Genomic DNA, 230,686 nt, shown 5'->3' on the forward strand with positions numbered 1-230,686 from the left:
TCTATTTAAATACCCCCGTGTGGAAAAGGAATGTGCGCATTCTCAAACGTTTCACAGTACAGAAGCTCGGGCTGGAACAGGGAAATTACCGACAGACATTCACCATGCTCTGGAAGATGTATACATGGAGCTATCATCATGACCGTAAGGAAAAGGCGCTAATCATGGCGTTTTTGCAGCCTCACCAACATAAATTGTGTATGGTTCGTAACGAAGCAGAATTGACTAGATACCTGGAGGAATCGACAAGATGAAACATGAGGATCATGCGATCAGACCCAGTATGGGTCTTCTGAAACTGGATGAGGGCGACAAAAGATATTGCCTGACACGGTATGCCCCTTCCGAGGCATTGAGTTCTTTGGTCAAGCATTTCTGGATCGTCTCCTGGGATCTTACCGGGCATGATCCTTATCCTCAACATGTGGTTCCCAATCCATGTGTCAATCTGGTGGTAGAGCGTGGAAACACCTTTTTCTTTGGTCCATCCGGACAGAAATTCTCCTATCTCGTCCGTGAAAAAGGAACCGTGTTTGGGGTGAAGTTTAAGCCTGGCGGATTCTATCCATTCATTCGTAATCCCGTCTCCACATTGTATGGGAACCCCTTGGATGTCTCTGGTGTGCTTGGTGTCGATGCTCCACTGCTCGAAGAACGTCTGCTCGGAGATGAAAGTGATGCGGACAAAGTCAGTTATATGGATCAGCTTCTCTGTAAACACCTCCCTCCTCCTGATGATCAAGCCATTCTGGTCAGCCAGATTGTGCTGTATATTGAACAGCATCGGGATATGTTAAGAGTCGATGACTTATCTGCCTCCTGGAAAATGCACACAAGAAAGCTCCAGCGCCTGTTCAATCAGTATGTGGGCATCAGCCCCAAAATGGTCATCAAACTCTACCGCCTGCAAAATGCTGCTGAGCTGATGGAGCGGGGTGTGAATTGCGATCTGGTTAAGCTGTCCCAGGACCTTGGATATCATGATCAGTCACATTTTATCAAAGACTTCAAGTCCATCATCGGCAGCACACCTGAAGATTACGTCCATTCCAGAGGATAAAGTGAGATGAACTGCAGTCGAAGCAAAGGACTAGACTGCAATGCAAAAACCTGTCCTGAAGCCTCAGGACAGGCGAACAACTTCGACGGTATCTCCGGTGGTGATGACGCCTTCACGCTCGACTGAGCAGACGATTCCGCGTTTTTTGCGGGCGGCTGGCACGAACTTTTTGCGCAACCCATCCTGCTCGTAGACTTGCTCAATGATTTTCCCTGGGTGTACACAAGGCAGATTCTCCCCTTCGCAGATCAGCCCGGTTCCATCCGGAAACAGAAGTCGGGTCCCGACAGGAAGCTCCGTCAACTTTTCAACACCACGGACAAATAGGTTGGCGCCGAGCCACTCCGGACGTACTTCAGGAATATTCATCTTCTGTGCTATGAGAGCACATTCCTCTTCCGAGACAATACTGATTTGCCTGCGATTTGCAACCGGCGTTCCCCGTTTGTATATTTTCTGGCGGGAGTCGGCTGGGCGCAACAGACCATAATGCCGGTCATTCGGAATTCCAGCGAGTTCAATATCAATAAAAGGTACGACTCGTGTAACAAATGTTGATGGATCATCCGCCAGCAGGACGAATTGAACGGTTCCCACACCCACGCTAATCCCCCTTTTCCATGAGTAATTTCATATTCTTTATTGTTCATTATTACCCAATGAATGGATTTTCGACAATCAGCGTATGTTTATCTTTGTACTTAATCCGTGGCGTCATTATTAATGAAAATCATGAATCCATAAACAATTCACACAATTAATTTGTGTAAAATTAAATTTATACTTTCAGTTCGGATGGTAAACATTTATACTGAGTAGGACAAGTAAATAAATGACATATAAGAAAGCAAGGTGTTTCTTTTGATTAGTATCATTTTCGTGGCTATTGTAGCCATCGAGCACTTCTACATCATGGTGATGGAGATGTTCCTGTGGACCCGTCCACGCACGATGAAAACGTTCGGTCTTACCCCTGAACTAGCCGAATCCACCAAGTCCATGGCAGCCAATCAAGGTCTGTACAATGGATTTTTGGCCGCAGGTTTGATCTGGGGACTCGTTTATCCGGATGCATCCGTCGGACAGCACATTCAGATCTTCTTCCTGGCATGTGTCATTATCGCCGCCCTCTACGGAGGTGTAACCGCTACTCGGTCCATCATTATCAAACAAGGGCTGCCTGCGATCATTGCATTACTTCTCGTTCTTTTCCTCTGATCACCTGATGGGCAGTACCATACCGGGATTCATTAAAAGCTCCAATGTGGTAAGGTATGGTTATAAAGGCATCGGAATATGCCTGATCATGTGATTGGTCTGGAAAGGAGAACGTTTCATGGGACTGTTTGACAAGCTTCGACGCCGCAAAAAGGAAAACGCGACCGCAGGTGGAGCCGTACATACTGCTCCATATAGTGAAACTATCGTCGGATTTGTTTTGCTGGAGCACGAAGATTGTAATTTTGATCACTTTATTAGCACGATGAAAAACGAGTGGAATATTGAGATTGAGGAACGTCCGGAGGAAGGCAATCTTTTTTTCGAAGTGAATGGAATGCAAGTCGTGTGTGCACATATTAATGCTCCAATTCCTGACCACGAAGTAGAGGAAAATGCCAAATTAAATGTGCTGTGGCGGGACGCAGTACAAGTCACTTCAAGACATCAATCTCAGATTATTGTCTCTGTACTGAATGCAACTGACGCCATACAGGCACATATTCTGTTCACCCAAACAGCGAGTGCTTTGCTCCAGCTTGACCATGCGCTGGCTATATATATGGCGCCACTGGTGGTGGAAGCAGGTCAGTACGTGGACATCAGTCGTGGAATCAAGGATGATGAACTGCCCGTCTCCCTCTGGATTTTCATCGGATTATTCCAAAGTCCTGAAGGCGCATCGGCCTACACTTATGGATTACGCAACTTCGGGAAAGAGGAGATGGAAATCACTCAGTCCGCAAAACCCTTAAGTGAAGTATTTGAAATGATGTATATGACTGCGACTTATGTTGTTGAAAACGATGTAACTCTGCATGACGGCGAGACGCTTGGCTTCTCCGCAGAACAAAAGCTGTCCATCAACCGCTCGGAAGGAATAGCCACAGAGGGCAGCAGCTTGAAGATTGGTTTTTAGACATTGTTAAGAGCCGTCCAGATTCTTCGTGACTGGGCGGCTTTTTATGTTTGATGTCTGGTTTAGCTCATCAACATTCGTTCCCTGAAACTGTATCTGCTAGGAGGACATAGTTCATAAGTATTAGAAAATGGTGGAGCACCAGAAGCTGCTGGCACAGTGGGGCATGAAGCGTGCTAGTGTAGCGGTTGGCGGAGCGATTGCCAAAATGCAGCTAAACCGGATCTCCAAAGAATCGCAGCATCAGACCGAATTCCAGTGGGAAACATATGATGACGCTTTGGCATTTTTATTAAACTAATTAAAAAAGGGCTGTTATGTGAGCATAAAGGAAATACGGTGTGAGGAGCATGCAGTCATATCTTAAGGCGCTTCCCAGCAAATGAGGGGAACGCCTTTTGTATTTTCAAACTCTCCATATGAAATGAATATGTTTATCATGTTTGCGATAAGATCATGGGTTCATCACACACACCATCGTTACAGATGTGCCGCACATGCCCTGTTCGACGAATCCGAAACGCTGATAAAGCCGAATTGCTTCATTGTCCGGGTCAACACTGAGCGAAACGGCTTCAATTCCCCGCTTTCGAGCCTCTTCTAATGCCTCCTGAATGAGAAGGGTACCTATTCCTTTGCCACGCGCTGTCTCAATTACAGCCATTCCCATCTCGGGTGTAGCCTCATTTACATAACCATATCCCGCATTCTGATCATTAAAAAACCGCAACGTGACCGAACCCATACGTTTGCCCTGAGAATCCAAGGCGATAAATCCGAAATCTCCCTCTCTCCCCCAGCCTTCAACGTACTTGGACATGCCGGGGCTATGGATGATCTCAGGTTCAAAAGGCTCTTCGCCCTCCCGCTTGAATATGGATGCATACAACATCTCCCACAGAAAAGGGATATCCTGCTCCTCAATCGGACGCAATTGATACTCCGTCATTCCTTTCCCTCCTTCAAATTAGTAAATAGGCGTTCCATTTCACTTAAATTAAAATCATTGGTAATTTCATAATTTTCAAGCTTGTCTCTCGTTTTATATCCGCTATAGATAGAGACGGCATGTTCGTTATAAAACGTAATTCCAAAGCCTACTGTAAATTGATCTTCTTTCTTAGTCAAAATCTGCCAGTCATAGTAATACGGCTTCCCCTCGGATCGCCCTGAGATATCTGTTTCCGTTAGTCTTCTTAATTCGATATCCTTCGCAAGCTTCAACACCTTTCTAATCTCTTTGGGATCTTTAATAGTCACTTCTTTTTCATCGTATGGATCGGTGGTCGGTATTTTTTTGATAACCAGAATCTCCAGTGTATCCAGCATACTCATATGATCCGTGACTTCAGCTCGAAAGGTGGTATGTTGTCTCGAAATGTACATTGGTAACACAATAGCTGCAATCACGAGTAGAACAACCACACCAAGAATGGTTTTGGTTCTTTTTTTCATTAAGTCTCCTTTCACCGTTGGGTAAAACAGGGAATAAAATTTTCCATTATAAGTATAACATCTCATCCAAATATTGTTCTAGATCATTAAAATCATCCATTAAATACATGTGCTTTATAAAGAAAAAAACCTCTTCATAACTCTTCATTTTAAATTTTATAATTGCTAACTAACTTGATAAATATCTATATTATCTTTTTGAAAAAAATGTCGATATATTACATAAGCTTTCGGCTTTGCCTATACTAGCAGGACATCGAAGGGGGAGAATTGGATGAAACTTAAACCGAAATTAATGATGATGTTTCTGGCCGCTGTACTCATTACGGCGATTCCACTGGCAACACTTGGCTTATACCAAACAGAGAAACAAGCCACTCGTAATGTTGATTCCAAGTTAACTGGATTAATGTCCTCGTCGGCCAACGAACTGAATGGCTGGATCAGCAGCAATGCCAAAGTTGTGGAAACACTAGGGTTTGTGATTCAGGAAGGAGTTCCGGCTGGACAACTGAACGAAGATTATTTTGACATCATGAAGCTGGGCAGTAACAAAGAGAGTCTATCAGATCTTTACTTTGGTTCAGAACAAGACGGTCATTTCATGAATGGTTCAGACTGGACACCTGATGCGGGGTATGATCCACGTCAGCGTCCTTGGTACCAGGAAGCGAAGCAGGCCGATCAACTGGTATTCTCTGATCCCTATCTGGATATGATGTCGAAGCAATATGCGGTGTCCATGGCGATGCCGGTCCTGAATAAAACGGGACAGCTGCAAGGCGTAGTGGCAGGGGATTTACTGCTCTCTACCCTTACGGATACGGTGGGGAAAATTAATCTGGACGGGCTAGGTTATACATTTTTAATCGATAAAAAAGGAATGCTTCTGGCTCACCCTGACGAGAAACAGGTGAATACCTCGGCATCTGACAATGCTGAATTAAAACCACTGCTGGCCGATATGCAGGCAAACCCGTCAGGGGAGAAGAATTTTAACTACAATGGTGAGAATTATCTGCTGTTCTATAATCAAATCCCCAGCACGGGCTGGGTGATCGGTTCAGTTATTTCCGAGAAATTAGCCTATTCAGAATACTATGAACTACGAAATAACTACATTCTGATTATCGCTGTTACGCTAATCGTTGTTATGGCAGCAGCATACTGGATTGCAACACTATTCATCAAACCACTGAAAAGCTTGGGGGCGACCTCCAGACTGATGTCGAGTGGTGACTTTACCGGTCGGGTGCAGATCAAAGGTAAAGATGAGTTCGCGGAGTTAGGTACGGCATTCAATCAGATGTCCGCTCAACTCAGTTTGCTGCTGAAACAGGTCGCCTCCTCCGCTAACCGGGTGCAAAGCATCTCGGGTGAGATGGAAGAGCATACGGACAATACCAAACGTATTGCCGAACAGATCTCCATCGCCACAGATGAACTCGCTCAAGGGTCAAGCAAACAGGCGGAATCGGTCTACGACGGTTCAAGTCGACTGTCCGAGATGAGTAATAGTGTTGGCGGCATTAACCGCAGTGTTGAACAATCGGTAACGATGATGCGAGAAGCAGGAGAAGCCATGCTTGCCGGATTGCAAGCCGTGGACCATCAGGTGGAACTTGCGGACAGCAATCGGAGTTCTATTGATCGGGTGGGTGAGTCGATCACGCTTTTGGCGGACAAGTCGCAGAAAATTGAGGATATTGTCGGCATGATTCGGGGCATCGCCTCCCAGACTAATCTGCTCGCCCTGAACGCTTCCATTGAAGCAGCCAGAGCAGGTGAACACGGACGCGGCTTTGCTGTCGTTGCCGAAGAAGTGCGGAAACTGGCCGAGCAGTCTTCGGACTCGGCACAGGATATCATTGTCCTGCTGGATGAGATTCAGGCGGCAAGTCGTCAAAGCGTGAGTGAAGTAACTTCGGCTGAACAAGGTATTGAGCAGCAGGTAGCTGCTGTGCATGAGATGCGCGAGTCGTTTACCCGAATCAAACAATCCATTGACGGCATCGACAGCCAGCTTCAGTTGGTATCCTCTGCTACGACCGAGTTGGATGATAGCTCTGGTAAGATTGCCGAAGTGATTTCCAGTGTTGCAGCCATGTCGGAGCAGAGCGCGGCTTCCACGGAAGAGGTTGCTTCTTCCAAGCAGGAACAGTTCAATTACATTACTAGCATCTCGGAACGTTCCAATGAGCTGGCGCAGCATGCCAATACGCTGTACGAGGAAGTGAAGAAGTTCAAGATTTAACTCAAACAAGCCGCGTTCACCCTTAGGGGCACGCGGCTTGTTTTGTATGGACGACGTATATGTTTGTTGATACTCATATGCTTTTTTGTGTTGATCTTTCCTGAATCGTTGAAGTAACCGATTACGTGACTGTGTTCTCAGATTGAGCTGATACATTCCCTGTCGAGTCTCTAATGACCAATTCAGGCTTCAGGACAATTTTCTGCGGTGAATTTTCTTCATTTTTCAGCTCATCAATTAATAGATCAACGGCACGACGCCCCAGATCCTCAATAGGTTGGGCAACCGTCGTCAGAGGCGGACTGGTTACCGAAGCCAGAATCGTATTATCGAATCCGATGATGGATACATCTTCAGGCACACGCAGGCCTAACTCTTTGGCAGCCTGAAGCGCACCAATCGCCTGCATGTCGTTACAGCAGAAGATGCCTGTGGCACGATTTTTTTCCGTGAGCAGCACGAGCGCCTCTTTTTTGGCTGAACCCAGATCGGCAGACGACTCTCTCACCCGATTGCCTTCAAGAGAATAACCCGCCTTCTCCAATGCTTCACGAAATCCGCGTACACGTTCCTGACTGCTGCTGACTTTGAACGGTTCCGATAGCACCGCTACGTGAGTATGACCCAATTCAAGCAGATGCTGTGCTGCCAAGGCGCCGCCAAGCCTGTCATCGATCGCAACGGTATGTACCGACAACGACGGCATATGACGGGCAATCAGAGCAACAGGTATCGACTGCTGCAGGAGTGGAGAGAGAATCTCGGCATTGTCGATACCTGTTCCGATCATCATGCCGTCGACCCTTTTTTGCTGAAGCAGATTCAAATACCGCTCTACCCGCTCGTCCTTATTGTCTGTGCTGCAAATCACGACGCTATAACCCAACTGCCGACTGCGATCTTCTACCGCTCTGGCCAGCTCGGCAAAATACGGATTGGAGATATCGGGCACGAGCAGCCCGAGCGTGTATGTCTGCTTACCCGTAAGTGCAGCAGCAATAGCGCTCGGCTGGTAGTGAAGCCGCTCCATGATCTCCATAATCTCGGCACGCCGCTTCTCGCTAATTTTACCTTTGCCGTTAATAACCTGTGAGACGGTTGCAATGGATACCCCCGCCTCGCGTGCGATATCATATATGGTTGCTTTCATTGTTATTATTTCCCCATTTGTGCTATATATAAATTCCCTTATATATAGGTAATCGTTATCTTCTCATTATGCAGGGGGAAGTCCGCATACGCAACTTGAAGCCGATACTACTTTTTATTCATCAGCCAATCATGGTCCGGGTCGTTATGGAACTTCCAGGTCCGGGTTGGTCCTGCCATCACATTCAGATAGTAGACCTCGTATCCCGGAGGAGCACCTACCGGATGGTATCCACACGGAACAAGCACAACTTCGCCGTTGTTCACTGCAATCGTCTCATCTACAGCTCGATCATCTGTGTATATTCGTTGGATGGCAAACCCCTGCTCAGGCTGCACTCGGAAATAGTACGTCTCCTCTAGTAACGACTCATCAGGCAGTGCATCCCGGTCATGTTTATGCGGCGGGTAACTCGACCAATGTCCATCTGGCGTGAACACCTCAACGACGAGCAGACTGTCTGCTTCTTTTTGTTCCGGCAAAATGTTGTGAATCTGTCGTTCCAGATTGCCGTAACCACGCGTCTCAACACCTACATCTTCCGGGGCAATCAGACGAGCAGGATACGTGCCTTTACCTGGTGCCGCACATATGGCAATCTCCAATGCGGTAAGAGCGGTGAACTCCACTCGGTCTGAACTGGATACGTAAATCGAATACGGAGGAATTTTCTCAAAAACACTCATTCTTTTCCCGATATTCTCCCACGTATATTCACGAGTACTTACATTCGCCAAACCGCTGAGAAGCACAAGACAGAGTTCCTGATCCCCGCTCTCACGAGTTAGAGTCTGCCCCTCCGCAAGCTGCACCACCTGGAACCCGACGTATTCCCATCCCGCAGACTCTGGCGTGACCGTCAACAACGTTCCGTCTGCTTTTGGATTCAACACAGGTTTTACTACGCGTTCTGACATGCTTCCTTCCACTCCTTCCGATATTTATCCTTTATCGTGATGACTGTCTATTAGATGAAATGAATTTGTTACGAAAATGGCCCTACGGGGCAACCGTCTGCGATTCCACCGACATCCCCGGGACTTCCCGCAGCTTCACAGGTCTGCCTTGTTCCATGGACATGCGAGCGGCGAGTGCGATGCGTTCTGCCTGAACGGCATCATTCCCGTTTACGATGACAGGTGTGTCGTTCCGAATCGCATCAATGAAAAGAGCTGTCTCCTGCACGTACGCTTCGTTGTATCGCTCCAGGAAAAAGTGCAGCGGCTTGTCGCGCATCAATCCGGTCGCTGTACTAATCTCTGCCGTATTCGGATGATCGTTCGCAGCTGCCGCGCTGCCTAATGAGCCAAACACCTCGACTCGCTGATCGTATCCATATACCGCCTGGCGGCTGTTATCAATGACGCCAATTGCTCCATTTTCAAAACTCATCGTCACAATGGCCGTATCCACATCGCCGTGTTCCGCAAATACAGGATGAATCAGCACATTACCCTGGGCATAGACTTCCTCCACCTCACTCCCGGACAGATACCGGGCCATATCGAAATCATGGATCATCATATCCATGAAGATTCCGCCAGACACCTGAATGTACTCCGCTGGCGGCGGACTCGGGTCACGAGAAGTGATTTTGATAATATGCGGATCACCAATCGTTCCCTCCTGCACATGTGCACGTACCCGTTTGAAGTTATGATCGAAGCGACGATTGAATCCAATTTGCAGCTTTACCCCGGCCTTGTGCACGGCTGCAACAGCTGCCTGAGTCTGGTGAAGGTCCATACTGACCGGCTTCTCGCAAAAAATGTGTTTACCCGCCTGGGCTGCCTGTTCAATCAGGGGTACATGCGTATCTGTTGAGGAACAGATCAGTACTGCATCTACATTTGGCATCGCGATCAGCTGGCTGCTATCTGTCGTTACCACCGGAATACCACGGCTGGAAGCCCACGCCTCCAGCTCGGGTCCTGCAAACAAATCACTGATGCCAACAATCTCGGCATGCGGGTTGCGCAGGAGATTGTCCGCATGAATTTTACCAATCCGCCCAGCGCCGATGATGCCTATTCTCACTTTATCCTTGCCCATTCCGTTATCCTCCCTGTATGTGTCCATGTGGACTCAACGTTCTTCCATTGGCTGGGTATGCCCTGAGTGACTACCAGCGGGCAGTAACCATCTTTTTGCGAGTATAAAATTCAACGCCGTCTGTACCGTTGGCATGCAAATCACCGTAGAAGGATTTCTTCCAGCCGGAAAAAGGGAAAAATGCCATTGGCGCAGGTACGCCCAGGTTAATGCCCAGCATGCCTGCATCAATCGTTTCACGGAATTGGCGCATGCTTGCTCCACTGCGGGTGAACAGGCAAGCTCCGTTGGCAAAGTCGGAACGGTTGGCCAGTTCCACTGCTTCCTCCAGCGTAGCCACCCTCGCTACCGAGAGCACCGGTGCAAAAATCTCGTCCTTCCAGATCTTCATGGTGCTCTGCACCTCATCAAATACCGTCGGACCAACGAAATAACCGGACTTGCCTGTCGCTTCATCTTTGCGACCATCCCGGATCAGAGCAGCGCCTTCCTGTTCTCCGGATTCAATGTAACTAAGTGTACGTTCCTTATGTGGGCCACGAATGACAGGACCCAGGAATACCCCTTCATCCATGCCGTTACCAATGGTGATGCGATCTGCCGCTTCGACCAGCTTTTGCACCAGCGTGTCAGCAACATCGCCCACGGCGACAACAACCGAGCAGGCCATACAGCGTTCTCCGGCTGAGCCGAAGGCCGCACTGGTGATTTCTTTCACCGTCAATTCGAGATCGGCATCCGGCATAACGATCGAGTGATTTTTGGCACCAGCAAGCGCCTGTACCCGTTTGCCATGTGCGGATGCGGTAGTGTATACATATTCAGCCACAGGCTGTGATCCGACAAAAGAGATCGCTTGAACATCCTTGTGTTCAAGCAGGCCATTCACGACGTCATGCGCACCGTGAACGATATTGAGCACGCCGTCCGGAAGCCCTGCTTCCTTGAACAGCTCGGCCAGACGACCTGCCAGCAGCGGTGTGCGCTCCGACGGCTTCAGGACAAAGGTGTTGCCGCACGCAATCGCCAGCGGGAACATCCAGCACGGTACCATCATCGGGAAGTTGAAGGGGGTTATTCCCCCAATAACACCGATCGGGTACCGATACATGCCTGACTCCAGCCCCGTGGCGATGTCGGGCAGCTGTTTGCCCATCATCAGGTTCGGGGCGCCTGCCGCGAATTCGACGCATTCAATGCCGCGCTGCACTTCGCCGTAAGCTTCCGCGTAGCTTTTACCGTTCTCCAGCGTAACCAGCCGTGCGAGTTCTTCCCAGTGCTCCACCAGCAGCTGCTGGTAGCGGAACAGAATCCGTGCACGGCGGGGAACCGGTGTGCCACTCCAGGACGGGAATGCCTCCCGTGCCGTCTGGACGGCCAAATCCACATCCGCCTGTTCAGACAGCGGAACGTGTGCAATGACCTCTTCCGTAGCCGGATTTACGACCGGCTCCGTACGGGTTGCCGCCGGGGTCACCCAGGCACCCCCGATCCAGTTTTGAACCATTGTCGCTGTTGCTGACGCTTCCGAAATTCCTTTTCCCATAGCCCTGTCTCCCTTCGCTTATATGTGCGTTGCGTCGAATCACTCCATGTACTCCAAGTACTTCAACACGCTTCAAGACACCGTGATTTCGCCCCGATTGCAGCGTTCGATATAGTCATTCACTTGTTCCACCGTTGGCATTGCATCCGAGCAGCTATGGCTGGAGATAACGATACACGCAGCCGCACTGCCAAACGCCATACTGCGTTCAATCGTCCATCCCTGCATCAACCCATACAGGAATCCCGCCGCATAGGAATCACCTGCTCCAAACGTCTTCACCACACGCGCAGGGTAGCTGTCCGCTTGATGAGATAGCCCTTCACCGGTATAGGCAATGGAGCCTTCCTTGCCATGTTTGATGACGACAATTTTAGCTGAGAAGTCAAACCATTTTTGCGCGGTCACCTGATCGCTATGGTCTGGATTATGGTCAAACGTCTCCATCATGTCGAACTCTTCACGTGTGCCCAGGATGATATCGCATTTCTCGGCTGCGAGGTTATAATAGACCGCCGTCTCTTCGGCTGATGTCCATGTGTAAGGACGATAGTCCAGATCAAACACAATGATTGTGCCATGCTTTTTCGCATATGCCAGTGCCTGGAATACCGCTTCACGTGATGGACTCTGGGCGAGGGCAGTACCTGAGATCAGCAGCACTTTGGAGTCGGCAATCAGCTGCTCCTGAACTTCTCTCGACTGCAATAGCAGATCAGCCACATGGTCACGGTACATTAGGATGCTGCAATCAGTTGGACTTTTGATCTCGGTAAAAGCAAGTCCTGTCACCGCTCCGGTATCGTCCGTTACCACATTTGACGTATCGATCCCGTTCCGCTCCAGATAACTGTTGATGAACCTGCCCATCTGGTCATTCGCGATTTTGCCGATAAATGCCGTTTCCATACCGAGCCTGGACATGCCAATCGTGATATTAGCCGGAGATCCGCCCACATATTTCGTAAAGGTCATCGTCTCTTCCATCGGGCGATTGATCTCATTGGCATTCAAGTCGATGCACAGACGGCCAATCGCGGTGAAATCCATCTTCCTGGAATCAGGAAAGGATACGTAAGTCATTGTATTTGAACCCCTTTCTGTAATGGGATTTGGAATGATACATTCATCAAACTCACACTCATAATCCGGTTTACCTCATGGTATGGCTCTCTCCCGATGGCCATGGCTTTATCAGCTGTGCTGGTATAAGGTCTCCATATATTGCAACGATCGCCGCGCATACTCATACGGATTATGAATCGCAGGGTCCTGTTCCCCTTCAAGCATCGCCCAGCCATCATACCCCCGTGTGACCAACTCCTGCAGAATCGGTGCAAAATCAATACAACCATCTCCGGGAACCGTAAAAACCCCTTTACGAATACAGCCTACAAAATCAGACTGTTCCGCCCGTGCTTCCTCCAGCACTTGAGGACGAATATCCTTCAGATGAATATAGGCAATCCGATCATAATGCTTGCGTAGGAGAGCTAACGGGTCGGCTCCGCCATAGTAAGCATGACCTGTGTCATAGAGCAAATAAACAAGAGATGGGTCAGTCAGTTCCATCAATTTATCGATCTCATCCGGCTGCTCAACAACGGTACCACCATGATGATGGTACGTCAGCTTCAACCCGTGCTCACGGGCGATGGCACCTGCTTCGTTCAGCCCCTCAGCAAGGATGTGCCATTCTGATTCACGGAGTCTCAGTACTTCTTTCTCATGCGGTGTCCGCCTTGGATCGAAATGCAGGGAACCGCCTACTTCCGCTGTGCTAATCACCTTGCTGCCCATCGATTGCAGAAACTCCGCGTGTCTGCGATAGCTGTCCAGTTCAGACTGACGATATGCCGGGTCGGAGAACAATACCGATTTCCACTGGGAAACGAGGCGGATGTTGCGCTTGCCCAGCTCCTCCCGCAATGTGTCTGGATCCGTGGGATATTTGCGTCCCATCTCCGTACCTGTCAGACCAAGTCGCTGAATGTCATCCAGAATCTGTTCACATGTTGTTGCATCACCATGCTCCTTTACATCCTCTCCGACCCAGTTGATCGGATGAATCCCGAGCTGAAATGGCAGCTTGTTCATGGCTCCACGTCTCCTTTTGTGGTTCAACATTTTTGCATCATTCGATGTAACTCTTTGCTGGGTGAAAATATTTAGAGGAAGAAGCACCCTGATTCATACAACATATATACGCGTGAAGCATTCCCCTCTGAATCATGCAGATGTGAAAGACACTCTTTGAATTTATGCAAAAAGGTCTATTAAACGAGTCTAACTTTGGCACGGTTTGCCTGCATGGCGTGGTGAGCCGTTACCACCTTTTCCTCGTTGGATACTTCTGGCACGCCCACATTCCACCAGGACTCATATCCGCCTGCATTGGTTCCGGGTACGACTGGAATTTCGATCAGTGTAGTCACGGTCTCATTCCGGGCATCTCTGATCGCCTGCTCCAATTGTTCCGCCGTCTCTGCCTTATAGGCTTTGGCTCCAAGGCTGCGGGCATGGGCTGCAAAATCCATAGGCATGTAATCTCCGGTCAGTCGTCCGCTCTCCGATTCCCGATAGCGAAACTCATTACCGAAGCCGTCACTTCCGTGCTCCCGTTGCAAATTATGAATACACTGAAATCCATTGTTGTTGAATAGTAAAATGGTCATCTTCTTCTGTTCCTGCAAGCTAGTCACCAGTTCAGAATGCAGCATTAGGTAACTACCATCACCCACCATGGCATACACTTCACGCTCCGGCTCTGCAAGAGCTGCCCCGAATGCCCCGCTTACCTCATAGCCCATACAGGAGAAGCCGTACTCCATGTGGTATGTTTTGGGTGCAGAAGCGCGCCACAGACGGTGTAAGTCTCCAGGCAAACTTCCCGCCGCACAAACAATAACGGAAGAAGGGTCAATGGTCCGATTAATAACACCGACCGCGGTTGTCTGTGCCAGTCCTGCCTCATGCTGCAGTTCGTAGAGTCGATCTACCTCGGCGTTCCACTCATCCCGCAGATTGGCGATCTCGGATGTGCCGTATCCACTGTGGTACTGCCGTCCCTTTAAAGCCGTTTGCAAAGCTTGCAGACCTTCCCGTGCATCCGCCAGAATCGCTTCGCCACCCAATTTGGCGGCATCCATGCCGTTCAGGTTAATATTGATGAATGCCACTTCGGGATGCTGAAAAGCAGACCGGGACGCCGTCGTAAAATCCGAGAACCGGGTGCCGACGCCGATTACCACATCCGCTTCTCTGGCAAGCCTATTGGCAGCCAGCGAGCCGGTCACGCCGATAGCTCCCACATTAAGTGGGTGGTCCCACGCCAAGGCACTCTTGCCAGCCTGCGTCTCGGCAACCGGAATGCCAAATGCCTCGGCGAATTCAGCCAGCTGTGTGGATGCCTCGGCATACAACACACCGCCGCCTGCTACGATCAGCGGCTTCCTGCCACGGGCAATCTGCTGCGCTGCCCGTTCAATTGCTGCCTGGACCGGAGGACGACGGTCCAGGTAATGCACCTTGCGGGCGAAGAACGATTCAGGGTAATCGTACGCCTCTGCCTGCACATCCTGCGGCAGCGCCAGCGTTACCGCGCCCGTCTCCGCCGGGTCCGTCAGCACGCGCATCGCCTGCGTGGCGGCAATCATCAGCTGTTCGGGACGTACGATGCGATCCCAGTATTTGCTGACCGCTTTGAACGGGTCAGTAGCTGAAATCGTATAATCGCCGCTTACCTCCAGTTGTTGCAGCACGGGATCTGGCTCACGCGTGGCAAAGTTATCACCCGGAAGCAATAACACCGGAATACGATTGACTGTTGCGGTTGCCGCCGCAGTAATCATGTTCAGCGCACCCGGCCCAATGGACGTTGTACACGCATAAATCTGTCTACGGTTCTTCTGCTTGGCATAAGCCGCTGCTGTATGCACCATGCCCTGTTCATTCTTGCCCTGCATATACGTCAGACTTCCTGGGCTACGCTCCAGTGCTTCTCCCATACCTGTTACGTTGCCGTGTCCAAAAATGCCAATGACACCATTCACAAACTTGGTTTCCACTCCATCAACGGAAATATATTGCTGATCCAAGTATCGGAGCAGTGCCTGAGCCATCGTTAGTCTAATTGTTTTCATGTATTGACTATCTCCCTTCCCCTTACGGGTTAAGCGCTTAATCCGTGTTAAGTTTAAGCGCCTTACCCCTAAGGTTAAGCGCTTAATTGATATAGTATTACAGGCTGGTGAATTAGGCAAGATATTTTTGTAAGCGTTTTAAAAAATGCAAATAAACATAGCTATACCACTGTAGTATTGTGTATTATCCCACTGTTGATAAAGCTATGATCCGAGAAGTTACTATCATGGGAGTACGTGTTCCGAGGATGATGGAGACGTCAAAAAAATACAAAAAAAGAGATGGCAGAAGCCATCTCTCTTTTTGTATTTCTATGAAGCGGGTGATGGGAATCGAACCCACGCTATTAGCTTGGAAGGCTAAAGTTCTACCATTGAACTACACCCGCATGTAAAAATCGGGATGACACGATTTGAACATGCGACCCCCTGGTCCCAAACCAGGTGCTCTACCAAGCTGAGCTACATCCCGTTATCTATACCGGCGAGAGGACTCGAACCTCCACGGTTTCCCACTCGATTTTGAGTCGAGCGCGTCTGCCATTCCGCCACGCCGGCATATGAAGTTATAAATGGCGCGCCCTGAGAGATTCGAACTCCCGGCCTTTTGATTCGTAGTCAAACGCTCTATCCAGCTGAGCTAAGGGCGCAAAATATTGGAGCGGACGACGGGAATCGAACCCGCGACCCTCGCCTTGGCAAGGCGATGCTCTACCGCTGAGCCACGTCCGCTTATAAAGGATGCGCGTGGAGGGACTTGAACCCCCACGTCAAAGACGCTAGATCCTAAGTCTAGTGCGTCTGCCAATTCCGCCACACGCGCATATGATGGTGAGTCATGAAGGGCTCGAACCTTCGACACCCTGATTAAAAGTCAGGTGCTCTACCAACTGAGCTAATGACTCGAAAAACTGGTGGAGGATGATGGATTCGAACCACCGAACCCGTACGGGAGCAGATTTACAGTCTGATGCGTTTGGCCGCTTCGCTAATCCTCCAGGATTACATGGTGCCGGCGAGAGGACTTGAACCCCCAACCTACTGATTACAAGTCAGTTGCTCTACCAGTTGAGCTACACCGGCATATTAAGTTGTGATAAATGGTGGCTCGGGACGGAATCGAACCGCCGACACGAGGATTTTCAGTCCTCTGCTCTACCGACTGAGCTACCGAGCCACAATAAAGTTTTAAATTAATGGCGGAACCGACGGGATACTCTCACTTCGTTCGAGACTGCGAAGCTGATGCTCTCGAAGTGTATGCTCCGACGAACCCAAAAACGGATTCTCATCCCTGAAGCAAAATTAAGATGGCGGAACCGACGGGATTCGAACCCGCGATCTCCTGCGTGACAGGCAGGCATGTTAGGCCAACTACACCACGGTTCCAGATCACTTTCTTGATAGAAAGGTTAATTGCGGGGGCAGGATTTGAACCTGCGGCCTTCGGGTTATGAGCCCGACGAGCTACCGGGCTGCTCCACCCCGCGTCGTTATTATAAGTTATATGGTGGAGGCTGAGGGGATCGAACCCCCGACCCTCTGCTTGTAAGGCAGATGCTCTCCCAGCTGAGCTAAGCCTCCATATATATGACCCGTAGGGGATACTCTCACTTCGTTCGAGACTGAGAAGCCATTGCTAACGAAGTTTATCCTCCGACGAACCTTTGGGATTCTCATCCCTTTTTTAAGCTAATAAATATAGCTATGACCCGTAGGGGATTCGAACCCCTGTTACCTCCGTGAAAGGGAGGTGTCTTAACCCCTTGACCAACGGGCCTTAATGGCTCCCCGAACAGGACTCGAACCTGTGACAACTCGATTAACAGTCGAGTGCTCTACCAACTGAGCTATCAGGGAATGGTGGAGCCAAGCGGGATCGAACCGCTGACCTCCTGCTTGCAAGGCAGGCGCTCTCCCAGCTGAGCTATGGCCCCATACACTTTAGTCTATCTGGTATTACTATGGGCCCTGGTGGACTCGAACCACCGGCCTCACCCTTATCAGAGGTGCGCTCTAACCAACTGAGCTAAGGGCCCGTATGAAAAATCGAAAAAAAATACCCCAAAGGGGTTTCGCTTGGCGGCGTCCTACTCTCCCAGGACCCTGCGGTCCAAGTACCATCGGCGCTAGAGGGCTTAACGGTCGTGTTCGGGATGGGTACGTGTGGAACCCCTCCGCCATCGCCACCAAACGCATAGCTTAGCTTACATTTCAGAGTGTATTCTCTGAAAACTAGATCCGAAACGAAATTTGCGACTTATAACCTGCATATCTTGGATAAGCCCTCGACCGATTAGTACTGGTCAGCTCCATGCATTGCTGCACTTCCACCCCCAGCCTATCTACCTCGTCGTCTTCAAGGGGTCTTACATACTGGGAAATCTCATCTTGAGGGGGGCTTCACGCTTAGATGCTTTCAGCGCTTATCCCTTCCGTACATAGCTACCCAGCGGTGCTCCTGGCGGAACAACTGGTACACCAGCGGTACGTCCATCCCGGTCCTCTCGTACTAAGGACAGCTCCTCTCAAATTTCCTACGCCCACGACAGATAGGGACCGAACTGTCTCACGACGTTCTGAACCCAGCTCGCGTACCGCTTTAATGGGCGAACAGCCCAACCCTTGGGACCTACTTCAGCCCCAGGATGCGATGAGCCGACATCGAGGTGCCAAACCTCCCCGTCGATGTGGACTCTTGGGGGAGATAAGCCTGTTATCCCCAGGGTAGCTTTTATCCGTTGAGCGATGGCCCTTCCATGCGGTACCACCGGATCACTAAGCCCGACTTTCGTCCCTGCTCGACTTGTAGGTCTCGCAGTCAAGCTCCCTTATGCCTTTGCACTCTTCGAATGATTTCCAACCATTCTGAGGGAACCTTTGGGCGCCTCCGTTACTCTTTAGGAGGCGACCGCCCCAGTCAAACTGCCCACCTGACACTGTCCCCGCACCGGATTACGGTACCAGGTTAGAACCTAGATACGATCAGGGTGGTATCCCAACGGTGCCTCCACGCAAGCTGGCGCTCACGCTTCAAAGGCTCCCACCTATCCTGTACAGATCGTACCCAAATTCAATATCAAGCTGCAGTAAAGCTCCATGGGGTCTTTCCGTCTTGTCGCGGGTAACCTGCATCTTCACAGGTATTAAAATTTCACCGGATCTCTCGTTGAGACAGCGCCCAAGTCGTTACGCCATTCGTGCGGGTCAGAATTTACCTGACAAGGAATTTCGCTACCTTAGGACCGTTATAGTTACGGCCGCCGTTTACTGGGGCTTCGGTTCACAGCTTCGGATTGCTCCTAACCGCTCCCCTTAACCTTCCAGCACCGGGCAGGCGTCAGCCCGTATACTTCGCCTTACGGCTTCGCACAGACCTGTGTTTTTGCTAAACAGTCGCTTGGGCCTTTTCACTGCGGCCCCCTCGTGCTATTCACACTACCAGGGCACCCCTTCTCCCGAAGTTACGGGGTCATTTTGCCGAGTTCCTTAACGAGAGTTCTTCCGCGCGCCTTAGAATTCTCTTCTCGCCTACCTGTGTCGGTTTGCGGTACGGGCACCATCACCTGGCTAGAGGCTTTTCTTGGCAGTGTGAGATCATGACCTTCGCTACTATAATTTTCGCTCCCCATTACAGCCCAGCCTTACGATGTGCGGATTTGCCTACACATCAGCCTCACTGCTTAGACGGACATCCATCAGTCCGCGTCACTACCCTGCTGCGTCCCCCCATTGCTCATAACGGCTTACGGTGGTACAGGAATTTCGACCTGTTGTCCTTCGACTACGCCTTTCGGCCTCGCCTTAGGTCCCGACTTACCCTGAGCGGACGAGCCTTCCTCAGGAACCCTTAGGCTTTCGGCGGATCAGATTCTCACTGATCTTTTCGTTACTCATACCGGCATTCTCACTTGTATAATGTCCAGCGCTCCTTACGGTACACCTTCAACCCTTATACAACGCTCCCCTACCCCTGATGCAAGCATCAAGCCATAGCTTCGGTGGTGTGTTTAGCCCCGTTACATTTTCGGCGCAGAGTCACTCGACCAGTGAGCTATTACGCACTCTTTCAATGGTGGCTGCTTCTAAGCCAACATCCTGGTTGTCTGTGCAACTCCACATCCTTTCCCACTTAACACACACTTGGGGACCTTAGCTGATGGTCTGGGCTGTTTCCCTTTTGACAATGGATCTTAGCACTCACTGTCTGACTCCCGGAAGTAAGTCTATGGCATTCGGAGTTTGACTGAGCTTGGTAACCCTTGCGGGCCCCGCACCCAATCAGTGCTCTACCTCCACGACTCTGTTTTCCGAGGCTAGCCCTAAAGCTATTTCGGGGAGAACCAGCTATCTCCGAGTTCGATTGGAATTTCTCCGCTACCCCCACCTCATCCCCGCACTTTTCAACGTGCGTGGGTTCGGGCCTCCAGTGCGTGTTACCGCACCTTCACCCTGGACAGGGGTAGATCACCCGGTTTCGGGTCTACGTCCACGTACTACATCGCCCTATTCAGACTCGCTTTCGCTGCGGCTCCGGCTCTTCACCTTAACCTTGCACGGGAACGTAACTCGCCGGTTCATTCTACAAAAGGCACGCCATCACCCCTAAAACGGGCTCTGACTTTTTGTAAGCACACGGTTTCAGGTTCTATTTCACTCCCCTTCCGGGGTGCTTTTCACCTTTCCCTCACGGTACTGCTTCACTATCGGTCGCTAGGAAGTATTTAGCCTTGGCAGATGGTCCTGCCGGATTCATACGGGGTTTCACGTGCCCCGCACTACTCGGGATACATCTCGGAGAGAGCCAACTTTCAACTACAGGGCTTTTACCTTCTTTGGCGGGCCTTTCCAGACCTCTTCGTTTAACCGGCTCCTTTGTAACTCCATGTGAGATGTCCCACAACCCCAAAGAGCAAGCTCTCTGGTTTGGGCTTCTCCGCGTTCGCTCGCCGCTACTGACGGAATCACTATTGTTTTCTCTTCCTCAGGGTACTTAGATGTTTCAGTTCCCCTGGTATGCCTCTACATAACCTATGTATTCAGTTATGAGTAACTGGAAATTACCCCAGCTGGGTTTCCCCATTCGGACACCCCCGGATCAAAGCTTGCTTACAGCTCCCCGAGGCAGTTTCGTTGTTCGCCACGTCCTTCATCGGCTCCTAGCGCCTAGGCATCCTCCGTGTGCTCTTAGTAGCTTAACCATAATTGCTCCGGTTTCGACTGCTCGCTTCCCTTGTTTTGCTTACGCAAAGCCAAAAGTCACTCCCATTCGATACCATCGCAATGCAGTTTTCACTATTTATTGAAACTTGTTTTAACACAAGTTCAGCTTAAAAAGGAATGTTCTAAATCGCAAAATTTCGTTTCGATATCTAGTTTTCAAAGAACAAGCTCCATGCAAAAGCAAGCTGTTTTGAGAGTTTGAGCTCTCAAAACTGAGCAACGAGTGAGTAAGTTGTGCAGCTAAGCTGCGTATTTGAATGTTTCCACGCGGGAAACGATTCTCCATAGAAAGGAGGTGATCCAGCCGCACCTTCCGATACGGCTACCTTGTTACGACTTCACCCCAATCATCTATCCCACCTTCGGCGGCTGGCTCCTTGCGGTTACCCCACCGACTTCGGGTGTTATAAACTCTCGTGGTGTGACGGGCGGTGTGTACAAGACCCGGGAACGTATTCACCGCGGCATGCTGATCCGCGATTACTAGCAATTCCGACTTCATGCAGGCGAGTTGCAGCCTGCAATCCGAACTGAGACCGGCTTTTTAGGATTCGTTCCACCTCGCGGCTTCACAGCCCGTTGTACCGGCCATTGTAGTACGTGTGTAGCCCAGGTCATAAGGGGCATGATGATTTGACGTCATCCCCACCTTCCTCCGGTTTGTCACCGGCAGTCACCTTAGAGTGCCCACCCGAAGTGCTGGCAACTAAGATCAAGGGTTGCGCTCGTTGCGGGACTTAACCCAACATCTCACGACACGAGCTGACGACAACCATGCACCACCTGTCTCCTCTGTCCCGAAGGAAAGGTACATCTCTGTACCGGTCAGAGGGATGTCAAGACCTGGTAAGGTTCTTCGCGTTGCTTCGAATTAAACCACATACTCCACTGCTTGTGCGGGTCCCCGTCAATTCCTTTGAGTTTCAGTCTTGCGACCGTACTCCCCAGGCGGAGTGCTTAATGTGTTAACTTCGGCACCAAGGGTATCGAAACCCCTAACACCTAGCACTCATCGTTTACGGCGTGGACTACCAGGGTATCTAATCCTGTTTGCTCCCCACGCTTTCGCGCCTCAGCGTCAGTTACAGCCCAGAGAGTCGCCTTCGCCACTGGTGTTCCTCCACATATCTACGCATTTCACCGCTACACGTGGAATTCCACTCTCCTCTTCTGCACTCAAGTCACCCAGTTTCCAGTGCGATCCGGGGTTGAGCCCCGGGATTAAACACCAGACTTAAATGACCGCCTGCGCGCGCTTTACGCCCAATAATTCCGGACAACGCTTGCCCCCTACGTATTACCGCGGCTGCTGGCACGTAGTTAGCCGGGGCTTTCTTCTCAGGTACCGTCACCTTGAGAGCAGTCACTCTCCCAAGCGTTCTTCCCTGGCAACAGAGCTTTACGATCCGAAAACCTTCATCACTCACGCGGCATTGCTCCGTCAGGCTTTCGCCCATTGCGGAAGATTCCCTACTGCTGCCTCCCGTAGGAGTCTGGGCCGTGTCTCAGTCCCAGTGTGGCCGATCACCCTCTCAGGTCGGCTACGCATCGTCGCCTTGGTGAGCCGTTACCCCACCAACTAGCTAATGCGCCGCAGGCCCATCCCCAAGTGACAGATTGCTCCGTCTTTCCAGTTCTCTTCAGGAGAAGAAAACAACTATTCGGTATTAGCTACCGTTTCCGGTAGTTGTCCCAAGCTTGAGGGCAGGTTGCCTACGTGTTACTCACCCGTCCGCCGCTAACCATCAGAGAAGCAAGCTTCTCATCAAGTCCGCTCGACTTGCATGTATTAGGCATGCCGCCAGCGTTCGTCCTGAGCCAGGATCAAACTCTCCAATAAAGTATTGAAAAGAGCGATAAGCTCATTTTGAAACTGACGAGATTAAAAATCTCATTTTATGCTCCAGTCGATCCAAGCCAAGGCTTGTCTCAAACTTTCGCGTTCACTCTGCAAGCAGAATGTTTACTCACTCGTTGTTCAGTTTTCAAAGATCAAACTTGTTTCATTGCCGTGTGTTGTTCACCTCAGCAACTTTTATATCTTATCACATCCGAACCAACTTTGCAAGCTCTTTTTTAAGTTTCTTTCGAAGCTTATTTCATTTGCTTGCCGCACCGTGTTTCTCGTGTTTTCTTGGCCGGAATTAGAATATACCATGTACAAAAATAAATTGCAACCCTTAATTAATATTTCTCTATCCTCGTTTTATGAGAACAATAGAACCGTTATATTCCCCTTCTATATCATACTAAGTCATAGTCTTGAAATCAGACCCTATCTGCTACACTCTATAGATATGACAATACTAATTATCATTAACTTATTGAGAAAGGGTAATAGTTACTGTTCATAGCAAACTGATATTCTATTCGTTTTGAAGAAACACTAACTAGCAGCTAAAGGGATGCTTAGTTTTATATCGATTATCCAATAGCTTCTATAGCAATATATGAAATCAAATTTTAATAAACCTGCAATGAATAGATACTTACTCTCTCCATAAAAGATGCGTAGTGACTCTAGTATCTGTTCTCTAATATATACTCATTGATACAAAAAAGGAGTGGCGTATGGCTAGCCAAACTTCTCAGCATCCCCTTCTCCCCTCAGCCCCTGAACCTTCCCATCATAACTGTATCGTAATACCGACCGTCCGCGTGTCGCCGATCCTTTTTCAAAGTTCCCTCTATCTCGAAGCCCATTCTTCTGTAAAGCTCCATCGCCTTATCGTTCGTCCCCACCACGTTCAAGGTCATTTTCTCAATTCCATTCGTATCTGCCCAATCTATCGATAGTTCGAGTAGTTTCTCGCCGATCCCGTATCCCCAGAACTCTTTCGCTACACAAACACCAAATTCAACCTTATGAGAAAATCGCTTTAGATCAACTCCTTCACATCTGGAATACCCGACGATTTGTTCCTTTACGACAGTAACGAGAAACAGGTTTCTCTCTTTTTCCGAGTCCGACCGAATTATGTGTTCAAATCCAGCTGGATCAATAAAGCCTTCACCTTGCTCACGATCCATATACTCGGTTTCTCCATCCATCTGTACACGAAGTGAAGACAATACCTCAGCATCCTTTTCAATTGCGGACCTAATCGAATAGGTCAATCCTTTTACATTAAACTCCTGTTGATCGATGATCATACGCCATAATCCCTCCATTCTATTTTATTTTGCATATCCTATTCATGGCTCTACCCCACCTCAGACGGACTCTTGCCCGTAAGCATCTTGAACACCTGACTGAAATACGTCGCGTTGCGGAACCCTGTCATCTCGCTAACTTCGTAGACCATGTAATGCCCTGACTGTAATAGCTCCAACGCACGTTGAATCCGATACCCGTTTACATAACTCACAAAGTTCTCTCCGGTCACTCTCTTGAACAGCTGACTCAAATATTTGGGGTGCACAAACAGTCCCTTGGCAATGGCTTCAAAACTGATTTCTTCAGCATAATGCATTTCCACGTACTGTTTCACCTGCTCCACTAGTTTATTGGTTTTTTTCTCGCCCATTTCTTTACGTATCTGTTCCATCCAGTTTCGAATAATACCATCCATCCAGCATATCAGATCCTGCAGCCCATATTTCGATTGGATTTCCCACAAAAAATGGCTCATCGCGAGCGGCGGTGCCAGCATGGGATAATGTCGGTTCCAACTATGAATTAACGTGTCGAACAGGCTCACGGCCACAACTTGCACATCCTGAATACTGGCACCACCCCCTTCCTCCAACAGATTGCGAAGCTGAACCCATATCTCCTCTGCCAGATCAGTCCTCATATCTGCCCATGACTCATTCCATTGTCGCAGCAATAGCGAGTAATCCGTTGCGCTCGGCGTTAAAGCAGCAGATGAATCATATCGATATACACGACTCCCGCCCTGAAACTCTGCTTTCTCCAGCGCCTCCCTGCTCTCCAGATAAGAGTCCATCACTTCGCATAAGTGCCCTTTGGACGTTCCAATACCTGCGCTCATTTCGATCTTGAGGTACGTAAAAATCTGATCAATCATCCGTTCAACAATGGACTCAAATTGCTCTAGCGGGTCCCTCTCGTCAAATAGAAGCAGCACAAACACCTGATCCGAGTAATCCACGATCTCCACCTGGCAGTCGTTTATTTGCGAAGTCTGCTCTTTGACGGTCTCCTGAATTATATCTGCTGCCCCATATCTTAATAGCTGCCAGTCCCGCTCTTTCATCTTTGTCAGAAATGCAGGCCGGTACAACTGTAGACTTATTGCGCGCACTTGAGAGGGTATGCGAATACCCACATAATCCATACGCTCCGCAGGCAGCTCCTCTTCCCGATAGCGCGTGGTTAACAGCTCGTGAAGAAATAGTTTGCGAAGATAAGGAACCACCCGTCCAATCTCCTGTTTGTATGTCCGCTCTAGCTGCTCATGCCGCTCACGCACATCCTGTTCCAGTAACACCTCACGCAGAACAGACTCAATCTCCTCCACTTCCGCAGGCTTCAGCAAAAAATGATTCACGCCCCAACGCATGGCCGCCCGGGCATTCTCGAATTCGTCATATCCACTAAGAATGATGATCGGCAGATGGGGATGGTCCCGCCGCAACGCCTGCGTGAGCTCAAGTCCTGTCATTCCTGGCAAATAGACGTCCGTCATCACAAGATCGGGGCGCAGCTGTTGGAACATCTCCAGTGCATCCACGCCATTGGAAGCAGTTCCTGCAATGCGGAGGCCAATGGATGGCCAATCAATATGGTCGGTCAATGCTTTTACAATATGCGGGTCATCGTCTATGAGCATAATGCTTTTCATTCATTTTCACCGCCCAGCCATAAGTTTAATTGTTCTTCCGTCTCGATACGCGGCAGCGTAATGGTCACTCCTACTCCGCCCAATTCACCTGCGCATATATCAATGCCATACCCCATGCCACAATACAGTTGAATGCGTTGATGTACATTACGTATCCCAATGCCCGTTGTCTCCTCCAGCTTCCAGCCCTCAGGCAAGCCCTGTCCGTTATCTCTTATGCAAATGATGATTTTGGATGGTGGATCGATGCCCTCCAATTCGCGCATATCCACCTGTATGCGAAGTTTTCCTTCCTTTGGATGCCCATGCATGACTGCATTCTCGATAAAAGGCTGTAAAATGATTTTGGGAATGTAACAGCCTCGCACTCTCGGATCAATCTGTTCCTGATAATCAATAGAGAACGGAAGACGCTCTGACTGAATGCTGACGTAACAACGAGCATGCTCCAACTCATCCCGTACCCGGATGAATAGTCTGCCGCCGCTCAATCCGATACGCAGCAGTTTGCTGAGTTGTACAATCATGCGGCTGATGTCCTTGGCCTCATAATCGAGAGCACGCCAGTGGATCATGTCGAGTGTGTTGTACAAAAAATGCGGTTTGATTTGCGCCTCCAGTAAACCGGTCTGTGCTTCACGCTTCGCTCGGCTCTCTTCTTTGACCCGCTCCATCAACTCCGTCAATTGTGATGCCATATGATTGAATCCATACGCCAAATGGGCATATTCCTCGGTAAACGAAAGCTGAACCCGGGTATTGAAATCCCCCTTCTCCAATTGCCTCATCCGCTTGATCAGCTGACGTAAAGGACGAACAATCCGCCAAACGAACAGATACGCAAGTACCGCCGAAAATAGTAACCCCAGCACAGCTATTCCAAGGACCTGCCATCCGGCCTGCCTCACAGGAGATAATAGTGTGTGAACAGGGATGGTCTGTACCAATCGCCACTGAAGCATGGCAGGTCTTGAATACAGTACAAGCTGCGCTCCACCAGGCTTGCCGGAAACCACTTCAAAGCCGTCCTCCCCATGTTCAACATGCTCCTGAATCCATGCACGATCGACGACTGGTTCGCTTTCCCCAGCAGCAGCGAAATTAGCAGATACACTAATAGAAGGAAAAATTCCCGAGGCTCCATGAATTGAACTCAAATCCTCACCAGAATTCACCTCTAAATTGTCATCGCCCATCTGCATGACGACGTTACCTGCGGTATCCACCAACAGTACCTGTCCATCCAGCACCATCGGCATATCCGCAAATCTACGTACAATATCGGCGCGACTCAGGCGGATGAGCACGTAGGCTACCGTACCACCCCGGCTGTCAAAGATTCGCTGGGCGTATCCGATTAGCGATTGGCCTGATTCGTTTTCCCGCAGAGGTACCCAAGCCGCATCCGCATGCTCCAGTGCAGCAAACCATGAATCACCGGCAATCGTATCCACTGGATAAATGCGGTCGGCCATCGTGACAGCGACACCGTTGAAGGCATCCGTATACAGCTCCACGGAGGTAATACCTTCACTGACTACCACCGTATGATCCAGTATTTTGGATACCTCACGCCGTTGGTGGATCTGTGTCAGCCTTCCCGCTCCTTTCGTTTCAAGCAGACTCGACAGCTCACGGTTGCTCGCCAAAGAATAAGCCGTGCCTGTCACACCTGTAATAAAATCAAACCCGCGGCGTGTACTCTCATTCAGAAGAGCAAGTCGTGCTTTGCTAATCTCGGTAAACGTGACGGCAGAGAACGACTGGTATGCCAGCCAAACAATAACCGAGACGAGAAGTAGATTAAACGCAATAAAGCAAGTCACCATCAACGTGGAGAGCTTGCTTTGTTGCAGCTTATGATTTAGGAATAACGATAATCTTCGTTTCCGCATGGAATCAACTCGTTTCGTCTTGGAATTACCCTTTGAGCCCAGAGGTCGCGATTCCTTCCACGAAATACTTTTGACACACGATAAATACGATAAAACAAGGCACCAGTGACAGCACTGACATTGCAAACATCGGTCCCCAATCCGATTGAGAACTGGAATCGAGGAACAGGCGTAAGCCCAGCGGCACCGTGTATTTGCTGACATCACTCAGATAGATCAACTGACTGAAGAAGTCATCCCATGTCCACAAAAAGGTAAAGATCATCGTCGTCACCAGCGCCGGAAAGGCCAGCGGAATGATAATTTTGGTGTAAATTCGTACAGGACCACATCCATCAATCGTCGCCGCTTCATCCAGCTCTTTGGGCAATCCCCGGAAGAACTGGACCATCAGGAAAATGAAGAAGGCATCGGTCGCCAGCCATTTCGGCACCACCAGCGGCAGATACGTATTCACCCATTCCAGATGGTTAAACAGAATATATTGAGGGATCAGCGTCACATGGTGCGGCAGCATGATCGTCATTAGCATTAAGCCAAAGCAAATCGCTTTGAACCGAAAATTCAATCTGGCAAAGGCATATGCCGCCATCGAGCAAGAGATGACATTGCCAAGCACAGCGCCCAGCGACAGGACGACGGAGTTGGTCAGAAAACGGGAGAAGGGATTGCCCTGAATGCCCGTCCAGCCATTGATGTAATTTTGCCAGTTCCATTCTCGCGGCCAAAACCAAGTCTCGGTGAAAATCATATGTCCCGGTTTGAATGAACTGCCCAGCATCCAGAGCACCGGATACAGCATGACAAAGGCAATAACCGAGATCAGTACATGTTTGGCGACTACCCACGTAGCAGCATTTCGTTGTCCAATCATGATTTTCCACCATCCTCATAGTGCACCCACAGCTTGCTGCTGCGGAATACCAGCAATGTAAAGACACCGATCAGGATCACCAGCACCCAGGCCATCGCGGACGCATAACCCATCTGGAAGAACGAGAACCCTTTTTTGTACAGGTATAAAGAGTACATTAAAGTTGAATTGACTGGCCCCCCGCTGCCGTTACTGATGACAAAAGCCTGAGTAAATGACTGGAAGGAGGTAATCAGCTGCATCACGAGATTGAAAAAGATCACCGGTGACAGAATCGGCAGTGTGATATAAAAGAATCTCCGGAGCGGTCCTGCTCCATCTACCGAGGAAGCTTCGTCATACTCAGGTGGAATCTGTTTCAAGCCTGCCAGGAAAATAATCATCGACGATCCGAACTGCCATACGGACAGCAGTACGATTGAATACAGGGCATATTTCGGGTTGGCGACCCAATCGGGTGCCTTAATGCCGATCATGGCAAGTACCCCATTAAGCAGTCCGTCACCGCCCAGCATTTTGCGCCACAGCATCGCAATTGCGACACTGCCCCCAAGCAGGGTTGGGATGTAATACACCGTACGGTAAATGCCGAGCCCACGAATGCCTTTGTTCAACAGCATCGCCACCAGCAGGGCAAAAATCAGCTTGATCGGTACGGAGACAGCGACATACGTAAATGTGACTTTGAGCGATTGGATAAACAGTTTATCCGATGTAAACATCGTGGTGTAGTTATCCAGACCGACCCAGGAAGGGGCGGCCAGGATACTGTAGTCGGTGAACGAAATGTATAAGGAAACGAGCATCGGCCCAAGTGTCAGAAACAATAAACCAACCAGCCATGGGGCCAGAAACAGAAGCGCTGCTCCATTATGGGCATATCTCCGCTTCACCCGCCGGGCTGTTACACGCTCGGTTCGTGCTTGACTGATCTGTGTTGTACTCATCTTCGCAACCTCCCCGCGGAATATGAAGTCTGGAACCATTCAAGTGTTATTGACTTGATGCAAGTGTCGCCTTGGCCCCTTCAATGAACTGGGCAATCACATCCGGTGTATTGCCTTGACCGAAGGCGATCTGCTCGCTTGCACTCTTGAAGCTGGTATCCACTTCGGAAAATCCTTGTGGGTATGGCGGATCAATTTCACTGGAGTTTTTCGATACCACATCGATAAATTGGAAGATGGCTTGCTCCGCTTCTGGTAGCGTAGGCTGCATCTTCTCACGGATGCTGGCATTGACGGGTACGCCGCGCTCCGAGCCGAGAATGGCGGTAGCTTCGGGATCATTGACCATGAAGTCGATAAACATCGCCACTTCCTTCGGATGTTTTGTTTTGGCATAACCGGACAGGAACTGACCTGCTTTCAGGTATTCACCGATTTGCTTTTCACCCACACCGTGCGGAAGCACTTGTATCCCAAGCTTATGATCCTGGTTTTTGTTCACCTGCTGGAACGTCAGCAATTGATTAGACCAGGCAAAGTCCATGGCGGCTGTACCAAGCGAGATCGGGCGTGTCTCCAGTGCATTCGTAGTGGATGCCGTCACTTCCGCAGAGGTTGCCCCCCCGTTCTCACGAAGCGCCCCCCACATGTCAAACCATTGCTGGAGCTCCTCGCTGGTAGCTGTCAACGTCCCGCCATCAAATAGTCCCTTGCCTGTTTGCCGGATAAATACCTCAAACATGTTCGTGGTTCCTGATACATCCGCCGAACCGTAGAAACCGTCACCTTTCTCTGCTGCAATCTTGGCCGCTATGTCGCTAAAATCCTTCCACGTCCAGCTTTCCTGCGGCTCCTCGATCCCGAGCTCCTGGAATACGGTGGCATCATAGATGACACCTGGCGCATTTACACCCAATGTAATGGCGTATAATTTATCGTCAATCGATCCGGCTTTGAGCATGCTCTTGTCATGGTCTTCTGTGCGCAGCTCTTTGCTCTCTGCATATGGGGTCAGGTCAAGCAATGCACCACGCCGGGCAAAGTCGGTTAGAAAAGCGTAATCCATCTGTATGATATCCGGTGCATTTGAACCGGCTACCTGTGTAGTCAGCTTGTCAAAGTATCCGTCCCAACCGGAATATTCCGGCTTAATGGTAATGCCAGGGTGCTTCTCTTCAAACAGCTTAATCACTTTGGTCGTGAGATCGTGGCGAGTCTGTGATCCCCACCAGGTCATACGAAGTTCAATTTTGCCGGAAGTGTCTCCTTCTTCTCCTTCATTGGTTGAAGCAGACGGGGCTGATGATCCTCCGGAACAGGCTGTAGCAAACATTAACAGGGATAGGCAGAACAAGGTTACCCACTTTTTGGTATTCAACATGAATGAATTTCCTCCCCTTTTGCTTTTATGGAATCGCTTACAAAAACTATTGTAACGGCCTATGGCTGCTCATGACATAAACAAAAGTAAGCTTTCCTGTCAAAAAAGTAAGGGGTTGGGACAAGTGTCCATTCAATTGTCATCGATAATCCAGTGATTAAATAACCACCAGAATTGATGCACCTGGTGGTTATTCATATATACAGCATTCTTCGTGCGGCGCACTGTGCCTCGCTCCATCTCAACGGTAGTCATCCTGACGTCTGCATTGAAACGTTAAAGTAGATACCATGTAAGATTTCGATCAAGGTATCCTGTGGTTTTACTGACACTTTCAGGATTGCGTCACAACAGTTGATGACACCTTAGGCTGGGCCAGATGTTTCTTCATCTTCGCTACTTCGGTTCCTGCCAGCATCATAATGCCAATACCGTGATTGTCATTCGTTACTGTGAGCAGGTCTTTATTGTAATATTCTGCGGTAAAGGCATATCTCGACCCACTGCATACACCATGTACATTGCCCTGACGGTCAATCGCTTTACGGGTTAATCCGCTCCAGGCCCGTTCAGCTGCTTCAAAGTAACGTGCAGGTTGATTTAACCAGCCAAACCGCACTCCCCGTGCAAAACCATATGCAAACATCGCTGTACAGGAGGCTTCCTGGTATGTTTCCGAATCATTCAATACCTGATGCCACAATCCGCCCTCTCCTTGCAGAGCTGCATATCCTTCACATATTTCATTAAAGAAGCCAATTAAAGCCGGGCGATCCGGGTGCTCTGCTGGCAAAGCTTCCAATACCTCAGACAGTGAAAAGAGCGTCCAACCATTTCCCCGTCCCCACGGAATCTGTGTCGCCTGTCCATATTTGAAATCGAATACGTGGGACATGATCTTGAATTCAGGCATGAACAGATACTTCCGATACAATAAAAATTGTCTGGCTGCTTCGTCCAGTGCTGAATTATTCCCCTTCAGTCGGGCATACCGCACAAGAAACGGAGTGCTCATATAAAGGTCGTCGGCCCACATCGTATTCTCGGCAAACTCACCGATACACTCGCGGTAAAATGCACCGTCCTCCTGTCGCTCCAACCGAGTCAGCATAAAATCTGCAATTCGTTCGGCAATCGGCAAGAACGTCGGCTCCTGACATTCGGAGTAGGCCTCCAGCATTGCGGAGCCAAAAGAGCCACAGTTATCCAGCATTTTCATCATAACCAGCTGCTGGTTAATTGCCGGAAAACCGTACTGCTCCCGATCCCATAATGAGTATTCATCCATACGGGTACACAACTGCACGTGTTCTGACGCATAACGTGTAATGTCAGGTCGCTGCAAATAACGTCCAGTCTGCAACAAACCATACACGGTGACACCTAAAGGATAGTCCCAGCGACCATAGTTGGTTACACTGCCTACTGTCCATTTGTTACTGAGCATTGCATTTTCATAATATGGACGTATCCACGCATCCGGTCTGTCCAATCGCCAATATATGCGTTCCTTCCGTCCTTTATAGACTCGATCTATACGCATTAGATCCTGCAAATCAGGTTCGACGTCCTCCGATGCAAAAGGTCCAAGATATAGCCACGACTCTCCAGAAGCTCCGTGCACACGTTGGGGAAGCTCCATCTCCAGTTGCTCTCCATTCACCGTTGCGTTTATCACAAAACTCCATGGCTCATCCGTATCACTACATTCACTGCGAACCAACAGGTCGTTCCGTCCAAAAGATGCGGGTATGTTCACCTCGAATGGACCCGCTTCCTTTAATTGCACTGCCGATACGCCGTTCATCCATATAGTCAGCGGCCCGGAAGATTGACCAGACAAACGGATTGGACCATCGCTTAAATCCCTGTTCATCAACCGTGTCCACGCATAGACTTGCTGACCAGGAAGATGTCCGTACATTCTCTCCAAAGACGGTTGCATCTGCTTTTCCTCTGACCACAGCGCATCAGGCAGCCACTCCAGTCTGTGATCCTCTTCTGACCCGAGCAGATTCCATTCCGGATGACTGTCCTCCGAACTCACAGGTTTGGAATATACCCATCCGGCCTGTCCCTGTCTCTCCTGGAAAGGAGCAAGCACATTCAGAATTCGTACTTTCCCCTCGTCCGAGCCAAACTGGCATCCAAATCCCGCAGGTGTATACTTCATCTCCAGGAGCAACGTATTCCATCCCGGCTTTATGTCGATTCCCAGCTTTATAGTCGCGTCCAGGTTGATCTCATCCATGACCGTGGAGCGATATACCAATTGCTCGTTAAAATAGAAGCGAACCGGTCCATAACAGCGGACCAGCACATCCAGATTTCGATCTTCATCTCCCCAGACCAGCGCTGCGGCATAGGAAGTCTGCCCTTTATGTGCATCAGGGAAACGTTTACTCAAATTCAGATCATACAGACCCTTCTCATTTTGCAAAATACCAGACTTCTGAAATACCCGATATACAAAACCAGCCTGCGCATTGGCGCCTATATACCTCTCAGCCAGCACCTTCAGCACCTGATCCTGATCTTCTCCGAATCGATAATACATGCTCTGCGGTTCACTGAAATACGTTGTCATTGAATGCCCACATTCCTTTCCCGATGGATTATATAGGTATAGCGCTTAACCTTTGTGAGAAAATCCCTTTTTGGCTAACGTTGAAGAACCTCGTTTATCGTTGGAACAGCCGAATAATAAACCAAGTATAACTGACCTGCTTCCCGGTGGCTACAGGTTTTTGTTTGCGCTTACAAATAAATAATTGTATTGTCAGTCTGACGATAAGACAAAACAACGGACTACATCGTTGTAGTCCGTCTCATGTAAATTAAAATTATCCGAAGATGTCAAATTTAATGAATAGCTTCTCGGTTTCTTCATATACAGATGTGGCTGGCACTATAACAATGTGTACAAGGATGACCAAGTGTTAAATTTCCACAGCTACGCCGTAATGGTCAGAGACCACAGGGCCGTTCTTTCCGTTGAGAACTACCGTCGAAGACTTCGCCTGTACCGGACGATTCGAGAAAATATAATCAATACGCAGATCGCGTTTGTTATCCGCCCAGCCGGCAATGGCTTTGACCACGGTTGCACCGTCATCCTTTTGCTCAGCCGTCGTATACAGGTCATTCCAGCCCTTGCTCATCATATAATCGTAGCCTTCCCCACGTACTTCCGCGACATTATTGAAATCACCCATAATATACAGCGGCTGGTCCATATATGGAGCAAGCTTGCTCTCGGTTAGTTCCCACTGTCCCTTGAAAGGCTCTTGTTCATCATCCCACCAGTTATAGTGTCCATTTACAAACCAGGTTGCTTCACCTTGGACGGCCGTCTGTATACCCATAATTTTGCGTGTCCGGTAGTTGTCGTAATCCCGCATATGGGATACATATTCACCAAAAGCCTGTGTAATTGGCGTCCGGCTCAGGATGGCCAGCCCTTCATCGTATTTTTGGAAACCGATATGGGCCGGAATCCATGTCCAGTAATAGGTTTCGGTCAGTTGCGTAAGCAGAACGTAGGCGTAGTTGTCTTTTTTGATCACAGCATCCAATTCCGTGGCAAAGTAATGTTTCAGTTCCTCCGCGGACAGCGCTGTTTCATGCATGGATTGGTTGACCTCCTGCATGGAGATGACATCAAATTGATGTGTATTGATAAAATCAGCCAGCTGACTGATCTTGTTCAGTTGGTCTTCTTCTGCCCAAGCGTGTGTATTTAACGTAAGTATTTTCATTATGCACTCTCCTGTTGTTTGAAATTAAGCCGAATCCCGGCCTGCATCGTTCCTGAAAGGAATACATACGCTAAGCATACACAAGACGAGCCTATTATGCATGGTCCAAGTTCTCAGAACCGATGCACGGAGCACACGATAACTGATATGATGGATACATAAAATGAACACCATTACGTCAAGACGTGGTGATTACTGAACCTATGATTTCCCCAGGAGATGGAATGATGAACATACCTAATGACATGAACATGGATGATGCGCAGTGGCAACAGCTGATCAGGCAGGTCGCTGAATATTTTAACAACCTGACGATTATGCGTGGATTCCAATATTATAAACAGAAACGTGTCGGCCCATTAACCTACACCGAACAAAACGGAATTTTGGCTAAAGTACAAGGCTCCGATGATTATGAGGTAACGCTGAGTTTGCAATCGTTGAACACCAGTCACTGTACCTGTCCGGTTGGTTCTCATTGCAAACATATGATAGCGGTTCTAATGAGTTATGCGGAGCAACTGGGCCGACCCGTACATGGCATTGTGAACGCCCACTCCAGTACGGCACTGAAACAGGCTCCAAAACCTGCTGCTATTGCGCCTTCTGGACGTTCGGATTACGCAGCGCACGAAGAGGATCTCACTATCCCTGATAACCAGTATAGCCAGATCAAGGAACGTGCAACGGAACTTGCAGAACTTGAAATCACGGAGTGGCATGAGCTGTTTCGAGCATGCCTGAAACGACTCGGGATAGGCACGCCAAGTACATCATACGTGCAGGCCGCAGCGGACGAGCTCTATTCCATCAAACCTAAGCTGTCCGCTGGCATGGACCAGTTATTTGAGCTGCATGTTCAGTTATACCTGATTCGCTTCTGTGTGCCTGGCCGCAATTCAATCACACATACACCGGTGTATCTGAGCTATCCTGCTCAACTTGCCGTGGATGCGCTCCAGAAAGGGCTGGAACAGATCTTTAGCCGTCCGTTGGAACTCTCTGGTCTGAAGGGCACGAGGCTTGAACAACTTTGGAACAGGCTTGAGGAAACCTCGGCTTACCTGCGTACGCAGATGATCTCCGAGACGTCCAGCATGATGTTCTTCACCCCGATTTATCGGGAGCTTTGGTTAAACTGGATCGTGCCAAATCTTCAGGGGAACCGGGAAACGCTGGAGTCAGAGCTGGCATTTCTACAGGAAATAGAGAATGGCCTGGCTGCTGCGTCCAAACCCGTCAAGCCTGGTGAGAGCGTGCTGAGTGTAGCAAATCTGACGGAAAACGGGAGCCGTGGGCCGATTAAATCTGTCACGCTGCCCTTACCGCTGGTATTGGCGCAGAGCTGGATGTATTTCCATTTGGGGCAAGATGAACAGGCTTGGCAGCGATTAATCAGCGGAAGCTCGGCATATGGCATCCCGCCGGAGCATCTGCTGCATTTTCTTCATGTGCTTGCAGATTCTTCCGACTGGAAGCGGCTGAGCGAGTGGTTAGTGCAGCTCGGACCTTTGCTGGCGAACCGACGGAACTCCCCTTTGAATGATTACATGCAGTTGTGGGACACAGCCATTCATCATCTGCCTGATGTAGAGCACCGCATGTGGGACACATTGGTCAGCATGCTTCCTCATTCCCGTCCGGCTTATGAGGAAGCAATGCATTCCCGGGGACAGTGGCGGCGGTGGATTGATTTTCAACTGAGCACGGAGACGGAGCCGCTTGAATTCCGGGTAGCGGTGCTACAGCCGATTGAAAAGGATGCACCCGAGTTGCTATTGCCTTTCTACCATCAGGCTGTGGATCGTTATATCGGACACAAAAACAGGGACGGATACAAAGCAGCAGTGAAACTGTTGAAGCGTCTGTCCAAAATTTATAAAAAATTGAAGCAGGAAGAGCATTGGGAGCAGTTTATCACCACATTGGCTGTCCGCAACAGCCGACTGCGCGCCCTGCAGGAAGAGCTTCGGAAAGGTAAGTTGATCTCATGAGCCTAATGCACCCTTACACCGAAACGATTGAGGTCCATGTTGCATTGACAGGATACGGGGATGCTTTGTTCTATGGAGCGTTGAACACCCATCACTTTGTATCGGGACAATCGCTCAAGCAGCGATTATTTGCATGGCATGCCCCTTCCTTCTACGGAACAGAACTGGAAACAAGACAGATCGAAGAAATTGAACTCGTCGTCCTGCCTGCGGAAGAAGTGATTCCTTTCTTCAGCGAAATGAACACCCTTCTGCACATTGAATGGAAATGGGACGAGCAGGCAGAGCATTTAATCCGGTTGGCCTCGGTACTTGCAGCATCGATTGAGAATCGTAAATACATCCCCAGCTTCACCGCATTTCGTACCGGACAACTGCAATGGACCTGGGACCTCGACAGCTTGAAAAAGCAGGATCGAACTGCTCTTGGCAAAGCCCTGGAACAAACGGATGAGAGCTACGCCGAAGGACTGAGTGCTGCCTATTCGGCTTCCGTGTTCCAACGATGGTACAGTACGGAGGAAGCGGCCACCGATCTGCGGCGCGAGTTCCCGCAGTTGTTTCCACAAAGCGGAACAGCTCCGCAAACGGCCGGCATGGATGCCCAATCCTGGCTCGTGTCCATCGGCTGGAAAGCAGACGCAGCCCCATTCCGTCCGCTCCTGCAATTGCTGGAGCCGGAAGATGATGAACCAGCATGGCGACTACGGCTGGTATTGCAGAACAAACTGGATGCAGCTGTTCTGGTTCCCGTACGCCTGGATTCACGTGGCCGGTTGGAAGGTGAATGGCCGGACGTATGGACGCCGTTCATCCTTGATCGTTCCGCAGGATGGCTGGAGCAGCTGCGTGCACATCTGCCCCGAATTCGCCGCGCTATCAGCGGCAGCCGGGATGTGCTCAGTGATCCATTGGGAGATCAGGATGCTTGGCTGTTCCTGACGCAAGACAGCGGACGACTGCTCGAGGCCGGGTGGCAAGTGCTGCTTCCGGGTTGGTGGGAAGCTGCACGCAAGAAGAAACCCAAGCTGCGTGCCAAGGTGAAACCGGAGGAAGGCAGTGAACGGGGACAGTCGTTCTTTGGACTGGACTCGATCATTCATTTTGACTGGCGTATTGCGATTGGGGATACGGATCTCAGTGAGGAAGAATTCGCTGACCTCGTGGCCCGTAATGAACGGCTGGTCCGCTTCCGTGGAGAATGGGTTCCCCTTGATCCGGCCTTGCTTGAGCAGATCCGCCGGGCCATGGGCGGTGTGGATCAGGAACAGGGGCTGTCTTTTCAGGATATTCTGCACCTGCATCTACTTCATAATGAGCAGCGGGAATATCGCAACCAGAAACGCAAGGAAGGACAGGAAGAGGAAGAAGAACAGCCACAATCCAACGAGAACATTCGACTTGAGGTGGAACTGAACGAACACCTGAACCGGATAATCGCACAGCTTGGCGGAGGGCAAGGCGGCGCTCCTTCCCTGCCTATTCCGGAAGGGTTGCATGCTGAGCTGCGTTCTTATCAAAAGGAAGGTTTCGCTTGGCTTGGATTCCTGCGTAGATTCGGTCTCGGTGCTTGTCTTGCGGATGACATGGGACTGGGAAAAACGATACAGTTCATTACGTACTTACTTCATCTCAAAGAGCATGAGCAGCGCTTGCCTGGGCAGGCCCCGGCCCTTCTCGTCTGCCCCACTTCCGTATTGGGGAACTGGCAAAAGGAAATCAGTCGCTTCGCGCCTTCAATTAACGTCAGTTTGCACTACGGAGCACGAAGACTGAGCGGAGAAGCGTTCCGGGAACAAACTGAACAGGTGGATATTATCATTACCTCGTATGCAACAGCTACTCTCGATCAGGAGATGTTACAGTCCTATACGTGGGCATCGATCTGTCTGGATGAAGCGCAAAATATTAAAAATGCCCAAACGAAGCAGTCCATGGCGGTACGCAGCTTCCCGGCAAAACACCGTATTGCACTGACGGGTACGCCGATTGAAAATCGGCTGTCCGAGCTGTGGTCCATCTATGATTTTATTAATCCAGGCTATCTGGGCAGCGCACGAGCATTCCAGACTCGCTTTATCAGTGCGATCGAGAAGGATAAGGACGAGCAGCGCATGCAGGATTTGCAGCAGTTAGTGAAGCCATTCATGCTGCGCCGCAAGAAAAAAGATCCGAATATTCAACTCGATCTGCCGGACAAAAATGAAATGAAAACTTACATTCACCTTACGGGTGAACAAAGTGCACTGTATGATCAGTCCGTTCAGGAACTGATGGACAAAATGAAAGAGCTGGAAGGCATCAAGCGCAAAGGTGCGATTCTCTCTGCCTTAACCCAGCTCAAGCAGTTGTGTGATCATCCCCTGCTGCTGACTAAAGAAGCCTTGCCGGAAACGATCTCCTCGGAAGGCTCTGTAACAGAGTATGACCTGTACAGTCCGCAGGACATGGCCATGCTGATCAGCCGCTCCGCAAAGCTGGAACGACTGATGGAACTGGTCCGTGAACTACGGGATGAGGGCGAACGTTGCCTGATTTTCACACAATACATCGGCATGGGACAGATGCTGCAGCAGGTGTTAAGACAAGAGTTGCAGGAGCCTGTACTGTATCTGCATGGGGGTACGTCCAAGACAGCCAGGGATCGCATGATTGACGAGTTTCAGTCCCGGACGCTGCCTGCCGCAGAGCAGCCTTCGGTCTTTATTCTGTCCATCAAAGCAGGCGGCGTGGGCTTGAACCTGACCGCAGCGAATCATGTATTCCACTTTGACCGCTGGTGGAACCCTGCCGTGGAAAATCAGGCTACAGACCGTGCCTATCGGATGGGACAGACGAAGGATGTTCAAGTACACAAGTTCATCTCCCTGGGCACGCTTGAAGAACGCATTGACGAGATGCTGGAGAGTAAACAACAGCTTAGCGACAATATTATCACCAGCTCAGAAAACTGGATTACCGAGCTGTCGACGGATGAGCTGAAGGATCTGTTCACCCGGCGCCGCGACTGGTCGGGTTAACTCCAGACTGGGTTGATGCAACATGCGTAACCTTGTAAATAGTAGAATACAAAAAGAGCGAAGTGTCGGAAATGAATTCCGTCTTCGCTCTTTTTTACAATCCTAGCGCATGTTTCCGATGATGGACGATCTTGAATCCTGCATTTTCTTGATGAAGTTAGTCATCACATCAAAAGCTTCATTGCGTTTGTTAGTCATAGACTGCAAACGCAGCATATCCATTTGTTGTGAGTTGCTCAACGCATCGATTTGGCCCTTCAGAACTTGGACTTGGGAAGCATCCCCGCTCTGAATGGCCGCTTGCAATTGTTCGTTCAGCTCTGCAATCGCTTGATTGCGATTTTGAACTTGTTGAATCTGTGTCTGCAATTGGCTATCCAGCAATTTCGTGCGTTCTTGCTGAACCATCAACAAAGCTGTTTCGATATCCATGCTGCTCAGATCAATAGCTGAGAGAGAAGCCCCCACCGGATTTACCGCAGAAGCACTTGCTGCAGAAGCAGAAGTTACAACGGATATAGCTGCAATGGCAGCAATAACTGTGGAAGAAATGACTTTGCTTGATTTTTTCATAACGTATACCTCCTTCATGTTAATAGATACCAGCCATTAACTGGCATCTTTCGACATCATATATCGAAGGTCCTAGATCCTACAACCTAAACTAGCGAAGTTGAGACTAAATTGATACAGATTGAGTCCCAGAACCAATAGATATACATAATTCAAAACCAGCACGCTGTTCCATTCAAAATGGCAAACGTGCTGGTCGTTTTGTTTTATTTTTCAGAATCCATGGCAGTATCAGGTTGAGCCAACCTTCTAACCATATACGGAACCAGAATGGAGGTCAGAATAACCGCAAAAGCAATCTGGGCAATCGCCGTCTCCACGTAAGGTTCATATGCCGGGTTAAATCCGGCGGCCATCGAGGGTACTACCATTGACAGACCAGCAACCGAACAAGTCGCTGCCGCTGCATAACCCGGACGTTTGAGCAACCCACGATCAATTCCGATGAGAGGCAGCATACAGATGATCAGAAACAGCACAGTTACCAGCAAGCCGGATAAGCTCGACTGAAATGCAATGCGCAAATTAATATTAGACCCAAAGCTTGTACCAAGAAAAGGCAGCAGAATCAATGTTCCCGGAGCGAACATCTTCTGAATATTGCTGTCCAGATTACCCAACAGAATACCAATCAGAAAAGGCACCAGTGTAGCAAGAACACTGAGATAATCAATCCCGACACCACTTGCCGAATTCAATATCATGACCGGAATGACGGGAACAGCAATCAGATTCAAAATGCCAAATGCAGCTCGATCTACATCATCGCCATAGGAATTCATCAATGCCAGATATAGGCCCGGATTGCAGCTGGTCAGAACGGCTATGAATGCTACCGCAGAGACACCACCAATCCCACCTATGCCAAAAAAATGTACAAACGCCCAGCCGAATATACAGCTGATGATTAGGCGGGAAATGCAGAGCACACCTGCTCTCTTCAAGGTCGTCAGTAGCTGGGACAGGTTCAATTGTGTTCCGGACACCAGCAGGATCATGCCAATGAGCACCATCGTGCCTTTTGAGGTGAACAGTGCCGTTGTTGGATCACCGAGCTGAAAGAAGGCCGGAAACAGGGTGTTGATGACAGCAGCTAACAGCATAGGGACAATTAGCAAGCCGCCAGGAATTTTTTGGACACGCCCCAGAATATTCATCTTGGCTTACAGCTGCTCTCCATTGGTTTGGATCACATTCTGATACCAGAAGAACGAATCTTTACGATATCTTTTCATTGAACCATTGCCATAGTCGTCCTGATCGACATAGATGAACCCGTAACGTTTACTCATCTCGGAAGTACCCGAACTGATCATGTCGATCGGTCCCCACATCGTGTATCCCAGCACCTCTACACCATCGGCTATGGCCAGCCCCATCTGTTCAATGTGTTTGCTCAGAAAGTCAATTCGATAAGGATCGTTGACGCTTCCATCCTCATTCAACTTGTCGTAGAAGCCCGAGCTGTTCTCAAGAATAAATACAGGCTTTTTATAGCGGTCATAGACCAGATTAAGCGTATACCGCAGTCCCACCGGGTCGATCTGCCAGCCCCATTCGTTTGCAGGCAAATGGGGGTTTTTGTAGACGCTGTGTACATTCCCGGCCGTTAATTCAAGCTGTTCGGTATCACTGCTGGAGATCATGGAATTGTAATACGACATGCCAACGAAATCAGCCGTGTTCGCCCGAATGCTATCGAGGTCACCGTCTTCGATGTTGATGGTAATGCCTTTATTTTTGAAATAAGTCTTGCCATAGTACGGATATTCCCCTTGATTCAATACATCCAGGAAGAACTGGTTTTTCATCTGATCATCCTGCTGCATTTGGAGCGCATCCTCCGGCTTGCACGTATATGGATACGTTGTAAAATAGGCCACCATACTTCCGATTTTATTCTCCGGATCGATCTCGTGTGCCATCTTGGTCGCTCTGGATGCCGCCACAAATTGGTGGTGCAGACCCTGGAATAACATCTCTTCAAAATTCGGCTTGTCATATTCAATAATGCCCAGCGTCTTGGCTCCTGCTTTTACACTCATGTTGATCTCGTTAAATGTGATCCAATACTTCACTTTCCCTTTGTACCGATTAAACAGCACATCACAGTAATTCACATACAAATCAATCAGCTTGCGGTTGAACCATCCACCAAACTTGTCAATTAACACGATGGGCATATCAAAATGACTGATCGTAATCAGAGGCTCCATGCCATGCTTCAGACACTCATCAATCACTTGGTCGTAGAACTGAAGTGCCTTCTCGTTCGGAGCCGCGTCATCCCCGTTCGGGAATACTCTGGCCCATGAGATGGAATAGCGGAATACCTTGAAGCCCATTTCAGCGAATAGCGCAAGGTCCTCTCTAAACGTATGGTAAAAGTCGATGCCCCGGCGCTTCGGATATTTTACGGTATCAGGGTCATTTTTCGCTTCCTCGATCATCTCCCGATTGATTCGGATCTGCTTGGTCACCTTGCGATCGTTCTTCTCGTTAAACTTCATCACTTCCGGTATGGTCAGGCTCTTGCCATCCACATTGTAAGCTCCTTCTGCCTGACAGGCTGAAAGCGCCCCGCCCCATAAGAAATCTTTTGGAAAATTTAAATTTGTCATTTGGGTTTCCTCCTGTTATTCGGTCTACCTTTATTTAGTTTGGATCAGAAATGCAGTAGCAGTAGCACTAGCGCATTAAGGGATCAGCTTGATCAATGCTTCGCTTTCTCGAACGGATCCACTATTAGCTGTGGTCAAGACGTCTCCATACTGCTGCATATTGGTTACCACAATGGATGTAATCGTGTTATATCCCGCTGAAGTGATGCCTTCCGGATCAAACTCTACTAATAAATCCCCTGCCTTGATGCTCTGTCCTTGTTCGATATGGGCGTTAAAATATTTCCCTTTCAGACTGACGGTGTCCACGCCAATATGAATCAGAATTTCCACACCGTTTGCTGCCTTGAGCCCAATGGCATGTTTGGTACGATATAACGCTTCAACTACCCCGTCAAAAGGAGCGTACACTTTGCCTTCTGTCGGAACAATGGCAATACCTTTACCCATCAGCTCCTGGGCGAATGCCTGATCCTCAACCTCTGAGATCGGTCTGATCTCCCCCGTCATTGGACTGACAATTAGCATATCGGAGGAAGATGCAGATGTCTGAGGGGAGTCTTGTTCTGCTGTCACTCCTGTGGCAGCAGCAGTCTGAATGCTGTCTACCGCACCCGCTGCCTGCTGCTTCGGTTTTGCTCCATCTGCGTCTTCCTTAATACCGGCCATCAGGGTAAATACAAAGCCGAGTATGATTGCAGCAACAGAGCCAATCACGACATAGATGTAACGGTCAGCAGTGTACGTCCCCAAAGCGAGGATGCCGGGCAATGAAATTGCTGTAGCACTGGCGTGAACCAGACTGTAAAATCCTCCGACCAGCCCGGCTGCTGCACAGCCCGCAAAGAATGGCCGCTTGTATCGCAGCGTAACCCCGTAGATAGCAGGTTCAGTGATTCCGAACAATGCCGTGAAGCCGCTTGATCCGGCGGCAGATTTCATCGTTTTACTCTTCGTCAGTACAAATACACCGAATGCCGCTCCCGCTTGGGCCAGGTTCGCCGCCAGTGCAGCAGGCAGCAGCACGGTTGAACCCAGACTCGCCACTTGTTGTACCTGAATGGGCATGAGTGCATAGTGCATACCGAACATAACCATGATCGGTTTGAAAAATCCGAGAATCAGACCGGCAAGAACGCCTGCTGTGGAGAACAGATAATTAATTCCCTGGGTGAGCCAGTCACCGACATAGGAACCGATAGGTCCAAGTACGATGAGTTCGAGTGGAATCATGATAAATAAAACCACCATTGGGGTAAGCAGCACCCTGAGAAACTTCGGTATGAACTGATCGACAAATCTGTACACATAGCTCATGATCCAAACGGCCAGTATGATGGGAATGACCGAGGATGAATACTTCATCAGCAGGATCGGCATTCCAAGAAAATCAATGGTATTGACGCCTGTATCGGCGATCTGGGCAGCTGCATTCAAAATGGTTGGATGCATCAGTCCGGCTGCAAGTGCCACCGCCAGATACGGATTGGTTTTGAACTTGTGAGCTGCGCTCACGGCCAGGAAGAAAGGCAGGAAATAGAAGATCAGATCGCCAATCATATTGACGATGACCAAGAATCCCGAACCTTCGAGCCATCCCAATGCAGCGATTACTGTAGCCACACATTTGATCATCCCGCAGCCAACGAGGGCTGGAAGTACAGGCGTGAATATGCCTGCAATCGTCTCCAGCACTACATTGACCGGGTTACGTTTCTTCTTCGGTCCGCTGCGATCTGCGGATTCGTCCACTCCACCAAATTGGTCTGAAGTCAGACTTTTCACTTCACCGTATACTGCATCTACCTTGGCACCAATAACGACCTGGATCTGTCCCCCGGAATTCTGTGCCTTGAGTACGCCCTCCAGCTGATCCAGCGTCTTCAAATCTGCCTTGGCATCATCTTTTAATACAAATCTCAACCGGGTTGCACAGTGTGTCAGACCCGAGATGTTTTGCTCGCCGCCAACAAGTTCAAGTATGTTTTTAGCCAAGTCTTTGTTGTTCATGACCCTTCTCCTTTATACAGAAAGATAAAATGGTTTGATTTTTATATAAAAAATGACCAAGCCGGGGAATCGTCATTCCCTACGCTTGGTCATGCCTGATCGAATCAGTAACAGTCCATTGTGTAATATTCGATTGTTTAGTTGGATATAAGTCGTTGGATATGAAGAATCAGGTATAATTTTTCATCATCGGAACAGGTCCAGCCATAATTGTTTTTCAGGAAATCCGCAATCTTCTCCACACACGCCAGTTCCTTCGGAAACTTCTCCTTCACCATCAGGAACAGGGACTCGTTCTCGTCCTTGAGCGATTTGCCGCTCATTTGCCGCATAATGAAGTACCGTATATGTGTCGCAAACCTCATAAAATGAATGGAATCTTCCTGAAAATCGATTTTGAGCGCATACTTAATCACCGATAGAATCTCACCCGTTACTGTGGTCACCTTGGTCGTGTCCGTCATTTCCCCCGAACCGACCTGTGCGTTGACAAAATGAAGTGCCATTAGTGTCGTTTCTGCTGCTGGCAAGGTTATACCCGTTTGTTCATGGATCAGCTTGAGTGCTGCCTCTCCCACCCGGGTCTCATCCGGATAGAGTGTTCGCACTTCCCATTCCAGTGGATTTTTGATACTGATGCCTTCTCTGGTTCGGGTTAACGCAAAACTGATATGGTCAGACAGGGTGAGAAGCAGATTCGGGTTAAACGTTTTATTCAGGATCTGACTGCCCAGCTTGATGACTTCCTCCGCGAGATAAATATCCTCAATCGGAATGCTGTTCAGCAGATCATACATCCGGATGTTCTTCGGAGCTACGAATATTTTCTCCACCAAGTCGGTCTCCGTCAGCTCATAAGGGGTCTTCAGAAATCCCACACCCTTGCCTACGACAAATACCTCTTCGTTATGTTCATTGATAGCGATGGCCACGTTATTGTTTACTTTCTTGATAACCTTCAATGTTCTCACCCCCTGACAAAAATAAAAAAAGACCGAAAGCGATTACAGTAAAGCAATCGAATTCGGTCATGCCTGGTTTCCCCAGTAACAGTCCGTGTTATGAATATACGTTTATTATAGTGCTGTTTTCGTAAAAGTCAATCATCCAATGTCAGGAAAAAAATTAACCTCTCTTTCATTGAAGGATATATACACCCGAATCGAAGGGAACGTGCACACCCAATACGTCATATATAACGAGCACTTTTTTTCAAACTAAAAAAAAATGTGACCCTATGCCCTGCACGGCAGTCTAATTCATATAAAAACCAACCAGCCCAGTGCTGTGTTCATTCCTCCCATACGAAAGGAGCTGTCACCCATGGATTCACCCGATCTCATCAAGCTAGCCATTCAGGGAGATCGCGATGCCTTCATCAGGCTAATCCGAGAGATTGAAAATTCCCTATACAATACCGCAATATCCATGCTGCGAAAAGAGGAGGATGTGGCGGATGCCATTCAGGAGACCATCCTGAAAGCCTACAAATCCATGCACACCCTCCGGGAACCCCAGTACTTCAAAACATGGATGTTCCGCATTCTTATTAATGAATGCAATACCCTGCTATCCCGTCGTACCCGCTCCACTTCCTATGCAGAAGTACCACTGTCAAGACAGCTGGAGCCTTCCAGTCCCTATGATGAGGTGGACATGAGGGAAGCGGTCGATCAACTGGAAGAGTCCAAGCGAATTGTCATTGTGCTGCATTATTTTGAAGATTTGAGTCTGCGTCAAGTCGCGGATGCGCTGGGGCTATCTGAAAGCGCAGTGAAAATGAGGCTGACACGGGCAAGGAAAGAACTGTACCACAAATTCAGAAACTTTCGGGAGGTAAAATTCCATGTCGAACCCGTTTAATATCGATCAGAAGTTAAAAGAACAAGCAAAGGAGCGTCCAATTATGTCTGAAATCGTACGTAACCGCATTGATGCTACACTGGGGTCTCTGCCAGAATCACCAAACACCCTGAACATCGAACAGGGCGCAGGGCGCGGGCTGCGCAAAGGATTACGCCGCACGGCAGCCGCAACAATTGCAGCCGGTGTACTGGCCGTGACCGTATTTGCATCAGGCTTTGTCTCTCCGGTCATGGCTGACTCCTTGCGCCAAATACCGCTTGTAGGCAGTCTCTTCAGCTCCATCGAAGCCGATATGGGGCTTAGAACAGCGGGTAACGAAGGTTTAACTACCCCTGTGAACCGCTCCTTTGCTTATCAGGATGTGAAGCTCGAAGTATTGGAAACGGTATATGACGGTACACGCGCAGCGTTTCTGGTTCACGTCACTGCACCCAATCTGAATCAGGGCATGTATGACAACGGCAAGGACATTGTGAAGCTGAGCAGCGGCATCGAGAACGTCTTTTTCCAAGCCAACGGGTCCCGACCGGACAGCGGTCTGTTCTACAGTTCCACCGGGGCGAACGAGCCAGACACCCTGCTTTTTGAACAGGTCATTCCCTCCGATCAGAAAGACGCCTTCCCGGATCAGTTTGACGCTAAAGTCAAGTTGACGCTTCAAGGGATTGATCACGAGTTTGAGTTGACAGTTCCTTTTGCCAAATCAACAGATAACATCCACCATGTTCAGCCTGATACCGTCATGACCCATGATCTGTATACAGCTGCTGTTACGAAAGCCGACGTTACACCTGTCACCACCCGCTTAACTACCGTTATCGGTTTGAACGATAAGAGTACACTTACGGCAAAAGAGGAAGAACAGCTGCGTCACATCGGATTTGCCGTCTATGATGATCAGGGGCGGCAGCTGACTGCACTCAGTGGCGAGGGCATGTACGAGGGCAACCAGCTGAAATCGGAACGCATCTATGCTACAACAGCCAAAGATGTAAAATACCTGATGGTGAAACCTTTCGAGATCAAGGATGACTTCGCCGAAGAGGTTAAAGACACGCAATTCATCAAGGGAATGGAAATGAAGATTCAGCTTCAATAGCCTGAAACTCATTTCTTTGTAAAGGGGTCATTCCATGTCCATCCAGTATTCCATCTCATCTCCCATCGTACTTGGTCCTCTATTCGTTTTGGTCCTGCTTATCCTGGTGCTTCATGCCAGGTTGAGCAGCACCAGGTATACGGTCAGACAGTATGTGTTGGTGCTCGCATTAGCCATATATATGTTGGGTATTATGCACTTTGTATTCTTCCCTATCGACGTGAACATCGGGATCTATGCCAATCAGACCCCCTGGTATCAAAGCATTCAATGGATTCCGCTTCTGACCGCAGATGCATCAAGTTTTCTCCTAAACATCCTGCTGTTTATGCCACTGGGGTTTATGCTTCCTTTGGCAAGGCCTTGGATTCACTCGATACGAACAGCAGCAGCAGCAGGATTGGCCCTGAGTTTTCTCATCGAAATAACACAACTCCTGCTCCGAGTAACCTTGGGCAATGGTCGCAGCACCGATCTGAACGATCTAATAGCCAATACAGCAGGAAGTGTAATTGGCTTTGTTATCCTGAATATGTTCTCAAAAAGTTCCATCGGACAGCGCCTAATAGCCATATGGGAGTTACCTCATGGTGCATCCTCCAAAGATATGCAGTAATTGATAAGCAGCAAACATAACTTGCCCTGGAAGGCAAAACATGGTCCATCCGCCAATGATGAAAAAAGCCGTCTGCTATGTTACAATGATGGAATTGTGTATTCACAGACAGACATGTGGATAAAGGCATGAACGAAGGATTTCTGGTTCGCCTTTATTCATTCATCATGCTGCCATTCTAGGGAGGTTTATGGAACAATCATGCTCATTATTGGTATCGCCGGAGGAACCGGCTCCGGTAAAACGACGGTAGCTCGCTCCGTCATAGACCGTCTTGGATCGGGCAAAGTGACTTTCATATCCCAAGACAACTATTACAAAGACCAGTCGCAGCTCACCCCTGAGCAACGTCGACTCACCAATTACGATCATCCGTTTGCATTCGATAATGATCTGTTAATTGAGCATCTTACCCTGTTAAAACAAGGACAAACCGCATATGCCCCCGTATATGACTTCACCATAGATAACCGTGCCGCTAATGAAACGGTTGAACTGGCACCGAACCATATCGTTATTGTGGAAGGACTGCATGTCCTGATCGATGAACATCTGCGCGCCCTTCTGGATATCAAGGTATTTGTTGATACGGATTCCGATGTGCGTATTCTGCGCAGAGTACTGCGGGATATGGAAGAACGCGGCCGTACGATTCAATCCGTGTACAAACAATATCTCGACACCGTTAAACCGATGCATGATGCTTTTATCGAGCCTTCCAAAAAGTATGCTGACATCATCATTCCCGAAGGTGGACATAATGAAGTTGGCATTCAGATGTTATCCATTCTGACTGAGAAATATCTGACCGGTGAAAAGTGGAATGGCGCTTAATGTAATATGATGTTGCTGCATTAAACGCTCTGCCCTGCTCACATCCGAGTGGAACAAAAACGGGCATCGCTCATACCATATCAACACTAAAATCCAGGTTGCGATTAGCGCAATCTGGATTTTTTGGTTATTTCTATTTTATAATGGACTCCATAGCTGAAAGGAGACATCACAACATGGCTACTTTTGAAGAGTTTATCCAGCATGATATCCGCGTTGGCACAGTGGTGGAAGCCGAACCTTTTCCAAAGGCACGCATCCCCGCCATTAAAATGACCATCGATTTCGGCCCACTTGGCCTTAAACGTTCGAGCGCCCAAATTACGAAACGTTATACCCCCGACATGATGATCGGCAAGCAGGTTATTGCTGTAGTCAATTTCCCACCGCGCCGAATTGCCGGTTTTGTATCCGAAGTACTGGTGCTTGGCGGCGTGCCTGATGAAGGTGACGTTGTATTGTTAACCCCGGATCAGACCTTGCCGAACGGAACACCGATTGCCTGATTTTCATCATATCGCTATCCTGTCTTTACACCTTAAAGCATAAGGCTATGAATCTTCGGATTCGTGGCCTTTTTTTGCATTTTTCGAGGTTCACAGCATAATGAAAACTATTCACCCTGCTCCATGCTTCTCAACCCTTTCGGAGACACCCCTGTCACCCGCTTAAACATCTTGGAAAACAACAATGCATCTGTATATCCCACAGAGTGGGCCACTTCACTAACCGATAGGGCCGAATGCTGCAGCAATTCAGCTGCCCGGTTCATTCGGTATTCAAGAAAAAAGGCCTGCAGTGACTTGCCGTATCTTCCCTTGAAAAGTCCTGACAGATATGTGCGATCCAGCCCCACGGCCTGTGCAATATCTAGGATTGAGGTCCTCTGACTATACCTGTTCTCTATAAATTGAACGGCCTGCCTGATGTACTCTTCTTTGGTGGACAGAGGACGCTGCAGCTGCTCTCCTGCGGGAGAAGATGCAATCAGCTCGGCGATCAGCCTGTACAGCAGGCTCTGGTTGAACACATCTCCCTCGGTACGTGTTGATGCTTGAACCATCTCCGCATAGAGACGAGCGAATGTGTCTGGATCTCTGGCATCAAATACAGGATGTTCCGGACTGATGTGTGCCCGCTGCATGAATGCCTTGGCATGAACACCTTTGAACCCGAACCAGGAGTAAGTCCATGGCTGCTTCGCATCCGCTTCATAATGAATAAGCGTATCCGGAAGAATGACAAAGCCCTGGCCCTGTGTAAGCTCGTATTGCTGATCCGCCATAAACACCGTGCCCCGTCCTTCATGAATGTAATGAACAATATAAGCATCCCGAACACCCGGACCCCAATAATGCGACGGATCACAAGCCTGCCAACCGAAAAATAACAGTACCAATTCCATCTGCGTCAAATCCATGGGAACTACATTCGTTTCGATTAATTTCAACATTTCACACTCCCTCTGTTCACCCCAACCGCAATCTCTTCACTAAAATTATAACAGGTAAATAGATAAATTATTAGCTGTAAGCGAATCCAAAAATGGGATTATGACATGTTTCAGAGAGGTTGAGCCATAGTTATATGAGCCCGATCCGCCTATATTGGAGGTACACCATTTATTCAGGGAGGCTGAACTTGAGATGAACAAAATTACGTTCCTCGGTGCGGGAAGCACCGTTTTTGTCAAAAATGTATTGGGTGATGTCATGATGACCGAAGCACTTCAGGATTTTGAGCTGGCGTTGTTCGATATTGATGCTGAACGCCTAAACGACTCAGAGCGTTTGCTTACCAGTATGGCCCGCTCGCTCGGAAGCCAATGTGCCATTAAAGCTTATACCGACCGCAAGGAAGCACTGCGCGGCGCCAAATATGTAATCAATGCCATTCAGGTGGGTGGATATGATCCATGTACCATTACGGATTTTGAGATTCCGAAGAAATATGGATTGCGTCAAACGATTGCCGATACGCTCGGGATTGGCGGGATTTTCCGTAATTTGCGGACGATTCCGGTGATGCTCGATTTTGCACGGGATATGCAGGAAGTGTGTCCTGATGCGTGGTTCCTGAACTACACCAACCCGATGGCGGTACTGACAAATGTCATGAACGTGCATGGCGGAATTAAAACCGTAGGTCTGTGTCACAGTGTACAGGTGTGTGTGCCGCATCTGTTTGATGCATTGGGGATGGATCAGACGGGTGTGGTCGCGAAAGTTGCGGGTATCAACCATATGGCCTGGCTGCTTGAAGTAACTCGGGATGGTCAGGATCTGTATCCGGAGATTAAACGTCTGGCGAAGGAAAAGCAGAAAGAGCAGCATGATGACATGGTGCGTTATGAGCTGATGCAGCGTTTTGGATACTATGTAACCGAGTCCTCCGAGCATAATGCCGAGTACCATCCTTATTTTATCAAACGAAACTACCCGGAGCTGATCGAACGCTTCAACATTCCGCTGGATGAGTATCCGCGCCGCTGCGTGAATCAGATTGAAGGCTGGAAAGAAATGCGTGAGAAGCTGTTATCCAGCGAAAATATCGAACATACACGCAGCCGTGAATACGCTTCGCATATTATGGAGGCTATGGAGACGGATCGCCCTTACAAAATCGGCGGTAATGTCATGAATAACGGACTGATCACCAACCTGCCTCGTGAAGCCTGTGTTGAGGTGCCTTGTCTTGTTGATGGTTCAGGTATCAGCCCGACGTATATCGGGGACCTGCCTCCGCAGCTTGCAGCATTGAACCGTACGAATATTAACACCCAATTGTTGACCATTGAAGCAGCGATTACGGGCAAAAGAGAACACATCTATCATGCCGCGATGCTTGACCCGCATACCGCTGCCGAGCTGTCCATTGATGATATCGTCTCCATGTGTGATGAACTGATTGAAGCTCATGGCGACTGGTTGCCGAAGTACACGTCATAAGAAGTCCATCGTTTGCAATTCTAAAAGCACTAGTCTCCTCCTCAATAGGGAGGGGCTGGTGCTTTTTTGAGCTTTCGTCTTGTTTCCCAGCCTAATCCTGAAGCAGAAAACGATAGCCGATTCCCGGCTCGGTCTGAATAAAACGGGGACGCATGGGATCTTCCTGTAATTTTTTGCGCAGATGCCCGACATATACCCGCAAGTAATGACTGTCCGACTCATGATGATGCCCTCCCCACACTTGTTGCAGCAGCTGGCGTTGGGTAATAATTTTGCCTGCATGGGTTGCGAGTACTTTCAGCATTTCATACTCAGTCGGTGTTAGCTTTACGGGTGACCCGTCCAAATTGACCTGTCTCTGGGCCAAATCAATGGTGAGTGGTCCAAAACGCAGTATCGGCTCATCCGTAGTTTTGGCCACATGGCGAAGGGCAACCCGAATACGGGCAACGAGCTCTCCCATGCCAAACGGTTTGGTGACATAATCATCCGCCCCGCCATCAAGTGCAGCAATTTTATCCTCTTCGCGATCCTTTGCAGTCAGTACAATGACTGGTACCTGCGACCATTCCCGAATCCGCTGAAGTACATCCATTCCGGACATTCCAGGCAAGCCCAGATCAAGCACAATCAGATCAGGATGCACAATGCTCGCCTGAATGACCGCTTCTTCTCCGTCGGCGCATTCGTGAATCTCAAATTGGTGCGCCTGAAGCGTAACCTTCAGCAGTTTACGGATTTGCGGTTCATCATCCACAATTAATATGCGCGCGCCTTGCGGTGCCGTCATGTCATTCTTCCTCTCCTTGTCCCATATACGGGAATGATGCTTCGGGTTCCTCTGTGGGCAAACAGATGCATACCCGCGTCCCGCCTCCCGGATTCGGTTCTGCGGTGATTGTACCTCCGTGAACCTCGACGATTCCTCTACAGATGGCAAGCCCAAGTCCCGTACCTGTCACATGCCGGGACGATTCGGATCGATAAAATTTTTCAAACACCCGCTCGCGGTCTGCTTCCGGAATCCCGACACCCGAATCAGCCACCACAATGGTCATTCGTCCATGCCACTCATCCATCTTCACCGTAATGACGATTTCACTGTCCTCTGGAGAATATTTGATGGCATTGCTGATCACGTTGACCAGAACCTGCTCCAGCAAAACCTCATCCCCGGATACAAATGGCGGCTGATCCGGCAATTCCACTCGAATGCGACGTTGCTGGATGAATTGTTGAACCTGGGTTAACACAATGCCGATCATGTCGCCCACGTCGCACCATTTTCTGCGCAGCTGCAGCATGCCACTCTCCAGCTTCACCATGCCCAGCAAATTCGTTACCAGCCTGTTCATACGCAGAGCTCCATCCCGAATATTGCCTGTCAGTTCTTTACGATCCTCCGGGGTAAATAGAGAATCATTCTCCAGCAAACCTGTCGCTGAACCAATGATGGCCGTAAGGGGTGTGCGCAGCTCATGGGATACCGAGTCCAGCAAAGCGGTGCGAATTCGTTCCGATTCAGCCGTCACCTGCGCGAGTCTCGCTTCTTCAGCCAGCTTGACTCGAGCAATGGCACTTGCTGCCAGCCCGCCACATGCTTCCAGCAAACGCAGCTCTTCCCGTTGCTCCTGAAGATCGCTGGATTCCAGATTCACGGCGAGCACCCCATGGATCTGGTCTTCTGTACGCAGCGGCACATACAGACCAGACGATTCCCGCAGGCTGGAGGAGCCGCGTCCGGCGATTTCGCCATGTTGATACACCCATTTGGCAATAGCGACTTCAGCTTCTCCTTCACCCCAGGCTATTACATCCGAATCCTCCGAGGAGGAGGTAACCTGAAGTTCGCCTTGTGCATTCGGGAGATATATTGCCGCCGGTGTTCCAAGTGTCAGTGACACTTGTCTCGCAATGTTGCCGAGTAGGGTATGCAAATCTGTAACAGCCGTCATCTGACGACTTAGAGCATACAGCGAATTCGTCGTAATCTCGCGTTGTTTTACCACCTCCAGCTGCTGCCGCAGGCGTCCCGCCAGACTCGCGGTTAATACCGCCACTGCCAAATACACAACAAAGGAAAATATATATCGCAAATCTTCAACCGTAAAACTGAGATAAGGAGGAACAAAAAAGAAGTCAAAGGCAACGACGCTAAGACTTGCTGCATATATGGCCGGCCCCATTCCCCAGTACACAGCGCTGACCAATACTGGAAAAAGATAAATTAACCCCACGTTAACCAGGTCATCGCTAATCCCTATTACATGAAGCAGAAGGGTTAACAATGTGATTCCAAGGGTTACCCATATATATTTGGGAACACGGTTCAGCTTCAGCCGGACGTCTTCCCCTTTATTTCGTTCAGACACAGCACATCTCACATCCCGCTCAGATCATAATCGTAGTCCGCAACGATCAATACGTCCATATGTCTGGATAACCGCACCAGCCTGCTGACCACCGTGCCCTTTCCACGATAGCCGTTCAGCCACCAGACCCGTTTCGCTTGACCAACCACCAACTGTGTTGCTTTTTCCTCAGAAGCTTTACCCGCCAAAATACCTGGTACATCTCGCAGCCTCTGGCTATGATGAATATGAAATTTGCCGCCCAGTCGAACGGTCAGCTGTTCCAGCTCCTCCAACTGGCATTTCACTTCATCATTCATGGCTATGCCTACATGAACATGGTGCACATGCCAGACCGCCTTTAACCGGTAGGCTGTGCGGAACCCGCGGCGGATCAGCCGCTCCGCATGCTCATCACTGCTTACGCAGACAAAGACTGCCTCCTGTCTGCGCCAGGGACCGCGAAGTGCACTTTTGCGCTCCTGTGATTCGAGGCGTTCATCCACATCATCGGCCAATTCCCGCAGAGCTAGTTCCCGTAAGGCAATCAGATTGCCAATGCGAAAAAAATGACCAAGCGCTTGTTCCACCTTGGCTGCTGCATAGATTTTACCCTCCCGCATACGTTGCCGCAAGGCCTGAGGGGCAACATCGATAAGCTGGACCTCATCTGCCATTTGCAAAATTTGATCCGGCACGGTCTCTCTCACCCGAATTCCCGTAATATGCTCCACCGCATCGTTCAAACTTTCCAGGTGCTGCACATTCACAGTAGTGATGACAGAGATGCCCGCATCCAACAGGATCTGCACATCTTCGTAACGCTTTTGCCGTGTGCTGCCTGGGACATTCGTATGCGCAAGCTCATCCACTAATACCACCTCAGGACATAGACGAAGAATCGCTTCGGTATCCATTTCCTCGAGCTGTACCCCCTGGTATACCCGCTGCTCGCGTGGAATGATGGATAGTTGGCCGATCTGTTCCACCGTCTCCGCCCGATTATGTGTCTCCAGCAAACCAATTCGTACGTCGATGCCTTTGCGGAGCAGATCATTGCCTTCCCGGAGCATCATATAGGTTTTCCCCACACCTGGCGCAGCACCAATGTATACCTTGAACTTGCCACGCCGAATCTGACCAATCTGTGCCTTCATCTCCTGCTCACTTAACCTGCGATATGTTGGCATCTCTGTGTCTGACAATCGGGTCGGAAGCACCCGCTCGCCCTCATGCTGTGCCCGATCCGCAAGCAGAAACAGATCGACACCCCGAACCCTGCGCAGCAAGGAATTAACAAATGATCCCCGCCACAGCTCCTGCCAGCGACTGTGTCGTGAGTGTCCCATAACAATACGTGTAATCTGATGCTGGACTGCGTAGCGTGCAAGCGTAGATGGAATGTTACGGCGGTGTAACACAGGCAATTCCTCAAACTGTCCCCCGAATTTCTCCACCAGTTTGATCATGTTGCGACGAAAAACAGCAGCTTCCTTGGATAGCGGCTGCTTCATATTACGAAAGGTTACGGCATGCAGATCTCCGTTTAATCTCTTCGCAATCTGCTGTCCCCGCCGAATATAGATAGACCCGTTCCAGTGATATTGGGTGGATACCAAAATGCGTTCCATGATGCCTGTCGTGACCGTAATTCCCATCTCTTCCCGGTGCTCACGCAGTGATTCGTTAACCCCTTCTGCGACAAGTCGAAGTGCCAGTTCACGCAAAATACCCAAGTTGCCATGCCGAAATACCGCTTCACCCTCGTGTCCCCGAAGATGTCCCTCCGCAAGGCGGCTTAAGACGGTTTCAGGAGTTACATCAATCAGCTTCACTTCATCGGCCAGTTCAAGGGTATCGGCAGGCACAGTATGCTCTGCCGCAATTCCTGTTAGCTGGCGTGCAAGCTCCGTATATCCCTCCAGCTCATATACATTCACCGTTGTAATGACACTGATGTTGTGTCGCAGCAAATACTGAATGTCTTCCAGTCGGGTTGCATGACGTGCCCCTTTTCGGTTTCTATGAGCAAGTCCGTCAACGAGCACAACCTCCGGATTACGTACCAGCAGGGCATCCAGATTCAGATCCTTCATCTCCATGCCATCCTTCCAGCGAGACCAGTGAATACTTGGAATTCGCTCCAACTCGCCGAGCTGCTCCACGGTCTCCGGTCTTTGCATGGTCGACACAGCACAGATGACCACATCGATCCCCTGGTGGTGCAATGTGTTTCCTTCCCTGAGCATATGATACGTTTTGCCTGAACCGCTGACCGGACCGATATATATCTTCAAGGTGCCCTGCTGCAGCTTCGTGATCATCTTCAAGATGTCTTCCGGGGACTTCCGCTTGAAGCTGTCTTTCATCCTGTTCACTCCCCAAACATAATCTTTACTTAAAATGGAGAAAGCCCCTTCCGAGGCTCGGAAGAAGGCCTGATACGAACAACCAAGGGAAGCTGCGTCCCCCGTGGATCTACTAATACAATGCCTTTTATTTCAGCTCAGCCGTTAACGCCAGATTCAAAGCGGTCACATTCACACGCGGCTCACCGAAAATGCCCAGCTGTCGCCCTTGTGTATGTTCCTCCACGATCTTGGCAAGCTCTTGCTCACCAAGACCCGTTGCCTGGCTAATCCGCGGAATCTGTGCTTTTGCCGCTTCCGGTGACAGATCCGGGTCAAGACCGGAACCGGAACCGGTCACGAGATCCGCAGGAATGTGCTGCAAGCCCGGATTCTCTTGCTTGAGCTGAGCCACCTTTTCCTTCATTTCAACCATATACGCCTCCGAGGCCACGGCGCGATTAGAACCTGCCGAAGCAGTTCCATCATAATTGGCGTTCGATGCCCGGGGCTGGAACAGCCCCGGCGATTTCACTTCCTGCGCCAGCAGCGACGAACCAATGGTTTTCCCGTCAGCTGTGATCAGACTGCCGTTCGCCTGATCGGAGAAGAGCAGCTGTGCCACTCCGGTTGTAGCCAGCGGATAGATGACACCGCAAATCAGCATAAGCACGACAGACAACCGAATCGCGGGCAGTACCTGTTTCATATGAATCACATCCTGAATTTATTATTAGTTAAATTTAACAAATGATTCTACACTAGACCACTTCGCGGTCAGAACAACCTTTCGATCGCTGTTATCCCCAGATTTTTTTGATTCCCTTTCCCAAGGGATAAAATCCGGGAATAAAGGCGAACGCTACGCTTCTCCAGTTTTGTTCTGCCCTCTACGTTTTCGTGTAAATGTTATTCAAATCTAGTGTTAAAACCTCATACCAAATGAAGCCCCGACAGCACCAGATCAATCAGCTTAATTCCGATAAACGGTACGATTACACCGCCCACACCATAGATGAACACATTCCGTCCAAGCAGCCGTTCCGCGGACATGGCCCGATACTTCACACCCCGCATGGCGATTGGGATGAGCAGCGGGATAATGATAGCGTTGAAGATGAGCGCTGACAGAATCGCGGACTGCGGTGAAGCGAGGTTCATAATATTGAGTGCCTGAAGCTGCGGCATGGCCAGAATAAACATGGCCGGAATGATGGCGAAATACTTGGCAATATCATTGGATATCGAAAATGTCGTCAGTGCACCGCGGGTAATGAGCAGTTGCTTGCCAATGGAGACCACCGACAATAGCTTGGTCGGGTCAGAATCCAGATCGATCATGTTGGCCGCTTCCTTGGCCGCCATGGTGCCCGAATTCATCGCCAGGCCTACATCGGCCTGCGCCAGAGCAGGAGCATCGTTGGTGCCGTCGCCGGTCATGGCGACGAGCTTGCCCTCCTGCTGCTCTTTTTTGATCGCGGTAATCTTGTCTTCCGGCTTGGCCTCGGCAATAAAATCATCCACACCCGCTTCCAGCGCAATGGTCGCCGCTGTCAGGGGATTATCCCCTGTACACATGATCGTCTTGATACCCATGGCTCGCATCTCCGCAAACTTCTCTTTCAGTCCCGGCTTCACTGTATCTTTCAGATAGATCACACCATAAATCTGGTCATCAATCGCAACAGCAAGCGGTGTACCCCCAGCCTTTGCAATTCGGTTCGCAATATCGTCCAAATCGCCGGGTATCCGTCCCCCACGGGAGGAAATATGGCGTTTGATCGCATCTACCGCACCTTTGCGGATCTGCTTCCCACCGCTTAGATTCAGACCCGACATCCGGGTCTCTGCGGTGAAGTTCACATGTTCTGCATCTGCATATTCCGTCTCCGACCAGTTCTCGCCCTGCTTGCCAGCCAATTCAACGACCGAGCGCCCCTCTGGTGTCTCATCCACTACGGAAGCTTGCAGCGCCGCCCGAGTCATCTCTTGTGCAGATACGCCCTGAACGGGAATAAACTCCGAAGCCATGCGGTTGCCGTACGTAATTGTTCCGGTTTTGTCCAGGATCAGTGTATCAATATCGCCTGCCGCTTCCACCGCTTTACCCGACATGGCGAGTACGTTGAACTGCGTGACACGGTCCATGCCCGCAATACCGATCGCGGATAACAGACCGCCAATCGTCGTAGGAATCAGACAGACAAGCAGTGCGATAAGCGTAGCCAGATCGAGTCGAATGCCCAAATAGTTCGCCATTGGTACCATGGTCATGATGACAATCAGGAATATCAGTGTCAACACGGCGAGCAGTGTTGTCAGCGCAATCTCATTCGGTGTTTTCTGGCGCTGTGCGCCTTCAACGAGTGAGATCATTCGGTCGAGGAACGACTCCCCCGGATCGGTCTGCACACGCATCACGATATAGTCGGAAGTAACCCGCGTACCTCCCGTAACGGAGGAGAAGTCGCCGCCCGCCTCCTTGATCACGGGAGCCGACTCCCCCGTAATGGCGGACTCGTCGATAGAGGCCAGCCCTTCAATAATCTCACCGTCCGTGGGAATCAGTTCGCCTGCTTCTACACGGACGATATCTCCTTTTTTCAACTGGGTCGAAGATACTTGCTTGATGGTTCCGTCTTTCTGTACCAGCTTCGCCGTGGTGTCGGATTTCGTCTTACGCAGCGTGTCCGCCTGAGCTTTGCCCCGTCCCTCTGCCAGTGCTTCAGCAAAGTTGGCAAACAGCAACGTGAACAACAGGATGAGAAACACCGCAATGTTGTACCCTCGCCCTGCCTCGGATGCAACAAAGAAATCCGGATTGATACATAACAGCAATGTGATGAGTGTGCCGACTTCGACGATAAACATCACCGGATTTTTGATCATGACGACCGGGTTCAGCTTCTTGAAGGCATCCAGAGATGCCTGGAGCAGAATGTCCCGACTTAATGTTTTGGTTCTTTTGGGCGTACCGGGATCCGTACCCGTACCTCTCGTTCCTTTACCCTGGGTTCTGATCGTGCCTCTGTCTAATCCTTTCACCGTCTGCTCCTTCTTTCGTTCTACAACATTCATTGTGATAATCCACCTCCGCACTTTACGTCCTTGCTCCTATTCCCATATCCGATCACTGTACCATTCATATTGGACCTTCCATCATCGGATCATCGCCAAATGTTCTGCAATCGGTCCAAGCGCCAGTGATGGGAAGAACGTCAACGCCCCAACGACCACAATCATCATCACCAGAATACCTGCAAAAAGAGGCGTATGCGTACGCAGTGTACCCGTTGTTACGGGAACCACTCGTTTGGTGGCTAATGATCCGGCAATGGCGAGCATCGCGATCATGGAAATATATCTTCCGAGCAGCATCACCACACCAATGGCGATGTTGTAAAAGTCCGTGTTGGCATTCAGCCCGGCAAACGCCGATCCATTATTGGCAGCCCCGGATGCAAAGGCATATAGCACCTCGGTCAGACCATGCATGCCTGAATTCGAAATTGAAGCGACAGACTCAGGACGCATAAGCGCCAGCGCGGTCGGAGCCAGAATAATCAAAGGATGAACCAGCAGCGCGATAGATGCGAGCTTCACTTCCTTGCCCTCAATTTTTTTGCCCAGAAATTCAGGGGTCCGCCCAACCATCAGCCCACAGATAAACACGGCCAGAATCACATAGAGCAACCCGTTGAGCAAACCTACCCCTTTACCGCCGAATACGTTGTTGAGCATCATCTCCGCCAGTGCAATCATGCCACCAAGCGGGGTGAGCGACTCATGCATATTGTTCACTGACCCGGTTGTGGCTGCTGTAGTCACCGCTGTGAAAAGTGCGGATTCGGATACTCCGAACCTGACCTCCTTACCTTCCATATTGCCTTGGATTCCCACCGCATCCAGCGCTGGCACACCGCGATATTCGGAAACAAATACCGTGGTCAGCATCACGAGGAAAAGTAAACTCATGGCCGCAAACAGCGTCCAGCCCTGCTTCCGGTTGTTCACCATGATGCCGAAGGCGTAAACCAGCGCCGTAGGCAGCAGCATCATGCAGACAATATGCACGAGGTTCGACAACGCCGTAGGGTTCTCAAATGGATGCGCGGCGTTGGTTCCGAACCAGCCTCCACCATTGGTACCCAAGTGTTTGATCGACTCCAACGAAGCGACCAATCCGCGGCTAATCGTCTGCTGCGCCCCATCCAGCGTGGTCGCGTTCACCGATCCCGCCAGTGTCTGCGGCACACCCTGGAATATGAGGAACAACGCCACAATGAAGCTCAGCGGCAAAAAGATTCTCGTAATCGACCGTACCACGTCGACGTAGAAGTTCCCCAGTTCATCCCGTCGGCCCACCAGGCCGCGAATGAAGGCAATAGCGACCGCAAAGCCGGTCGCGGCTGAGGTGAACATTGGAAACGTCACTGCCAGCATCTGTGACAGATACGACAGGGCGTTCTCGCCCGTGTAAGACTGCCAGTTCGTGTTGGTCATGAACGATGCAGCTGTATTAAAAGCCTGTGCCGCAGGCATATTGCCAATGCCATCCGGGTTGAGCGGCAGATACTTTTGCAACCGCAGCACCAGAAACATCAATAACAGCATGACGAAGTTCGAAATGAGCACGGCTGACAGGTACTTTTTCCAACCCATCGACTCGTTCTCCTTCACCCCCATCAATCGATACAGCAATCGCTCAGGCCCACCAAATATCCGATCCAGTCCTGTTCGTTTGCCGTCAAACACCTTCACCAGATAACTCCCCACTGGCTTCACCAGTAGTATGATGATCAGCAGCGTCACCGCCACTTGTAATAAACCGCTACTCATATCCGCATTTCCTCCCTAAAATCGACGATCCAAGTGCTTCTGGTTTCGTGCCCCAAACGACCATCAGAATTTCTCCGGCCTCACCAGCACGTAACCTAGATAGACTACCAGTGCGAGCACAATCATGCCGATGACGATCATACGGCTTCTCCCCTTTCATGCCCTATGCATTCATGCTTTCTCACAAAATTTCACAAATCCCCAGAACACCACAAACAACAACACAACCAGCCCAATGATCGTGGCATCATTCACCATGTGCTCCCCTCCCTCTCTCTACCGTTCTTGCAACCTTCTACATATGAAATCGTAATACGAAACGCTGTAAAAAGGGGGTAAAGAAATACCCGCCAAGGTGTAAAAATAGCGTAAAAAAGACCCGCTCCCCTCAGCGATCAGCTGAAAGAAACAGGTCTATGTGCATTTTTATATCGAACAATCCATTACCTATTAGGATGTGTCTTCAAATTCAACAAGCTTAACGTTGACGGAGGTTATCATCTAAAAAGAGGTCTTGGTGTCCAAGCCGCTGTTCCCTGGCTAAAGGGTAGTCCATTTTAAGAACTACGTGTGGGCATTTCCCTAACATTTTGAGTGTTAGTTTCGCGTTTGCTCATCATGTACTTATTAAAAAAATCAGTGCTTATCCCTGTCATATGATGAAAAAAGGACGTCTCCACTTTCCAATCTTCCTCAATCATATAACGAATATCCACAAGACCTTTCTTGGAGATCAGGTCAATAATGGTTTTGATTCGCATCGGTTTTTGCAGTGGTATCGTATGGTCGAAAGGTTCTTTTTCCAGATATCCTCTTCGGTGCATCGCCGCATAGAAATTACGATGATCCTTTGCCTCCATCATACCTAAATGCGCAGCTCTGTATCCCAATACTTGTAGTGAGGTCTTCCATTTCTTTTTCAAATCGAGATACTGATCTGGATTCGTCTTATAAGAGATGTCATTCATATCCGATGAGAACTCTTCCTCAGGTAATAAAAAGGCACCCGCAAACAAATTGGCTTCATTCTCAATTAATTTGTGTTCTTTTCGATCCAGATTGGCGAACTCAAGACGGTAATGAAGCAGCAAATGGCCAAGCTCATGCGCAATATCGAAGTTCCTGCGAACCGCTGACCGTTTGATGTTGCCCAGTATGATAAACGGACGATCGTTCCGCGTCCAAAGGCTGTACGCATCAATTTCCTCACCAATCGCTTTCTCAAAAACGTACACACCGCTTTTTTCAATCCAGAACATGAGGTTCTCATTCGTAGAAGGCTCCAAATTAAGTCGTTGCCTCGCAAGTTGTGCAACATAATGGATCTGAGTCGAACGATCATCGTCTGAATGATTCATATATGCAATAGCCTCTTCCCGCAGCTTGATAATATTCAGCGTAGGAAGGCTAATCTGAGCGGTAATATAGTTGATGAATGTATCCAGATATTCTACGTGTTTTGCTTCTGTCTGTGTCTTGGAAATCACATTCAACACCTTTGAACGATAGGCAATATTCATGACATTAATATTGGCAGAGTTATTATGCTCTGCAAGCATATCCTTTGCATAAAAATACTTGCTTTTCACACTGAAAATGCGTTTTAACTCGTTCACGATTGGTACTTTGGGAGAGGTATACGCATTTTCATATTGCCAGACTGCTTGTTCTGTCACACCTAACAGTTCGGAGAGCTGTTTTCTAGAATACCCGTGCATGATCCGCAAATTGGTCAGATTTTCACCAACGAACACGCTGCTCCCTCCTTACTGAACTACCGGGGGATTATCCCCATTGTTCTTCTTCCAAAATTTGAATATCGTATGCTGCCGGGTCGACGATATCCTCCATGTCTGGTGCAAGGACCTCGCGGTCACTATCATTCAACTCTGCACCTGAGATACGATCGGATAAATCTTCTATAAAATAGGCTATATTATCATGCGGATTGGGCAGATAATGTTGAATCCTAGAAATTTGAAATGCTTCATCAATAGCATAAGTGAGTATATGGAATTCATTATACGTAGAAGCAAAATGTTCAAGTTCTTCTTTCACACGACTGACCTGACTTTCTGGAATAGGTAAACAAAGTTGCTCCACTCTCTCGAACTTAGCTTGCCCAGTAGAGGAGGGTTGGGTTAAGGAGAATTCCAAGTCTTTATTAATCTTGGAAAGATCATGTAGATACGTACGTAAAGCACCCTTGTTGTCACCACCCGTAGGCAGCTTAGCTCTGGAAAAACTATATTCATTAAAATAAACAGCATTCTTAATCAGAAATATTACTTTTGAATCTTCGTGTGTAAACTGAAGGTAATCCCAAGTTAAACCTGCTTTGGATTTTTTGTGAGTGAATCCTTGTTCAACACAAAAATCTGCGATTTTACTTTCAATAAAGTTACCTTTAGTCCAGGCAAACGCTGAACTAATCTTCATGTTCTTTTTCCGATCTTTACGGTGCTCAATATAGTCACGGTATCCTTCAACAATAGCATCAACAATCATCTGACTATGTTCCGACTTGAACTTATATTGTTCCATATGGATCACTCCGATTCAGAAATATGAAGGCCATTTATATTTTAATCGAATTTCACATGTAAGGATATGATTTTTTTTGTTATTTTTAAAGTGGAAGTGATTTCAATGCCCTTATCCAAACGGATTCTGGGCCCATTGCAGCAGTCTCTTCCGGGTAATTTTCCCGTGTGACGTATGTTGAATAACTTGGCCGCCGTCCAGCAGCAGCACTTGAGGCGATTCATGGTGAACCTCGGTGTCTTCCGCAATGCGGCGGGACAGCGAGCGACTTTCGATGACTTTGACGATCCGGTACTCCATCTTCTGTGCGGGATCTGATGCGTTCGAGCCCACAAACGCCATAAACTCCCTGTATGCTCTCGCACTGATTGAACAAGTTGTACTGTGTTTCAGCAGCAGCACCGGATGATCCTGCGATTGCTCAAGTACCTCTTCCCAGTCCTCCTGCTTACGCAATTCCTTGACATGTTCACTCAGCATATCATCCAGCCCCGAGCCTGCACGTTTGCTAACGACAGATCCAACCACGACGCCCAGTGCCACACCAAAGGCTATCCCCAGAGCGATCTGGTTCGTTGCCACACCAATACTCGTTCCAATGACAATACCCACCCCAAGCCAAAGAGTTTGAGGATTCGCTTTTTTATCCATGGAGATCATCCTCCTTGCAGATATTTATATAATAATATTTACTTTAATGTAGGAACAGTCGCTCGTTTGCCTGTATAAAAGGGCTATGGTAACATAAGAATAGACAACAAGGAGAGGTAAAACCCTCTCACGGAGCATCTATTCAGATGCAGAGCAAATCCCACCGCAGGCAGTCAACCTGTTTAACGGTGGGTTTTTGTTTATGACTTCATTATGGTAATTTCCGCCCGTTGTCTCCCGAAAATTATACCATAGGCGCCTACGCAGGCGCTTTTATATTCCTCATCGAAGGGTCCATTTTTGTGATACACTGAGTGTAATTTGGCAACGATGAATATGAAGAACTGATTGGAAAGGCGGAAAATCGTTATGGGATATGCTTTTATGATCGAACCGCAGTATTATACCGCTTTGGAGAACGAAGACGAGTTGATTGAGAAGTGCCAGGAATGGGGCCTGCTTTCGGAAAAAGCAACGAAGGTCAAAACGTTCTATTATAAAGGGAATGGGCTGAATATGCCTTGCACCATCGTTGGCTTTGTCGATCATATGGCAGCAGTCATTCAATTGGACAATGATCAGAAACACTGTATTCATCCGTCTTATCTGAAAGAAATGCAGGCGTCCAGCTATAATGTGAGAAGTTCGATTGCAGCGGGAACGGACAAGTCTAGCGAACCAGTCGTGGTAAGTAATACAGAGAATCTCACCACTTCTGAAGCTGTACAAAATTCTGAACCTGTGACTAATTTGGATGAGATTACATCCGGTTTGCATAGTTCCGATTCAGAACTGGATGTGGACACGGATGACGATGATTCCTCCTCTGCTTTAAAAGGCGACCCTGACGGTCTGGTGGAAGAGTATGTTGGACCTGCTAACGCAACAAGCAGCGCTGCTAAACCAAAGGCAAAAACCGCAGGTAAAGCTAAATCGCTTAAGATTGAATTGCCAGAGGGTAAAGTGAAAATGTCTGCGGTTGTGAAGGAATTTACAACCGTGCCGAACCACTTCTCCGACAATGATGATGAAGTCATTATCTATGAAGCCGTTACGATCACCGAGCCCGAAGTTGTTGATGTGGGCGAAGCCTGGTCCAGCCACAGTGCCACGATTAAGAAGCAGGAGCTTGAGGTTGGCGATGTGCTTACTTTTGAAGCAAAGATTATCAAGAAAAAGCTGGCCAAGAATCCTGTTCCCTACAAAATCAACAATCCTTCCAAGATTCAGAAAGAAGTCTAATTTTAGATTAGCAACTATACACACCTTGCAGGAGTCACAAAAAACCTCCAGACACGTTACTCATGTCTCGGAGGTTTTGTAGTTTTATCATATAAAGTGGAGGCACTAACTCGCAATTTCTACTGATGTTTACTGATGGTTGGCTGCAACACAGCTAATCTGGAACTGAACGCCAAATTTATCGATAACCATGCCGTAGGCCGGACTCCAAAATGTTTCCTGGATCGGCATTTTCACTTCGCCACCGTCTTGCAGTTGGTTGAAAATCGCTTTGGCTTCTTCGGCAGTATCTGTGTTCACCGTGACATTCACATGATTACCTACAATATAAGGCATGCCAGGGAATGTATCGGATAACATCAATACAGAACTGCCAATCTGCAAGGAAGCATGCATGATGCGATCTTTCGCTTCGGGTGGTACGGGGTGGTCTGGGTTGGAAGGACCATCGCCAAATGTCTGGAGAGCCAGCACTTCCGCTCCAAATGCCTTTTTATAAAATTCCACTGCTTCACGTCCGTTACCATCCGTTACAAGATACACATTCAAGCTAATCGCCATTCGTGCTTCATCTCCTTGATATCATGTAATTGAACCATTCCTGCCACCTGCGACATGAGTATATACGAATAGGTTGTCCGTTGACAAGAAGGGATTTCTGCAAGGTTCTCTATGAACAATTCCTGCCTCTCAAAAGGGGATCTGGCCACTTTCTCCCTCATCTTGGGCAGTGCTAGGTCAAAAAAGATCATCCATTGGTAGGATTGTCCTGTAATCCTTATTTTATCCTCGCTGTCTTCACAAAAAAAAACCACTCTCCCGAATCCTGTCGGTAAAATGGCGTGGTCGATCCTATGAGGTTAGCGCGTTTTTACGATGCTATCTATTTCACTTTTCAACAAGAGGTATCGGTGAACACTTCTCATGATCGGGACCTTAGTTAGTTTATTCTTGTCTACATAAAGTTTCATCTGATCTTTGGTCAGACCGAGCAAACTCCCTGCTTCAGATACCGTCAATACAACCTCGGGATTCGTAGCATTAAACGTTTTTTTCACTTTCTGGTTCCAGTCCTCAAATACCTGCATAGATCAGTGATCTCCCCTATCCATAGCCAGTCATTTTCCAGGCTGAATAGATCCATTATACCATACTTGTGATGATCGTAACTTAATCCTTATGTAGAACCAATTAATGTTAGTAAATTAGGCTTCGCGAACCAACACCTCGAACTGCCTTAATGCCGGGAATGGAGAGGCATCTGACCACTTAATCAGTCGCTTAACGTTACCCGTTCCACGTGTATATACCTCAACATAAGAAGTACATAAAGAGCCACTTCCTTAAAGTGGCCCCACGATATAAAACTAAATGATTGCCTTAAGCCTCTTCCCAGAAACGGCGCAGGTTGCTCATGGCGATTTTGGAAGCAGATTTGCATTCCTCCATGCCCTCAAACTCAATCGTAATGTTACCATCATAACCGGAGTCTTTAATCAGCCTCACAATTTTGCGAATGGGAATATCCCCTTGCCCAACAATGGCACCGCGCAGGAAGTTTCCGTAAGCGGTTGTGAACCATTCCCCTTCACCCGGATGCTCATCATAGGGGCGGAAATAGAAGTCCTTGAAGTGGACCAGAGAAGCGTACGGCAGATTTTTCATGACCCCGATAATCGGATTCTCATCCACGCACATGAAGTTGCCGATATCGAGTGTCGTTTTGAAGTTGGGACGATCTACGGCATGAAGCACACGCTGCACACGGTCACTGGCCTGCACACTGAAGCCGTGATTCTCAATGGTTGTTGTAATGCCAAACTGCGCAGCATAATCAGCGATGATCTGGCTTCCCTTCACCATCAGAGGCAAATGTTCCTCAAACCAGGCAATGGTCATTTTCTTCTTAGGCAAAGTAAACGCCGTTACGTCATGACGCATATGCTTTACACCCATTCGGTGTACAACATCGACATGTCTTTTGACCCGAGCTATCTCTTCTTCAAAAGCTTCTTCCGTCTCCTGCACGAAATTCGCAGGCATCGAATAGTTGGACAGCTCAATACCCGCAGAAGCAGCCCGCTCCCGAATGGCATCGGCGAGATCAGGATTATCCTCCACGGTGTAACCATACGGAACCATCTCCATATGCTCGCCACCATTTGCAGCAATCCAGTCGATGATATCCAGAACCGTCATTTCACCCGAATTCAGATCGTTCAACAAGCTATACGTACTCAGGCCCACTTTCATCTGCTCAGCTCCCTATCGGTATTGTTGGATAAATTTAACCGCTTTGCGAATGTCCTGTTCCGGTTGGTCGCCTACCTCGCGTTCAATCGTCAGATAACCTTTGTAGCCAATATCCCGAAGGGCTGCAAAGTATGCTTCAAAATCCACACTGCCCTCACCCAGCGGCACCTCACGGAAGAACGTTCCGGAAGAGACCATTTCGGCAATTTTCTCATGATCCATAGGCGCATATCCTACTGCACCGTATACGTCCCTCGGGTCTACTTCCTTCAGGCGCACACCATCTTTCACATGGGTATGCACAATATAATCCTTGAGCAGATGAACACCTCGTGCAGGATCATCTCCGGTAACCATCACCATGTTCGCCGGGTCAAAATTCACCGAAACCCCGTTCGTAGACAGGGTATCCAGAAACCCTTTCAGGTCTGCTGCCGTTTCCGGTCCCGTCTCAATTGCGAAGTAGGCTCCTGCGCTTTTGGCGTATTGGCCCAGTTCCTCACATGCGGCATGCAGTGTGGCATACACTTCGGAGGAAGGATCGTGCGGAACAATACCGATATGTGTTGTAACGATATTCGTACCTAGATCCAGAGCAAGGTCCACGATGCGCTTGGACTTCTCTACTTTCCACGGATTATCTTCCTTGACCTGAAACCCGTGACCGCCCAAATCGCCAACCAGGGCAGAAATTTCAAGACCGAGAGAATCGATATAACTTCTTAACTCCTTGCGAGCTGCCGAAGAGAGGTTTTCGGGGTCCATCTCTCCATGGACTGCATAGATCTGTACGCCTTCTGCACCTACATCTTTCGCTTTGCTTAATCCTTCACGTACACCTACACCGAAGCTATCCACGATAACGCCAATCTTGTTTGTTAATTTCATGCCATACCCTCCCGTTAAATCGGTATTTGATTTTCCATTCCTGGTGAGCCTTCATGACGGACGGAATGCTCTATACAATTTTCGACCCCTACCCGGTCACTCCTTTTTCTCCGATCATTTCTTATCCGGTTTCCTGAGACTAATCTGTTGAAACCAGCTTCACGGTTTGAATTTCATATGGCTTGAACGTCAGCTCAAACTTCCCATCATGACAAGCTAGTGGTCTAATTTCATCCTCCAACAGATTGACTACAGACGTCTGTATACACGCGTCAGCCCATTGAACCTGAACCGTTTCTCTTCCACCAGATGACTCATAGAAACGAAGTATCGTTCCCGTGCCATCTTCGGAAGCCTTGATTGTATCCAGAATAACATGTTCACTATGGAAATGAACCCAGCTATGTTCTGCCGGCAATGTGCCAGAGTGTCGTTCACTCGCAACAACCCGAACCGGGTGGTTTAGTTCCATCGCACGTCGTACCACACCCGCTTCCCGCCAATCTCCCTGATGCGGCAGCAGGGAATAGATAAATTCATGCTCACCCTGGTCAGCATGTTCATCCGGCCATTTTGGAGCACGAAGCAGGGAAAGACGGATCGTCTGATCCTTGATGTCATATCCATATTTACAATCGTTCAGCAGGCTTACACCACTGTTGCCCTCGGAGATATCCGCCCAGCGGTGACCACACACTTCAAACTGGGCCTGCTCCCAGCTGGTGTTGTTATGGGTTGGCCGCTCCAGCGCACCAAACGGAATTTCGTAGGCTGCTTTGGCTGATATCAGATCAACGGGAAAAGCCACTTTGAGCAGCTTATGGCTCTCCGCCCAGTTTACCTTTGTCTTGAAATCTACACGTCGCTGATGACGATACAGGATCATATCCTGGTGAATCTCCGACTCGTTTAACTTCCAGTGAAACCGAAGGACATCCTGCGTTACTCCACGCTGTACTACTTCTCTGGAGATCAGCTCTGCCACTCCTGCACGTTGCGATTCAAACCGCGGATCAATATCCCAAGCATCCCAATACGTTGGTCTGTCATGGAAAAACTGTAACTCGTTCGCTTTATCGCCCGGCTTCAGCCACTCCCGTTGGTTGGATTTGTCATACCATCTGGTGATCTCCCCTACATCGTTAAATTCAAGCGTGTAAAAGTCCGTTTCCCAGACAGAAGGGAAGGATTCATCCTGCTTCAAAGTAGGGAGATTTGCATCCAGTGCCTGGCGTAGCCATAACGTTGTATACCCAAAGGCCGGAATGGACGGGACATAGACTGACAAGGTGAGCACGTCTCCATTTGCCTCAAGGTCATTCGGCAGACGATTACCCTGATGGTCGAACACTGCCAAACCGCTCAGTTTCTCGTCGCCTGTAATCGTAACGACTTCTCCCCGCTCCCAACCTAAGCTATTAAATACAACATAGGGCAGACCGTCGAAGCCATCTGTCGCAATGTGTTCCTCTATACGGCCAAGAGTCCCTTCCATAGCCGACGTCCCCAGAGCGAATACTGTCGTATACTCCTCCTTAGATGTTACGTATACTTCGGGAATGGACGTCCCTGGGATAATGTCATGGAATTGATTCAGCATAATCAGCTTCCAGCCTTCATCCAGATCACTTTTCGCCTGCGCTGCTTCAACTCCGGCAAACTGCCCCCAAATTTCCGCTTCCCGATACAGCACCTCTGCTTTGCGATTGCTCCGTTTGTTGCGCGCATGAGTTGTATAGGTTCCACGATGCAGTTCCAGATATAAGTCGCCATGCCATTTTGGCAGCTTAGGATTGTTGTTCGAAATCTCTTCGAAAAACGCGCCTGCCGTACTGAAATTGCTAATGGGCTGCCCAACCATGAAATGGGATCGTTCTGCGAACACAACCATCTCGTTCGTTACCCCGCCTCCACCATCGCCATGCCCATACAGCAGCATTTGCTCGGGGTGTGCATCCTTCTGCTTGTAAGATTGCCAGTGCTCATCGACATCTTTGGGCCGGGTATGTTCATTTACTCCATGATTGAGATACGCAAGCACCGAGGTGCCGTCAATGCCAACCCAGTGGAACAGATCATACGGGAAAACGTTGGTATCATTCCAATTGAGCTTGGTCGTCATAAAATAAGGAATGTCAGCCAGCTTAAGCAGTTGTGGCAGCGAAGCACAGTAGCCAAACGTATCGGGTAGCCACTCGATGTTTGAACGTTTACCGAACTCCTTCTGATAAAAGTTCTGCCCGTACAGGATCTGCCGCACAAGCGACTCACCACTCGGAATATTTAGATCCGGCTCGACCCACATGCCACCAACCAGTTCCCAGCGACCTTCGGCAATTCGGGCTTTGATTCGTTCGTACAGCTCAGGATAATGCTCTTTCACAAATGCATACAGCTGCGGTTGACTCTGCGAATACACGAACTCCGGATACTCATCCATCAAAGTACACATCGTGGAAAAGGTGCGGCTGGACTTCCGCACAGTCTCACGCACAGGCCACAGCCAGGCAATATCGATATGGGACTGCCCAACCAGATGCATGAATCCGTCCCGGTACTCTTCCGGGTCTTCCTCCTGCACCGACTGTGCGAGCCATTCTTCCCAATGCTGTACCCACACTGCTTCACTCCAGCGCTGCGGCTCGTTGTACATCTTATCCATCACCTGATGAACATTCCGAATAAGACGGGTGCGTTTTAAGTCTTTCTCCGGCAATGCTCGGAGTGATTCTGCAAGTACCGTAATGCTATACATTAGACTCTGTAAAGGCGAATTAACACGAACCAAAGCAGCTCGGATGCCCTGAATGGGCGGCTGGATCACCGCCTGTCGATTCAAAGGGTCATGTGGTTCCGGTATGGGATCATATAGTTCAATCTCCAGCAAAGGCGCAGTTCCCACACGGCTCTTCGGCAACGGTACATACCCATGATTGCGGTCCAGTCCGTGATAAGGCATGCCGTTTACCTTCAGCAGCCCTTCACCCCTGGTCTCGAAGATCAACCCGACCGCATCTTCCTCCCAATGGGCCGGAATCTCTACGGTTTTGCTCAGAAAATAAGTCGTTCCATGGTTGCTATGGAGAGGATTCAAGCTATGAACAGAAGTATTCTCCTGTTCATACTCGTATTCGCCAGGACGGATATACCTGGCTTTCTGCATCTGCCACTCTGGAAGTTCAATGGTATCCGTCCATTGCTGCTGAGCCAGATCCTGAATGAATCGCTGAATTCGAATCATACCTCCACCCCCACCTTCTGGATGTGTAAATTACAAGCAGTCCAGTCTCTGGAGCTGCTGCCAACCATCAGCTTGAATTCACCCGGTTCCACCACAGACTGGAGACGGGAGTCGATCAGCTCCAGATGCTCTTTTTGCACAGGGAACGTCACCGTCCGCGTCTGTCCCGGCTCCAGATAAATTTTACGAAATCCCTTCAGTGAGATTTCGGCCCGGGTGACCGAAGCCGATACGTCCGTAATATACAGCTGCACAACTTCATTTCCCGCAACTACTCCCGTATTGGTGACCTCCAACTGCACCTCTGCTTCATCGTCTGGTCCGATCACTTCGGGTACAACTCTTACATTCTCGTACTTGAATTCCGTATAACTCAGCCCAAAGCCGAACGGATATTGTGGTGCCAGATCGGTCTCCAGATAACGTTTGCCCCGTGTGCGTTTGGCATTGTAGCTGACCGGAAGCTGACCTACATGCTTGGGAATAGAGACGGTAAGGCGACCAGATGGATTCACATCACCGAACAGAATATCTGCAATAGCGTTGCCTCCCTCCTGCCCCGGATACCACGCTTCCACAATGGCATGGGCATGCTCATCAATCCAGGGTTCAGCAATGGGCCGTCCGTTAATATATACGACAATAACCGGTTTCCCCAGCTTATGTACTTCCTGCACCAGTTCCAGTTGAACACCCATCAGGTTCAGAGACGAACGGTCTATCCCCTCGCCGCACTCCATATCGTTCCATGGATCATCCGTAACAACGGATGCCCCCGTCCGCAGATCAATGGTCCCTTCGCCAAAATCCCGGCTACTTGACCCTCCCATCACCATAACGATGGTATCTGCTTCTTCAGCACAGGCGAGCGCTTGCGCAAAGCCCTCTCTGGAATCCCCTTTGATCCGGCAGCCCGGTGCGTACAGCACCTTTCCGGTGTCAGCACCAAGCTTGCGCGTAATCCCATCCAGCACCGTTATAATCTGTCCTCTCGGCTGCGGCGAGGTGTAGTCACCAAGCTGGTTGTAGACATGGTTCGCATTCGGACCTATGACCGCCAGTTTTGTTCCTGTTTTGCTAAGCGGAAGGGTGTTGTCTTCATTTTTGAGTAAAATGATTCCCTCTTGCGCCACTTTTCTCGCCAGCTGAATATGTTCTTCACAACCGATGACCTGCTCTGCAAAGTCAGGATCAACGAAGGGTTGTTCGAATAAACCTAGTCTGAACTTCATCTCCAGCACCCGCCTAACGGCTGTATCCAGATCCTGCTCTTCAATTAATCCTTGCTCCAAGGCCTGCCCGAGATGCTTGCGGTACATGTACCCGGACATTTCCATATCCACCCCTGCCTTAAGCGACTGAGCGACGGCCTGCTCCCCGTTCTCCGCGGTGCTGTGTCCATTGACGAGCATCTGAATTGCACCAAAGTCAGTAATGACAAATCCGTCAAAGCCCCATTGCTCGCGCAGGAGATCATTCAGCAGATACGAACTCGACGTACAGGGCACACCATCAATTTCGTTGTACGCTGTCATGACAGAACATGCTCCGGCTTCCACCGCTTTCTTGAACGGCAGCAGATCGACCTCGTGCAGCTCGCGCAGTCCCATATGCACCGGAGCAGCATTGCGCCCACCCTCCGAGCTGCCATAGGCCGCAAAATGTTTGAGTGTCGCCACAATCGTCCGATTGGAATCGAGCCGATCACCCTGCAAGCCTTTCATCGCTTCAACCGCCAATTCACCGATCAGGTATGGATCTTCGGCAAAACATTCCTCTGTCCGTCCCCATCTCGGGTCCCGCACGACATCAAGCACAGGTGAATACGTTGCCGCTCCTCCCTGGCTCCGAGTCTCCACAGCAATCGCTTCACACATCCTGCGGTACAACTCCGTGTTCCAAGCACTTCCTACTGCTAGCGGCACCGGGAATACGGTTGCCCCAATGGCCATATGCCCGTGAGAACACTCTTCCCCGAACAAAATGGGAATGCCCAGCCGGGAGTTCTCCATGGCATACCGCTGAATTTCATTGGTGGCAACAGCTCCCTGCCTAGGGGTCAGGCCAGTATCCAGCGTCACTTCTGTCCAGGGATCAGCACGAAGTGTTCCATATAAAGACCCAATTCCGCCCTCTGCGATGTCCTTTTTAAACTCATCCGTAACCTGAACCGTACCATCTGCTTTCTTCACATAAGTCTTCCACCCCATCGGCTGGATCAGCTGCCCGATCTTCTCTTCCGTGGTCATCCGCCCGATCAGATCTTGGGTCCGCTCCTGAACGGGAAGCGAAGCATCTTTATAGTCCATATGCACATTCTCCTTATGAGTTCGGCTTAGTCTGGTGCATGGGCTCACATGGCTTTTCGGTAGTCGCTAGGCGCTACACCCACCACATTCTTGAACGCCCGATTGAAGGAATTGTAATTCGTATACCCAACTTCCTCACTGATCTCCTGAATGGCCTTATCCGTCTCCAGCATGAGCTGTTTCGCCTTCTCAATACGGTGACTAATCAGAAGATCCACGAATTTCTCACCAATTTCGTCCTTGAACAACTTGCTCAAATATTTTGGATTGATATCAAATAGATCACTTAGATAATTCAGCGACAGCTCGGGATTGTTGTAGTTCTGTTCAATATACTTGCGAATTTCAAGAATATGAGATCTATGTTTTCTGGAGCAATGCAGCGTCTGCATCTCTTCAGCCAGTTCACGGAAGCCTTCCCAGCACAACGCGCGCAAATCATTCAACGTCTCCCAACCTTCCAACCTGGGAAGAAGTGGTGTAAATACAGATGCCCATCGCTCCTGATATTCTCGTGGAAGTTCTGCGAACTCCCGGTTATAGTGCTGGAACAGCAATTGGACCGTATTCATAATCTCCTGGCGGGAGAGCACGGATTCATGGATCTGTTCGAACAAGCGGTCAAAATGCTTCTCCCATTCATCATCCGACAGTCTCATCGCCTGCACCAGCAGAGAGATCGTCTTCAGGAACTCATACACATCATTGGTTGAGTTCGGTACCTCCCCGCATGGAATGATCCGATTCATGCCGAGCACAGCCTTGTATTCCAAGGCATGCACCGCCTCCTTTAGCGAAGCTCTCAGACCACGGACATCCACAGCGACTCTCCCAATACCGATGGTTACGGTGAAGTTCAAATACTGCCCAACCCTGTCCAGATAACCGGAGAGCATTCTCTGCTCGGTCTCCTCACCTTTCTCCATTTCGGGAATCCAGAGTATGGCATATAGACGCTGATCCGATATCCACTCAGCCCACACTTCGGTGCCCTCGTGCCTTGCACTCTCCTGCAGAATGCTGGATAACACAAATTTCAGGAGGGATTGATCCTGATTGTGGTACGCCTCCATGAACCGGGAATACTGATCGATCTCCACCACCATTACAGCCCATCGATCCTCTAACTGCGGGAGCTTGAACCTGCTCATCTCCGCTGTCAGTTCACCGCCGGTAAAATCCCGCGTACCCTCCAGCAGCTCCTGAAAGAAATATTTCTTCTGCAAAATCAGGTTCTCTTCATGCTCCTCCTGATATTGCTTGGTTTGATCAATCATTTGCTCCAGCGTAGTCTGGATAAAACGGAACTCATTATCCTTCGTATAACCGACGCTTGGCTGTTTCTGCGAAGACACCGTCTCAATCAACGTGACAATCTGCTGGATGGGCTTGTAATTTCTTCGTGTCACATAGATCACCCACACCACACCAATCAGGACAACGGCAACGGCAAAAACAAACCAGATATTATAAAATTTCAGGGCAAATTTGACGATCTTGCCATTGTTGAGCCCCGTCTGTACCTTCCAGCCGCTGTAGCTGGATGTAAATTCGGAGAACACTTCCCCTGAGTCTGTTTTGGGAGAAACTGCTGTAATGCCATCCTGCATTCCTCCGTCCCACAGATTGCCGCCAGAGCGATTAAAGATATTCACGAAGGTGAATTCAGGGTCATACATCTGCATAATAGATTTCTGCAAGGTTGGCAGATCGACGTTAACCACCACAAGACCCGTGCCGTTTCCTACACCGCGAATGAGTGTAATGACCTGTTGTCCTTCCTCGGTCGGAAATGCCTTGAAGGATCTCGCCCCCACCCACTTTTGCGTTGCCGCAGCACGACTGTCTTTAATAAACGCTGCATCCGGGAATTCCTCAATCGGCACGGCCTTGCCATTGCTGAATACCGTATCGTCGTTGTATCTCACCAGATATATGGAATCAATTAGCGGATACTCTATTTTCAATTCATCAATAACCTGGACTGCTTGAATTCCGGCATACACATCCTCGCTTCCGGTTACCGAATAATAATTTTTCAGGTTGGGATTGGTCAAAATATCACGCAGCACCTTGAAGTCGATGGAGCGCAGTGAATTGTCCAAATATTGCGTTACCTGTGACGCCAGAAACTCATTGGCCTTGAGTGCTTCTCTCCGGTTCTGTTCATTGAATACCTGAAAGAAGATGATAAACAGGATTGTGGTCACGATAAAAAAAACAGGCAAATACGATAGCAGCAAACGTCTAAACCAACTGTTGTTCATCTCCTAGGCCCCCCACCATTGTTTATACGCATGAGCATTTTGCATAAGCTGGAATGACAACCGCGCCAATCTGGTCGCTAATTTTCCATGAGTATTCAGTAAATTTTATCGAATGAAGTGGGGTTGTCAAAAGGAGAAGACCGTCCCGATTCCTGTGTTGACATCGGAACAGCCTCATTCATGAATCCATCAAGCTTTATTGATTCTTCTCAATCGCACGCTGGTAAATCTCAAGGTAATTGCTCAGTCCCAGACCATCGAAACCTTTTACGTACGCGTCCCATTCCTTATCAATGCTTTTGCTGCCGATAATGAATTGAGCCATATTGGTCATCACGTAATCCTTGACGGCCGTCGTGAGCTGCGCAGCGGTTTCTGTATCTTCCGGACGGATAAATACGTTCGCAGGATAGACTTCTTTTGGCGCATAAGGTTCATATACATTGGTTGCTTGCGCCAGACGTGTCCCGTAACCCTCCGCTTCCAGTGGGTTCTGACCTTCTGCAAACAGATTGCGGAATGTATTGGACAAGTCATGTGCGCCGATCTGTGACCAACTCTCATTGACTACAACATTTGGATCGCGCTCAGGCAGGTTATAGTAGCTGTATTTGGCAGGCTCGCCATTGATGTTTTTCTCATCGGCATCCGCCTTCTTCCAGCCCTTACCTTCTGTTGGACCGTACTCTGCATACAGGGCCCCTTCTTCACTGAACATGTAATCTACAATTTTGATCGCGGCGATCTGTTGTGCTTCAGTCGCTTTATTGGTGATAGCGAACTCGAACTCACCTACGCTTTGCGTAGCGCCTGTCGTCTGCACACCATCCGGCCCTTTCAGCGGAGGCACGATGTCCCAGTGCTGGTGGCGGGTGATATCTTTGTCATACGTGTTCACAAGGTAGCTGACCAGCGCTGTCGTAATGGAACCAACCACTTCATCGCCTTCCTTGTTGCCCAGCTGCCCGATCGCCTGATCGTTCTGTGTGAAGGAAGCCGGATCAATCAGGCCTTCTGCATACAGCTTATGCATGTACTCCAGCCCTTTTTTCCACTCTTCCTTATTCGCCGCAAAATCAACCTTGCCATCATTCACGATCAGATATTTATCGTTGTCATTATAGATAAAGCTGTTCATCAAATAGGCATCGATGTTGCCGTTCCACACGTACTTGTTGGGTGCACCCGTGAGTGGAATCTCATCGGCTTTGCCGTTGCCATTCGGATCTTGTGTTTTAAATGCCTTCAGAACCGTGTAGAGTTCATCCGTTGTGGTTGGCATTTTCAGACCCAAATTGTCCAGCCATTCCGTGTTAATCCAATACTTCTGCGCATACGTACAGTGGTAACATTCATTGAAAATCGGCAGAGCGTAGATGTTGCCGTCCGGCGCAGTTATTGCTTCTTTGAAGTACGGCTTCTCCTCCATCATCTTGGTCAGATTCGGACCGTACTGCTTGATCAGATCCTGCAGCGGGAGGAACACGCCCTGTTTTCCGTACGTTTGAAGGTCTGAGGTCGTGAATTTGCCATGGAGAAACACTTCAGGATAATCGCCACTCGCCAGCAGCAACTGTCTGCGGTCTTGCAGAGCGTCCGTCGGGGCCAGATCCCATTTCAAGGTAACATCGAACTTGTCTTCGATAAATTTGGTGAATTCATTTTCTTCCATGGACGCTTTACCTTGTGGGGCAAAGAAGGTCATCGTTACCGGGCCACCGTTCTCCCCGCTACCGTCGCTCCCTGTACCCGCCTCCTCGGATGAACCACATGCGGACAACAAAGCCATCGAAGCAAAGACCAGAAACAACATCGAAATCCAAGATTTTTTCAATCTGACTCCTCCTTTTTGTTGAAAACGGCATAACCTTCTGATTACGTACTCGTGTTAAACCTTATCCCGGAAGCCGGAGTGTTCCCCCACCTCCTTTCAAGTGGCATAACGGACGCAGATGACAAAGATCATCCTTTGAGCGAGCCAACCATAACCCCTTTAACAAAATGCTTCTGCACAAACGGGTACATGATGAGAATAGGAATGCTGGCGACTACAATCAGTGCGTATTTCAGGACCTGCTCGAACCCCTGATCTCTTAGCTGCTGGCTCGTATTGGCCAACATTGCCGGGTCTGCGGCGTTTAGAATTAGCAGATTGCGCAGCACATATTGGAGTGGGAACAGCTTCTCGGAACGAAGATAGATCAGGGCATCAAAGTACGCATTCCAGTGGCCCACCGCATACATCAGGGTCATGACCGCCAGAATCGGCTTCGATAACGGAAGAACCACGCTGATCAAATACCGGATGTCCCGACATCCGTCCATTTCCGCCGCCTCCCCCAGCTCTTCCGGGATGGAAGACTGGAAGAAGGTTCTCGCTACGATGACCTGGAACACGGCGAGCGCCCCTGGCAGCCACATCGCCCAGCGAGTATCCAGCAGATGAAGGTCTTTCATCAAGAGATAGGTTGGAATCAGACCGCCATCAAAGAACATCGTGATCATCATGAAAATAATGATGGCTCCCCGTCCGTAAAACGACTTGCGCGATAGCGGATACGCGAGCATGACCGTAAGCGCCACATTGATAAATGTGCCTACAACGGTATAGATGATCGTGTTGTAGAAACCGAGCATGAGCTGCTGGCTTTTGAAAATGGAGATGTAGGCCTTGATGTTAAAGTCTACCGGGAACAGCCACACCTGACCGGATGTAACGGCACGCGAGGAGCTGAACGAAGAACTGATGATATACAAGAGCGGGTAAAACACCGTTAGAAGTATGGCGAACAGAAAGATATAGTTGAATGTCATGAAGATACGGTCACCGAGCGGGTCCTTGATCCGGTTACGATTCATCAGGTTGAACATGGATGAGCTCCTCCTTTACCACAAGCTGTTCTGGGATACTTTGCGGGAAATGCCGTTGACGATAACCAGCAGGATCAGGTTGATCACGGAGTTGAACAATCCTACTGCCGAGGAAAAGCTGAAGTTGGCCCCGATTAGACCGACCTTGTACACATACGTAGAGATGACTTCCGATGCACTCGTGTTGAGCGGGTTCTGCATTAGATATATTTTTTCAAAGCCCACGCCCATAATGCTACCCAGACTTAGAATCAGCATGATGACGGTGACTGGTACGAGCGTTGGAAGGTCGATATGCCAGATTTTACGAAGCCTTGAAGCGCCGTCCATCTTCGCTGCCTCATAGAGGGATGGATCAACGCCAGCGAGAGCCGCGATATAAATGATCGATGAATAGCCCATGCCCTGCCATACACCCGACCACACATAGATGGATTTGAAGTATTCGGGAATGCCCATAAAGTTGGTCATCGGGAAACCCAGGAAGGTAAATAGCTTGTCTACAACACCCACATGCGGTGACAGCATCAGAATGATAATGGATACCATGACGACTGTGGAGATAAAATGCGGAGCATACGTGACCATTTGGACGGTCTTCTTAAAGTAACCTGTTCGGATCTCATTCAGCGCGAGCGCCAGCAGGATCGGAATGGGAAATCCGGCGAGTAACGAGTAGAAACTGATCCCAATCGTATTCTTGATTAGCAGCCAGAAGTTCGGGGATTCGAAAAAGGCTTCAAAGTGTTTCAGTCCAACCCATGGGCTGCCCCAGATTCCTTTGACGACACTAAAGTCTTTGAAGGCAATCTGTACACCAACCATTGGAATGTACTTGAAGATCAACAGATACAATACGGGAGGAAGCACCAATAGATAGAGCTCCCAATGCTTCTTCAGGCTTCTGATAAATGGATGCTGTCGCTTGGGTTCTGCGTAATTCTTTCCTTGCTGGAGCTCCACCGGTGCAGGTATGCTTTCCATAGCTCGACTCATTCGCGTCACTCCTTCTACACCTTAAGTGTAATAATACATTACATTTACATCCCTTAAACATCCTTTTCTTTGACTCTTTTTTCTGTAATAGCGTCATCCGTGTGAAGATTAATGTCAGGTAACGCTTTCTTAAATCGATAGTACCTTGAGCGGTGCTCTTTTATCAATTTGCAATTTTCTCCCACCTCTCCTTATTCCCAAAACCCTTGCCAGACAAGGGAAAATCGTCCTTTAGCACAGGTATAGCGCAAAAATCACCAACCCAAAAAATCCCGAAGGACTGTAAAAGTCCCCCGGGAGTTGAAGTGTAGATTTATTGGTTTGTGAACAATCTGAACGTCAGCGTGATAGGTGCTACTTCTGTAACTGCCGCTTGCGGCAACTCTACAGCAAGTCCATCTTCCGTCCGTTGGAAGGACAGCACATCATCTGTGCCGACGAGTTCAATTCGCTCCACCTTTTCCATATATGGAATGACTACCTGTGATTGCACTGCTTCGTTCTCGCTTCTGTACAGACGGAAGGCATACGATACGTTGAGATTTTCCTTACGTGTAAAGGCCCACTCTCCTGTGAAGTATGGTCCGCAAATCCGCGTGCCATAGATGCCCTCCCCGTGAGTGCCGATCCATTCTCCAAGGGCTTGAATGCTTCGGACTGCCCCTTTTGGAAGACGTCCGTCCGGTTGTGGTCCCACATTCAGTGCCAGATTACCGCCCTTGGATACGACCTCAAGCAGAATATGCGCTAACTGTCTTGCTGACTTATACTGATCATCATATCCAAACGCAAAGGAATTGCCCACCGTTATACAGCTCTCCCAAGGAATATTCATTGGATGCTCCGGGATGGTCTGCTCTGGAGTTACGATATTTTCATACGGTCCGCCTACTGTGCGATCAGCTGCGAGGAGCCACGGCTGAGTTGTCTGACGCGCTCGCTCCACCACTTCGCCCAATCGGATATCCTGACCGTGTCGGCCTTCACGTACCCAGCCTGCATCCAGCCACAGACATTCAATTCGTCCGTAGTTGGTCAGCAGCTCCATAATTTGCTCATGCGTGAACTCCACGAATTTCTCCCACAGCCATGGATACGCTTTCGGATCATAGGATGGTCCACGCCACATATGGCTTCCGCGCTCCATACCAGGTGTCCAGTAATATGGCGTATGCCAGTCCGCTTTGGAGAAGTAAGCCGAGATGCCAAGTCCCTTGGCACGAAAAGCGTCAAAAAGCGCCCGGCATATATCCGCATACTTATGGGTGTGAAAAGGAGTATCCTTGCCCGTGATGCGATAATCGGTGGTATGTGTATCCCACATGCAGAAACCATCATGATGTTTGGTGGTGAACAGGAAATATTTGAACCCGTTATCAGCGGCCATCTGTGCCCACTCTTCAGGCTGAAAGCGAATGGGATTGAAGGTTTTGTTGAGATCAAAGTACTCCTGCTTGAAATGCTCCATGTCGTCAGTCCAGTCGATATCATTGCGCGACCAATCGCCATCCTCGTCACTTAACGCCCAGGACTCCACGAGTCCAAGCTGAGAATAGGGACCCCAATGCATCATCAGCCCCAGCTTCTGATCCTTGAACCACTCAAGTCGTTCATTCAGCAACGGATCTTCAGGCTTCACCCATTCCTCTTCTTTGCTAAAGTTGTGCACCCCGGCTTCGACAACCTGCTCTTCCTGTTCCAGCACCGTATCTTTGGTTTCGCTCATCCCGTTCATCTCCTTTGGATTGGATGTCATACGCTGAATAAATAGCATTACACTGGACCACTGCGCGGTCAAAACAATCTTCCGATCGCTGTTATCCCCAGATTTTTTCGATTCCCTTTCCTAAGGGGAAAATCCGGGGATAAAGGCGAGCGCTCCGCTTCTTCAGATTCGTTCTGCCCTCTCCGTTATTGTGTAAATATTTCGTTCAACTAAGAAAGACATATTAAGCCCAGTCATTTCGATTGCAGTGCATTCTTCAGATTGGTTCTAACTCCATTTCGGCGAAATGTTTGGTTCAACAAGTATAGACTTGTTAGACCTCACTACTTCGAGCGGCGTTGCCATTTTCGGATCGCAACAGCATATTTACAGTGAAATCTCTCGTCCTTCTCGTGCGGACTCGTAGATGGCACAGAGGATTTTCATGATTTCAACGCCATCCTCAACGGGGCTTAGCGTCTCTTTGCGTCCTTGGGTACTGTCGATAAAATGATTGACTTCATTACGGAAAGAACCTGCGAAATCAAGGGATTTGAAATCCACCTGTGGCGTCATGTTCAAAATGGTATCGAATTTCTCACCAATCAGTGAAATTTCCGGTTCCAGTTCAGCTCCACCTTTATCGCCATAGAGTCTGACCGAAGTTTCATCCTGCTTCGCGTGCAGTGTGAAGCTTACATCCACCAGCAGGCTGGCCCCGTTCTCGAAACGAATCAACGCATTCGCCATATCCTCTACGGTGTTTTTGTTCGCATCATAGTCCGCTGCCTGGTAGAACGACAGATTACGGATATTGGCACGGTTACCCAATCGATTGGAAACATTCGCAGACACGGTTTTCACCTTCGGTTTGCCCATCAGGTACCAGGAGATATCAATAATATGAACACCAATATCGATCAACGGGCCGCCGCCAGAACGTTCCACATCTGCAAACCAGCCGCCCGGATTTCCCAAACGCCGCAGACAGGATGCCTTGGCATAATAGATCTCTCCCAGCTCGCCTTCATCAATGAACTTCTTCAGGATCTGCGCATTGTCACTATAGCGGCGTACAAAGCCAACTTGAAGCAGCTTTCCACTGCGATGAACAGCCTTCTCCACCTCCAATGCATCTTCTACCGTCTGACAGAGCGGCTTCTCGCAAAGTACGTTTTTACCCGCATCCAGAGCAGCAATGCTGATCTCGGCATGTGTATCATTCCAGGTACAGATGCTGACCGAATGGATTTCAGGTAATCCCAGGAGCTCTTTATAATCCGTGAATACATGAGTAGCGTTATATTTTTTCGCCGCTTCCTTGGCACGTGCTTCATTCAGGTCGCATATGGCGTATATTTCAACTTCAGGATTGCTGTCATACGCTTGTAAATGAAAATCGGAAATAGATCCTGCACCGATCACGGCAATTTTAAGTTTGGACATGGATTTTCCCCTCCATAATAAGTTGAATGATGGTTATATCAGTTAATTCAAAACATATGATAATCGGCTTAACGTAACTGCGGTGAATGTTTGGACTTTCGGCCGCTGTTGTCTACAGATTTCTTGTATCAACCGCTCTCAGCAGTTGAAATCCGCAGACAAAGGCGGGCGCTACCGCTCCTACAGTTCCAAACTTCCCTTCTGTTACTTCAGCCTTACATATAAAAATTGATTCCACTTATATAGTAGTAAGTCGCTGCTTATGCTTCCTCCCAGAAGCGGCGGACGTTATCCATCGCAATTCTGGATGCTGTTTTACAATTTTCCATACCTTCGAATTCGACAGAGATATATCCGTCATAACCGGACTGCTTCAGCACACGGAATACTTCCGGCATGTCGATATCCCCGTGACCCACAATCGCTCCGCGCAGGTAATTGCCATGTGCGGTCTGGAACCAGCCCTCTCCAGGATTACGGTAGGATGGTCTCCAATAGAAATCTTTGGCGTGCACCATGGATGCATAAGGAATGTTGTTTTTCACAGCGCTAACCGGGTCTTCATCCACACACAGGAAATTGCCGATATCCAGCGTTGTCCTGAAGTTTTCACGTGCCGTCTCATGCACCAGCCGCCGGACACGCTCACTGGACTGCACATAGTAACCATGATTCTCCACACTTGTGGTAATGCCGTGACTCGCTGCGTAATCGGCAATTCGCTGACAGGCCTTCACCAGAACAGGCAGGTCCGCTTCAAACTGGGCAACAGTGCCCTCCTGTGCAGGACGAAACGCAACATCATGGCGCATTCTCGTAACGCCAAGTGCGGCAGCGACATCCACATGCTTCATGACAGCAGCAATCTCATTTTCAAATGCATCCGGGCCTTCTCCTGTAACGAAGTTGGCACCTATTGCGTAATTCGAAATATCAATTCCCACGTCTTGTGCAGTCTCTCGAATCTGGTCAATTAATTCTGGCTGGTCGATCAGGCTGTACCCGATCGGAACAATCTCCACATGTTCTCCGCCCTGCTCGGCGATGTAACGGATGGCGTCGGGTACAGTCAATTCTTTGGCATCCAGTGCCTGTTGCAGACTGTATGTGCTGAGTCCTACTTTCATATCCTCTCATCCTCTCCTGCTGGTGTGTGGCTCTACCTTACGTATACCTTTTTCCATAAGATCATACAATTGCCAATAATCGTTTGCTACTCTATTTTCCATGGGATGAATCCAAAATCGGCTTATCTACAAATGTTACGGCTTGATCGGCCGCTTCATGCATCTCTTGTTTGCTCAGATATATACCCAGCCAGGACAACGTTGGGTACCATCTGGACTCATGAATGGTCAAACGAATGGTTTTGGCGGTAAAAGGTTCGAAACTACAGATTCGTTTATGACCAACAATCGTGCCGGAATACAGCTCCTGCCAATCACCACTCTCTCCTTTTGCCTCCAGCGTAAACTGCTCAATTCGTTGACCTGAACGAATATGTTCCATAAGAACGACTCGGTCGAACCGCTTTTCCTCCGACAGCTCCACCTCCAGCCAAGCCAGTTCAGTTCCTTCAGATGGGCACCAGAACGTATCCGATTCCTCAAGCAAGACCTGGGTAGCCGCATGTTCTTCATCCATGGTGTCCGAGGCCTGAATCCTCGCTCCAACAGCCAGACTTTGCCGATATGTACTGCGTAAAAAGTCCCCGACCTGCTGCAGCCGCTCAACATCCTGTTCGTGAATAAGGCCGCGTCGATCTGGTGGAAGGTTCAGTAGAAAATTGGCGTTGCCCCCAACCGCTCCATCATAGATGGCAAGCAGTTCCTCCAGCGATTTGATGTGATCGTCCTCGCTTGCATGATAGAACCACCCCGGACGGATGGACGTGTTCACTTCTGCGGGATACCAGATGAGCTTGCCCTCATGCTGCCGGATCACCTCCCGACTCCCCAAATCGGCATCCTGTGTATTAATTCTGCTGGCAAACTCACCATCATCCACCTGCTGGGATTGCTCCTGGATCTTCTCATTATCTTGCAAGTAGGCAGGAACGACGCTCCATTCCGAAGTCCTTGTATGACCTGCCTCATTGCCGCACCAGCGAACATCCGGCCCACATACCGAAATTACAGCCTCTGGCTGCAACTCCCGAATCAGTGCATAATAGGAATCCCAATCGTAGACCTGCCTTTTCCCATTTGGCCCCTCTCCGCAAGCCCCATCGAACCACACGCAGAAAATTGGACCATATTGGGTTAACAGTTCACGCAGCTGATTTTTGAAAAATGCGTTGTATAGCTCCGAATCTCCGTAGGATGCTTCATGACGGTCCCATGGAGACAGATAGATACCGAACTTCAACCCGCCTTCAAGGCAGGCATCAGCAACCTCTTTTACCAGATCACCCGCACCATTTCGCCAAGGGCTGGCGGCTACCGTATGATTCGTGTACTGGCTTGGCCATAAACAAAACCCATCGTGATGCTTGCATGTGAGAATTAATCCGGTCATACCAGCAGACTTGCACACCTGAACCCATTGCCGGGCACTCAGATGAGAAGGGCTAAAGATATCGGGATCTTCATCTCCCGTTCCCCACTCCTGATCTGTGAACGTATTCATGGTAAAATGAATAAATGCATAGAACCCCATCTTCTGCCATTCCAGCTGACGTTCTGATGGCACGACCTGTGCTGCTGCCTTCACCCAATCGGTTGTATTTACTGGATTCCTCTCCTCTCATGCCGGTTCTCTGTCCGCTTTCCGTCAAATGCCATAAAGGACCGACAGAGCACAGCATCTCCAGCGGTCCTTAATTATGTTCATCTGTCGTTGAAAGTCAGCTTCCTGATTGCAATTCGGTCCCTGTTCCACGAAGACTCTATCAATCTCAGCGGAACGATCCACGAACCCTTCTGCCGTCCCCACACCCTGCTCACCACATCCATTGCCTTTTCATGCTTGCCTGCAAACCATGCCGCCATAACCTTCATGAATGGGTCTCCTTTCGGAAAATGATGGGTTAGCCATTGGAGTAATCACATTCGTTATTTTTGTTATCATAAAAATGTTATTGTTTTATTCATAAACAGTCTAAGACGTTATGAATGAAACGTCAATACACAAAAAAGACACCCCTAAGGGTGCCTCTCTCTTGATCGATATCGAATATTATAAGTTCATTTTCGCTTTGCTTTTGTCATTCGATTAAACATGATCAGTGCAGCAATCAACATGGCAACAATTGCGATATTACTTGCTGCATCATGCGACATGCCGAACAGAACGCCCAGATTGGTAACCAGGCCTCTGACAATCAGCGCAACCGCAATCAACAGAATGGGGCTCCAAAAATTATACCTTCTCATCCTTCGCAACACTCCTGACCAGATTGTTCAGAAATTCCGGATCTCATAACACAATCATAACAGTCGTCATGTTCAGTTACAACAGATCAGACGATCTTGCGTTACACTTGTTTGAATTCGATCCAGTCAATCTGCAGACCTGGTTTGGTGAAGTCCAGCTTCAATTCGTACAAGCCTGCTTCCAACTCCACTTTGACAAGTTTCTGTCTGATCCATTTACCTTCAGTACCATTGGTTTGAATGGTCGTCATCAATTGATCATTGAGAATCACATTACATGCACTTTGAGCCAGTTCCGGCTCAGGAGACATGATCTGTACAATAATCCGGTATTGACCTGCTTCGTCTACTTTCATGTAGACAGGTTCGCCCACAACGGGTTTGACCTGTGCATTCTCAGCCAGCACTTGTGCCTGCTCTGAGGAAAGTGAAGCATTCGCTTGGAATGAAGCGACATTCTCTACAATCTCATGTTTTCTGGAGAAGACAGGTGCATTCATGATGAACTCACAAATATTCATGGCTGAACGCTGAAGCTCGCCACGTGTCAACGTCCCATTTTCCAGAGATTCAATCGTGTTGTCATCCCAGCCGTTGATTTCTGCACCATAGTTAGGTACAACCATGTACAGGTCGTTTTGAGCGCGAACCATCCAGTTGGTGTTTTTCCGATCTGCTGGTCCACCTTCAACGCCATCATTCATAATAGCCCACCAGTCGGTCATTACGATACCTTGGAAGCCCCACTCTCCACGAAGAATGGTTGTGTTCAGATCATAGTTCGAAGCTGCCCAATGTCCATTAATCGGATTGTAGGAGGTCATGATCGAGTTCGCACCGCCTTCTTTTACGGCAATTTCGAACCCTTTCAGATAGATCTCACGCAAGGCACGTTCAGATACAACAGCATCCACTTTACTGCGATGTTTCTCCTGATTGTTGCAGGCGAAATGTTTCAGCGTAGCATTAGAGCCACCCTTCATGATTCCTTTTGTACATGCAGCAGCAAATACACCGGAAATCAGCGGATCTTCCGAGAAATACTCAAAGTTACGTCCGTTCATCGGACTCCGGCGAATATTCAATCCAGGCCCGAGCAGTGCATCCACCTGATTTCTCAGCAATTCCTGGCCTTCCATCACATACAGCTCTTCGACGAGTTCTGCATTCCATGTTGCGGCAAGCAAAGTTCCAATGGAAACTTGTGTAGCCTTCTCCCCGCTATCCATACGAATACCGGATGGGCCATCTGCAGTACATGCAACAGGGATTCCGTAATTAAACAGACTGTCACTAACACCGCCAAATGCGGAAGCTGTACCCGATGTAACGAGTGGGCTGCTCATGCCTTCACCTCTCACGATGGCTGCCAGGTCCTGATCACTCAATTGGGCGATAAAAGCCTCCAGGCTGACTTTGCCATCCTTCACGTCTCTCAGCTTGTAGCCCTGATTGCCGGTTTGCTCCAGCGTTTGCGGCAAGCATTGTTCAATTCGTTCAGCCATGGATACTTGGCGCGTCGGTACATCTGCATAGATCAGCTCGTAAGATCCATCATCTTTGCGCACTCCCGGCTTCATTCTCGTAAAGCTTTCGGTCGGTGCCATTGCCTCCTGGAGCTGTTCCACGAGTTGAATCGTTTCTACGACGTAGCCATCTTGGCCATCAATGCTGATATGCTCCACATTTTTGACACTGGTTCCCACGTACAAACGATATGTTCCTGGCTCAAGTACATACGCCGATGCATGTCCTGTTACGCCAGCATCATCATAGGAAGCCATGGAATCTACAGGGAAGCTCACAGTCAGACGCTGAGACTCACCCGGCTGAAGCAGATTCGTTTTGCCGAATGCCACCAGAGCTTTCGCAGGTTTCCCTAATTGACCTTGTGGGGCTTCATAATAGATCTGCACTACTTCTTTACCGGCATAGGTTGTGCCCGTATTGGTTACGGTTACATTCACCTTAATGCAATTTTCTCCGTCTTGGGAGATCAATTTTGCGTCTTCAGCCTTGGTTGTGAACGTGGTATAGGACAAGCCGTATCCAAATTCAAATTGTACTTTTTCAGGTCGAAACGTTTCGAAATAACGATAGCCTACGTAGATATCTTCTTGATAAAGGTTCTTAAATTCATTCCCGTAATTGCTTGTGGAAGGATAATCTTCAATGGAATACGCAATCGTATCGGTCAATTTACCACTTGGTGTAACGTCTCCGGCCAGTACATCGGCGATCGCATTACCACCCTCCATACCGCCATGCCACGAGTAAATGACACTTTGGATTGGATGAACATAACTTTCATCATTCAACCAGCTCATGTCCATGATATTCGAAACATTCAACACAACGATCGTTTGTTCAAAATGATTCGTGACCTGCTTCAGCATCGCTTTCTCATCTTCCGTCAACCGGTAGCTGCCTGGTGCATCGACGTTATCCTGATCTTCGCCTGCTGTACGTCCAATCACCACGATTGCTTTGCTGGATTTACTTCTGGCTTGAGATACCACTTCATCCGTTAAAGGCATTTCTTTCTGGTTCCAAGGCTCTGCCGCCCATACTTTTCCACCGTCATCAAACGGGTTTTCCTCAATCCATTTTTCATAGACAGCTGCCAATTCTTCATTGACCGTAAGTCCTTTTTTGCTGCGCAGACCATCTAGCAGATTGGTTGTATACGCCACATGAACGCTGCCGCCTGAGCCTGTACCACTGCGATAATAGTTGACTTGAATCCGTCCAAATACTGAAACGTTTTCGTCTTTCTGAATCGGAAGAGCTCGTCCTTCGTTCTTCAAAAGCACTGCGCCTTCAGCGGCAACCGTACGGCTAAACTCTGCAAACCCTTCCAATGGAACTCCGATTTGATGTGTGCTCAATGATTTCCCTCCTGATTGTCATCTCCATCTCCACGAATCACTATGTATAAAATGAATTTATGAATCTCACACTTGGGTCACTCCAATGACAGAACAACCTTCCGATCACTGTTATCCCCAGATTTCCTTAATACCTTTTTAAAAGGTTGAAATCCGGTGCTAAAAGGTGAAGCGTATGCTTCCGATGTAGCTTTCTTTCAGAAAGCTTTTGGCTTCGCTTCTTCAGGTTTTTTCTGTCCTCTCCGTTATCGTGTAACTCTTCTTGGTTCATTTTATAAAGAAAGTTATTCGTTAATCTGGTAGATTCACTTGTATCTAGTCTCATATTAACAGATTCTATAGTAGAAAATAAATCAGGTTAAACGTTTTTTCTCACAGTAGACATGATATTTACAATTATCCAACTAAAAAAGCCACGAACGTCATTCGTCCGTGACTTTTATGCTTGTGCGACCAACGCATCAGGTCGTCAATTTGGCATAGACAAGAAAGAACACCATGTTCTCTCCCACGATTGCATAATTAGGCACCCGATAGATCAGATCCACAACGATAAACGCGGCCATTATCCCCAGCATAAACACCAAGTGACGCGGACGTAGCCGCAGATGAGCATGTCTGTATCGGTGGAACACCAGCGAGGTGGACAGAAAATACAGCAGAACCGAGCCAAATACAAAGGCCAACATGAAACCATAATTGAGTTCATTCAGGTATAAAAGTTGAATAGAAGCGGCAATCATGCTCATGGATATATAGATGAACAGATGGCCGTAGATGATCGCTTGCCCGGCGGTCTGGATCTCTTTGCTAACCTTTTTCTCAACATTATCAAAATACTGCCACCACATCGCAATCACGAATATGGATGTAAACGCCGCGAATAGAACAGATCGTACATCCCAGTGATCCATTTGCAGCACGGCAATGATACTGACAACCGACTCACCGAGCAGGATAAGCGTAAACAGAGCAAAACGTTCCAATAAATGATGCGTGTGTATCGGCACCTTCACCAGATTTTTGCGTCCGATGAGCGGAAGAATGATATCCACGGCAATTCCCACGTACAAAACCGCATATCGCAGCCACGAATCAAAGAACAGGGAACCTGTTGAGATCAATATACCGATGATGAAGCATACGCCCAGATAACGGGCGGCTTTTTGTTGATGTTCGCTTTTGGAATTATGAATCATAAAATATTGAATGGCTGTCAAAGCTCTCGAACCGATATAACCCGCAAAGAAGGGGAGATAGTATTGATCAAAATCAACCGAGAGGCTCGCCGTCATCACCAGAACGGACAGGAGTTGAAGGATAAGAAAGACTCGATGGATGAAGATATCCTGACCATAACGATTAATGAATAGGGTCTGACCGACCCATGCCCACCAGACAGGAATGAAAATCAAAACAAATTTCATCAGATATTCAAACGAAATCACGCCGTGTTCCGCATGCAGCAGGACATGGCCCGCTTTGGAGACTGCCGCTACAAAGAGCAAATCATAGAACAGCTCCAGCCAGGTAACCTTTTTTTCCATCATCCTTCAATGCTCCTTTAGTTGAACTCATCTCAAAAAGATTACTTGTTCTTACCTCTTGTTTAACGTGCCATCATAGAATGCGAAGGCTCTAACGTTCTGACTTGGATCGGCTGCAAATTGCCTTCAATTTGGGCGCGATATGGCTCAAACCACTCTGGCAACATGAGTTTCTGTCCGAGCGACTCCGCCGGCTCATCTTTCGCGAATCCAGGAGGATCGGTAGCAATTTCGAACAGGATTCCGCCCGCTTCTCTGAAATAGATTGCGTTAAAATATTGACGGTCCCGAACAGGTGTTGGCTGATAGCCGTACTGTTGTACAGCTTCTCTCCACTGCTCGTGCTCTGCAAAATCTTTGGCACGCCACGCAATATGGTGGACCGTCCCTGCTCCACCTGCCCCCAAAGCCATCCGGGTGACAGGAACATCCACGACATTACCGATATCTCCGATGGACCGGAATCGTACATACTCCTCATTTTCATCTACTTTGGTGAATCCGAGTATTTTGTCCAGCGCATCCATCGTTCTCTGCGGATTGACGCTGAACAGCACGGCACCTCCAAATCCTTTGATGGCTTTGTCTGCGGGAATTCCTTCATGCACCCAGGTGCTGGCTGCGCCCTCTTCACGTTCAACCAGTTCAAGACGCAAGCCCTCGCTGTCTTCGAACTGCAGCAGCTCTTCGTTAAAACGATTGGTTTTTGTTACCTCAATGTTATACTGTTCCAGCCGATCCTGCCAGAAGCCAATAGTCCCAGGCGGAATCACATACGAGGTGATGCCGACCTGACCGCCACCAATTTTGCCTCGCGGTGATCCGGCTGATGGGAAGAATGTGATAATGGTACCTGGACTTCCGTTCTCATCCCCAAAGTACAGATGGTAAACGTCTGGTGCATCGAAGTTGATTGTTTTTTTCACAAGCCGAAGTCCCAAGACACCAGCATAAAAGTCGACATTAGCCTGCGGATCTCCCGCAAAAGCTGTAATATGGTGAATACCTGCAGTTTGAATTGTCATCATCATTTCCTCCTAGGTTTATAGATCATTTTTGTATGGGAAGGGTTATTTGTAGATCGTCTTATAGGTGCTTTATTTATATTTATAGTCGTATATTATCTTAATATTAAGATAATATACCGAACTGATTCAGTTATTATTTTGTTGGGCCTGTTCCTGTTTCAGTTTATCCGGAGTGACGTCATCGCCGTTCGGATCATAGATGGTTACATTCAGCAGAATATCGTTGATCGAACCGCGAAAGGTTTGCAGGTATTCCTGGCGCAGACGAATTTGTTCCGCTTTCTCCATCTCCGTCAACCCTGCGGCTTTGGCTTTTCTTGAAAGTTCATTTATTCTGGTCAATGTTGGAATCATCATCTTGGATCTCTCCTCGTAAATCGAAATTAAGATATTTGCTTTTCTTGGTGTAATTTATATTCAAATTAAATATCTTAATTTAAAGATAAATGATTTTTGATCCGTTGTCAACCGTTTTCTCCCATTTAAAATTGAATGAAAAAAAGGGCCTACTCCAAAGTTTGACCTTAGAGTAAGCCCTTCTTATATTTAGATATAGGTTAACCCAACTTCTGACCACAGTTTGGACAGAAATTTGCTCCTTCATTCTTGGCGCCACAGTTCGGACAGAAGTTCGGCTTTTTATGGTCTCCAGACGAAGAAGATGCACCTGCATCGCTGTTTGGATTACCCGCAGGCTTTTGATCCGAATTCTGATTCTGGTTATTCTGGTTCTGATTCATGTTCTTCATCATTTCATTTGCCATGTTCATGCCCATCATCATGCCCGCCATATCCGAAGCAGCGCCGCCACCCTTAACTTTACCGGATGAGATGCCATCAGTCATGCTGACCTGCTGATACTTTTGCAAATTGCCGATCATTTCATGTGAAGCCGTCTTCGTAATCATATCCTGGATCTCCTGCGGATAATTGAAGCTCATCACCTGGAAGCCTGTGATCCCGATCCCGATGTCCATCATTTGCATATCCAGATCTTCCTGAATACCTTTGGCAATATCCGAGGCATTCGCCTGCAGGTTGAACATGTCCTTACCCTCACGGCTGATCCATTTCATTAGCAACTGATCCAGCACAGACGTAATCCGGATTTTGACATCTTCGACCAGATAGCTCTGCTTGATACCCGCGATTTTATCGATCAATGTCACATAGTCACTCACTTTAAAATTAAACGTACCATTCGCACGAATCGGCATCCCGCCTGGAAGTTGAGGAGTCGGAATCAATACCGGGCTTTGCGTACCCCACCGAACCGTAAACTCCTTCGTATTCACAAACAGCACTTCGACCCGCATGCCGCTGTTGAATCCGAATTTGAAGCCTTTTAAGGTAGACAGAAACGGAATGATCTCGGAATCGATATTAAACGATCCTTCGTCCTCAAAAATCCCTTCCACCTTGCCGTTATTCAGGAAGATCGCATCCTGTCCCGAACGGATAATCAGTTTACTTCCCTTCTTGATCTCACGGTTACTCCACTTCCAGAAAATCATATCATCTCTGAACTCTTCCCATTCCACCACATTCGAAAATTGATTTTTGAAAAATCCCATACACGTTCCCATCCCTTCTATAGTAAACATTTTGCAGCATCATGACATAAGCTATGTTGTTGTTTTTCCTACTAAAAAGATCCTCTACTACCACTGTGCGAATGACCGCCTCGGCTGGTACCACCGCCACCGCCGCCTCCGCCACCATTGTTGTTGTTCTTCTCAATTTTGCGTTTGGTTACCGTTGTACGGATATACCGATCCTGACGATCGATTACACTGGAAGTACTTGAATCCTCATAGGTCGCCCGGTTGACTGTCACACGTCCGCCAGAACGATAGGCCATTACCCCAACAGCAATACCTCCAATCGCTACTGACGCAATAAGTTGGAACCAGATATTGAAGAGAATATTATCAGGATTCACGCCCGGCTTATATCCCATATATTTGTAGGAGAGATTAATATATTTTTCAAAAGCAAGCTTGTAATTCCCCTCTGTCAGATCGGGAGTAATTTTGTTTCTAATTTTATCCAGCCTTCCACTGTCCAGATAAACTTTGGCTTTATAGAATCCAGCCAGATAAACATCCCGATTGTACATATCCAACGTTAGAATGACCGCATTTCCATGCGCTTTATCATACCCAAGAGCGTGCTCATCATAGAAATCCTCGGTCAGCAGCTGTACATCCTGATTCTCCGTATTATTCGTTGTCAGAATAACAAAATCCGTCTGCCTCTCTGCCCCATATTCATTCGCCAATGCGTTCAGTTCACTTTTCTCCTGCTCGTTCAGCAGATTAGCTTCATCGTAAATCAGGTTTTTGCTGTCTGCCGCCGATACCACTGACATTGGAATCAATGGAGAAACGAGAGTAATCACCAATAAAATGAGTGTTGCCATCCATGCCAGATGTTTTCTTTTTCTCACAGGAATCCACCTCCCATCATCCAGGAGACCAGTTTCAATGACAACAAGGAAACGGCTGAAATTCCTGCGAACCATCCGGCAACTTTAGCTTTGCTAATAGGCGGTTTACCCACCACTTTACCTGTCTGACCATTCATGGCAAAGGTATACTGCGAACGATTGTAGTCATAGTAAACCATCCATACCGGGAGCAGCACATAGTCTGCATTTTTTAACGTAGTATCAATCTGTTTGTCCGTGTAACTAACACTGTTATAGCCTGAAACGGTTGATGCAATATAAGAATCGATATAAGAGCTCGTTTTTTCCTTGGCGCGCGGGTACAGTTCCTCATCGGTATAACTATATTTTTCCGCAATGTACCCGGCGAGATACGGGGTTTTGAAAAGCTTTAACTGGTTATACGGAAATGGCTCCAGCTTATCCATCAGTTCATCTTTCATTTTCTCCGAAGCATCGATGGGCAGATTCACATAATTCAGCCGGATTCTCCGGTAAATATCAAAATGCTGTGTTTCCGTATAATGATAATCACCCTGCGTGTAGGTTCTGATTTTTGTGCCACGGCCATGAACTTCGATTTTGTTATGTAACTCATATAACCAGAAGGGCACGTAAATCCCGGTAATGCTCTTGACCCGGTCAGCTGTCATGAAGCCGCTAGGAGTCAGCAAGCCGTTTCTGCACCACTTTTTGAACGCCTGCTGGGCCTCATCCTTACTGATCGAAAAGGGTAAGACCATGGCCGGTGCCAGATCTCCCGTCAGTCGATCACTCAGAACAACGGCCGCTCCACAGAAGCTGCATGTCGTTGCACTTGTCTCCGGCTCAGTCACAATATCCGCGCCGCAGCTGTTACAGTGATACTCCTTGACCTCATTCTCCGTGAATACCTGTTTCTTCAGCGGATCGGGGATCTGTTCGATATTATCCTGTCGTCCGCAGCTGGGGCAGGATAACGCTCCAGTTGCACTGTCAAAAAGCATTCCACTGCCGCAGTTAGGACACTTGTACTCGATTACCGGCATTTGCTCACCTCAATGTTTTACGAAATGTTTTACCTTATATATTCGTTATTTATCTTCCAATTTCTTCTGAATTGCTGCAAGCTCTTCCTCTGGACTTGGCGTCACCTGTGCATTATTACCCGCTTCAGCGTTCATTTGCTGCTCCAACTGCGCAATTAGCACATCCAGATCATCTTCCTGCGCCCCAGCACGAATTTCAGCCAAAGCTTCAGCTTCGTTAAGTGCCTGATTTGCCTTGTCTTCCATCGCTTTCAAAGCAGCATTCGCATTGGCAGCCGAAGCGTTCCGTTCATTGGACTGTTGCTGCCTATTTGCAGCCGCCATCCTGCCCTTCAGATCCGCATGCCGAGCTTCCAATTGCCCCATATCCGCAACCAGCTTCTCGTGCATATGCTTCATCATTTTGGCTTTGGCCGAAGCCCGATCATAGGCAGCTTGTAATTCATTCCGTTTCACAGTCTGCGCTGCCTTCTTTTCCAGAAAACCACGTGCCTTGTCTTCATCACCAGACTCCGCAGATTTCTCTGCATACCGCTGTAATTTCTTAATCTCTGCATTGCATTCGTCCAAAGCCCTCTTCGCCCGGCTCTCATCCGAGAGAACCGCAGCCGTCTCGGCCTTCACCTGACCCAGATCACTGCTCAAGCTCCGCATATATTCATTCACCGTCTTCTCCGGATCTTGCGCCCGAGCCAGCACATGGTTCATATTCGCTTTCATCACGTCCCTAAACCTCGATAAGATTCCCATCATTCGTTCCTCCTTCGATCAGTTCATATGTACTATAATACATGAATATGGGGATGAAGGTTTCATTTACTGCCACTGCAACCATAAATCTGAAGTAATCCAAGCGTGACACAATCTCCTTACATTATAAAAGAAAAGACGATCGCCTATGGCGTCGCCTCATTAACTAAAACCTCTTCCGAGATCAGTGATTTACTTTTCATTATTCACAGTTCTTCTATAAATTTGATACTTTCCTCTGCAATTAGATCGGGATCAGCATCATGAACGTAATGACCGTTATGTAATAAAAGATAGCGCCCATTCTTCACAAACTCAACGTAGTTTACTAAGTAATCACTCCAGTTCTCGAAAGGTAATTCTTCTCCACTCGATATAAAAAAATACATGGGCACATCTGGAATACCTCGTTCTAAAACTTGTGCTGCATTATTCCTAATCATTTTAACTTCTTCATTCATGTTCAGTGTCTGCGTTTTTTTATAAAATAATGCCCTATAGATTTCCTCCTCTTGGGAGGACAACCGCTTCTCTTCAATCGCGGCGGACGAGTTAACGATGGCAGGGAAAAAACGAGTAATTCCGACACGAGCTCCTAAGCCTGTAAGGCTCATCATACCAACTGAAGGTAGAGGATACTCTTCATAAACTTCTGGAATAGCAGGATCAAGACCAATAATAGCCTCAACTTCGTTTGGATACATTTGTGCCCAATATAGTGCTTCTATACCCGACATGGAATGCGGAAACAACACATAGGGCGGTGATTCTCCCGCTAACGTCAGAGCTGCTCTGGTTTCTTCCAACATCGTATCGATATCACGGGGGACCTTTGCCGTTGCACTGAAACCGTAGCCTGCCTTCTCAACAACAGCAATCTTGTATTGATCCGACAATCTGGAATAGAGCGCCTTGAAATCCAATACAGGAGAAGATGTGCCCCCACCTGACATAAAGACCAGGGTATGTTCTCCGGAACCTTCTGTATAGACATGCATTGGGTGATTATTAACATCAACCATTACACCTGGGGGTGACAGTATAGCCGCTTCTTTCTTTAATTTAATTGTATGATTCGTGAAACTAATCGTTATGAACAAAAGCAAGATACCCAATAAAGCCAAGGCACCATAACCCATTCGTTTAAATACAATTCTCATTACATCCCCCCAACATTCTATCCCATTTCCAATGATTATAGCATGTAAGCTAGTCAAATCAGACAGCGTTCATTCGTACAAAAAAGGCCGCCCCTCGTCGTTACTGACAGAGGACAGCCCTTTTCAATAACGCCAAGTCAACATTCCTTATGCCGTCCTTTGCGTTTTATCTCGTGATTAGCCCTTGATTGCGCCGGCGATCATGCTTTTCTGTACCTGTTTGTTCAGCAGCAAATAAATAATAATGGTTGGCAAAGTCGTAATCATCAGCCCCGCACCAATAATGCCCCATTGTGTAATGTACGTGCCCACCATAGACATCATGCCCACCGTTAGCGTCTGATACGCCTCGTTATTAATAAACGTGACCGCAAACATCAGCTCGTTCCAGCAAGCGAGAAAGGTAAAGATCGCTACTGTAGACACCGCAGGACGAACAAGCGGCATGATGATGGAGAAAAAGGTTCTGTATATGCCGCAGCCATCGATGACCGCTGCTTCCTCCAGCTCGCGTGGAACCCCTTTGAAAAAGCTGCCCAAAATAAACACGGCCATCGGGATGCCAAAAGCAACGTAAGGAATGATCAACGACCAATAGGTGTTCAGCAATCCTAAATTCTTCAATATGATGAACAAGGGAAGGAGTGCGGCGTGAATGGGAACCATCATGCCCAGAAGGATCAGATTCATCGTGAATCCGCTCCATTTCCAGTTCATCCTCGTAATGGCGTATCCCGTCATAGAGGCGAGAATTAATACAAGAATAATGGAGATGACCGTTACCAGCACACTGTTGAAAAAATAACTCAACACATGGCCATCTGACAACGCTTTGGTATAATTGCTCCAGAGAAAGGATTTCGGAAAGGCTGCAACATCGCCGCTAAATATCTCGCTATTATCTTTGAGGGAGAAAAAAGCAAGCCAGACGAGCGGATACATCTGTATGACAGCTACGATAATCAAAAACAGATGCAACAATAGTTTACCCACCGGTTTGGGTTTTGGGGACGACAACACCACTTCAACTGTACTCAGTTTCCTCACCCCCTAGTCGGTTTTGAACCATTTATTAATCAAGACTGTACAGATCAGACATTCCAGAATGATAAAGACGGATATCGCACTACCGTAGCCATACCTGTACGTACTAAAAATCGTTGAATACATTAACGTGCTTGGCACTTCCGTCGTAAACAGCGGGCCGCCGCCCGTTAGGACATAGATCAGATCGAACACCTTAAACGCTCCGATAACCGAAAAAATAAGACAAACTTTGAGAATAGGCCTCATCAGTGGAATCGTAATGGAAAAGGCTGTCCGTAGACGGGAAGCCCCGTCCATCTTGGCCGCCTCCACAATATCCTGCGAGATCGACTTGGCCCCTGCATACATCAGCAGCATGTGATACCCGACATACTGCCACAGCGTAGGTACAAACGAGGCGGCGAGGGCCGTATTCTTCTGTCCAAGCCAATCCTGAGCCAGGTGGGACAGCCCTACACTCTCCAGCAAAGCGTTCAGAAGGCCGTAGTCTGCGTTATAGATTTTGGACCATAACTGTGCAATCACAACGGTTGAGATTAGAACCGGTATGAAGTAGACTGTGCGATAAAACCCTTCTCCCTTCACACTTGACGCCAGTACAAGAGCCAGCAGCAGTGAGATCGGCAATTGAATGAACACCGATGCACCGGCGAACAGCAGGGAATTTTTGATCGAATTCAATACGCGCGGGTCTTTAAACATCTCAACATAATTATCCAGTCCGATAAATACCCCTTTGCCTATGCCATTCCAATCCAGCAGACTATAATAACTGGAGACAAAAATCGGGATGAGCACAATGGCGCAGAACAGCACAACTGTAGGTAAAACAAAGATCGCAATCGTGGTTTTATTGGAAAATACAGCGTTCATTCTCGTTCTCCTCTCCAAGCTGCAGCCAAGGATCACCCCTGACTACAGCTTGTTTGGGTATGTGCATGAATCAGAGACTCAGTTCCGTTGGTTTAAGCTGAGCCATCTGTTCGCAGAACTCCTCTGGAGTAACGTCGCCTGCCAGAAGCTGTGCAATCAGGTTTTTGTGTGCTTCAGCGGATTCAGCGGGCAGAATGTTGTCCCACCATGCAATAAATGAAGTCGCTGTTTTCATAATTTCCGCACTGGATTGGTCAAGCGTGGATAATCCGGATGTGTCCAGATCGTCCGTGTTCCAGCTCGGAAGTCCCGCGCCTGCCAGATAACCTTGTGTGCCGAGCTGCTCACTCAGATACTTGAGGAATTCAACCGCTTCATCGGGATGCTGAGTGTTATTGCTAATATAAAAGCCATCCACGGCTCCGCCGAATATTTCCGTATTATTTCCTTTGCCGTCTTCAAATACAGGGAAGGGAATGACCTTCACCTTGCCCTTGGTGGCCGAGGACGGATCTTCGATTCCTGCATTCACCCAGTTGGCCTGGAACATCATGGCTCCATTGCCTGCGTTGAATGCACCCAGCATTTCATCATAACCCATGCTGAACATGCTGCTGTTAAATGCCCCTGCTTTGGCCAGCTCCTGCATTTTGGTTGCCGCTGCGACAAAGTCGGGCGTATTCCATTTTGCCGGATCTTTAAATGCTTCAATAACCGCTTCATTCCCTGCCTGACGCATCGCAATGATGTCATACCAGTACATGCCCGGCCAGCGATCCTTTTCCCCCATCAGCGCAGGGGTAATTCCAGCGGCCTTCAATTTCTCTACCGCATCAAGCAATTCCGTATACGTGGTCGGCAGCTTGGCTCCAGCCTGCTCGAACAGCTCAGTATTCACATACAGATTAGCGATATGGGTGTAGACCGGAAGGGTGTAGATTTTCCCATCCTTTTCAATCGCCTCTGCCATGCCTGGAGCCATACGTTTTTTCAGGTCATCCGTAATATACTTGGTGATTTCCAGCACGTTTCCTGACTGGATATAAGGCTCCATAAAACTTCCCCCACCCATACCGTAAAACAAATCAGGCGCCTCGCCTGCTGCAATGGATGTTTTGATTTTGGTTTTGTACTGCTCGCCCGTCGTGCCTGTCCGTACAATCTGGATGTCGGGATGTTCATTGTTCCATTTCTCGATGATTTGCGGCAATAATTTCGCCGAGGGGTCTGTATTACCTACGGACTGATCCCACAGCTTCAAGGTAACGCTTCCATCTCCGCCTGAACCTTTGCCCTCTGATGACTCGGAAGAACAGGCGACCAGGCTGCCTGCAATACCCAACGCCAACACCATACCTAGCGATCTTTTTAATAGCGCTTTCATCTTGTGACCTCCCCTAATCAGGTTTTGTTCTACTCGTACTATTTTAGGGAGTCCTTTCCAATATCTCCATTTAGAAAACGCACATTCGCTTTTAAAATTCAAACATGTTCCAGGTCACGATTTACGTTGTCTGTACTCATTCATGGACCTGCCTGTGCTTTTTTTGAATAAAACACTAAAATAATGCGGGTCCGTGATGCCGACCTGCTCGCCAATCTCATACCCCTTCAACTGGGTCTGTTTCAGTAAGGTCTCTGCCCTTTTCATACGCAAATTCGTAAGATACTCGACAAAGGTTTTCCCCGTTTCCTTCTTCATCAACCTTCCCAAATGACCTGGACTGACAAAGAAAGCCGCAGCGGTATTCGCCAGGCCGATATTCGGATCGCTCATATGATCTTCCAGGTACATCTTGACCTGACCGATCAGGTTGTCTTCCTTGGTCTGGTTTTTGGAATATACCGTTTCGGAAACATATTGAACGTAGTCTTCCAATCGGGTTATCAGTTCCGGCAGATGGTCGGCTGTAAGAATGGACACCAGTGCTTCGGTATTCAACACCTGATCACTCTCGATCTGCTGCTCCATTGCCGCTCGCTGGCATTCTGTGATCACGTCCATAGCTGCAAGGCGAAACTGTGACACACTCGAAAAGGACACATCAAAGATATGATGCAGCACTTCAATCGCACGCGCAGCAGAACCAACGCTAATATAAAATTGCAATCGCTGAAGAAGATCGGCGTTCGACCGATATGACTGCTCCCGGTTATCCACGATATCCTCGAAACAGACCACTTGATTTTTTCCGACAAAGGCTTGGTATTCCAGAGCGCGGCAGGCTTCCTGATAGGCTGCTGGGCCCTCCTCTACATGGCCATGCTTGCGTCCGATGCCTATGCTTAAGGCACAGGGATAGGAATTGGTAAGAAGGGGAATAAGCGCTTCGCCATCTTCAATAAAATCCACACCGGAATTGAAGCTGATGATCACAATCCGGTTTCGAGTATCCATCAAATGCACCACACCCGGTTCTTTTTCATAAAATGAGTCTATTTCGTTGCTGCACTCCATGCTGAGCAAAATCAACTGCTCCTCCGTCTCCTTGGCGGATGCAGTTGAAACTTCGATGACTGCGATCTGGATTTCACGGGTCGTCAGAAGCATCGGAATGTTAAAATAGGCCGCCTTCTCTCGAATTTCTGCCTGCGTGGTGAGTACGCCATTCAACCATTGCAGCATAAATTTTTCACGTAGGTAAGGGAAATTACGTTCCAGATCTGCCCTGAGCCTCTGAATTTCCTGTTCACGTTTTCGCTCCTCATCAATCATGGCCCTCAGCTTGTCCGTCACTGTAAGCAGCTCGGCAGCACGAATAGGCTTTAATATAAAATCCACGATGCCTATCTGGATGCTCTGGCGTGCATATTCAAATTCGTCATGCCCTGTGACGACCACGATTTTAATATCCGGGTACTTCTTCAGAATTAATCGGCTTAATTCAATCCCATCCATGTTAGGCATATAAATATCCGTAAACATAATATCCGGCTGCTGTTTGTCCACCAGATCCAGAGCTTCCTGCGCGTTCGAGGCTTCGCCCATGATGCTCATGCCTTGCTCCTCCCAGTTAATGCGCATACGAAGCAAGTTCCGTATCAAATATTCATCGTCTACAATCAGCACGTTCAATTGTTCCATGACGCATCTGCTCCATTCGGTATTTTGATCAAGATAGTCGTTCCTTGTCCTGCTCCACTGTGGATCGTGATGCCGTCTTCTATTCCATAGAACATTCGCAAGCGTTCCAGCGTCCCCCATAAGCCAAAGCTTCTGATTTCACCGTTCTGCTCCGTTTGAAGAATCTGATCGATCTTATGCTCGGACATGCCTATCCCATCATCGGAGATGGATAGTTCGACTCCGCCTTTTGTTTTGCTCGCATGAATTCGGATGGTGCCCTTTGATCCTTTGGGGCGAATACCATGATAGAGTGAATTTTCAGCCAGCGGTTGCAGCACAAGCTTGGGAATAGGCGTCTGCAAGCAGTCCTCATCCACGTGGAATTCCATCTCGAACGTATCCTGATAACGTGTTTTCTGAATTGTCATATAGTTTCTTACAATCTCGATTTCCTCCCCAAGGGTGATCACGTCCCGGCCTTTGCTGACACTCATGCGATAATACGTGCCCAGCGCCTCCAGCAGCTCGCATACCTGATGATTGCGCCCGGACAGTGCCAACGAAGTAATGGAATCCAGTGTGTTATACAAAAAATGCGGCTTGATCTGGGCCTGGAGTGTATTCAGTTCAGCTCTTCGAATCGTCTTCTGTTCTTCCAACTTGCGTTTGAGCATCTGGTCCATTTGTTCAATCATTTGGTTGTAACCTCTGAATAGCTGTTTAAATTCATAACTGTTCAGTTCCATATTCACTTTTCTGAAGTTGCCGCTCGGTGCTTTGTTCATGGATCGCAGAAGTTTATGAATGGGCTTGATAATACTGTTCGAAATGATGAATGAGCTGACAAAAAACACCGTTCCGTTCATGATTAGCATGACCAGGGCCAGTAACACAATGGATTTGTTGCGGGTATCGACCGTGTCGTACGAATTCATACTGATGAACTTCCAATGCTCATTGCCATCCGATCGATACGAGACCGCATATTTCTGTGATCCGTTATCCAGCGTAAGCGACCCTGAGCCGCTCTGCTCAAAATGCTGCTCCAGCTCCTCTTGGTGCGCAGCCAGGATGTCCTGAAAAGAGGTATTATCGGGATCGACGGTGGAGTTATCGACAATGATCTGATTGTGCTCATCCAGGATGGCAATCTGAAACGAATCCTGATTAATGAGGCTCGCGTACGCTTGCGCAAAGGATTCTCCTTTGATATTCATAACCAGCATCCCAAGCGGGGAGGTATTATCGATATCCCGAATCATCCGAATGAAGGAGACAAACGGTTTATCTTCCGCATCGGTGGATTCAGACTCGCTTCCATTACGTATCAGCACATACTTTCCTTTGTTGCGCACAGCCTGTTCATACCATGATGTTTCTTCAACATTCGCTTCCAGAAATGCAGGCAGTTCCTCTGTCCCGACGGAAAAGCGATGTCCCGAATTGTCATAAATATATACCGAATCAATCATTGGAACCGCTTGCATCAAATTGTACAAGTATGTACTGACCTTGGCCTGAGTTTGCAAATTGGCATAGACATCGCCTTGTCTTAACAAGTTTTGCAGATTGTGATCTGAGAAAATCATTTTGGAATAGTTATTTACATTGTCAATAATCAGCTCCACATTGGTCTGGATGGAGGTAATCGTTTGCAAGGACGTCTCATTGATTTTCTTCTGGGCCGAGTTCGCAGAGATTTGGGTTAGTACCCAGTAACTGAATACAACCGTGAGCAAAATGATTAGAAAATAAGCAAATGGTATTTTAAAGGCCAGTTTCTTAGGTTTGCTGCGAATGAAAGCTTGAAATTCATCAATCCACTTCATAATCACCACTGTCGTCCCCCGTTCAATATGACCTTGATCTGTTCTCACATATGCATTATAGCCTCAGCTTTGTTTTTATCTCAATAAACGTATCACCACTTACTCAAGCGCAGCTTTGCTGGCAAGCCCTTCTGAAACACCTCTATCCTCCTTGTTTAGTGAATCCGGCAGGAGCCAGGGATGCCATTCCTCTGCAAGTTGGCTATAATAAGGAAAGCCCTCTGGTCTGATGTACCAGCAGGAACCATGAATGATTTTTATAAAAGGCAGGAAAATTATGCGTACACGAGTTCATATTATTGCTCCTTACGAATCCATGACTACGATTATAGAAGAATGTATTCCGCTATTTCCCCAGTTAGCTATTCAATATGAAGTGGGCGACCTGATGAAAGGCGCCGAATTGGCGGCCCAGGCTGAACGAAACGGGGCGGAGATTGTGATTAGCCGCGGCGGTACTGCCCAACTAATTAAGGAAGCCGTAACCATTCCCGTCATTGATGTGCAGTTGTCCGGATATGACATGATTCGTTCGCTAACGCTGGCAAGCCAGTTCAACGGCCAAACGGCGATCGTTGGTTTTGCCAACATTACGTCAGGGGCGCAGTCAATTATCGATCTAATGGAACTGCCATTAAAGGTATATACCATACGCAGCTCCGAGGATGTGGCCAGGCTGCTGCTGGAGCTGAAAGCGTCAGGGTACCGTCAGATTGTTGGCGATGTCATCACCGTTAATACAGCCAAAACCTATGGAATGGAAGGATTGCTGATCCAGTCTGGCAAGGAATCCATCCTCAGAGCGCTTGAAGATGCCCAGTTGGTATATCGGTACTTGAGCAAAAATCATGCGATATCCATCATACTGAATAACCTGGTTACCAAGGAGCATCCAAATCTCATGATCTTGGACGACCAGAACGAGGTTGTATTCGAGAATTTGACTGATTTTGAACAGAATCCGCTGACCGATAATCACATTTACCTCACCAATACCAATCTGGATTTCCATCAATCCCAAGTTCAAAATGTGTTCATCGTGGATGATTACCAGCTTACGGTAACGGCCTATGAAACGACGTTAAGTAACAAAAGCTATAAAGTGTATTCCCTTGAAAAAGGACAGCCCTATGCTTTTGCACAATTCGGCATAACGGCGTATACCGATATATCCATGGAGCCGATCGTTGCCGAATCCCCTGCCATGCAGGGCGTATTGAAGAATATCCGGGCGCTTTACGAGAATCACGAACCCATTTATCTGCTAGGTGAAGCCGATTCGGGCAAGTCTTTTCTGGTAAAACATATTCATCAAATGTACTCCAGCGGTGGGCTGATGCTCCAAATCGATCTTGCTCAGGTTCCTCCAGGCCATTTGCACAAAATTCCACTCTCCAAAGTACGCAACGTGGAGATTAACCATTTGGAAAATGGCTCGAAAGATGAGGAATTGATCTCCTTCATTCAGACCTGTCTTCAGAGGCAGATCGGGGTATTCATCCTGGGGGAACAGGGATTGAATCCAAACAGAACGCTGGATGTCGAGCTGAATACAATCATTATGCCGAGCCTTGTGGACAGGCAGGAGGATCTTGCTCCACTGATCCAGCATTTCCTCAGCGATTACTACCAGAAGTATGGGACAGTTGCGGTGAAGATGAAAGAGGACGCGCTGCAGCTCATTAGAGATCAAGTTCCGCATTTGACAGCGAACCAGCTGAGGCATCTCATCAAACAGGCTGCACTGAATGAGCAGGACTACGTCATCTCAGCCGAGACCTTATCACATCTTCTTGGTGAACAGCCCTCATCCAATACGATGAAGCTCAATGGTACGCTGAAGGAAATCGAAAAAGAGATTATTCAACTCGTTCTACATGAGGAAAACAATAATCAATCCAAGGCGGCCGAACGCTTAGGGATTAACCGTGCCACGTTATGGCGTAAACTTAAAGAGTAACTTTAGGTTTACGCTTTTTTTACGCTTCTATGTGTTGCATAATTAAACACTCATAACTATTACTTAAAATTTACAATAAATAAGTGTTGCTAAAATAAACAATTTGGGATAACATAATCCCTGCAAGCGCTTTATAAAAACGATTACTTCATAAGGAGCCACTACTATGAACATTAAAGCAACATTAGATCGTATTCCTGGCGGTATGATGGTTGTTCCCCTGCTGCTCGGTGCAACCATTAACACATTCTTTCCGAATGCTTTGCGGATCGGAGGTTTCACCGAAGCCTTGTTCGTCAATAGCTCAAGCACATTGATCGCCCTGTTCCTGTTGATTGCTGGTACGCAAATTACGTTTAAGACGGCCGGTTCTTCGGTTGGTAAAGGCGTTACCTTGCTTGTGTTCAAGTGGGCAGTTGGTGCAATATTAGGTTTGATCGCCATCTATTTTGCGGATTCCAATGGTTTATTCCTTGGTTTGGCACCGCTTGCCATTATTGCCGCGATGACGAATTCCAACGGCGGACTGTACATCGCATTGGCCGGACAATACGGCAAAGAAGATGACAAGGCTGCTTATCCGTTCCTCGCGCTCAGCGACGGACCGTTCCTCACCATGGTTGCTCTTTCCATTTTCGGTGCGATGGGCTTCGCCAACGGCATGTTCTCCCCGATGGCTTTTGTAGCCGTACTGCTTCCACTGATCGTCGGTGTTGTTATCGGTAACCTGGATCGCAACCTTGCTGAATGGCTGCACAAAGGCAGCGACAAGCTCGTTCCATTCTTCGCCTTTTCACTCGGTATGGGCATCAACTTCTCGTCGATCATTCAAGGTGGATTAAGCGGTATCTTGTTGGGTGTCCTGACTGTACTGATCACTGGCGGCGTTGGATTCCTGCTGTTCAGAGCTATTGGCTGGAACCCGATCGTTGGTGCTTCTGAGGGTTCTACTGCCGGTAATGCTGTAGGTACGCCTGCTGCCATCGTAGCTGCAAACGCTTCTTTTGCCCCGATTGCCGAGATTGCTACGGTACAGATTGCTGCAAGTGTTGTGACAACTGCCATTCTGCTGCCGATCTTCATCGGATTCCTCTCCAAAAGGCTGGAGAAATCAGGCGGTGTCGAGAAATACAATCAAAGACCGTCCACATAAATGCAATGAATTTAGCTGACCGGACTTATATTAAATTTTGATTTCCAAGGAGGGATGACTGCATGAAATTAGCCATTATTGCAGATGATTTGACCGGCGCCAATGACAGCGGGGTGCAGCTTGCCCGTCATGGATTAAAGACAAGCGTACTATTCAACATGGACGAAGATAACATTCGTCATTACGATGCAGTCGTGTTTGATACGGATAGCCGTTCCATCACACCGGAGGATGCGTATCAGCGGGTTAGCCGCGCAGCGGAATTGCTGTTAAGGAACGGATTTGGTACCATTTTCAAAAAAATGGATTCGACCATGCGCGGAAACATCGGGATTGAGATCGACGCTTTGTACGATGTGGTCAAACCCGATTTCATGATGATTGCCCCGGGCTATCCCAAGAACAACCGCACCATTCTTAATGGCACGCATTATCTGAACGGGGTTCCACTGGCCGATACCGAGATTGCGAATGATCCTAAGACACCTGTGACCCTTTCGTATCTTCCGGATTTGCTCAAGCTCCAGACCAAGTATGAAGTGGGCGAGATTACGGTGAGTGATCTTGAATCGGGTACAGATCATATGAAGACGCAACTGGAAACCTTGAAGGCAAACGGCATTCCCTATATCCTCGTCGACTCGACAGATGAGCAGCATTTGGAGCAGGTTCTGAGTATCACCAGTGAGCTGGATTATTCATTTGCCTGGGCAGGCTCGGCAGGTATCGCGAACTACCTTCCCACTCATTACGGCTTTGGAGCCAAGTCTGCGGAATTAAACATTCCGGCAAATCCAGGTCCAATCCTCACTGTTGTAGGGAGTGTGAACAAAAACTCTCGTGAACAGCTCAAGCTGTTGCTGCAGAAAACCAACGTATCATCCATCCCGTTCCACTCGTTCAAAGCCGTATCGGGATCGGCAGATCGTGAGCAAGAAATCGATCGGGTGTATGAGGAAGTGATGGCCAAAGCCGTGGAAGGTAATGACGTTGTTCTCTATTCAACCGCCGAACAGGTAGATATTGAACTAGCACGTGCTACGGGTGAAGTCAGAGGACTTAATCACACCGAGGTCAGCAATGAAATTGTACGAGCCATAGGTGAAATCTGTGCCAAGCTGCTGGAGAATGGGTACTTCAAAGGTGTATCCATGACGGGCGGAGATACAGCTAAACAAATCTGTATGAAGTGGAATATCAGCGGTTTCGAGCTGCTCGATGAGCTTGAAATTGGTGTACCGATATCGAAATTTATTGGAATTGAGGATCTGCACGTGATTACCAAAGCGGGCGGATTCGGCAAGCCCGACGTCTTCATCCATGCCATTGAAAAATTAAAAGGAGGAGTTACCGTATGAAACCAACCGTTGGAATTACCATGGGAGATGCAGCAGGTATTGGACCCGAGATCATTATGAAAGCATTGGGCCATCAGGAGGTCTACAACAATTGCAATCCACTCGTCATTGGCGATGCCAAAATATTGGAGCGTGTCCTGCCTGTCATCGGATCGAGCCTGAAGGTACATGCTATTCTTGAGCCATCCGAAGCCAAGTATGAATTCGGCACTGTAGACGTTATTGACCTGGATCTCATTCCTGCCAATCTGGAGTATGGGAAAGTATCTGCCGTTGCGGGAGATGCAGCATTTCAGTTTCTGGCGAAAGCCATTGATCTAGCCAAAAAACAGCAAATCCACTCCATCTGCACGGCGCCTCTGAACAAGGAAGCCCTGCACCTGGGCGGGCACTTGTATCCAGGTCACACCGAGATTTTGGCCGATTTGACCGATACAGAGGATTTCTCCATGATGCTGACTACACCCAATCTGCGAGTAATTCACCTTACGACACATATGGGCTTGATTGATGCCATTGCGAGCATCAACCCGGAAAGAACATACACTGTGGTTAAGCTGGCTCATGATACGTTGCAAAAAGCCGGCTTCGAAAATCCACGTGTAGCTGTTTGCGGTATTAACCCACATGCAGGTGAGAACGGATTGTTCGGTAATGGTGAAGAGGAAGAAAAACTGCAGCCCGGCATCGAACGTGCGCAAAAGGAAGGCATTAACGTGGTTGGTCCACTTCCGGCGGACACGTTATTCTTCCGCGCTGGCCGTGGCGATTTTGATATCGTTGTAGCTTGTTATCACGATCAGGGACATGCCCCTATCAAAGTTATGGGTATTGAAGAAGGCGTGAACATTACGGTAGGTCTCAAAGGCGGCATTATCCGTACTTCGGTAGACCATGGAACAGCCTTTGACATCGCAGGCAAAAACATCGCCGATGATAAAAGTATGCTGGCCGCCATTCGTTCCGCCATTGAACTTGCGCCAAAAACGCAAATTTAACAGCACGTATTCACATATAAAGATTAAAAGCAGCGATTCTGTCATCACGGAAGAATCGCTGCTTTTCCTTTTGGGGTCAAAATATTTTGATTCATCGGCAAGGAACTTGTTCATAGTCACTTTATTGACGATCGTACCAATAGCCAGGAATACCTCGTTCAAGACGCATCAACGCTTCAAGATAAAAATAATCGCCCCAGATCGTGTAATCGTCAGGTGAATCTCCACCTCTTACGGAGTAAGAACCATGCTTTAGCAGACCCTCGGCTGTGTCCGAGCCCTGCGTGGAATAATGATTAATTAAGGATCTCATGGACGATTCCGCTGCTTTCCGAAAAACCTCCTGCTCAGGATCTGCCTCATCAAGCCGTCCGGCAATTTCTAGCAGACCACAGCAAACAATGGCCGATGCAGAACTGTCCCGTTTCGTGTCAGGCATCTGCGGGGCATCAAAATCCCAGTACGCTACTTCATCCTCCGGAAGATGAGCAAGGAAATAACGGGCAAGACGTTTGGCTGTCTCCAGCAGCTCTGCACTTTGCAGATAGCGGCTGCACAGTGCAAAACCATATATCCCCCATGCCTGTCCGCGAGTCCAGGTAGAACCATCATTGTAGCCTTGATGCGTACCCCCTCGAATGGCTTCTCCGGTAGCCTGGTCAAAATAAAAGGTATGATAACTGGAGTCGTCTCCACGAACGAGGAAACGGCGGCTTTTCAACGCATGCAGCTCGGCAACGCGGCGATACTCCTCGTTATTGGTCTGCTCATACGCCCAGAACAGCAGTGGAAGATTGAGCAGGCAATCGATAATAATTCGCCCTCCGTTATTCACATCACCTTTCCGTCCCCACGCCTGAATCAGTCCAGCATCCTCCCGCCAGCGTTTCATCAGCATATCGGCGGCTTCCAGCGTGAGTTTCCTTGCGGGCGCGTCATGCTCCACAATCCATTGTGCCTTAGAAGACAAGGAATAGAGGAAACCAATATCATGATGATCGAAAATGATTTTCTGTTCCATTCGCCGACGGAAGTTATCGACGCTATTCACTGCAGCCTCACGAAACCTCGGGTCCTGAGTATACTCCGTGCATAACCACAGGATGCCTGACCAGAACCCTGCCGTCCACTCCGTATTATCGTTCAGCACATAATGCTCATCCCCATTACTAACATGGGGAAAGCGCCCTTCAAATCGATCTATATTACGCCGGATGACAGGGAGTGCATCTTCAATAGCTTTTTTCCACATGGAACAGTTCCTCCTCTAGGCAAGTCATATTCTTCAACCCTCTTGCTGGACAAGTCTGCTATTTTGCTTATATTGGCCGGGTGTAATTCCCTCATATTTCTTGAAGACACGAATGAACGAATTGCTGTTCAGGAAACCCACCCGCTCGGATACGTCCTGGATCGTCAATTCCTCTGCCTGTAGAATTTTCTTGGATTGCTCAATTCGATATTGGTTGATGTAATCGATCACGTTGACCCCGGTCTGTTCTTTGAAGTACTTGGAGACATAGGTTGGATGAAACCGAAAGCGCTCGGATAAATGGGTTAAGCCCAGATTGACATCCCCATAACTCTCATGAATGAATTCCACCAGTTGATCCCTCAATTCCTCACTGCGGGAACGCTTGCGCTCATGCACCGTCTGGCATACCGTCTCCAGTATTCGCAGCAATTCGGACTCGATCTCCTCAAAGGTCTCACATGCAAACAATTGCCGAATCAGATCGTTGCGCTGCGTCATCTCGTTCTGGTCATCCGTCTTGATTTGTTCGGTAGCTTTCAGAAAGGTACCAATCAACTCAAACATCAGACAACGAGCCAGTTCAACAGACAAGGGCTCTCCGGCAAAATTAGTCATGAGAATTTCATTCATCACTTCCGTGGAACGAGCATAATTGCCTGTAGCGATATAATTGATGAGCTGTCTCTCCAGATCAAGAGGGTAATACAGCTCCTCCTTGGGCCGACGAATTCGGTTCGGGTCAATAATTTGACCGATCCCCAGAATCAGCCTGTATTCCAGCGCTTCTTCCGATTCCCGGAAACAATCTGATATCTCCGTGATACGTTGATGAACATGGCTAACGCCAACAGAGAAGTAAACGCAGAATCGGGAGCCGATGAAACGCTGGGCTTCTTCGACTGCACGAATTAACCGATGACTGGTATGCTCCTCACACTCCCGAATATTGATCAGGAACGCGATTCTTCCATCAATGTCGGCAGAGTATACATGACCGATCGAGCCGATCATCTCCTCCAGCACATTGGTCAGAATCAGGTGCACAAATTGATGCTTCTCCTCCTGGTCCTGCTCACGTACTCTGGAACGGAACAGTCCTTCAACATCCTCAATGTGCAGGAGCAATACGGCAAACGAATCCGTCTCGAACCGAATACCCGAACGTTCCAGGGTCGATGCGAACTCCTCACCCACCTGTACCCTTCCCTTCATCAACTTGGAGAGCAAACTGCTCCGTATTACGCTTTGCTGATCCTTAAGCCTGTTCGCAAATTGATCCTGCTCTTCCCAGGCTTGGATCAGAACAGATTGCAAAATGCCATATTCATCGTCCGGCTGCTCCAGTTTCCATTTGACCTTATCCGAGATAATGTTCATGATCCGTCCTAGCGGACGGTAATTCCGTCTGGTGAACCACCAGGCTGCCACCCCGCCAAGGATAAGTCCTGCGGCAACACCTCCAAGCGTAATATCGCGGATTACCGTCAGCTTCTTGGCATAGATTCGGGTAGGTATGATGGATACATACTTCCAGTCCTGGATCTTAGAAGAAATCTGCGATATGGTCACGGATTCTCCGTTCCAATCGATCGTTTCCGTTCTTTTCCCAGCATCATCGAAAAGGTTAAGGTCCTCCCCATTCATGTAAGGGGTTTCAAGTGATCCGGTAGAAAATAACGTTTGACCGTCGTGATCCAGAATGAACACGGTGCTCTCTTTTTCCAAACGTACGTTATCAATGGCTTGCTGGAATCGGTTGGGGTCCAGGTTAACAACGAAGGTCGCAGGGCTGTCAGCGCCATTCTGAATAGGAAACGGCTGAATATAGACCAGCGTGTCTTCAATCCGTCGATCTTCACTCCGTACCTCCATCTTTCGGTACATGCTCTTACCGGAATTGTGCATAAGCCGGGTCCATGCTTCCTCGGTTACATTGGTGCCCTGATAGAACATGTCATATAGATAATTTTTTTGAATAAGTGAAGACGAGGACAACGCAATATCGGGTTGTTTGATATAAATGTACAATTCACTAATCAGGCCGTTTCCGACGCGTGTAGATTTTAGGTTTTTGATCAGATCAATCCCCATGAATCTCCAGCGGGCATCCTGTTCAGACGCATGATTAATGAAGCTCATGAGTTGAGAGTCAGCCATTAATTGATTGCTAATGCTGCCAATATCCCCAATCTGGTTATCAATGGTTTCCTGTACCTGAGATAACAGCACCATGTTGGAACGATTAACTTCTTCCTCAAGCAACATGCGAGACTCGGCAAAAACAGCAGCACCGATCACAATCGGTATGAGCAGAATGACCATGTAAGAAATGCCCCAGGATAACAGGATGCTTTTTCTCTTCATGCGTCTCCTCCTCACCGTTTGTTATTTGGTATGGCTTGATAAGGCAACTCTATTCTTTGATTGCTCCGATCATAACACCTTTAACAAAGTATTTCTGCAGAAACGGATAGATGAACAATATAGGCAGGGTGGCTACCATAACGGTTGCATATTTTACACTTTCCCCGATGGCTTCTTTGTCCATAGCGGTCGCTCCTGTGGTCATCGAGTCTGTACTGTTCTGAATCAGAATTTCTCGCAGCACCAGTTGAAGTGGAAACAGGTTCCGGTCCCGAATATACAGGATCGCACTGAACCATGAATTCCAGTGACCGACGCCATAAAAGAGAATCATCACCGCAATAACGGGCATGGACAATGGTACGACGATCCGCCACAGAATGAGCATCTCTCCCGCCCCGTCTATACGTGCCGACTCTAGTAGGCTTTCCGAGATTTCCGCAAAGGAAGTTCGCATAATAATCAGATTATAGCTGCTGATCAGACCGGGTACAATCAGAGCCCAGAGGCTGTTCCCCATATGGAGCGTGTTATTAATCAACAGATAAGAGGGTATGATTCCGCCGTTAAAAAACATCGTGAACACAATCGCCAGCATAATCGTATTTCGGAGCATAAAGCTTTTGCGGGATAACGTGTACGCCCCCAGAATGGTGAACAGCAGATTAAGCGCCGTGCCCACCACCACAATGAATATCGTATTCCGGTATCCGGACAGAATATTGGGGTTGCTTAGCACCAGCTTGTAGCTCTCCATTGTAATTCCTTTGGGGAAAAGCAGCAGGCCTCTATGGGCCATGAGTTGACCTGAGTCGCTAAGCGATGCATTCAGCACATGCAGCAGCGGATACAAGGTTACGATAATCAGCCCTGTCATCAGAATCGCGTTCGCACCGCCAAACAACCGCTCTCCAATGGACCTTTTCATTCGCAAAAGAAACCCCTCCCTTCAACTCGTTCTTGGCTAGAACAGTTTCGTATTGGATATCACCTTGGACAGACGGTTGGCACCGATTAGCAGCGCAAAGTTAATGACCGACTGGAACAGACCCACCGCGGTTGTATAGCTGAATTCAGCACTTTCACTAATCCCTTTGCGGTAGACAAACGTCGAGATTACATCTGCTGTATCATACACATTCGGATTATAGAGCAGAATAATTTTCTCGAACCCAATCTCCATCAATCCTCCAATGCGGAGTATAAGGAGAATCATAATCATCGGAATGATGCCGGGAAGCGTGATATGCCACACCTGGCGAAGCCGACTCGCTCCGTCCACGTTGGCAGCATCGTAGAGCTCGGGGTTAATGCCGCTAAGCGCAGCCAAATAAATGATGCTGGAGAAGCCAAGCTCCTGCCAGATCGATGAGGCGGTATATATGGTACGAAAATTGGCCGGATCACTGAGAAGCGCACTGCTCTGACCGCCAAAATAACCAATGATGGTGTTAAACAGTCCATCCCGGGACGAGAAATCAACAATCATACCGCAGATGACAACAATGGAAATAAAGTGAGGAATGTACGAGATCGTCTGCACCGTACGTTTGAATATTTCATGTCTGAGCTCATTAAGCAGAAGAGCAAGAAGAATGGGTGCCGGAAAACCGAACAACAGCTGATAAAAGCTTAGCAAAAGAGTATTCTTCAGAATTCTCCAGAAATAATAGCTCTGAAAGAAATCACGAAAATGCTGCAATCCGACCCAATCACTGCCCCATATGCCTTTGCCCACCGAGTAGTCTTTGAACGCAATGATGGCTCCGTACATCGGCAGGTATTTGAAGACGAGAAAATATAAAACGACGGGGAGAGCCATCCAATAGATGGCTTTATTCTTTTTGTAATTGAGCCATAACAAGGAAAGCTTGTGCGACAACTCCTTCATCCCCTTCCTTTTTCATTCCAAAGAGGGCGTCCAGGGCAGCAAAGCCGTAAAAAGGCTTCATTACCCTTGGACATCTCTTCCTTATCTGGCGTTATACCGATCCAGAGCAGCTTGCTGAATTTCAATAGCTCGTTTCACGTTAAACTTGTTGATCTGATCCACAAACTTGTCAAAGTTCTCTATCGGTTCAACCCCAATGACAAACTTGACGAACATCTCGTCCCGGTAAGTTCCAATATCACTCATGATTTTGCTGTACTCTGTAGATTCTTCTGTTGTCAGACTGGTCGGAGGAAGGCCTACCTTCAGCGTATTCTCGCTATATTTGGAGAACAGAACCGCTGCATCCTTCTGCTGTTGGAGCTGATAATATTGCTCGTTGTACCGGTCGTCATCCTCCCCAACGAAGGGATAGTTCGCAATAAAATGTTTGGCCATGGCTTGAGCAACCGACAGGCCGTCCGGATTTTTCAAAATCTCATCAGTATAGGTCGGGTAACCGTCCTTCATCGTGTAGGTGAGGCCCTCTACACCGAAATTTTTCAGCATATGTCCTTCTTCACTGAAGAAATAATCGAGTGCTTTGACCGTTTCCTCCGGATGTTTGTTGCTATTGGTGAGCACAACGCCGCTACTGCTCCACTCCCAGGAACGTCCGGTAAACATCGGTTCATCGCCCTTATTCAGCACCGGATATTGTGTGGCTGTCAGGTTGGCGTTCGGATCCGTTTCCTGCAGAGCGGGCAGGTAGCGGCCTACACCTCCACCGATGAAGGTGAAAAATGCACCCGCTTGACTGCTCAAAATTTTGGCGTCGTATGTTTTCTGGTCATTGGTAGCAAAATCGGGATCAATCAATCCCTCCTGATACCAGCGATGGAACATGGTTAGAAATTCCTTATATTCAGGCTCAATTGGTCCATAGACTACCTTGCCATCTTTCATAAACGTATTATTAGTGATGCCATAAGCCTCCAGATATGTCGGTGCCGCTGGTCCCATCGTGGTCATTTTGGGTGGTGCACCAAACAATAGCGGCGCTGCTACGCCTTTTTTCTCTTTGAAGGCCTTGAGTACCGTCTCCCACTCCTCCAGCGTTTCCGGTTTCTCCAGCTTTAGCTCATCCAACCAATCCTGACGGATGAATGTGCCGCCGAAGGTTTTGTATTCCCCCAGACGCAGATGCGGTATTGCATAGATGTCTCCGTTGTCGGCTTTTAACTGTTTGGCAACCTCAGGATTCTCTTCCAGGATCTTTTTCAAATTGGGAGCGTATTCATCAATGAGTTCGTTCAATCGAATGATGATACCATCATTGAATAGCTTGGCGTAATCTCCATTGACAAACATGGCATCAGGCAGCTGATTCGAGGCAATCATGACATTGAACTGTTCGGTCTCGGCACCCACAGCGGGATGCTGGAATTCGATTTTGGTATTGGTTTTCTTCTCCCATTCCTTAATCGCCGTAATTTCATTCATGCTCTTGAGTGTGATGGAAGCATTGGTATTCATCGACATCCAGATTGAAATGGGGGTGGGTCCATCTCCTCCTGCTTCACCTGCACTTCCATTTCCCCCTGAACAGCCCCCAAGAATAGCAATACTCATCATTAGGCAGATTCCAATTGCCAGTCGTTTTCTCCATGACCTTTTCATCGCTTCACGTCCCCCCATTGAATGTGTATCGTGGATAAGCAGCCCTGTCATCGCTCTCCATAAAGTTACCGCTTGCCCGATATATTGGCTATCCTCCATTCTTGCCGGCATATCCAAAATTTGATATTTCCTTGTGCAGCGCAGGATTTGCACATGAATGCAAAAGATCAAGATCATAATTCCAGATTGAACGGTGAGCGTGAGCACAAGAAAGAGATCGATCAAGCCCGTTTCCAAAATCATAAGGTGTTTGACCAGTCGCTGCCACATATATGGAATAAACTAATATCACTTCTTAATTGAGCGTGTTCGTTTTTTTCATAAGGAGCGTCCAACAACGTGAAGGAGGAAACAGGAATGGCGATCCGCTACAGCATCATTATCCCAACCTATAATCGGGCCCATCAGTTATCGCTTACTCTGGCAGCCTTAGAGACACAAACCTACCCGAAGCACCTTTTCGAAGTCATCGTAGCTGATGACGGTTCCACTGATGGAACGAAAGAACAGATTCAGGCATTCCAGTCTTCATATCCTTTGACCTACGTATCGCAGACGGAGCAACGTGGCAGATCAGCGATCCGGAATTTGGGACTTCAGCATGCCAAAGGGCTATATGTTATCTTCTGTGATGCTGACTTTCTGGCATTACCCGAATTTATTCGAACCGTGCGTCAATATCATCGTAAAAATCCCAGAGCCGTCGTTTCGGGTTTTCCACATTCCTTTGCCGATGCTTATACCCACTACTATCCAGACTTCTCGCCCTCGGAAAAAGATCATTGCCGTTCAATCCTTACCCCTTCAAACTTATGGCGTCCTGAATTTGATGCAGCGAATGAAATCGTCCCACTGGTCACACCGGAAGACATCATTCAACAGACAGATACATTGTCCAAAGTGATTTTCCCAACCAAAATACCGCCTGGTGTCATCAAGCAATTTGCCAGCACCGATGTGGCTCCCTGGATGTTACTTGTCACTCGGTGTGTATCCATCCGACGAAGCCTTCTGAATCGAGTTGGAGGTTTCAATGAACGATTTGTACTGTATGGGCTTGAAGACTGGGATCTGGGCTACAGACTGCATCGTTTGAAAGTGCCCTTCTACTGTATGAAGGAGGTCGTAGGTTATCATCAAGAACATCCTACCCATTTCCGAGGGGAAGTGCTCAATACAGAAAATCTGAAAATCATGCTCGAAACCTATGGATTCAATGATTCCGCACTCAATTTATTCTGCGTTGTACCACCATCAGCTGACCTCCAAACCTACAAAAAAACGCTGCGAATCTTGCGCAGAGGCTTCCGGTCCAGAACAACACGTTCTTCCGCACGATTGTTAAAGAAAACATTACGGATTGCTGCCAAACACTTCGCGCTTCAAACAGATGTGGAAGCGTATAAAAGATCGCTCGCAAGAATACAGAGAAAAGCAAAAGGCAGAAAAAGTCGGGTGGCTCGCGTTTTACAGGATATGGCGCAGAGATCTAAGAATTTGGTTGAGTAGTTAGCTGTATCAATAAACTTCGCCCATATTACTCCTGCTCCAAGTGCATTCACTTTTTTAATACAACAAAAAGCCTCCTATCTACATCTTTGTAGAATAGAAGGCTTTGTTTCCTTTATACTCGTCTCCTCACCTTACGATGAATCGCACGTTTTCAAATTCAGCAATTTAAAATTCTTCGTATTCACTCGGGTCCTGATTCCACAACCGTCCATCTTTACGATTATAAGAAGAAATGACTTCCATCTCTTTCTCGCTCAACTCGAAATCGAAAATATCGATATTTTCTTGCTGGTGTTGAAGCGAGCCTGCTTTAGGAATAGGAATTGACCCAAGCTGGGTATGCCAGCGTAAAATAACCTGCGTACCCGTTTTGCCATGAGCTTCGGCAATTCGAAGGATCTGCTCATCTTTCACGATATCTTGTACTGCGTCATTGCCACGTCCAATGGGACTCCACGATTCGTTAATAATGCCATGCTGCGAATCCTTCTCCCGCTGATCTGCTTGATCAAAGAATGGATGCAGCTCAATCTGATTCAGACTTGGCGCTACTCCGGTCTCCTTAATTAAACGTTCATTGTGTTCCGGAAGGAAATTGCTAACTCCGATGGAACGGATATATCCGCGTTTTTTCGCCTCAATGAGTGCCTGCCACGCTTCCACATACATATCCTGCTTGGGATTCGGCCAGTGAATCAGATATAGATCATAATAATCCAGATCTGCTCTGTATAGAGATTCCTGGATGGCTACAATCGCCTTTTCGAAGGCATGGTAACGCCCTGGCAGTTTAGATGAAATGAGCAGGTCTTCTCTGGAAACCGAGCTCTGCTTAATGGCCTTCCCGACAGTCGCCTCGTTCTCATAGTTATACGCTGTGTCAATCAGTCGGTAACCTGCATCCATCGCGGATGCTATGGAATTGACCCCTTTTTCGCCTTTTAAGCTATAGGTACCAAAGCCAATGGCAGGTACTTTTAGGCCATCATTCAACGTATATTCCGGAATTGTATGATTCATCTGGTAAACTCTCCTTTGCGAAAGATATACTAAAACGATATGGAAAAGGTGATATGCCCTCTCCGTTTATTCTACCCCTCCATACGCGGATGAATCAAATATAAGCCACCAACCCGTTATGCCGGGTGGTGGCTTTCTTGTCTAATTTTAATAAAGGCAAGTTGCCTCTTTATTCATGCGAAGAGATCGGCGTGGCCGATAACGACCGATCGCCCATAAAGTTCTGAATGGCGATAGCAGCCTGCTTGTACCCGCCAGCGTCGCGTAACGTTTTCCCAATAACCTCAGCATGTTCCTTGTAGGAGGCATTGCCGAGCACTTCTAATACCGCGTTTCTCAGTACGTCGGGTGTAAGGTTATTTTTATCCACGATGACCCCTGCTCCGAGCTCCTGCACCCGGCCTGCTACACGCGGCTGATCCGAGGTTAACGGGAGCATCACCAACGGTACATTATAATATAAAGCTTCACTTGTACTGTTCATGCCCGCATGTGTCAGAAAAGCATCCACACCCTGCAGCACTTCCAATTGTGGGAGATAAGGTCTGATGATGAAATTGTCAGGAATGAGATCAGCAATCGGCTCCAAATCAGTATCCTTCCCTGAAGACAGTATAAACTGCACAGGCAAATCACCGAAAGCCGTAAAGCACAGCTTATAAAAATCAAGATCCTTATTTAAAATGGTTCCCATCGAAATATAAACCGCCTGTTTATAAACGGCTTGCAGAGATTCCTTTGCAAAGGATGGTGCATCCTTACGGGGGGTAATCGATGGGCCAGTGAACACAAAGCTCTCATCCAGCTTGTCCCCCATGGGTTGAAAATAGCGGCTTGTATAAACAATCTTCAGTTGTCCTGGATGCCCTGAAAGCTCCGCCAAAGAAGGAACAGCCACATTGAACTGGGACGCTAATTGCTGGGACATCTCGATGATGTCGTTATATAGCTCCTTGACCTCCTCATCGTCCTCCTTCAGTTGATTTTGATTACCTGATCCGAGAGGTTCCACAAAAACAAAAGTGGTGGTTGAGCATACTGCTGGGATACCCAGCTTTTCGCCTAAAATTTGTCCTCCCCAGCCTATTAAAGAGTCAAAAATTAAATAATCGTAGGTTTCATTTTCAATCAGATTCAGGACATCCGGAATAAAGCGTTGAATAATTTTTTTCATAACCATATATAAAAATTGGTAAGGATGCTTGATTTCAAATGGCTTCATATCTGGGTTGTTGAGCAGGGTAGCCTCGTTGAAGGAGTAGGCTTTAAATTGTGCACCTAACGCTTCAATCTTCGTCCGATATTTTTCCGTACAACAGTAGACGACCTCATCGCCGTTCTCTATCAGTTCCTTGATTATTCCGAGTGTCGGATTGATATGTCCTTCTGCAGGCATCATTACTACTAATACACGTGCCACGAAATTCACCTCCATTAATTTTTAAATCTTCAAAGCGGACATTTTATTTCTAACCTCTAGATGATGCGTGAAAAGTAGAATCTGGAAATCATACCCATATGATTATACTATTAATTATTTCCATTTTTGTAAATAGTTTATATGTCACTTTTTGAACAAAAAAAGCACCTTTACGGTGCTTCCTCTGTTCATACTCATTTTGGATTAGGTAAATAACCTATCTCAATATCCTCTTGAATACTGGGGGATTTCTTTTAGTTGCACGATATCATGACCTGTTGGATTCTGGAAGGCACGAAGGCCAAATGTCGGCGCAACGGCGAAGATGTGGTCAAAGATATCGGCTTGAACCGATTCATACACACCCCAGGTGATATCATTGCTGAATGCATAGATTTCAAGTGGTAGTCCGTTATCTCCAGGTGCCAACTGTCTCACGATCAACGTCATATCCTTATGGATTTTCGGATGATTCCTCAAATATTGATGGATATATTCCCTGAATACACCCACATTCGTAAGCTGTCTACCATTCACAATGCTTTCCGTATTAATATGATGTTCTATATTGTATTCGTTAATTTCATTTAATTTTGTCTCGAGATAGTCCGTAAGATAGTGGATCTTCTGAAATTCCCCAATCATTTCCTTGGTGCAGAAGCTTATGCTGCTTGTATCAATATAGACGCTTCTTTTAATCCTTCTGCCACCGGATACCTGCATGCCTCTCCAATTTTTGAATGAATCCGAAATAAGTGCGTAGCTCGGAATCATCGTGATCGTTTTATCGAAATTCATAACCTTTACCGTGTTTAATGTAATATCGATGACGTCGCCGTCGGCATTATATTTGGGCATTTCAATCCAGTCACCAACACGCACCATGTCATTCGATGATAATTGCACGCCTGCCACCAGTCCCAATATGGAATCCTTGAAGACAAGCATCAGAACGGCTGATAAGGCGCCAAGCCCACTGAGAATAATTAACGGATTCTGACCAATCAGGCTCGAGATGACGATAATGCCTCCAATGATGAAAAGAATGATCTTGGCTACCTGAATGTATCCCTTAATGGGTCTAATCTTGGAGACTTCATAGGAACGATATATGGTATCAAAGGCATTAAGTAACGCATTTAATACCGTGATGGTGATGACGATCATATACGTTAAAGCTGCTTTTTCAATCAAAGCTTGATAGGACGGGAAGACATATGCAGAATAATAGATGATAATCGCCGGTACCAGATGCGAGAGGTTGTGGAACACTTTTTTCTCCACAATGATTTTATCCCACGTGTACCGATTGTTGTTGATGATTTGGATAATAATCTTCAGCACGATTTTTTTGGCTATAAAATTGGCCAGTATGGAGACCACAGCTATAAATACCACCATGATCAAATTCGAAAGATATCCAATGGTTTGTTCACTCATGCCCGTTCCGTCTAGTTGATTTTTGATAAAGTCCATTGTATCCTCCTGACGCGGTTTATATTAACTTATTATTATAAATTACATTCTAGTACGAAGTAAAATTTCAAAAAAATACAGTAATCAGTTGATGGGGTAAAGGGCATATGCACCCTCAGGAGTATCACGTCACACAAATGGGCTAATGTGCATAGACTGGGCTAAATATAAACCAGATCCTTGCATTGGAGATGTGAACATTGAGTAATCCCAAAAATAAAGTTAAGACTCAGCCTATTGCCATGAAAAAGCTTTCCCCCGTAAGCATGGTAACGGAGCTTCCACCCGTCCGCGGTAATTTAAGAACCTCTTCCTCAAGTCCAACTAAGGCCATTCATAATGAAAAGGATACAACATCCGCTATCGATGCATGTGTAGACCGCGCTTTTCGTATTCCTATATTTTTGAGTACAACCAACACGGTAAATGACCTGCAAGAGCAATTTCTGACCCGTCTGATTAGGGAAATTGAAGATGCATTGCTCTTTCCCCGCACATTGCCCGTTAGTGAACAATACCCGGAAAACATTCTAACGAATATACGACGCCTGGTTTTTTCAAGCTATGGATTACTCGCAATCAACTTCCGCAGATTTTATGTTCAAATTCTTGATTCCAATGTAGGAGAGCCACCAACGACCACTCCGTTCTGGGAAGGATCGACCTTTTCTCAAATCGAGCCTGCCATGGCCTTTCAATTCGGCATTCCAATCTTATTAGTGAGGGAGAAGGGAACGGACGTCAGTAATGGAATTTGGGCCGGAGGAATCACACCTCTCAACATATTTGTTGACTGGGATTCCGACAACCAATCCGTAGACGATTTCTTTAACAGTGTTCAATGGAGAGAAGTCTTTGCTTATTGGGCTGCAGAGGTAAGGGGTAACTATTTGCTTCGCACGGAGCCATTGTTCAATAATTAAACTTCTGGGCTGATGGATACTGGACAAGAAAGAGGACCCTATCATTCCAATGAATGATGGGCCCAATCTACAATACTCTGTTTAACGATTAGTAAGAAAATCTCAACAATTCACTTACCGTGACCAATCGGTACCCTTCCGCGACAAGTTCATCCACCAATACTCGAACCGCCTCCACTGTCTCGGAACGATCCCCGTACCCGTCATGGAAAATTAACACGCTCCCGGGTTTCACCGCAGACCGGGTATGCTCCAGAATGTGCTCAACGCCGGGATTGTCCCAATCCTTCGCATCACCGTTTACCGCACCAATCGTTTGATATCCGCGCTCCGCCGCCAGAGACAGAATGTCATCGTTTACGCCAAAATACGGCGGGCGGAAGCAGCGGGTAGTTTGCCCCGTAATTTCTTGAACCAGACTTTCTGCACGTTGCAGTTCCTCTCCAGCTGCCTTCAGCGTCAGCTTTGTCAGGTCCGGATGCGTGTACGTATGGTTTCCAATCTCATGCCCTTCACGGTGCACCTCCGCCGCAATCTCCGGGTGAGCCTCCATCTCTTTGCCGATCATGAAAAACGTCGCCTGCCCACTCGCACGGCGGAATATCTCAAGCACTTGACGTGTATAGACTGGATGAGGCCCATCATCAAACGTGAACGCCACAACCTTTTCCCTAACAGATACCTGCTCTACCAACGCGATATTAACCATAAAGCAATGACCCCTCTCTGCAACTGCTACGTTCTCCCTTATTATTCCATGACTATATGCTCCGGTCTAGTCCAGAGATCACAATATGCAATTGGAATAGGATGGCGATCAGTGCCACGATTCGAGCATCAGGATTCCATTGCATAAGCTGTCTAGCAAAGGTAAACCATCCTCCAACTCTGCCAAAGTCGGCGTCAATTCGTCATCATGCTTTCAGAAGATTGCCAAGGATGCAGGGGATAGTTATTCCAAAATATGAAGTCCGTTGGCTTTCACCTTGAACTAGATAACACTTTGCCCCATATGATGGATGCTGTCAGTTCTGCAATCCGTATAGCGCCTTACTCCTGTTTTAAGTGATTATATCATAAAATGAAAAGCCACCATCCAGATCACTGGGTGGTGACTTTTGCTTACTCTAATAGAGGCGAGGGGCATCGCCCCCCATTTGGTACTTAATATTATCGATACTTGTAAGACTGGAATAATTGATGTAAGATGTGGGAAATTATCGACAAACGGAGGTATGTTGATGCATCCAAATCGAGAACAACTCCAAGATATTCTGATGCGTGCCAATCAACATGCACGTAAACAAGCGAGAGAATTAGGTGCATCAATTTACTATATAAAGGACAACACACGAATTCGTGAAGATGCTGAAGGAAACATGTTCGAGATCTCTTTTAATTCAGAAGGTAATCGATTAGAGGTTCGTTTTGATAAGTGGTAGAAGAAGTAGAAAGAGACCAGTCAATTGATCCAGTCTCTTTTCTTATATATGTGTGCATGTCTCATATATACCAGCTTTAAACACTTATACAAACAGGTCAACAACGTTGCGGATAATCTCCTCCTTTTTATATGCAAAGTCATTGATACTTGAGAAATATAACTTGTTTGAATTCATAGGAGTTACCATAACAGGCTGTTTAAATAACAGCATGACATAAAGTGAATTATCGGCACCAACCTTAATGTCCTTGTCAAAAAGTCCTTCCCATATCTGCTCAGCCATTTCTGGCATAAATAGATCAGAGTATCTCTCCATGTATGTTTTAACACCGTACTCAGACCACCACCACAAGGAAAAAGTCTTCCATACTCTTTCAGATGTATGAAAAACTGAATCCTCTCGAAACAAACGTTTAAAACAATCTCTAAAATGGATCGTTTTAAACGGGTTATCCATATACTGTTGTTGCTCATACTCCTTTACAATTTCATCCCAACTTGTGCTCAAGTTTTCTTTAAAACTCTCATATTCCAGTAATTCCTGTTCGTTTGAAATTAAGTACTTCCCCGGGAAGATTTCTTTTTCTCCATGGTAGCATTCATAAATATTTTCTATATATAAAAGAAAATTTAAGTCCATAGGGCAGAGGTTACTTATATTCAACTTCTTATGATTACGTGAATGTGCCATATCAGACATTTAATCCTATAACACATGGCGGTACGTACCAACTAAAGAGCTGAGAAGCATCTCTTGCTGAGCCAATTATGGAGACACTGTACTCACCTTTTGGTAAACCTAAACTTACAGTATCATAAGGTGTGGGGAGACCATTTATATATCTTGATATTACCAGTGTACCTGTAAAAAAGTGTACTGTAGAGAATCGAGGATTAACCTCCCATCTGACCGCACCACCAAGGCCAAATGCTGGCTCTATACGAGCATATCCTCCGTCTCCAGAACAAGTACTCAGTGGTCCAACCTCACCGTCAACTGATTGGAGCGCTAAATCATCATCCACACAGACATAATCGCCTTCGACAGTAATACTTTTAGGAAGTGATTCAAAATCTTGTGTGATCTCTACCTCTGGTACTACTTCATTAACTTTACCATCATGCGCAAAAGCATTAAGTGGAAGGGTGAACAGAAAAACAAGTAGCAGCAAAACAATTTTTTTCATCTTTTGTCCTCCCCTTATTTTTTTCATCACCCTTACTATATTACTATTATTTTCTATATTATCAATACTATGTTTGTAAAGATTTCTTAGGATTTTTCAAGTTTTTATCAATACTGATTAATAGTATTTATAGTACTTCAACCTTTACAACTTCGCGCTGATAATCTTATTTCTTCTCTGCTGGTATCGCCTCGAAGCTCTATGAGTCGCTTAGCAATCAATTGTTTCATAGTTGTTGGCCCCACCTTCCAAAAACACATTTCGTGTTGTTGACCTTATTATGTTGAATACATTTCGTGGTGTCAACACGTTTTGTGTTTCTGAATATTTTTTAACACGTATTGTGTTAATATTATGAATGGGTGATAATTGATGGCCACTTTTGGGCAAAAGTTACGTGCAATTCGCACGGGAAATAATCTAACGCAAAAAGACCTTGCTACAATATTCAAGGTCAGTGAAAGCGCGATTGGTATGTATGAAAGAGACGAACGGGAACCGTCATTCAAATTTATTAATGATGCTGCAGACCGTTTTGAGGTAACCACAGATTACTTACTAGGAAGAACTAGTGATACAAATCAAGGTACATCTAAGGTTATTTCAAAAGGAGTAAAAGAATTCCTTAGTGCAATTGAATTAGCTGACGATGAAGCAATTTTGAAGCTAAAAGGAATGTTGCGCCACGAAGGTAATGAGTTATCAGATGATGCTATAAGAGAAATTATTTCTTATGCTCGTTACAAAGCAAATCAAGAATAATGTCTGGTAGTTCAAATCGGAGTTCTTCAAAAATGTCCTTAACTTCGTATTCTTCTGTTTTCTCTTGGTCCATGCTGCCACTTCCGTTCCTGTTTCTTGATAAAAAATAGAACAATTGTTCCTATTTAATTCTAACATGTGCTCCTATGATTGGTAAATCCTCAGCAGTTATTTCTTATAATTATATATGTGGATCAGCACAGGAACGCTCACACTGGAGTAAAGAGTTACATCTGAAGAACGGCTGCATCAAAACAACATCTTACCATCATCTCGTAAATCGTCTTTACGAAGTGATGTTTACATATATAACACCTAATGTACGAGCAAATTCCCCAACCGATGGGACAGAGAAAAGAGAAGGTATAGAAAGATGAAAAAAATAGCTTTATTTACTATGGTTTTTGCACTTGTAGCAGTATTATCAGCATGCGGAGATACAAAGGAGAATTCTTCTTCGCAAGCCAGCCAAACAGAAACCAAACAAAAAGAAATTGAAGCAGAAAACCAAAAACTAAAAGAAGAAGCTGAAGCTTTGAAAAAAGAGTTGGCTGAAAAAGAAGCTTCCGAAGTTGAAACTGCAGCTACTGAGGTGAACACAGAAACGCAAGAACCAGAAACTAAAAGTGCTGTTACCGCGGAAATGATGAGTGTAGTTGTTCCTAATCTTGTAGAGGGTGGCGCTGTTGACCAAAAAACCTACGATTATTTGGTAAAACATGCTGATCTCTTTCCAGCTGTAACTGCTGAAACAAAAAAAGCTGCAACCAAGGAAGTAGATAGCAAAATCACTTCGAAGCACCTCTTTAAAAATATTACCCCTTACCTTGATAAGATGGTAAAAGTAACTGGTACCGTTGTGCAAGTACAAGAAGAAGAAACAGATTTCGGCACTGTAGCGTCTATACATATCATGGACGAATCCGGTAACTCCTTAATCGGTTATTATAATAATTCAACAGGAGATATTCTCGACGGTGATGATGTGACAATGCGCGGAGTTCCTACAGCAGTCTATTCTTTTGACAATATAAGTGGTGGAACTACGAATGCTATTATGTTGGCCGTTTCTACAGTTCAAAAAGTCCAATAATAAACTAACAGCAGATAAGCCCTACGGGGCTTTTCTTTCGCACAAATAACCGAACATACATTCCTAAAAGGAGCGAGTAAAATGAAGGCGGCCCTATACATCCGCGTCAGTACCGACCGACAAAACGAGGAAGGATTCTCGATGGAGGCTCAACATGATCTCTTATGGAACTACTGGAGAAGAAAGGAATGGAGTTATACCGCGTTTACTCCGATCCAGGAATCAGTGGTAGAACGATTAAAAAGCGCCCTGGTATTCAAAGGCTTATAGAAGATATGAAAGCTGGAAAGTTCGATGCTGTATTGATTCATAAGTTGGATCGACTCAGCCGCAACCTGGGAGACTTGTATGACTTTATTGCCATGATCAACAAGCTTAATAAGCGTTTCGTTGTGGCATCTTTGGGGAGCGAGGAAATAGACACACAATCTCCAATGGGGAAAGCTTTCCTGTACTTTAACGGAATTTTTGCTGAAATTTATTCGGATAACCTTCGGGAGGAAACCTTAAAGGGATTTACAAAGAAAATGGAGAACGGTGGGCTGCATATGTCCAAGGCTCCTCTCGGGTATGATATCGAATTGATCGATGGAGAGCGTAAGCTGATAGTAAATGAATACGAAGCAGGACTGATTAAAGAAGTATTCCGGCTGTACCTTGCTGGCAAAGGGGTTGTGTCCATAGCGAAACATATGAATGGGCACAGTCGTGGAAAAGAAGGTGGAGTATGGGACAGCAAGTATGTAAGGATCTTACTGCAGAACCATACTTACACCGGTCATAATCACTTCAAGCCGGTACTGTGGGAAGAATCCAAAAGAATCATCAAACCTGGGGAACATGAAGCAATTATTTCTATGGAGGATTTCCTGAATGTACGTAGATGATGGAGCGACGTGGAGAGAATCACATGAGCAAACATAGTTATGATTATCCGTATGGAGGAATTGTTAAATGGGGGGCATGTGGGGCAACATACATTGGTAATGCGTCAAGACAGACACTCGTAGATGGAACCGTACGAGTATATAGGAGTTACCGCTGCCGAAATCAGTATTCAAACAAAACTTGTGATGCTCCAGGGATTTCAGAACATCACCTTCAGCAGCTCGTCTTCGAGGGACTGCAGATCACCAATAAAAAACTTCAGGACAAAAAAACGAGCGCTCAGGCTAAGAATGATCAACGCATGCTGCAAAAAGAAATAGAAGTGTCGAATCGCCGGCGAAAGAACTGGATGCTTGCCCTGGGAGACGGTAAACTCTCTGCTGATGATTATGCTGGGCTGATCGATGAGGAAGAAGCAAGAATGAAGGCAATCACTGCTCAATATGAAGAAAAAGAGGATTATTACATCAACGAGCTGTCGACCGAGGAAATAAAAGAGATGATGGCAAACTTAAAAGAAAACTGGATACTGATCGAACCAGAAACCCAAAAGCTACTGGTGCAATCCATGTTCCGTCAGGTTGTAATAAAAAAAGAATCAGCTCGGTGGACCATCCCTCAGATGCTCACCGTCTGATTCTTTTTTTTCTTGGAGATTTTCTCTAAACGCCTTCAACATAGTACTTAGTCGTTAAGTACCATCTTGGAGGCGAGGGGAGTCGAACCCCTGTCCGAAGATAACGACACATAAGCTTCTACGGGTGTAGTCACAGTTTTGATGTCACCCGAGTATCGCCCCGTAACCGGCTATACGTTGGGTCAGCCTGATTGTCTTCTTCAGCACACCCCAGGCGGAGATGTGACAGCGTATCCCACTACTTGTTAGCCCCTAATCCTGTCACATGGGCGATGCAGGTTAGAAGCACGCACACAGTTTCTTAGGCTGCGAAAGCGTAGTTTGTTTGTTGTTTGCCGTTTAATAGGCTTTAGCGTTGATGAAGTGGACGCGTCCCCACTACCCGCTACCCATGCTCGAACTATCCCCGTCGAATCCATAAACGCCCCCTCATATAAGAAGGGCTCCAGGATTAATCCGTGAATACGGAGCAAAGGTGCTGCACATCTTTTTCCTCCAAGGTAAAAAGATGCTTCTTTCAAACTCGGCATTCCTGTCTGCTACAAGAACATCATAACACAGGAACAATCACCGATATAGTACAGATTGCTGGAAGACGTTCCAGCAGGCTGAGCAACTGTGCAAGTTTAACCAACACACATATGAGGCTCAAGCGTCTACATATTATACCGCGTCCCTCAAGGGAAGTAAAGTTGAGTACCGAAGTGCAGACAATTCATGAACATGAACAACTTTTCTTAACTATCTTACCCACGATCCCAATAAACTACGCAGCCATCTGCGAACTAACTCCATCAACCTTTCCAAATAATCATACAACTTTACCTGTACTCACACTAACCATCTTATTAGACAGGGTACCTAGTAACAACTGGTGTATCTCATATCATAACCGGCACAATAATCTGACAGACTTGGCTGCACGGCAGGTTAGTATGATCCGTTAAACTCATTATACCGCTTCCCCTTAACAAGGAACCTCTAATCAAAACAAAAAATCCCAAGCTCCACCCAACTACGGGTAAAACCTGAGATCCTAATTTCTAACATAACCTGCTTATCACTAACTAACATACCATGTGCAAATCAACACATAGCAACCGAATCAACGAGCTACCTTCTGCTTCTCGCGCAGTACCCGTTGAATATCACGTTGTGCATCGCGTTTTGCAGCAGACTCCCGTTTATCGTACTGCTTCTTACCTTTACCCAGTCCGAGCAATAGCTTCGCATACCCGTTACGAATATAAATCTTCAGCGGCACAATACTGTATCCGTCCTGCTTCGACAGCCCAAGCAGCTTGTGAATCTGCACTTTATGCATCAACAACTTGCGTGTACGTGTTGGATCAATTGGATTATGACGGTTCCCTTGTTCAAAAGGACTAATATGCATATTGTGAATATGAATCTCACCGTTCCGAATCGTGGCAAATGCATCGCCAATATTCGCACGGCCGTTACGAAGAGATTTGATCTCCGTTCCGGTAAGCACCATGCCCGCTTCATACGTATCTTCAATGAAGTAGTCATGGGAAGCCTTTTTATTCTGTGCAAGCACTTTACTCTGTCCATCATTCTTGCCCATGTCCTCACTCCTTCTCCGTAAAATAAGCCGGTACCTATGCTCTACAGCAGCGCACCACACATTTCCTCAGGTACCACATGCCAGACCTTAATTGTAGCAAGGACCGCTGTTAAAATCAAGAAAGAGGCGGTCTGCGCCGCCCCTTCTCATTACACTCATTTCATGTTCAGCGAAACGCGTTTACTTTTTCTTCTTCCGTACAAAAGCCGCCGTTCCGTTGGCAGGTGCACCTTTATTCTTTTTGCGCTTACGGCGTGGTGCTCCACCTTCCTGAACACCGCCTGGTGTAGCTCCTTCTCCGATAAACACACCGCTAGGTGAGGTGTTTTTGCGTCCACTACCGCCTTTGCCACCTTTACCTCCGCCTTTACCGGATTTGAAGCTACCTTCACCGCGACTGCTGCCGCTGTTCAGAGCATTCCCTTGTCCACTAGCTGAAGTGCCTTCCTGGCCACCCGCGGTAGAGCTATAACCGCCTTTGCCAGAGCCAAAACCAAAGCTTACCGCTCCCTTGCTCCGGCCCGTTGATCCTCCAGCATCTCCAGCACGACGCTCCCCTCTTGGTTTGCCGCCACCTTTGCCACCTGCGTTTCCTGCTGAGTTCGAAGCTCCGCTACGACCGCCACGTCCACCTTTGCTGCTCTCATCGGCAGATCTGCCACCACGGTTGCCTCCAGCACCAGTAGGGGTGCCTTTACCACCACGCGAGCCACTGAATCCACCAGAACCACTCTTCGCACCGCCGCGTCCTCCTCCACCAGCAGGACGTCCACCTTTACCGCCACGTCCACCATTGAAGCCACCTGGACGTTCGCCGCGAGGTTTCATGTCGACCATTTCAAAGTCAATTGTGTACTCCTCCATGCTCACACGCGCCACACGAATCTTCACTTCATCACCGATGCGGAAGACTTTGGAGGTGCGTTCGCCAATCAGAGCCATATGTTGATCGTCAAAATGGTAATAGTCGTCTGTGAGCGCACTCAGGCGAATCAGACCTTCTACCGTATTTTCCAGTTCAATGAACATACCGAAGCTGGTAACACTGCTGATCATGCCTTCGAACTCTTCACCGACTTTATCAAGCATATACTCGGCTTTTTTCATTTTCTCCGTATCCCGCTCAGCTTCAACCGCCACACGCTCACGTTCCGAAGACTGCTGCGCAATATCGGCCATACGTGCTGCCAAATACTCCTGACGGTTCTCGGGCAAAGCCCCGTTGTTCTCAATCACTTCCCGAATAACACGGTGAATGACGAGATCGGGATAACGACGGATTGGTGATGTGAAGTGACTGTAGAACTCTGCTGCCAGACCAAAGTGACCGGACATCTCAGAATCATACTTCGCTTGTTTCATGGAACGCAGCATCATTGTACTGATAACCGTCTGTTCCTTTGTTCCGTTAATATCCTCAAGCAGGGATTGAAGCGCCCGTGGATGAATCGTGTTGCCACGTCCTTTGACGTGGTGTCCGAAATTCGCCGCAAAGGCGAGAAAATTTTGCAGTTTTTCCTGATCTGGATCTTCATGCACACGATAGATGAACGGAACCTTCAACCAGTGGAAATGCTCTGCTACCGTTTCATTAGCTGCCAGCATGAATTCCTCAATGATTTGCTCCGCAATCGAACGCTCCCGTTTCACGATATCGACTGGTTTGCATTCTTCATCCACAATGATTTTGGATTCTTCAAAATCAAAGTCAACCGCACCGCGGCGCATACGCATCGCACGAAGCTTCAAGGCAATCTCTTTCATCAAGTGGAAATCATCCACCAGATCCTTATAACGCTCGAGCAATTCAGGCTCTTCACCTTCAAGAATTTTGCGAACGTTGGAATACGTCATCCGCTCTTTGGTCTTGATCACACTTGTGAAAATGTCGTGTTTCACAACCTTCATCTGGTCGTTGAACTCCATCTCACAAGAAAGGGTCAAGCGGTCTACCTGTGGGTTCAAACTACAGATCCCGTTGGACAACCGTTGCGGAAGCATCGGAATAACACGGTCCACCAGATACACGCTGCATCCGCGGTTGTACGCCTCCTGGTCCAGCTTGGAGTTCTCCTGCACGTAATAGCCTACATCGGCAATATGAACACCCAGACGATAGTTACCGTTAGGCAGTTTCTCTACATTGACAGCGTCATCGAGATCCTTCGCGTCTTCGCCATCAATCGTAACGATATTCAATCCACGCAGATCGCGGCGACCTTGCTGGATAATTTCTTCTTCCGTAATGGCATCAGGCGCCTTTTCGGCTTCTTCCACCACTTCATCCGGGAAGGCTTCAGGCAGCTGATGTTTACGAATTACGGACAAAATATCAATACCCGGTTCATCCTTATGACCGAGAATCTCGATCACTTCACCTTCTGCTGCTGCCCGGCCCTCTGGATAGCTGACGATTTTGGCAACCACCTTTTGCCCATCTACAGCTCCATTAAAGTTCGTACGCGGGATGAAGATATCCCGGTTAATCCGCTTGTCGTCCGGAATGACGAAGCCATAAACCTCGTGGCTTTGGAATACACCAACCACTTGCGTGACCGCACGGGTAACAATACGGACGATCTCACCTTCCAAGCGACCGCCAGAAGGGCCTTGGGACGTGACTTTAACCAATACCGTGTCACCATTCATCGCGCTTTTCATATCATTGGCATGGATGTACACATCCGGGTGCTCCCGATCCTCAGGGATGAGGAAAGCAAACCCTTTCGCATGAGCCTGCAAACGTCCGCGCACCAAATCCATACGTTCTGGCATACCATAGCGGTTATTGCGGGTCAGCAGGACTTTACCGGATTCCTCCAACGTATTAAGCATAATTAAAAAGGCTTTGAAATCAGCTGCGTCTTCGATCTCGAAGTGCTGTTCCAGTTCCTGATAAGTCATCGGTTTATAAGCGGTCTCCCGCATGAAGTCGAGCAATTGTTGTTCTGTTATCATTAATATTCACCTCGGGAAACATAAAAGTGTAATCTTGTCTCATCTCTCTATGTATCAGTAACCTTACAGATGTAAAGGCCCTTTACCGCAGGCCACACTATCTCATACCCTAGTATACACGAATTCAATCCGGCGCATCCGTACCCTGCAAAATAAACCAAGCATGCATGGCCCCTTGCATAACCGCGCTTTCATGCATCATAACTGCATTTATGCTACATGTGTTTTGCTCTCGAAAAGACAGAAAAGAATCGGCCCAGAACAGGGCGAATATGTAGGAAGGTAACCGAACAGAAGTGAGAAGAAATCGAAGATCAGAATCATGTGGTTCATTGGAAAATACTGGTCATGGATGAATTTATTAAAAAACCTCCGTTTCTTCTCGAAACGAAGGTTAATCATTCAAGCGTTCCTGCTCGAAACTATCTCGTTACATAAGGCACTCCGGCTTACTTGGAGACAACCGTAACGATGATAGACAAAATGAAGAATCCTGCACCCAGTACAACTGTTGCACGTTGCAGGAAAAGATCCAGTCCGCGCGCTTTCGTTTTACCGAAAAGATGTTCCGCACCACCGGAGATGGCACCCGCCAAACCAGCGCTTTTCCCGTGCTGCAGCAATACTACAGTGATTAGACCGATCGAAAACACCACGAGCAGCAATTTCAAAGCAATATCCATTCTTTCCACCTCCTACCCATGTGGGCATAACATCTCACCATAAAAACAGTTACTTTAATTGTAACACAGCTATTAACGTGATACAAGTAGTGGCATTTCCTCAATTACTGAGATACAGCCAATATTTTCAACCCTTTTAATCTTAAGCAATTATAGTGAACTTAATAAAAAAGACAAGCCGGTTACCCGGCTTGCCTAATGTTGTCGTAAGACAACTTATTTTTTGAGGTTGTAGAATCCTTTGAGACCATTGTATTGAGCCAGTTCACCCAGTTGATCCTCGATGCGGAGCAATTGGTTGTACTTCGCGATACGGTCTGTACGGGAAGGAGCACCCGTTTTGATTTGACCTGCGTTTGTTGCAACAGCGATATCAGCGATTGTGCTGTCTTCGGACTCACCGGAACGGTGGGAGATTACAGCAGTGTATCCTGCACGTTTAGCCATTTCGATTGCATCGAATGTTTCAGTCAATGTACCGATTTGGTTTACTTTGATCAGGATGGAGTTACCGATACCTTCTTCGATACCTCTACCCAGGCGCTCTGTGTTCGTTACGAACAGGTCATCACCAACGAGTTGTACTTTGTCTCCCAATTTTTCTGTGAGCAATTTCCAACCATCCCAGTCATCTTCGGACATACCGTCTTCAATTGTGATGATTGGGTATTTCTCAACCCAAGAAGCCAGAAGGTCAACATATTCAGCGGAAGTGTAAGATTTACCTTCGCCAGCAAGTGTGTACTTACCATCTTTGTAGAACTCAGTGGAAGCAACGTCCATACCCAGGAATACGTCAACGCCTGGTTTGTAACCTGCTTTTTCAATTGCTTCGATGATTGTAGTGATTGCTTCTTCGTTCGAACCAAGGTTCGGTGCGAAACCACCTTCGTCACCCACAGCTGTGTTCAGGCCTTTGGAGCTCAGTACAGATTTCAGGTTGTGGAAGATTTCCGCGCCTACGCGGAGAGCTTCTTTGAATGTTGGTGCTCCAACAGGAAGAACCATGAACTCTTGAACGTCGATGTTGTTGTCAGCATGCTCACCACCGTTGATGATGTTCATCATTGGTACTGGAAGTGCTTTAGCGTTGAATCCGCCCAGGTAAACGTACAATGGCAGGTCCAGAGCGTCAGCAGCTGCGCGAGCTACTGCCATGGATACAGCCAAGATTGCGTTAGCACCCAGTTTACCTTTGTTTGGCGTACCATCCAAAGTGATCATCAATTTGTCGATACCCAGTTGATCCAATGCATCCATACCGATTACTTCTGGAGCGATTGTTTCGTTTACGTTTTTAACAGCTTGCAGAACGCCTTTACCCAGGTAACGGGATTTGTCGCCATCGCGAAGCTCAACAGCTTCGTGGGCACCAGTGGATGCACCGGATGGAACGATAGCGCGTCCGATTGCGCCGGACTCCAGGTATACTTCAACTTCAACTGTAGGGTTACCGCGGGAGTCGAGGACTTCGCGAGCGTACACGTCAGAAATAATAGTCATGAGTGATAATCTCCTTTAATTTTAAATTTATTTTTAATACGTTCAGAATAGCCTGAGTTTCACCAGTCCACTCCGCACGCAGTACCATCTTCCGATCGCTGTTATCCCCTGATTCCTTTGAACTTATTTTCATAAGTTGGAATCATGTGATAAAGGCGAACGCTTCGCTTCTTCAGATCGGTTCTGCTTGCTTCGTTCCGGGTTCCACTTTGTATTATTCAACAACCTATTAAAACTAATTATTTACGGGTAGCGATGACAGATGTTCCTGTCATTTCTTCCGGTTTAGGCAATTGCATCAAGTCAAGAATCGTTGGAGCGATATCCGCGAGGATTCCGCCCTCACGCAGGGTAACATTAGCATCTGTAACGATGAATGGAACCGGGTTCGTTGTGTGAGCCGTGAACGGACGTCCTTGCTCATCAAACACCATATCCGCGTTACCATGATCCGCAGTAATCAGCACAACGCCGCCTTTAGCGAGAACTGCATCCACAACACGGCCCATGCATTCATCCGTTACTTCTACTGCCTTAATCGTAGGCTCCAGCATGCCGGAGTGTCCAACCATATCAGGGTTAGCGAAGTTCAGAATGATGGCGTCATGTTTGTCTGCTTCAATCTCGCGAACACATGCGTCAGCTACTTCATACGCGCTCATCTCCGGCTGCAAGTCGTACGTTGCAACTTTTGGTGAGTTGATCAGCACGCGTGTTTCGCCCGGAAGCTCAACATCACGGCCGCCGCTGAAGAAGAAGGTTACGTGCGGGTATTTCTCGGTTTCTGCAATACGCAATTGTTTCTTGTTATTCTGTACCAGAACTTCACCCAGCGTGTTGTCGAGGTTTTTAGGCGAGTAAGCCACATAACCTTCAACGGTCTCGCTGAACAAGGTCAGGCACACGAAGTGCAAGCCCACAGGGAACTTCGGACCACGGTCGAAACCACGGAAATCCTGGTTCGTGAATACTTGCGACAGTTGGATCGCACGGTCAGGACGGAAGTTGAGGAAAATGACGGAATCGCCGCTCTCCACCAAACCTACCGGCTGGCCATCTGCTTTAACGATAACCGTTGGTTCAACGAATTCGTCAAATACGGATTTTTCATACGATTCTTCAACCGCTTTGAGTGGATCAGTGTATTTTGGTCCATCACCATAAACGATGGCACGATATGATTTCTCAACACGTTCCCAACGTTTGTCACGGTCCATCGCATAGTAGCGACCTTGAACCGTTGCGATTTGCCCTACACCAACTTCTTCAATTTTGGCGATCAGCTTCTGCATGAACTCTTTACCGCTATCTGGCATAACATCACGGCCATCCATGAAGGCATGAATGTATACGTCATTCATTTCTTCTTTTTTGGCGAGATCCAGCATAGCGAACAAGTGGTCGATGTGACTATGTACGCCGCCATCGGACAACAAACCATACAAGTGAAGCTTTTTACCGTTTTGTTTCGCTTCGCGAACAGCTTTGACAAGTGTTTCATTGTCGTAGAACTCACCGTCACGAATCGATTTAGAGATACGAGTCAAATCCTGGTATACGATCCGGCCGGCACCAATGTTCAGGTGACCTACCTCGGAGTTCCCCATTTGCCCTTCCGGCAAACCTACAGCTTCACCGCAAGCAGTGAGCGTTGTGTGTGGGAATTGGCTCATAAAACGGTCATAGTTCGGTTTCTTGGCTTGCGCTACCGCGTTGCCTTCCTCCGTGTTACGAAGACCAAAGCCGTCCATAATGATCAGCGCTACAGGTTTTGGAGCTGTCATTACTTCGCCCCCTCAACAAGCGCGATGAACGAAGCCGGCTGCAAGCTGGCACCGCCAACAAGTGCGCCGTCGATGTCGCTTTGTCCGAGGTATTCTGTTACGTTCTCAGGTTTAACACTGCCGCCGTATTGAATACGAACTGCATCTGCTACCTTTTGGTCGTACAGATCCTTCACCAGCGTACGGATGTAAGCAATAACTTCATTCGCATCTTGGGAAGTGGAGGATTTGCCTGTACCAATCGCCCAGATTGGCTCATAAGCGATAACGACTTGTGCCGCTTGCTCTGCAGACAGACCTGCCAAAGCAGCTTCTGTTTGCACTTTGCATACGTCTTTCGTTTGGTTCGCTTCGCGCTCTTCTAGCGTTTCACCAAGGCAAAAGATTGGAGTCAATCCGTGACGGAATGCTGCATGCAACTTTTTATTGACAGTCTCATCGGTTTCCGCAAAATATTGACGGCGCTCCGAGTGACCAATAATGACATAATCCACACCCAGTTCTTTCAGCATAACGCCGCTGATTTCACCTGTGAATGCACCGTTGTCTTCAAAATGAAGATTTTGTGCACCAATTTTGATGTTTGTGCCTTTAACAGCTTCTACCAGGGATGGCAGATTCGTAAACGGTGCGCAAATAACAGTCTCTACGCCTTCAACTTCCGCTTTTCCTTTGACTTCCTGAATGAAGTCATTGGATTCGGAAACCGTTTTGAACATTTTCCAGTTACCTGCGATAATCGGTGTTCTCATGGTTTTCAACTCCTTCATGCTATAGCTTAAAGCTTACTTGTCGTTCAATGCAACTACGCCAGGAAGCACTTTGCCTTCCATGAACTCGAGCGATGCACCGCCACCTGTAGAGATGTGGTCCATTTTGTCAGCCAGTTTGAACTTCTCAGCTGCTGCTGCGGAGTCACCGCCACCAATGATGGTGTATGCCGATGTCTCAGCGCAAGCTTCTGCTACTGCACGAGTACCGTGGGAGAAAGGCTCGATTTCGAATACGCCCATTGGTCCGTTCCATACAACAAGTTTGGAGTTTTTAACAACGTCAGCATAGATCTCACGTGTTTTAGGACCGATGTCGATACCTTCCCAATCTGCAGGAATGTCGCCAACTTCAACAATCTTCGTATTTGCGTTAGCGCTGAAGTCATCGGAGATAACGATATCAACTGGCAGATAGAAGTTTTTACCCAGTTTCTTTGCTTTTTCGATAAAGCCCAGAGCAACATCCAGTTTGGACTCATCCAGCAGGGATTGACCTACTTCATGACCTTGAGCCTTCATGAATGTGTAGGAAAGACCGCCACCGATGATTACGTTGTCTGCAATGTTCAACAGGTTGTCGATCACATCGATTTTGTCTTTAACTTTGGAACCACCGATGATGGCTGTGAAAGGACGCTCAGGGTTGGAGATGGCTTTACCCAACACTTCCAGTTCTTTCTCCATCAACAGGCCGGATACTGCTGGCAACAAGTGAGCGATACCTTCTGTCGAAGCGTGTGCTCTGTGAGCTGCGCCGAATGCATCGTTAACGAATACGTCAGCCAGTTCAGCAAATTGTTTTGCGAGTTCCGGATCGTTTTTCTCTTCGCCTGCGTGGAAACGAACGTTCTCAAGCAACAATACGTCGCCGTTGTTCAGTTCAGCGACTTGAGCTTTTACGGTTTCGCCAACGGAATCGTCAGCTTTAACCACTTTTTTACCAAGCAACTCGGACAAACGCTCAGCCGCTGGAGTCAAACGCAAGGATTCAACCACTTCGCCATTTGGACGACCCATGTGGCTTGCCAAAATAACTTTAGCGCCTTTTTCGATCAAATAGTTGATCGTAGGAAGCGTGGCACGAATACGTTTGTCATCTGTAATTTTACCATCTTCGAGCGGCACATTAAAATCTACACGGACAAAAGCCCGTTTTCCTGTCAATTCGATATCACGTACACTTTTTTTGTTCATCTGTATTTCCTCCGCACCCATGTATTTGGTGGACCAATCAAGGGCCCAAATCCCTTGTCAATCCTGGTGTTTTTGAGAAATTTGCAAAATATTGATATATAAAGAGCGGAAACAATAGCATCTGTTTCCGCTCTATGTTATTGCAGATATTACTTGATCATTTTTGCAAAGTGCTCCAAAGTGCGAACCAGTTGAGCAGTGTAGGACATTTCATTGTCATACCAAGCTACAGTTTTAACCAATTGTTGGTCGCCAACAGTCAGAACTTTAGTTTGAGTTGCATCAAACAGGGAACCGAAAGTGATACCTTGGATATCGGAAGATACGATTTCATCTTCTGTGTATCCGAAAGTTTGTGGATCGGAAGCTTCTTTCATTACTGCGTTAACTTCTTCAGCAGTAACTTTTTTGCCCAATACAGTTACGAGCTCAGTCAGGGAACCAGTAGCTACTGGTACACGTTGAGCTGCACCGTCGAGTTTGCCTTGCAGTTCTGGAATAACCAAACCGATTGCTTTAGCAGCACCAGTTGTGTTAGGGATGATGTTTTCAGCTGCTGCGCGAGCACGACGGAAGTCACCTTTAGGGTGTGGAGCATCCAATGTGTTTTGGTCGCCAGTGTAAGCGTGAATTGTAGTCATCAAACCTTGAACGATTCCGAATTTGTCTTGCAGCGTTTTTGCCATAGGTGCCAGGCAGTTTGTTGTGCAAGATGCGCCGGAGATTACAGTTTCAGTACCGTCGAGGATTTCATGGTTTACGTTGTAAACGATGGTTTTCATGTCGCCAGTAGCTGGTGCGGAGATAACAACTTTCTTAGCTCCACCTTTCAAGTGTTTCTCAGCTGCTTCTTTAGTTGTGAAGAAACCAGTACATTCCAGAACGATATCTACGCCGAGGTCGCCCCATGGCAGTTCTTCTGGGTTACGGTTAGCCAATACTTTAACTTCTTTGCCGTTCACTTTGAAGAAGCCATCGTGTACTTCAACATCGCCATCGAAGCGACCTTGAGTTGTATCATATTTAAGCAAATGAGCCAGCATTTTAGCATCAGTCAAGTCGTTGATTGCTACAACTTCAATGCCCTCTACATTTTGAATACGGCGGAATGCCAAACGACCAATACGTCCAAAACCGTTAATACCTACTTTAATCATGAGTAAGTTCCTCCCAAGTTTTGATTGATTTTTTTATGAAGCTTATATATTCAAGACAGACGGTGAAGTCCGTCAAGACAACAATAGTTGTGGTGCAAAATAAAACCTTATTCCATTTCGGCGACGATGACTTCAGCAGCAGCCTCATCAATAATCAGAATATCTTCCTGACCAAATCGCAGGACAGAATGTATGGCAGCAGCCTTGCTCTTGCCACCTGCAATGCCAATTACGACATCGGTTCGTTCTATATCCTGGAGTCGCATGCCCAGCGTAAGCATGGTATGTACCACCTCACCCTGATCATTAAAGTAATAACCGAATGATTCAGATACGGCCCCTTGCTCCTGGAGTTCATCTATGATCTCTGTCGCAAGTTTGCGGCGCCGTGCCATCTCTACGGCATCACCAATTCCATGAATGACGATCCGCGATTTTCGGATCAGCTGCAGAATCTCCTGAACACTCGGGTCCTGGATTAGTGATTCATAGGCATGATCACTCAGCAAATCCGGTACATGCAGGAGTTTGTATTGGGCTCCTACCCGTTTTGCCATCGTGGATGCTATCGTATTGGCCTGAATTTCGAGGCTTTCTCCCAGCCCACCGCGTGCCGGTACGAACCAGACACCTTTCAGCGATGTTGGCGGAGTCAGTTGCTCTGCGACTTCAGCCGTTGTTGAACCGCCAGTTACGGCGACAACATCGTTATCACTCATGATATTACCCAGAGCCTTCGCTCCGGCTCTGCCCAGCTCCCGTTTGGCAAATGGAGAAATGTCCGAATCGCCGGGAACCACAACTACCTTTTGCAGACCGTAGGCTTGCTTGATGCGTTCTTCCAGTTCGGATAATCCAAACAGTTCTTTGGCGACGGGTTCCAACTGCTGCAGCAATTCATGCCCTGCCTCACTGATCTTCATCCCTGCACTGTCAATTTCAATAAGTCCCTGAGCCTTTAACAAATCGGTCTCAGCCCTCAGAACCCGCTCGGTCATCTGCATGGAATTAGCTAACGTTCTTCGTCCGATCACATCCGATAACATGATCTGGCGCAGAATCGTGTATCTCTTCTTCAAGACATCCATGAGATCAGGCAGAAGCTGCTTTTGTACTTCTAAAATCGTTCGCATGCTTTCCACTCCCGCAAGCTTCTCGTTCCAAGCTTTCTTTCATGGCCCTAAAACGTCCCGGGTTAACTTTTTAAGTCCCACGTCTATTCTACCTAAAACTGACGCGACATGCAAGTGTTTCAAAGCCTTATTTCGACACGTTTCAGGCGTTTGTACGCGCCTATTTTCACAATGTCACCCTACTCTGATCGAGAACAACCTGTTCGATACCATATATAGAAGCAAAGTAAATTTTCCATCTACATATTGCTTGCTGTTGTTTTTCATATGGCATATCCAAAACCTCTTTTAGCATTTACCTATTTGCGCTCTTTATCCACTTATCTTCATCATGATCATTTTCAAGCTTATCCAAACCACAACAGTGAACATCTGCTTGCAATTCAATTATTCATGAGCTATAATCATTATTGCTGTCACATCTTTGAAACTTCTATTTCAAAACAGCTTTATGCAGCTATGCTTGCAGCAATAATCAATGTGCGCCCGTGGTCCAATGGATATGACGTAGGCCTCCGAAGCCTGAGATCCAAGTTCGATTCTTGGCGGGCGCGCCACTCTTAATTAGTAGCTCATAACCCTTTTAACCAATGAAACCGAATAGGTTTCTTTTTTTTCAAACTTAGTTTGACTTTCTTTGACTTTTTGTTTGAAATTGTTTATGATGTGGGTAATACGGTAACAGTTTATATATAAACACCAATTTAACATTTACATTTCCGAGGAGGTTTTTCACGTGAGTTATATTCCAATGGTCGTTGAACAGAGCAACCGCGGTGAGCGCGCCTATGACATCTATTCCAGATTGCTGAAGGATCGTATCATCTTCCTTGGCAGTGATGTAAATGACGTTGTAGCGAATTCCATCATGGCACAGATGTTGTTCCTTACTGCGGAAGATCCGGAGAAAGACATTCACTTATACATCAATAGCCCAGGCGGATCCATTACAGCCGGTATGGCGATTTACGATACTATGCAATTCATCAAACCGGATGTATCTACCATCTGTGTAGGTATGGCGGCTTCGATGGGTGCATTCCTGTTGAACGCAGGTGCCAAAGGTAAACGTTTTGCATTGCCTAACAGCGAAATCATGATTCACCAACCGCTTGGTGGTGCGCAAGGTCAAGCTTCGGACATCGAAATTCGTGCCCGCCGCATCCTGAAAATGCGTGATACCTTGAACCGCATCATCGCTGAGCGCTCAGGCCAACCGCTGGAGCGTATCGAGAAAGATACAGATCGTGACTACTTTATGAGCGCTGCTGAAGCTGCTGATTACGGTATCATCGATAAAGTTATCGAAAACGTAGGTTCCCAAGGCATCTAAGCCGAGGCGAATCGCCAATTAAACGGATATACCATATAGGCAACTCAAAGGGTAACGCCCAGTTGAGTTGCCTATATGAAAAAAGGGCGCTCTCGTCAATATGACGAGGGCGTCCTTTTTTTTGAAGATAATTTAAGAGTGCATAATTCGTTTAAATCTAATAGCATTACAATGGCCCTAGAACCTATGTGAAGACGGACACTACAACAACACGAACACAGCTAATATTAACGTACATCACATCTAACGAACTGAGCACACGCTATTGACCACCATTTCAACGAAATGGAATTCTAACGAATCACAGGAATGTTATCGTTGCTATATGTTCCCGTTTTCTTTCGATTTCCCCGTTTCTTCACTCCATAGCCTCTCTACGATTCGTTACAATATCCCAAGCCTCATATATCTAGCCTTATAAGATGCAACAGGTTCGTTAGAGTTCCAGATATCCAATGAATTACTTAAGGAATGACTAATACTTCCGATACTCTTACTTGTTGGCCGTTAAGCCACTGAACGGCTCTGTGCCTTTAGGAAGCAACTCTTTGTATGTGAACGGGAATTCTGGGAAACCCTCCGCATAAGCTGTGTACTCATACAACTGGAAGAATACAACTACACCAGTTGGGGTTACATAGAAATCCTGATCTTTATTTAGACCTTTATAGCCTTCAAGGTAACCACCACGGGCTTTAAGCTGATCTCCCACTTTTTTGCTTACTGTCTCACGTACGGTTTTGTTATTTTGGATCACATCATCCAGACTCAATTCCTTACCGGAATCCAGAGCAAAGGTGTGACCTGTACGGAACGTCATGCCATGTGCGCCTGCATAGTCCTGATAACTTTGCGTAATGAGCCCAAGTACACCATTTTCGTTGTATGTCACGACATAAGAACTCTCAAATGCATATGGACGGTTCGCTGCTGCATCACCAAATTCCTTGGTTTGTTTTTTGAAATCTGCTACAAAAGCATCGACTTCATCTTTCAACACCTTGTTGATAGCCGCTTCCGCTTTATCGTTCGCCAGTCCGCTCACCTGAGGATATTGAATATCGACTTCAGCATTCTTGATGCTGACTTTCACTGTTGCCGCTTTGACTGCCACGTTATTTTGCTTCACTTTGCTCAGCGACAGTGTCTTGGCTTTACCATCCCAGTTGCCCTGTACACCCAAATAATCTCTCATTGCAGAGAACGGAATGTACAATCGGCCATTAATCAGCTTCGCTTCTACCCCTGGGTAATACCCATTTATTCTCAGCATTGGATCACCATCCAACAGACTGATCGTCATTTTGTTATTGGCTGCTGTCAGGGCATACTCTTTGGTTTTCGCATCATATTTCAAGCTTCCACCCGCTACATCTTTGACAGCCGTAAGCGATACCCAAGTGGAGCCGCCTTGAAGGAGTCCTTTTTGAGTAAGCGTTTTGCCTCCCGATTTCAGAGTTACCTCAGTAGGTGTTGTCACTTTCGTGGATACTGAAGCTGCCTGTACAGAACTATCCTGCCATACAGCCCCGCTCCCCACAATAATTCCTGCCGCCAATAGTGCACTTGTCCATTTTTTCCATGATGTCATATATAAAACTCCTCTCTCGAATTCAAATTTTGAGTGTCATTGCGTATGTATCCTGATTTGATCGTATGCCTCATACGCTCACCTCTTTATTATAATTAACCCGATTCCGGAAAGGTTTACAGCTCCAGTTACAATGTTGTTTGATCCAGATGCCTATAATGAATGTTTTGTTACGAACAAATAGACAAAAAAGATACCAATAACCAGCAATTTATTTCGTCATATTTCATCTCTTCTTTTCAAACTTCATTAAGTCCGCCTTTATAACAAAAAAGACGCTGTCCATCGGACAACGTCTTTGTCATTATTGCCTTTCGCCTGCTCAAGCATATCTTTAACGGACATTCAGCCTTTATTTATTTCACCTATTTCATTTCATAAGTAATATTCAGCGTTGTGCTTACTTTAACCTGACCTGTTTCAATGGCTGTACCGCCATCTGCCTCTGACTTCGCTTGGGACATCAGAGCCTCATTTGCATAGAACACAGGTACATTGGCATCACCTTGGCTCACGGACAGAACAGCACCCAGTTGACGTTTAACCGCTTTGGCAATAGCTCCAGCTTTCACATCAGCATTGGCAACAGCTTTTTCAATCACTTGAGCTTCAAAGCTCTCCGGTTTTTCTACCGTAAAACGAACATTTTCAATGTTGTTGGCACCAGCCTGGGATGCTGCATCCAGGAGTTCACCAATCTTGTCCATCTCCCGGTAAGTTACAGTCAGTGTGTGATGAGCTGTGTACCCTTTGATCTTCTGTCCGTCTTTTTCACTATACGTATAGTTAGGCTGTACGTAGAACTGGCTGGTTTGAATATCATCCGCACTGATTTTCCACGTACTTTTCAGCAGATTGCTAACTTTTTGAATTTTCGCTGCATTCGCTTTTTGAGCAGAGGCTGCTGTGTCTGCCGTACTGTTCACTCCGATGGAAAGATAAGCGATGTCAGGCTTCACCTGAATCTCACCTGTACCCACAACATTAATCACGTTTTGCTGTACCCCCTGTACCTCAGCAGCATAGGCATAGTTACTAGGTGCCACCCACGCAGTACCTCCAACAAGCAATGTACCAGCAACCATCACCGCGCCCAGCGGTTTCATCCATAATTTACCCATCATGTTAGCCTCCTTAAGTTTTAACATCTCATACTCAAATCGATTTGATACCTAACAGACGGGCTTAATTCCATAATGTTGCACTTGACAGTCCTAAAACGCAAAAAAGCCCCTTTCGGGACTTCTTCATTGGATTCAAATCATATCTTATTGGTTCTCAAGCTCTTCCTTGCTTACCAGACTAACTAAAGCGTTTACAGCCTGTTCGGCGTCCGCGCCCTCTGCACTAATCTGGATTTCCGTACCAGTACTGATTGCAAGGCTCATGATCCCCATGATACTTTTTGCATTTACTTTTTTGTCGTCCTTCTCGACGAACACTTCAGATGAGTACTTATTCGCTTCTTGAACGAACAGTGCCGCAGGTCTGGCATGGAGACCCGTTTTCAAACGGACAACTACCGGGTGCTTTGTCATGGAAACTTACCCCCTATTATGAAATCTAGACATTAAATACACAATTATATTTATAACATTATACCATATAACCAGAGCAGGACACTAGAAGAAAAAACTCAGGGTGATTGGATGTCATTATTATGACCCATTTTAGCCTTTTTACATCGCTTCATTTCACCTGAGCAGCTCTCCAAGATCCTTAAGGCTGACTTCAAGCTGACCTTCTGGCGAAAACGAAAGCAATCAGCTTTGCCAGGCTGCCCTACCCTTATTTTAACCGTAACGCTCGGTACGAACCTTCTCTGCCAGCTCATCAATCTTGCGAAGCCGGTGATTCACCCCGGACTTGCTTACTGTACCCTTAAGCAGTTCGCCTACTTCCTTCAAGTTGATATCCGGATGGGCGAGCCTCACTTCAGCCACTTCACGAAGCTTTTCGGGCAACGACTCCAGACCAACTTCCTTTTGCAACAGTCTGATGTTATCGATCTGTCTGACGGCCGCTCCAATCGTTTTGTTCAGATTCGCCGTCTCACAATTGACGATTCGGTTGACGGAATTACGCATATCTCGCATGATACGCACATCCTCGAACTTGAAAAGGGCCTGATGTGCACCAATGATACTGAGCAGCTCAATGATTTTCTCGCCTTCCTTAATGTATAGGATGAATCCTTTTTTGCGTTCTATACAACGGGCATTGAGATGAAATTCATTCGCCAGGTCCACCAGGGCCTGACAGTGCTCCTCATACATGGACGCAATCTCCAGGTGGTAGGATGAACCTTCGGGATTGTTGACTGAGCCACCTGCCATAAATGCGCCTCGAAGATAAGCACGTTTACAGCAGTTATTATTGAACAGCTCTCCACTAATCCCGGGAGTAAACAGAAATCCTTCGGATACAATGTACAGATCTTTTAAAATCTCTTGTACCATAGTTGGAATCCGAACAATATATACATTGTTCTTTTTCAGCCGCATTTTTTTGCGGACAAGCAATTCCGTATGCACTTGAAAATGCTTTTTAAGCAGAGAGTATGCCCGTCTTGCAATGGCGGCATTCTCCGTCGAAATATCCAAGATGACTTTTTTATTCGATAACTGCACCGCACCAAGCATACGGATGAGGGCTGAAAGTTCCGCCTTTTCGCAGCACGGTTCGCTTTCAATCATCGTTAGTTCTTTTTTGGTCTGTGCTGCAAACGACATGGGACTTCACCTCTTCCGTAACATCCAATTTTGTACAAGTTGGTAGATGTGATGGCTCAGTTTGTCGGCATCATGACGCAGATAGGTTCGGAATAGGACCAATGTATCCGCAACGACTTGATAGCCGGCACTCTTCAGCACATTCATATCCAGTACAACCGGTTTAGCTCCTTTTTCCGCATACTTATTCTGCACCTGCAGCGGAATATCACCATTATTTACAATAACATAGTCGAAAATTTGATGTCCTACATGTTCATGTACCGCCTTGAGGTGGTCACTCACCGTGTAATTATCCGTCTCTCCTGGCTGTGTCATCACATTACAAATAAACATTTTCACTGCGTCCGCCTCAACGACAGCTTCAGCCAGCTTAGGTACAAGCAGATTGGGCAAAATACTCGTGTAGAGACTACCAGGCCCAATCAGGATGGCGTCTGCCTGACGAATAGCCTCAACAGCCTCTGGCAACGGCTCCACGTGATCCGGTTCAAGGAAAACACGTTTGATCCGTAAGCCAGCTTCAGGGATCTTGGACTCGCCCGTAACAATCGAGCCATCCTCCATCTCTGCATGCAGTATAACGGCCTGCCCGGCTGCGGGCAATACCTCACCCCGAACGGCAAACACGCGGCTAAGTTCCCGCACAGCGGTCACAAAGTCGCCCGATATATCCGTCATTGCAGCCAAAATTAAGTTACCCAGGCTGTGGCCTGCAAGCCCCGCGCCTGTATTGAAGCGATAATTCAGCATATCCGACAACAACGGTTCTACATCTGCTAGCGCCGTGAGTACGTTACGAATGTCGCCCGGAGGCGGCATTTGCAGCTCATTACGCAGGATGCCCGAACTTCCTCCGTCATCCGCCACCGTCACGATGGCCGTGATGTCCAGCGGCTTTTCCTTCAAACCGCGCAGCATCACGGATAATCCGGTTCCGCCGCCCATGACTACAATTCTCGGACGTTCTCTTCGTGGTCCGGCTTCTTTCATCCCTTCACCCTCTTCAATGACGGTCCCGGTCGGCGTCGCGATGGCTCACGGTGACAGCCTCAGTTTCGCTGCTTCCCAACATTTTGCCCAAATATTCCGATATTGCTACCGAACGATGCTTGCCTCCGGTACAGCCGATTCCAATAATAACCTGGCTTTTGCCTTCCTTCCGGTATTGCGGAATCAGAAAATGCAGCATATCCAGCAGCTTGGTCAGAAACGCTTGCGTCTCCGGCCATTTCATAACATATTCGTATACATCACTATTCTGTCCCGTATTCGGACGTAAATGCTCAATATAATGCGGATTTGGCAAGAAACGAACGTCAAACACCAGATCCGCATCGATTGGAATACCGTATTTGAACCCAAACGACGTAATATTTACCGACAGCATATGGCTTTCCAGATGAGAAAAGCGGGATATGATACGCTCTTTCAATTGAGCAGGCTTCATCGTACTGGTATTCAGTACCTGAGTGGCGGAGTTTTTGAGCTCCTCCAGCATCTTACGTTCCAGCCGGATGCCATCAAGCGGCATACCCTCAGGAGCCAGCGGATGTCTGCGCCTGCTCTCCTTATAGCGCTGGACTAATACAGAGTCTGTCGCGTCCAGGAATAATATTTCACAATGAATGGTAAAATGATCTTTAATATAGTTCAGTGACTCGGACAAAGCCGTAAAGAACTCACGACCGCGAAGGTCAATAACCAGTGCGACCTTGCCAATTTTGCCGTTCGATTGCTCAATCAACTCCGCGAATTTCGGAATCAATACCGGTGGAAGATTATCCACACAGAAGAAACCAAGATCCTCCAGGCTTTGTACTGCAATCGTCTTGCCTGCTCCGGACATGCCCGTAATGATAATGAGCGTGGCGCCTGTGCCCGGTGAAACTTCACCTTCAAGCATAAATGTCCCCTCCTTATCATATTGCTGTCGGATTATACTGTTACGAGGTTACTAGGAACGCAAGAGAAGACCAGCCGCGCCAACAATACCTGCATTGTTGCCAAGCGTTGCTTCAAGGATTTTAACCCCTTCTTGCAGCGGTTCAGGTGTCAGTTTCGCAAATACAGTGCGTACTTCATCAAACAAAATATTACCCGCTTTGGATACACCGCCACCGATAATGAACATCTCAGGGTTAATCACAGCCGCTACAGCCGCCATCGATTTACCCAGATAGAACGCTGCACGATTGACGATACGAAGCGCAACTTCATCGCCCGCCTTGGCTGCATCAAATACTTCCTTGGCTGCAATCTTGTCCACGAGTGCCAGTGATGTATGGTCTCCACGCTCTACAGCGTCTTTGGCCATACGAATAATTCCGGTTGCTGAAGATACAGTTTCCACGCATCCCATTTTGCCACATCCGCACTGAATCGCTTCCAGATCAGGAACAACACTGACATGACCAAGCTCACCAGCCATACCGGAGAAACCTTGATAGATCTTGCCGTTCAAGATCAGTCCGCCACCAACGCCTGTACCAAGCGTATAGCATACACAGTTGTCCACTCCCTTGCCGGCACCTGCCCAGGCTTCACCCAGTGCAGCCACGTTTGCATCGTTATCTATTTTGACTGGCTTGCCCAGACGTTCTTCCAAAATCGAACGAATGGCTACATTCCGAAATCCAATGTTAGGGGCAAGAACGATAATTCCCTCGCGTACATTGGTGAACCCAGCCACTCCTGCTCCCACACCTTCAAGCTGTTCCCAGCTGTAAGGCGATTCGGCAACGATATGACGGACATACTTTTCGATGTTGGCAATGACCGTGTCAACGCCCTTATCCACTTCAGTCGGTCCTTCATACGTATGCATAAGCTGACCGTGTTCATCACATATACCGACCTTGATTGCTGTTCCGCCGAGATCGACCCCAACGTAGATTTTCTCAGACATGCTACAAGCCACCTTTATCTATCTATAATAGTTTAATCCTACGTACCAACTATAATTGAAGGATACGCCTGGGTCAAGACGATAAGACCTTTGCTGGTATTAGCTTCCCCGCTATTGTGAACAACATCACAGGCTATTTTTGAATACGTATACAACCTCATTTGTCTCTATCAAAAACGCAAGCTTCTTTCCTTCCTCCATAGAGGAGGAAGCCTCAACTCATGATATTGCATATCCACTCGTTCCATGCGTAAAAGATGACAATTGTCATCTGAATTTCATGACAATCCTTACTAATCACGTCTAGGGCAGTTCGGTAAGATGGAAATATCTTATAGAACAGAACAAGGACGTGATTCAAGATGAGCTCACCCGTAGTACAGTTGTTGCAACCCTTAGCCCTAACGACGCAAAAAAACGCCTTCCCATAACAGGAGGCGTTTCTCTAATTTTATGAACATTACCTAACCTAGCCTTCAGCAGTTATTCAGCAACTGGTCACAGTTTCGTTTCCACACGTACAGGCTCTTCCGTTTTTTCCATCTTGTTGACGTCCAGAATATCGAGCAGGAAGACAAAGATCGGAATACCGATGATAAGCCCCCAGATCCCCAGGAAATGTTGAGACAGAATCAGTACGATAAACGTGTAGAACATCGGCAATTTGGTTTTGTGCGCCATCAGCTTCGGATTCAGGAAGTACGTCTCCAACGCATGAATAATGATGATCATAATGACCACGATCACGCTGAGCTGCAACCCACCCAGTTGATAGCCGATTAGACACAGCGGAATCAGTGAGATGATAACCCCCGCAACGGGTACCAGACTCAGCATGAATACCAGAATGGTCAAGGCGAACAAGTACGGGAAGCCGAGTATCCATAATCCCAAAATCGTCAAAGCTGTATTGAACACCGCAATCAACAACTGTGCCTCGATTACTTTACCAAAGGAAGATACAAATTTATCTCCAAGGTACGCCACTTCATTATAGAACCAGCCGATCTTGCTTGTTTTGAACTTGGAGGTAAACTTGGAAATCTCCCGCTTCTGCAACAAGAAGAAAAGGCTCAGGATGATGACCAGTAGAATGAACTCCAACCATTTACTTAACGCAAAAATATACTTCAATGCATCGTTGGTATAGTTTTTGATATCGAACGATTGAAGATAACCTGCAATTTTGGAAGCAAAATTATCCCCGTCAGCAGTATCAAGAAATTTCATGATCTCATTCGTTAACTGAACAACCTGATCCACAATTCGTGGTGAATACCTGGAGATGCCCAGTACTATGGCTGCAATAACGATAAGGTAGAGCAGAATGACTACAACTTTATAGTTAATCGGAAATAAACGATTCAACTTCTCTGTGATAAAATGCTGCAGCCTGTTCATGACATACGTCACCAGGAATAACAGCAAAATCATGTGCAGCATACTCCCCATGCTGAAAAGCACCAAACAAAACAACAGCAGGATCAAAAATCGCCGCACTGTTGCATTCTGTAACCAATCTTTTATCATTTCCCCCAAAGTCTTCACCTCACAGCTAATATGCCCATTATGTATACGATCTCATGCCCACTTTGGTTTCAAAAAAAGAGAAGCCTTCCGGCTTCTCACATCATGAGACTTCCCGTTGTCTCTTATACTTAATTTATGCCAAAACATACCCTTTTCATGCTTACTTATCCAGTGTTTCGCTCCAGTCATGCACAATACTGCCTTCAAGGAATTTCTCGCAGTCCATTGCGGCCATACATCCTGAACCTGCTGCTGTAATGGCTTGACGATACTTCGTATCCTGAACGTCACCACAGGCGAATACACCTGGAATGTTGGTCTCGGTTGTACCCGGTCTAACGACAACATAACCGTGCTCATCCAAAGTAATCTGGTTGCCCAGGAACCCCGTATTCGGTGTGTGTCCAATGGCAATGAATACCCCATCCGCCTGAAGCAACTCTTCCTGTCCGGTCTCGTTATTGCGGACCTTAAGTCCTTTGACGCCAAGAGCCTCAGGCACAACTTCGAGCGGTGTACGGTTCAAGGCCCATTTCACCTTCTCGTTGCTGCGAGCCCGATCCTGCATAATTTTCGATGCACGTAATTCGTCCCGGCGGTGAACCAAGGTAACGTCTGTTGCAAAACGGGTCAGGAAGCTGGCTTCCTCCATCGCGGAGTCTCCACCGCCAACAACGACGATCTTTTTACCACGGAAAAAGAATCCGTCACAGGTGGCACATGTACTTACTCCACGTCCCACATTTTCCTGCTCTCCCGGAATGCCGAGATAACGGGCCGAAGCACCGGTAGAGATAATGATCGAATCGGCTTCCAGTTCACCGATGCCTCCAACTTTAACCTTGAAGGGCGGTTTGCTGAAATCCACTTCTTCCACCCAGCCATTTTTGAACTCAGCTCCAAAACGCTCCGCTTGCTTGCGCATATTGTCCATCAGTTCCGGACCCATAATACCTTGCGGAAAACCAGGGAAATTCTCAACTTCCGTTGTTGTCGTCAATTGACCACCCGGCTGAAGACCTTCGATTACCAGTGGGTTTAGATTAGCACGAGCCAGATATATCGCTGCTGTCAGACCCGCAGGTCCGGTACCGATCACAATCGTTCTGTATTTAGACATATAGATACAGCCTCCTTAATAAGGTTGAGAGTGTGTTGAGTGGCGATTAACTTGCTATGATGATATCCTACAGGCATGTCGAGACCTATCGTTAAGTTTACCCGTTTTCCAGGCCTATGTATCCTTCACGCAATGAAGTCTATCCCCAAGCGAGAAATTTCAAGGAACATTTACTGGACCGGTGGGTTGGAATTGCACACTTTATTGATTTGTCGTGCATATTTGCTGACTGTGGCAGCTGATATGCCATACCGGTCGGCTATGCTTTGGTAGGTCACTGGACGACTGTGAATTTTCGCAGCCAGATATTCCAGTCCCGCAGCCAAGCCTTCAATTTGCTTCGCGCCAGGCACCTCCGGGTGTACGCGAGATACATAGTCGGTCCACAGCCGCTCCATTTCTTGCTGCAATTCGGCTTTGGCTTCAGACATCTGTAACGCCCGGTCCACGACCGCCTGCCAATGCGGCGAAGGTTTCATTTCCGATTGTTCCGTCATCGACTCCATCTTCGGAATGGTGCGATTGCTCGATGCAGTTAGCGGCCGCAGAACAGAAGATTCATCCTGCTCAGCTCCTTCTGCATCCAGACCGTTTAATACGGAACGAGCGGCTTCCACCAGATCCTGATCTTCACCAGGTTCCTGGATGAAGGATTGCAGTGCCTGCTGCACCTCATAATCACCGATCATGCCAAGAGCATGAATGACCTGGAGCTTGGTTGCCCGATCCCCATGTCGCAACGCCCAGAAGAAAGAGGAACGGATTAAGGGATCATTTTTCATCTCTTCAGGTATGCCGTTGCCATAGTTCTCCCATTGTCTGAATTGCTCGTCAAATGGCAGATGATAGTGATAGCTTAGTTTCTCCGGATCTTTCTCTCCCTGTCTCACAGCCTCAAGACCCGACAGATAGTAACGGGATACTTCCGAACCCGGGTCCAGCTTGCCCACATGGCGCCACAGACGTTCAGCGGAATCGTAACGTTCGGTATTATAAGCTGCGACTGCGGCATAATGTGCGAGAGCCGGATCTGCAGCGGTTTCTTCATCCTTCATCAGGCGACGGAAATGCACATAAGCCGTATCATGTTGTCCCAGGATACCCATCGTGGTAGCCAGTTTGTAGACTTGTTCGTGCTGGAAAGGCACGATGACACGCAATTTTTTAATCAGAAGCAGCACTTGGTCGACTCGATTCTCGTTCTGGTGAAAGATCGCCAGATTACACAGTGCATGCAAATTACCTGGTTCCTGCTCCAGTACCTCGGCAATCGTCTCTTTCGCTTTGGGAAACAGCCCCATATAATAATAGGCAAGCGCCAAATTGTTGCGAGCAGCCAAATAATCAGGATAATCAGGTGACATACCTTCCAGCAGCTCAGCCGCCTGTGCAAACTTCCCTTGTTCCAACAATTCTCGCGCCTGATCGTGTTCAACGACACCCTTACGTGATTTGATCCGGTTCAGTTTGGCTGGTCGATCCAGCTCGTAGTACAGAAGCTCCATCATCTCTTCGGCTTCCGTCATAAACTGCCCCTGGGTATCCTCCTCCAAATACGTAACAAGCGCTTGCTCAGCTTCTTCAAACCGATCCATATTCGCATAATTGTTCGCCATGTAGAAATAACATTCCGTCATGGACGGATCTACCACGTCGAGCACATGTGCAAGAACGGCATTGGAAGCCTCGTAATCCCCCTTCTCTGATAATATACCCGCCATATTACAATGATTCACCGGATTTTCCGGTTCATATTCAACAGCTTTACGAAAATATTTTAATGCCTTGTCGACGTGATTACGGTCCAGCGAGCGGACAGCTCTCTCAAAAAAGAAAGAAGCATCCAAGTGAATCGGTATTACATTGGCAAGGTGTCCCTCAGCCCGCAGTAGCTTGCCCTTCATCTTCCAAGGCACCTCCTCTTTGCTTTCATTCATACTCTCCAGTATACCACATCTTAAGGCCCACTTCTCAATATGTAGTTTCATGTCGTTTATGCCAAAAATGCGCAAAAAAGATGACACCCCCTCATCCCTTTCGAATGAAATGTCATCTTTTGCTTCTTGTACTCTTTCCTATAAAGAGATTCACAGAATTAAAGCTTCAAGGCCATGGATGGCGAAAGAGAGATATTAACCGTCTTGTGAAAAGGAGTCATAAAGTTAACCAGCACAACCTTACACTTATCAGGCAACCTCGCCTCACGTACGGTTGCCGCCAAATGTCCTACCTCTCCACCAGTCAGCTCAATCCAGTCATCTCCACAGGAATAACGCAATGTGCCGCTCTTCCACAGATAATGGCCCTCATCCGTCTCAAGCATTTCCCCATGGGAAAGCTCGCCCTCGCTTCCGAACACGAAAGACAGCTGCACCATAATCTGTTCCGGCTGCTCTCCTGCCAGTTTCAGTGTCCAGCCATTTTCCGTTCGTAGTACTTCCGTCTGTACATGGAATGTCTGCTCATGGGTGAGCGATCGACTCTGATGAGGCAATAAATACCACGGACTGATGGCTGTTCTCGCCGTTTCAGGCAGTTGGCTATCCGGGATCGGACCGTAATAGCCTTTCTTCTGTTCGCCCGTCAGACAGTAACCTGCTGGCAATCGGGACATGTGCTGCATCGGCACATATCCTGGATTAAAATAGGAGGCCAACTGAACGGCCAGCAGACGTACGGCACCATGACGAAGGGCAAAGAAGGAAGGCACCTCCGTCATTACAGTCGCACTTGTATTACCGGAACGAATTCGTGCTACAGGTGCGCCGAAGTCCGTATGCAACCGGCTGTGCGAGATGTGTCCATGATGACCTGCCGAATCCACTCGCTGTAAATAGTCCTCCCGCACAAATCGTTCATTCAGTATGATCTCGTACCGCTCAGGCAGCTGATCGCGTGCTTTACGTGCCTGCTGAAGCACCGGCTCCAGCAGTAGCCGGACGAGTGCATTGACCGAGCAGACGCCGGGATCTGTTAACATTTCTCCCGCCCAATCGGCCATGCCGGCAAAGATCGGATCACCGTCCAACCGGGCCAAGATGGCATACGGCAAGTAATACGGTGATAAATCATGCACGCTCCCCAGATCCTGGCGACCTGAGTAATCCGTAACCACCTCCCCTGTTGGATGTACAAGATACACCATCATACGAAGATTGAGTCTCACCGGGTCCAGCAATTCGGGACGGTTCAACAGGCGTGCCGCATGAATCAGCATGATGTCGCTAACCGCACTGTAGATTCCGTTGCTTCGTTCAGTCCACTCCCCATCAGGCGTAATATCCATACCTTCAGCCAGCCATTGCTCTGCACGCTGCACAGCTTCCTCCAGGTCAAACAATTGATGCAGGAAACCGAGCGCCGCGCATAGCACCCAGCGATGATTCGGCGTATGACAGCCTCCAGTCAGCAAGACCGGAACAGTTCGTTCCAGAAACAGGCGCATATTATTCAGCACAGATTGCAGTGGCTCCCAATCCTGCTGCTGAAGAAGCTGATATAACTGGGCATATCCCACGACGAGAAATGCAGTATCCGGCGGAGAATGAGAATTGGTCCAGCCGGGTGAGATGGAGCCGTCTCCATGCTGATTACGAAGTACGTACTCCGAGGCAAGCTGCAGACGATTTAACAGATCTTCATCCCGGTAAAAGATCGAATCCGGATTTGCGATTGCCGCTCCCCAGTAACACATATCCGTAGGTGTTCCGGTCGTGTGGTTAACCCAGGCAATACCTGTAGAGGGATCAATCGTTCCTCCATAATAACGGCTATCCGGGTCAAGCACCTGCCGGGATATACCTCTTTGCACCGCTTTGTCATTGCTGTCCACCAGTTGCCTGTACATGTGTATTCCCTCCAAACGAATGCATTTGCCGTGTGCCACCGATCTGCGGTTTCCCTTCCTGATTCGGCCGGAATACAAGCAGATCCTTTAACATGGCAGTTCATCTTGCCGACAGTAAATACAGGTTTCTTATCGTAGATAGTCGCCATAAAATTTTCGATCTGTTGACTCCCTAATCACGTAAGCCCTATGCCCCTTACGTCAACCCTTGACCGCCCCAAGCATGGCACCACTAACAAAATATTTTTGCAGCCATGGGTAGACAAGCAGGATCGGTACGGTTGCGAAGATAACAGTGGCAGCCTTGAGACTTTCCGGAGTTAAAGGTGTACGGTTCGCCCCCTCCATCTGTGTAAGCTCGCTAACCATGTTATTCTGTACCATTTGGAAGAGCTTCAGCTGTAGTGGGTACAGCTTCGGATCATTGATGTACATCAGGGAGTCCTGAAAGCCATTCCAGCGTCCAACTGCATAGAAAAGAGCCAAAGTAGCCAGCACAGGCATAGATAAGGGCAAGATGATTTTAAAGAGCGTATGAATATGTGAGCTACCATCAATCTCTGCCGATTCCTCCAGACTTTCCGGTATACCCCTGAAGAACGATATCAGGATAATCAGATTAAACGGACTCACGAGACCCGGCAGAATCAGTGCCCAAACCGAATTGAGCAAGTGCAGGTCACGAATGAGCAAGTACTCGGGAATGATCCCGCCGCTGAAGAACATCGTAATGATGATCACATACATGAAGAGCTTGCGACCTTTCAATTTTTTCTTGGTCAACGGATAAGCCGCAGCAAGCGTGAATAGCATACACAATACTGTAGTGGCGATCGTAAGAACAGTTGTATAACCCAGTGAATAGATCATCGACTGATCAGAGAACACCTGAATATACGCATCCCAATTGAACTCTTTGGGGAATATGGTCACTTCACCTGATGTAATTGCCCGGTTTGAGCTGAACGATATCGCAATCGTGTGCAGAAATGGAGCCAGACAGAATATAACAAACAGGGTGATAAAGGAGATATTAACGATATCAAAAATCCGGTTCGAGGTGCGTTCACTCATCTGCGCACAACTCCTTTACTGATGGTCTATACAAATAAGCCGATTGGCGTATCTTTCATTCTTTAAACATCTACAAAATACCTTCACCGGTTGCCTTCTTCGAAATATAATTGGAGCCGAGTACGAAAATCAGTCCCACAACGGCCTGGAACAATCCAACAACGGTTGCGAGCGTGTACTGTCCTGATTCAAGGCCGACCCTGTATACAAAGGTACTAAGTACATCCGAATATTCACGAACGGCCGTGTTACCGATAATATAAGGACGATCAAAACCGATGCTGACCATATGTCCAAGATTAAGAATAAGCAAGGTGACAATGGTTGGTTTGATACTAGGCAGCGTAATATGCCAGATTCTCTTCAGCCGCGTTGCGCCATCAATCTCCGCCGCTTCAAACAATTCCCGGTTTACGCCGGTTAATGCCGCCAGATATAGAATGGTTCCCCATCCTGCACTTTGCCAGACACCTGTGAACAGATACGTAACAAGCCAAGGATTTTTCTCTGTCAAAAATGGGATCGGATTTAAGCCTATGCTCTCCAGTACTCCGTTAACCATACCGGATTGATTGCCGAACAATTGGTATACAATCCCCCCGATGATGACCCACGAGATAAAGTGGGGAATGTACAGAATCGTCTGCGATATTTTTTTGAACCACTTAAATCGAACTTCATAGAGCATAATGGCGAGTATGATTGGAGCAGGGAACGAAACGATCAGATCAAGAAAATTCAGCATAAAGGTATTGCGTAATGTGGTGTAGAAGTCTCGCATCCCAAATACCTCACGAAACGCATCGAAACCGATCCACTCACTGCCGCTGATACCCTGAAACAGGTTGAAGTCTTTAAAGGCGATCTGCACACCGTACATCGGTCCATAACGAAAAATCAAAAAGTAAATGAGGGGCAAGGAAATCAGTGCGTACAATTGCCAATACCTTTTCAAGTATGTGAAGGTCATGTCGGTTTCCTCCTATCAACAAAGAAACTGCAGTGCCGCCAAGCCGGCGGCACAGGTTTCTTTCAAAGTTAAGCAGTCGTATGGGTTATCTGTCTCAAATCATGAAAGAATAAGATGGTTTAATTTGCAGTGAGTTACTTTAAGGCTTCTTCAAGCTCTTTCTTCAGCTCTGTGCCGCCCAGGGACATAAAATCATTCATTTCCCGTTCATATACCGCGTCGAATTCTTCAGGCTTCGCCATCGCGGTTTTAACAATGATGACGTTCAGCTTGTCTTTGAGCGCTGTACTGTACTTCATCTCCGCCTCAATCGGTTTGTCAAAGATGATAGGTCCTACCGTGTCCGTGTTGGCGATATCAATCGATTGTTTTAACAAATCCTGGTTGTTTTGCGGAAAGCCCAGAATCCATGCTTTTTCATTCGTTGCCTGATCGCCAATATTTTTACCGTTCGAGATAATCGCTGTATCCCCTGCGTTGAACAAACGATCCTTCGCTTCCTGGGATGCATCTTCCTTCACAACCGGAATGCCATCTACCAGATCATAGTTCTCCCCTTCCACACCGCTGTAGATATCGATCAGGTTGTTGCCGGAGGCCATCCAGTCCAAATATTTAATGGCTTCCACAGAACGTTTGCTGCTCTTCGGAATCATAATATACATGCCGTTTGTTCCGTAGCGAGACTTGATGTGTTTGTTATCTGCATTCGGATTCGTGTATACATCAACCGGCAGTACTTCGCTGCCGTCCACATTTTTGCGCAAATTATCCAGTGTACCGTCTCCGTAGAACATGGCATCGACATCTTCAGACCAATAACCTACGTTGCCATTCTGTATGTCCTTACCTAACTGTGTTTTATCTTCATCCAAACTGAAGTCTTTGCTGATCAGTCCTTCATTGTAGAGCTTGTTCAGGAATTTCATCGAATCTTTGAATCCTTCATGCAAAGGCAATTCATAACGTTGACCATAAGTCAGATCTCCACTTACCGGCTTGATAAACGAATAGATCAGTGTCTCGAACTGAGCCGGTGCAAGTGCCATACCCATTGGGATGTTTTTGCTGCCAAGTCCGCCAGGATCCTTCTCTTTAAAGGCTTTCAAAGTGGTATAAAGTTCATCTGTGGTTTTTGGCACCGGCAATCCCAGCTTATCAAGCCAATCCTGACGAATATAAGAGCTATATCTACCTGTAATTGCACGTTTACCCGGTACGGCGAACTGTTGCCCTTCCACTTGCCCGAATTTCAATGTATCTTCACCCAGGAACTTCTTCAGGTTTGGTCCATACTGATCAATCAGTTCACCAACATCCGTCAGTCCGCCCTGCTGGGCATAGCGGTAAAACACGCTGGAGTCATAGACAAAGACAATATCGGGGACATCTGTATTGCTCGCCATCAGGACATTCAGTTTGGTGACTTCCTCTGAACGCTGAACGGGTACAAACTGCACATCAATGTTGTTGGGGTCGCCGAACTTCTCCTGAATCATTTTAGATAGATAGTTGTTCGTGATGGTGTACGGCGAAGGGCTGTTACCACGATCGAAAATCTCCACCTTTAAGGTAACGCGCTCACCGCTGCCTGATGTGCCACCTTCTGCTGATTCTTGATCTGATGCAGACGAGCACCCCGCAAGCAGGGAAACGCCCATTACCATCGTAAGCGCCAGACCCATCCATTTCTTGAGACTCCCTTTGGTTGCTTTTCTTGTCATTTTGTCATCCCCTTTGGCTATGCGTGAATGTTTAAAGCTTGCCCAGAGTATTCCACATCTTTGCGCACCCTTGCAATAAACTCATTTCGTAAACGCTTACATAAGGATAATAGTTTATCTCCTGTGACGATTTTCGCAGACTGACTATATTCTTCGCTACTCTGTTAATGCCCGCGGTGCCTGCAGTCGTCGTTACTCAGGCGCTCCCCTCTCCGGTTCAACTGTACTCAGATACAATAAACCATTTTCATATACTGCCTATATTCGTAAAAGGGCCTAAAATGGGCCTAAACCAGGGAGTTCTTGCATAAGCACAGGCCCTCCAGCCGGAATCAGAGGTTATACCCACAGCAAAAAGGTGGACTTCTACACGTCTTCTCCTAAGAGAAGTCCGTATGAATTCCACCCCATTGCTTGCCATATTGTAATCGCATATTAAGTCTGTGCTTACGACTCGGGATCGTGATGTTCACGTTTCATACGGCGATAGTCTCCTGGTGTAATACCCTCAACCCGTTTGAATACACGTCCCAAGGTAATTCCATTGGCATACCCCACCTTCAAGGCAATGTCCTGTATGGAAAGATCCGTACTCCGCAGAAGACGCTCCGTTTCCTTCATCCGCAATTCGGTAAGGAAGTCTACAAACTTCATATTGAACTCTGTCTTGAACAAATAACTCGCATGTTTGCCGGTAATCTGGAATCGATCGCTCAGATGCTTCAGTGAAAGATCAGGATTCGCAAACTGTTCTTCGATATAGTTTTTCATTTCATTGACCATCGCTTTGTAGCTCTTGGTTTCAGTTACCGACACATAAGTTCTGAACAGGTCCGTCAGGTCATCAAAAAGAATGTCTTTGACACCCTCAAGTGTCTCCGCTTCTTTCATCAGCATCAACCACTTGTTTATGTTTTCCTCCGATAATTTCTCTTGCAGCTGTTCAGACATGACCGCTACTTCCCGGCTGAGCATCTGTAGCATCGCCTGAATCAAGGAGTGAATCTCATCATCTGGCAGCTTATCGCGTTCAAAAGCAGCGAAGATCTCCTCCAGCTGATCACGCCATTGACTGCTCGACATCCGAAACCTTTTAACAAAATCAGCGATCATTTGCAAATACGTATAGGTATCAAGCAGCTGCTGCTGGGTATCTCCATACCCGGCCAGAGCCACATCACCGTCCCTCAGCAATCTGCGGTGCATCACAGTCTCAGCCGCCGCGTATGATTCACGAATGGCCTTGATGCCCTCTGCAATCGGTCCGATTCCGAAACTCAATGATATACGCAGATTCTGCTCAACCCAGGATCGGCATTCCTCCGCAACTAAGCGAATCTGCTCAGTCATATCCGGGCTGCCGTCTGTGGACAGGAAAAGGATTGCAATCTGATCCGAGCTGACCCATTCCGTCCAGCATTGCATGCCCGCATTGCGTGAGAGCTCCTGCAGCACATTCATTAACGCAAATTTGAGCGTATTCTGCTCACCTCTCGTAAAGCGTTCCTGGAATCCCTTCTCGTATCGGTTGATTTCACCAACCACAACGGCGAAGCATGACGAAGTATCCACACCAGTTAACGGGGAAAGGTCCTTTAATCGCTCTACTGCATGATCCAAATTCTCTCCATTGAGTAGATCGTTAAAAAGTTTGCTGCGCTGCAGAAGCACGTTTTCCCTGCTTTTTTTGTCCGAATCCATCATGTGGTTGATCAGGTTCTCCAACACGCCATCAATCAATTTCATCTCATCGGTCCGAGATCCGGATTGTTCCAGCACCCGAATCTGATGGGCCTCAATCCGATTCATGATAATCTGAATGGGTTTATAGTTGCGGCGAGTGATGTAGATAATATAGACGATTGCACAAATGACGGTAACAACCGCAATAATCACCCATACATAGGAAACCACCGAGACCCAACCATATAAGTTCCCCTTCTTGATCCCACTGGAGATCGTCCAACCCAATCTTTCCAGCGAAAGGGTGTTCAGCTCTTGTCCTTCTAAAGCACCTTCACGATCTGAATGCGCATCGTAAACAACCTGACCGTCACGGTCAAGAATACTCATGAAAGAAAGCTGTCCATTAACCATACTATCAATGCTCTGCTCGATGCTGCTCATCTTGATATTAATGACAAGCACCCCATCGGAGCCGAATGGCAAGGGCATGTCCTTATTCACCGTCAACACCCGAATAGGCGTACGCTGATTAACTCCTGCATCGTATTCCCTTACAGGCTGCCAGCCTGAACTAAGGGAACCGGACTTAATCCGGTCGATCCACGCCTTGTCTGAAAAGCTGTCTACATCCTTGGAGCCGCTCGAGGTTAAAACGCTTTCATTTTTCTTGTCATACAAATAAATCGATTGGATCCAAGGGTTGGAACTCGTCAGCTCACGCAAGCTTTGTGCAATGCTATACACGGTCTCTTTGCCTACCTGGTTCTGGCTATTAAAATAATACTTATAGGCCTGCTCACTCTGCACCGCTTCCATCACCGACAGCTCAATATCCCGGATCGTCCGGTCCAGACTGTCCACCAAATAGCTGGAGGAGATACGGTCTGCTTTCCTTGTTTCTTCCCTGGAGATGTCATTAATGAAAACAAAAGCGATAAAAATGAGTACGGTCATGGTAAGAAAGAAAATAGGAAAATAAGAAAACAGTAAACGATAATACCAAGTCCGGGACAATAGACCCCACTCCTCACTCCACGACACCGCTGTATAGTAGCCGTGGTTCTACTGTTCTTCACATCAGTTACATCTCTGGGATTGGAATCCCCATACACGCAGCTACTAAATCAATTTTAAGTTATTATAGCACAAGCCTCCAGGTAGCAAGACAGGAATCGATTTTCTCCTTCTCCTTAACTCCTCGCATTTCTACCCTAATCCATTATCATAAAAAAACAAAAACCGTGCTGAGCAGCAAACTACTCAAACACGGTACCGTAAACCTGGATTCGCGCAAGTCTGTACAGTATGATTAAATCCCTGAATCTTTGAACAACGTCGCCATAGACCCGCCATCCACAATAATGCGTATAGCACGAGCAAGCATTGGAGCTACAGGCAACACTTTGAAGCATTCGGGATGATCATCCGGCAGTGCGATGGAGTCTGTAACCACCACCTCGGCTATAGACGGGTGGTTGAGCTTACTTAGCGCTCCGTCCGAGAATAGACCATGTGTTGCGCATACATATACGTTTTTGGAGCCTCGCTCCTTCAATCCTTCAACAACATTGAGAATTGTCGTTCCGGTATCGATCAGATCCTCAATAATAATCGGGGTCCGCCCCTCAACATCCCCAATGACGTGTGTGATGATGGATTCGTTGTGGCTTGGACGCTTCTTGATCATAATGGCAAAAGGAGAATCCAGACGATTCGCCAGTTTCTCCGCCATGGATGCTCGTCCCGCATCAGGGGAGACAACCACCGGATTTTCAATCCCTTTACTCAGCAAATAATCACTAATAAGGTCCAATGATGTCATGTGGTCGACTGGAATATTGAAGAATCCCTGAATTGCGGCTGCATGCAGATCAATGGTTACTACCCGGTTCGCTCCGGCCGTAGTTAACACATCCGCAACCATCTTGGCCGAAATCGGCTCACGCGGAGCAGACTTGCGTTCCTGACGGGCATATCCGTAGTAAGGAACAATAATATTTACCGTACGGGCAGAAGCCCTTTTGGCTGCATCAATCATGACGAGCAGTTCAACGAACAACTCATTGATTGGATGAGATAATGATTGAACCAGAAACACATCACAGTTGCGGATCGTCTCTTCGTAGTGAACGTATATTTCTCCGCTCTTGAACCGGGACAGTTTGATCTTGCCTAGTTGTACACCCAGCTTGTCGCATACCTGTTCTGCCAGCTTAGGGTTCGATGAACCGGAAAAAATACGTAACGAATGCTGCATAATGCCCTCCCGAGGGTTGAAGTCCCAATATAATCCTTTATCAGTCTAAAAGTGAATGTTCAAAAAAAACGATTTTCAGTACCTTTTGAACTACCTCTAAAAAGGTTATTTCCTACCCTCATTATACTCCACTGCCTTATACATTTAAAGAAAGGAACGAGCGCTGTCGGCCTTCAAAAACGGCTACCTCCGTACAGCCCAGCTCACGCAGGAGCGCCTCGGCCTCAGGCAGATAATCGCCCAGCTTCAGCGGATCATGTGCATCGGAGCCAAGGGTCAGCGGAATCCCCAATTGAATGGCCTCCATTAACATCCGGCGACCAGGGAACATCTCTGCACATGGCTTCGATAATCCTGATGCATTGAGCTCCATGGCACAGCCACTTTTCGCGATAGCTTGCAGCGCTGCATTCTCCAGAGCTATACGCTCTTCAGTCTGCTCTGGTGCCGGAGTGAAGCCAAAGCGCTTGATTACATCCGTGTGACCCATAATATCGTACATTCCCGTCGCTGCTGCTTTGCTCACAGCATCATAGTACTGACGATAAACTTCCAATACGTCTTTCCCTTCCCAATGATGGGTCTGGCGAAAATCCGTAATGTCCCATTCCCCGAGGAAATGAACTGATCCAATCACATAGTCCCATGGGTACCGCTCAATAATGGCCCGGATTTCCGTCTCCCAGCCTTCAATATAGTCGCCTTCAAGGCCGACACGTACATCGATCTGACCACGGTAGCGCTCCTTCAGAGAGAAACACTCTTCCACGTAACGCGGCAGCTCGTCCATCGGCATGGCCATCTCAGGATAATATTGAGCGGGGTCTACATGCAGCAAGGGCATGTGATCCGACAGCCCGATCTGCGACAGGCCAATCTCTACCCCACGCTGCACATAAGCCTCCAGCTTGCCAACCGCATGACCACACCGCTCATGGTGTGTATGATAGTCTATAAGCACAGGCTCGCCTCCTAATCGCGGCGAGGCCGCTCGTGGCGACGGCTCAACTCTGACATGATGTCATCCAGCGGCAGCTTGCGCTCTTGCAACAGAACGAGCAAGTGGTACATCAGGTCACTGACCTCAAGACGAAGCTCGTCATTGTCTTTATTTTTGGCGGCGATAATCGTCTCGGACGCTTCTTCACCGATTTTTTTCAGAATTTTATCAACGCCTTTATCGAACAGGTACGTCGTATATGCGCCTTCCGGACGCTCGCGTTCACGCTCTGCAATGACTGATTCCAGTTCAGCCAGTACTTCAAAACGACTTTCGGAGCTAGCACTTGAAGTCGCTGCACTAGAATCACTTGAGGTCTGGTCAGCCGATTGTTCTGGCAAGCCCACGATTTCATTATGGAAACACGTCACCGCTCCGGTGTGGCAAGCAGGACCATTCGGTTTTACCTCAACCAATAAGGTATCGCCGTCACAATCGTACTTCACGGAAGTGATTGTCTGTACATTACCTGAAGTTGCACCCTTGTGCCACAGCTCTTGACGCGAGCGCGACCAAAACCACGTTTCACCGGATTCCAGTGACAATTTCAGCGATTCCCGATTCATATAAGCCATCATCAGAACTTGACGCGTCTTTGCATCCTGCACAATGGCAGGTACCAAACCATCGCTCCAGCGAATGTGTTCTACAACCTGCTCCAAGGATAACTGCTCCTTGATCTCATTGCTTACGTTAGTCACGGATCTCCACCCCTTGCTCTCTCAAATGTTGTTTTAACGCCGGAACGGCGATTTCTTTGTAATGGAATATCGTTGCTGCTAGACCTGCGTCCGCTTTGCCTGTCGTGAACACATCATAGAAATGGGATTCCTTGCCCGCACCGCCTGAGGCAATGACCGGAATACGTACCGATTCGGATACCGCTGCGGTCAGCTTCAGATCGAATCCGTCCTTCGTTCCGTCCGCATCCATGCTTGTCAGCAGAATTTCACCAGCGCCTAAGGTCTCCGCCTGTTTAACCCACTCCAGCGCCTTAATCCCTGAAGGTTTACGTCCACCATGCGTATACACTTCCCATTCGCCCCATGCCTCATTATACTTGGCGTCAATTGCAACAACGATACACTGGGAGCCAAAGCGGCGTGCCCCGTCTGCAATCAGCTGAGGATTAAGCACAGCCGCTGTATTTACCGCAATCTTGTCCGCTCCTGCACGCAGAATGCGCTTCATGTCTTCCACCTTGGAGATCCCTCCACCTACGGTAAAAGGAATGGCGATCTCGCCTGCGGTTTGCCGCACCACTTCTTCCATCGTTTCGCGGCCTTCCACAGAAGCGGAGATATCGAGAAACACCAGTTCGTCCGCACCCTCGCGGTCATACAGCGCCGCCAGCTCCACCGGATCACCCGCATCGCGGAGATTGACGAAGTTAACGCCTTTGACAACCCGGCCGTCCTTTACGTCCAGACAAGGAATGATTCTTTTTGCCAGCATGCTCCTCTTCCTCTCTATCCGATTATCGCATACCTGTATAAGTTCAACTATAGAACATTCACACTAGTCACTCCGATGACAGAACAGCCTTACGATCGCTGTTATCCCCAGATTTCTCGATCCGCTTAAAGGGAAAATTCGGGGATAAAGGTGAACGTTTCATTTCCTCAGGTTATTTCTATCCTCTCTGTTATCGTGCAAATGTTTATTTGAGCTTATATAGTACCGCTATTATTTATTAACCGCGTTCACCGCTTCGGACAGATCAATACTGCCAGTATACAGTGCTTTTCCTACGATTGCTCCTCCAACACCATCTTCCGCATGCTTGCTTAAACGAAGCAGGTCATCCATAACACTTACGCCCCCGGAAGCAATCACTGTACGGCCACTTGCCTTCGCAAGAGACACGATCGCTTCCACGTTAGGACCCTGCATCATGCCATCACGGGAGATGTCTGTGAAGATGAAGGTTTGGGCACCGAATGCCGCCAGTTCCTTCGCCAGTACCTCGGCCTGAACTTCCGATGTCTCCAGCCATCCACGTGTCGCCACATAGCCATTACGTGCATCGATACCAATAGCTACTTTGTCTCCATACCGTCCCAGTACTTCTTCTGTAAAAGCGCGATCTTCAATCGCAGCTGTCCCGATAATCAGACGACTTACACCGAGACCCAGCAAACGCTCTACATCAGCCACTGTACGAAGACCTCCCCCCACCTGAACAGGCACGTTCACGGCCGAAGCAATACGTCCGATCAGCTCATCATTCACGGGATGACCTGCTTTTGCACCATCCAGATCCACTAGATGAACGTATGTACCACCTTGCTTCTCCCAGGAAAGAGCAACTTGAACCGGGTCATCGTTATATACCGTCTCCTGATTGTAATCTCCCTGCACCAGTCTTACACATTTGCCGTCCCGGATATCAATTGCCGGATATATGATAAAAGATGACATACAAGGCCTCCTGAATATATTCATATTTGTCTCTATATAAATTGAAACTAAAGAATATTTACACTTGCCACTCCGATGACAGAACAACCTTCCGAGCGCTGTTATCCCCAGATTTATTTTGAATCCCTTATTTAAAGGGGAAAAATCCGGGGATAAAGGCGTAGCGTATGATTCCGATGCAGCTTTCTTTCAGAAAACTTTTAGCTCCGCTTCTTCAGGTTTTTTCTGTCCTCTCCGCTATCGTGTAAATGTTTAGTTCAATTTATATAGATTAGATTTTATATAAGTTTAGTTACGTATATTTTATAAGGATGAAATTAAAAAATCATATGATCCCGAATTATGGTTACGCCTTCGATTCCGTCAATGCCAGGAAGTTTCCAAGCAGCTTCATACCCAGCTCACCGCTCTTCTCCGGGTGGAACTGCATGCCGAAATTGGAGCCTCTGCCAACAATCGCTGTAACCGGATGTCCGTAATCCGTTACTGCCAATAGATCGCTCTCTACGTCCGTACGTGCATGATATGAATGGACAAAATAGACATGACTTGCCTCAAGCCCCGCGAATAGCGGATTTTCCGGGTGCAGGAACTGCAAACGATTCCAGCCCATATGTGGAACCTTTAATTCTCCCGGTGCGAATCGCACCACTTTACCCGGCAAAATATTCAATCCTTCATGCTCGCCATGCTCCTCACTTGAGCTGAACAACAGCTGCATGCCCAGACAGATCCCGAGCAGCGGTGTTGGTCCAGCTGCTGCTTCCTTCACCACAGCGTCCAATCCACTCTCTCGCAAGTGCACCATGGCATCGCCAAATGCACCTACACCTGGCAAAATCACACCATCTGCACCAAGAATCGCATCCCGGTCACCTGTGACCAGCGCTTCGTAGCCAAGACGTTCGACCGCTTTGCCGACGCTGTGCAGGTTCCCCATACCGTAATCGACAATTGCAATCGCCATCGTCTACAGCACTCCCTTCGTGGAAGGCACACCTGTTACACGTGGATCAATCGTTGTTGCCTCATCCAATGCACGTCCCAGTGCTTTGAAGATCGCCTCGATCATGTGATGTGTATTTTGTCCGTAGTGCACGATAACGTGCAATGTAATGCGCGCTTCCAGCGCCAGTTTCCACAGGAACTCATGTACCAGCTCTGTTGAGAAGCTGCCCACTTGCTGAGAAGGGTATTGTGCACGGTACTCAAAGTGAGGGCGGTTGCTGACATCGATGACTACCTGAGCGAGAGCCTCATCCATCGGCACAAATACACTAGCATAACGTTTGATGCCCCGCTTGTCACCCAATGCTTCACGAAGAGTCTGTCCCAAACAGATCCCGATATCCTCCACCGTGTGGTGGTCATCAATATCAACATCGCCGCGCGCCTGTACGTTCAGATCGAATTGGCCATGCTTTGTGAACAGATCGAGCATATGATTCAGGAAAGGTACGTCCGTTTCAATCTCGGATTCCCCGGTTCCATCTACAGCAAAAGAAAGCTGAATGTTCGTTTCATTTGTTTTGCGGTCTACCTCTGCCTGACGTACAGCACCCTTATTCTGAAGGTCCAAACCATTATCCTGCTTATCCATTATCCGATTCCGCCTTTCCTTCCTGTTCTAACCGTACAGCGATCGCACGGGCGTGTCCTTCGAACCCTTCATTCCGGGCAAGCTCTATAATAGCCGCTCCATTTTGGAACAGCGCTTCCTTGCTGTAATAGATCAAACTCGATTTTTTGATAAAATCATCCACGTCCACAGGTGAACTGAAACGGGCCGTTCCATTTGTCGGAATGATGTGATTCGGTCCGGCAAAATAATCCCCTACCGGCTCCGAGCTATACGGGCCGAGGAAGATTGCTCCAGCATTCTCGATCCGGCCAGCGTAAGCCATCGGCTCCTGCACCATGATCTCCAGATGCTCCGGTGCGAGCCGGTTCACCACATCGATTCCCTCATCGATGGAATCGACCACAATAATCGCGCCATGCTGCTCCACGGAAGCAGCAGCGATATCGCGCCGCGGCAGCACTTCCAGCTGCTGCTGCACTTCGGCCTGCACGGCTTCCGCCAGCACGGCCGAGGTCGTGACGAGAATGGCCGATGCCATCTCGTCATGCTCCGCCTGCGACAACAGGTCTGCGGCGACATACACCGGATTCGCCGTATCATCGGCGAGCACCACAATCTCACTCGGCCCGGCGATACTATCGATATCGACTGCGCCGTACACCTCGCGCTTCGCGAGCGCCACGTAAATATTGCCCGGTCCACAGATCTTGTCGACCGGGGCAATACTCTCCGTGCCGTAAGCGAGGGCGGCGATCGCCTGAGCGCCGCCAACCCGGTACATCTCGCTCACGCCTGCTTCCGCAGCAGCCACGAGAATGTACGGGTTAATGCCTTCGCCGCCGTTTGTTGACGGCGGCGTCACCATAACAATCTCCGGCACGCCAGCCACCTGTGCCGGTATCACATTCATCAGCACCGACGAAGGGTACGCTGCTTTGCCGCCAGGTACATACACGCCGACCCGCTTCAGCGGCCGGATCACCTGGCCCAGCAGACTGCCGTCCGGCTGCCAATCCATCCATGAGTTGCGTTTCTGCTTCTCATGAAACGCACGAATGTTCGCGGCGGCCTGACGGATCGCCGTCACGAAGGAAGGCTCCACGGCTGCATAAGCCGCCTGCAGCTCTTCCTGCGGCACGCGCAGATCAGCAGCCGTCAGCTTCGTGCGATCAAGCTGCTCTGTGTAACGCAGCAGTGCCGCATCTCCTTCCCGGCGAATGTCGCTGACAATGCGCCGTACCGCTTCATTTTGCTCCGTTGTACCGTATTCGACTTCCCGCTTCAGATCAAACTCCCGTGCAGGTACAATTTTCATGCGTACATCCTCCCTGTCCGTCCTAGTAATGCCTGTGAAATTTTAATTTCTTTAATACCACTAATGCCCATATGTCCTATATGATCAATTGCAGATGAATGAACTCATTCCACCGTGCAAGATACATTCTTATACGCCGCATTTACCCCCGATAAATTCCTGCCGACACCTCATTCGAGGCTGGAATAACCTGCTGGAGAGCATCGCATAATGCCTGAATCCGTGCGTTCTTCATCCGATAGCTGACCCGATTGGCAATAAGGCGGCTTGTAATATCCAGAATACCCGTCATCTCCACGAGTCCGTTCTCACGCAGCGTCTGACCCGTCTCTACCAGATCGACAATCCGGTCAGCCAGACCGATCAGTGGCGCCAGTTCGATGGAACCGTTCAGTTTGATCACTTCCACCTGCTGTCCTTGCTCGCGGAAATACTGGGAGGCAATCCTCGGGTACTTTGTTGCAACCCGCTGCTGAATGCCAGGCGTCCAGTCCGGTAGTCCAATAACAGACATGCGACACTGTGCGATTCCCAGGTTCAACAATTCGTATACGTCCCGATTTTCCTCAAGCAGAACGTCTTTACCCACTATACCAATATCCGCTACTCCATACTCCACATACGTTGGCACGTCTACAGGCTTCGCCATGATGAACTCCATTCCCGCTTCCGGCACTTCGATAACCAATTTGCGCGTATCGTCCACGTCTACCGGAATATCAAGCCCTGCTTCGCGGAACAGTTTGGAGGCTTTCTTATAGATTCGGCCCTTCGGCATAGCTACCTTCAAAATATCCGACATCTCAGCGTCCTCCTCCTTCTTCAGATGCGAACGTGATAACCTGTTCATTCTGAATCGTCTTCCCACCAGTTATGGCACCAACTTTTGTTACACTTACCTCTGCCTCATCTTCCGAAAGCAGAGACGTGACTACATTTTGACCGATGCTGCGTAGTCTCGCCGCCTCCGTTAGAGCCTCTGCCCGGCGTTCCGAAGTATATTGAATAAGGACAGGCTTCTTCTCTTCCATCGTAATTCCATGAACACCATCGATAATCCGGTTTGTTTTGAGTGCAAACCCTGTAGCCGGTAATGAACGGCCAAACTGCTGTAACAGATTATCATATCGTCCACCGCTGCATACCGGGGATCCTAGCTCTGCCGCATACCCTTCAAACGTCATGCCTGTATAATAGGAGAAATCACCAATCATCGTCAGATCAATCAATACATGCTCAGAGACACCATACGCTTCCAACACCTCGAATACTGCACAGAGATGCGCAATGGACTGTGCTGCTTCAGTACTTGAACTCAGCTCTGCTGCGTGTGTACATACTTCTTTACCGCCACGCAGACGCAAAATGGCTTCAAGCTGCTCCTTCAGTTTCGGTTCTAGATTCAATGCTTCAATGGATTGGCGATAGCCGACATAATCACGTCCCAGCAATCCTTCTTTCAACTGTTCCTGTTGTACCGTTTGACCCGGAATGACTTCTTCCAGTAATCCGTTCAGAAATCCCATATGACCCATCGCAATTTTAAAGGAAGATACACCCGCTGCCTGCAAAGAAGCGATCGCAAGTGCTACAACTTCTGCATCTGCTTCCGGCGAATCATCACCGACAAGCTCTACACCCGTTTGGAAAAATTCTGCCTCACGCCCCGCTTCCTCTTCAATGGAACGAAACACATTTGCATGATAGGACAGACGCAGAGGAAGCTGCTCATCCTTCAATAGAGAAGAGACCACCCGTGCAATCGGAGCTGTCAGATCTGATCTTAGTACCAGCGTAGTCCCGCGACTGTTCAATAATTTAAACAGCTTGCGATCCGATGTGGAACTCGCTACACCTACGGTATCGTAGTATTCAATCGTTGGCGTAATGATTTGACGGTAACCCCAGCGTTCCATGCATTCCAGTACATTCCGCTCAATGGTTCGCAGCTTGGTCACCACATGTGGTGTATAGTCACGAAAACCTGTCGGTTTTTCAAAGCCTTTTGGTTTGGACATTGGTATTATTCACCCCGAGTCAGTAATTTAAGATTGGTAGACGTTCTATTTCAACAGGATTTATGTAGTGTAAATCCCCGTTCTATCTTGTAACCTGAATTCTTATCGTTGCTGCCAGGCAGCTTTCAGAAAATGTTTAGTACATGTTCATTGATGCTTAACTATACTTAACTTCTGTCCTATTTCTTTAACATGGTAAAGTGCTAACAAACTAAAGGATATGGGATATGATAACATGAATGACCATCCATCGTCAACAATACAGCCCCTTTGAGGTGCTTGTACTACATCCTCCAATTTGATGCCATTTCTAAACATGAATCTAATTATCTGTATACGAAAAAAGCTGCCATCAGCAGCTTTCTTACTCCAGTCGTTCGACTTATTGCTCTTCCCTGACTGAACCATTCAGGTTAATTTTCGTCCGTGTATTCTTTGTGATAATCTTTTCTAATATATCCGCAGGCCGTCTCCCAAAATCATTACTCATCAGCCTTTATGACAATCTCCTCTGCTGAAGCATTGGAGCGAGACAGATCACGAAGTGGATTCCCGCCTACAAAAGCTCCCGGAGCTACATCCTTATGAACGACTGCACCTGCAGCTACAACCGCACCGTCTCCGATGGTCACACCCGGCAGGATGGTTGAATTTGCACCGATCAGTACATTTTCCCCGATAATTACCTCACCGAGTCTGTACTCTTTAATAAGATACTCGTGAGCCAGGATCGTGGTGTTGTAACCAATGACGGAATTTTCGCCTACCGTAATTTTCTCCGGAAAGAAAACATCAACCATCACCATCAATCCAAACGCCGTATGTTTACCCACCTTCATGCCAAGCATGCGACGATAGATCCAGTTCTTGACCGATAGAATCGGACAGTACCGTGACAACTGAATCCAGATAAAATTGCGCACGCCTTTCCACGGACTCACAGTCTTATAGATATGCCAAAGTGCGTTATGGCCTTCTACGGGATAGCGGGTTACTTTTCTCATGAACGTTCCGTTTCAATCAGCTTAAGCAAGTCCTTCATGTCGTGCAAAATGTAATCCGGGTTATATCCGCTTAATACGGTCTCTCCCTTAAGGGACCAGGCTACGCCTGCCGCAAGCGCACCCGCATTCTGTGCCGATTGAATATCGACTGGGCTGTCACCCACCATCAATGTTTTGGACGGATCTGCACCCAACTCTTCGATCGCCTTCAGGACCGGTTCAGCATGCGGTTTGGGATTGGTTACATCGGTAACTGTCACAATCGATTTCATATACTTCAACAGGTCGAAACGCTCCAGCACCTTAAGAGTAGATGGACGAATCTTTGTCGTGACAACACCCATCACGATTCCTGCCTCATGAAGAGCTTCAATGACCTCAATTACGTGAGGAAACGGCTGAACCATCGCCTCATGATGAACGTCGTTGTATGCCCGATATCCTTTGACATACTCCGCAACGTCCTCTTTCCCAGAGAACGTACGCATCTGATTCTCCAGTGTTCCCCCCATATGAGGAATGATCTGTTCGCGTGTCCAAGGGGTGGATAACTGCAAATCCTCCATTACATGAAGGAAAGAGTTAATAATTAACTCATTCGTATCAATAATCGTTCCATCCAGATCAAACAAAACCGTGTCAATCATGTTGCATTACTCCTTTTTCTCTTCAGCTTGCTTCAGATCCTCTTTGGTCGAGACTGGAGTTACCGTGTCCTCTTTACCTGCAACCGGGCCTGTGTGCACCATATCATCCGATGATTCTGAAGGAACCTTGGAAGATACAATCGGATCACTATAACGTACATTTGCCTTGCCTGTCATTCTTCTCACGACGATGAAGACTACCGCAACAATAATGATCCCAATAGCCAGCAGCTGCGAAATTCTTACGTTACCATAGGCTGGATCAAGATATCCTTGCTCGAAGCCCATAGCTGTCATCGGTGACCATAATCCATTAACCATGGAGGCAACCCATTGAGGAGCCTGGAATCCCAGACTGTCGGTACGCAGCGCTTCGATAAAGAAACGACCGATCGAGTACCAGATAAAATAGGACATAAACAGCTCACCAGCACGCAGAAACTTCTGACGACGAAGCACCAGCAAGATGACCAAACCAACAAGACTCCACATCGATTCATACAAAAATGCAGGATGATGGAATACACCTTCCACATTCATCTGATTAACGATAAAGTCTGGCAAATGAAGCTTGTCTCTCAAAAATGATTCTTCTACAGGACCACCATAGGCCTCTTGGTTTACAAAGTTACCCCAGCGTCCGATCATTTGTCCAACGATCAATCCAGGTGCACAGATGTCGGCCATGCGCCAGAAATTATACCCTTTACGACGGAAGAAAATGACTGCACATATGATTGCACCAATCAGTGCGCCATATATGGCGATACCACCATTCCATATTTTAAAGACATCCCACAAATTATCCTTATAATCGTCCCATCGAAATGCCACGTAGTATATGCGGGCACCGATAATGGCAGAAGGCACACCAAGCAGAACCATGTCCATGAACACTTCCTGCGGAATGTTATACCGTTTGCCTTCCCGGATGACAAGCAGCAAACCTACAAGTGCCGCTGTACCGAGTATAAGCCCGTACCAGTGAACCTTTAACGCTCCGATGGAGAACGCAATCGGGTTCAACAGTAATAATGTATCCATTCATTCACACTCCTATAAATTGACTCATTCACAAGCATGACCAATTGCTGCATGTCTCCACCACTCTATACAGAAGTAGAACACATCATCAATTGGCCTTTAATCATATAATAGGTCCTTCTCTTCTTAGTCCATGTCTTCCATATCTTCAGAGATCGTTGCTGTCAGCTTGTTCGTAAATTGCAGTGCAGCATTCAGACCCATCTGTTTCAAGCGATAGTTCATTCCCGCTACTTCAATGATAACAGCCAAGTTCCGTCCCGGACGAACAGGAATCGTTACAAGTGGTACATCTGTGTCAATGATGCGAGTCGTCTCTTCATCCAGACCAAGACGATCATATTGTTTATCCTGCTGCCAAGCTTCCAGACGAACAACCAGTGTAATTCGTTTGTTATTACGTACCGCTCCCGCACCGAACAATGTCATTACGTTGATGATGCCGACGCCACGGATCTCAAGCAGGTGACGGATCAATTCTGGTGCAGTTCCATGCAGCTGGAAGTCTGATGTCTGACGAATTTCTACCGCATCATCGGCAATCAATCGGTGACCACGTTTCACAAGTTCCAGTGCAGTCTCACTCTTACCAATGCCGCTGCTTCCCGTGATCAACATCCCTACACCATACACATCACAGAGTACACCGTGAATTGTTGCTGTAGGCGCTAGTTTCTTCTCCAGGAATCCAGTAATCCGGCTGGATAGAATCGTTGTAGCCATGTTGCTGCGAAGCACGGCCAGGTTCTGTTCTTCACTGATGTCAATCAGTTCCTGTGGCACTTCAAGTCCTCGGGTTACTACGATACATGGCGTTTCTTCCGTACAAAGGCGCTGCATCCGATCACGGCGCTCATCTTCCGGCAACATTGCAAAAAAGGCCAGCTCTGTTCGACCAAGCAGCTGTACCCGTTCTTGTGGATGATATTCAAAATAACCGGCCATTTCCAGGCCAGGACGGTTCAAATCGTCTACAGTAATGACTCTCTTCAGTCCGTGAGATCCAGAAACAACCTCCAACTGGAACTGTTGTACCAATTCAGATACTTTCACTTTTTTCGCCATTTGTCTCTTCCTTTCAGCATTCGCTGCCCTCTATGTACATCAGCATAAGCGTCATTCCATTGCCTTAATAGCGCATTCATGTTGTTTGTTACAGCATCTAACCTTCAAATAATCTTAAATGAATTCCGGGATGAATGCAATCTTGGCTTCCACCCGTTTAAGAGTAAAAAAGCCCCTTCCAGCAATAACGGAAGGGGCTCAGATTACAATGTATAATTGCATTAACTGATAGATTCCATCGTTACCGATGAATCTCAGTACTATTAGTCTTGAAGAAGAACGTTTGCTTCAGTCTCTTTGTCAAAGATATGAACTTTGTTCATGTCAATTGCCATTTTAACTGTGGAACCATCACGAGTGTTGGAACGTCCGTCTACACGTGCGATTGTAGTGTCGTTACCTACACCGCTCAAGTAGAGGAGCATTTCGTGACCCAGGTTCTCTGTTACGTCTACGTGTGTAGAGAATACAGAGTTCGGGGATGCTTCCAGGAATACTGGCTCTTCGTGAATGTCTTCTGGACGAACACCCAGAATGACTTCTTTGCCAATGTATCCTCTTGATTTCAGCACTTGTGCTTTACCTTGTGGGATTTCAACGTCCACACCAGGAGCTACGAAATGCAGGCTAGCACCTTGCTCAGCCAATTTACCCGAGATAAAGTTCATTGTCGGGGAACCGATGAAACCAGCTACGAACAAGTTAGCAGGGTGGTTGTAAAGCTCTTCCGGAGAAGCTGCTTGTTGGATGATACCATCCTTCATAACAACGATCCGATCACCCATTGTCATTGCTTCAATCTGGTCATGCGTTACGTAGATAACAGTTGTTTCCAAACGTTTCGCAAGTTTAGTGATCTCAGCACGCATTTGACCACGCAGTTTGGCATCCAAGTTGGAGAGAGGCTCATCCATCAAGAACACTTGTGGATCACGGACGATCGCACGTCCCAGAGCGACACGCTGACGTTGACCACCGGACAATGCCTTAGGTTTACGCTCAAGCAAATGCTCGATATCCAGGATTTTAGCTGCTTCACGTACACGTTTGTCGATCTCATCTTTTTTCACTTTACGCAATTTCAGACCAAACGCCATGTTTTGGTATACGCTCATATGCGGATACAAGGCATAGGATTGGAATACCATCGCGATATCGCGGTCTTTAGGAGCAACGTCATTAACGACACGGTCACCGATATAGAGTTTACCTTCAGAAATTTCCTCAAGGCCTGCGATCATACGCAGTGTTGTTGATTTACCACAACCGGACGGACCTACCAGTACCAGAAACTCTTTATCTTTAATGTCCAGGTTAATATCAACTACTGTTGCTTTATCAGAACCCGGGTATTTTTTGAAAATATGCTCTAAACGTACACCAGCCATGATTGTTGCCTCCTCAGAGATCATTTTGTAATCGAATACATTTTGTAGTTTTATATTAACCCATTTACATGATGTTTGACTATTCGCAAACTGCACAAAAATATCAAAGCTTTTTCGTCACTTTGTACATAAGCAATAAAAGTCGCACCAGAACAGCACTTTCGAAGTTTCTGACATCATATCCGATCTCCTGTTTGATCTTATCCAAACGATATACCAAGGTATTTCGATGAATGAAGAGTCGCTTGGCCGTCTCGCTGACATTACAATCGAGATTGAAGAAGGTCTCCAGCGTAGCCAGTGCCTCACTATCATTAAATAACACAGTGCCTCTGCCCGTTTCCTGTATAAAACGAAGACGCTGTTGCACAGGAATGCTATCTACCAAACGTTCGAGTTGCAGATCCCAAGGGAGATGGATGTGTTGTGCGACATGGAAAGCCCTGCCCAAGTGAACACTCTCTTGAAGAAGTGCCGTGACAGGAGATAGCTGCTTTGCAGGGATACACGGTAAGGATGCAGACAAATGAAACACACCCGCCCACTCGCTGGCAACCAATTCATAGAGCCCCTGACAAAAGGCATTCAATAAGTCCTTTCTGGCTTCTGTTGTATCCTCTTCAGCTTCGCCAGTGACAATCTGTTCATCACCTAGAAAAACCCACTCCTGCTCTCCTACAGGAATCAGTATAATTTCTTCTCCGAAGTAACTTTCGAGCAACTTATTCAATTCCTTCGAACGTATGCGATGAGCATCAGGTGTCTCACATTGCAGCAAAAATGGGATTTTCTCTGTGTTCAATTCTCCATCCAGCGAATAATGATCCGGAATGGGTTCCTGCTGGACTTTTTGCTCGATCTGCTTCCGAAGCCATTGTCCCAATTCAGCAAGCTGTTGTTCTCTATCGTTTTCATAAATCACTGGCTGTTCTTCATCTAGCGCTTCCCTATGACTACTAATGAGAAGTTCAATTAAACGCTGTACTTCCAGCGTAACGGCATTAACAGAGCATGCCCAATATAAAACAGTACCTTCTTTCTCGTTCATCCCAACTTTAAAATAGATACGGTCTCCTATACACCAACTGCTTACATCCGTATCCAAACCATCCATCATCTCATCATCCTGCATGAAACCTTCGGCTTCTTTTGTAAGAGTATTATGAGCCACTGGGACCGTTCTACGGTGAGTTGAGCTTGATCCATATTGATTCCATTCTTCTATAGTTATCACGGATTCGTCCAATGTAGTACCTATAATTGCTTCAATTTGTTGTTTTAGATCAGGTATGAGCTTCATATAATGAACGCCACCACTCTGCTTTTTTCTATTATTTTATCATATCTTGCGCAGCATCGCCTTTTTCAGTCGTTATCATAGGTTTCCACATTAATAATTTATTTATCTATAACAAAAAAGAGTGATTGATCAAATTAATGATCAATCACTCTTTCTTAAAAGATGAGTCATGAAGGGCTCGAACCTTCGACACCCTGATTAAAAGTCAGGTGCTCTACCAACTGAGCTAATGACTCGAAAAACTGGTGGAGGATGATGGATTCGAACCACCGAACCCGTACGGGAGCAGATTTACAGTCTGATGCGTTTGGCCACTTCGCTAATCCTCCAGGATTACATGGTGGCTCGGGACGGAATCGAACCGCCGACACGAGGATTTTCAGTCCTCTGCTCTACCGACTGAGCTACCGAGCCTTATTTAATTTTTTAGATTAATGGCGGAACCGACGGGATTCGAACCCGCGATCTCCTGCGTGACAGGCAGGCATGTTAGGCCAACTACACCACGGTTCCAGGCATTAATGGTGCCGGCGAGAGGACTTGAACCCCCAACCTACTGATTACAAGTCAGTTGCTCTACCAGTTGAGCTACACCGGCGTATATGGTGGAGGCTGAGGGGATCGAACCCCCGACCCTCTGCTTGTAAGGCAGATGCTCTCCCAGCTGAGCTAAGCCTCCTGGGTAATATGGTAGCGGCGGAGGGGATCGAACCCCCGACCTCACGGGTATGAACCGTACGCTCTAGCCAGCTGAGCTACACCGCCATATTAATAATATTGATCTTGATTGCTTGTCCATCTTAGGTAAAGATGGCGGAGAGAGAGGGATTCGAACCCTCGCACCGCTTACGCAGTCTAACCCCTTAGCAGAGGGTCCCCTTATAGCCACTTGGGTATCTCTCCAAATAGACAATCATGAACAATGCTTACAAGGATTGCTCCCTGAAAACTAGATCCGAAACGAACTTTGCGAGTTACAACCTGCATATCTTGGATAAGCCCTCGACCGATTAGTACTGGTCAGCTCCATGCATTGCTGCACTTCCACCCCCAGCCTATCTACCTCGTCGTCTTCAAGGGGTCTTACATACTGGGAAATCTCATCTTGAGGGGGGCTTCACGCTTAGATGCTTTCAGCGCTTATCCCTTCCGTACATAGCTACCCAGCGGTGCTCCTGGCGGAACAACTGGTACACCAGCGGTACGTCCATCCCGGTCCTCTCGTACTAAGGACAGCTCCTCTCAAATTTCCTACGCCCACGACAGATAGGGACCGAACTGTCTCACGACGTTCTGAACCCAGCTCGCGTACCGCTTTAATGGGCGAACAGCCCAACCCTTGGGACCTACTTCAGCCCCAGGATGCGATGAGCCGACATCGAGGTGCCAAACCTCCCCGTCGATGTGGACTCTTGGGGGAGATAAGCCTGTTATCCCCAGGGTAGCTTTTATCCGTTGAGCGATGGCCCTTCCATGCGGTACCACCGGATCACTAAGCCCGACTTTCGTCCCTGCTCGACTTGTAGGTCTCGCAGTCAAGCTCCCTTATGCCTTTGCACTCTTCGAATGATTTCCAACCATTCTGAGGGAACCTTTGGGCGCCTCCGTTACTCTTTAGGAGGCGACCGCCCCAGTCAAACTGCCCACCTGACACTGTCCCCGCACCGGATTACGGTACCAGGTTAGAACCTAGATACGATCAGGGTGGTATCCCAACGGTGCCTCCACGCAAGCTGGCGCTCACGTTTCAAAGGCTCCCACCTATCCTGTACAGATCGTACCCAAATTCAATATCAAGCTGCAGTAAAGCTCCATGGGGTCTTTCCGTCTTGTCGCGGGTAACCTGCATCTTCACAGGTATTAAAATTTCACCGGATCTCTCGTTGAGACAGCGCCCAAGTCGTTACGCCATTCGTGCGGGTCAGAATTTACCTGACAAGGAATTTCGCTACCTTAGGACCGTTATAGTTACGGCCGCCGTTTACTGGGGCTTCGGTTCACAGCTTCGGATTGCTCCTAACCGCTCCCCTTAACCTTCCAGCACCGGGCAGGCGTCAGCCCGTATACTTCGCCTTACGGCTTCGCACAGACCTGTGTTTTTGCTAAACAGTCGCTTGGGCCTTTTCACTGCGGCCCCCTCGTGCTATTCACACTACCGGGGCACCCCTTCTCCCGAAGTTACGGGGTCATTTTGCCGAGTTCCTTAACGAGAGTTCTTCCGCGCGCCTTAGAATTCTCTTCTCGCCTACCTGTGTCGGTTTGCGGTACGGGCACCATCACCTGGCTAGAGGCTTTTCTTGGCAGTGTGAGATCATGACCTTCGCTACTATAATTTTCGCTCCCCATCACAGTCCAGCCTTACGATGTGCGGATTTGCCTACACATCAGCCTCACTGCTTAGACGGACATCCATCAGTCCGCGTCACTACCCTGCTGCGTCCCCCCATTGCTCATAACGGCTTACGGTGGTACAGGAATTTCGACCTGTTGTCCTTCGACTACGCCTTTCGGCCTCGCCTTAGGTCCCGACTTACCCTGAGCGGACGAGCCTTCCTCAGGAACCCTTAGGCTTTCGGCGGATCAGATTCTCACTGATCTTTTCGTTACTCATACCGGCATTCTCACTTGTATAATGTCCAGCGCTCCTTACGGTACACCTTCAACCCTTATACAACGCTCCCCTACCCCTGATGCAAGCATCAAGCCATAGCTTCGGTGGTGTGTTTAGCCCCGTTACATTTTCGGCGCAGAGTCACTCGACCAGTGAGCTATTACGCACTCTTTCAATGGTGGCTGCTTCTAAGCCAACATCCTGGTTGTCTGTGCAACTCCACATCCTTTCCCACTTAACACACACTTGGGGACCTTAGCTGATGGTCTGGGCTGTTTCCCTTTTGACAATGGATCTTAGCACTCACTGTCTGACTCCCGGAAGTAAGTCTATGGCATTCGGAGTTTGACTGAGCTTGGTAACCCTTGCGGGCCCCGCACCCAATCAGTGCTCTACCTCCACGACTCTGTTTTCCGAGGCTAGCCCTAAAGCTATTTCGGGGAGAACCAGCTATCTCCGAGTTCGATTGGAATTTCTCCGCTACCCCCACCTCATCCCCGCACTTTTCAACGTGCGTGGGTTCGGGCCTCCAGTGCGTGTTACCGCACCTTCACCCTGGACAGGGGTAGATCACCCGGTTTCGGGTCTACGTCCACGTACTACATCGCCCTATTCAGACTCGCTTTCGCTGCGGCTCCGGCTCTTCACCTTAACCTTGCACGGGAACGTAACTCGCCGGTTCATTCTACAAAAGGCACGCCATCACCCCTAAAACGGGCTCTGACTTTTTGTAAGCACACGGTTTCAGGTTCTATTTCACTCCCCTTCCGGGGTGCTTTTCACCTTTCCCTCACGGTACTGCTTCACTATCGGTCGCTAGGAAGTATTTAGCCTTGGCAGATGGTCCTGCCGGATTCATACGGGGTTTCACGTGCCCCGCACTACTCGGGATACATCTCGGAGAGAACAGACTTTCAAGTACAGGGCTTTTACCTTCTTTGGCGGGCCTTTCCAGACCTCTTCGTTTAACCGGCTCCTTTGTAACTCCATGTGAGATGTCCCACAACCCCAGAGAGCAAGCTCTCTGGTTTGGGCTTCTCCGCGTTCGCTCGCCGCTACTGACGGAATCACTATTGTTTTCTCTTCCTCAGGGTACTTAGATGTTTCAGTTCCCCTGGTATGCCTCTGCATAACCTATGTATTCAGTTATGAGTAACTGGAAATTACCCCAGCTGGGTTTCCCCATTCGGACACCCCCGGATCAAAGCTTGCTTACAGCTCCCCGAGGCAGTTTCGTTGTTCGCCACGTCCTTCATCGGCTCCTAGCGCCTAGGCATCCTCCGTGTGCTCTTAGTAGCTTAACCATTCCGCTCGTGTTCGAGCTGTCGCTCCGCTTGTTTTGGACTACGTCCAAAGCCAAAAGTCGCTCCATTTCGATCACTTGCTCATGCAATCTACCGTTTTTATTGAAACTTGTTTTAACACAAGTTCAGCTTAAAAAGGAATGTTCTAAATCGCAAAATTTCGTTTCGATATCTAGTTTTCAAAGAACAAGCTTGTAAAATCTTGTTGGTGGAGCCAAGCGGGATCGAACCGCTGACCTCCTGCTTGCAAGGCAGGCGCTCTCCCAGCTGAGCTATGGCCCCATATTAGATTTTAAGGTATACATGGTGGGCCCTGGTGGACTCGAACCACCGGCCTCACCCTTATCAGAGGTGCGCTCTAACCAACTGAGCTAAGGGCCCACATTATATATCATATTGAAACCCGTAATGGGTTTACGCTTGGCGGCGTTCTACTCTCCCAGGACCCTGCGGTCCAAGTACCATTGACGCTGAAGGGCTTAACGGTCGTGTTCGGGATGGGAACGTGTGGAACCCCTTCGCTATCGCCACCAAACGTTTGAGAGTTTGAGCTCTCAAAACTGAGCAACGAGTGAGTAACTAGCCGACCTGGCTAGATTTTGTATTTGAATGTTTCCACGCGGGAAACGATTCTCCATAGAAAGGAGGTGATCCAGCCGCACCTTCCGATACGGCTACCTTGTTACGACTTCACCCCAATCATCTATCCCACCTTCGGCGGCTGGCTCCTTGCGGTTACCCCACCGACTTCGGGTGTTATAAACTCTCGTGGTGTGACGGGCGGTGTGTACAAGACCCGGGAACGTATTCACCGCGGCATGCTGATCCGCGATTACTAGCAATTCCGACTTCATGCAGGCGAGTTGCAGCCTGCAATCCGAACTGAGACCGGCTTTTTAGGATTCGTTCCACCTCGCGGCTTCACAGCCCGTTGTACCGGCCATTGTAGTACGTGTGTAGCCCAGGTCATAAGGGGCATGATGATTTGACGTCATCCCCACCTTCCTCCGGTTTGTCACCGGCAGTCACCTTAGAGTGCCCACCCGAAGTGCTGGCAACTAAGATCAAGGGTTGCGCTCGTTGCGGGACTTAACCCAACATCTCACGACACGAGCTGACGACAACCATGCACCACCTGTCTCCTCTGTCCCGAAGGAAAGGTACATCTCTGTACCGGTCAGAGGGATGTCAAGACCTGGTAAGGTTCTTCGCGTTGCTTCGAATTAAACCACATACTCCACTGCTTGTGCGGGTCCCCGTCAATTCCTTTGAGTTTCAGTCTTGCGACCGTACTCCCCAGGCGGAGTGCTTAATGTGTTAACTTCGGCACCAAGGGTATCGAAACCCCTAACACCTAGCACTCATCGTTTACGGCGTGGACTACCAGGGTATCTAATCCTGTTTGCTCCCCACGCTTTCGCGCCTCAGCGTCAGTTACAGCCCAGAGAGTCGCCTTCGCCACTGGTGTTCCTCCACATATCTACGCATTTCACCGCTACACGTGGAATTCCACTCTCCTCTTCTGCACTCAAGTCACCCAGTTTCCAGTGCGATCCGGGGTTGAGCCCCGGGATTAAACACCAGACTTAAATGACCGCCTGCGCGCGCTTTACGCCCAATAATTCCGGACAACGCTTGCCCCCTACGTATTACCGCGGCTGCTGGCACGTAGTTAGCCGGGGCTTTCTTCTCAGGTACCGTCACCTTGAGAGCAGTTACTCTCCCAAGCGTTCTTCCCTGGCAACAGAGCTTTACGATCCGAAAACCTTCATCACTCACGCGGCATTGCTCCGTCAGGCTTTCGCCCATTGCGGAAGATTCCCTACTGCTGCCTCCCGTAGGAGTCTGGGCCGTGTCTCAGTCCCAGTGTGGCCGATCACCCTCTCAGGTCGGCTACGCATCGTCGCCTTGGTGAGCCATTACCCCACCAACTAGCTAATGCGCCGCAGGCCCATCCCCAAGTGACAGATTGCTCCGTCTTTCCAGTTTCCTTCAGGAGAAGAAAACAACTATTCGGTATTAGCTACCGTTTCCGGTAGTTGTCCCAAGCTTGAGGGCAGGTTGCCTACGTGTTACTCACCCGTCCGCCGCTAACCATCAGAGAAGCAAGCTTCTCATCAAGTCCGCTCGACTTGCATGTATTAGGCATGCCGCCAGCGTTCGTCCTGAGCCAGGATCAAACTCTCCAATAAAGTATTGAAAAGAGCGATAAGCTCATTTTGAAACTGACGAGATTAAAAATCTCATTTATTTTGCTTTGAAAGCATACAGCCCGAAGACGTGTACCGATTTCTCAGCGTCGATCTTGCAAGCAAGATCGTTACTCACTCGTTGTTCAGTTTTCAAAGATCAAACTTAATAATTTTCTTGCTTTTTCGTCACCATTTTCTCTCAGCGGCGACTTTTATAATATACCATACTTCGTTTGTTTCAGTCAAGCTTTTTTTGAAATTCTTTTTTCGAGTTCTTATCAAACTCAATCATTTCGTCAAAAGCATTTAACCAAGCAAGCAAAGCAACGAGATATAATGTACCATATAAACATCGAAGGAGTCAACTACCCAAACAAAGAAATTTTCAAACCCAATAATAAACCAACACCCGGCAGTCCTAGAATGCTTACAGTGCCTATTGTGGCAGGGTTCAGCGGGATGTATGCTCCAGTGATCCAACCAGAATAATTAACAACATATATCCCCACCGCAGCCAGTACCAGATGAATCCCGAATGATGTAAAGAAGGATAGCACAATCCGTTTTCTAAACAAGATGATTATCAACCCTAGTAACGACATAACAAGCACACTGCCTAATATAAGACTCTTCATACTTAACACCCCCATAATTGAATGTCACACGTCCACCTACATGCCCATCCCTCGATCACCTATAACTGCCTTATTAATCCCTACACGTTTAGCACGCTTCAAATGAATCTGATATTTACGCTCCGCGGCCTCCAGCACATAGATCGCATAATCAATCTCATCCTGCCCCTGCGCCTCTTCAAACTGTCTGACAGCCCGTTCCCACTCTGCCTTGGCTTTCTGTATATCTGAATAAATCTGTTCCTCTTCCATCTCCTTTAGCATTCTTTCACGCTTCTCCACCGATCTTCCTATATTTCGCCATATAAACATAAGCTCGCTCCCTCCTAATCAGCACGACATATTCTCATACATATCAGGGAAAGGACAAACTTAGAACTGAGCTAAACAATTTAATGAATCGTTAATTTAATCTCAACGAGAAATTCTATAGACTAATAAACATACATCAGTAGAAATGAGAGACTTTACATTTAAGCGACGTTAGAAAGAGTATTAAAACAAAAAAAAGAGAGCCTAAAGGGCTCTCTAAGTAATCCAAACTTATCTATTCTTTTCAATTAGGAAATCAATCATTATAGGCGCATACTCTTAATAAGAAACACGCACAGCTATCTCATTTCCCTGCGCCCTTCCAGCGCCTTGGAAAGAGTCACTTCATCCGCATACTCCAGGTCGCCCCCAACAGGCAATCCATGGGCAATCCGAGTCACCGAGATCTCAAACGGACGGACCAGACGAGAAATATACATCGCCGTGGCCTCACCTTCGATATTCGGATTTGTAGCCAGAATCAGTTCTTTAACTCGCTCATCGCTTAAACGGGTCAATAGTTCCTTCAGACGGATATCATCCGGACCTATCCCCTCCATAGGAGAGATTGCACCCTGCAGCACATGATAGTATCCGTCAAATTCCTTGGTACGCTCCATAGCCACCAAATCTTTGGAATCCTGAACGACACAGATTACCGAGACATCCCTGGATTTATCCTGACAGATCCGACACGGGTCAGTATCCGTAATATTACAACACACCGAACAGTAATGAAGATTCCGCTTCACACTGACGAGCGCTTTGGCAAAATCAATAACGTCATCTTCCTTCATGTTAAGCACATGAAAAGCTAGTCGCGCCGCAGTCTTGGGGCCAACACCCGGCAAACGGGTGAAAGCATCAATCAGCTTCGCTATCGGTTCGGGATAATACAATCGATTGCGTCTCCTTTGATAGGATCAATTTTAATTAAAATAATCCCGGAATTTTCATACCGCCTGTGAATTTACCCATATCCTGGTTCGCAATTTCATCCGCTTTGGTCATTGCGTCATTGACTGCTGTCATAACCAGATCCTGCAGCATTTCTACATCTTCTGGATCAACCGCTTCTGGCTTGATAGTGATCGCCAGCAATTTCTTATGTCCGTTAACTTCAGCAGTTACAACACCGCCACCAGAAGTACCTTGGACTGTTTTGTCCGCCAGTTCCTCCTGTGCCTTCAGCATTTGCTCCTGCATTTTCTTCACTTGTTTCATCATTTGGTTCATGTTGTTCATGATTATTCATCTCCTTTGGTATAGTTATCGCGCCAGGCGCATGTATATCTATTCTTTGATCACTACAAGGTCCTCACCAAAGAGCTGGATGGCTTCATCAATCCAAGGCTGCTTGTTGCCTGAACCGCCGTCTTCATGCTCAGGTTCAAGCTTAAAGTCCTCCTTTGGCGTTTCAGCAGCTCCTTCCATCGCTCCAGTCCAATCTTTGAGCATCATCGTCACAAGACGCGCTGAACGTCCAAGCTGTTCAGACAGCACCCGTTCAATCACTTCGCGATTAGCCTGCTTCTCCGTAGTTTCACGGTGGATGTTGTTCTTAAACGCCACCAGAACATTGTCTTCCAGCACCGATACAGGTTCACCATCCATAAACCAGGCGTGAACGGTTACTTTCTCTTCTTTGACGCGCTGCAGGATCTGCCCCCACTTCTTGCTAACCTCCGTAAACTCAGGAGATCCCTTACGTGCAACATACTGATCAAGCTGTGCAGGTAACTTCGCTGGCGAATTGCCTCTCGACACCGGAGCTCGTGTTGCCGGGCGTGAAGGAGCACTTGATGCAGCCTCTCCCCCAGACAAACCGCTCTTAAGCGCACGATCCAGCTTTTTCTCCAGTTCAGCAAGCTGTTGCTTCAGTCGGTTGATCTCCCCGCCATCCACTGGCGCGGATACAGCAGGAGCAGCGCCGGCCGAATCCGCCATCTGACCCGATGACGCCCCTTGAGCAGGAATACTGCACAGTTTAAGGAGAGCTACTTCAAACAGCGTCTGCGGCTGTACTGCATATTTCATCTCACTCTGGTACCGGTTAAGTGTATCAATCATCTGGAACAGCTGTTCCTTGGTGAATGATTCCGCCATATCACGGAACGACTCGGGGTTAAGTACCCGATCCGTCAGTTTATCGGCATCCGGCACCATCTTAATCATAAGCAAATCACGGAAATAATAAAGCAAATTTTCCATGCACTTGTCCGCACTCTTACCTTCATGCATGAACCCTTCGATCATCTGCAAAATATGACCTACATCGCCCTTGAGCAGAGAAGCAGCCAACTTTGCAAACTGTTCGGAAGGAATGCCTCCGGTCATATCCATAACCTGCTGATAGGTCACCCTTCCATCTGTAAAGGAAGAGATCTGATCCAGGACACTGAGTGCGTCCCTCATTCCCCCGTCAGACAGACGGGCAATATACTGGAGTGCGTCCTGATCGGCTTCCATGCCTTCCTGTTCACAGATCAGCGTAAGTCGTGCTGTCTGTTCTTCCAGAGACACTCTGCGAAAATCAAATCGCTGACAGCGAGAAATAATTGTTGCCGGAAGACGATGGGGTTCTGTCGTTGCCAAAATAAACATCACATGTGGCGGAGGCTCTTCCAATGTTTTGAGCAGCGCATTGAATGCCTCTGTCGTCAGCATGTGCACTTCGTCAATAATATACACTTTCTGCCGGACTTCAGTCGGGGCGTATTTCACCTTTTCCCGAAGATCGCGGATTTCTTCAACGCCACGGTTGGATGCGGCATCAATTTCCTGCACATCCATCACAGCGCCAGTCGTAATCCTGCGGCAAGCTTCACACTCGTTACAAGGCTCAGGCGCAGGCCCGCGTTCGCAGTTTACAGCTTTGGCCAAAATCTTGGCGGCACTCGTCTTCCCTGTTCCTCTGGGCCCGCTAAACAAGTAGGCATGGGAAGTCCGCTGTTCACGAATCGCGTTCTGCAAGGTCTGAATAATATGCTGTTGTCCCACCATATCTTGAAACGACTGGGGACGCCAAGCCCGGTATAACGCGATATGCTCCATGATGCGTTACCTTCCTTCCACTTCGCATTCGAGTCCTTTGTCGTTCCCCCATTATACTATATTCCGGGGTGAATCCAAACTTTATCTGACTCATCATACGTGGTTTTTTTAGACATATCAAAAAGACCTCTGCATACATACAACTGCAAAGGTCTCTACATTTAAATGGTAAGCCGTGCACCTGCTATCGATATTTGCGATCCAAGCGGCACCCCTTAACAACAGCTCGGGCTAGGCGACCCTCCGGCACAAGAGTGATCTCACTTATGGCTGCTTCCTTCCGGACCTGACCAGGTTCATGAGTACTCATTGCGGAGGACCCAACCGTCAACACCACGTTAAGGGACCAAACCTCACATCGACAAAACCTCTAGCAGGAATTCAACCTCGCTGTAGCGGATTGCGAGTTACAGGGCACCGCTACCTCCCCATCTAGCACGGTAAGAAATAGTATAACTTAAGGTTGTCTAAATTGCAACCGGAGCGAAAAGGGCAGCAATACAATCACATAAAAAAATATAAAAACCCCTGCCGGAACGGCAGAGGTGATTTGGATGTAATAGACAGACAATCCCCAGGGAATTGCTGAATTAGATTCCGTATTTTTTCTTGAAACGATCAACACGGCCGCCAGCATCGATAAACTTCTGTTTACCGGTGAAGAACGGGTGGCACGCGGAGCAAATCTCTACACGAAGTCCGTCTTTAACCGAACCAGTCTCAAAAGTATTCCCGCAAGCGCAAGATACTTGACCAATCGTGTATTTAGGATGAATTGCTGCTTTCATTACCTTTCACCTCTTTCCGCCCTGAGCCTCAAGCGGACCCAGAATAAATGGCACAACATCGAAGATTATAACACGGCCTAATGCCGGTTGCAATCCATTATTGTCAAGAGGTGATCAGACGTTTAGGACGTGCCATTCCAGCTGGGGGAACATGCGTGTAAGAGCCGATAACGACATCAGGCAGCTCTTCCTCAAAGATCTCAATCATTTGCTTCATACCCAAAATATCACCTTGAGCCGGAGGAATCAATTCCAGATAGCTCTCCGGGTCAATATTAAGATTACGCATTTGAATAAGACGCAACTCGGTTCTGCGAGCAAACTCAATCATCGCTTCAATCTCTTCCTCACGATCTGTTACTCCCGGGAAGATCAAATAGTTGATCGACGTATATACGCCCTGGGAAGCGGCGTATTTCATCGATTTTTCTACATTGGCCAGTGTATATCCGCGAGGTTTGTAGTATGCATTGTAGTGGTCATCCAGAGCGCTGATTGTACTTACACGCATGAGGTCAAGCCCTGCATCAACAATACCTCTCATGTGATCATTCAAACCGGCATTGGTGTTAATGTTGATATATCCCATGTCGGTAATGGAACGCACTTCACGGATAGCCTCAATAATCAATTTGGCCTGTGTGGAAGGCTCCCCTTCACAACCTTGACCAAAGCTGATAATCGATTCCGGCGTCTTCAAGTGCTCCAGCATTACTTCAACGATTTCGTCTACACGCGGACGGAAATTCATCCGGGTCTGCGGAGAAACGAAGCCACTATCATCCGGTTGCTCGGAAATACATCCGAAACAGCCTGCGTTGCAGGAATAGGATACTGGAACTCCGCCTTCCCAACGATTCAGGAAGGTGTTGGACGAAGTCAGACATTCATACCCGAGCGCACAATTGGACAGATGGGTATAGAGACGGTTTTCAGGATATTGCTTCGTTAAGCGTTTAACACCCGCACGTACGTCATCCCGATCACAGTTCAGCGGATTCCATTGATCTGGATGATCCGACATCCGGGCAGTGACGTAAAACTGACCATCTTTCCACACAACAGCCGAGTAACCGAACAAAGGCAGTTTGTACTCTTTATCCGTCTTTACATACCCCGGCAGACACAACCGAGTGAACCCTTGCGGAAGCAAAGCCCCAACCGCCTGTGTATCGCTAGGCATTGGAAGCATTTCGCCAGTATCCGGGTCCATACCAATCGGGCGTGTACTCGGCAGTCCAACCAGCGTTGCACCTTCCGGCAAAGGAATCAGCTCATCCTCCATAATTTCGACGATCATATCTCCACTGCGGGCCAACCCGTACAGGGAAGGATGATCAAATACATTACCTTTTTCATCTGCGTATACTAAATACATGATGTTCTCCTCACATCTAATGGGTTAAAACCAAACGACGAGTATATTGTTAATCAGCAGCAGCGCTGCAAAATTTGAGTTAAATCAACGACGTAATGCTAGGTAGTTGTACCGGACGCCGCAGTCTGTCTTGGCGAGCGGCGAGTCGTAGTCGATCCGGAGTTGCTGGTTGGACTGCTGCCAGCTGTATCAAATGCCGCCAGGAATTCAGCGTTCGTCTTGCTATTACGCAGTTTTTTCAAGAAACCTTCGACAAAGTCGTGGGAATCGTTCATATTTTTACGAATCGCCCAGATTGTATCAAGTTCTTCCTTGCTCAGCAACACTTCTTCGCGACGTGTACCGGAACGACGAATATCGATAGCCGGGAAAATACGACGCTCGGCCAGCTTACGATCCAGATGAAGCTCCATATTGCCCGTACCTTTAAATTCTTCATAAATGATATCATCCATACGTGATCCTGTATCAATCAATGCTGTAGCCAGGATCGTCAGGCTTCCGCCCTCTTCCACATTCCGTGCAGAACCGAAGAAACGTTTAGGACGATGGAATGCTGCAGGGTCAATACCGCCACTAAGTGTCCGTCCGGACGGTGGGATGACCAGGTTGTATGCACGAGCAAGACGCGTAATGCTATCCAGCAAAATAACGACGTCTTTTTTCGCTTCAACCAGGCGGAGCGCACGTTCCAGCACCAATTCCGCAACTTTGATATGGTTTTCTGGCAGCTCATCGAACGTAGAAGCCACAACTTCCCCTTTAACCGAACGCGACATATCCGTAACTTCTTCCGGACGTTCATCAATCAACAGGACAAATAGTTCAATTTCCGGGTTGTTGGTTGAGATGCTGTTGGCGATTTCTTTGAGGAGTAGTGTTTTACCCGCTTTGGGAGGTGCTACGATCAATCCGCGCTGTCCCAGTCCTACCGGGGCGAGCACATCCATAATGCGTGTGGACAAATGGTTGGGGGATGTTTCGAGAACCAGTTTCTTCTGCGGGTACAATGGGGTTAATGCCGGGAAGTGAAGCCTTTCCGCAGCCGCCGATGGATTCTCACCATTTACAGCGTTGACTTGCAGCAAACCGAAGTATCGCTCGTTTTCTTTAGGTGTTCTACACTTACCTGATACGAGGTCACCTGTTCTTAGGTCAAACTTGCGAATCTGTGAGGCTGAGATGTAGATGTCTTCCGTACTTGGCAGGTAATTGATCGGACGAAGGAATCCGTAGCCTTCAGGTAGAATTTCGAGCACACCCTGCATGAACATCAATCCGCTCTGTTCAGCTTGCGCACGTAGTATAGCGAAGATCAATTCTTTCTTTTTTAAAGTGCCGTAGTAGGGAATTTGATATTTTTTGGCCAGTTTGTAGAGGTCCGTTAGTTTCATTTCTTCCAAATCGGAAATTTGTAGATCCATATAATAACCACCTATTCAATTAATAAGTCCGTGAAATGGATAGTTTCGCTTGATGTTCCGGCTATAAGAGCAGCATCGTTCTGCATTTCTCTTCTGTCCATTGTACGGAATGTAACCGTTATAATGCAAATACTTGTCTTTGAGTGTAAGTTTCCGGGCGGGATAGCCAACTTTCGGCAAGATCCGCTAGTGAGTGAACACGAATACATGAGGCGTTCGATCCGGGCAGACCGGCTATGGAGCGCAGTTCAAACAAAACCGGGGTTTGGGGAAAAGGAAATGATGTTCTTAAAGCCATATGAAGTCTGACTCAAAAAAAGACCCTCCGGTAAAGGAAACAGGAACATTTCGTCTTATCCCGGAGAGACTGAGAACTCTATTAAAACAGGTTTACCCAATTACTGAAAGGATATGCAGTTCTGCCAAAATAATCATTTGAATACCGTAAAACTCGTCATACAATACAGAATTAATCGGTTTCTCGCCACACATCTGCACCTAGCAGACGCAGATTGGTTACTAGATGATCGTACCCGCGGTCGATAAATTCAACGCCTGTCACTTCGGTCACACCTTCACTGACGGTGAGACCCGCGATCACCAGCGCGGCACCGGCGCGAAGATCGGATGCTTTTACCTTGGCCGCATTCAGTGCACTGCCTTCAATAATAGCCGAGCGCCCTTCCACACGGATTTTGGCACCCATGCGTACCAATTCAGGAACGTGCTTGAATCGGTTGCTATATACAAAGTCGCTCAGGACACTCACACCCGTTGCCTGTGTCAATACACTAGTCATCGGGGACTGCAAATCCGTTGGAAAACCGGGATATACGAGCGCCTTAACGTCTACATGATTGTAGCTTGGTTTGCCAATGACACGAATACTTTCGTCGAGTTCTTCAATGCCAACACCCATTTCCAGCAACTTTGCCGTCAAAGCCTCCAGATGTTTAGGAATGACATTGTCAATCAGAACGTCGCCACGCGTCGCAGCCGCAGCGATCATATACGTACCTGCTTGTATACGGTCCGGAATGATAGAATGACGGCAGCCCTTAAGCTCCGACACACCTTCAATGCGGATCGTTTCGGTACCCGCACCCTTGATGCTGGCACCCATTGAATTCAAAAGTGTTGCTACATCTATAATCTCAGGCTCTTTAGCCGCGTTTTCGATAATTGTAGAGCCTTTGGCACGAGTAGCCGCCAGCATGATGTTAATGGTTGCACCTACACTGCTTACATCAAGATAAATCTTTGCTCCGCGCAGCTCTTTGGCATGCAAATGAATGGAGCCATGTTCGTTCGTTACGGTTGCGCCAAGCGCTTCAAACCCTTTGATATGTTGATCAATCGGACGAGGCTCAAAGTTGCAGCCCCCGGGCAAACCAATGGTTGCTTCTTTAAAACGCCCAAGCAGTGCTCCCATCATATAATACGAAGCACGTAGCTTCTTCACGGGACCATTCGGCATGGGAATGGATTTAATATCGGAAGGATCGATCTTCATCTGACTGCCTTCCCAGTGTACACGAGCTCCGAGTTCCTCCAAAATTTCTGCATAAACCGCCACGTCACTCAAAAGCGGCAGGTTGTCCAGCACGACTTCTGACTCGGCAAGCAATGCTGCAGGAATAAGCGCGATGGCGCTGTTCTTGGCGCCGCTTATAGTTACAGTTCCCTGTAACGGACGTCCGCCACTAATCATCAATTTTTCCATAAAGCTTAATGTCCCCCTACGTGTTTTGCAGCCGGTTAACGGCAATACGTGCTGTTGGCTTTCGATGTAGAAATAAGGCGTGAAAATGGAAAGACACCGGCTAGGCGGTGTTCTTTCCACTTACACAGTATGGAACTGGTAAAGACAAATTACGCTTTGTTGTTGGAACCAAACTCGCGAATTTTACCTTTAACGGTTTCTTTGATTGCATCACGGCCTGGTACGATGAATGTACGTGGATCGTAAGCATCTGGTTTAGCTGCAAGCACTTCGCGAACCACTTTGGAGAACGAAATTTGGTTCTCAGTGTTCACGTTGATTTTGGAAGTTCCCAGGGAAATGGCTTTGTCGATATCATGTTTAGGGATACCTGTACCACCATGCAGTACCAGTGGAACGTTAACTGCATCGCGAACTTCTTCCATTTCTTTGAAGCCCAAGTTAGGCTCGCCATGGTAAGGACCGTGTACGGAACCAAGAGCCGGAGCCAATGTGTCGATACCTGTTTCTTTAACGATACGTACACACTCGTTCAGGTCAGCGTACATGATACCACCGATAACGTCGTCTTCTTGTCCACCAACAGTACCTACTTCGGCTTCTACAGAAACGCCTTTAGCGTGTGCATATTCAACAACTTTTTTAGTCATTGCGATGTTTTCATCGATAGAGTGGTGAGAACCGTCGATCATTACGGATGTAAATCCAGCATCGATCGCTTCTTTACACTTGTCAAAGCTGGAACCGTGGTCCAGGTGAATCGCAACTGGAACGGTGATTTTCATGTCGTGAATGAGTCCTTCTACCATTTTAACTACTGTGTAGAAACCGCTCATGTGACGCGCTGCGCCTTCGGATACGCCCAAGATTACTGGGGATTTCTCTTCTTCAGCAGCAGCAAGAATCGCTTGAGTCCACTCAAGGTTATTGATGTTGTATTGACCAACTGCATATTTACCTTCGAGTGCTTTGTTCAACATGTCTGTCATAGATACTAATGGCATGGTTTCAATCCTCCTAGGGGTGTTGGGTTGTGTCTATGGTTTTTAGCCGAAATCACATACGGGCTTATTATACCACATCCCATGTCAAATACTAAACAAGCATTTGCAAAAATGCTGTGCTTTGCAGCACAGTTTTCATAGACACAGCATGATGACGTCCCCATTTCCAATATTCCCCGGATGTCTGACTGAAATACCTTGTATGCCCACCCGTAAACTCTCACAGCCTCACACGCAAAAAAATCCTGTATCTACAGGATTCAGCTGCACTTATTCGCAGTATCATTTCGAAGCTGCATATTGACTGCCACTCGCATTTCATCGATATCAAACGGTTTCGTAAAGTGCATGAGCGCTCCAAGATCCGTAGCTTCTTTGATCATGTCCAGTTCACCATAAGCCGTCATCATGATGACTTTGATATCCGGATCAATTTCCTTAATATGTTTCAGAATTTCCAGGCCATCCATGCCAGGAATCTTCATATCAAGCAGCACAAGATCAGGTTTGTCATTATTTACTATCTCCAGGGCGATCTTCCCATTAGGCGCTTGGAACGTATTATATCCTTCGCTGCTGAACACTTCCATTAACAGGATTCGAATACCGTTTTGGTCATCAACTATCAACACTTTTTTATTTTCCACTGAGTAACCTCCTAGAATTAGGAAAGCATGTACGTCTGAATCTGGATAACAATCCCATAGTCGTCATGATAAGTATTCTACCTTACCCATTGAAATCCTGCTTACATCCCAAAATGCCAAAAACCATTTTCGCTTAACTTTACGCACTAAAAAAGGATGCCCCTGGCACCCTTATCGGCTGCCAAGAACATCCATTTATTTATAACTTAATGATCAATACTTATTTCCCAGCGTTCTCCAGAGAAGCTTTTACAAACTCACGGAACAACGGCTGCGGACGGTTCGGACGGGAAGTGAATTCCGGGTGGAATTGTACTGCCAAGAACCATGGGTGTCCCGGAAGCTCCACGATCTCAACCAGACGTCCATCCGGGGATGTACCCGAGATTACCAGACCGGCTTTTTCGATCGCTTCACGATATTCATTGTTGAACTCATACCGGTGACGGTGTCTCTCATAGACCAACTCATCATCATAACAAGACATTGCCAGGGAACCTTCCTGAAGCTTACAAGGATACAGACCCAGACGCATTGTACCACCCAGGTTTTCGATATCTTTTTGTTCAGGCAACAGGTCGATTACCGGGAACTCTGTAGCCGGATTGATTTCGGAGCTGTTTGCTCCAGTCAAACCAACGATGGAACGTGCATATTCAATAACGGAAACCTGCATACCCAGGCAAATACCGAAGAACGGAATTTGTTTCTCACGGGCATAACGAATCGCAGATACTTTACCTTCAATACCCCGATCACCAAATCCGCCTGGTACGAGAATTCCGCCTACGCCGTGCAACAGATCGCCCACATTCTCATCGGTGATATCTTCGGAGTGAATCCAGCGAATCTTCACATCAGCATTGGATGCAAATCCTGCATGAGACAAGGATTCAACAACACTCAAATAAGCATCATGCAAAGCTACATATTTACCTACAATGGCAATCTCCACTGTATGCTGCAGCTTGTTGATACGGTCAACCAGCCCTTCCCACTCGCTCATATCCGGTGCAGGAGTAGTCAGCTTCAGGTGGTTTACCACAATCTCATCCAAACCTTCTTCACGCAGGTTCAAAGGCACTTGGTACAATGTGTCTGCATCACGGCATTCCACCACGGCATTTTCATCAATGTCACAGAAGAGAGCGATTTTGGCTTTCATATCTTTGGACAGCTCATACTCTGTACGGCATACAATGACGTTCGGTTGAATTCCGATACTGCGCAATTCCTTCACACTGTGCTGCGTTGGCTTAGTTTTCACTTCGCCGGCAGCCTTGATGTAAGGAATAAGTGTTACATGGATGTACATGACGTTGTCACGACCTACATCACTCTTGATTTGACGAATAGCTTCCAGGAACGGCAAGCTCTCGATGTCACCCACCGTACCGCCGATCTCCGTAATAACAACATCCGAGCCCGCTTCACGTCCTGCGCGGAATACGCGCTCTTTGATCTCGTTCGTAATGTGTGGAATGACTTGTACCGTTCCGCCCAGATATTCCCCGCGCCGCTCTTTGCTGATGACGGAGGAGTATACTTTACCAGTCGTGACGTTGCTGTTTTTGGAGAGGTTGATGTCAATAAAACGTTCGTAGTGGCCAAGGTCAAGATCCGTTTCCGCGCCATCATCCGTTACAAAAACCTCACCATGCTGATAAGGACTCATTGTCCCCGGGTCGATATTGATGTATGGATCAAATTTTTGAATAGTTACCTTCAACCCTCTGTTTTTCAGCAATCTGCCCAGCGAGGCAGCCGTTATCCCTTTGCCCAGGGAGGACACAACTCCGCCCGTCACGAAAATATACTTTGTCACTATTATTACCCTCCTAATATAAGTACAGAAATTCAGGCGATATATGGTATTATCGTAACCCGTTTCCCAGGTAATCATCGTTAAAAAGAGCAATGGCAGAAATTCCCTGCATCTGCGAACTGCTCTTTCATGCGAAGACCGTGTGTAAACAACGTTGTTCTACAGCGTAGAATGGTGCAAACCTTCCGAGAGCCAACTACCGGGCCTGTCCTAAATAGATATCATTGCATCGATCCATTTGGTGTTTTGGATATACAAAAATAGACCACGGATTGTTGGCCGGGAGCATGCGGAATTCAAATCATTTTGCAAAATTCTGCCTCTAAAAATACAAAAAAAGTACTCCCGCAGGACGGGGCACTTTTTATAAAAAACATAAATATTTTGTCGCTCATTCATAAGCCCATGCAATAGTTTACCCGTTACCCCGTCTGCTGTCAAGGCTGACTATGCGGGGAAAACGGGTAAACTATCGAGGTCAAAAATGACTGCTACTTATCGGAATCGTCGTCAAATTCACCCTCGTCTTCGGACTCTTCTTCATCGTCTTCATCGAGGTCTTCCTCTTCCAAATCGTCATCTTCAACCAGAACTTCTTCATCGCCATCTTCTTCGTCAAAGATGTCGTCTTCGTCATCATCATCGTCATCATCATCTTCGTCCTGATCATCGTCAGAATTATCGAAGTCTTCGTCGCTGTTGTAGCTGTCTTCCTCTTCCCCGAAGTCCTCATCTTCCAGATCATCGTCTTCATCGTTGATGATGCGCGGACGCTTCGCACCCGTCATCGTATCTTCCGATCCAGCTACCGGATACCAGCGCTTCAAGCCCCACAGACTTGTACCGACGCAAGCAAAACGGCCATCGATATTAATCTCGGTATATAGCTGGGCGATAAACTCGTTAATTTCTTCATCAGTCATTCCGCGCTGTTTAGCTACCTCATTCATCAAATCACGGTAGTAATACGGCGTATTGGCCGCTTTCAGCACCATAAAGGCGAGGTCCACCAAAGGAATCTCTCTGACCTTTTCTTTATCAATTTTCAAATTGAGCGAGGTACTCACTGACAGACACTTCCTCTCACACAAAATTCACTTTATATCCCTACGAACTGGAACGTTACGTATAACATATCCATTAACAAACCTAAGTAAAACCTATTTAGCCTCAAAAAGCAAGTTTTTATGTATGGATGTCTCATAATTCCAAGAAGCGACTTCAAACGAGCAATGTACAGACCCGTAAGAGACATCTAACTCGGGGACATATCGCCCTTTGTGCAAAAAAAACATCATCATATAAAAAAGACGGAGTCCCCTCCGCCTTCTGACTGTATACCCTTGAAGGATCGCTCCTCACCAGGGTCCCCGCAAGAGCCCTCTAGCCCTCCATCCATCATATGTCCCTGCGCCCGTTTTGACACGAAGAGAACGTGTTTTTTGTAAAAAAAGGGCAGGTTCCCCATGCGGCGGGATCAATGCATTCATAGAATACCTCAGCATGTTCATCCCGAAGGGGGCTGCCCATTATGGACTATACTGGTTTTCTACATCAATTGGTTGAAGGAATGCAACGTCCCGAACCAGAACAGGGGCGGCGGTACCTGATCCGGTTCGCCAAACCGAAGCAATATGAAGCCTGCCTCGTGGAACTGTCGCGGATGAGGAATGAATTTACGGATCTTGGTATGGTACGCTCTTCCCGGCTGGCCCGCTCCATTATCGCCCCGGTGCATGACCCAGAACAGTTATCTCGCTACAGCGATGAGATTACGGTAGAAGAAGATGTACCCATCTCCCTTCATGCCACCGCGCTTCACAGTAAACCGAGCAGTGCTCAGGGCATACCTTGGGGTGTCAAACAGATTCATGCTCCCAAAGTATGGTCCGTATCCACAGGACATCGGATTAAAATCGGCGTGATTGACACAGGTGCCGATTATCAACACCCGGATCTTCGCTATTCGCTGGCACGCGGAATCAATCTGTTAAACCGCAGTCTACTTCCTCATGATGATAACGGTCATGGCACTCATATTGCCGGAACCATTGCCGCAGCCAATAGTATGGCAGGTATGATTGGCGTTGCTCCTCGCTCCCTGATCTATCCGGTGAAGGCATTCGACCATAATGGTTCGGCCTTCGTGTCAGACATTGTGCTTGGCATCGACTGGTGTGTGCGCAATCGGGTCGATATTATCAATATGAGCTTTGGCATGAAAACGCGCAGCAAAGCATTGCTTGATGTTGTGAACCGTGCCTATCAGGCCGGGATTGTCATTGTTGCATCGTCAGGAAATGACGGCAAACGCCGCAGCATTGATTATCCGGCACGTTATCCTCAAACGATATCAGTTGGGGCAACCGACAAAAACCGGCGGATTGCCTCGTTCAGTAACCGAGGTGCTTACGTCGATGTATACGCGCCTGGGGACAAAATTGTCTCCTCCTGGGTGCAAGGCAAGCACCATGAGATGAGTGGCACCTCCATGGCGACATCCCACGTCAGTGGCGCCATAGCGCTCTTGCTTGCGAAGCACCCCGGCCTGTCGCCAGCCGAGATCAAAATGCTCGTGAAGCGCGCGACCGTTCCGCTGCGCCCACGCAAGACCTCCACCGCGAAGAGCAAAATACGCGGTGGCGAGATTGACGCCCTCAAGCTGATGCAGGAGGGCGGAGGGTAACCAGCGCTGCCTGCCGCAGGGAGCCGTTCCGTGAAGCATCACTAAGCGCAGCACTGCTGCGTGATGTGATGCTTCACGGTGGTTGCCCACGGCGGCAGGCAGCGCTGGCTCTGGGTGCCTCGGGGCCGTATGAACTCGGCCGCGGGCACAGCAAAAAGTCTCCATGTCCACGCTGCATTGCAGGCGTGGTGCATGGAGACTTTTTGCCAAAGCCACAGGCGGTTGTGCACCGCCAGGGCTTGAATTACATTTTGTCCGGTGCGGATACGCCCACCAGACGAAGCGCTGTTGCGATGACGGTGCGTACAGCACCGATCAGCGCCAGACGCGCCTGGGTTTGTCCCGCGTCTTCAGTAATGACGCGCTCTGCACGATAGTAACTGTGGAACAGGGATGCCAGTTCATATACATAACGAACAATACGATGCGGCGCATATCCCGTAGCAGCAGTTGCGATTTCTTCAGGCAGTTCACCCATTTTGCGAAGAAGGTCATATTCATGTTCCGTGGTCAGCTTCGAAAGGTCGATCTGTGCCAATGGCAACAGCTCAATGCCTTGTTCTTCTGCCTGACGGTATACGCTGCATACCCGAGCGTGAGCATATTGTACATAGAATACAGGGTTTTCATTGGACGTCGAAATCGCAAGGTCCATGTCGAAGTCCAGATGAGAATCCATGCTGCGCATAGTAAAGAAGTAACGAATGGCATCAATGCCTACTTCGTCCATCAGATCTTCCATCGTTACCGCCTTGCCTGTACGCTTGGACATCTTCACTTTCTCGCCATTCTGGAACAAGCTCACCATTTGTGCAATCAGCACGACCAATTTCTCAGGATCGTTGCCCAGTGCCTGCATGGCCGCTTTCATCCGTGGAATGTAGCCATGGTGGTCTGCTCCCCAGATGTTAATCATCGTGTCGTATCCACGGGCATATTTATCACGGTGATAAGCAATGTCCGGTGTAAGGTACGTGTACGTACCGTCATTTTTGATCAAAACACGCTCTTTATCGTCACCATACTGCATCGTTTTCAACCAAGTTGCTCCGTCTTGCTCATAGATTTCATTACGATCACGCAATTCGTCAAGCACACGCAACACTTCTCCGTTATCATACAGCGAAGTTTCGCTGAACCAGATGTCGAAATTGACGCGGAAGCGATTCAAGTCACGTTTGATCTTGTCCAGTTCTTTCTCCAAACCAAAGTCGCGGAAGTAAGCTGCACGGTCACCTGGATGCATGGACAGCAAAGAATCGCCTTTCTCAGCCACTAGCTCCTTGGCAAACCCTTTGATATCCTCACCGTGATAACCGTCTTCCGGCATCTCTGCGTCTTGGCCCAGTTCCTGCAAATAACGAGCTTCAATGGAACGAGCCAGATTAAATACCTGGTTACCCGCGTCATTAATGTAGTATTCGCGTGTTACATCATATCCCGCATAGTCGAGGATGTTGCAAAGCGCATCACCCACAGCCGCTCCACGCGCATGGCCCAGATGCAGACTGCCTGTCGGATTGGCACTGACAAACTCCATCTCGACCTTGCGCCCTTCACCAACATTGATTCTTCCATAATTCTCACCCTGCTCATGTACAAGCCCCAGCACAGGGTAGAGATAACTCTTGTCCAACTTAAAGTTAATGAATCCCGGTCCGGCAATTTCCGCTTTCTCGATTCCAGCTTCACTCAGGTTGAGATTGGCAATAATCTCTTCTGCGATCTGGCGTGGATTACGCTTGGCAATCTTGGTCAGCTGCATAGCGGCATTGGTTGCCAGATCGCCGTGTGTTTTCTCGCGTGGTACTTCAAGGGTGATGGTCGGCAGATCCTCCTGCGTAACAATGCCAGCAGCAACAATGGCATTGCCGATGGCTGTACTTACCCGTTCGTTAATCGTATCTAATGGATTACGTGTCATGAAATTGGTTCCTCCTGTATATGCAAACTAATCGCGAAATGTCCGGATTCTTCGTCAAAGCGGTAAAAGTCGTAGCTCCACGCTGCGCGTGCGCTCAATCCCTGAATGGAAAGTTCCAGCTCCTGTGTATGCGTGGACAAGGCAAACGACATATACGGCGAACGGTAAAAACCAGGAAGCTTGCGGTTTAACTCAAATGTTTGCTCCGATTCCACCTCGCCGTGACGTATAATCTTGATGGATTGTCCGCCCAGCTTCAATGTTGTTCGGGTAATACCGCCCTCGGGTCCAGCCTGTGGCTCTTCATAACGAACATAGAGCACAGATCCCTTCAACACGGCTTCACCCTGCATTTCCTGCAGTACATCTTCACCTTCATAACGGCTGTGCAGCCGGATCTGAACCGGTCGCATGTTCGACATGAATGTTAACCTCCATTATATTCGAGGCGACGCAAAATCAGGCACGGCCGGTGAGAACAGCCCTTCCTGTATTGTTGTGCCGCTATACGCGCTCATATTCCCGGATAGCTCGCTATCCTACACTCTACTGTATAACTATATCCAGTTCACCCGCTCAATTCAAATCCAAATTCAGAGTTCTTGCCCATCAACGCCAAAAAAAGCAGAGCCACACCTGTAAAGTGCAGCTCTGCCTTGCTTCATTAATAAAGAAATATATTCTGGATCAGGTCCATCGCGGCTCATATGGAAACGGACAGGTCGACTCTACCAGCTTGGCGCGAACCTGTACGAGACACCCACAGTAACGGCAGGTTGTACCGTATTGTAACCCTGGACAGTTATAGCAGGTAGATAAACGCCGCTCATATTCAGCATCCTCGACGGCTGGACGTGAACGTGAGGCAAGCTCCACGAGCCGGGCCATCTTGGCTTCACTAATCTTCACATCATATTGATCGTTACATCCCTTGCATGGTTCCCGTTTCCCAGCGCTTCTACTCTGCACGGATGAATCCATACTGATTATCCCTTTATAGCGACCACACCAACAGAGGCCGGAGGCAGTACAAAACGCAGTTTGTTATTTTCGAGTGTAATACCTTTCCATTCCGCCGGTTGAACCCGATCCGGCTGTTCAAATGTGTTGAATGCACTATAATCGGCATGATGCAGAATTCGTCCCGTTACAGCAGAAGCGTCCGTTGATTCAATCTGACAAACCACTTCAAGCTCATCCGTATGACTAAGGTTACACGCCGTCACATGAATAACGCCATCATTGCTGCGAGAAGCTGACATACTCAGTTGAGGGATGGTCTCTTCCCCGAAAGTGTATCCAGGGCTCTCGTAATTCAGTTCCAACCGCTGCGCGTCCATGTGCACCTGATACATATCAAATACATGATATGTAGGCGTAAGCAGCATCTTCTCTCCTTCTGTCAAAACCAACGCCTGGAGCACATTAACGATCTGGGCCAGATTAGCCATATGCACTCTTTTATTGTGTTGGTTGAAAATATTCAGATTGATCCCAGCAAGTACAGCATCACGCATCGTATTTTGTTGATACAGGAACCCTGGATTCGTACCTGGCTCAACGTTATACCACGTTCCCCACTCATCTACGATAATACCGACTCTGCCCTCAGGATCATATTTGTCCATAATCTCGGAGTGCTTCACAAGTAACTCTTCCATATATAGCGTCTTTTTCAATGTGGTGAACCATTCAGCTTCTCCAAAACCTGTAGCCTGACCTTTATCTGCCCACTCACCTGTTGGAATGGTGTAATAATGCAGGCTGATTCCATCCATAAATCGACCGGCCTCCCGCATTAACACCTCCATCCAGTGATAGTTGTTGTCATTGGGGCCGCAGGCAATTTTATAAATTTCATTCCCGGAATAATTGCGTACATATGTAGCATAACGACGGTACTCATCTGCGTAATATTCCGGACGCATATTACCGCCGCAACCCCAGTTCTCGTTCCCCACTCCAAAGTATTTCAGCTTCCATGGCTCTTCACGGCCGTTGCTCTTCCGCCAGTTCGCCATCGGTGATTCCCCATCAAACGTGATGTATTCCACCCATTCCTGCATCTCCTGCACCGTGCCGCTGCCCAGATTGCCACTGATATATGGCTGCGTATCAAGTAGCTCACATAATCTCAGGAATTCATGCGTGCCAAAATGATTGTTCTCTTCCACCCCGCCCCAGTGCGTATTAATCATCCGGGCGCGTTCACTTTTGGGACCTACGCCATCTTTCCAGTGATACTCATCGGCAAAACAACCGCCAGGCCAGCGAAGTACGGGAATACGCAGTTTTTGCAGCGCAGTAAGCACATCATTTCGAATACCTTCCGTATTGGGAATAGGTGAGTCCTCCCCCACCCAGATGCCTTCATAGATACAGCGTCCCAGATGTTCTGAGAAATGACCATATATATTGCGATTTATTAATCCTTGTTCCGAATCTGCCTTTAGAATAACATCAACCATAATTTCAACCTCCCAAATAGTATTGTTATCGCTTACAATAACGTGTTTCCGAACAGGATTCAACCGTTTTTATTTAAGCAAAAACAAGCCCTTTCCGGCTTTTTTTGTCCGGAAAAGACTTGTTTGTTTGCGCTGGCCTCATCAGGCCAAATAAGTTAAGATTTATACCCTTTTAGATTGAAATCGCCTTGAAATTATTCCATGGCATGACGCCATTTACTCGTTTTCAGCGGGCAATAACATTTTTTGCTTCCATGTTGTTCCACCATCTGTCGTCTCATAAATCGCAGGAGAATTGTCGCTGGTTACGACGAGCCAGCCTGTTTTGGCAGAAGGAAACGAAATGCGGGAGCTATAACCTGGATCTTTCAGGTCGATATTTTTCCACGTGGAACCTGCATCATATGAACGTCCAATCCCCACTTTGCCTGCTGCAGGTGATCCTGCGGAGAGATAGGCCGTCTGATTACCAATCAACGCCATGTTCCCTGGGTGACCCCCTGGGTCTGCGGGGCCTTTTCCATTCCCTGTGCTGCTTGCACCTGGGGCAGGGCCCCCACCTGCTGTGGATTGAGCAAAGACCTGTCTCCACTTCTTGCCCTCATTCCCGCTCGCGTAGAGAGAATATGACTGCTGGGACATTCCTGCGTCGCCATACAGAAGAGCCCATACCTGGTTACCGTTTGCGTATAAGTCTCCACCACTCCAGGTTGTTGATGCCACTTTCAACGATTGCGTCCAGTTCTTGCCGCCATTACTTGTCTGCATGATACGGTAACCCGAACCAGGAACCACTACAATAGCATAACCTTGCTTCTCAGTCGCAAACACAGCTCCGCGTGTATTGGCTGGTGTGGAGATTCGATTCCATGTTGCACCGCCATCCTTCGTCAAATAAGCTCCATTATAGGTGTATCCAAAGCCTTCGTTTTTATTGCGAAAATCAATTCGTTTAAATGGTATGCCCTTCGTATCCATCCGTGTCCAGTGCGCACCACCATCCGTTGAGCGGATGAGATACGTCGTTGGAGAATCCTTCACCTGTGCCAATGCAAATCCATTCACATTATTGGGGAAATCAAGTTGTGTGAACTGCCATTGCCCCGTATAGATGGACTGCCAAGTACAGCCTGAATTCGATGTGCCAATGAGGAATCCCTCACCAGCAGCCCGTCCGGTTGTATTGTTCAGAAAATCGATATCCGTAAATTGCAGTCGTTGGTCTTCCACACCACTGCCTTTTTTCAACGTAGCCGTTAATCCGTGATCTCCACTTCCACATGTGGGGGAGGATGCAGCGTTAGCGCCGGGTAGAGTATGTACCGGTCCCAATCCCCAAGCCAGTGTTACCGATAGTGCAATTGCGCCAATCCGTTTCCATGTCATTCTGCTCTTTGTTGTCATTGTGACACCTCCTTCTATGTTTTTACCCTATTTTGCAGGATTTAACGTAACAATTTGTTTATCGCGCGTGACATTATTGCAATAAAAAAACCACTCATACCCACATTTTGTTATCTCATGGGCACGAGTGGTTCATCATGAATCTCTACTAAGAGCTGATTTAAATGGGATATGCCTTAAAAGCAATGATCACAAAAGTGATACTTAAAACAAGGCAAAGGGCAAAATGCAATTTATTGTATTTAAGTGTCCTGATGCTAAAGGCAGCATATAGCATGGCGAGATTAGCCAGTATTAACGTTAAATTGATGAACATAGTCATTGTTAATATAAGATTGATGGTAAATATAATAAGTACCGCTACGAACCATTTGGGATACATACTCAACTGAGCCCGGATTGCATGCATAACATAACTCCTTTCCTCTATTTCCATATTATACATAAATATTAAGATAGAGTCATCCCAAATGCGTGTTTTCGCTTAACTCATGGGCGGAATTATATATACAACAAATGGTAGAGAGACGGGAACGTACGTGCTATAATCGGTGTTATGGACTTTGAATAACGGTGGATGTTTTCTTGATCACGGCGCAGCTTCCCGAAAGGGGGTGACGTCGATGGTCAATCTTGTGGCGTTGCTTGATGTAATCCGATGGATTGCTGCGATCCTCAGTCTAGTGCTGAGTATCCGTAAGCTTTACCGTTGGTTGCGCAAAAAGTTTCGTAGCAAGCGAAAACCCACCTCATAAGGTTGACAGCCTGACGGTGGGTTTCGCTTGAATCGCAATATTTAATTCATGCACGCCGTGGCAGTTCACAGCCTTTCGGGGTCCTAAGAGTCTTTACCGTTGGTAGCGGTGAAGACTCTTTTTAGTATATGGTCGAACCCGATCACCATATACTTCACGAATGTAATATATCAATTAATATACTACTGATTACTGTTGTTGTCAGTATAACACAGTCCAGAAATGAGGTTCAACAAGTTAAGATCAGGAGACGATCATAAAAAAAGCCCTCTCCTACGCAGACTTCAACCTGACGCAGACAGAGGACGCTGTTTTTTTGCGATTACTTCACGAATCCAAGCAGCATTTCACGGATCATCTTCGCAGCCACAATTTGTGTCTGTTCTGTAGGATCGTAAATCGGCGCCACTTCCACCAGGTCACAACCGACCACATTTACATCTGATCCTGCGATCATGTGGATGGCTTCAAGCAGTTCCTTGGATGTAATGCCGCCCGCTTCTGCTGTTCCTGTACCCGGAGCTGCAGACGGATCAAGCACATCGATATCGATTGTAACATACACAGGACGGTTACCCATTTTCGGAAGAGCTTCCTTCATCGGAGCTGCCACTTCAAACGGATAGAAGTTTATGTTCTCCCGTCCGAATTGGAACTCTTCACGGGAGCCGGAACGAATTCCGAACTGATAAATATTTTTGCCGCCCATCAGTTCAGCTGCTTTACGCACTGGTGTGGAGTGAGACAATGGCTCGCCCTCATAGTTTTCACGAAGGTCGGCATGTGCATCAATATGAATCAGGATAAGGTCCGGATATTTTTTGTACATTTGCTGAATAACAGGCCAAGTGACGAGGTGTTCCCCGCCGAGACCAATCGGGAATTTGCCGTCAGCCAGCAGGCCACCGATATATTCTCCGATGACTTCGAGACTGCGTCCTGCGTTACCGAAAGGCAAAAGCAGATCCCCAGCGTCAAAGTAAGTCATGTCCACAATGCTTTTATCCAGGTAAGGGCTGTACTCTTCAAGTCCAACCGAAGCCTGACGGATATGGGAAGGACCGAAACGGGACCCTGGACGGAAGCTGACGGTGTAATCCATCGGCATACCATAAATGACCGCTTTGGAGTTCTCATAATCCTCTGAACTACAAATAAACACGTTACCTGAATAAGCTTGATCCAATTTCATCTCATTATTCCTCCTTATTTCGTAAGGTCTTCCACGAATTTAGGAAGAACGAACGCCGCTTTGTGCAGACGTGGAGAGTAGTATTTCGTATCCATCTCTGGAATCTGCGTCTCGTCCACCTCAAGCGGATTATGTTTTTTGCTACCCATTGTAAAAGTCCACAGACCACTTGGGTACGTGGGAATATTACAGCCGTACACATGTACGATCGGGAAGATTTCTTTAACGTCTTTGTTTACCTTTTGGATCAGATCCGCTTTGAACCACGGGTTGTCCGTTTGAGCAACGAAGATCCCGTCCTCTTTCAGCGCTTCATAGATGCCTTGATAGAAACCGCGCTCAAACAGCGGAGCAGCCGGACCTACAGGCTCTGTAGAGTCAACGATGATTACATCGTATTCATTTTTATGCTCTATAATATGCATGTAGCCATCGTTCACCAGCACTTCGACGTTAGGCTCGTCCAACTTACCGGCGATTTCGGGCAGATACTTTTTGGAATATTCAATCACTTTTCCGTCGATTTCGACGAGAACTGCTTTTTCTACAGCAGCATGCTTAATGACTTCACGGATAACTCCGCCGTCACCGCCACCAACAACCAGCACCTTTTTCGGATTCGGGTGTGTGTTCAGCGCAGGGTGAGCCGCCATTTCGTGATAAACGAACTCGTCTTTTACCGTCGTCATGACCATGCCGTCAAGCAGCAACATATTGCCGAATTCTTCGGTCTCTACCATAGCCAGATCTTGAAAATCCGTCTTTTCGCTTACATAGGTCTGCTTAATCTTCGCGGTGATTCCGAATTCGGGGGTCTGTTTCTCCGTAAACCACAATTCCATAATCTCTACCTTCTTTCCGTAAAGTTTATATAGATTAAATTGACCAGAGCGTACATAGCGTCTGACTAATCAAAGAATCCAAGCACTGACAATGGGAACTGTTCGACCTTCCTTGCTTATGGTATGTTGTGCCGAACTGTACCTTTTCATTACCCTTTTGCATTATACGCGATTGACGTTTATACTGCAAAACGGTTTTTTTCTGCAAAAAAGCTATATTTTAAACGGTTAAACAGGCGGATTGAATATCCGTGTCACTGAATTCCCATACTGGAAAGAAAAGAAAGGAGCCCGTCCCATGACCCAATCAAGCCAAAAGACCCGCAAACGCGGGTTCCGTATATGGAAAGTCATCAAAAGCCTGACTCTGCTCGTTATTCTCGGCCTAATCGCCATGGCAGCAGCATTGGTCTATCTATACGCCACCAGCCTGCCACTGGCCGACTCCGATCGCAATTCCAGGCTGTTAGACAGCCAGGGCGAAGTCATTGCCACTTTCTCGGCAGGCGGCAAAGACTCGGTACCCGTGCAGTTGGGAGATATCTCACCTGATTTGGTCAACGCTACACTTGCTGTAGAGGACCGCAAGTTCTATGATCATGTCGGCTTCGACATCCGAGGAATGGGACGGGCTGTACTCGTCAACCTGGAACATATGCAGATGTCCCAGGGCGCAAGTACACTGACGCAACAGCTCGCGCGCAACTTGTATTTGTCCCATGAAAAGACATGGACCCGCAAAGCCAAGGAAGCGATGTACACAGCACAATTGGAGATGAAATACAGCAAGGATGAAATTCTGCAGATGTACCTCAATGAAATCTATTATGGTCATGGCGCCTACGGGATCGAAGCAGCCTCACGGATGTATTTTGGCAAATCCGCCAAACAGTTGACGCTTGCCGAAAGTGCCATGCTTGCAGGAATCCCAAAGGGGCCGACCTACTATTCTCCATATAATCATATGAAGAACGCGAAGGATCGTCAGAAGGTTGTATTGAATGCCATGGCTGACATCGGCAAAATTACGCAAGCGGAAGCAGATAAAGCCTATGAGGAAATGCTATCGTTCAAGCCGGAAAGTGAACGCAAAACCGTAGAAAGTGCACCCTATTTCCGCGATTATATCCGGAATCTGGCTATCAAGGAGCTGGGGATCAGCGAAGCGATGCTGGATCATGGAGGATTGAATATATACACCACGCTGGATCTGCGTGTACAAAAAGCGGCGGAAGACGCCGTAGCCAAAGGCATGGACGCCAAAAGCGAGCTCGAAACCGCTCTGGTATCGATCGATCCGCGTACCGGATATATCAAAGCGATGGTGGGAGGCAAAAATTACCGCACCAATCAGATTAACCATGTACTGGCGACTACACGTCAGCCGGGATCTGCTTTTAAACCCATTATGTATCTCGCTGCCCTGGAATCGAAACAGCTCACCAGTGCGTCCATGTTTAAAAGCGAGCCGACCCTGTTTCATTATGACAATGATCGCAAGACCTATAAGCCCGGTAACTTCGGTGATAAGTATTTAGGTGAGATTGATCTGAGACAGGCGATCGCCGCTTCGGACAATATCTACGCGGTAAATACGATTATGCAGATCGGACCTGAACAAGTGGTGAAAATGGCCAAAAATTTAGGGATTACGAGCAACATGAGCCCGGTACCTTCCCTTGCACTCGGCACCTCGCCTGTTAGTCCATTGGAGATGGCTTCAGCATTTTCCGCTATCGCAGCAGGTGGGCAAAGAACACCTCCTGTAGCCATTCTGCAAGTGACGGATGCCGCAGGGCGAGTCATCTATGAAGCACCTCAGACCAAGGCCGAGAGGGTCGTTGAACCCGCTGCTGCTTATGTATTAACACGGTTGATGGAAAGTGTGTTCGAAAATGGAGGTACGGGTAATCGGGTATCTGCAACGATTAAACGGCCTGTCGCCGGCAAAACAGGGACGACCAATACGGATGCTTGGCTAGTCGGCTTCACCCCAGAGCTCTCAACGGCTGTCTGGGTCGGTTATGATCAAGGCAAAGCCATTTCCACATCCGACGGGCGTCGTGCGGCACCTATGTTTGCCCAATTCACGGAACAGGCCCTCGCCAGTGTTCCACCGAAGATTTTTACCGTACCGGATAATGTCGTCAGTGTATATATCGATCCCGAATCCGGTAAACTCGCTGGCAATGGCTGCGCCGAGAAACGGCTGGAAGTTTTTATTGATGGCACGGAACCGACCGAGGTCTGTCGCAGCGCTTCGGACGATTCGGGTTCAGAGAAGGATAAAGACATTCGCGAGGTGCAAAACCAGCAGGGAATACAGGAAGAGAAGCATTCATGGTGGAAGGATTTCAAACGCTGGTGGGTGGAATGACCGAAGTGACGTAAATACGTAATGACGTAATTGCGTCAGTGTCCGTAAAATTTAATTTTAGCATAGAAGCAAAAGCCCCGAACCGATCATCTCGGTCACGGGGCTTTTGCTTCTTCTTTTTTGAACAACTTGAACATTCATGAATTAGGCGAGCGCTTCTTTCAATTCATCTGGAGAAGCGTTCCACCATTCTTCGTTATGCGTAGTCAGCAGCGTCTTGAGTGCCGCGCGATCCTCAGGTCCAAGATCATCGAGCATGAACCGGCGCTTCATGGCATAATCCATGCGATTCACATGATCGGCCAGCAGTTTCCATCCACGACGCGCTTCTGTATCAATCCACATCTCACACGCAGTTGCTCCGCCATAGAACTGTCCCTGTTCATTACGGTCCACAGCTACCCATACCAGCCATACCTGGCGCCCATTGGGTACGTCCTCACGGTTGGTCGAGAACTTGATGTTACGCTCTACCTTGCTCTTGGCATGCATCGCGCCAATATCGATCTTGGCTTCTCCGTTATCAATAATAACTGGAGACAGGTTGTTCAGATCAATGGAACCTGCACCGAAGCCTTTGTGTTTGCTCTTTGCACTAACGATATTCAAGGCAATCTGTTTTTTGCCGCTTTGCTCGTTTTGGTCCATGTTTATAGCCTCCAAGGGTTGATACAAATATTTTAACTAATAATCGCCCCAATGCAAACATATACATGCTGTAGATGCTTGTCAACGGGAGGTATTTAACGATGATTCCACGACGCGCCAAGAGCTGGCTCACCGCAATTATAGCCCTGTGTGTAGTTGCCGGGGGGATATGGCTTGGTCTGGGTTCCACACGCTCCATTCATTCTGACTTGCCTGCGCTCGCCCCGGAATCGGGCAAGCCTACGGCACCCGTCAAAACCCAAACATCTCCGGAAAGTATACAGACACCTACCGCTGAAGTGTTCAGCAACCGCGTAGTGGAATATCACATGGATGTGAAGCTGGTAGACGGGAATGTACTGCGAGGAACTCAGACGATAACCTGGACACATCCAGGTAAGAAAACCGTCAGTGAGCTTTATTTTCACATGTATCCCAATGCCTTCTCTTCTGCTGACACCACTTTTATGCAAGAATCCGGGGGAAAGCTTCGCGGTGATGTCATGCCCACGAACGGTTATGGTTCCATGCAGATCAAAGAAATGAAAACAGAGGACGGGCTTTCTCTCATGCATCGGATGCAGTATGTGCAACCGGATGATGGAAACATGAAAGATACTACTCTCATTAAGGTACGGCTGCCCAAACCCGTTAAAGGCGGTGAAAGCATCACGCTTCACACCCAATTTGAGGTCAAGCTACCGCAAATTTTTGCCCGCATGGGAACGGCAGATCATTTCGTTATGGCTGGTCAGTGGTTCCCTAAACTTAGCGTATATGAGCCAGTAGGCACACGAGGTCGAACGAACGAAGGCTGGAATCTGCATCAGTATCACGGTAATTCAGAGTTTTACGCCGATTTCGGTATCTATAGTGTGCGTATTCGGGTACCGGAAACATACAAAGTAGCTGCTACTGGATTCCCAACCCAGCAAGCGGTTGTGAAGAACGGCGAAAAAATATATCAGTTCTATGCCGATGATGTGCATGATTTTGCCTGGTCAGCCTCTCCTGATTTTGTTTATGCGGAAGAACCCTTCTCTGCTCCCAATGTGCCAGGTGTTCGAATCAAGCTGTATCTCGACCCTGCTCATGAGGATCTGAAGGAACGTTATTTCTACGCCGCCAAAGCGGCGCTATCCAACTATAGCAAGTGGTTTGGCCCTTATCCGTATTCCACATTGTCCATTGTTGTCCCGCCCAAATCGGGGAACGGCGCAGGAGGAATGGAATACCCTACCTTGGTCACCGCCTTCGGTGCGGACGATTCTACACCTGGTTACGATCTGGAACGCACGGTTGTGCATGAGATTGGGCATCAGTATTTTTACGGCATGGTTGCGAGTAATGAATTCGAAGAGGCTTGGCTGGACGAAGGATTCACCTCCTATGCAGAAGACAAAGTGATGGAACAGGAATACGGACTTATCCCGAATCTGCCTGTACAATCAGGTCTCATTACTTCTCCGGCTCCACTGACACAGAACTCCTGGAAGTTTGATTCCCAGAATCAATATGCAGCGAACGTATACACACGAGGCAAGCTTGTTTTACTCGGAATAGAACAACAGGTTGGTGCCAAAACGATGGAGCGTATTCTCTCGACCTATGTAAAGAAATACCGTTTCAAACACCCTACTTCGTCTGATTTTCAAAAGGTCGTGGAGCAAGTGACCCGTACATCCTGGACCGATTATTTTAATCAATATGTATATGGAGATGGCATGGCTGACTTTGCAGTGGAGAAGATCACCATCAATCCTATCCTGAAAGACGGTCAAACGTTGTACGAGTCGTCTGTAACAGTCCAGAAAAAAGGCAGTGAATATAAGAAGGTGCCTGTTCGAATTATGTTCGAAGACGGGAAAACCATGACGAAAGAATGGGATGGCAGCGAGGAGCGCATTACCTACAAACTGACCTATACTTCCCCTGTTTCCTGGGCTATGACTGATCCGCTGTACACCATTGTGCTGGAGAACCATCATATGAACAATTTTCTGAAAGCCGGACTGGATGAGCCAACCAAATCCCGCTGGAGCATGAGTGCAACCAAACTTATAGAAGCCATATTCGGAAGTCTGTCATGGTGAGGTGGATACAGTGAAAGCGAAAATACGTGAAGGCTGGTTTCTCGTCCGTCAGCATATGTTCATTGCAGCACTTTTATTTCTCTATCAATTAGTATGGGGATACTTTCTTTATCGAATGGTTCAGTCAGCTGTGGTCCCGCTGCTCCTGCGTTATCCTGACCCTGATGCAGGGGAACTCAGTACAATTTTATTCAAAATGGAGAGCCAACTCGGCCTGACAACGAATCCGGAGGTCCATCGCTATTTATGGATTTTAGGGGCTATGCTGCTGCTACGGATGCTGATTAGCCCTCTCATTCAGGCAGGGCTGCTCTACTCGCTCCAGCATTATAATCATTCGGAAGAGCGCATTCCATTCATTCGTGGCATCAAAAATTTGTGGAAACCGATGCTGTTGCTTTACACCATTCGTACCCTTTTGCTGCTGCTGCCTGCTTATTGGCTCGCACCAAAGCTCTATTCTATCTTTATGGAAGGTTTTCATTCCCTCCATCTGCTCTTGCCTGGTATTCCCTATGTTGCTGGTTGGATTGTATACGGGTGGGTTATCCATCATATCCTGCTCTACATGCAGTTTGGTATCTCAGCTCCTGATGGGGAAGGCGGAGCGCGTGGTACGTTTCAAGCTCTATGGATTGCACTACGCCAGGTCATCACTCTGATCGGCATCGCTGTCATGCTGGGCGGCCTTCATCTGCTGGTCTTTGGTGCCTTTACTTCAGCTTCATGGTTACTAACGGGTTTAACTGGTCTTATACTACAACAGACGTATCCACTTGCCCGGTGCTTGCTAAGCCTATGGAAAATATGCGCCCATTTCCGGTTATGGCAGTACAATTCGATCAAGGATTAACGTGCACGGTTAAAAATGGTTACCATCTCTATGTAAAGTTGTATTCATCAAAAGCCTTTAAACAAGCAACCTCGACCTTTCCCCGTCAAAGGTCGAGGTTTTTTTTGCTAATTTTGTTGTTAAACGTTGCCAAAGTGATATACCTCTGTTACAATAATCGCAGTGAGTTTTTAGTAACAACTTTGTAATCTTTACCTTCATATTTGTAACTACTTAAAATTTAATCGTCATTTCTTGATTTCGCAGGTGCATAACTAGCATAGCCAAATTCCTAGCACCTGGGAAGCGGGGGAACCAGTTATGGGTGAATTGATCTTGCAACAGAGGGATCATAGGGGACCTTCAACCGAATCCTTAAGCTAACCTCGCAGGCATTGGAAGGGGTATATCTCTTGTTTAAAAAGAAATTAACCGCAGCTGTACTTAGCCTCACATTTGCATTATCGCTTGGAGCAGGCAGCGCATTCGCAGATTCAAAAATGGACCAAGTCATTGATTCAGCAATGGGAACTACATACAAAAGCGGAGGAACAACGCTTAACGGCTTTGACTGCTCTGGGTTCACAAGTTATGTATTCGACAAGCTGGGTATTGATCTGGCTCGCCAATCGAGTTCACAATTCGACATGGGTGATTCGGTATCCCGTATGGAAATGAGACCAGGTGATCTGGTATTCTTCAATACAACGGGTAAAGGGGTCTCGCACGTAGGGATCTTTGTAGGGGATGGAAAGTTTGCACACTCCTCTTCTTCCAAAGGAGTTACCATCAGCGAATTAAGTGAAAGCTACTGGGCTAACCGCTATGTTGGCGCTAAACGCATTATGAGCACGGACGCATATGAGACATTGGCCATCGACTAGGGACAAGCTGAGCAACGTCATGCTGGAACAATAAAACTACTGTAACGAAGCATAATAGAACCGTCTGGTACATTCTCCGCAGGAATGGATCCGGCGGTTTTTTTGTGCTTCGTTTCCTTTAAAGCATTCGGGATAGCGATCAAACCTAAGTTTAAGTTTTTTAGAGCTATTTTCATTGCTTCGTCCGTGCTCTTATCATGTTTTTACCCATCCTACTATAATATAAACGAAATTACCGGAACTTTTGTTTCACTTTTTTTTCTAAAACGAGGACTTGCCAAATGAACGCCTCTTTTGTAGAGTGAAAACAAGCTTAGATATGGAATGACATATGGATATAGATATGGACAAATCAAAATCATTATCGCTTGTTCACAATGAGAGGAGCGTGCAGTTTTGTATGGATGAAGCCCCTGTGACGTTTCACGTTGTGCCCATGCAAGAAGAACATGCGGAGCTCATCTGCGATTGGCAGTATGACCCGCCTTATAATATTTATAGCTGGCTGCCCTGGGAGCAAATGAAAGCACTTGAAGTAGAATTCGGCGATCCCCAGCTACGGAAGGAACAATATGCGGTGGTGCTGGGAGAGGATGAGCAGATTTGCGGTTTCGCTCAATACTTCCCGCTTGAAGGTGTCACCCGCATTGGGCTTGGCATGCACCCCGATCGATGTGGCCATGGGCAAGGGAAGGCTTTTGTCTTGGCCATTGTGCAGGAAGCCATTCGCCGGAACCCTGCAAACGAAATTGATCTGGAAGTTCTGACCTGGAATGACCGGGCCATTCGCGTCTATCTCAAAGCCGGATTTGTTACGAAGGATACATACGAACGACAGACACCGAGCGGTTTGAAACCTTTTTACTGTATGGTCTATGAAGGTCCACGCGAATAAATAGTGCATAAAATCACCCTAAAAAGTCCCCGGTTATGTGATTAGTTCAAAAAATTACCACAAAATGCTATGATGTCACTACAGGTTCCGTTATAATGATATGGATAGTTTCAAGTTAGATGATCTTTCATTCTGGAGGGGACATAAGGGATGCACAAATGGATCATGAGCGGGGTATTTTTTGCAGCGTGCGCTTTAGCTATTGTACTAATGTTTACGCTTCCAGGGAAAGAGGAAGTTGCAGAAGAAGCGAAACCGACGATGCCACAAGTTACAATGGATGCAGGACAGGCTGAGGCACTGGTCAAAGCAAACTGTATTACCTGCCACGGTGATCAGCTTCAAGGGGGTATGGGCCCTAGTCTGCAGAAGATTGGTAGCCAGGACGATGTGGAGAAGATTTATACCACGATTGTCAAAGGTAAAAGCGGCGGTATGCCTTCGTTCAAAGACAAGCTGAAGGATGAAGAAATCGCGAATATTGCGATGTGGCTGGCGGAGAAGAAGTAAGGCTAGAAGACTAAGGCAGCGAATCATAGGATTCAGATTACACGCGTGTTAAAGCGAGGGACCCCAACCGTCCTTTCGCTCTCACGCATGCTCCAAGCCATCATCGCTCTGGATGCACCACGTAGTCGATCGTATTCCAGTGGTCGCTGAATTGATCAACTGTTCATAAGAAGAAGAGGCTCTTATTCCCCCTGTCGGGAGAGTAAGAGCCTCTTGGTCATATTCATGTGTTCAATGCGTAGGATGCTCCAGTAAGAAACATACGAGCCATGGCTATCCGGCTGCATAAGCGATCCCGATACAGCTGTCTATGACTCGTTCTAAGCAAAGCATCATACTTTACGGCGTCTTTGCCTGCTGCTCAGCCAGGAAAGCCTCCACTTCACGTGCGAACGGCATCCCGGACTGGGCGCCGAGCTTCGTCACGGACAGCGCAGCCGCGCCCATGGCGAAGCCAACTGCTGCGTCCAGCGTCTCTCCGCGCGCAAGGGCTACCGCCAGCGCGCCGTTGAAGCAATCGCCAGCGCCGGTCGTATCGACGGCGCTTACGGCGTAGCCGCGCGCACGGCACGCGCCGGCACGCCCTGCCTGTACGCGGCCGCCAGGCGCCGCCGCGTATACAGCCCCCTCGGGGCCGAGCGTCGTGACGACAGCGGCCCCGAGGGATGCGGCGAGTTCTACGACCGCCGCATCCACGTCTTCCGGCCGGAGATCATCCCGGCCGGTGAGCAGGGCGAGCTCGCTGCGGTTCGGCGTGACGACGTCGACGCACCGCAGGAGCTCCTGGGGCAGACCCGGCACGGCAGGCGCCGGGTTGAGCACCACCAATGCGCTGCCTTCAGCCGCCAGTTGGGCGGCGCGGGTGACCGCAGGCAGCGGGATCTCCAGCTGCAGCAGCACCGCTGCGGCTGCAGTCAGGCTTTTTACCGTATCCGCCTCTTCCAGCATCGCAGGCACAACCTGACCATTCGCTCCGGGAATGACAATAATCCGGTTATCTCCTTTGGAGAGCCAGATGGAGGCCGTACCCGTAACGGTATCATCCAGAATGCGAATCTGCGAGGCATCCGCCCCGCTTTCCGTCAGGCTGTGCAGTAGACGTTCACCAAACCCATCCGAACCTACCGCACCAATCATTGTTGTCTGTCCGCCCAGTCGTGCAGCAGCAACCGCCTGATTGGCGCCTTTGCCCCCGGCCAAATAGTGCAGTTCCTCCCCGCTCACCGTCTCGCCTTCCTCAGGGATGATGTCCGTCTTCACCACCAGATCCATATTGAGGCTGCCTACAACAGCAATAAGAGGTTTGTTCTGAATATCGTCTGACATGTATGCTTCACTCATTTCTGGTAGTGCGATAATAACCGATCCAGGTTATTCCGACCTCATTTTCTCAAAAGCCTCGTTATATTGCTCTGCTTCTTTAATATCTACAGATGTGATGCCACCTTCATCCCATGATGTGAGACGCAGTGTGACTGTTGTATAGTCAATCGTAATGAAAGGGTGATGATTGAACGCTTCCGAAATCGCTGCGACCTCGTCCACAAATGCAATCCCTTTCATGTAGTTGGAAAATACGAACTTGCGGACAATCCATCGTCCCTCTTCCAGTTCCCAGCCTTCCAGCCTTCCCAGATGAGCTTCGACTTCCTCTTGCGTAAAAACCATACGTTATCTTCCTCCCCATATGATGGCTCATCACAGACACCTGTCCATGCTGCCACCGAAACCTTTGGTGCTACCATAGCAACCCAAACGCATAGGTCCACCGCCCTGCGGTTCGCCCGTTTCATGACTATCATCTTACCACGGACAAGCCTCAAATTCCAATAGTACAAATGGCGCTAGATCCACTAACCATAAGGCTTTAGGGAGATTCTCCAACCCGGTTTTCCATGCCAAATATCTTATGTGTGCATACTAAATGAGTGGTACAAAAGTCAGCTCTTCTTCACCTATTAAGATATGAATTCGGTGCTGATCCTTGTCATGAATGACCACTCCACTTCCTACCGGAATGACCGCTTCCTCACCCAGCGCATAGAACAGATCTTCCGCCAGCGCCTCATCCACTTCGAGCTGCTCTGTTACACCAAGGCGTGACCATTCTTCCTCATCCATCTCAAAGAAAACATAGCGGTCCGGTATTCGGCCTATAGCCTCTGTCAAATCTGTCAATATTCCTTCATAATCCCGTCCATGCTTTACGCCCATTGGCTTTTCACTCCTATTTGGCCCCTAAGGAGCAGATTTGATCTTATTATACCTGAAAATAACCCTTAAAAAAAAAGGCCATCTGGTCGATAAATACTATACATGACCGTTTTAACTGTTTCTGCATCCCTAAAGGATGCCTAACATTAAACGGATTGCGGTGTAACGTTCGTCCGGAAGCCCGAATAAAGCCGCTTGAAAGGATTCAATTTTATCTCATGGATGAGGTGTATGATGGAAATTTCAACGATTATCGGACTAGTTTTAGGGCTGGTTTCACTTGTATTGGGTATGTTCCTGAAGGGTGCGCCCCTAATCAACCTGGTTAACAACCCGGCAGCCTACGTTATTATTTTTGTTGGTACGGCAGCAACTATTTTCATGGCATTTCCCATGTCTGAAGTTAAAAAAATCCCCAAGCTTTTCGGGGTACTGTTCAAAAAGCAACAACTGATTGACCGTGTTTCTCTAATCGGCACATTTATGGACTGGGCTTCCACTACCCGTCGTGAAGGTTTGCTCGCACTTGAATCGAAAGTCGAAGATATTGATGATCAGTTCCTGCGCGGCGGTATGCGTATGATTATTGACGGCAATGATCAGGAATTTGTAAGTGATGTACTCATGGAAGATATTCATGCTACAGAAGAGCGCCATCGTGGCGGTGCCTTGATCTTCGCTCAAGCGGGGATGTATGCACCAACGCTCGGGGTACTCGGGGCCGTTGTAGGTCTCATTGCAGCGCTTGCCGATCTCAGTGATATGGAAAAGCTCTCGCATGCGATTGCAGCGGCGTTTATCGCGACACTTCTCGGTATCTTCAGTGGTTACGTGTTGTGGCATCCGATGTCCAATAAACTGAAGCGGATGTCCAAAAAAGAGATGGAAATCAAGCTGATGATGGTTGAAGGCTTGTTATCCATACAATCTGGTGTATCCACCATTGCCATTAATCAAAAATTATCTGTATTCCTGACACCTTCCGAACGTAGACAGTTGGAAGAGAAGGAGGGCTCATCAGGTGAAAAAGGCTAAAAAACACGAACCGCATGAAGAACATATAGACGAGAGTTGGTTGCTTCCCTACTCCGACTTGATGACCTTGTTGCTCGCTCTGTTTATCACATTATTCTCTATGAGCTCTATAGATGCAACGAAGTTTGAACAGATGGCTTCCGCACTGAGCAGCGCATTGAACGGTGGTTCGGGTGTACTGGATCATACCTCCATGAACCCTACAGAATCTACTACAGATTTGGGCAAGAACAAACAGCAGCCTGAAGATATCACCAAAAAGACACAAGCTCAGATTACAGATGCGCAGATGGCTCAGAAAGAACAGGAAGATCTGGAGAAACTCAAGAAACGGCTTGATCAATATATTCAGAAAAACGGGCTTTCCGATCAGCTGAATACGAAGCTGAATCAGTCTGAGCTCAAGATCACAATCAGTGATAACGCCCTGTTCTCCTCTGGCCGGGCTGATGTTAAACCCGAGTCACGCTCGCTGGCCAAAGCCATCTCGAGCATGCTGCAAGAGTTCCCGGAATATGAGGTCGTTGTGTCTGGTCATACTGATAATGTTCCCATTTCGAACAGCCAATATAAGGATAACTGGGATTTGAGTGCCGATCGAGCACTGAATTTCCTCAAAATTCTGTTATTGAATGAGGCGCTGGACCCTTCGAAGTTCACACCTAGCGGTTATGGGGAGTATCACCCAGTCGCTAGCAACCAAACGGATGCTGGACGAGCTCAAAACCGTAGGGTAGAAGTTTCGATTATCCGGAAATATCAGAGTAACAACACGGCCGTGAAAGCAGTCGGACAAGGTAACTAAAGAATCGTTCGTTGTAGCAAACGAATGCTTAAGGCACTCTCCTTCATACCAGAAGAGTGCCTTTTTTTCTATCCACTGATATGAAAAGGCGCTGCTTCCCTTGAGAGAAGCAGCGCCTTAGTTATCATCATTTATTCCATATTGTAATCTAGCAGAGTGCTTAATTCCGATTTTTCTGCGGCTGTCAGTTCTCTCCAGGTTCCTGTGGCCTGTTCCCCGAGATGAATGTTCATAATACGAATCCGCTTCAATTTCCGAACCTCATAGCCAAATGCACTGCACATCCGGCGAATTTGACGGTTTTTTCCCTCCGTCAAAATAATGCGGAACACCCGCTCAGATATACGAGTCACAGTACAAGGAAGCGTCATTTCACCAAGGATCTTGACCCCTGTGCTCATGCCTCTCAAGAAACTTGGCGTTACCGCACGGTCCACGGTCACAATATATTCTTTCTCATGGCGTCCTTCTGCCCTTAGAATTCGATTGACGATATCACCATCATTGGTCATCAGAATCAAACCTTCCGAATCCTTATCCAAGCGACCAATGGGGAAAATGCGCTCTTTGTGCCCTACAAAATCAACGATATTCCCTTGAATATGCCGCTCCGTTGTACTCGTTATTCCGACAGGTTTATTGAGCGCAATATATACGTGTTTCCGTTTTTCCTTAATAGGTTGACCATTAATTCGTACATCATCGCCATCTTCAGCTTGACTGCCCAGCTCTGCCGTCACTCCATTAATCGTTACTTTCCCGCTCTCCACCAATCTGTCTGCTTCCCGACGGGAACAAAAACCTGTTTCACTAATAAATTTATTAATACGCAAAAGGTAATCTCACCTCATCTAGTTCTCTTCGTCTGTAGGTTCATTGTCCGTCTTATGCTCTTCCTCTGTACGCTCCGTTTGCTGTTGGGAGGCAGGCAGGTCGATAATGACGGTCGTCCCCTTGTTCATGACGCTTTTGATATCCATCATGCCCTTATGTGATTGAATAATGCGCTGGCTGACCATCAGGCCAAGCCCTGTTCCCGATTCCTTGCTTGTAAAGAATGGTTCCCCCAGCTTGGGCATTAATTCTTCTGGAATTCCAGTGCCTTCATCCTTAATTTCAATCCGAACCCGACTGTTCTCTTGGTCAGGATTGAGTTTAATTCGAATATTACCCCCGTCTGGCATAGCCTCCATGCCGTTCTTCAGCAAGTTAATGAAGACCTGCTTCAACTGGTTCTCTTCACAGTGTACCATAGCTGAATCGGATGAAGCATTCAGTATAAATTCCACACCATGCAGATGTGCCTGACTGTCCAGCAATGATATAACATCTCCCAGAATGAAGCGAATATCCCGCTCTTGAAAATGAACCGCCTGTGGTTTGGCAAGTATCAGAAACTCACCCACAATAAGATTAATTCGATCCAGCTCGGACAGCATCAAGTCCAAGTGTCGATGATTAAGCTTGTTCGTCTCTTGTTGGAGCTGAAGGAACCCACGCAGGGTCGTAAGCGGATTACGTATCTCATGCGCAACACCGGCTGCCAGCTGGCCTACCGTCGTCAGTTTCTCGGAACGTCTGAGCAACTCCTCCATACGGTTACGGCTGGTAATATCCCTTGATACGCTGATCAATGCGGTAATCTCGCCTGCTTCATCCCGAACTGGTGCTGTACTCACACTGACTTCGACACGGCTGCCATCCTTCTTCATCCACGTCGTTTCATTGGAAGTAATAGACATACCCTCAATCAACTGGGCATGCTGCTCTTCCATCTCCTCTTCAGTACCAGGAGGGATAATCTTCAATTTGCGGCCTTCCACTTCACGACTGCGCCAGCCGTACAACTGCTCAAAGGCACGATTCACCCGCAAAACATTTCCATCCAGATCCGTAATATGAATCGCGTCTGCCGTTTGGTTAATGATCGATTCCAAATGCTCTTTTACCGCACGATTTTCTTCATACATCTGTTTCAGACGATTCGTATAATGTCCTAAATTACGAATCATGGCATTAATGCGATTCGCTAATTGCCCCAGTTCATCTTTCCTTCTCACTTTGAGACGGAAATCAAAGTGACCGTCAGCCACATCATTCACTTTGCCCAAAATAGATTGAATAGGACGCGTAATGTAGCCTGCGAGCAAATAGCTGCCAAAGATCACAATCTCCAGCAAAACAAGCGAAATCGAGGCATGGCTAACCAGTTGTTCCGATACCATTGAGGATATTTGCTTATAGTCCATGACAATACTAATCACATATGATGATTCATTGGGGGTGAATATCGGAATGAAACTTTTGAGCACTTTCTGTTCATGAGTTTCACTGACAAAGGATACATTCTGCCCAGTACGAATTGCCCGTACCACCGCCTTGTGATCCTCTTCTGCGGCACCATATTGATAGGTACCAAAACGAATTGGCCTGTTATTCAACTTGTTATGGTTCGTATCCCTTCCGTCATTACTCATGCTCGAGCTACCGAAGGTCAATGGATTAATGCCCGTAATCTCCAGAATCGAAGGATTCACTTCACGAATCTTATTCAAAATCTCGTCTGGACCAGAGATCTTCACATAGTCGTCAACAGCGGCATTATTATAGAAGGGATTGATTATGTAATTCCTCTTCCCATCATGATAGTAACCCCAGATATCAACATCTGACGGATTGGACGTAGAGTATTCGAATCCATCTGACCAAAAATGGTCCAATTTCTGTCCCTGTGAAATCGTAACCTGATTATTTTCGAACAGCTGTTTAAATGCCTGATACCAGTACGTCATGGATTTGGTAGACAATCCAATCTCCTTTGGATCGGAGGACCGGGTAACCACAATATCATCATCCGTTTGCTCCATCAACGAAATGTGGGAGACACCGACTTTTTCACTCATGCGAACCAGGTCTTCATTTGTGATATTATTAATATTCGGGTCCAGCTCTTCCGCTGCCATTACAGAGGCCAGCCATAGATTGTTCCCAATTTGTCGTTTTACATATTCCGAACTGGACTGACTCTGTTCGACAGCAATTGCAATCTGTTTGGCTGTAAGCACCATCTTGGTTTCGCTGTCCTGCCTTAGATTCTCTTCTGTAGTATAATAACTCAGTGCTATATTCAAAACCAAAATGACGAGCACCGAGCACGACATAATCATGGATAATTTCGTTTTAATAGACAACTTTTTCGTTCACCTCTCGGCTTGTACCCTCTGGCGATATATGGCAAAACCTATATCCATCATAACTGTTGTATGTCTATTTGAAAAGGATAATTGACCCTTGTCCAAAAGTTACCGCTTGGCTGAAAAACGCGAAATCAATTGTATTTTGTCATTTCCATGCCTACAATGGGAATAACCACTAAGAATTGTACACAAATCCACAGGCATGTGGATAGTATGTTCATAACTATGTGAGCAACTCGCTGGTTATCCACATACTTATACACAACATGTTAACAAACGAATGTTTGTTCGCCGCACAAAACGCTCTTTGGAAGGGGTTTTACATTTTAATGAAGGACGATGTTCTCCAACCTGATCTTACACATCTCTCGGAGGAAGCTCAGCACGAGCACTGGATGCGTGAAGCCATTGCTGAAGCGTACAAAGCAGAAGCACTCGGGGAAGTACCGATTGGGGCTGTAATTGTTCAACATAATCGCATTATTGGTCGTGGATATAACCTGCGTGAGACGACACTTGATTCCACAGCACATGCGGAGATGGTAGCCATCCGGCAGGCAAGTGAAGCCATCGGTGCATGGCGACTGCTGGATTGCAGTCTGTACGTCACACTGGAGCCCTGTCCCATGTGTGCAGGTGCCATTGTGCAATCCAGAGTGCCTCGAGTCATATATGGTACCGCTGACCCCAAGGCCGGATGTGCAGGAACGCTGATGAATCTGCTGCAGGAACCTCGTTTTAATCATCGAACCGAAGTAGTAGCTGACATTCTTCAACCAGAGTGCTCCACTATGCTGACTCAATTTTTCCGGCGTTTACGCAAAAAATAGAATCTTACTTACATCCATCTGGAAAGGAAGTGCATTCCATGCCGCTTACACTGTACGACACACCAAAAGGAATAAGTCTCCGTCTACTTCATTCACAAGACACGGAGGCATATCTTGCTCTTATCCAAATCACACGTCTTCCCTACCAAGCTGTGGAGCCTATCCGGGATGATGAATTCTATACGCTGCATGCGCAAACCAGACGCATTCAGGATAGAATGCAGGCGGCCGAGGAAGGAACAGGTTATCAATTCGGAATTTTTACAATCGACGATGGTATTCTCATCGGTCAGGTTAGCTTGAACAATGTCGTTCAGGGCGTTGCCAATTATGCGGACATGGGATACTTTATCCATCCAGACTACCAAGGCGGCGGACGAATGACCGCAGCCGTGAAGCTCGCTGTATCCTACGCCTTCCGTGCCCTGAAGTTAAATCGTGTTCAGGCAGCTATTCTGTTGTCCAATACCGGTTCCAAACGTGTTCTGGAGAAGAACGGCTTTCAGGCTGAGGGCATTGCGCGTAAATATCTCAAGATTAACGGAGAGTATCAGGATCATCAGATCTACGCTGTGCTGGCCGAGGACTTGGGTGAATCTTTACAGTAACTGAATAGACTATGGAACATACAAAGAGCCGCCCAACCCTAAGGTTAAGCGGCTCTTTGCTTTAACATGAATCTGAGAACTTAGTATCCGTAAGATGCGTTCATTAGTTCTTCAAACTGATCCATTGTAATAACGTCTTCGCCAGTAGGAATATTGATTTTGAATGCTGGCTTCTCGTTAATTTTGGTGTATGTGTTCGAACCAGTGAATGCAAGTTTTACTTCATCCTTGGTATCAGGTTGTTTAATCAACAGATCAGCAACCAATTTTTGATATACCGGGAAATCTTTTTTGTCCAAAGCAAAATCAATGTGGAACTGGTTAATGGTCAGTGTATCTTTCAACTGGTCCAGATCTTTAGCCATTTCAGCTTGATCTGCTTCAGTAATTTTCAGATCCTCTTTGGCTTTGTCGATATCTTCCTGACTCATTTGCAACATGTCACGATACTCTTCTTTAGAGATGATGTCCAATACTTTTGGCAATGCTTTGGTTACCAGAACAGTAACGGCTTCCTTCACATTGTCATTGTTGACCGAAAATTGAACAACTTGCTTGGCATCCAAACCTTCTGGAAGCTGTGCATCCTTCACGTCCAGGTTTTTAAAGAATTTATCCTGATCGTACTCGCTCAGAACCGCATCCATAACTTCATTGCTCAGCTTTTGTGTTTTCGCTGCATCCATAGCATCCGGATTCCATTCCGTTCCTTCTTGCTCAGCCAGTTCTTTCAGATCCAGCTCCAGGAATTTACCAACAACCGTTTCCGGAATCGGGAAGAATGGAATACTCGGTACCTTAACATATAACTTCTCAGCGGTCATTACCATTGGAATAGTAAATGTCATACCCATATCGCCTTTAAGCTCAATACCTACCGTCATTTCGGTCTGCATTGGCTCGCTTTGGTATACGCCAGTTACATTCAACTGAGCATCCTTCAGCATACTCATAAACTGAGACATCGTTGGGTCCTGTTGTGACTCGTCTGCAGCTTTATAGCTCAATTCATTAATAGTGAAATTAGAACTCATCTCATACGAAGTCAGTTTGGAAGCATTGGCTGCCGCCGTCTTTAATGCCTCTTTTGGTTCTTGCTTGCTGCTACATGCTGTCAGTGCCATCGATACGGTTAACAGCAACGTAAGAAGAAGCGCCCCCATACGTTTAGTCATTTTGTTTCTCTCCTCTCGTGATAACCCCAAAAAAATAATTCAATATCAATGATATACCATTTATTCTGAAACGGAAACACGATTTGGGAAATTTGTGAGCTTTACTCTCTAAATTGGCTACAAAGACCTATGTAAGCTTTAGATATCCATGGGATGCTCCTCTAAATCATGTATGAACGCGCAAAAACCCCGGTTTGTTAACCGGAGTTATAGGTTATGGTTATGCATTTAATATGTGCTAAAGAGAGGAATGATCGTTCCTTTAACTTAGCCTTGTGGATTGTTATGATCCACATGATTCTGGTTTTTCACTTTTTTGGAGCCGGACAACGGTTCCTGCATGGAAGAATGCTCTTCAGGTTTTCGGTGCTGCACATTAGCCTGAGCTTCAGGCACAGGTGTTGTTTTGGGTTTGCTCATGTAGTTCACTCCTCTTCATGGATTAGGAATGGGATGGGTCCATATCTTCCGTTTTGTCATGATTCATGGAATCCTGATGCCGACGGTCATTCGAGTCCTGTTGAATTTGCTGGGCATGGTGACTATTCACAGGTGTTTGATCCAGATCTGCGACTACATTTTGCAGGTTTTTATCTGTTCCAGCTTTCGCTTTGCTCACGTATTACCACTCCTTTGACGTCTGCCTAATGTCTGGTTTTGGGTTGCAACGACTGGGCACATTCATGAATATGACGAGTGTAATCCTGAGCCAATTCCTGAATGGGCTCTGTACGCTCATCTGTCGTCCTTCCATCGCGCTCCACATCAATCAGCTGCACACTGACTTCACGAGAATCCACATAGGCACACTTGAAATCAAATGAGTACATCTGGTGTCCCGCTGTTGCGATGTGAATTCGAATAGCCTGTTGATCAGCCTCGTCAGCCATAACCTGAGCCCGATCTCCGACATTAAGAACTTCAGGCAATCTTTCCTGCCATGCACCAACAAGCTCTGTCTGATCTATGTTTAATTCGCGGTTCATCTTACCACCTCCACTCTTATATAAAGTGCGGCGATTCGAATGTTTTTATGCATCTCACAGATAATGAAACAAACTGATTTTCTGTCGTAAACATGCTCTGTAAGTACAACGTGTAGGCCGCTGCGCCAAATGGATAAATAAATGCAAAAAAGGACCCGAGCTTATCGCTCGAATCCTTATCATTATTGTAGTATGGCGGAGAGGGTGGGATTCGAACCCACGTGGAGTTGCCCCCTAACGGTTTTCAAGACCGCCCCGTTATGACCGCTTCGGTACCTCTCCAGGGAATTAATTTTTATAAACTTGCCACGAAATAGATCATACCATAATTGTATGGCAGAAAGCAACCTTTTATATTATTTTTATATTCGATACATTAAAAAGTGAGTTTAGCCCTGTTAAACAACGGTAAATAGTGCTGTTCAACGATTGAAATTATTGTTCAGAATCTGTTTAGCCTTTTCTGTATACTACAAGAAACCGCCTCCCAGTCATAATGGAACGTTCTAAACTTCCATTTGTCAGGAGACGGTTTTTTATTTCATTCATTTAGTTGAACGTCTTAGGAACGACGGGCAATCACGCTGACTCCGCCCATGTAAGGACGCAGTGCTTCAGGAATAACCACTGTTCCATCTTCTTGTTGGTAGTTCTCCAGAATAGCAGCTACGGTACGCCCTACTGCCAGTCCTGAACCATTTAACGTATGGACGAATTCCGGTTTCGCTTTTGGCTCTCTACGGAAACGGATATTAGCCCGACGTGCTTGGAAGTCTTCACAGTTGGAGCAAGACGAGATTTCACGATACGTATTGCTTTCTGGCAACCAGACCTCGATGTCATACG

At 47.7% G+C, this 230,686-nt stretch carries 186 protein-coding genes, 29 tRNA genes, 6 rRNA genes, 2 other RNA genes and 1 riboswitch (2 of these 224 cut by a window edge); of the genes, 39 read left to right on the forward strand and 184 right to left on the reverse strand.

The genetic code is table 11. From position 1 onward, the window contains the following. Positions 1 to 254, forward strand: partial view of an AAA family ATPase gene (locus HW560_RS03840; RefSeq protein ID WP_257031677.1) — the final stretch only. 292 nt of this gene lie to the left of the window's left edge; 254 of the gene's 546 nt are visible here — the last part of the coding sequence; its start codon lies beyond the left edge, outside the window; its stop codon occupies positions 252 to 254. Then, positions 251 to 1,060, forward strand: a complete 810-nt coding sequence (locus HW560_RS03845) for a helix-turn-helix domain-containing protein (RefSeq protein ID WP_090905403.1) — start codon at positions 251 to 253, stop codon at positions 1,058 to 1,060. The genes HW560_RS03840 and HW560_RS03845 overlap by 4 nt, the downstream gene beginning before the upstream one ends. 63 nt (positions 1,061 to 1,123) lie before the next feature. Here HW560_RS03845 and HW560_RS03850 read toward each other — a convergent pair whose 3' ends face one another. Beyond that, positions 1,124 to 1,657 carry an MOSC domain-containing protein gene (locus HW560_RS03850; protein ID WP_090905432.1) on the reverse strand — a complete coding sequence of 178 codons (534 nt, stop codon included), beginning with the start codon at positions 1,655 to 1,657 and terminating at the stop codon, positions 1,124 to 1,126. Positions 1,658 to 1,921: 264 nt separating this feature from the next. On the opposite strand from HW560_RS03850, the gene HW560_RS03855 reads away from it, so the two are divergent. From HW560_RS03855 to HW560_RS03865, 3 genes are all read left to right on the forward strand, one after another. Next, positions 1,922 to 2,278 (forward strand): DUF1304 domain-containing protein, encoded by a 357-nt coding sequence (locus HW560_RS03855; protein WP_177185942.1) that lies wholly within the window; start codon positions 1,922 to 1,924, stop codon positions 2,276 to 2,278. Between the two features lie 118 nt (positions 2,279 to 2,396). Next, positions 2,397 to 3,197, forward strand: coding sequence for a DUF4261 domain-containing protein (locus HW560_RS03860; protein ID WP_179262096.1), 801 nt, complete (start codon positions 2,397 to 2,399; stop codon positions 3,195 to 3,197). A 130-nt stretch (positions 3,198 to 3,327) separates the two neighbouring features. Then, entirely contained in the window at positions 3,328 to 3,498 is a 171-nt protein-coding gene (locus tag HW560_RS03865) for a hypothetical protein (protein WP_179262098.1), read from the forward strand. A gap of 153 nt (positions 3,499 to 3,651) precedes the next feature. Here the strand turns inward: HW560_RS03865 and HW560_RS03870 are convergent, their stop codons facing one another. Together HW560_RS03870 and HW560_RS03875 are read right to left on the reverse strand one after the other, a co-directional pair. Further along, a complete protein-coding gene (locus tag HW560_RS03870) occupies positions 3,652 to 4,146 on the reverse strand; it encodes a GNAT family N-acetyltransferase (protein WP_179262100.1) in 495 nt (164 codons plus the stop codon). Beyond that, positions 4,143 to 4,652 carry a hypothetical protein gene (locus tag HW560_RS03875; protein WP_090905413.1) on the reverse strand — a complete coding sequence of 170 codons (510 nt, stop codon included), beginning with the start codon at positions 4,650 to 4,652 and terminating at the stop codon, positions 4,143 to 4,145. Before HW560_RS03875 ends, HW560_RS03870 begins: the two co-directional genes overlap by 4 nt. A gap of 274 nt (positions 4,653 to 4,926) precedes the next feature. On the opposite strand from HW560_RS03875, the gene HW560_RS03880 reads away from it, so the two are divergent. Further along, positions 4,927 to 6,906, forward strand: coding sequence for a methyl-accepting chemotaxis protein (locus HW560_RS03880; protein ID WP_179262102.1), 1,980 nt, complete (start codon positions 4,927 to 4,929; stop codon positions 6,904 to 6,906). Between the two features lie 121 nt (positions 6,907 to 7,027). Here HW560_RS03880 and HW560_RS03885 read toward each other — a convergent pair whose 3' ends face one another. From HW560_RS03885 to HW560_RS04055, 36 genes are all read right to left on the reverse strand, one after another. Then, positions 7,028 to 8,056 carry a LacI family DNA-binding transcriptional regulator gene (locus HW560_RS03885; protein WP_179262104.1) on the reverse strand — a complete coding sequence of 343 codons (1,029 nt, stop codon included), beginning with the start codon at positions 8,054 to 8,056 and terminating at the stop codon, positions 7,028 to 7,030. A gap of 107 nt (positions 8,057 to 8,163) precedes the next feature. Beyond that, entirely contained in the window at positions 8,164 to 8,973 is an 810-nt protein-coding gene (iolB, locus tag HW560_RS03890; RefSeq protein WP_110002482.1) for a 5-deoxy-glucuronate isomerase, read from the reverse strand. 82 nt (positions 8,974 to 9,055) lie between these two features. Further along, on the reverse strand, positions 9,056 to 10,108 hold the full coding sequence (gene iolG, locus HW560_RS03895) for an inositol 2-dehydrogenase (protein WP_179262106.1): 1,053 nt from the start codon (positions 10,106 to 10,108) through the stop codon (positions 9,056 to 9,058). Between the two features lie 70 nt (positions 10,109 to 10,178). Beyond that, complete coding sequence (locus HW560_RS03900; RefSeq protein ID WP_305729145.1) at positions 10,179 to 11,654, reverse strand: CoA-acylating methylmalonate-semialdehyde dehydrogenase; 1,476 nt, start codon at positions 11,652 to 11,654, stop codon at positions 10,179 to 10,181. 72 nt (positions 11,655 to 11,726) lie between these two features. Continuing rightward, positions 11,727 to 12,737 (reverse strand): 5-dehydro-2-deoxygluconokinase, encoded by a 1,011-nt coding sequence (iolC, locus tag HW560_RS03905; protein ID WP_064642883.1) that lies wholly within the window; start codon positions 12,735 to 12,737, stop codon positions 11,727 to 11,729. Between the two features lie 111 nt (positions 12,738 to 12,848). Beyond that, entirely contained in the window at positions 12,849 to 13,751 is a 903-nt protein-coding gene (gene iolE, locus HW560_RS03910) for a myo-inosose-2 dehydratase (RefSeq protein WP_179262108.1), read from the reverse strand. A gap of 179 nt (positions 13,752 to 13,930) precedes the next feature. Next, the gene (gene iolD / locus HW560_RS03915) at positions 13,931 to 15,796 is read right to left on the reverse strand and encodes a 3D-(3,5/4)-trihydroxycyclohexane-1,2-dione acylhydrolase (decyclizing) (RefSeq protein WP_179262110.1); all 1,866 of its coding nucleotides are present in this window, start codon (positions 15,794 to 15,796) and stop codon (positions 13,931 to 13,933) included. Between the two features lie 318 nt (positions 15,797 to 16,114). After that, positions 16,115 to 16,185: transfer RNA gene (locus HW560_RS03920), tRNA-Gly, on the reverse strand. A 9-nt stretch (positions 16,186 to 16,194) separates the two neighbouring features. Further along, positions 16,195 to 16,268 (reverse strand) — tRNA-Pro (locus tag HW560_RS03925). 7 nt (positions 16,269 to 16,275) lie between these two features. Further along, positions 16,276 to 16,354 (reverse strand) — tRNA-Leu (locus HW560_RS03930). Positions 16,355 to 16,369: 15 nt separating this feature from the next. Next, positions 16,370 to 16,446, reverse strand: a tRNA-Arg gene (locus HW560_RS03935). 7 nt (positions 16,447 to 16,453) lie between these two features. Beyond that, a tRNA-Gly gene (locus HW560_RS03940) sits at positions 16,454 to 16,528 on the reverse strand. Positions 16,529 to 16,538: 10 nt separating this feature from the next. Continuing rightward, positions 16,539 to 16,619: transfer RNA gene (locus HW560_RS03945), tRNA-Leu, on the reverse strand. A 6-nt stretch (positions 16,620 to 16,625) separates the two neighbouring features. Then, positions 16,626 to 16,701, reverse strand: a tRNA-Lys gene (locus HW560_RS03950). Positions 16,702 to 16,708: 7 nt separating this feature from the next. Continuing rightward, a tRNA-Tyr gene (locus HW560_RS03955) sits at positions 16,709 to 16,794 on the reverse strand. Positions 16,795 to 16,803: 9 nt separating this feature from the next. Continuing rightward, positions 16,804 to 16,879 (reverse strand) — tRNA-Thr (locus HW560_RS03960). Between the two features lie 18 nt (positions 16,880 to 16,897). Continuing rightward, positions 16,898 to 16,973, reverse strand: a tRNA-Phe gene (locus HW560_RS03965). Between the two features lie 134 nt (positions 16,974 to 17,107). Beyond that, positions 17,108 to 17,185 (reverse strand) — tRNA-Asp (locus HW560_RS03970). Positions 17,186 to 17,212: 27 nt separating this feature from the next. After that, a tRNA-Met gene (locus tag HW560_RS03975) sits at positions 17,213 to 17,286 on the reverse strand. Between the two features lie 18 nt (positions 17,287 to 17,304). Next, positions 17,305 to 17,380: transfer RNA gene (locus tag HW560_RS03980), tRNA-Val, on the reverse strand. 124 nt (positions 17,381 to 17,504) lie between these two features. Further along, positions 17,505 to 17,576 (reverse strand) — tRNA-Glu (locus HW560_RS03985). 4 nt (positions 17,577 to 17,580) lie between these two features. Next, positions 17,581 to 17,656, reverse strand: a tRNA-Asn gene (locus tag HW560_RS03990). Between the two features lies 1 nt (position 17,657). Further along, a tRNA-Ala gene (locus HW560_RS03995) sits at positions 17,658 to 17,733 on the reverse strand. Positions 17,734 to 17,761: 28 nt separating this feature from the next. After that, positions 17,762 to 17,835, reverse strand: a tRNA-Ile gene (locus tag HW560_RS04000). Between the two features lie 38 nt (positions 17,836 to 17,873). After that, positions 17,874 to 17,990, reverse strand: a 5S ribosomal RNA gene (rrf, locus tag HW560_RS04005). Between the two features lie 82 nt (positions 17,991 to 18,072). After that, positions 18,073 to 20,997: ribosomal RNA gene (locus HW560_RS04010) — 23S ribosomal RNA — on the reverse strand. Between the two features lie 310 nt (positions 20,998 to 21,307). Further along, positions 21,308 to 22,859: ribosomal RNA gene (locus HW560_RS04015) — 16S ribosomal RNA — on the reverse strand. Together the 16S, 23S and 5S rRNA genes with 17 tRNA genes alongside form the textbook arrangement of a ribosomal RNA operon. Positions 22,860 to 23,626: 767 nt before the next feature. After that, positions 23,627 to 24,172 carry a GNAT family N-acetyltransferase gene (locus HW560_RS04020; protein ID WP_179262112.1) on the reverse strand — a complete coding sequence of 182 codons (546 nt, stop codon included), beginning with the start codon at positions 24,170 to 24,172 and terminating at the stop codon, positions 23,627 to 23,629. A gap of 50 nt (positions 24,173 to 24,222) precedes the next feature. After that, entirely contained in the window at positions 24,223 to 25,827 is a 1,605-nt protein-coding gene (locus tag HW560_RS04025) for a response regulator (protein ID WP_179262114.1), read from the reverse strand. Next, the gene (locus tag HW560_RS04030; protein ID WP_179262116.1) at positions 25,824 to 27,722 is read right to left on the reverse strand and encodes a sensor histidine kinase; all 1,899 of its coding nucleotides are present in this window, start codon (positions 27,720 to 27,722) and stop codon (positions 25,824 to 25,826) included. The genes HW560_RS04025 and HW560_RS04030 overlap by 4 nt, the downstream gene beginning before the upstream one ends. A gap of 25 nt (positions 27,723 to 27,747) precedes the next feature. Then, entirely contained in the window at positions 27,748 to 28,596 is an 849-nt protein-coding gene (locus HW560_RS04035; RefSeq protein WP_179262118.1) for a carbohydrate ABC transporter permease, read from the reverse strand. Next, positions 28,593 to 29,543: a carbohydrate ABC transporter permease gene (locus HW560_RS04040; RefSeq protein ID WP_257031684.1), complete on the reverse strand. Its 951-nt coding sequence runs from the start codon at positions 29,541 to 29,543 to the stop codon at positions 28,593 to 28,595. Before HW560_RS04040 ends, HW560_RS04035 begins: the two co-directional genes overlap by 4 nt. A gap of 46 nt (positions 29,544 to 29,589) precedes the next feature. Then, the gene (locus HW560_RS04045; protein WP_090905126.1) at positions 29,590 to 30,924 is read right to left on the reverse strand and encodes an ABC transporter substrate-binding protein; all 1,335 of its coding nucleotides are present in this window, start codon (positions 30,922 to 30,924) and stop codon (positions 29,590 to 29,592) included. Between the two features lie 132 nt (positions 30,925 to 31,056). Next, positions 31,057 to 31,179 carry a hypothetical protein gene (locus HW560_RS33650; RefSeq protein ID WP_256222540.1) on the reverse strand — a complete coding sequence of 41 codons (123 nt, stop codon included), beginning with the start codon at positions 31,177 to 31,179 and terminating at the stop codon, positions 31,057 to 31,059. A gap of 79 nt (positions 31,180 to 31,258) precedes the next feature. After that, on the reverse strand, positions 31,259 to 33,511 hold the full coding sequence (locus tag HW560_RS04050) for a glycoside hydrolase family 88/105 protein (RefSeq protein WP_179262120.1): 2,253 nt from the start codon (positions 33,509 to 33,511) through the stop codon (positions 31,259 to 31,261). Positions 33,512 to 33,863: 352 nt separating this feature from the next. Beyond that, the gene (locus HW560_RS04055; protein ID WP_179262122.1) at positions 33,864 to 34,682 is read right to left on the reverse strand and encodes an endonuclease/exonuclease/phosphatase family protein; all 819 of its coding nucleotides are present in this window, start codon (positions 34,680 to 34,682) and stop codon (positions 33,864 to 33,866) included. Between the two features lie 224 nt (positions 34,683 to 34,906). On the opposite strand from HW560_RS04055, the gene HW560_RS04060 reads away from it, so the two are divergent. Beyond that, positions 34,907 to 36,676 (forward strand): SWIM zinc finger family protein, encoded by a 1,770-nt coding sequence (locus HW560_RS04060; RefSeq protein ID WP_177185931.1) that lies wholly within the window; start codon positions 34,907 to 34,909, stop codon positions 36,674 to 36,676. A 5-nt stretch (positions 36,677 to 36,681) separates the two neighbouring features. After that, entirely contained in the window at positions 36,682 to 39,696 is a 3,015-nt protein-coding gene (locus tag HW560_RS04065) for a DEAD/DEAH box helicase (RefSeq protein WP_179265734.1), read from the forward strand. Positions 39,697 to 39,798: 102 nt separating this feature from the next. Here the strand turns inward: HW560_RS04065 and HW560_RS04070 are convergent, their stop codons facing one another. The 5 genes from HW560_RS04070 to HW560_RS04090 all read right to left on the reverse strand — a co-directional run bounded on the left by HW560_RS04070 (position 39,799) and on the right by HW560_RS04090 (position 45,871). After that, positions 39,799 to 40,269, reverse strand: a complete 471-nt coding sequence (locus HW560_RS04070; RefSeq protein ID WP_090905116.1) for a hypothetical protein — start codon at positions 40,267 to 40,269, stop codon at positions 39,799 to 39,801. A gap of 206 nt (positions 40,270 to 40,475) precedes the next feature. Further along, the gene (locus HW560_RS04075; protein ID WP_179262124.1) at positions 40,476 to 41,426 is read right to left on the reverse strand and encodes a 2-keto-3-deoxygluconate permease; all 951 of its coding nucleotides are present in this window, start codon (positions 41,424 to 41,426) and stop codon (positions 40,476 to 40,478) included. A 6-nt stretch (positions 41,427 to 41,432) separates the two neighbouring features. After that, positions 41,433 to 42,890: a glycoside hydrolase family 1 protein gene (locus tag HW560_RS04080; RefSeq protein ID WP_179262126.1), complete on the reverse strand. Its 1,458-nt coding sequence runs from the start codon at positions 42,888 to 42,890 to the stop codon at positions 41,433 to 41,435. A gap of 75 nt (positions 42,891 to 42,965) precedes the next feature. Then, positions 42,966 to 44,900, reverse strand: a complete 1,935-nt coding sequence (locus HW560_RS04085) for a beta-glucoside-specific PTS transporter subunit IIABC (protein WP_179262128.1) — start codon at positions 44,898 to 44,900, stop codon at positions 42,966 to 42,968. A gap of 137 nt (positions 44,901 to 45,037) precedes the next feature. Continuing rightward, positions 45,038 to 45,871 (reverse strand): PRD domain-containing protein, encoded by an 834-nt coding sequence (locus tag HW560_RS04090; RefSeq protein ID WP_256222539.1) that lies wholly within the window; start codon positions 45,869 to 45,871, stop codon positions 45,038 to 45,040. A gap of 352 nt (positions 45,872 to 46,223) precedes the next feature. Here HW560_RS04090 and HW560_RS04095 point away from each other — a divergent pair, with 352 nt between their 5' ends. From HW560_RS04095 to csaA, 5 genes are all read left to right on the forward strand, one after another. Beyond that, on the forward strand, positions 46,224 to 46,763 hold the full coding sequence (locus HW560_RS04095; protein ID WP_179262130.1) for a sigma-70 family RNA polymerase sigma factor: 540 nt from the start codon (positions 46,224 to 46,226) through the stop codon (positions 46,761 to 46,763). Then, the gene (locus tag HW560_RS04100; RefSeq protein WP_179262132.1) at positions 46,747 to 47,865 is read left to right on the forward strand and encodes a DUF4179 domain-containing protein; all 1,119 of its coding nucleotides are present in this window, start codon (positions 46,747 to 46,749) and stop codon (positions 47,863 to 47,865) included. Before HW560_RS04095 ends, HW560_RS04100 begins: the two co-directional genes overlap by 17 nt. A 34-nt stretch (positions 47,866 to 47,899) precedes the next feature. Further along, positions 47,900 to 48,481 (forward strand): VanZ family protein, encoded by a 582-nt coding sequence (locus HW560_RS04105; protein ID WP_179262134.1) that lies wholly within the window; start codon positions 47,900 to 47,902, stop codon positions 48,479 to 48,481. A 201-nt stretch (positions 48,482 to 48,682) separates the two neighbouring features. After that, positions 48,683 to 49,315, forward strand: a complete 633-nt coding sequence (gene udk / locus HW560_RS04110) for a uridine kinase (RefSeq protein WP_090905101.1) — start codon at positions 48,683 to 48,685, stop codon at positions 49,313 to 49,315. A gap of 176 nt (positions 49,316 to 49,491) precedes the next feature. After that, positions 49,492 to 49,821, forward strand: coding sequence for a chaperone CsaA (csaA, locus tag HW560_RS04115; protein WP_090905099.1), 330 nt, complete (start codon positions 49,492 to 49,494; stop codon positions 49,819 to 49,821). Positions 49,822 to 49,928: 107 nt separating this feature from the next. Here the strand turns inward: csaA and HW560_RS04120 are convergent, their stop codons facing one another. Continuing rightward, entirely contained in the window at positions 49,929 to 50,768 is an 840-nt protein-coding gene (locus HW560_RS04120; RefSeq protein WP_256222537.1) for an AraC family transcriptional regulator, read from the reverse strand. 193 nt (positions 50,769 to 50,961) lie between these two features. Between HW560_RS04120 and HW560_RS04125 the strand changes: the two genes are divergently transcribed. Next, complete coding sequence (locus tag HW560_RS04125) at positions 50,962 to 52,263, forward strand: alpha-glucosidase/alpha-galactosidase (protein ID WP_090905095.1); 1,302 nt, start codon at positions 50,962 to 50,964, stop codon at positions 52,261 to 52,263. Positions 52,264 to 52,354: 91 nt separating this feature from the next. On the opposite strand, the gene HW560_RS04130 is transcribed toward HW560_RS04125, so the two are convergent. From HW560_RS04130 to ytxJ, 10 genes are all read right to left on the reverse strand, one after another. Further along, positions 52,355 to 53,053, reverse strand: a complete 699-nt coding sequence (locus tag HW560_RS04130; RefSeq protein WP_090905093.1) for a response regulator — start codon at positions 53,051 to 53,053, stop codon at positions 52,355 to 52,357. 1 nt (position 53,054) lies between these two features. Next, complete coding sequence (locus HW560_RS04135) at positions 53,055 to 54,635, reverse strand: ATP-binding protein (RefSeq protein ID WP_090905092.1); 1,581 nt, start codon at positions 54,633 to 54,635, stop codon at positions 53,055 to 53,057. 8 nt (positions 54,636 to 54,643) lie between these two features. Then, a complete protein-coding gene (locus tag HW560_RS04140) occupies positions 54,644 to 56,983 on the reverse strand; it encodes a histidine kinase (RefSeq protein ID WP_179262136.1) in 2,340 nt (779 codons plus the stop codon). A gap of 127 nt (positions 56,984 to 57,110) precedes the next feature. Continuing rightward, on the reverse strand, positions 57,111 to 57,671 hold the full coding sequence (kdpC, locus tag HW560_RS04145; RefSeq protein WP_179262138.1) for a potassium-transporting ATPase subunit KdpC: 561 nt from the start codon (positions 57,669 to 57,671) through the stop codon (positions 57,111 to 57,113). Positions 57,672 to 57,895: 224 nt separating this feature from the next. After that, complete coding sequence (gene kdpB, locus HW560_RS04150; protein ID WP_257031691.1) at positions 57,896 to 60,040, reverse strand: potassium-transporting ATPase subunit KdpB; 2,145 nt, start codon at positions 60,038 to 60,040, stop codon at positions 57,896 to 57,898. A gap of 81 nt (positions 60,041 to 60,121) precedes the next feature. Continuing rightward, positions 60,122 to 61,801 (reverse strand): potassium-transporting ATPase subunit KdpA, encoded by a 1,680-nt coding sequence (gene kdpA, locus HW560_RS04155; RefSeq protein ID WP_179262140.1) that lies wholly within the window; start codon positions 61,799 to 61,801, stop codon positions 60,122 to 60,124. A gap of 63 nt (positions 61,802 to 61,864) precedes the next feature. Then, on the reverse strand, positions 61,865 to 61,942 hold the full coding sequence (locus tag HW560_RS34370) for a potassium-transporting ATPase subunit F (protein WP_072735816.1): 78 nt from the start codon (positions 61,940 to 61,942) through the stop codon (positions 61,865 to 61,867). 416 nt (positions 61,943 to 62,358) lie between these two features. Further along, the gene (locus tag HW560_RS04165; protein ID WP_090905084.1) at positions 62,359 to 63,555 is read right to left on the reverse strand and encodes a spr1629 family repressor/antitoxin; all 1,197 of its coding nucleotides are present in this window, start codon (positions 63,553 to 63,555) and stop codon (positions 62,359 to 62,361) included. Positions 63,556 to 63,586: 31 nt separating this feature from the next. Then, entirely contained in the window at positions 63,587 to 64,345 is a 759-nt protein-coding gene (locus HW560_RS04170) for a spr1630 family ClpXP-sensitive toxin (RefSeq protein ID WP_090905082.1), read from the reverse strand. A gap of 111 nt (positions 64,346 to 64,456) precedes the next feature. Continuing rightward, positions 64,457 to 64,996 (reverse strand): bacillithiol system redox-active protein YtxJ, encoded by a 540-nt coding sequence (ytxJ, locus tag HW560_RS04175; protein WP_177185930.1) that lies wholly within the window; start codon positions 64,994 to 64,996, stop codon positions 64,457 to 64,459. Between the two features lie 369 nt (positions 64,997 to 65,365). On the opposite strand from ytxJ, the gene HW560_RS04180 reads away from it, so the two are divergent. Then, the gene (locus HW560_RS04180) at positions 65,366 to 66,238 is read left to right on the forward strand and encodes a hypothetical protein (protein WP_090905078.1); all 873 of its coding nucleotides are present in this window, start codon (positions 65,366 to 65,368) and stop codon (positions 66,236 to 66,238) included. A 129-nt stretch (positions 66,239 to 66,367) separates the two neighbouring features. Here HW560_RS04180 and HW560_RS04185 read toward each other — a convergent pair whose 3' ends face one another. The 30 genes from HW560_RS04185 to HW560_RS04330 all read right to left on the reverse strand — a co-directional run bounded on the left by HW560_RS04185 (position 66,368) and on the right by HW560_RS04330 (position 105,254). Further along, the gene (locus tag HW560_RS04185; RefSeq protein ID WP_090905076.1) at positions 66,368 to 66,799 is read right to left on the reverse strand and encodes a VOC family protein; all 432 of its coding nucleotides are present in this window, start codon (positions 66,797 to 66,799) and stop codon (positions 66,368 to 66,370) included. Positions 66,800 to 67,098: 299 nt separating this feature from the next. Next, positions 67,099 to 67,326, reverse strand: a complete 228-nt coding sequence (locus HW560_RS04190) for a hypothetical protein (RefSeq protein ID WP_053782996.1) — start codon at positions 67,324 to 67,326, stop codon at positions 67,099 to 67,101. Positions 67,327 to 67,618: 292 nt separating this feature from the next. Continuing rightward, positions 67,619 to 68,491, reverse strand: coding sequence for a sugar phosphate isomerase/epimerase family protein (locus tag HW560_RS04195; RefSeq protein ID WP_179262142.1), 873 nt, complete (start codon positions 68,489 to 68,491; stop codon positions 67,619 to 67,621). Between the two features lie 12 nt (positions 68,492 to 68,503). Continuing rightward, the gene (locus tag HW560_RS04200) at positions 68,504 to 69,379 is read right to left on the reverse strand and encodes a sugar phosphate isomerase/epimerase family protein (protein ID WP_179262144.1); all 876 of its coding nucleotides are present in this window, start codon (positions 69,377 to 69,379) and stop codon (positions 68,504 to 68,506) included. A gap of 139 nt (positions 69,380 to 69,518) precedes the next feature. After that, a complete protein-coding gene (locus HW560_RS04205; RefSeq protein ID WP_179262146.1) occupies positions 69,519 to 72,620 on the reverse strand; it encodes an alpha-mannosidase in 3,102 nt (1,033 codons plus the stop codon). Further along, complete coding sequence (locus HW560_RS04210; protein WP_179262148.1) at positions 72,617 to 74,929, reverse strand: glycoside hydrolase family 3 N-terminal domain-containing protein; 2,313 nt, start codon at positions 74,927 to 74,929, stop codon at positions 72,617 to 72,619. The genes HW560_RS04205 and HW560_RS04210 overlap by 4 nt, the downstream gene beginning before the upstream one ends. 44 nt (positions 74,930 to 74,973) lie before the next feature. Beyond that, complete coding sequence (locus tag HW560_RS04215) at positions 74,974 to 77,196, reverse strand: helix-turn-helix domain-containing protein (protein ID WP_179262150.1); 2,223 nt, start codon at positions 77,194 to 77,196, stop codon at positions 74,974 to 74,976. A gap of 196 nt (positions 77,197 to 77,392) precedes the next feature. Continuing rightward, positions 77,393 to 79,030, reverse strand: a complete 1,638-nt coding sequence (locus HW560_RS04220) for an ABC transporter substrate-binding protein (protein ID WP_179262152.1) — start codon at positions 79,028 to 79,030, stop codon at positions 77,393 to 77,395. A 128-nt stretch (positions 79,031 to 79,158) separates the two neighbouring features. Next, a complete protein-coding gene (locus HW560_RS04225; RefSeq protein ID WP_231952803.1) occupies positions 79,159 to 80,067 on the reverse strand; it encodes a carbohydrate ABC transporter permease in 909 nt (302 codons plus the stop codon). Positions 80,068 to 80,082: 15 nt separating this feature from the next. Then, positions 80,083 to 81,063 (reverse strand): ABC transporter permease, encoded by a 981-nt coding sequence (locus HW560_RS04230; RefSeq protein ID WP_179262154.1) that lies wholly within the window; start codon positions 81,061 to 81,063, stop codon positions 80,083 to 80,085. A gap of 313 nt (positions 81,064 to 81,376) precedes the next feature. Continuing rightward, positions 81,377 to 82,789, reverse strand: a complete 1,413-nt coding sequence (locus HW560_RS04235; protein WP_179262156.1) for an alpha-L-fucosidase — start codon at positions 82,787 to 82,789, stop codon at positions 81,377 to 81,379. A gap of 366 nt (positions 82,790 to 83,155) precedes the next feature. Further along, a complete protein-coding gene (locus tag HW560_RS04240; protein WP_090905056.1) occupies positions 83,156 to 84,214 on the reverse strand; it encodes a Gfo/Idh/MocA family protein in 1,059 nt (352 codons plus the stop codon). 260 nt (positions 84,215 to 84,474) lie between these two features. Continuing rightward, a complete protein-coding gene (locus HW560_RS04245; protein ID WP_179262158.1) occupies positions 84,475 to 85,341 on the reverse strand; it encodes a sugar phosphate isomerase/epimerase family protein in 867 nt (288 codons plus the stop codon). Positions 85,342 to 85,432: 91 nt separating this feature from the next. Further along, positions 85,433 to 86,872, reverse strand: coding sequence for an alpha-L-fucosidase (locus tag HW560_RS04250; RefSeq protein WP_179265736.1), 1,440 nt, complete (start codon positions 86,870 to 86,872; stop codon positions 85,433 to 85,435). A 170-nt stretch (positions 86,873 to 87,042) separates the two neighbouring features. Next, positions 87,043 to 87,213, reverse strand: a complete 171-nt coding sequence (locus HW560_RS04255; protein WP_179262160.1) for a hypothetical protein — start codon at positions 87,211 to 87,213, stop codon at positions 87,043 to 87,045. Between the two features lie 186 nt (positions 87,214 to 87,399). Next, positions 87,400 to 87,588 (reverse strand): hypothetical protein, encoded by a 189-nt coding sequence (locus HW560_RS04260; protein WP_024629467.1) that lies wholly within the window; start codon positions 87,586 to 87,588, stop codon positions 87,400 to 87,402. Positions 87,589 to 87,689: 101 nt separating this feature from the next. Next, positions 87,690 to 90,476: a glycoside hydrolase family 3 C-terminal domain-containing protein gene (locus HW560_RS04265; RefSeq protein ID WP_179262162.1), complete on the reverse strand. Its 2,787-nt coding sequence runs from the start codon at positions 90,474 to 90,476 to the stop codon at positions 87,690 to 87,692. A gap of 461 nt (positions 90,477 to 90,937) precedes the next feature. After that, positions 90,938 to 92,026: a low temperature requirement protein A gene (locus HW560_RS04270; protein ID WP_090905051.1), complete on the reverse strand. Its 1,089-nt coding sequence runs from the start codon at positions 92,024 to 92,026 to the stop codon at positions 90,938 to 90,940. A 59-nt stretch (positions 92,027 to 92,085) separates the two neighbouring features. Next, complete coding sequence (locus tag HW560_RS04275; RefSeq protein ID WP_090905049.1) at positions 92,086 to 93,048, reverse strand: ring-cleaving dioxygenase; 963 nt, start codon at positions 93,046 to 93,048, stop codon at positions 92,086 to 92,088. Between the two features lie 129 nt (positions 93,049 to 93,177). After that, on the reverse strand, positions 93,178 to 93,405 hold the full coding sequence (locus tag HW560_RS04280; RefSeq protein WP_090905153.1) for a DUF896 domain-containing protein: 228 nt from the start codon (positions 93,403 to 93,405) through the stop codon (positions 93,178 to 93,180). A 203-nt stretch (positions 93,406 to 93,608) separates the two neighbouring features. Continuing rightward, complete coding sequence (locus HW560_RS04285) at positions 93,609 to 94,625, reverse strand: SPFH domain-containing protein (RefSeq protein ID WP_090905047.1); 1,017 nt, start codon at positions 94,623 to 94,625, stop codon at positions 93,609 to 93,611. Positions 94,626 to 94,696: 71 nt separating this feature from the next. Beyond that, on the reverse strand, positions 94,697 to 95,473 hold the full coding sequence (locus HW560_RS04290) for a TPM domain-containing protein (RefSeq protein ID WP_177185933.1): 777 nt from the start codon (positions 95,471 to 95,473) through the stop codon (positions 94,697 to 94,699). Between the two features lie 23 nt (positions 95,474 to 95,496). Next, a complete protein-coding gene (locus HW560_RS04295; RefSeq protein WP_090905045.1) occupies positions 95,497 to 96,528 on the reverse strand; it encodes a TFIIB-type zinc ribbon-containing protein in 1,032 nt (343 codons plus the stop codon). 45 nt (positions 96,529 to 96,573) lie between these two features. Further along, on the reverse strand, positions 96,574 to 97,278 hold the full coding sequence (locus HW560_RS04300) for a PspA/IM30 family protein (RefSeq protein ID WP_179265737.1): 705 nt from the start codon (positions 97,276 to 97,278) through the stop codon (positions 96,574 to 96,576). A 206-nt stretch (positions 97,279 to 97,484) separates the two neighbouring features. Then, positions 97,485 to 98,438: an alpha/beta fold hydrolase gene (locus tag HW560_RS04305; RefSeq protein WP_090905041.1), complete on the reverse strand. Its 954-nt coding sequence runs from the start codon at positions 98,436 to 98,438 to the stop codon at positions 97,485 to 97,487. Positions 98,439 to 98,615: 177 nt separating this feature from the next. Then, a complete protein-coding gene (locus HW560_RS04310; protein ID WP_256222531.1) occupies positions 98,616 to 99,419 on the reverse strand; it encodes a carbohydrate ABC transporter permease in 804 nt (267 codons plus the stop codon). Positions 99,420 to 99,488: 69 nt separating this feature from the next. Then, complete coding sequence (locus HW560_RS04315) at positions 99,489 to 100,358, reverse strand: carbohydrate ABC transporter permease (protein WP_090905039.1); 870 nt, start codon at positions 100,356 to 100,358, stop codon at positions 99,489 to 99,491. A gap of 70 nt (positions 100,359 to 100,428) precedes the next feature. Further along, complete coding sequence (locus tag HW560_RS04320) at positions 100,429 to 101,742, reverse strand: extracellular solute-binding protein (protein ID WP_179262164.1); 1,314 nt, start codon at positions 101,740 to 101,742, stop codon at positions 100,429 to 100,431. A 114-nt stretch (positions 101,743 to 101,856) separates the two neighbouring features. Continuing rightward, positions 101,857 to 103,443 (reverse strand): response regulator, encoded by a 1,587-nt coding sequence (locus HW560_RS04325; RefSeq protein ID WP_090905035.1) that lies wholly within the window; start codon positions 103,441 to 103,443, stop codon positions 101,857 to 101,859. Further along, on the reverse strand, positions 103,431 to 105,254 hold the full coding sequence (locus HW560_RS04330) for a cache domain-containing sensor histidine kinase (RefSeq protein ID WP_090905147.1): 1,824 nt from the start codon (positions 105,252 to 105,254) through the stop codon (positions 103,431 to 103,433). Before HW560_RS04330 ends, HW560_RS04325 begins: the two co-directional genes overlap by 13 nt. Before the next feature lie 250 nt (positions 105,255 to 105,504). On the opposite strand from HW560_RS04330, the gene HW560_RS04335 reads away from it, so the two are divergent. The 4 genes from HW560_RS04335 to pdxA all read left to right on the forward strand — a co-directional run bounded on the left by HW560_RS04335 (position 105,505) and on the right by pdxA (position 110,723). Next, entirely contained in the window at positions 105,505 to 107,214 is a 1,710-nt protein-coding gene (locus HW560_RS04335; RefSeq protein ID WP_257031697.1) for a sigma-54-dependent transcriptional regulator, read from the forward strand. 166 nt (positions 107,215 to 107,380) lie between these two features. Continuing rightward, positions 107,381 to 108,367 (forward strand): 2-keto-3-deoxygluconate permease, encoded by a 987-nt coding sequence (locus HW560_RS04340; protein WP_090905033.1) that lies wholly within the window; start codon positions 107,381 to 107,383, stop codon positions 108,365 to 108,367. 62 nt (positions 108,368 to 108,429) lie between these two features. After that, complete coding sequence (locus HW560_RS04345) at positions 108,430 to 109,725, forward strand: four-carbon acid sugar kinase family protein (protein ID WP_179262166.1); 1,296 nt, start codon at positions 108,430 to 108,432, stop codon at positions 109,723 to 109,725. Further along, entirely contained in the window at positions 109,722 to 110,723 is a 1,002-nt protein-coding gene (pdxA, locus tag HW560_RS04350) for a 4-hydroxythreonine-4-phosphate dehydrogenase PdxA (RefSeq protein ID WP_179262168.1), read from the forward strand. Before HW560_RS04345 ends, pdxA begins: the two co-directional genes overlap by 4 nt. A gap of 121 nt (positions 110,724 to 110,844) precedes the next feature. Here pdxA and HW560_RS04355 read toward each other — a convergent pair whose 3' ends face one another. From HW560_RS04355 to HW560_RS04375, 5 genes are all read right to left on the reverse strand, one after another. Beyond that, the gene (locus tag HW560_RS04355; protein ID WP_179262170.1) at positions 110,845 to 111,975 is read right to left on the reverse strand and encodes a glycoside hydrolase family 88 protein; all 1,131 of its coding nucleotides are present in this window, start codon (positions 111,973 to 111,975) and stop codon (positions 110,845 to 110,847) included. A 33-nt stretch (positions 111,976 to 112,008) separates the two neighbouring features. After that, positions 112,009 to 114,342 carry a helix-turn-helix domain-containing protein gene (locus HW560_RS04360; protein WP_179262172.1) on the reverse strand — a complete coding sequence of 778 codons (2,334 nt, stop codon included), beginning with the start codon at positions 114,340 to 114,342 and terminating at the stop codon, positions 112,009 to 112,011. A 49-nt stretch (positions 114,343 to 114,391) separates the two neighbouring features. Beyond that, positions 114,392 to 115,270: a carbohydrate ABC transporter permease gene (locus tag HW560_RS04365; RefSeq protein ID WP_373564991.1), complete on the reverse strand. Its 879-nt coding sequence runs from the start codon at positions 115,268 to 115,270 to the stop codon at positions 114,392 to 114,394. Between the two features lie 36 nt (positions 115,271 to 115,306). Next, positions 115,307 to 116,233: an ABC transporter permease gene (locus tag HW560_RS04370; RefSeq protein ID WP_179262176.1), complete on the reverse strand. Its 927-nt coding sequence runs from the start codon at positions 116,231 to 116,233 to the stop codon at positions 115,307 to 115,309. Between the two features lie 81 nt (positions 116,234 to 116,314). Then, positions 116,315 to 118,003, reverse strand: a complete 1,689-nt coding sequence (locus tag HW560_RS04375; protein WP_256222542.1) for an extracellular solute-binding protein — start codon at positions 118,001 to 118,003, stop codon at positions 116,315 to 116,317. 246 nt (positions 118,004 to 118,249) lie between these two features. Between HW560_RS04375 and HW560_RS04380 the strand changes: the two genes are divergently transcribed. Next, complete coding sequence (locus tag HW560_RS04380; protein WP_179265738.1) at positions 118,250 to 119,401, forward strand: glycosyltransferase family 2 protein; 1,152 nt, start codon at positions 118,250 to 118,252, stop codon at positions 119,399 to 119,401. A gap of 168 nt (positions 119,402 to 119,569) precedes the next feature. Here the strand turns inward: HW560_RS04380 and HW560_RS04385 are convergent, their stop codons facing one another. From HW560_RS04385 to HW560_RS04395, 3 genes are all read right to left on the reverse strand, one after another. Beyond that, positions 119,570 to 120,424: an aldo/keto reductase gene (locus tag HW560_RS04385; protein ID WP_179262178.1), complete on the reverse strand. Its 855-nt coding sequence runs from the start codon at positions 120,422 to 120,424 to the stop codon at positions 119,570 to 119,572. Positions 120,425 to 120,593: 169 nt separating this feature from the next. Then, entirely contained in the window at positions 120,594 to 121,844 is a 1,251-nt protein-coding gene (locus tag HW560_RS04390; RefSeq protein ID WP_179262180.1) for a macrolide family glycosyltransferase, read from the reverse strand. Positions 121,845 to 122,066: 222 nt separating this feature from the next. Beyond that, positions 122,067 to 123,320 carry a mechanosensitive ion channel family protein gene (locus HW560_RS04395; protein WP_179262182.1) on the reverse strand — a complete coding sequence of 418 codons (1,254 nt, stop codon included), beginning with the start codon at positions 123,318 to 123,320 and terminating at the stop codon, positions 122,067 to 122,069. Positions 123,321 to 123,520: 200 nt separating this feature from the next. Here HW560_RS04395 and HW560_RS04400 point away from each other — a divergent pair, with 200 nt between their 5' ends. After that, positions 123,521 to 124,243 (forward strand): hypothetical protein, encoded by a 723-nt coding sequence (locus tag HW560_RS04400; RefSeq protein WP_179262184.1) that lies wholly within the window; start codon positions 123,521 to 123,523, stop codon positions 124,241 to 124,243. 88 nt (positions 124,244 to 124,331) lie between these two features. Here the strand turns inward: HW560_RS04400 and HW560_RS04405 are convergent, their stop codons facing one another. After that, positions 124,332 to 124,952 carry a polysaccharide deacetylase family protein gene (locus tag HW560_RS04405; protein ID WP_179262186.1) on the reverse strand — a complete coding sequence of 207 codons (621 nt, stop codon included), beginning with the start codon at positions 124,950 to 124,952 and terminating at the stop codon, positions 124,332 to 124,334. 532 nt (positions 124,953 to 125,484) lie between these two features. Here HW560_RS04405 and HW560_RS04410 point away from each other — a divergent pair. Next, a complete protein-coding gene (locus HW560_RS04410) occupies positions 125,485 to 125,685 on the forward strand; it encodes a hypothetical protein (RefSeq protein ID WP_090905006.1) in 201 nt (66 codons plus the stop codon). An 84-nt stretch (positions 125,686 to 125,769) separates the two neighbouring features. Here HW560_RS04410 and HW560_RS04415 read toward each other — a convergent pair whose 3' ends face one another. Both HW560_RS04415 and HW560_RS04420 read right to left on the reverse strand, forming a co-directional pair. Beyond that, positions 125,770 to 126,378, reverse strand: coding sequence for a hypothetical protein (locus tag HW560_RS04415; protein ID WP_090905003.1), 609 nt, complete (start codon positions 126,376 to 126,378; stop codon positions 125,770 to 125,772). A gap of 1 nt (position 126,379) precedes the next feature. After that, entirely contained in the window at positions 126,380 to 126,874 is a 495-nt protein-coding gene (locus HW560_RS04420; RefSeq protein WP_090905001.1) for a hypothetical protein, read from the reverse strand. A 372-nt stretch (positions 126,875 to 127,246) separates the two neighbouring features. Here HW560_RS04420 and HW560_RS04425 point away from each other — a divergent pair, with 372 nt between their 5' ends. The 4 genes from HW560_RS04425 to HW560_RS04440 all read left to right on the forward strand — a co-directional run bounded on the left by HW560_RS04425 (position 127,247) and on the right by HW560_RS04440 (position 130,254). Beyond that, complete coding sequence (locus HW560_RS04425; protein ID WP_090904999.1) at positions 127,247 to 127,636, forward strand: helix-turn-helix domain-containing protein; 390 nt, start codon at positions 127,247 to 127,249, stop codon at positions 127,634 to 127,636. A 373-nt stretch (positions 127,637 to 128,009) separates the two neighbouring features. Then, on the forward strand, positions 128,010 to 128,729 hold the full coding sequence (locus HW560_RS34195) for a hypothetical protein (RefSeq protein ID WP_090904997.1): 720 nt from the start codon (positions 128,010 to 128,012) through the stop codon (positions 128,727 to 128,729). 164 nt (positions 128,730 to 128,893) lie between these two features. Further along, entirely contained in the window at positions 128,894 to 129,616 is a 723-nt protein-coding gene (locus tag HW560_RS04435; protein WP_090904995.1) for a recombinase family protein, read from the forward strand. 23 nt (positions 129,617 to 129,639) lie between these two features. Next, complete coding sequence (locus tag HW560_RS04440) at positions 129,640 to 130,254, forward strand: recombinase zinc ribbon domain-containing protein (RefSeq protein WP_179262188.1); 615 nt, start codon at positions 129,640 to 129,642, stop codon at positions 130,252 to 130,254. 66 nt (positions 130,255 to 130,320) lie between these two features. On the opposite strand, the gene ssrA is transcribed toward HW560_RS04440, so the two are convergent. The 10 genes from ssrA to HW560_RS04490 all read right to left on the reverse strand — a co-directional run bounded on the left by ssrA (position 130,321) and on the right by HW560_RS04490 (position 143,027). Then, positions 130,321 to 130,683: a transfer-messenger RNA gene (gene ssrA, locus HW560_RS04445) on the reverse strand. 676 nt (positions 130,684 to 131,359) lie between these two features. After that, on the reverse strand, positions 131,360 to 131,842 hold the full coding sequence (gene smpB, locus HW560_RS04450; RefSeq protein WP_024629496.1) for an SsrA-binding protein SmpB: 483 nt from the start codon (positions 131,840 to 131,842) through the stop codon (positions 131,360 to 131,362). A gap of 180 nt (positions 131,843 to 132,022) precedes the next feature. Next, the gene (gene rnr / locus HW560_RS04455; RefSeq protein WP_179262190.1) at positions 132,023 to 134,800 is read right to left on the reverse strand and encodes a ribonuclease R; all 2,778 of its coding nucleotides are present in this window, start codon (positions 134,798 to 134,800) and stop codon (positions 132,023 to 132,025) included. 449 nt (positions 134,801 to 135,249) lie between these two features. Next, on the reverse strand, positions 135,250 to 135,483 hold the full coding sequence (gene secG / locus HW560_RS04460) for a preprotein translocase subunit SecG (protein WP_024629498.1): 234 nt from the start codon (positions 135,481 to 135,483) through the stop codon (positions 135,250 to 135,252). A gap of 216 nt (positions 135,484 to 135,699) precedes the next feature. Beyond that, positions 135,700 to 136,986 carry a phosphopyruvate hydratase gene (gene eno / locus HW560_RS04465; protein ID WP_090904989.1) on the reverse strand — a complete coding sequence of 429 codons (1,287 nt, stop codon included), beginning with the start codon at positions 136,984 to 136,986 and terminating at the stop codon, positions 135,700 to 135,702. A gap of 239 nt (positions 136,987 to 137,225) precedes the next feature. Further along, positions 137,226 to 138,770, reverse strand: coding sequence for a 2,3-bisphosphoglycerate-independent phosphoglycerate mutase (gpmI, locus tag HW560_RS04470; RefSeq protein WP_076291984.1), 1,545 nt, complete (start codon positions 138,768 to 138,770; stop codon positions 137,226 to 137,228). Beyond that, positions 138,770 to 139,522, reverse strand: a complete 753-nt coding sequence (gene tpiA, locus HW560_RS04475) for a triose-phosphate isomerase (protein WP_090904985.1) — start codon at positions 139,520 to 139,522, stop codon at positions 138,770 to 138,772. Before tpiA ends, gpmI begins: the two co-directional genes overlap by 1 nt. A gap of 33 nt (positions 139,523 to 139,555) precedes the next feature. Beyond that, entirely contained in the window at positions 139,556 to 140,737 is a 1,182-nt protein-coding gene (gene pgk / locus HW560_RS04480; RefSeq protein WP_090904983.1) for a phosphoglycerate kinase, read from the reverse strand. Positions 140,738 to 140,886: 149 nt separating this feature from the next. Continuing rightward, entirely contained in the window at positions 140,887 to 141,894 is a 1,008-nt protein-coding gene (gap, locus tag HW560_RS04485) for a type I glyceraldehyde-3-phosphate dehydrogenase (RefSeq protein ID WP_056695277.1), read from the reverse strand. Positions 141,895 to 142,001: 107 nt separating this feature from the next. Continuing rightward, a complete protein-coding gene (locus tag HW560_RS04490; RefSeq protein ID WP_076291987.1) occupies positions 142,002 to 143,027 on the reverse strand; it encodes a sugar-binding transcriptional regulator in 1,026 nt (341 codons plus the stop codon). A 482-nt stretch (positions 143,028 to 143,509) separates the two neighbouring features. Between HW560_RS04490 and HW560_RS04495 the strand changes: the two genes are divergently transcribed. Further along, positions 143,510 to 143,584 (forward strand) — tRNA-Arg (locus tag HW560_RS04495). A 179-nt stretch (positions 143,585 to 143,763) separates the two neighbouring features. Continuing rightward, the gene (gene clpP / locus HW560_RS04500) at positions 143,764 to 144,360 is read left to right on the forward strand and encodes an ATP-dependent Clp endopeptidase proteolytic subunit ClpP (RefSeq protein WP_063566492.1); all 597 of its coding nucleotides are present in this window, start codon (positions 143,764 to 143,766) and stop codon (positions 144,358 to 144,360) included. A gap of 493 nt (positions 144,361 to 144,853) precedes the next feature. Here the strand turns inward: clpP and HW560_RS04505 are convergent, their stop codons facing one another. The 59 genes from HW560_RS04505 to rpoE form a co-directional block, all read right to left on the reverse strand. Continuing rightward, positions 144,854 to 145,951, reverse strand: a complete 1,098-nt coding sequence (locus tag HW560_RS04505; RefSeq protein WP_179262192.1) for a PdaC/SigV domain-containing protein — start codon at positions 145,949 to 145,951, stop codon at positions 144,854 to 144,856. A 365-nt stretch (positions 145,952 to 146,316) separates the two neighbouring features. After that, on the reverse strand, positions 146,317 to 147,072 hold the full coding sequence (locus tag HW560_RS04510) for an SIMPL domain-containing protein (protein ID WP_090904979.1): 756 nt from the start codon (positions 147,070 to 147,072) through the stop codon (positions 146,317 to 146,319). Positions 147,073 to 147,219: 147 nt separating this feature from the next. Next, positions 147,220 to 147,489: an HPr family phosphocarrier protein gene (locus HW560_RS04515; protein ID WP_017691248.1), complete on the reverse strand. Its 270-nt coding sequence runs from the start codon at positions 147,487 to 147,489 to the stop codon at positions 147,220 to 147,222. Positions 147,490 to 147,744: 255 nt separating this feature from the next. Continuing rightward, positions 147,745 to 148,683, reverse strand: coding sequence for a DNA-binding protein WhiA (whiA, locus tag HW560_RS04520; protein ID WP_076291990.1), 939 nt, complete (start codon positions 148,681 to 148,683; stop codon positions 147,745 to 147,747). Positions 148,684 to 148,689: 6 nt separating this feature from the next. Continuing rightward, positions 148,690 to 149,676 carry a gluconeogenesis factor YvcK family protein gene (gene yvcK, locus HW560_RS04525; RefSeq protein ID WP_053782950.1) on the reverse strand — a complete coding sequence of 329 codons (987 nt, stop codon included), beginning with the start codon at positions 149,674 to 149,676 and terminating at the stop codon, positions 148,690 to 148,692. 13 nt (positions 149,677 to 149,689) lie between these two features. Then, positions 149,690 to 150,589: an RNase adapter RapZ gene (gene rapZ / locus HW560_RS04530; protein ID WP_053782949.1), complete on the reverse strand. Its 900-nt coding sequence runs from the start codon at positions 150,587 to 150,589 to the stop codon at positions 149,690 to 149,692. Positions 150,590 to 150,640: 51 nt separating this feature from the next. Continuing rightward, positions 150,641 to 151,591, reverse strand: a complete 951-nt coding sequence (locus tag HW560_RS04535) for an ROK family glucokinase (RefSeq protein ID WP_063566497.1) — start codon at positions 151,589 to 151,591, stop codon at positions 150,641 to 150,643. Positions 151,592 to 152,089: 498 nt separating this feature from the next. Beyond that, positions 152,090 to 153,121 (reverse strand): AI-2E family transporter, encoded by a 1,032-nt coding sequence (locus tag HW560_RS04540; RefSeq protein WP_090905143.1) that lies wholly within the window; start codon positions 153,119 to 153,121, stop codon positions 152,090 to 152,092. A gap of 160 nt (positions 153,122 to 153,281) precedes the next feature. Then, positions 153,282 to 154,241 carry a thioredoxin-disulfide reductase gene (gene trxB / locus HW560_RS04545; RefSeq protein ID WP_179262194.1) on the reverse strand — a complete coding sequence of 320 codons (960 nt, stop codon included), beginning with the start codon at positions 154,239 to 154,241 and terminating at the stop codon, positions 153,282 to 153,284. Positions 154,242 to 154,411: 170 nt separating this feature from the next. Continuing rightward, entirely contained in the window at positions 154,412 to 156,145 is a 1,734-nt protein-coding gene (locus HW560_RS04550; RefSeq protein ID WP_179262196.1) for a tetratricopeptide repeat protein, read from the reverse strand. Between the two features lie 191 nt (positions 156,146 to 156,336). Then, positions 156,337 to 158,088, reverse strand: coding sequence for a hypothetical protein (locus HW560_RS04555; protein ID WP_179262198.1), 1,752 nt, complete (start codon positions 158,086 to 158,088; stop codon positions 156,337 to 156,339). Next, positions 158,060 to 158,182 (reverse strand): hypothetical protein, encoded by a 123-nt coding sequence (locus HW560_RS33660; protein ID WP_257031704.1) that lies wholly within the window; start codon positions 158,180 to 158,182, stop codon positions 158,060 to 158,062. Before HW560_RS33660 ends, HW560_RS04555 begins: the two co-directional genes overlap by 29 nt. Before the next feature lie 107 nt (positions 158,183 to 158,289). Continuing rightward, positions 158,290 to 159,162, reverse strand: a complete 873-nt coding sequence (locus HW560_RS04560) for a carbohydrate ABC transporter permease (protein ID WP_090904974.1) — start codon at positions 159,160 to 159,162, stop codon at positions 158,290 to 158,292. Between the two features lie 70 nt (positions 159,163 to 159,232). Next, positions 159,233 to 160,132 carry an ABC transporter permease gene (locus HW560_RS04565; protein WP_090904972.1) on the reverse strand — a complete coding sequence of 300 codons (900 nt, stop codon included), beginning with the start codon at positions 160,130 to 160,132 and terminating at the stop codon, positions 159,233 to 159,235. A 134-nt stretch (positions 160,133 to 160,266) separates the two neighbouring features. Next, positions 160,267 to 161,856: an extracellular solute-binding protein gene (locus HW560_RS04570; RefSeq protein WP_090904970.1), complete on the reverse strand. Its 1,590-nt coding sequence runs from the start codon at positions 161,854 to 161,856 to the stop codon at positions 160,267 to 160,269. 447 nt (positions 161,857 to 162,303) lie between these two features. After that, positions 162,304 to 164,556: a helix-turn-helix domain-containing protein gene (locus HW560_RS04575; RefSeq protein ID WP_179262200.1), complete on the reverse strand. Its 2,253-nt coding sequence runs from the start codon at positions 164,554 to 164,556 to the stop codon at positions 162,304 to 162,306. A gap of 295 nt (positions 164,557 to 164,851) precedes the next feature. Next, positions 164,852 to 165,799: a ribose-phosphate diphosphokinase gene (locus HW560_RS04580; RefSeq protein ID WP_090904967.1), complete on the reverse strand. Its 948-nt coding sequence runs from the start codon at positions 165,797 to 165,799 to the stop codon at positions 164,852 to 164,854. A gap of 136 nt (positions 165,800 to 165,935) precedes the next feature. Next, positions 165,936 to 166,760 carry a histidinol-phosphatase HisJ gene (hisJ, locus tag HW560_RS04585; RefSeq protein ID WP_090904965.1) on the reverse strand — a complete coding sequence of 275 codons (825 nt, stop codon included), beginning with the start codon at positions 166,758 to 166,760 and terminating at the stop codon, positions 165,936 to 165,938. An 11-nt stretch (positions 166,761 to 166,771) separates the two neighbouring features. Beyond that, on the reverse strand, positions 166,772 to 167,500 hold the full coding sequence (hisIE, locus tag HW560_RS04590) for a bifunctional phosphoribosyl-AMP cyclohydrolase/phosphoribosyl-ATP diphosphatase HisIE (RefSeq protein ID WP_179262202.1): 729 nt from the start codon (positions 167,498 to 167,500) through the stop codon (positions 166,772 to 166,774). After that, a complete protein-coding gene (gene hisF, locus HW560_RS04595) occupies positions 167,493 to 168,254 on the reverse strand; it encodes an imidazole glycerol phosphate synthase subunit HisF (RefSeq protein WP_079344982.1) in 762 nt (253 codons plus the stop codon). The genes hisIE and hisF overlap by 8 nt, the downstream gene beginning before the upstream one ends. A gap of 231 nt (positions 168,255 to 168,485) precedes the next feature. Continuing rightward, positions 168,486 to 169,220 (reverse strand): 1-(5-phosphoribosyl)-5-[(5-phosphoribosylamino)methylideneamino]imidazole-4-carboxamide isomerase, encoded by a 735-nt coding sequence (gene hisA, locus HW560_RS04600; RefSeq protein ID WP_179262204.1) that lies wholly within the window; start codon positions 169,218 to 169,220, stop codon positions 168,486 to 168,488. A 346-nt stretch (positions 169,221 to 169,566) separates the two neighbouring features. Continuing rightward, positions 169,567 to 170,187 (reverse strand): imidazole glycerol phosphate synthase subunit HisH, encoded by a 621-nt coding sequence (hisH, locus tag HW560_RS04605; protein WP_179262206.1) that lies wholly within the window; start codon positions 170,185 to 170,187, stop codon positions 169,567 to 169,569. A 3-nt stretch (positions 170,188 to 170,190) separates the two neighbouring features. Next, positions 170,191 to 170,820, reverse strand: a complete 630-nt coding sequence (gene hisB / locus HW560_RS04610) for an imidazoleglycerol-phosphate dehydratase HisB (RefSeq protein ID WP_179262208.1) — start codon at positions 170,818 to 170,820, stop codon at positions 170,191 to 170,193. Then, the gene (hisD, locus tag HW560_RS04615; protein ID WP_179262210.1) at positions 170,813 to 172,117 is read right to left on the reverse strand and encodes a histidinol dehydrogenase; all 1,305 of its coding nucleotides are present in this window, start codon (positions 172,115 to 172,117) and stop codon (positions 170,813 to 170,815) included. The genes hisB and hisD overlap by 8 nt, the downstream gene beginning before the upstream one ends. A gap of 142 nt (positions 172,118 to 172,259) precedes the next feature. Then, positions 172,260 to 172,919 (reverse strand): ATP phosphoribosyltransferase, encoded by a 660-nt coding sequence (gene hisG, locus HW560_RS04620; RefSeq protein WP_090904951.1) that lies wholly within the window; start codon positions 172,917 to 172,919, stop codon positions 172,260 to 172,262. 1 nt (position 172,920) lies between these two features. Further along, on the reverse strand, positions 172,921 to 174,135 hold the full coding sequence (locus HW560_RS04625) for an ATP phosphoribosyltransferase regulatory subunit (protein ID WP_090904949.1): 1,215 nt from the start codon (positions 174,133 to 174,135) through the stop codon (positions 172,921 to 172,923). 482 nt (positions 174,136 to 174,617) lie between these two features. Continuing rightward, positions 174,618 to 175,139: an acyltransferase gene (locus tag HW560_RS04630; RefSeq protein WP_076292007.1), complete on the reverse strand. Its 522-nt coding sequence runs from the start codon at positions 175,137 to 175,139 to the stop codon at positions 174,618 to 174,620. Then, on the reverse strand, positions 175,136 to 175,786 hold the full coding sequence (gene ppaX / locus HW560_RS04635) for a pyrophosphatase PpaX (protein ID WP_090904945.1): 651 nt from the start codon (positions 175,784 to 175,786) through the stop codon (positions 175,136 to 175,138). Before ppaX ends, HW560_RS04630 begins: the two co-directional genes overlap by 4 nt. Positions 175,787 to 175,792: 6 nt before the next feature. Then, entirely contained in the window at positions 175,793 to 176,830 is a 1,038-nt protein-coding gene (gene lgt, locus HW560_RS04640; RefSeq protein ID WP_090904943.1) for a prolipoprotein diacylglyceryl transferase, read from the reverse strand. 126 nt (positions 176,831 to 176,956) lie between these two features. Beyond that, positions 176,957 to 177,895 carry an HPr(Ser) kinase/phosphatase gene (hprK, locus tag HW560_RS04645; RefSeq protein ID WP_063566521.1) on the reverse strand — a complete coding sequence of 313 codons (939 nt, stop codon included), beginning with the start codon at positions 177,893 to 177,895 and terminating at the stop codon, positions 176,957 to 176,959. Between the two features lie 263 nt (positions 177,896 to 178,158). After that, the gene (locus tag HW560_RS04650; RefSeq protein WP_076292011.1) at positions 178,159 to 179,283 is read right to left on the reverse strand and encodes an ABC transporter ATP-binding protein; all 1,125 of its coding nucleotides are present in this window, start codon (positions 179,281 to 179,283) and stop codon (positions 178,159 to 178,161) included. A 103-nt stretch (positions 179,284 to 179,386) separates the two neighbouring features. Further along, positions 179,387 to 180,583 carry a PucR family transcriptional regulator gene (locus HW560_RS04655; RefSeq protein WP_257031707.1) on the reverse strand — a complete coding sequence of 399 codons (1,197 nt, stop codon included), beginning with the start codon at positions 180,581 to 180,583 and terminating at the stop codon, positions 179,387 to 179,389. A gap of 163 nt (positions 180,584 to 180,746) precedes the next feature. Beyond that, positions 180,747 to 180,819 (reverse strand) — tRNA-Lys (locus HW560_RS04660). A 7-nt stretch (positions 180,820 to 180,826) separates the two neighbouring features. Then, positions 180,827 to 180,912: transfer RNA gene (locus tag HW560_RS04665), tRNA-Tyr, on the reverse strand. Between the two features lie 9 nt (positions 180,913 to 180,921). Further along, a tRNA-Phe gene (locus HW560_RS04670) sits at positions 180,922 to 180,997 on the reverse strand. A 21-nt stretch (positions 180,998 to 181,018) separates the two neighbouring features. Next, positions 181,019 to 181,096, reverse strand: a tRNA-Asp gene (locus HW560_RS04675). A gap of 9 nt (positions 181,097 to 181,105) precedes the next feature. After that, positions 181,106 to 181,181: transfer RNA gene (locus HW560_RS04680), tRNA-Thr, on the reverse strand. A 5-nt stretch (positions 181,182 to 181,186) separates the two neighbouring features. Continuing rightward, positions 181,187 to 181,262: transfer RNA gene (locus HW560_RS04685), tRNA-Val, on the reverse strand. Positions 181,263 to 181,271: 9 nt separating this feature from the next. Beyond that, positions 181,272 to 181,348 (reverse strand) — tRNA-Met (locus tag HW560_RS04690). A 46-nt stretch (positions 181,349 to 181,394) separates the two neighbouring features. Continuing rightward, positions 181,395 to 181,486, reverse strand: a tRNA-Ser gene (locus HW560_RS04695). A gap of 87 nt (positions 181,487 to 181,573) precedes the next feature. Next, positions 181,574 to 184,498 (reverse strand): 23S ribosomal RNA (locus HW560_RS04700). Positions 184,499 to 184,704: 206 nt separating this feature from the next. Continuing rightward, positions 184,705 to 184,780, reverse strand: a tRNA-Ala gene (locus HW560_RS04705). A 22-nt stretch (positions 184,781 to 184,802) separates the two neighbouring features. Continuing rightward, positions 184,803 to 184,879, reverse strand: a tRNA-Ile gene (locus HW560_RS04710). Positions 184,880 to 184,916: 37 nt separating this feature from the next. After that, positions 184,917 to 185,033: ribosomal RNA gene (gene rrf / locus HW560_RS04715) — 5S ribosomal RNA — on the reverse strand. A gap of 105 nt (positions 185,034 to 185,138) precedes the next feature. Further along, positions 185,139 to 186,690, reverse strand: a 16S ribosomal RNA gene (locus HW560_RS04720). A 365-nt stretch (positions 186,691 to 187,055) separates the two neighbouring features. Beyond that, positions 187,056 to 187,325 carry a pro-sigmaK processing inhibitor BofA family protein gene (locus HW560_RS04725; RefSeq protein ID WP_179262212.1) on the reverse strand — a complete coding sequence of 90 codons (270 nt, stop codon included), beginning with the start codon at positions 187,323 to 187,325 and terminating at the stop codon, positions 187,056 to 187,058. Between the two features lie 36 nt (positions 187,326 to 187,361). After that, positions 187,362 to 187,589 carry a DUF2508 family protein gene (locus tag HW560_RS04730; protein ID WP_110002508.1) on the reverse strand — a complete coding sequence of 76 codons (228 nt, stop codon included), beginning with the start codon at positions 187,587 to 187,589 and terminating at the stop codon, positions 187,362 to 187,364. 347 nt (positions 187,590 to 187,936) lie between these two features. Beyond that, on the reverse strand, positions 187,937 to 188,536 hold the full coding sequence (gene recR / locus HW560_RS04735) for a recombination mediator RecR (RefSeq protein WP_062329683.1): 600 nt from the start codon (positions 188,534 to 188,536) through the stop codon (positions 187,937 to 187,939). Positions 188,537 to 188,570: 34 nt separating this feature from the next. Beyond that, a complete protein-coding gene (locus HW560_RS04740) occupies positions 188,571 to 188,882 on the reverse strand; it encodes a YbaB/EbfC family nucleoid-associated protein (RefSeq protein ID WP_024628773.1) in 312 nt (103 codons plus the stop codon). A 48-nt stretch (positions 188,883 to 188,930) separates the two neighbouring features. After that, positions 188,931 to 190,691 (reverse strand): DNA polymerase III subunit gamma/tau, encoded by a 1,761-nt coding sequence (gene dnaX / locus HW560_RS04745; protein ID WP_179262214.1) that lies wholly within the window; start codon positions 190,689 to 190,691, stop codon positions 188,931 to 188,933. Positions 190,692 to 190,864: 173 nt separating this feature from the next. Further along, positions 190,865 to 191,132: signal recognition particle sRNA large type (ffs, locus tag HW560_RS04750), an RNA gene on the reverse strand. A 149-nt stretch (positions 191,133 to 191,281) separates the two neighbouring features. Next, a complete protein-coding gene (rpmE, locus tag HW560_RS04755; RefSeq protein ID WP_024628775.1) occupies positions 191,282 to 191,479 on the reverse strand; it encodes a 50S ribosomal protein L31 in 198 nt (65 codons plus the stop codon). 103 nt (positions 191,480 to 191,582) lie between these two features. Beyond that, on the reverse strand, positions 191,583 to 192,857 hold the full coding sequence (locus tag HW560_RS04760; protein ID WP_090905318.1) for a radical SAM family protein: 1,275 nt from the start codon (positions 192,855 to 192,857) through the stop codon (positions 191,583 to 191,585). A 98-nt stretch (positions 192,858 to 192,955) separates the two neighbouring features. Further along, positions 192,956 to 194,281 (reverse strand): transcription termination factor Rho, encoded by a 1,326-nt coding sequence (rho, locus tag HW560_RS04765; RefSeq protein ID WP_076292185.1) that lies wholly within the window; start codon positions 194,279 to 194,281, stop codon positions 192,956 to 192,958. A 469-nt stretch (positions 194,282 to 194,750) separates the two neighbouring features. After that, on the reverse strand, positions 194,751 to 196,004 hold the full coding sequence (locus HW560_RS04770) for a UDP-N-acetylglucosamine 1-carboxyvinyltransferase (protein WP_063567653.1): 1,254 nt from the start codon (positions 196,002 to 196,004) through the stop codon (positions 194,751 to 194,753). 149 nt (positions 196,005 to 196,153) lie between these two features. Next, positions 196,154 to 197,008 carry a class II fructose-1,6-bisphosphate aldolase gene (gene fba, locus HW560_RS04775; protein ID WP_090905324.1) on the reverse strand — a complete coding sequence of 285 codons (855 nt, stop codon included), beginning with the start codon at positions 197,006 to 197,008 and terminating at the stop codon, positions 196,154 to 196,156. A 260-nt stretch (positions 197,009 to 197,268) separates the two neighbouring features. After that, complete coding sequence (locus HW560_RS04780; RefSeq protein ID WP_024628781.1) at positions 197,269 to 197,655, reverse strand: response regulator; 387 nt, start codon at positions 197,653 to 197,655, stop codon at positions 197,269 to 197,271. Between the two features lie 220 nt (positions 197,656 to 197,875). Beyond that, positions 197,876 to 199,480, reverse strand: a complete 1,605-nt coding sequence (locus HW560_RS04785) for a CTP synthase (RefSeq protein ID WP_090905326.1) — start codon at positions 199,478 to 199,480, stop codon at positions 197,876 to 197,878. A 491-nt stretch (positions 199,481 to 199,971) separates the two neighbouring features. Further along, positions 199,972 to 200,547 (reverse strand): DNA-directed RNA polymerase subunit delta, encoded by a 576-nt coding sequence (gene rpoE, locus HW560_RS04790; protein ID WP_076292187.1) that lies wholly within the window; start codon positions 200,545 to 200,547, stop codon positions 199,972 to 199,974. Between the two features lie 464 nt (positions 200,548 to 201,011). Between rpoE and HW560_RS04795 the strand changes: the two genes are divergently transcribed. Then, positions 201,012 to 202,166, forward strand: coding sequence for a S8 family peptidase (locus HW560_RS04795; protein WP_090905328.1), 1,155 nt, complete (start codon positions 201,012 to 201,014; stop codon positions 202,164 to 202,166). A gap of 244 nt (positions 202,167 to 202,410) precedes the next feature. Here HW560_RS04795 and argS read toward each other — a convergent pair whose 3' ends face one another. From argS to speE, 7 genes are all read right to left on the reverse strand, one after another. Continuing rightward, entirely contained in the window at positions 202,411 to 204,090 is a 1,680-nt protein-coding gene (gene argS, locus HW560_RS04800) for an arginine--tRNA ligase (RefSeq protein WP_090905331.1), read from the reverse strand. Further along, complete coding sequence (locus tag HW560_RS04805) at positions 204,087 to 204,512, reverse strand: YwiB family protein (protein ID WP_063567645.1); 426 nt, start codon at positions 204,510 to 204,512, stop codon at positions 204,087 to 204,089. The genes argS and HW560_RS04805 overlap by 4 nt, the downstream gene beginning before the upstream one ends. A 265-nt stretch (positions 204,513 to 204,777) precedes the next feature. Beyond that, positions 204,778 to 205,071: a DUF6171 family protein gene (locus tag HW560_RS04810; RefSeq protein ID WP_090905333.1), complete on the reverse strand. Its 294-nt coding sequence runs from the start codon at positions 205,069 to 205,071 to the stop codon at positions 204,778 to 204,780. 5 nt (positions 205,072 to 205,076) lie between these two features. Further along, positions 205,077 to 206,558, reverse strand: coding sequence for an alpha-N-arabinofuranosidase (locus HW560_RS04815; protein WP_090905335.1), 1,482 nt, complete (start codon positions 206,556 to 206,558; stop codon positions 205,077 to 205,079). A 216-nt stretch (positions 206,559 to 206,774) separates the two neighbouring features. Further along, the gene (locus HW560_RS04820) at positions 206,775 to 207,962 is read right to left on the reverse strand and encodes a WD40/YVTN/BNR-like repeat-containing protein (RefSeq protein ID WP_090905337.1); all 1,188 of its coding nucleotides are present in this window, start codon (positions 207,960 to 207,962) and stop codon (positions 206,775 to 206,777) included. Between the two features lie 1,077 nt (positions 207,963 to 209,039). Beyond that, positions 209,040 to 209,909 (reverse strand): agmatinase, encoded by an 870-nt coding sequence (gene speB, locus HW560_RS04825; RefSeq protein WP_062329643.1) that lies wholly within the window; start codon positions 209,907 to 209,909, stop codon positions 209,040 to 209,042. A gap of 14 nt (positions 209,910 to 209,923) precedes the next feature. Then, positions 209,924 to 210,751 (reverse strand): polyamine aminopropyltransferase, encoded by an 828-nt coding sequence (gene speE / locus HW560_RS04830; RefSeq protein WP_179262216.1) that lies wholly within the window; start codon positions 210,749 to 210,751, stop codon positions 209,924 to 209,926. A 298-nt stretch (positions 210,752 to 211,049) separates the two neighbouring features. On the opposite strand from speE, the gene HW560_RS04835 reads away from it, so the two are divergent. Further along, the gene (locus HW560_RS04835) at positions 211,050 to 213,128 is read left to right on the forward strand and encodes a transglycosylase domain-containing protein (RefSeq protein ID WP_090905343.1); all 2,079 of its coding nucleotides are present in this window, start codon (positions 211,050 to 211,052) and stop codon (positions 213,126 to 213,128) included. Positions 213,129 to 213,272: 144 nt separating this feature from the next. On the opposite strand, the gene HW560_RS04840 is transcribed toward HW560_RS04835, so the two are convergent. Next, positions 213,273 to 213,776 (reverse strand): YwhD family protein, encoded by a 504-nt coding sequence (locus HW560_RS04840; protein ID WP_179262218.1) that lies wholly within the window; start codon positions 213,774 to 213,776, stop codon positions 213,273 to 213,275. A 101-nt stretch (positions 213,777 to 213,877) separates the two neighbouring features. Here HW560_RS04840 and HW560_RS04845 point away from each other — a divergent pair, with 101 nt between their 5' ends. The 5 genes from HW560_RS04845 to HW560_RS04865 all read left to right on the forward strand — a co-directional run bounded on the left by HW560_RS04845 (position 213,878) and on the right by HW560_RS04865 (position 218,990). After that, on the forward strand, positions 213,878 to 215,869 hold the full coding sequence (locus HW560_RS04845) for a M1 family metallopeptidase (protein WP_179262220.1): 1,992 nt from the start codon (positions 213,878 to 213,880) through the stop codon (positions 215,867 to 215,869). Between the two features lie 10 nt (positions 215,870 to 215,879). Beyond that, positions 215,880 to 216,722 (forward strand): hypothetical protein, encoded by an 843-nt coding sequence (locus HW560_RS04850; protein WP_179262223.1) that lies wholly within the window; start codon positions 215,880 to 215,882, stop codon positions 216,720 to 216,722. A gap of 251 nt (positions 216,723 to 216,973) precedes the next feature. Then, positions 216,974 to 217,111: riboswitch (cyclic di-AMP (ydaO/yuaA leader) on the forward strand. Between the two features lie 3 nt (positions 217,112 to 217,114). Next, a complete protein-coding gene (locus HW560_RS04855) occupies positions 217,115 to 217,585 on the forward strand; it encodes a C40 family peptidase (RefSeq protein ID WP_062329631.1) in 471 nt (156 codons plus the stop codon). Positions 217,586 to 217,985: 400 nt separating this feature from the next. Then, complete coding sequence (locus HW560_RS04860) at positions 217,986 to 218,480, forward strand: GNAT family N-acetyltransferase (protein WP_090905350.1); 495 nt, start codon at positions 217,986 to 217,988, stop codon at positions 218,478 to 218,480. Between the two features lie 150 nt (positions 218,481 to 218,630). Then, complete coding sequence (locus HW560_RS04865) at positions 218,631 to 218,990, forward strand: c-type cytochrome (RefSeq protein ID WP_063567633.1); 360 nt, start codon at positions 218,631 to 218,633, stop codon at positions 218,988 to 218,990. Positions 218,991 to 219,329: 339 nt separating this feature from the next. On the opposite strand, the gene rbsK is transcribed toward HW560_RS04865, so the two are convergent. The 3 genes from rbsK to HW560_RS04880 form a co-directional block, all read right to left on the reverse strand. Beyond that, positions 219,330 to 220,316 (reverse strand): ribokinase, encoded by a 987-nt coding sequence (rbsK, locus tag HW560_RS04870; protein ID WP_090905352.1) that lies wholly within the window; start codon positions 220,314 to 220,316, stop codon positions 219,330 to 219,332. Between the two features lie 45 nt (positions 220,317 to 220,361). Beyond that, on the reverse strand, positions 220,362 to 220,658 hold the full coding sequence (locus tag HW560_RS04875; protein WP_090905354.1) for a 4a-hydroxytetrahydrobiopterin dehydratase: 297 nt from the start codon (positions 220,656 to 220,658) through the stop codon (positions 220,362 to 220,364). Positions 220,659 to 220,910: 252 nt separating this feature from the next. Then, the gene (locus HW560_RS04880; RefSeq protein WP_090905355.1) at positions 220,911 to 221,204 is read right to left on the reverse strand and encodes a hypothetical protein; all 294 of its coding nucleotides are present in this window, start codon (positions 221,202 to 221,204) and stop codon (positions 220,911 to 220,913) included. A gap of 234 nt (positions 221,205 to 221,438) precedes the next feature. Between HW560_RS04880 and motA the strand changes: the two genes are divergently transcribed. Continuing rightward, positions 221,439 to 222,239, forward strand: coding sequence for a flagellar motor stator protein MotA (gene motA / locus HW560_RS04885; RefSeq protein ID WP_090905357.1), 801 nt, complete (start codon positions 221,439 to 221,441; stop codon positions 222,237 to 222,239). Continuing rightward, on the forward strand, positions 222,226 to 223,044 hold the full coding sequence (gene motB, locus HW560_RS04890; RefSeq protein ID WP_110002507.1) for a flagellar motor protein MotB: 819 nt from the start codon (positions 222,226 to 222,228) through the stop codon (positions 223,042 to 223,044). Before motA ends, motB begins: the two co-directional genes overlap by 14 nt. A 131-nt stretch (positions 223,045 to 223,175) precedes the next feature. Here the strand turns inward: motB and rluF are convergent, their stop codons facing one another. Both rluF and HW560_RS04900 read right to left on the reverse strand, forming a co-directional pair. After that, entirely contained in the window at positions 223,176 to 223,877 is a 702-nt protein-coding gene (gene rluF, locus HW560_RS04895; RefSeq protein ID WP_090905361.1) for a 23S rRNA pseudouridine(2604) synthase RluF, read from the reverse strand. A gap of 18 nt (positions 223,878 to 223,895) precedes the next feature. After that, positions 223,896 to 226,235 (reverse strand): PAS domain S-box protein, encoded by a 2,340-nt coding sequence (locus HW560_RS04900; RefSeq protein ID WP_090905363.1) that lies wholly within the window; start codon positions 226,233 to 226,235, stop codon positions 223,896 to 223,898. Between the two features lie 335 nt (positions 226,236 to 226,570). Between HW560_RS04900 and tadA the strand changes: the two genes are divergently transcribed. Further along, positions 226,571 to 227,071, forward strand: coding sequence for a tRNA adenosine(34) deaminase TadA (gene tadA, locus HW560_RS04905; RefSeq protein ID WP_064641365.1), 501 nt, complete (start codon positions 226,571 to 226,573; stop codon positions 227,069 to 227,071). Between the two features lie 38 nt (positions 227,072 to 227,109). Continuing rightward, a complete protein-coding gene (locus HW560_RS04910; RefSeq protein WP_090905364.1) occupies positions 227,110 to 227,679 on the forward strand; it encodes a GNAT family N-acetyltransferase in 570 nt (189 codons plus the stop codon). Between the two features lie 80 nt (positions 227,680 to 227,759). On the opposite strand, the gene HW560_RS04915 is transcribed toward HW560_RS04910, so the two are convergent. From HW560_RS04915 to serS, 6 genes are all read right to left on the reverse strand, one after another. Then, complete coding sequence (locus HW560_RS04915) at positions 227,760 to 228,854, reverse strand: hypothetical protein (protein WP_063567624.1); 1,095 nt, start codon at positions 228,852 to 228,854, stop codon at positions 227,760 to 227,762. A gap of 267 nt (positions 228,855 to 229,121) precedes the next feature. Next, positions 229,122 to 229,274, reverse strand: a complete 153-nt coding sequence (locus tag HW560_RS04920; protein WP_090905367.1) for a small acid-soluble spore protein P — start codon at positions 229,272 to 229,274, stop codon at positions 229,122 to 229,124. Positions 229,275 to 229,296: 22 nt separating this feature from the next. Next, complete coding sequence (locus HW560_RS04925) at positions 229,297 to 229,473, reverse strand: hypothetical protein (protein ID WP_175382032.1); 177 nt, start codon at positions 229,471 to 229,473, stop codon at positions 229,297 to 229,299. 25 nt (positions 229,474 to 229,498) lie between these two features. Next, a complete protein-coding gene (locus HW560_RS04930) occupies positions 229,499 to 229,840 on the reverse strand; it encodes a hypothetical protein (protein WP_064641367.1) in 342 nt (113 codons plus the stop codon). Between the two features lie 193 nt (positions 229,841 to 230,033). Then, positions 230,034 to 230,122, reverse strand: a tRNA-Ser gene (locus HW560_RS04935). A gap of 280 nt (positions 230,123 to 230,402) precedes the next feature. After that, positions 230,403 to 230,686, reverse strand: partial view of a serine--tRNA ligase gene (gene serS / locus HW560_RS04940; protein WP_063567620.1) — the 3' portion only. Its footprint extends 1,000 nt past the window's final position; only the last 284 of its 1,284 coding nucleotides appear in the window; its start codon lies beyond the right edge, outside the window; it ends in the stop codon at positions 230,403 to 230,405.

Source organism: Paenibacillus sp. E222 (genome assembly GCF_013401555.1).
Taxonomy (GTDB): Bacteria; Bacillota; Bacilli; order Paenibacillales; family Paenibacillaceae; genus Paenibacillus.

What these genes read in the sequence shown, in the direction of transcription:
- HW560_RS03845 (WP_090905403.1), top strand. Translation starts at nt 251, where the DNA reads ATGAAACATGAGGATCATGCGATCAGACCCAGTATGGGTCTTCTGAAA.
- HW560_RS03860 (WP_179262096.1), top strand. Translation starts at nt 2,397, where the DNA reads ATGGGACTGTTTGACAAGCTTCGACGCCGCAAAAAGGAAAACGCGACC.
- HW560_RS03865 (WP_179262098.1), top strand. Translation starts at nt 3,328, where the DNA reads ATGGTGGAGCACCAGAAGCTGCTGGCACAGTGGGGCATGAAGCGTGCT.
- HW560_RS03870 (WP_179262100.1), bottom strand. Translation starts at nt 4,146, where the DNA reads ATGACGGAGTATCAATTGCGTCCGATTGAGGAGCAGGATATCCCTTTT.
- HW560_RS03875 (WP_090905413.1), bottom strand. Translation starts at nt 4,652, where the DNA reads ATGAAAAAAAGAACCAAAACCATTCTTGGTGTGGTTGTTCTACTCGTG.
- HW560_RS03880 (WP_179262102.1), top strand. Translation starts at nt 4,927, where the DNA reads ATGAAACTTAAACCGAAATTAATGATGATGTTTCTGGCCGCTGTACTC.
- HW560_RS03885 (WP_179262104.1), bottom strand. Translation starts at nt 8,056, where the DNA reads ATGAAAGCAACCATATATGATATCGCACGCGAGGCGGGGGTATCCATT.
- iolB (WP_110002482.1), bottom strand. Translation starts at nt 8,973, where the DNA reads ATGTCAGAACGCGTAGTAAAACCTGTGTTGAATCCAAAAGCAGACGGA.
- iolG (WP_179262106.1), bottom strand. Translation starts at nt 10,108, where the DNA reads ATGGGCAAGGATAAAGTGAGAATAGGCATCATCGGCGCTGGGCGGATT.
- HW560_RS03900 (WP_305729145.1), bottom strand. Translation starts at nt 11,654, where the DNA reads ATGGGAAAAGGAATTTCGGAAGCGTCAGCAACAGCGACAATGGTTCAA.
- iolC (WP_064642883.1), bottom strand. Translation starts at nt 12,737, where the DNA reads ATGACTTACGTATCCTTTCCTGATTCCAGGAAGATGGATTTCACCGCG.
- iolE (WP_179262108.1), bottom strand. Translation starts at nt 13,751, where the DNA reads ATGAACAAGCTGCCATTTCAGCTCGGGATTCATCCGATCAACTGGGTC.
- iolD (WP_179262110.1), bottom strand. Translation starts at nt 15,796, where the DNA reads ATGAAAACAATTAGACTAACGATGGCTCAGGCACTGCTCCGATACTTG.
- HW560_RS04020 (WP_179262112.1), bottom strand. Translation starts at nt 24,172, where the DNA reads ATGATCATCGATCAACAGGAGTTTAATGTAAAAGGATTGACCTATTCG.
- HW560_RS04025 (WP_179262114.1), bottom strand. Translation starts at nt 25,827, where the DNA reads ATGAAAAGCATTATGCTCATAGACGATGACCCGCATATTGTAAAAGCA.
- HW560_RS04030 (WP_179262116.1), bottom strand. Translation starts at nt 27,722, where the DNA reads ATGCGGAAACGAAGATTATCGTTATTCCTAAATCATAAGCTGCAACAA.
- HW560_RS04035 (WP_179262118.1), bottom strand. Translation starts at nt 28,596, where the DNA reads ATGATTGGACAACGAAATGCTGCTACGTGGGTAGTCGCCAAACATGTA.
- HW560_RS04040 (WP_257031684.1), bottom strand. Translation starts at nt 29,543, where the DNA reads ATGAGTACAACACAGATCAGTCAAGCACGAACCGAGCGTGTAACAGCC.
- HW560_RS04045 (WP_090905126.1), bottom strand. Translation starts at nt 30,924, where the DNA reads ATGTTGAATACCAAAAAGTGGGTAACCTTGTTCTGCCTATCCCTGTTA.
- HW560_RS33650 (WP_256222540.1), bottom strand. Translation starts at nt 31,179, where the DNA reads ATGACTACCGTTGAGATGGAGCGAGGCACAGTGCGCCGCACGAAGAAT.
- HW560_RS04050 (WP_179262120.1), bottom strand. Translation starts at nt 33,511, where the DNA reads ATGACAACGTATTTCAGTGAACCGCAGAGCATGTATTATCGATTCGGA.
- HW560_RS04055 (WP_179262122.1), bottom strand. Translation starts at nt 34,682, where the DNA reads ATGAAAATACTTACGTTAAATACACACGCTTGGGCAGAAGAAGACCAA.
- HW560_RS04060 (WP_177185931.1), top strand. Translation starts at nt 34,907, where the DNA reads ATGATGAACATACCTAATGACATGAACATGGATGATGCGCAGTGGCAA.
- HW560_RS04065 (WP_179265734.1), top strand. Translation starts at nt 36,682, where the DNA reads ATGCACCCTTACACCGAAACGATTGAGGTCCATGTTGCATTGACAGGA.
- HW560_RS04070 (WP_090905116.1), bottom strand. Translation starts at nt 40,269, where the DNA reads ATGAAAAAATCAAGCAAAGTCATTTCTTCCACAGTTATTGCTGCCATT.
- HW560_RS04075 (WP_179262124.1), bottom strand. Translation starts at nt 41,426, where the DNA reads ATGAATATTCTGGGGCGTGTCCAAAAAATTCCTGGCGGCTTGCTAATT.
- HW560_RS04080 (WP_179262126.1), bottom strand. Translation starts at nt 42,890, where the DNA reads ATGACAAATTTAAATTTTCCAAAAGATTTCTTATGGGGCGGGGCGCTT.
- HW560_RS04085 (WP_179262128.1), bottom strand. Translation starts at nt 44,900, where the DNA reads ATGAACAACAAAGACTTGGCTAAAAACATACTTGAACTTGTTGGCGGC.
- HW560_RS04095 (WP_179262130.1), top strand. Translation starts at nt 46,224, where the DNA reads ATGGATTCACCCGATCTCATCAAGCTAGCCATTCAGGGAGATCGCGAT.
- HW560_RS04100 (WP_179262132.1), top strand. Translation starts at nt 46,747, where the DNA reads ATGTCGAACCCGTTTAATATCGATCAGAAGTTAAAAGAACAAGCAAAG.
- HW560_RS04105 (WP_179262134.1), top strand. Translation starts at nt 47,900, where the DNA reads ATGTCCATCCAGTATTCCATCTCATCTCCCATCGTACTTGGTCCTCTA.
- udk (WP_090905101.1), top strand. Translation starts at nt 48,683, where the DNA reads ATGCTCATTATTGGTATCGCCGGAGGAACCGGCTCCGGTAAAACGACG.
- csaA (WP_090905099.1), top strand. Translation starts at nt 49,492, where the DNA reads ATGGCTACTTTTGAAGAGTTTATCCAGCATGATATCCGCGTTGGCACA.
- HW560_RS04120 (WP_256222537.1), bottom strand. Translation starts at nt 50,768, where the DNA reads ATGTTGAAATTAATCGAAACGAATGTAGTTCCCATGGATTTGACGCAG.
- HW560_RS04125 (WP_090905095.1), top strand. Translation starts at nt 50,962, where the DNA reads ATGAACAAAATTACGTTCCTCGGTGCGGGAAGCACCGTTTTTGTCAAA.
- HW560_RS04130 (WP_090905093.1), bottom strand. Translation starts at nt 53,053, where the DNA reads ATGACGGCACCGCAAGGCGCGCGCATATTAATTGTGGATGATGAACCG.
- HW560_RS04140 (WP_179262136.1), bottom strand. Translation starts at nt 56,983, where the DNA reads ATGAAAGACAGCTTCAAGCGGAAGTCCCCGGAAGACATCTTGAAGATG.
- kdpC (WP_179262138.1), bottom strand. Translation starts at nt 57,671, where the DNA reads ATGAAACAGGTACTGCCCGCGATTCGGTTGTCTGTCGTGCTTATGCTG.
- kdpB (WP_257031691.1), bottom strand. Translation starts at nt 60,040, where the DNA reads ATGAATGTTGTAGAACGAAAGAAGGAGCAGACGGTGAAAGGATTAGAC.
- kdpA (WP_179262140.1), bottom strand. Translation starts at nt 61,801, where the DNA reads ATGAGTAGCGGTTTATTACAAGTGGCGGTGACGCTGCTGATCATCATA.
- HW560_RS34370 (WP_072735816.1), bottom strand. Translation starts at nt 61,942, where the DNA reads ATGATCGTCATCGGCATGATTGTGCTCGCACTGGTAGTCTATCTAGGT.
- HW560_RS04170 (WP_090905082.1), bottom strand. Translation starts at nt 64,345, where the DNA reads ATGGAACAATATAAGTTCAAGTCGGAACATAGTCAGATGATTGTTGAT.
- ytxJ (WP_177185930.1), bottom strand. Translation starts at nt 64,996, where the DNA reads ATGGATAAAAAAGCGAATCCTCAAACTCTTTGGCTTGGGGTGGGTATT.
- HW560_RS04180 (WP_090905078.1), top strand. Translation starts at nt 65,366, where the DNA reads ATGGGATATGCTTTTATGATCGAACCGCAGTATTATACCGCTTTGGAG.
- HW560_RS04185 (WP_090905076.1), bottom strand. Translation starts at nt 66,799, where the DNA reads ATGGCGATTAGCTTGAATGTGTATCTTGTAACGGATGGTAACGGACGT.
- HW560_RS04190 (WP_053782996.1), bottom strand. Translation starts at nt 67,326, where the DNA reads ATGCAGGTATTTGAGGACTGGAACCAGAAAGTGAAAAAAACGTTTAAT.
- HW560_RS04195 (WP_179262142.1), bottom strand. Translation starts at nt 68,491, where the DNA reads ATGAAAGTGGGCCTGAGTACGTATAGCTTGTTGAACGATCTGAATTCG.
- HW560_RS04200 (WP_179262144.1), bottom strand. Translation starts at nt 69,379, where the DNA reads ATGAAATTAACAAACAAGATTGGCGTTATCGTGGATAGCTTCGGTGTA.
- HW560_RS04205 (WP_179262146.1), bottom strand. Translation starts at nt 72,620, where the DNA reads ATGATTCGAATTCAGCGATTCATTCAGGATCTGGCTCAGCAGCAATGG.
- HW560_RS04210 (WP_179262148.1), bottom strand. Translation starts at nt 74,929, where the DNA reads ATGGACTATAAAGATGCTTCGCTTCCCGTTCAGGAGCGGACCCAAGAT.
- HW560_RS04215 (WP_179262150.1), bottom strand. Translation starts at nt 77,196, where the DNA reads ATGAACAACAGTTGGTTTAGACGTTTGCTGCTATCGTATTTGCCTGTT.
- HW560_RS04225 (WP_231952803.1), bottom strand. Translation starts at nt 80,067, where the DNA reads ATGTTCAACCTGATGAATCGTAACCGGATCAAGGACCCGCTCGGTGAC.
- HW560_RS04230 (WP_179262154.1), bottom strand. Translation starts at nt 81,063, where the DNA reads ATGAGTCGAGCTATGGAAAGCATACCTGCACCGGTGGAGCTCCAGCAA.
- HW560_RS04235 (WP_179262156.1), bottom strand. Translation starts at nt 82,789, where the DNA reads ATGAGCGAAACCAAAGATACGGTGCTGGAACAGGAAGAGCAGGTTGTC.
- HW560_RS04240 (WP_090905056.1), bottom strand. Translation starts at nt 84,214, where the DNA reads ATGTCCAAACTTAAAATTGCCGTGATCGGTGCAGGATCTATTTCCGAT.
- HW560_RS04245 (WP_179262158.1), bottom strand. Translation starts at nt 85,341, where the DNA reads ATGAAAGTAGGACTCAGCACATACAGTCTGCAACAGGCACTGGATGCC.
- HW560_RS04250 (WP_179265736.1), bottom strand. Translation starts at nt 86,872, where the DNA reads ATGGGGTTCTATGCATTTATTCATTTTACCATGAATACGTTCACAGAT.
- HW560_RS04255 (WP_179262160.1), bottom strand. Translation starts at nt 87,213, where the DNA reads ATGAAGGTTATGGCGGCATGGTTTGCAGGCAAGCATGAAAAGGCAATG.
- HW560_RS04260 (WP_024629467.1), bottom strand. Translation starts at nt 87,588, where the DNA reads ATGAGAAGGTATAATTTTTGGAGCCCCATTCTGTTGATTGCGGTTGCG.
- HW560_RS04270 (WP_090905051.1), bottom strand. Translation starts at nt 92,026, where the DNA reads ATGATGGAAAAAAAGGTTACCTGGCTGGAGCTGTTCTATGATTTGCTC.
- HW560_RS04275 (WP_090905049.1), bottom strand. Translation starts at nt 93,048, where the DNA reads ATGACAATTCAAACTGCAGGTATTCACCATATTACAGCTTTTGCGGGA.
- HW560_RS04280 (WP_090905153.1), bottom strand. Translation starts at nt 93,405, where the DNA reads ATGATTCCAACATTGACCAGAATAAATGAACTTTCAAGAAAAGCCAAA.
- HW560_RS04285 (WP_090905047.1), bottom strand. Translation starts at nt 94,625, where the DNA reads ATGGGATTTTTCAAAAATCAATTTTCGAATGTGGTGGAATGGGAAGAG.
- HW560_RS04290 (WP_177185933.1), bottom strand. Translation starts at nt 95,473, where the DNA reads ATGGCAACACTCATTTTATTGGTGATTACTCTCGTTTCTCCATTGATT.
- HW560_RS04295 (WP_090905045.1), bottom strand. Translation starts at nt 96,528, where the DNA reads ATGCCGGTAATCGAGTACAAGTGTCCTAACTGCGGCAGTGGAATGCTT.
- HW560_RS04300 (WP_179265737.1), bottom strand. Translation starts at nt 97,278, where the DNA reads ATGGGAATCTTATCGAGGTTTAGGGACGTGATGAAAGCGAATATGAAC.
- HW560_RS04305 (WP_090905041.1), bottom strand. Translation starts at nt 98,438, where the DNA reads ATGAGAATTGTATTTAAACGAATGGGTTATGGTGCCTTGGCTTTATTG.
- HW560_RS04315 (WP_090905039.1), bottom strand. Translation starts at nt 100,358, where the DNA reads ATGAACGCTGTATTTTCCAATAAAACCACGATTGCGATCTTTGTTTTA.
- HW560_RS04320 (WP_179262164.1), bottom strand. Translation starts at nt 101,742, where the DNA reads ATGAAAGCGCTATTAAAAAGATCGCTAGGTATGGTGTTGGCGTTGGGT.
- HW560_RS04325 (WP_090905035.1), bottom strand. Translation starts at nt 103,443, where the DNA reads ATGGAACAATTGAACGTGCTGATTGTAGACGATGAATATTTGATACGG.
- HW560_RS04330 (WP_090905147.1), bottom strand. Translation starts at nt 105,254, where the DNA reads ATGAAGTGGATTGATGAATTTCAAGCTTTCATTCGCAGCAAACCTAAG.
- HW560_RS04335 (WP_257031697.1), top strand. Translation starts at nt 105,505, where the DNA reads ATGATTTTTATAAAAGGCAGGAAAATTATGCGTACACGAGTTCATATT.
- HW560_RS04340 (WP_090905033.1), top strand. Translation starts at nt 107,381, where the DNA reads ATGAACATTAAAGCAACATTAGATCGTATTCCTGGCGGTATGATGGTT.
- HW560_RS04345 (WP_179262166.1), top strand. Translation starts at nt 108,430, where the DNA reads ATGAAATTAGCCATTATTGCAGATGATTTGACCGGCGCCAATGACAGC.
- pdxA (WP_179262168.1), top strand. Translation starts at nt 109,722, where the DNA reads ATGAAACCAACCGTTGGAATTACCATGGGAGATGCAGCAGGTATTGGA.
- HW560_RS04355 (WP_179262170.1), bottom strand. Translation starts at nt 111,975, where the DNA reads ATGTGGAAAAAAGCTATTGAAGATGCACTCCCTGTCATCCGGCGTAAT.
- HW560_RS04360 (WP_179262172.1), bottom strand. Translation starts at nt 114,342, where the DNA reads ATGAAGAGAAAAAGCATCCTGTTATCCTGGGGCATTTCTTACATGGTC.
- HW560_RS04365 (WP_373564991.1), bottom strand. Translation starts at nt 115,270, where the DNA reads ATGAAAAGGTCCATTGGAGAGCGGTTGTTTGGCGGTGCGAACGCGATT.
- HW560_RS04370 (WP_179262176.1), bottom strand. Translation starts at nt 116,233, where the DNA reads ATGAAGGAGTTGTCGCACAAGCTTTCCTTGTTATGGCTCAATTACAAA.
- HW560_RS04375 (WP_256222542.1), bottom strand. Translation starts at nt 118,003, where the DNA reads ATGCCGGCAAGAATGGAGGATAGCCAATATATCGGGCAAGCGGTAACT.
- HW560_RS04380 (WP_179265738.1), top strand. Translation starts at nt 118,250, where the DNA reads ATGGCGATCCGCTACAGCATCATTATCCCAACCTATAATCGGGCCCAT.
- HW560_RS04385 (WP_179262178.1), bottom strand. Translation starts at nt 120,424, where the DNA reads ATGAATCATACAATTCCGGAATATACGTTGAATGATGGCCTAAAAGTA.
- HW560_RS04395 (WP_179262182.1), bottom strand. Translation starts at nt 123,320, where the DNA reads ATGGACTTTATCAAAAATCAACTAGACGGAACGGGCATGAGTGAACAA.
- HW560_RS04405 (WP_179262186.1), bottom strand. Translation starts at nt 124,952, where the DNA reads ATGGTTAATATCGCGTTGGTAGAGCAGGTATCTGTTAGGGAAAAGGTT.
- HW560_RS04410 (WP_090905006.1), top strand. Translation starts at nt 125,485, where the DNA reads ATGCATCCAAATCGAGAACAACTCCAAGATATTCTGATGCGTGCCAAT.
- HW560_RS04415 (WP_090905003.1), bottom strand. Translation starts at nt 126,378, where the DNA reads ATGGCACATTCACGTAATCATAAGAAGTTGAATATAAGTAACCTCTGC.
- HW560_RS04420 (WP_090905001.1), bottom strand. Translation starts at nt 126,874, where the DNA reads ATGAAAAAAATTGTTTTGCTGCTACTTGTTTTTCTGTTCACCCTTCCA.
- HW560_RS04425 (WP_090904999.1), top strand. Translation starts at nt 127,247, where the DNA reads ATGGCCACTTTTGGGCAAAAGTTACGTGCAATTCGCACGGGAAATAAT.
- HW560_RS34195 (WP_090904997.1), top strand. Translation starts at nt 128,010, where the DNA reads ATGAAAAAAATAGCTTTATTTACTATGGTTTTTGCACTTGTAGCAGTA.
- HW560_RS04435 (WP_090904995.1), top strand. Translation starts at nt 128,894, where the DNA reads ATGGAACTACTGGAGAAGAAAGGAATGGAGTTATACCGCGTTTACTCC.
- HW560_RS04440 (WP_179262188.1), top strand. Translation starts at nt 129,640, where the DNA reads ATGAGCAAACATAGTTATGATTATCCGTATGGAGGAATTGTTAAATGG.
- smpB (WP_024629496.1), bottom strand. Translation starts at nt 131,842, where the DNA reads ATGGGCAAGAATGATGGACAGAGTAAAGTGCTTGCACAGAATAAAAAG.
- rnr (WP_179262190.1), bottom strand. Translation starts at nt 134,800, where the DNA reads ATGATAACAGAACAACAATTGCTCGACTTCATGCGGGAGACCGCTTAT.
- secG (WP_024629498.1), bottom strand. Translation starts at nt 135,483, where the DNA reads ATGGATATTGCTTTGAAATTGCTGCTCGTGGTGTTTTCGATCGGTCTA.
- eno (WP_090904989.1), bottom strand. Translation starts at nt 136,986, where the DNA reads ATGACTATTATTTCTGACGTGTACGCTCGCGAAGTCCTCGACTCCCGC.
- gpmI (WP_076291984.1), bottom strand. Translation starts at nt 138,770, where the DNA reads ATGACAGCTCCAAAACCTGTAGCGCTGATCATTATGGACGGCTTTGGT.
- tpiA (WP_090904985.1), bottom strand. Translation starts at nt 139,522, where the DNA reads ATGAGAACACCGATTATCGCAGGTAACTGGAAAATGTTCAAAACGGTT.
- pgk (WP_090904983.1), bottom strand. Translation starts at nt 140,737, where the DNA reads ATGAACAAAAAAAGTGTACGTGATATCGAATTGACAGGAAAACGGGCT.
- gap (WP_056695277.1), bottom strand. Translation starts at nt 141,894, where the DNA reads ATGATTAAAGTAGGTATTAACGGTTTTGGACGTATTGGTCGTTTGGCA.
- HW560_RS04490 (WP_076291987.1), bottom strand. Translation starts at nt 143,027, where the DNA reads ATGCGAACGATTTTAGAAGTACAAAAGCAGCTTCTGCCTGATCTCATG.
- HW560_RS04505 (WP_179262192.1), bottom strand. Translation starts at nt 145,951, where the DNA reads ATGACATCATGGAAAAAATGGACAAGTGCACTATTGGCGGCAGGAATT.
- HW560_RS04510 (WP_090904979.1), bottom strand. Translation starts at nt 147,072, where the DNA reads ATGGGTAAATTATGGATGAAACCGCTGGGCGCGGTGATGGTTGCTGGT.
- HW560_RS04515 (WP_017691248.1), bottom strand. Translation starts at nt 147,489, where the DNA reads ATGACAAAGCACCCGGTAGTTGTCCGTTTGAAAACGGGTCTCCATGCC.
- whiA (WP_076291990.1), bottom strand. Translation starts at nt 148,683, where the DNA reads ATGTCGTTTGCAGCACAGACCAAAAAAGAACTAACGATGATTGAAAGC.
- yvcK (WP_053782950.1), bottom strand. Translation starts at nt 149,676, where the DNA reads ATGAAAGAAGCCGGACCACGAAGAGAACGTCCGAGAATTGTAGTCATG.
- rapZ (WP_053782949.1), bottom strand. Translation starts at nt 150,589, where the DNA reads ATGCTTGAAGGTGAAGTTTCACCGGGCACAGGCGCCACGCTCATTATC.
- HW560_RS04535 (WP_063566497.1), bottom strand. Translation starts at nt 151,591, where the DNA reads ATGTCTGAGAAAATCTACGTTGGGGTCGATCTCGGCGGAACAGCAATC.
- HW560_RS04540 (WP_090905143.1), bottom strand. Translation starts at nt 153,121, where the DNA reads ATGATAAAAGATTGGTTACAGAATGCAACAGTGCGGCGATTTTTGATC.
- trxB (WP_179262194.1), bottom strand. Translation starts at nt 154,241, where the DNA reads ATGTCTAAATACAGAACGATTGTGATCGGTACCGGACCTGCGGGTCTG.
- HW560_RS04550 (WP_179262196.1), bottom strand. Translation starts at nt 156,145, where the DNA reads ATGAAGGGCAAGCTACTGCGGGCTGAGGGACACCTTGCCAATGTAATA.
- HW560_RS04555 (WP_179262198.1), bottom strand. Translation starts at nt 158,088, where the DNA reads ATGTACAGGCAACTGGTGGACAGCAATGACAAAGCGGTGCAAAGAGGT.
- HW560_RS33660 (WP_257031704.1), bottom strand. Translation starts at nt 158,182, where the DNA reads ATGTTAAAGGATCTGCTTGTATTCCGGCCGAATCAGGAAGGGAAACCG.
- HW560_RS04560 (WP_090904974.1), bottom strand. Translation starts at nt 159,162, where the DNA reads ATGAGTGAACGCACCTCGAACCGGATTTTTGATATCGTTAATATCTCC.
- HW560_RS04565 (WP_090904972.1), bottom strand. Translation starts at nt 160,132, where the DNA reads ATGACCTTCACATACTTGAAAAGGTATTGGCAATTGTACGCACTGATT.
- HW560_RS04570 (WP_090904970.1), bottom strand. Translation starts at nt 161,856, where the DNA reads ATGACAAGAAAAGCAACCAAAGGGAGTCTCAAGAAATGGATGGGTCTG.
- HW560_RS04580 (WP_090904967.1), bottom strand. Translation starts at nt 165,799, where the DNA reads ATGCAGCATTCGTTACGTATTTTTTCCGGTTCATCGAACCCTAAGCTG.
- hisF (WP_079344982.1), bottom strand. Translation starts at nt 168,254, where the DNA reads ATGCTGGCAAAAAGAATCATTCCTTGTCTGGACGTAAAGGACGGCCGG.
- hisA (WP_179262204.1), bottom strand. Translation starts at nt 169,220, where the DNA reads ATGTCATCTTTTATCATATATCCGGCAATTGATATCCGGGACGGCAAA.
- hisH (WP_179262206.1), bottom strand. Translation starts at nt 170,187, where the DNA reads ATGGCGATTGCAATTGTCGATTACGGTATGGGGAACCTGCACAGCGTC.
- hisB (WP_179262208.1), bottom strand. Translation starts at nt 170,820, where the DNA reads ATGGATAAGCAGGATAATGGTTTGGACCTTCAGAATAAGGGTGCTGTA.
- hisD (WP_179262210.1), bottom strand. Translation starts at nt 172,117, where the DNA reads ATGAAAATTGTACCTGCACGGGAGTTTGATCTGAAGCGGGAAGTCGAA.
- hisG (WP_090904951.1), bottom strand. Translation starts at nt 172,919, where the DNA reads ATGTCGGATATTTTGAAGGTAGCTATGCCGAAGGGCCGAATCTATAAG.
- HW560_RS04625 (WP_090904949.1), bottom strand. Translation starts at nt 174,135, where the DNA reads ATGTCCAAACCAAAAGGCTTTGAAAAACCGACAGGTTTTCGTGACTAT.
- HW560_RS04630 (WP_076292007.1), bottom strand. Translation starts at nt 175,139, where the DNA reads ATGAGAAAAGTAACCCGCTATCCCGTAGAAGGCCATAACGCACTTTGG.
- ppaX (WP_090904945.1), bottom strand. Translation starts at nt 175,786, where the DNA reads ATGATTGACACGGTTTTGTTTGATCTGGATGGAACGATTATTGATACG.
- lgt (WP_090904943.1), bottom strand. Translation starts at nt 176,830, where the DNA reads ATGGATACATTATTACTGTTGAACCCGATTGCGTTCTCCATCGGAGCG.
- hprK (WP_063566521.1), bottom strand. Translation starts at nt 177,895, where the DNA reads ATGGCGAAAAAAGTGAAAGTATCTGAATTGGTACAACAGTTCCAGTTG.
- HW560_RS04650 (WP_076292011.1), bottom strand. Translation starts at nt 179,283, where the DNA reads ATGGCTGGTGTACGTTTAGAGCATATTTTCAAAAAATACCCGGGTTCT.
- HW560_RS04655 (WP_257031707.1), bottom strand. Translation starts at nt 180,583, where the DNA reads ATGAAGCTCATACCTGATCTAAAACAACAAATTGAAGCAATTATAGGT.
- HW560_RS04725 (WP_179262212.1), bottom strand. Translation starts at nt 187,325, where the DNA reads ATGAAGAGTCTTATATTAGGCAGTGTGCTTGTTATGTCGTTACTAGGG.
- HW560_RS04730 (WP_110002508.1), bottom strand. Translation starts at nt 187,589, where the DNA reads ATGCTAAAGGAGATGGAAGAGGAACAGATTTATTCAGATATACAGAAA.
- HW560_RS04740 (WP_024628773.1), bottom strand. Translation starts at nt 188,882, where the DNA reads ATGAACAACATGAACCAAATGATGAAACAAGTGAAGAAAATGCAGGAG.
- dnaX (WP_179262214.1), bottom strand. Translation starts at nt 190,691, where the DNA reads ATGGAGCATATCGCGTTATACCGGGCTTGGCGTCCCCAGTCGTTTCAA.
- rpmE (WP_024628775.1), bottom strand. Translation starts at nt 191,479, where the DNA reads ATGAAAGCAGCAATTCATCCTAAATACACGATTGGTCAAGTATCTTGC.
- HW560_RS04760 (WP_090905318.1), bottom strand. Translation starts at nt 192,857, where the DNA reads ATGTATTTAGTATACGCAGATGAAAAAGGTAATGTATTTGATCATCCT.
- rho (WP_076292185.1), bottom strand. Translation starts at nt 194,281, where the DNA reads ATGGATCTACAAATTTCCGATTTGGAAGAAATGAAACTAACGGACCTC.
- HW560_RS04770 (WP_063567653.1), bottom strand. Translation starts at nt 196,004, where the DNA reads ATGGAAAAATTGATGATTAGTGGCGGACGTCCGTTACAGGGAACTGTA.
- fba (WP_090905324.1), bottom strand. Translation starts at nt 197,008, where the DNA reads ATGCCATTAGTATCTATGACAGACATGTTGAACAAAGCACTCGAAGGT.
- HW560_RS04795 (WP_090905328.1), top strand. Translation starts at nt 201,012, where the DNA reads ATGGACTATACTGGTTTTCTACATCAATTGGTTGAAGGAATGCAACGT.
- argS (WP_090905331.1), bottom strand. Translation starts at nt 204,090, where the DNA reads ATGACACGTAATCCATTAGATACGATTAACGAACGGGTAAGTACAGCC.
- HW560_RS04805 (WP_063567645.1), bottom strand. Translation starts at nt 204,512, where the DNA reads ATGTCGAACATGCGACCGGTTCAGATCCGGCTGCACAGCCGTTATGAA.
- HW560_RS04810 (WP_090905333.1), bottom strand. Translation starts at nt 205,071, where the DNA reads ATGGATTCATCCGTGCAGAGTAGAAGCGCTGGGAAACGGGAACCATGC.
- HW560_RS04815 (WP_090905335.1), bottom strand. Translation starts at nt 206,558, where the DNA reads ATGGTTGATGTTATTCTAAAGGCAGATTCGGAACAAGGATTAATAAAT.
- HW560_RS04820 (WP_090905337.1), bottom strand. Translation starts at nt 207,962, where the DNA reads ATGACAACAAAGAGCAGAATGACATGGAAACGGATTGGCGCAATTGCA.
- speB (WP_062329643.1), bottom strand. Translation starts at nt 209,909, where the DNA reads ATGAAATTGGATCAAGCTTATTCAGGTAACGTGTTTATTTGTAGTTCA.
- speE (WP_179262216.1), bottom strand. Translation starts at nt 210,751, where the DNA reads ATGGAATTGTGGTTTACGGAGAAACAGACCCCCGAATTCGGAATCACC.
- HW560_RS04835 (WP_090905343.1), top strand. Translation starts at nt 211,050, where the DNA reads ATGACCCAATCAAGCCAAAAGACCCGCAAACGCGGGTTCCGTATATGG.
- HW560_RS04840 (WP_179262218.1), bottom strand. Translation starts at nt 213,776, where the DNA reads ATGGACCAAAACGAGCAAAGCGGCAAAAAACAGATTGCCTTGAATATC.
- HW560_RS04845 (WP_179262220.1), top strand. Translation starts at nt 213,878, where the DNA reads ATGATTCCACGACGCGCCAAGAGCTGGCTCACCGCAATTATAGCCCTG.
- HW560_RS04860 (WP_090905350.1), top strand. Translation starts at nt 217,986, where the DNA reads ATGGATGAAGCCCCTGTGACGTTTCACGTTGTGCCCATGCAAGAAGAA.
- HW560_RS04865 (WP_063567633.1), top strand. Translation starts at nt 218,631, where the DNA reads ATGCACAAATGGATCATGAGCGGGGTATTTTTTGCAGCGTGCGCTTTA.
- rbsK (WP_090905352.1), bottom strand. Translation starts at nt 220,316, where the DNA reads ATGTCAGACGATATTCAGAACAAACCTCTTATTGCTGTTGTAGGCAGC.
- HW560_RS04875 (WP_090905354.1), bottom strand. Translation starts at nt 220,658, where the DNA reads ATGGTTTTTACGCAAGAGGAAGTCGAAGCTCATCTGGGAAGGCTGGAA.
- HW560_RS04880 (WP_090905355.1), bottom strand. Translation starts at nt 221,204, where the DNA reads ATGGGCGTAAAGCATGGACGGGATTATGAAGGAATATTGACAGATTTG.
- motA (WP_090905357.1), top strand. Translation starts at nt 221,439, where the DNA reads ATGGAAATTTCAACGATTATCGGACTAGTTTTAGGGCTGGTTTCACTT.
- tadA (WP_064641365.1), top strand. Translation starts at nt 226,571, where the DNA reads ATGAAGGACGATGTTCTCCAACCTGATCTTACACATCTCTCGGAGGAA.
- HW560_RS04910 (WP_090905364.1), top strand. Translation starts at nt 227,110, where the DNA reads ATGCCGCTTACACTGTACGACACACCAAAAGGAATAAGTCTCCGTCTA.
- HW560_RS04915 (WP_063567624.1), bottom strand. Translation starts at nt 228,854, where the DNA reads ATGACTAAACGTATGGGGGCGCTTCTTCTTACGTTGCTGTTAACCGTA.
- HW560_RS04920 (WP_090905367.1), bottom strand. Translation starts at nt 229,274, where the DNA reads ATGAGCAAACCCAAAACAACACCTGTGCCTGAAGCTCAGGCTAATGTG.
- HW560_RS04930 (WP_064641367.1), bottom strand. Translation starts at nt 229,840, where the DNA reads ATGAACCGCGAATTAAACATAGATCAGACAGAGCTTGTTGGTGCATGG.